Consider the following 225,830-nt stretch of genomic DNA (forward strand, 5'->3'; position numbering starts at 1 on the left):
CCCGGAGAGCCGGACGGCCACTCCTGAGAAGCCACTGAAGGCAAGACCCCATAAGCCACATCCGGCCCTCCCGGGCCACCTAACAACTTACGGAGGCCCCATGTCCGTGTCCGTCACCGGCTCATGCCCACCACCCGCCTGGCAGGCCGCGGCCGCCTTCGCCGGGCTCCCGCCCGGGGTCGTCTTCTCCAGGAAGGTCAAGGAGGCCGCGCCCGCGCTACAGGCCTGCGCCCGCTGCCCGGTGCGCCGCAACTGCGAGGAGGCCGTCGCCCCCGCCGACAACTGGTTCGACGGCGTGTGTGGCGGCCGCCTCTGGCGCCGGGGACGCCCGGTCGAGATCCCCGCCCAGCTCCTGCCGGTCATGCAGAGCCCGGTCGTACAGGGCGCGCTGCGCCGCGGAGGCTCCGTTGCCTGACCCTCGTACGACCCCTGCTCCTTCTGGCGACCGTCCCGTCGACAACGCCGCCCTCTGGATCGGCCTGCTCCTCCGGCAGTTCCCCGAGCTGTCCGTCGAACTCGCGCCCGGCCGCGCCGCCCCGGACCACCGGCCCACGCCCCCGCCGCCGCCCGCGGACCTCGCCGGCCGGCTCCGTGCGGAGCGCGCCGAGGCCCTGCTCCTCCAGCAGGCCCACGGGCTCGTCGCCCCCGGCCACAGCGCCGCCCCGCTGCGGCTGAACATCTCCGACACCATCCGGGACATCACCGACGGTGTGGTCGAACTGGAGGAAGCGGTGCGGGACCGGCTCGGACTGTCCCGCGTCCGGCGTGCCGCCGTGCCCGAGCGGCTGCGCCGGATCGCCGGTCTCCTCGACGGCATCGCCGCCGACCCGGTCCTCGCCGCCCACGTCCGGGACGAGACCCGCCGGATGGCCCGGCGCTGTGCCCGTGCCCTGGGCGACACCGAGACCGTCGTCCGTGTCTCCGGGCGCTGTCCCTGGTGCGACTCCGTCTCGCTGCGTGCCTTCCCGGACCGGGCCGCCGTCCTCTGCGTCAATCCGGGCTGCCGGTGCACGGACCCGGACTGCGGCTGCCACGACGACCCGGCCTACCGGCACACCTGGGACGAGGGGGAGTGGCAGCACCGATGAGGTCCGCGTACGCCGAACTGCCCACCCTCATTCCGGGGCCGCTCGCCGCCCAGGAGGCGGGCGTCGCGCCCGCCACCATCAGGAAGTGGGTACAGCTGGGACACCTCAGGGCGGCCGGCAAGGCGGGCCGGGCGGCCCTGTTCCGCCTGGAGGACGTCTTCGCCGCGGAACGCACGGCTTCCCGCCGTCCGTGACGACGGGGGCGCCTCGGAGCCGGCGAGCACCCGCGGGCGTGCGGTGGCTGGTCGTGCAGTTCTCCGCGCCCCTTGCGGGGCCCGCATGTACTCGTGCCGGCGAGCGCCTGCGGGTGCGTGGGGGCTGGTCCGTGCAGTTCCCCGCGCCCCTTGCGGTGCACGCATGTACTCGTGCCGGCGAGCGCCTGCGGGCGTGCGGGGGCTGGTCCGTGCAGTTCTCCGCGCCCCTTGCGGGGCACGCACTCGCGTCGGCCGCCGAGCTGTACCGGGCCGCGGGCAGCCGTGTGGCCCCGCGGCCGTGCCGGGTGTGGGGCGAGGCCGGTGGTCAGAGGGCCGGCCCCGCACCGCACGCCTGTGAAACCCGCCACCGGCGGCTCGCGCCGCTCTCCGTTCGCGTGTCGTTCGTCTTCGTGGTATATCGGAACCCCTGCCAAAACCGCAGCTCAGGTCCTCCGCGACCGGTCCCGCTTCTTTTGTTTTGACCGAAGTGATTGCGCTGGGTACGCTCAGACCTTGTGCCTGGGGTGTGCCCTGACCCTCGTGCGTGCCTTCAAACCGCACCGGAGTGACGAAGTGGCCACCGCGATCCGCGCCCCCTTCTGCCGTTCGGCAGGAGTCCGCGGAATCCGACACACCCGACCGCGTGGGTCGGCGACGTTCCAGGTTAGCTTCACCATTCGGCACACAGAAACCGGAGAAGTAGTGCCTACGATCCAGCAGCTGGTCCGCAAGGGCCGGCAGGACAAGGTCGAGAAGAACAAGACGCCCGCACTCGAGGGTTCCCCTCAGCGTCGTGGCGTCTGCACGCGTGTGTTCACGACCACCCCGAAGAAGCCGAACTCGGCCCTGCGTAAGGTCGCGCGTGTGCGTCTGACCAGCGGTATCGAGGTCACTGCTTACATTCCGGGTGAGGGACACAACCTGCAGGAGCACTCCATCGTGCTCGTGCGCGGCGGCCGTGTGAAGGACCTGCCCGGTGTTCGCTACAAGATCATCCGCGGCTCGCTTGACACCCAGGGTGTCAAGAACCGCAAGCAGGCCCGCAGCCGCTACGGCGCCAAGAAGGAGAAGTAAGAATGCCTCGTAAGGGCCCTGCCCCGAAGCGCCCGGTCATCATCGACCCGGTCTACGGTTCTCCTCTTGTCACCTCGCTCATCAACAAGGTGCTGCTGAACGGCAAGCGCTCCACCGCCGAGCGCATCGTGTACGGCGCCATGGAGGGCCTGCGCGAGAAGACCAGCAACGACCCGGTCATCACGCTCAAGCGCGCGCTGGAGAACATCAAGCCCACGCTTGAGGTCAAGTCCCGCCGTGTCGGTGGCGCCACCTACCAGGTGCCGGTCGAGGTCAAGCCCGGCCGCGCCAACACCCTGGCGCTGCGCTGGCTGGTCGGCTATTCCCGCGCCCGTCGCGAGAAGACCATGACCGAGCGTCTGCTCAACGAGCTTCTCGACGCTTCGAACGGCCTTGGTGCGGCCGTCAAGAAGCGCGAGGACACCCACAAGATGGCCGAGTCCAACAAGGCCTTCGCGCACTACCGCTGGTAGTCGCTACCCACATCGAGACCGAGAGAAGACTGAAGCCTTATGGCTACCACTTCACTTGACCTGGCCAGGGTCCGCAACATCGGGATCATGGCCCACATCGACGCGGGCAAGACGACCACCACCGAGCGGATCCTGTTCTACACCGGTGTGTCGTACAAGATCGGTGAGGTCCACGACGGCGCCGCCACCATGGACTGGATGGAGCAGGAGCAGGAGCGTGGCATCACGATCACCTCTGCTGCCACCACCTGTCACTGGCCGCTTGAGGACAACGACTACACGATCAACATCATCGACACCCCGGGCCACGTCGACTTCACCGTCGAGGTGGAGCGTTCGCTGCGCGTCCTCGACGGTGCCGTGACGGTGTTCGACGGTGTCGCCGGTGTCGAGCCCCAGTCCGAGACGGTGTGGCGTCAGGCCGACCGCTACGGCGTGCCGCGCATCTGCTTCGTGAACAAGCTGGACCGTACCGGCGCCGAGTTCCACCGCTGTGTGGACATGATCTCGGACCGTCTGGGTGCTGTGCCGCTCGTCATGCAGCTGCCGATCGGTGCCGAGATGGACTTCAAGGGCGTTGTGGACCTGGTCCGCATGAAGGCGCTCGTGTGGTCCGCCGAGGCGGCGAAGGGCGAGATGTACGACGTCGTCGACATCCCGGCCACGCACACCGAGGCTGCCGAGGAGTACCGCGGCAAGCTGGTCGAGGCCGTCGCGGAGAACGACGACGAGATCATGGAGCTGTTCCTGGAGGGCCAGGAGCCCACCGAGGAGCAGCTGTACGCCGCGATCCGTCGTATCACCATCGCGTCCGGCAAGTCCGACGGTGTCACGGTCACCCCCGTGTTCTGCGGTACCGCGTTCAAGAACAAGGGTGTCCAGCCCCTGCTCGACGCGGTCGTGCGCTACCTGCCGACCCCGCTCGACGTCGAGGCCATCGAGGGCCACGACGTCAAGGACCCCGAGGTCGTCGTCAAGCGCAAGCCGTCCGACGACGAGCCGCTGTCCGCGCTGGCGTTCAAGATCATGAGCGACCCGCACCTCGGCAAGCTCACCTTCGTCCGGGTCTACTCGGGCCGCCTGGAGTCCGGCACCGCCGTGCTGAACTCCGTCAAGGGCAAGAAGGAGCGCATCGGCAAGATCTACCGCATGCACGCGAACAAGCGTGAGGAGATCGAGTCGGTGGGCGCCGGCGACATCATCGCCGTCATGGGTCTGAAGCAGACCACGACCGGTGAGACGCTGTGTGACGACAAGCAGCCGGTGATCCTGGAGTCCATGGACTTCCCGGCGCCGGTCATCCAGGTCGCCATCGAGCCCAAGTCGAAGGGCGACCAGGAGAAGCTGGGCGTCGCGATCCAGCGCCTGGCCGAGGAGGACCCGTCCTTCCAGGTCCACTCGGACGAGGAGACCGGCCAGACCATCATCGGTGGTATGGGCGAGCTGCACCTCGAGGTGCTGGTCGACCGCATGCGCCGTGAGTTCAAGGTCGAGGCCAACGTCGGCAAGCCGCAGGTCGCGTACCGCGAGACGATCCGCAAGGCCGTCGAGCGCGTGGACTACACCCACAAGAAGCAGACCGGTGGTACCGGTCAGTTCGCCAAGGTGCAGATCGCGATCGAGCCCATCGAGAGCGGCGACGCCTCGTACGAGTTCGTGAACAAGGTGACCGGTGGCCGTATCCCGAAGGAGTACATCCCTTCGGTGGACGCCGGTGCGCAGGAGGCCATGCAGTTCGGCATCCTCGCCGGGTACGAGATGACGGGCGTCCGCGTCACGCTTCTCGACGGTGCCTACCACGAGGTCGACTCCTCCGAGCTCGCGTTCAAGATCGCCGGTTCGCAGGCCTTCAAGGAGGCCGCGCGCAAGGCGTCCCCCGTGCTCCTTGAGCCGATGATGGCCGTCGAGGTCACCACGCCCGAGGACTACATGGGTGAGGTCATCGGCGACATCAACTCCCGCCGTGGTCAGATCCAGGCCATGGAGGAGCGGGCCGGTGCCCGCGTCGTGAAGGGCCTCGTGCCCCTCTCGGAGATGTTCGGTTACGTCGGCGACCTGCGCAGCAAGACGTCCGGCCGGGCCAGCTACTCCATGCAGTTCGACTCCTACGCCGAGGTTCCGCGGAACGTCGCCGAGGAGATCATCGCGAAGGCCAAGGGCGAGTAACGCACCGCGCTACGACGCTTTAGGCTTGACCCCGGAGCCTCACGGGCCGTTCCTCCGCATTCGTGGCGGAATGGCCCGGGGCCCGGGAACCAACAGCAAAGATCACCTGGCGCCGATCGAATCAAGGCGTACAGAACCACTCCCAGGAGGACCCCAGTGGCGAAGGCGAAGTTCGAGCGGACTAAGCCGCACGTCAACATCGGCACCATCGGTCACATCGACCACGGTAAGACGACCCTCACGGCCGCCATTACCAAGGTGCTGCACGACGCGTACCCGGACCTGAACGAGGCCACCGCGTTCGACAACATCGACAAGGCGCCCGAGGAGCGTCAGCGCGGTATCACCATCTCCATCGCGCACGTCGAGTACCAGACGGAGACCCGTCACTACGCCCACGTCGACTGCCCGGGTCACGCGGACTACATCAAGAACATGATCACCGGTGCTGCGCAGATGGACGGTGCGATCCTCGTCGTCGCCGCCACCGACGGCCCGATGCCGCAGACCAAGGAGCACGTGCTCCTGGCCCGCCAGGTCGGCGTGCCGTACATCGTCGTCGCCCTGAACAAGGCCGACATGGTGGACGACGAGGAGATCCTGGAGCTCGTCGAGCTCGAGGTCCGTGAGCTCCTCTCCGAGTACGAGTTCCCGGGCGACGACCTGCCGGTCGTCAAGGTCTCCGCGCTCAAGGCCCTCGAGGGCGACGCCGAGTGGACCCAGTCCGTCCTCGACCTGATGAAGGCCGTCGACGAGTCCATCCCGGAGCCCGAGCGTGACGTCGACAAGCCGTTCCTGATGCCGATCGAGGACGTCTTCACGATCACCGGTCGTGGCACCGTCGTCACCGGTCGTATCGAGCGTGGTGTCCTCAAGGTCAACGAGACCGTCGACATCATCGGCATCAAGACCGAGAAGACCACCACCACGGTCACCGGCATCGAGATGTTCCGCAAGCTGCTCGACGAGGGCCAGGCCGGTGAGAACGTCGGTCTGCTCCTCCGTGGCATCAAGCGCGAGGACGTCGAGCGCGGCCAGGTCATCATCAAGCCGGGTTCGGTCACGCCGCACACCGAGTTCGAGGCGACCGCGTACATCCTGTCCAAGGACGAGGGTGGCCGTCACACGCCGTTCTTCAACAACTACCGCCCGCAGTTCTACTTCCGTACCACGGACGTGACCGGCGTCGTGACCCTCCCCGAGGGCACCGAGATGGTCATGCCGGGCGACAACACCGACATGAAGGTGGAGCTGATCCAGCCCATCGCCATGGAGGAGGGCCTGAAGTTCGCCATCCGTGAGGGTGGTCGCACGGTGGGCGCCGGCCAGGTCACCAAGATCAACAAGTGATCTCGGCCCGCAAGGGCTGACCCGGTAGGTATCCGAAAGGCCCGTACGACTCCGGTCGTACGGGCCTTTCGGCGTACCGACGTCTCGAAACTATTCGGCGCGTACGACCCCTGGTTCCCGGGAGCCACTCACCCCACCATTTGTCATGCCGCTGACCAAATTCGGGTGGAGGGGTGAGGCATGTCTGTGAGCCGCAGGACCGTGCTGGGCGCGGGTGCCGCCGCCGTACCGGTGCTGTCGTCGCATCTCGCCCGGGCGGGCGGCGACGGCGAGCCGAGGGTGACGGACCCGGGGGCGTACATCTCCTTCAGCGGCGGGGCGTTCTCGCTCGTCGGCGCCCCGGTCGTGGTGAGCGCCGAGGATCACCCCGGAGTCGTACGGGTGGCAGGTGACCTCCGTACCGACATCGAGCGCGTGACCGGCGTACGCCCGGGCGCGACCATCGCCCGGCGGGCGGTGCTCGTCGGCACGATCGGCCGCAGCCCGCTGATCGACGGCCTGGTGGCGTCCGGCAAGCTGGACGTGACGGGCGTCCGGGGCCGCTGGGAGACCTCGCTGCAGGCGGTGGTCGAGCATCCGCTGCCCGGCGTGGAGCAGGCCTTCGTCATCGCGGGCAGCGACCCGCGCGGCACGATCTTCGGGGCCTACGACGTCTCGTACGGCATCGGGGTCTCGCCCTGGTACTGGTGGGACGACGTACCGCCGGCCCACCGCGACCGGGTGTGGGTGCTGCCGGGCCGCCACACCCAGGGCACGCCGGCGGTGAGGTACCGCGGCTTCTTCGTCAACGACGAGAACCCGGCGCTCGGGACCTGGGCCCCGGCCCACTTCGGACCCGGCAAGGCCCCCGGCTACCCCGGCGGCTTCAACGCGGACTTCTACGCCCGTGTCTTCGAGGTGCTGCTCCGGCTGAAGGGCAACTACCTCTGGCCGGCGGTGTGGGGGCGGGCGTTCGCGGAGGACGACCCGGAGAACCACCGCAGGGCTGCCGAATACGGAGTTGTCATGGGCACGTCCCATGAGGCTCCGATGATGCGGGGGATCGAGGAGTGGAACCGCCACGCGGCCGACGGGACCGACCCCTACGGGGGCACGGGCGAGTGGTCGTACCTCCGCAACCCGACGGCGATCAGGGCGTACTGGCGGGCCGGCATCCAGCGGATGGTCGACCAGGGCTTCGAGGGCGTGGTCACCCTCGGCATGCGCGGCAACGGAGACACCGGTCTCCCCGACGGCGACGGCATCGAACTGATGCAGGAGATCATCGCGGCACAGCGGGGGATCATCGAGGAGGTCACGGGCAGGCCGGCCGCCGAGACCCCTCAGGTGTGGACGCTCTACAAGGAGGTCCAGCGCTACTGGGACCGGGGGCTCAGGGCGCCCGACGACGTCACCGTGGTCCTGACGGACGACAACTGGGGCAACATCCGCAGGCACCCGTCCCCGGCGGAACCCCGAAGCGGCGGATACGGCCTGTACTACCACTTCGACTACGTCGGTGCCGGCCGCAACTACAAGTGGGTCGACACGGCCAACCTGCGCAACGTCTGGGACCAGCTCCACCAGGCGCACGCCTACGGCAACCACGGCCTGTGGGTGGCCAACGTGGGCGACCTGAAGGGCAACGAACTGCCGACCCAGTTCTTCCTCGACTACGCCTGGAACCCGCAGCGTTGGGACATCGACCGGCTGGGGGAGTGGGAGCGCGGATACGCGCGCCAGAACTTCGGCGAGGAGGCGGCGCGGGAGGCAGCCGAACTGCTCGCCGCCTACGGCCGGTTGCAGGCGCGCCGCAAGCCGGAGCTGCTGAACCGCCGGATCACGCTCGGGGACGACGGCCAGGTGGTGTACGACGATCAGCAGACCCCCTTCTCCTTCGAGCACCGTGAGTTGGAGCGGGTGACGGAGGAGTGGCGGGAGCTGGGCAGAAGGGCGACGCGGATCGAGCGCCGGCTGCCGGCGACGGTACGGGACGCGTGGTTCGAGCTGGTCGGGTACGAGGTGACGGCGACCGCCAACCTGTACGCGCTGCGGGAGGCCGAGTTCACGAACCTGCGCTACGCCCGTGAGGGCAGAGCGGCGGCCAACGACCGCGCGGCGGGCGCGGAGCAGGGACTGCTACGGGACTTCGCCCTGGCCGAGCGCTTCAACTCCGCGGTGGCGGGCGGAAAATGGCGGGGCTTCCAGACCCAGCCGCACATCGACTACGGGGACGTGGACCGGTACGGCCCCAACGCGCCCTGGCAGCAGCCGGAGAAGGACAACGTGGCCCTGCCGGACGTCCTGTTCCCGGCGGTACGGCGGATCGAGGTGCCGGACGCGGCGGGGCTGGGGGTGTCGGTGGACGGGGACGGGGACCCGGACGGGGACTCGTTGGATCTGCCGTCGTTCAGCCCGTACCAGACCCGGCCGCAGCAGTACGTCGAGGTGTTCAACCGGGGCCGTATGCCCTTCGACTACCGGGTGGATACGTCGGTGCCCTGGCTGGTGGTGGATCGTCCGCGGGGCCGGGTGACGCGGCAGGTCCGGGTGGAGGTGCGGGTGGACTGGTCCCGGGCACCGGCCGGCCGGTTCGCGGGATCGCTGACGGTGAGCGGGGCGGGGGAGTCGGTGACGGTGGGGTGCGTCGCGGAGAAGCCGTCGGCACGGGGGCTGCGGGGCTTCGTCGAGGCGGGCGGCTATGTGGCGATCGACGCGGAGCACCACGACCGCGCGGTCGGCGGCTGGCGCCGGCTGGAGGGCATCGGCCGGACCGGCGCGGGGATGACGCCGTGGCCGGTGACGGGGGGCTGGGGAGACGCGTGGCCCCGGCTGGAGTACGCGGTGACCCTGCTGTCGGCGGGGGAGGTGACGGTGTGGGCGTACCTGTCCCCACGGAATCCGGCGCTGCCGACGACGGCCGGCCTGCGCTACGCGCTGTCCTTCGACGACGACCGTCCCCAGCCGGTGGACATCACCGCGGGCGCGGACGACGGCCTGCTGAATGTGGTGTGGGCGCGGAACACGTCGGACAACGTGAACCGGACGGCGACCCGCCACACGGTGGGATCCGGGGTCCACCACCTGAAGTTCTGGGCGGTGGACCCCACGGTGGTGGTGCAGCGGCTGGTGATCGACACGGGCGGGCTGACGCCGACGTATCTGGGGCCGTTGGAGAGCCGTCGGGTGTAGGGGGACAGGCTGCGATTCCCGATTCCGACAGGCCCGGACCCTCCGGGACCCCGGTGTGCCAGGGGCGGGGACAGCCTCAGTTCAGTCCTTCGGGGCGAAGAGCAGGTTCCGGGTGCGGGCGGGCCGGGGCTCGCGCCAGGGCACCGGCGTGCCGTCGGCCTCGGTGATCCAGTGGGCGTCGTAGCCGAGCGGTTCGAACTCGGCGAAGAGCTCGTCGAGGGAGGCGTCGACCAGGGCCTCCAGGACCAGGGTCGGCCGGTCGCGCTTGAGCACCTGGCGCGCCCCGCGCAGCACCGACATCTCGTGGCCCTCCACGTCGATCTTGACGAGGTCCAGCTTGGTGTCGGCGAACACCTCGTCGAGGGTGACGAGCTGGATGCGCTTGAGCTGGGCGTCGGGTGCGGCGCCCTCCAGGGTCGAACCGGTGGACAGCAGGTTCCCGGAGAACCGGACGCTGATGTCGGCCCAGCCGGGCTCGCTGGAGACACCGGCCTGGTGGAGCCTGACGTTCTGGAGGCCGTTCGAGCGGACGTTCACGGACAGCCGCGAGTGAATCTGGTCGACCGGCTCGAAGGAATGCACCTTCGCCTTCGGATTGGCGTGCGCGGCGATCATCGAGAAGTAGCCGACATGGGCGCCGACGTCGGCGATCGTCGCGCTCCGCGCCGCCAGCCGGGACCAGGTGGCGAGCGTGCCGGGCTCGTAGCCGAACGTCCCGTTCCACAGGGTGTCCATGGCGACCGCATCGTCGTTCACACAGAACATCACGAACGGCGGACAGTACGGCGAGTCGATCTCAACGTAGCCGCGGTACGGGAACTTCTTGCGGTGCACGCGGATGATGTCGCCGGTGGCCACGGGCCGGACCGACGGCGCGTGGGCCAGCATGCGTGCATTGGCTGCTTCGACCTCGGAAATGCGCATTGGGCGATGGTAAAGCCAGGGCCAGGAATTGTCACAGGGTCCGAAAATATTCCGTAAGGACTGGTCACGGGCGGGTGCGAACGGCTATTTCATCCGGTAGCCATTCCGAATAACTTAGAATTCACCTTTCCTTTCTCCTGAGGTGGGTCAGCCTTCGGTCGAGCGGGTCAGGGCCTCGGTGATCAGCCGGGTGGCGAAGTCCTGGTCGTCGGTGAGCCGGTTGATGTGCTCCGCGAGCAGCACGGCCGTGGCCTCCAGGGCGCTTGGCCCAGTCCCCGTACTGTCGGCGCCACAGACTGGGGCTCAGGCCGGTACCGGCCGCCACCAGCAGGCCGGTCATGGTGGGGATGACCTCGGGACGGACGCTCCTGCCGCATCATGCGGGTCGACGCCACGAAGCTGGGCACCACGTACTCGATCACGTCCCTGTCGTGGGCCGGACGACAGTCGCCGACGGAGCTGGCCGAGCCGTTCACCTGCCCGCTTCACGCACGAGATGGTGTTCCGCCGTTGCCCGCGCCGCGCGGAGCATGACATCGTCCGCGAGGCCGACTTCGCCTGCGTCTTCTGCGGCGCCGAACTGCCGGAGACCTGGAACGTGGACCCCGGGGAATGACCGGCCGGGCGACCGGTCCCGGCTGAGCGTGTACTACTCCGCCTTCGGCCCGCCGCCACCCTGCTGCTGTTCCTCCGGCCGGACCGCGTCCTTCGCCTTCTTCGCGAGGTCGTCGTCCAGTTTCTTGAACTCGCGGACCACGGTGTCGGACATGTCGGCGAGCGAGTCGATCTGCTTGGTGATGTCCTCGCGGCCGTCGTGCCAGTTGGACTCGAAGTCGTCGAGGGCGTCGTAGACCGTGCCGCTGCCGACGTCGTCCCGGTAGGACTCGAACATCTTCTTGGTGTGGTTGAGACGTTCCTTGATGGAGCGCAGCTGGCGGCCGTAGTCCTCCAGCTCGCTCAGCGGTATCGCGAGGTCACTCTTGCCTTTGCCCACGTGACCGTCCCCCGTTCGCGCATCTCGTAGTCTGGCCGCACCGTATATCAGATCACCGGAACGGGGACGGCGTACACCATGGCCCGCTACATAGAGACGCTCACCATCGAGCGCGGCGGTTTCCGGATCAAGGTGCCCGAGTCGTGGTGGGAGTTCGACGTGCGGCCGGAGTCGCGGGACGACTCGATCCGGCGGATGGTGAACGAGCGCGTGGCCCAGCACCCGGAGCTGGCGCAGTACCGGGACACGTACGTCGCCTTCCTGCGCAAGTCCGCGGCCGACGCGTGGAAGTCGGGCGCGATGTACTGCGGTTGCATGGCGGAGAGCTTCGGCGGGGACACGCCGATCACGGGTTCGGTCACGGTGTCGCTGGTCGGCGGCCGTACCCGCGAGGGCGCGCCGCTCGCCAACGACCCGGCCGCCATCGCCGCCCAGCTCGCGCCGAAGGAGGCGCACCGGGAGGGCGACTCCTGGCGCAAGGTGACGACCGTCGACATCCCCGGCGTGGGGCCGGCCGCCCGGACGTACGGCATCGAGGACATCCCGATCCCCGAGGACGGCCTCAACCGCACCATCCGCGCGGTCCTGATGCAGACATTCATCCCGGTCCCCGGCCAGGAGGGCAAGGTCGCCCTGGTCGCCGGCAGCAGCCAGGTCCTGGACCTGGCCGACTCCTTCTTCGACATCTTCGACGCGATCACGTCGACGTTCCGCTTCGCGGACTGAGCGGGCCGGCCTTTTGGACTGGGAGAGCGGCGAGGGCCTGCTGAGCCTTGACGACCCCGCGGAGTGGGACGCCGCTCTGGAACGCGGCGAGTCCCGCCTCGGCACGGCGGCGATCGGCCTGGCCCTCAACTGTTCGCTGGAGGAGGTGTCCCCTCGGATCGTGAGGGTGCTGAACCTTCCGGACCAGGGTGAGCGGGAGTATGCCTTCACCGCGGCGGGCACCGCGGCCCGCCTCAACGGCCGACTGACCCCGGAGCTGTTTGCGGCGCTGCGCGCCGAAGGCCCGGGCGGCCTGGCCGAGGACGCGATCAGCGACACGCTGACGTTCGTGCCGTACCGGGACCTGCCGTCGTGGTTCAGGCGCCGGTGGGTGTACGTGACGGTGCGGGACAGGCTGCAGTACTGGTGAGCGAGTGCCGGGGACGCATTCGAAGGCGGCCGGCGGGCGCTGCGTGGCCGCTTCACTGAACGGAAGGAGACGCAGTGACCGCACGAGAAGAGCTGCTGCGTCCTGCCCGGGGCCACGCACGACGAGGACGCGGGGCCCACAGGCCACCGGTTCCGGTTTCCGGCGAGTAGGACCTCCGACGTCATGACAGCGGAATTCCTGATGGATCTCGATCAGGGCATGGTCGAGTATTTCCGGGACATCGCGAACGAGATGATCTCGAGGTTCGGTATCTCCCGCGCGGAGGCCGTGGCCAGAATCAACGAGCGCTATCACGACGCGGAGATCTCGGCGTACCCCGATCTCATGTGCCACGAGCTTCCGGAGTACTGGTCGTACGGCCTGTACTACTACCCGAACCCGTCCGGACGTCTGCCCACCGGCGACGACGCCGACGACGAGGGTCTCGACCTGTCCGTCCTGCGGGTCCGCCCCACGCCTCCGGAGGGTTCCCGCTACTGGACGCTCGGGACCTGACAGCGGGCGCCTCGTCCGCACCGTGCACATGCCGGCCTTCGTGCCGTTCCGGCGTCTGCCGTCCGCGTCTCTCATGAGTCCGACCGCCGGGCTTCACCTCGAACGACCGTTCCTTGTAAGTTCGCTTGTGCACAGGCTTGTTGACGGGGCGTACGCGACGGGGGTTGCGGGACATGGCGGGGTATCGGCCGGCGGACTGGCATCCACTCGACCTCGACAAGGACCCGACCCCGGGCGATCCGCAGCGCGTCCGCGCCCTCGCCACCCAGCTCCACGACTTCGCCGACGACGTGTCCGACGCTCTGCGCCTGGTCAAGGGCATGGCCGGCGAGGACACCCTCCTGCAGTGGGCCGGCAAATCCGCGGACGTCTTCAAGGAGCAGTTCAAGGACGTCCCGAAGAACCTGAAGAAGCTGAAGAAGTCGTACGAGATGTGCGGCGACGCCCTCGCGGACTACTGGCCGAAGCTGGAGCGGGCGCAGGCCCTGGCCGACAAGGCGCTCGCCAAGGCGAAGGAGGCCCAGAGCGACCTCTCCTCCGCCAAGTCCCGGCTGTCTTCCGCCGATTCATGGGTCACCCGGGCCGGCAAGGAGGCGGACAAGTACAAGGACGACCCCACCGGCAGCAAGTCCAGCGCGGACAAGCCGGACGAGGCGAAGGTGCGGGCCGCCACCCGGGATGTGCAGAGCGCCAAGTCCGCGCACACCCAGGCGCAGTCGGATGTCACCACCGCGCAGAACGCTCTCGATGCCGCGAAGAAGATGGCCGAGGACGCGCGGAAGATGCGGGACGACGCGGCGGGTGAGGCGAAGCGGAAGATCGACGAGGCCTCCGATGCCGGTATTCCGAACCGGCACTGGTGGCAGGACGTCGGGCACTGGTTCGAGGACAACTGGGACACCATCGTCACGGTCTGCAAGGTCGTCGTCGCGGTCGTCGGGATCATCGCGATGATCATCGGCGGGCCCATCCTCGGCGCGATCGTGCTGGTCGCCGCCCTCGTCGTGCTCGCGGACACGCTCTACAAGTACTCCAAAGGCCAAGCCTCCTTGTGGGATGTGGCCTTTGCCGCGCTGGACTGCATACCCGGCGGCAAGGGCATCACCAGCCTCGGCAAGATGGCCAAGGGGCTGAAGGAGCTGAAGAACCTCAAGGGCGGGCTGAAGGGGATGGAGCTGGGGGTGAAGGGGCTCGGCAAGAGCACCCGTGCCCTCGGCCGGCAGATGAAGAAGCTCTTCACCTGCGGCGACCCCATCGACATGGCGACCGGCCAGATGGTCATGTCCGCCACCGACATCCAGCTGGACGGCGTACTTCCGCTGGTGCTCGAACGCCACTACCGCACGGGAGGTCGGAGCGGACGACTGTTCGGAGCGAGCTGGACATCCACCCTCGACCAGCGGCTGCTGCTCGATGCCACCGGGGTGCGGTTCGCGACCGCGGACGGGATGGTGCTCCAGTATCCGAGGCCGGAGGTGGGCGTGGATCTGCCTCCTGTGGAGGGTCCGTACTGGCCGCTGAGCTGGGACGGCACCCCGGGCGGTGAGCTGACCGTGCACCAGCCCGAAAGCGGGCTGACCCTGTTCTTCCGGCCGGTTCCCGGCGGCGCCGAGGATGAACTGCCCCTGGTCGCCGTCCGTGATCGTAACGACAACAGCGTGACCGTCTCCTACGACGCGGACGGAATGCCCACGGAGGTCCGCCATCACGGTGGCTATCGGGTCGGCGTGACCACGCTGCAGCGACGGATCACCGCCCTGGCCCTGCTCAACTCCTCTGAACAGCCCGTTCTCCTGCGTTATGGCTACGACACCGACGGCAATCTCGCGGAGATACGTGACTCCTCGGACCGTCCGCAGCGATTTCACTACGACGACCGGCGCCGGATCACCGGCTGGGAGGACCGCGCCGGAGCCTGGTACCGGTACACGTACGACGACCAGGACCGTTGTGTGGCCACGCGGGGCGTCGACGGCGTCCTCGACTATTCCTTCGCGTACGAGGACGAGACACGGGAGACCATCGCCGTCAACTCGCTCGGGCACACCACCCGTTACCGGTTCAACGATGCCTACCAGTTGCTGGCCGAGACCGACCCGCTCGGTCACACGGTCCTCCAGGAGTGGGACCGGCGTGACCGGTTGCTGTCGCGCACCGACGCGCTGGGCCGGACGATCCGTCTCGACTGGGACCCGGCGGGCCATCTCGTCGAAGTGCGCCTGCCGGACGGGGCGACCTCCACCTGGCGGTACAACGACCTGAACCTGATGGTCGAGATGGTCGGGTACGACGGCTCCGTCATCCGGCAGGACTGGGACGAGCGGGGCAACTGCACCGCCCTGACCGCCCAGGACGGAGCCGTCACGCGCTTCACACGCGACCCGAGCGGAGCCCTGGCTTCGGTGACGGACGCGCTGGGCGCGGTGACGTCCTTCGTCAACAACCCCGCGGGCCAACCAGTCGCCGTGACGAACCCGCTCGGCGCGGTGACCCGGGCCGCCTACGACCCCTTCGGGCGGCGCGTCGGCATCTGGGACCCGATGGGCGCCACAACCCGCTTCACCTGGACCGTCGAGGGCCGTCTGGAGGCCAGAACCGACCCGGACGGGGCAAGCGAGTCCTGGACGTACGACGGTGAGGGCAACATGCTCACCCGCACCGATGCGGTCGGCCGGACCACTCGGTGCGCCTACGGGCCACTGGGCGTGCTCTCCGCGCGCATCGCGGCCGACGGGGCCCGCCACACGTTCGTGCACGACACCGAACTGCGCCTGGTCCAGGTCGTCGGACCGCACGGACTGACCTGGGACTACACCTACGACAGCGTCGGCCGGCTCGTCAGGGAGTCGGATTTCGACGGTCGTACCCTTGACTACGCCTATGATTCCGCGGGCCAACTCATCAGTCGTACCAACGCGTTGGGCCAGTCGACCGTGTTCGCCTACGACATCGCCGGCAATCAGTGCCGGAAGACGGTGGACGGCAGAACGACCCGCTACGTCCACGACACAGCCGGGCGCGTCCTGGAGGCCGTAGGCCCGGACGTGACCCTGACCTACGTCTACGATCCGATCGGCCGGATCATCGGCGAGACCGCGGACGGACGTGCGCTCACGACCGAGTACGACGCCCTGGGGCGCGCCGTCCGGCGCGCGACCCCGGGCGGTGCCGTCACCACGTACGCCTATGACGCGGCGGGAAACCGGACGGAGCTGACGGCGTCGGGCCGCACGCTGTTCTCGGAGTACGACGCACTCGGGCGGGAGACCGCCCGCAGCATGGGCACCGCGGGACTCGCGCTCCACCAGAGCTGGGACGCCCACCATCGCCTCACCGCGCAGAGCCATACCGCTCCCGGCACCCGGCGCCGGACCATCGACCGCGGCTACACCTACGGGGCGGACGGCCTCCCGACCTCGGTGTCCGACCTGCACACCGGACACCGTCGCTTCGACCTGGACGCGGGGGGCCGCGTCACGGCGGTGCTCGCGACGGACTGGACCGAGAGCTACGCCTACGACCCGGCGGGCAATCAGGCCCGGGCCACCTGGCCCGACCGGCAGCCCGCCGCCGAGGCCCGCGGCGACCGGGACCGGTCCGGCACCCGCGTCACCCGCGCCGGTTCCGTCCACTACGAGTACGACGCCGCGGGACGGGTCGTCCTACGGCGTCGTACCAGGCTGTCGCGCAAGCCCGACATCTGGCGGTACGCCTGGGACGGCGAGGACCGGCTCACGAGCGTCACCACGCCGGACGGCACCGTGTGGCGCTATGTGTACGACTCCCTGGGGCGGCGCGTCGCCAAGCAGCGGCTGGCCGCCGTCGACGGACCGGACACCCCGGCCGCCGTGCTGGAAGAGATCCGTTTCACCTGGGACGGACCGCACCTCGTGGAACAGACGTCGTACGGCGCCGACAGTGACCGGGAAGTGACCCTCACCTGGGACCGCGACGGTCTGGTCCCCGTCGCACAGACGGAACGCACCGTCCTCGCGCAGGCCCCGCAGGACCTCATCGACGAACGCTTCTTCGCCGTCGTCGGCGACCTCGTCGGAACTCCGACGGAACTCGTCGACGAGGACGGGGAGATCGCCGGGAGATCGACCGCCACCTTGTGGGGCCTGGCGACATGGGAGCCGTCCGGCGCAGACACGCCCCTTCGCTTCCCCGGTCAGTACTTCGATCCCGAGTCCGGGCTGCACTACAACAACCTGCGGCACTACGACCCGGCCACGGCCGCCTACCTCAGTCCGGACCCCCTGGGGCTGGAGGCCGGGCCCAACGCCCACGCCTACGTACCCAATCCCCTGCTGTGGGTCGACTATCTGGGCCTGATCTGCCACTCCAAGATCCTCCGCGGGAACATGGAGGCAGAGGGTGTCGTCTTCCAGTCCGGGCAGGCCGCGGCTCACATCGTGCCGTCCACGCTGAACCGCGTGGTCGGGCGCACCGCGGACAGCCGCGCGATCCTGTCGAGGTACGGAGTCGACATCGACGAGGCGGCGAACGGCATCCCCCTGGGGCATGCGCGCCCCCACAACTTCACGCACACCGACGCCTTCCTGCTGCGCCTGAACCAGCACCTGACGGCTGTGGAACGGCAGGGAGTCGCGGCGGGGCTCAGCAAGACGGAGATGGGTGACCTGATCCGCTCGGAATTGCGGACCGTCGGACAGCAGGTCAAGCATGAGCTCTCACCCGGCCAGATGGTGAACGGCGCCCCGGCTCCGACCGCACGCTGGACAAGGCTCCCCTAGAAGGCTGCGAGAAGGCTGCATGACTACAGAAGGCATCGAAGAACACCTGTCCGTGTACCGGCTGCTGCCGAGCATGAGCGACTTTCAGCTGCTCCACCTCGATGACCAGGTCGTGGAGCTCATGCGGTGGCAGCGAGCGGGCTCCGCCGGGCCGTACCCCGCGCGGTTCACCGCCGAGTGGGCAGGTGACCCGCGGTGGCCGAAGAGCGAGTTTCCCACCGGGGACGCCAGCTCGCCGGTGCTGAGCCGCCGTATCGCCGATCTGCTGTGGGACGACCTGGAGAAGGCAGGGCGTCTGCTCCCCGTGCGGATCAAGAACGCGGACGACGGCTACCTGCTGTATCTCGTCGAGCGGGTGGTGGACTGCCTGGACACCGAGCGGTCGTCGGTCCCCGACCGGATCGGCCGGATCCGGGAGTCCGTCTTCCGGGCGGATGCTGTGCCGGCCGACGTCCCCGCCTTCCGCCCCACCGCCTTTCCCACGGCCGTCTGCTGGAACGGCTGGGCCGCGCGCCTGCTGAGCGGGCTGCTCGGGGACCAGCTGGAGTGCCGGCTGGTGTGGTCGGAGGACCCCGGGCCGGTACCGCACCCTGATCCCTGGGGATTCTGAGCGAGCTTCGAGATCATGGTCGACGTAAGCACCGAATTGAGTCAGCTGGCTGATCTCGCCGAGGACGGCGAGGAAGAGGACTGGTCGTGACGGGAGTCGGCGGGCGCCCGGATCGACCTCGTGTTTGACCTACGTCACCCTGGGGGTATTCTCTCCCGCTCGATTGGCCAGCCCCGTGTCCCGTATGGCAGACTGTCGGAGTTGCTCGGCCGAGTGTTGATGCTGTGCGCCTCCCGCCGGGAGGACCGGAAGCGAGTCCCACAGTACTCGTCGTCCTAACTGCCATACGGCAGCACTGGGGCGGACGTACGGGAATCTTTCGGGAAGTGTGGTGCGGCACCGGTCAGGCGCCCGGTGGGCCTTCCGCCCCCGGCTTGCGGTTCCGGACGGGCCGTGTGCATTCCCCGCAGGGATGTTCGAACAAGGGGCATCCGTGTCAGCGGGAGCGCGACACACCCGACCGCGTGGGTCGGAGGGAACGAAGGCAGCAGAAGGAATCCACCGGGTTCCGGAGCGTAAGAAGAGACAGGACTACTGAGTAGCCATGGCGGGACAGAAGATCCGCATCCGGCTCAAGGCCTACGACCACGAGGTCATCGACTCTTCGGCGAAGAAGATCGTCGAGACGGTGACTCGCACTGGTGCGTCGGTCGCGGGCCCGGTGCCGCTGCCCACTGAGAAGAACGTGTACTGCGTCATCAAGTCGCCGCACAAGTACAAGGACTCGCGCGAGCACTTCGAGATGCGCACACACAAGCGCCTGATCGACATCCTCGACCCGACCCCCAAGACCGTTGACTCTCTGATGCGACTCGACCTCCCGGCCGGTGTCGACATCGAGATCAAGCTCTGAGGGCCGGTGATCTGAGAATGGCTAAGCAGATCAAGGGCATCCTGGGCGAGAAGCTCGGCATGACGCAGGTGTGGGACGAGAACAACCGTGTCGTCCCGGTCACCGTCGTCAAGGCCGGCCCCAACGTCGTCACCCAGGTCCGTACCAACGACGTCGACGGCTACGAGTCGGTCCAGATCGCCTTCGGCGAGATCGACCCGCGCAAGGTGAACAAGCCCCTCAAGGGTCACTTCGCGAAGGCCGACGTCACCCCCCGTCGTCACCTCGTCGAGATCCGGACGGCCGACGCCACCGAGTACACCCTCGGTCAGGAAGTCACCGCCGAGGTCTTCGAGGCCGGCGTGAAGGTCGACGTCACCGGCAAGAGCAAGGGCAAGGGCTTCGCCGGTGTCATGAAGCGTCACAACTTCAAGGGCCTCGGCGCCGGTCACGGCACCCAGCGCAAGCACCGCTCGCCCGGTTCCATCGGTGGCTGCGCCACCCCGGGCCGCGTGTTCAAGGGCCTCCGCATGGCGGGTCGCATGGGCAACGAGCGGGTCACCACCCAGAACCTGACCGTCCACGCCGTTGACGCGGAGAAGGGTCTGCTGCTCATCAAGGGCGCGGTTCCCGGTCCGAACGGCGGCCTCGTCCTGGTCCGCACCGCGGCCAAGGGGGCCTGAGGTACCGATGAGCACTGTTGACATCCTTTCGCCTGCGGGCGAGAAGACCGGCACCGTCGAGCTCCCCGCGGAGATCTTCGGCGTGGAGAACATCAGCATTCCGCTGATTCACCAGGTCGTCGTCGCGCAGAACGCCGCTGCCCGTCAGGGCACGCACAAGACCAAGACCCGCGGCGAAGTCCGTGGTGGCGGCAAGAAGCCGTACCGCCAGAAGGGCACCGGCCGCGCCCGTCAGGGTTCGACCCGCGCCCCGCAGTTCGCCGGCGGTGGCGTCGTCCACGGCCCGCAGCCGCGTGACTACTCGCAGCGCACCCCGAAGAAGATGAAGGCTGCCGCTCTGCGTCACGCCCTCACCGACCGGGCGCGCCACAACCGCATCCACGTCGTCTCCGGCGTGATCGAGGGCGAGAACCCCAGCACCAAGGCCGCTCGCACGCTGTTCGGCAAGATCTCGGAGCGCAAGAACCTGCTCCTGGTCGTCGACCGCGCCGACGAGGCCGCGTGGCTGTCCGCCCGCAACCTGCCCCAGGTCCACATCCTGGAGCCGGGCCAGCTGAACACGTACGACGTGATCGTCTCGGACGACGTGGTCTTCACCCAGGCCGCTTTCGAGTCCTTCGTCGCCGGCCCGCAGGCCAACGACACCGAAGGGACCGAGGTCTGATGGCTACCCGTCACCCGAGCATCGCCTCGAAGGCCGCCAAGGCCGCCAAGGCCGCACGCGTCGCCAAGGCGCGCCGCCACGAGGCCGAGGGCAAGAACACCGTCGAGACCCCGCTGAGCAAGTCCTTCACGGACCACCGTGACGTGCTGCTCAAGCCGGTCGTCTCGGAGAAGAGCTACGCGCTTCTCGACGAGGGCAAGTACACGTTCATCGTCGCCCCGGGCGCCAACAAGACCCAGATCAAGCAGGCCGTCCAGGCGGTCTTCGACGTCAAGGTCACCGGGGTCAACACCCTCAACCGCCAGGGCAAGCGCAAGCGCACCAAGACCGGTTTCGGTCAGCGCGCGGGCTCCAAGCGCGCGATCGTGACCCTCGCCGAGGGCGACCGTATCGACATCTTCGGCGGTCCGTCCGCGTAAGCGGGTCGGATCGTCCGATATCGGACGAGGACTGAGAAATGGGAATCCGCAAGTACAAGCCGACTACGCCGGGCCGTCGTGGCGCCAGCGTCGCCGACTTCGTCGAGGTCACGCGGTCCACGCCGGAGAAGTCGCTGGTCCGCCCGCTGCACAGCAAGGGCGGCCGTAACAACGCCGGTCGTGTGACCGTTCGCCACCAGGGTGGCGGACACAAGCGCGCCTTCCGAGTGATCGACTTCCGTCGTCACGACAAGGACGGCGTGCCGGCGAAGGTCGCGCACATCGAGTACGACCCCAACCGCACCGCGCGCATCGCGCTGCTGCACTACGCGGACGGCGAGAAGCGCTACATCCTCGCCCCGCGCAACCTGCAGCAGGGCGACACCGTGGAGAACGGTCCCGGGGCCGACATCAAGCCGGGCAACAACCTGGCCCTCCGCAACATCCCGGTCGGTACCACGATCCACGCGATCGAGCTCCGTCCCGGTGGTGGCGCCAAGTTCGCCCGCTCCGCGGGTGCCTCGGTGCAGCTGCTCGCCCGTGAGGGCGCCATGGCGACCCTCCGTATGCCGTCCGGCGAGGTCCGCATGGTGGACGTGCGCTGCCGCGCCACCGTCGGTGAGGTCGGCAACGCCGAGCAGTCGAACATCAACTGGGGCAAGGCCGGCCGCAAGCGGTGGCTGGGCGTTCGCCCGACCGTCCGTGGTGTCGTCATGAACCCGGTCGACCACCCGCACGGTGGTGGTGAGGGCCGGACGTCCGGTGGTCGTCACCCCGTCTCCCCGTGGGGCAAGAAGGAAGGTCGTACTCGTTCGCCCAAGAAGGCGTCGAACAAGTACATCGTCCGCCGCCGCAAGACGAACAAGAAGCGTTAAGGACTGGTTGAGATGCCTCGTAGCTTGAAGAAGGGGCCCTTCGTAGACGACCACCTGATCAAGAAGGTGGATGTCCAGAACGAAGCCGGCACCAAGAACGTCATCAAGACCTGGTCCCGTCGCTCGATGATCGTCCCGGCCATGCTCGGTCACACGATCGCGGTGCACAACGGCAAGACCCACATCCCGGTGTTCGTCACCGAGTCGATGGTCGGCCACAAGCTCGGCGAGTTCTCGCCGACCCGCACCTTCCGGGGCCACGTCAAGGACGACCGGAAGTCGAAGCGCCGCTAACAGCGGATCGCATTCAGACACGTAAGTAACTGAGAGGGACAACCATGGAAGCCAGGGCCCAGGCGCGGTACATCCGCGTTACGCCCATGAAGGCCCGCCGCGTGGTGGACCTTATCCGTGGCATGGACGCCACGGAGGCTCAGGCTGTTCTGCGATTCGCTCCGCAGGCAGCCTCCGTGCCGGTCGGCAAGGTGCTCGACAGCGCCATCGCCAACGCCGCGCACAACTACGACCACACCGACGCCGACAGCCTCTTCATCTCCGAGGCGTACGTCGACGAGGGTCCGACCCTGAAGCGGTTCCGGCCGCGCGCCCAGGGCCGTGCCTACCGGATCCGCAAGCGGACCAGCCACATCACCGTGGTCGTCAGCAGCAAGGAAGGAACCCGGTAATGGGCCAGAAGGTTAACCCGCATGGGTTCCGGCTCGGTGTCACCACGGACTTCAAGTCCCGGTGGTACGCCGACAAGCTGTACAAGGACTACGTCAAGGAAGACGTCGCCATCCGTCGGATGATGACGTCCGGCATGGAGCGCGCCGGCATCTCGAAGGTGGAGATCGAGCGCACCCGTGACCGTGTGCGTGTGGACATCCACACCGCGCGTCCGGGCATCGTCATCGGCCGCCGTGGCGCCGAGGCCGACCGCATCCGCGGTGACCTCGAGAAGCTCACGGGCAAGCAGGTCCAGCTGAACATCCTCGAGGTCAAGAACCCCGAGACGGATGCCCAGCTGGTCGCGCAGGCCGTCGCCGAGCAGCTCTCCTCCCGCGTCTCCTTCCGTCGCGCCATGCGTAAGAGCATGCAGTCGGCGATGAAGGCCGGCGCCAAGGGCATCAAGATCCAGTGCGGTGGCCGCCTCGGCGGCGCCGAGATGTCCCGCTCGGAGTTCTACCGCGAGGGCCGTGTGCCCCTGCACACGCTCCGCGCGAACGTGGACTACGGCTTCTTCGAGGCCAAGACGACCTTCGGCCGCATCGGTGTGAAGGTCTGGATCTACAAGGGCGACGTCAAGAACATCGCCGAGGTCCGCGCCGAGAACGCCGCTGCCCGCGCCGGCAACCGCCCGGCCCGTGGTGGTGGCGCTGGTGACCGCCCGGCCCGTGGTGGCCGTGGTGGCGAGCGGCGCGGTCGCAAGCCGCAGCAGGCTCCCGCTGCCGAGGCCCCCCAGGCCGAGGCCGCTGCCGCTCCGGCTGCTGAGAGCACCGGAACGGAGGCCTGACCGACATGCTGATCCCCCGTAGGGTCAAGCACCGCAAGCAGCACCACCCGAAGCGTCGCGGTGAGGCCAAGGGCGGTACCACGGTCGCGTTCGGCGAGTACGGCATCCAGGCCCTCACGCCGGCGTACGTGACCAACCGCCAGATCGAGGCGGCCCGTATCGCGATGACCCGCCACATCAAGCGTGGCGGCAAGGTCTGGATCAACATCTACCCGGACCGCCCGCTGACGAAGAAGCCTGCCGAGACCCGCATGGGTTCCGGTAAGGGTTCTCCGGAGTGGTGGATCGCGAACGTGCACCCGGGCCGGGTCATGTTCGAGCTGTCCTACCCCAACGAGAAGATCGCCCGTGAGGCCCTGACTCGCGCAGCCCACAAGCTGCCGATGAAGTGCCGGATCGTCAAGCGCGAGGCAGGTGAAGCGTGATGTCGGCCGGTACCAAGGCGTCCGAGCTGCGCGAGCTGGGCAACGAGGAGCTTCTTGGCAAGCTCCGCGAGGCCAAGGAAGAGCTGTTCAACCTCCGCTTCCAGGCGGCGACGGGTCAGCTCGAGAACCACGGTCGGCTGAAGGCCGTCCGTAAGGACATCGCGCGGATCTACACCCTGATGCGTGAGCGCGAGCTGGGCATCGAGACGGTGGAGAGCGCCTGATGAGCGAGAGCAACGTGACTGAGAACGCAACCGAGGCGCGCGGTTTCCGCAAGACCCGTGAGGGTCTCGTCGTCAGCGACAAGATGGACAAGACCGTCGTCGTCGCCGTCGAGGACCGCGTGAAGCACGCGCTGTACGGCAAGGTCATCCGCCGTACGAACAAGCTCAAGGCGCACGACGAGCAGAACGCCGCGGGCGTCGGCGACCGTGTCCTCCTCGCGGAGACCCGGCCGCTGTCCGCGACGAAGCGCTGGCGCGTCGTCGAGATCCTCGAGAAGGCCAAGTAAATCTCCTGCGGGGCATCCCTCGCAGGACAGTTCCGCCAGGCTCCGGGCGGGTGTGCAACTTTGACACCCGCCCGGGGAACCGGCAGACAAACAGGAGATAGACGTGATCCAGCAGGAGTCGCGACTGCGCGTCGCCGACAACACTGGTGCGAAGGAAATCCTTTGCATCCGTGTGCTCGGTGGCTCCGGTCGCCGCTACGCGGGCATCGGTGACGTCATCGTCGCCACCGTCAAGGACGCGATCCCCGGCGGCAACGTGAAGAAGGGTGACGTCATCAAGGCGGTCATCGTTCGCACCGTCAAGGAGCGCCGCCGTCCGGACGGCTCGTACATCCGCTTCGACGAGAACGCCGCCGTCATTCTGAAGAACGACGGCGACCCTCGTGGCACCCGTATCTTCGGCCCGGTCGGCCGTGAGCTGCGCGAGAAGAAGTTCATGAAGATCATCTCGCTGGCTCCGGAGGTGCTGTAAGCATGAAGATCAAGAAGGGCGACCTGGTCCAGGTCATCACCGGTAAGGACAAGGGCAAGCAGGGCAAGGTCATCGCGGCCTACCCCCGCGAGGACCGCGTCCTGGTCGAGGGTGTCAACCGGGTCAAGAAGCACACCAAGGCCGGTCCGACCGCTCGCGGTTCGCAGGCCGGCGGCATCGTCACGACCGAGGCGCCCGTCCACGTCTCCAACGTCCAGCTGGTCGTTGAGAAGGACGGCAACAAGGTTGTCACGCGTGTCGGTTACCGCTTCGACGACGAAGGCAACAAGATCCGCGTTGCCAAGCGGACGGGTGAGGACATCTGATGGCTACCACCACTGCTCCGCGTCTGAAGCTGAAGTACCGCGAGGAGATCGCGGGCAAGCTGCGTGACGAGTTCAAGTACGAGAACGTCATGCAGATCCCCGGCCTCGTCAAGATCGTGGTCAACATGGGTGTCGGCGACGCCGCCCGTGACTCGAAGCTGATCGAGGGCGCGATCCGCGACCTGACCACCATCACCGGTCAGAAGCCGGCCGTGACCAAGGCCCGCAAGTCCATCGCGCAGTTCAAGCTGCGTGAGGGTCAGCCGATCGGCGCCCACGTCACGCTCCGTGGCGACCGCATGTGGGAGTTCCTGGACCGCACCCTGTCGCTCGCGCTCCCGCGCATCCGCGACTTCCGTGGTCTGTCCCCCAAGCAGTTCGACGGCCGTGGCAACTACACCTTCGGTCTCACGGAGCAGGTCATGTTCCACGAGATCGACCAGGACAAGATCGACCGCACCCGGGGTATGGACATCACCGTGGTGACCACGGCGACCAACGACGCTGAGGGCCGCGCGCTCCTTCGTCACCTCGGCTTCCCGTTCAAGGAGGCGTGAGCGAGATGGCGAAGAAGGCTCTGATTGCCAAGGCTGCTCGCAAGCCGAAGTTCGGTGTGCGTGGCTACACCCGCTGCCAGCGTTGTGGCCGCCCGCACTCCGTGTACCGCAAGTTCGGCCTGTGCCGCGTGTGCCTTCGTGAGATGGCTCACCGTGGCGAGCTGCCGGGCGTGACCAAGAGCTCCTGGTAATCCCCCTTTTAGGGATTCCGGAGGCTCTCGGTAAGCAATGGGCGTGTCAGGTGCCCACCCCTTCATGGCTTAGGCTTGGAGGGTTGGGCGCCTGACGGTCGCCCGTACGACTTACTACGCCGTAGGTCCACCGCACCGCACCCGCCTCGTCTCGGATCGAGGAGAGGGATGGGCACCTGGAAACCCCGGCGAGAGAGGCCGAAGGCCAATTCATGACCATGACTGATCCGATCGCAGACATGCTTACGCGTCTGCGGAACGCGAACTCGGCATACCACGACTCCGTGACGATGCCGGCGTCGAAGATCAAGTCTCACATCGCGGAGATCCTCCAGCAGGAGGGCTTCATCACGGGCTGGAAGGTCGAGGACGCCGAGGTCGGCAAGAACCTCGTCCTGGACCTGAAGTTCGGTCCCAACCGTGAGCGCTCCATCGCGGGCATCAAGCGGATCTCCAAGCCCGGTCTCCGGGTGTACGCGAAGTCCACCTCCCTGCCCAAGGTGCTGGGTGGCCTCGGCGTGGCGATCATCTCCACGTCGCACGGGCTCCTCACCGACAAGCAGGCCGGCAAGAAGGGCGTAGGCGGGGAAGTCCTCGCCTACGTCTGGTAGCAGAAGGGAACGGAGGAAACAGCTATGTCGCGTATTGGCAAGCTCCCCATCACGGTTCCCGCCGGCGTGGACGTCACCATCGACGGCCAGACGGTCTCGGTCAAGGGTCCCAAGGGCTCGCTGACCCACACCGTTGTGGCGCCGATCGAGATCGCCAAGGGTGAGGACGGCGTTCTGAACGTCACCCGCCCCAACGACGAGCGTCAGAGCAAGGCCCTGCACGGCCTGTCCCGCACGCTGGTGGCGAACATGATCACCGGCGTGACCCAGGGTTACGTGAAGAAGCTCGAGATCAGCGGTGTCGGTTACCGCGTGACCGCCAAGGGCTCGAACCTCGAGTTCGCGCTCGGTTACAGCCACCCGATCCTCGTCGAGGCCCCCGAGGGCATCAGCTTCAAGGTCGAGAACCCCACCCGGTTCTCGGTCGAGGGCATCGACAAGCAGAAGGTCGGCGAGGTCGCGGCCAACATCCGCAAGCTGCGCAAGCCCGACCCGTACAAGGCCAAGGGCGTCAAGTACGAGGGCGAAGTCATCCGCCGCAAGGTCGGAAAGGCGGGTAAGTAAGCCATGGCATACGGACAGAAGATCCTCAAGGGCGACGCCTACAAGCGCGCCGCGATCAAGCGCCGTCACATCCGGATCCGTAAGAACATTTCCGGTACGGCGGAGCGTCCCCGTCTGGTCGTTACCCGCTCGAACCGCCACATCGTGGCCCAGGTGATCGACGACATCAAGGGTCACACCCTGGCGTCGGCGTCCACGCTGGACACCTCGGTCCGTGGTGGCGAGGGTGACAAGTCCGCGCAGGCCAAGCAGGTCGGCGCCCTGGTCGCCGAGCGTGCAAAGGCCGCCGGTGTCGAGGCCGTGGTGTTCGACCGTGGTGGCAACCAGTACGCCGGGCGCATCGCTGCCCTGGCGGACGCCGCCCGCGAAGCCGGGCTCAAGTTCTGAGCCGCTTGTAGCTAGCGGAAAGAGAGAGGTAATCCAATGGCTGGACCCCAGCGCCGCGGTGGCGGTGCCGGTGGCGGCGAGCGGCGGGACCGGAAGGGCCGTGACGGCGGCGCTGCTGCCGCCGAGAAGACCGCGTACGTTGAGCGCGTTGTCGCGATCAACCGCGTCGCCAAGGTTGTGAAGGGTGGTCGTCGCTTCAGCTTCACCGCGCTGGTCGTGGTGGGCGACGGTGACGGCACCGTGGGTGTCGGTTACGGCAAGGCCAAGGAGGTGCCGGCCGCCATCGCCAAGGGTGTTGAGGAGGCCAAGAAGCACTTCTTCAAGGTCCCCCGTATCCAGGGCACCATCCCTCACCCCATCCAGGGTGAGAAGGCCGCGGGCGTCGTCCTGCTCAAGCCGGCTTCGCCGGGTACCGGTGTTATCGCCGGTGGTCCCGTGCGTGCCGTGCTGGAGTGCGCCGGCGTTCACGACATCCTGTCGAAGTCCCTGGGCTCCGACAACGCGATCAACATCGTGCACGCGACCGTGGCGGCCCTCAAGGGCCTGCAGCGTCCCGAGGAGATCGCGGCCCGCCGCGGTCTGCCCCTCGAGGACGTCGCCCCCGCGGCTCTGCTTCGTGCGCGTGCGGGAGCGGGTGCGTAATGGCTCGCCTCAAGGTCACGCAGACGAAGTCGTACATCGGCAGCAAGCAGAACCACCGTGACACCCTGCGGTCCCTTGGTCTCAAGGGGATCAACACCGTGGTCGTCAAGGAGGACCGCCCCGAGTTCCGCGGCATGGTGCACACCGTCCGCCACCTCGTGACGGTTGAGGAGGTCGACTGATCATGGCGGAGAACAACCCGCTCAAGATCCACAACCTCCGTCCCGCCCCGGGCGCCAAGACCGCCAAGACCCGTGTGGGTCGTGGTGAGGCGTCGAAGGGTAAGACGGCCGGTCGTGGTACCAAGGGTACGAAGGCCCGTTACCAGGTTCCGGAGCGCTTCGAGGGTGGCCAGATGCCCCTCCACATGCGTCTTCCGAAGCTGAAGGGCTTCAAGAACCCGTTCAAGACCGAGTTCCAGGTCGTGAACCTCGACAAGCTGGCCGCGCTGTACCCGGAGGGTGGCGAGGTCACCGTCGAGGGGCTCGTCGCCAAGGGTGCCGTTCGCAAGAACAGCCTGGTCAAGGTGCTCGGCCAGGGTGAGCTCTCCGTGGCGCTGCAGGTGACGGTCGACGCCGTCTCCGGCTCCGCCAAGGAGAAGATCACCGCAGCCGGCGGCACCGTCACCGAGCTCGTCTGAGCATCTCGGACGTCATCGATGACGTAAGCGATCCCGACCGGGGATACCCTCACTGTGGGGTATCCCCGGTTGGTCGTTCCTAGGGGGCGTGGTCGCCGGTAAGGTGGCCCGCGCTGTTCTTTTTTCCTTATTCGTCGAACCTCAAGACCGTCACCCTTGACGCAGTTGCGCGGGGGTCGCAGGAGGCACCGTGCTCACCGCGTTCGCCCGGGCGTTCAGGACGCCCGACCTGCGCAAGAAGCTGCTCTTCACGCTGGCCATCATCGTGGTCTACCGGGTCGGCACCCATATCCCGATCCCCGGCGTCAACTACAAAGCCGTCCAGACGTGTGTGAACGAGGCCTCCGGCAACCAGGGCCTGTTCGGTCTCGTCAACATGTTCAGCGGCGGCGCGCTGCTCCAGATCACGATCTTCGCGCTCGGCATCATGCCGTACATCACCGCCAGCATCATTCTTCAGCTGCTGACCGTGGTCATCCCGCGTCTGGAAGCCCTGAAGAAGGAGGGCCAGGCAGGTACGACGAAGATCACCCAGTACACCCGTTACCTGACGGTGGCCCTCGCCATCCTGCAGGGCACCGGCCTGGTGGCCACCGCCCGCAGCGGCGCCCTCTTCTCCGGCTGCACGGTCGCCTCCAGCATCGTGCCGGACCAGGCGATCTTCACCACCATCACGATGGTGATCTGCATGACCGCCGGTACGGCCGTCGTCATGTGGCTCGGTGAGCTGATCACCGACCGCGGCATCGGCAACGGCATGTCGATCCTGATGTTCATCTCGATCGCCGCGACCTTCCCGTCCGCGCTGTGGGCCATCAAGAAGCAGGGCACCCTGGCCGACGGCTGGATCGAGTTCGGCAGCGTCATCGCGGTCGGCCTGGTCATGGTCGCCCTGGTGGTCTTCGTCGAGCAGGCCCAGCGCCGGATCCCGGTCCAGTACGCGAAGCGCATGATCGGCCGCCGGTCCTACGGCGGTACGTCGACGTACATCCCGCTCAAGGTGAACCAGGCCGGTGTGATCCCGGTCATCTTCGCCTCGTCGCTGCTCTACATCCCGGCACTGGTCGCCCAGTTCGCGGGCGGGAACTCGAGCTGGAAGACCTGGATCGAGACCAACCTGTCCAAGGGCACACACCCGGTTTACATCATTTCGTACTTCTTGCTCATCGTTTTCTTCGCGTTCTTCTACGTGGCTATCTCCTTCAACCCCGAAGAAGTAGCCGACAACATGAAGAAGTATGGTGGCTTCATCCCGGGCATCCGGGCTGGCCGACCGACCGCTGAGTACCTGTCGTACGTGCTCAACCGGATCACCTGGCCGGGTTCGCTGTATCTGGGGCTGATTGCTCTCGTACCGACGATGGCGTTGGTTGGCTTTGGGGCAAGCAACAACTTCCCGTTCGGTGGTACCAGCATCCTGATCATCGTGGGTGTGGGACTGGAGACGGTGAAGCAGATCGAGAGCCAGCTCCAGCAGCGCAATTACGAAGGGTTCCTCCGCTGATGCGAATCGTCCTCGTCGGGCCGCCTGGCGCCGGTAAGGGAACGCAAGCCGTTCGCCTTGCCAAGGAGCTGAAGATCCCGCACATCTCCACGGGCGACCTCTTCCGCGCCAACATCAGCCAGCAGACGGAGCTCGGGAAACTCGCGAAGTCCTACATGGACGCCGGCAACCTCGTCCCGGACGAGGTCACCATCGCCATGGCCAAGGACCGCATGGAGCAGCCGGACGCCGCCGGCGGCTTCCTGCTGGACGGGTTCCCGCGCAACGTCTCGCAGGCCGAGGCGCTCGACGAGCTGCTGAAGAACGAGGGCATCAAGCTCGACGCCGTACTCGACCTGGAGGTCTCGGAGGAGGAGGTCGTCAAGCGGATCGCGGGCCGCCGTATCTGCCGCAACGACTCGTCCCACGTCTTCCACGTCACGTACACTCCGCCGAAGGTCGAGGGCGTCTGTGACGTCTGCGGCGGCGAGCTGTACCAGCGCGACGACGACTCCGAGGACACCGTCCGGACGCGGCTCGAGGTCTACCACACGCAGACCGAGCCCATCATCGACTACTACAAGATTCAGGGCCTGGTCGTGACGATCTCCTCCCTGGGTCCGGTGGACGAGGTCACGCAGCGGGCGCTCGCGGCGCTCAAGCGCGAAAAGGCCGAGAACAAGTAGATCGTGGTCCGACCGGCCGCGGTGCCCTCAGGGCGCCGCGGCCGGTTTTTGTGTGCGTGGCCCAGCGGGCGAGGTCGTCAGGCGGATCGCCGGGCGGTGGATCTGCCGGAAGGCCGTTTCAGCGCGTCCGACCAGCAGATTGTCATGGTCCTGTCATAGCTAATTGATGTGGACATGTTGCTTGTGCCTCACATAGTGTTCACAGCGACCTCACCGGCAACACCGGTGACGTACAACCTAGTTGGGGGAACAGTGATCAACTCGAAGCTCGCTCGCGCAGCCATGGTGGTCGGCGCGTCCGCCGCCCTGGTGGTCGGGCTGAGTGCTTCGGCGCAGGCCGACAGCGACAAGCAGATCAACCTCCCGTCGAGCCGTGGGTACATGCACTTCCACGACGACGGCGACGTGTTCTCGGTCTGTGACACCAAGGCCGACGGGTACGGGGTGACCGGTGCTCTGTGGGTCCGGAACTCCGCCGGTATCCAGTCGCAGCTGTGGACCCTTGACGACGGCGGCGACTCCGGCTGCGACAAGAAGGGCGAGAACATCGGCCAGCTCTCCGTCTACAAGATGGAGGTCTGGTGGCACGGTGGCGGCGCTGCCGTCTGGTCGCCGGACTGGTTCAACGAGTAAACCGCGGTTGAGTTGGCTCTCGACCCATGATGCTTGACCTGCTCCTGGGCTGAGATCGACTACAGAGGGGCTGCTCCGGTGTTGCGGGAGCAGCCCCTTCGCCGTCCGTGACGCAGGGGGCCCGCACGCGGTGAACTCCTTCGCTGTCTTTGACACCAACCGGCCGGACTCCTGTCCCAGTCGTCTTTCGTGGAGGTACGAACATGGCTCCGGACCCGCATGCCCGCGCGGGTTTCACAACGCCCTCTCCGGAGGCGCGACCGGCAACGCAATCCACCGTGCGGCCACAACCGCTGCCGCGCCGTCGCAAGGCTCGACGCCTCGTGGTGGCTGCCGTCGTCGCGGTGGCCGTCGCCGTGGTCGCGGTGCCGCTCGCCCTGCGCGGCGGTGACGGGAACGGGCGGCCCGCGAGCGTGCCGGATGCCACGGGTGTGGTGGCGCACCCGGATCAGTCGCCTCCTCGAGAGCTGATCGCGGCGGGGAGGGTCGCCGTCTCGGCGTACTACACGACGAAGCTCGTGAAGCAGCCGAACGGGAACGCGATCGGCACCTACGAGTGGCGGTTGCTCGACACGGCCACCGGGCGGTACGAGAAGACCGACTGGGCCTGGCTGGACGTCGCCCCCGGGACGCGGACCGCGGCGGTGCTCGAGCGCGATCTGCCCGTCAGCCGGATAGGGCTGCTGAACCTGGTCACGGGCAAGGTGCGGCGCTGGATCAAGGTCGACAGGAGCGTCGGCAGTGTGCAGTTCTCACCGGACGGCAAACGCCTGCTGGCGACGGCGTACCGCCTCGATCCGGACGGTCTGTTCAAGGACGTGTCCTACCGGTTGAACGGCAGGACCGTGCCGGGGCCGAAGCAGAGCCGCACCGGCTTCTACGTGATCGATGTCGCCTCGGGCAAGGCGGACTTCGCCGAGCGGCCGGCCAAGAAGAGCGAGGCCCCCGCCGGCGGACGTCAGGACTTCTACTGGAGCCGTGACGGGGAGCTGGTGTGGGAGTTCGGCGGTAACGAGGCGGGCGGCGTCTACTACGACGTGGCCGGCAAGAGGATGCCTGCCCCGGGTCAGGAGGCGGGTGCGTCCTACCCGGAGGCGATCCGGTCCCCCGACGGAAACCTGGTGACGGGTGCCTTCGTCGGGGAGGGCGGTAACATCGTCTCCGAGGTACGGAACGCGAAGACCGGCAAGCGGGCCGCGGTGGTCCCCGGCCAGCAGCTGCTCGCGTGGGCCGACAACAGTCACCTCATCGCCTGGCGGTGCGATCCCGAGCAGTGCAGCCCCGGCAACGGTGAGTTCCGCAACCAGCTGCTGCTGGTCGGCCTGGACGGCAAGGTCACTCCGCTTTCCGGCTTCCGGGGGACGAAGCCGCAGGACGAGGGCCGCTGGATCCCGCTACTCACCCGGCGCTGACCGGGGCGACCACGTGTTGCCGCGTCGCTCGGGGGCCGTACTGTTGCCGTGTACAAAACCGGACTCGCACCCGTGAGGAAGCAGAGCTGATGGTGCAGATCAAGACCCCCGAGCAGATCGCCAGGATGCGTGAGGCGGGGCTGGTCGTCGCCGCCATCCACGCGGCGACGCGTGAGGCAGCGGTGCCCGGGGCCACGACCAAGGATCTGGACCAGGTCGCGCGCAAGGTGCTCGCGGACCACGACGCGAAGCCGAACTTCCTCGGCTACGGCGGCTTCCCCGCGACGATCTGCACCTCGGTGAACGAGGTCGTGGTCCACGGCATCCCGTCCGACGAGGTCGTCCTCAAGGACGGCGACATCATCTCCATCGACTGCGGCGCGATCGTCGACGGCTGGCACGGCGACGCGGCCTACACCGCCTTCGTGGGCTCCGGCCACGCTCCGGAGCTGATCGAGCTCTCCCGGGTGACCGAGGAGTCGATGTGGGCCGGCATCGCGGCGATGAAGCAGGGCAACCGCCTGGTCGACGTCTCCCGGGCGATCGAGACGTACATCCGCCGCCAGCCGAAGCCCGGCGGCGGCAAGTACGGGATCATCGAGGACTACGGCGGTCACGGCATCGGCACCGAGATGCACATGGACCCGCACCTGCTGAACTACGTCGACCGGCGGCGGGGGAAGGGTCCGAAGCTGGTTCCCGGGTTCTGCCTGGCCATCGAGCCGATGGTGTCGCTGGGGACGCCGCGGACCGAGGTGCTGGAGGACGACTGGACGGTCATCACGACCGACGGGACGTGGTCCTCGCACTGGGAGCACTCGGTCGCGCTGACCGAGGAGGGGCCGTTGGTGCTGACGTCTCCCGACGGGGGCCGGGCGAAGCTGGCCGAGCACGGGATCACGGCTGCGCCGGATCCGCTGGGCTGAGCACTATTCGACGCTGCGGCTGGGCGGGGGGTTGAGCGCGCAGTTCCCCGCGCCCCTTGAAGGGGCGCTACAGTCCCGTGCGCTTAATGATCTGCGCTGTGGGGCAGACTCCACCGATTCGTCTTTCCGGGTGCGCTGACGTAGACTGACTCGTCGGCTCTCGTGCACCCGCATGTCCGCATGCGCCCGTGGGGTATCCCAAGCGGGAAGCATAGGAGTCGATCAAGGTAGTCGATTCGAAGGGCGAAGCGTGGCCAAGAAGCAAGGTGCCATCGAGATCGAGGGCACTGTCGTCGAGTCTCTTCCGAACGCGATGTTCAAGGTCGAGCTCCAGAACGGCCACCAGGTCCTGGCACACATCAGCGGCAAGATGCGTATGCACTACATCCGCATCCTCCCTGACGACCGGGTCGTGGTGGAGCTGTCTCCGTACGACCTGACGCGTGGCCGGATCGTCTACCGATACAAGTAGATCTTGCCCAGGTCCCGTGTGAGCGGGGCTGCCGGCAACTGACCCGGAGAACCTCAATCCCATGAAGGTCAAGCCGAGCGTCAAGAAGATCTGCGACAAGTGCAGGGTGATCCGCCGTCACGGTCGGGTCATGGTCATTTGCGAGAACCCGCGCCACAAGCAGCGCCAGGGCTGACGCACGACCGATCCCTCTGCACCCATCGCAGAGATTCGCGCGACGCAAGCTGAATTTGTTCATACGCAGGGCCCGAGCCCCACACGGCTCGACACCCCCGGTTCGGAGGCCGGGGACCCAGGTCGTACCTACTCTTTGGCTGCATCTTTTGAACAGCGTGAAGAGGCCGGCGGCCGGGATCCGGTCCTGCGGAAGACCTCCGAAGATCACCAGGAGCCATTGAAGTGGCACGCGTTTCCGGTGTTGACATCCCGCGCGAAAAGCGTGTGGAAGTCGCCCTCACCTACGTGTTCGGCATCGGCCGTACGCTCTCCCAGCTGACGCTGGCCGAGACCGGCATCGACCCGAACACCCGCGTCCGTGACCTGACTGAAGAGCAGCTGGTCGCGATTCGTGAGTACGTCGACAACAACATCAAGACCGAGGGTGACCTCCGTCGCGAGATCCAGGCCGACATCCGCCGCAAGGTCGAGATCGGCTGCTACCAGGGTCTGCGTCACCGCCGCGGTCTGCCCGTCCGCGGTCAGCGCACCAGCACCAACGCCCGCACCCGCAAGGGCCCGCGTCGCGCGATCGCCGGCAAGAAGAAGCCGGGCAAGAAGTAGTCCTCAGCGGACAACGCTTCATCAGCGGTCTTCGCTGTAGGACCGACCACCTCCCCGTAGGAGTTACTAGATGCCCCCCAAGGGTCGTCAGGGCGCTGCCAAGAAGGTGCGCCGCAAGGAAAAGAAGAACGTCGCTCACGGCCACGCGCACATCAAGAGCACGTTCAACAACACGATCGTCTCCATCACGGACCCGTCCGGCAACGTGATCTCCTGGGCCTCCGCCGGCCACGTCGGCTTCAAGGGCTCCCGGAAGTCCACGCCGTTCGCCGCGCAGATGGCCGCCGAGTCGGCTGCCCGCCGCGCCCAGGAGCACGGCATGCGCAAGGTCGACGTGTTCGTGAAGGGCCCGGGTTCCGGTCGTGAGACCGCGATCCGTTCCCTGCAGGCCACGGGCCTTGAGGTCGGCTCCATCCAGGACGTCACCCCGACCCCGCACAACGGCTGCCGTCCGCCGAAGCGCCGCCGCGTCTGACGCGACGCCTTCGGGCCTGAGGTTTCCGGGCGGTACGGCTCCGTAAAAGGGCCGTATCGCCCGTACCCTTGCAGTACCTGTAGGGCGTCAAATAGCGGGCGCCCGCAACTGAAGGATCCACACCATGCTGATCGCTCAGCGTCCCTCGTTGACCGAAGAGGTCGTCGACGAGTTCCGCTCCCGGTTCGTGATCGAGCCGCTGGAGCCGGGCTTCGGCTACACCCTCGGCAACTCCCTGCGTCGCACCCTCCTGTCGTCGATCCCCGGCGCTGCTGTCACCAGCATCCGTATCGACGGTGTCCTGCACGAGTTCACCACCGTGCCGGGCGTCAAGGAGGACGTCACCGACCTGATCCTCAACATCAAGCAGCTGGTCGTCTCCTCGGAGCACGACGAGCCGGTCGTGATGTACCTGCGCAAGCAGGGCCCGGGTCTGGTCACCGCCGCCGACATCGCGCCCCCGGCCGGTGTCGAGGTGCACAACCCCGACCTGGTCCTCGCCACGCTCAACGGCAAGGGCAAGCTGGAGATGGAGCTGACGGTCGAGCGCGGCCGCGGTTACGTCTCCGCCGTGCAGAACAAGCAGGTGGGCCAGGAGATCGGCCGTATCCCGGTCGACTCCATCTACTCGCCGGTGCTCAAGGTCACGTACAAGGTCGAGGCGACCCGTGTCGAGCAGCGCACCGACTTCGACAAGCTGATCGTCGACGTCGAGACCAAGCAGGCCATGCGTCCCCGTGACGCCATGGCGTCGGCAGGCAAGACCCTGGTCGAGCTGTTCGGTCTCGCCCGCGAGCTGAACATCGACGCCGAGGGCATCGACATGGGCCCCTCGCCCACGGACGCCGCCCTGGCCGCCGATCTGGCGCTGCCGATCGAGGAGCTGGAGCTCACGGTCCGCTCCTACAACTGCCTCAAGCGTGAGGGCATCCACTCCGTGGGTGAGCTCGTCGCCCGCTCCGAGGCCGACCTCCTGGACATTCGCAACTTCGGTGCGAAGTCCATCGACGAGGTCAAGGCGAAGCTGGCCGGCATGGGCCTGGCCCTCAAGGACAGCCCGCCCGGATTCGACCCGACCGCCGCCGCCGACGCCTTCGGTGCCGACGACGACGCGGACGCCGGGTTCGTCGAGACCGAGCAGTACTAAGAGCTCGGGACCGACTGCCCGTTCTTGGCTGCGGGACCGTTGTGGCTGGTCGCGCAGTTCCCCGCGCCCCTTGGGGCGCGGGGTCTCCGACAGACGACCGTCTGCTCGGATACTGACCCCGGTACCTGATACGGCCGGGGCAGACACACAGGAGAAGAACCATGCCGAAGCCCACCAAGGGTGCCCGTCTGGGCGGCAGCGCCGCGCACGAGAAGCTGCTCCTCGCGAACCTCGCGAAGGCGCTCTTCGAGCACGGCCGTATCACCACCACCGAGGCGAAGGCCCGCCGTCTGCGGCCGTACGCCGAGCGTCTGGTCACCAAGGCGAAGAAGGGCGACCTTCACAACCGCCGTCAGGTGCTCCAGGTCATCACGGACAAGAGCATCGTGCACACGCTCTTCACCGAGATCGGCCCGCGGTACGAGAACCGTCCGGGTGGCTACACCCGTATCACCAAGATCGGTAACCGTCGTGGCGACAACGCGCCCATGGCTGTCATCGAGCTGGTCGAGGCGCTGACGGTCGCGCAGCAGGCGACGGGTGAGGCCGAGGCCGCCACCCAGCGTGCCGCCAAGGACGCCGAGGTCAAGGCCGAGGAGACCAAGGTCGAGGAGACCGAGGTCGTCGAGGACGCCAAGGCTGACGAGGCCGAGGAGTCGAAGGAGGCGTAAGCCGTCCTTTGGCTGCCGGTCCGTTGTGGCTGGTCGCGCAGTTCCCCGCGCCCCTGAAAGGGTGCGTGAGCGGGTCCGTCCCTTTCCTGGGACGGGCCCGCTTTTCTTGCCTTGAGAGGATTCTCCCGTGAGTGACGAAGTTCAGCCCGGCCATGTCCGCGTCCGTCTCGACCTGTCCTACGACGGCACCCAGTTCCACGGCTGGGCCAAGCAGGCCGGGGGGAAGCGGACCGTCCAGGGGGAGATCGAGGACGCGCTGCGGACCGTGACGCGGTCGGGGGAGACGACGTACGAGCTGACCGTGGCCGGGCGGACCGACGCCGGGGTGCACGCCCGCGGCCAAGTGGCGCATGTCGATCTGCCCGGGCAACTGTGGGCGGAGCAGGGGGAGAAGCTGCTCAAGCGGCTGGCCGGGCGGCTGCCCAAGGACGTACGGGTGTGGTCGCTCACGGAGGCGCCCAGCGGTTTCAACGCCCGGTTCTCCGCGATCTGGCGTCGGTACGCGTACCGGGTCACCGACCACCCCGGGGGAGTGGACCCCCTCCTGCGCAACCACGTCCTGTGGCACGACTGGCCGCTGGACGTCGACGCCATGAACGAGGCGGCCGGCCGGCTGCTGGGGGAGCACGACTTCGCCGCGTACTGCAAGCGCCGGGAAGGGGCGACGACCATCCGGACGCTCCAGGAGCTGAGCCTTCGGCGGGGGACCGACGGGATCATCACGGCCACCGTGCGGGCTGACGCCTTCTGCCACAACATGGTGCGGTCCCTGATCGGTGCGCTGCTGTTCGTGGGGGACGGCCACCGCGGGCCGGAGTGGCCGGGGAAGGTACTGGCCGCGGGGGTCAGGGACTCGGCCGTACACGTCGTACGACCGCACGGGCTGACCCTGGAAGAGGTGGGCTATCCAGCGGACGAACTGCTGGCGGCGCGGAACAAGGAGGCGCGGAACAAGCGGTCGTTGCCGCTGCGGGGCGCGTGCTGCGGCTAGGCACGCATCCTCGCGTCAGCTCTTTCCGAAGCCCGGGGCGAAGTAGATCGTGTAGGTGCCGTCGCCGGTGCGGGCACTCTTGACGACCTTGTGCACGCGGTAGCCGGCCTGCTTGAGGGTGGGCTGGAGCGCGGTGTCGACGTCTGCGGTCTGGGTGAAGTCCAGGACGACGATCGAGTAGAAGCGGTCCTTGACGGCGGCCTGCAGGGCGGGGGCACCCTGGAGCGTCTTCTTGGTCTCAGGGTCCTTGTAGGTCTTGCCGACGAGGTCCTGCCACTGCTGCCAGTTGCTGGATTCGCGCAGGTAGTAGGCGGGGACGTCGTAGTTCTCGACCAGGTACTCGTCTTTCCCCTTGTGCACGTACGGGCGAAGCGCGGAGACGAGACCGGAGGAGTCGGGCCACTCGCCGAACATATGCGCCGCCTGGCCCGCCCCGACGTAGCCGAGCGGGCCGACGACCAGGGCGGTGACCAGGACGCCGGCGGTGACGTGGACCTTGCCGCTGAGGGCTGTGAACAGTCGCGCGAGCAGCAGTCCGGCCACGATGCAGGCGAACCAGGCGCCGAAGTCGACGTGCTTCTGGAGGGAGAGCCAGGTGTGGATGCGGACCTGGTTGAGAGGTGCGAGCACGCCGCCGGCGAAGAGCACCAGGGCGAGCCAGATCTCGGCGCGTTCGGTCTTGTCGCGCAGGGCGAGCACGACGGTCACCAGGACACCGATCAAGGCTATGACCAGCAGAGGGCCGACCCACTTGGCCGCTTCCCCGGCGACGTAGGAGGCGGCGTCGGTGCCCGGTTTGCGCATCAGGGTGGTGTGGGTGAAACCGTCGATGTGGGCCTTGGCGCCGACGGCGGGCATCAGGAGGGCGACCAGCCACACGATGGTGAGTTCGACGCCGCGGCGCCACCGGGTCCCGTGCCAGGGGGAGCCGCCGTGCCCGGCGAAGACGGCGATGCCGACCACGACTGGGGTCCACAGCAGTGAGGCGTACTTGGTCCAGTCGGCCAGGGCCAGGATCACCGCGGCGGCGGCCATGCTGGGGTAGCCGCCGCCGGTGGCGAGCCGGACCGTGAAGTAGGCAGCCCAGGCCAGCAGCGCGAGCGCCAACGCGTCGTAGGTGGAGTAGCCGCCGAGGAACTGCGTGGGTCCCACGGCGGTGAAGAGCGCGGCCGCGAAGAAGGCCGCCACGGACCCGTACAAGCGCCGGGTGGACAGGTGGATGGCAAGGGTCGCCGAGAGCATGAAGACCAGGCTCAGCAGCCGCGTTCCGCGCAGCCCGCCGATCATGTCGGCGGTTGCGACCACGACCGGGTAGATCAGCGGCGAGCCGGAGAAGAAGCTCGCGTAGTCGGCGACGGCGGCGCCGTGCACGACGTGGTTGATCTCCTGGTACCCGGAGTAGATGTAGGTGCCCTCGTCCACGAACGCAGTGTTGCTGCCGGTGAGGCGGAAGGAGAGGGCGGCCTGCACCAGCAGGACGGCCAGCAGCGGCAGCCAGTCCGTGCGCCAAGCGGCCTGCGGCGCCTTGGTGACCGGGTTGGGTCGGCGGCGGGCGATCCGCTCGGCGGTGCGGCGGGCGGCGATGTCCTCCGCGACCGTACCCAGTGGCATGGTGGTGTCCACACCCGGTGGCGCGGGCCGGCGGCGGCTCCCCGTGCCCTCGGGTCTGATCCAGGTGCCGTCTGCCGTCATCAGGCGTCACTCTCTCGGAGTTCGGAGCCCTGACCCGACGGAGCCCCCCCGTTAGGTCTATCGCTCAAGTGTGTGGACGATGTGCGGATGATAGGCCATGGTCATGACGCCAGGCCGTTGTAGGGCAGAGTCCAGCGCTGTGACGCCCCCTCCCGGCACCGTTCCAGGGTCGCCAGGACACCGACCGCCAGGGAGCCCCTCGCGGTGTCCAGACAGCGGCCGGAGGCGGGGTTCACCAGCCGCCCGCCCGGGTCGGCCGCCCAGCGCTGGGCGGTGTCCCCGGTGCAGTCGGCCAGTACTGCGGCGCCGCCGCGCGGCTGGAGACAGCGTCCACCGGTGCGCAGGGAGCCGTCGTTGGCCACCGCCCAGACCGTCTTCCCGCCGCTGCCGCCGCAGGAGCCGGTGACTACGTCGTCGTCCGCGCGCAGGCAGATACCGGTCGCGCCGGACCGCAGGACCCCAGCCGGCAGGGCGGTGCTGTTGTGGAAGGCGAAAGAGAAAGTGCGCAGGCCCACGCCGCCGGTCCAGATCTCGAAGCCCGCCGCGACCTTGCACAGCCGGGAGGAGGTGGGAACGTAGCCGCGCTGTAGGGCGTTCGCGGCGAACAGCCTCAGATCCAGCCGCCGGACGGTGTGGGTCGGGTCGGTCCTGACGTAGCTGATCACACTGTGGGTGCCGGGGCGGGGTGCCTGGTACACCTCGTACGCCGCGTCACCGAGCGTCACCGTGCGGGGTGCCCGGCTGCCGGCGGGCACCACGTTGTCCGTGCGGTCCAGCCAGATCATCAGTTCGGCGCTGTGCGCGGGGTTGCAGTCGGTCGCGTTCGGGCCGAACCACAGGTCGTACGCCATGTTGTACGAGCCCGCGGCGGCGGGCCAGGCCGCCCAGTCGCTGGTGGCGTCGCCCAACTCGGCGACGGGCACCGGCAGTCCGGCCGTGCCGGGGACGGTGGCGATGTTGGGGTAGGCGCGTGGCGCCTTCGAGTCCTTGGCGACGAGACCGCCGGCCGCGGAGACGGTGAAGCCGGTGTCGCCGGTCGTCTTCAGGCAGACCGTGCCGGCGGAGGCGTTCCAGCGGTTCGGTTCGATGCTGTATTTGCCGGCCTTCACCAGTTGCTGCGGGTACGGCTTTTCGGTGGTCGTGCACAGCGTGCCGGCACCGGTGGAGGTCGCCGGGCGCGGGGCGGATGCGGACCCAGGCGCGGCGGTGTGCGTGGAGCAGCCGGTGAGAAGGGTGAGGACGGCGCAGCCTGCGGCGATGCGGAACCGGATATTCATTGTGAGGGGAATCACTGGATCCGATCTGTCATGCCCATGGCCTTACGCCGCTTAGATGCCGGTTACATGTGGATTTATGCAAGACCCCTCGCCATTCCTCGCAATATTTCTCGTCTATCCTCACCCGATCGATCGAGAGTATTCACAAAAGCTCCGTGGGGGGGCATAGGCATGACCGTCGTGGACGGGTCTGTGGCGGCGGGCGGGGGCAGAGAGGCTTCGGCGTCGCATCGCAGGATGCGACGCGGGCGACCGCCCGCCCGCAAGCAGTACGGGCTGCTTCCGCAGCCGCCGGACAACGAGGAGAAGTACTCCTACACGAGCCGCAGGCTCTGGGTGCTGACCTGCTTCTCCATCATCAGCTTCTGCTGCCTGGTGGCCAGCCAGGTAGCGCTCGCCCGCTCGTCCCCGTGGTTGTGGGTCTACCTGCCGTTCCTGCTGTTCACGGTCGTGTACTACCTGGTCTCCCTCAAGGTGAACGGTTTCACCAAGGACTTCGACCTAAAGGCCCACCGTGCCCTGGTCCGGGACTGGCGGCCGGCCCGCTACCCGACGGTCGACGTGTTCCTGCCCGTGTGCGGGGAGCCGATCGAGGTACTGCACAACACCTGGACCCATGTGGCTCGGCTGCGCGACCGCTACCCCGGTGTGGTCACCCCGTACGTCCTCGACGACGCCGCGAGCCCCGAGCTGGCCGCGATGGCGGTGGACTTCGGCTTCGTCTATGGCACGCGCAGTAACCGGGGCTGGTTCAAGAAGGCGGGGAACCTGCACTTCGGGTTCCAGAACTCCGACGGTGACTACATCCTCATCCTGGACGCCGACTTCGCTCCCCGTGAGGACCTGCTGGAGGAACTGCTCCCGTACATGGAGAAGGACCCGGATGTCGGCATCATCCAGTCCCCGCAGTTCTTCCGTATCCTTGACTCGCAGAACTGGATCGAGCGCGGCGCGGGTGCGGTGCAGGAGCTGTTCTACCGCTCCGTCCAGGTCTCCCGGCAGAACAGTGACGGCGCGATATGCGTGGGCAGCTGTGCCGTCTACCGGCGCGCCGCGCTGGAGACCAACGGCGGCACCACGCTGATCGAGCACTCCGAGGACGTGCACACCGGCTTCGACCTGCGGGGCCTCGGCTGGGACCTGCGCTATGTGCCGGTCGCGCTGTCCACCGGAGTCTGCCCGGACACGGCGGGTGCCTTCTTCAACCAGCAGTACCGCTGGTGCTCGGGTTCGATGAGCCTGCTGGGCAGCAAGAAGTTCTGGCAGGCCAAGCTCCGGCCGGAGTCCCGGCTGTGCTATATGTCCGGTTTCTTCTACTACATCCACACGGCGCTGTTCACGGTCGTCTCGCCGCTTATCCCGATCGTGCTGCTGCTGGCACTGCCGCAGATGCTGAAGATCGAGTACATGGGCCTGGTGCTGCCGAGCCTCATCTACACCACGCTGATCTTCCCGCTCTGGCACCGCAACCCCTACCGCCTGGAGGCCTGGGCGGCCCGGATGATGTACGGCTGGGCACATCTCTTCGCCATCTGGGACATCCTCCGCAAGAACCGGATGGGCTGGCAGCCGACCGGGTCCAGCGGCGCCAAGAAGAACAAGACCCGGCGCTTCTGGATCGGGATGATCGTCTGGGGCGGCGGCACCGCCGCGGTCTGGGTCGGGGCCGCGACCTGGCGCATGCTCACCATGAACCCGCTGGACTTCGCCTTGGTGCTGGCCTCCGGCCTGTTCTACGCCGTGGTCGTCGGCCGGGTCCTCGTGCAGCCGCGCAGCCGGGAAGTGGTGTGATCCCGATGTCTGCACCTTCGTACGAGACCGCGTCGCGGCGCGCCCTGCCGCTACTCGGCCTGTTCATGGCCTGCCTGATGCTGCTCACCGGCTGCGGCCTCACCGCCGACACGGACTCCGGTGACACGGACGCGCAGCAGGGCGGAACGTCCGGAACCGACAGCGCGAAGTCCGTCACGCCCTACGACGTCAGCCCCCTGCTCAAGCCTGACGGCAAGTACCTCGGGGTGGCGCTCACCGGGGTGCCCAGGTCCCTGAAGGCGCTCGGAACCTACACCAAGGACATCGGCAAGCAGCCGAACGTGCTGGAGTACTACGCCGCGTTCGGCGACGGCTTCGACACCAGCGGGGTCCGCCGGATCAACCAGGCGGGCGCGCTGCCCTTCATGGCCTGGGAGCCCTTCAAACCCTCGCTGAAATCCATCGTCGACGGCGCGTCGGACGCGTACATCAAGAAGACGGCGGCGGACATCGTGCGCCTCAACCTGCCCATCGCGATCAGCTTCGGGCACGAGATGAACGGCGACTGGTACGCCTGGGGCCGCACGAAGGCCGAACCCGCCGACTTCGCGGCCGCCTACCGGCACATCCACGACCTCTTCCAGGACGCTGGCGCGACCAATGTGATCTGGGTCTGGACGCCCAACGTCATCAACCCCATGCCAAACGTCGACCTCAAGCAGTACTACCCGGGCGACTCGTACGTCGACTGGGCCGGGATGATCGGCTACTACACGCTCACCGGCGAGCACACCTTCAGTACCCTCTACGGCCCGACCATGCGTGAGATCAGGACCTTCACCAAGAAGCCGTTCTTCATCGCGGAGACCGCCGCGCAGGGCGGGGAACGCCGCCGGGCCGACGTCGAGGACCTCTTCGACGGCGTGAAGGAGCACGACGACGTGCTGGGCTTCGTCTGGTTCAACATCCCCAAGCGGGCCGACTGGCGCATCGAGACCAGTCCGCTCGCCATGGCCACCTATCGCAAGCGCGCGGCCGACTCCGGCTTCGGCTTCGACATCAGGAAGCAGCAGTGACCGAGCACACGGACTCCTGGTTCAGCCCGGCCAGCCCGCCGCCCGACTGGAATCCCGCGCAGGCCGACCCGAACCGCTACGCCGACCCGGCGCTGCGACAGGTGCAATATCAGCGGCCCGCCTACTCCGCCCAGACCCTGGCCCCGGTGCCCGCCCCGGCCCCGGTGCCCGCCCCGGCCCCGGTGCCGGGCACGGAGAGCGACCGGTACGAGGGCCAGCTCGACGCCCAGCACGTCATCGAGAGCTACGCTCCCGAGCCGTACGAGACGCTGGCCGCCGACGGGCCGCAGTATGCGATACCCGACATCCCGGATTCCGGCTGGTCTGCGGCACCCAGCCGCCGACGCCGCTGGATCGGCCGGATCCTGCTGTTCGGCGTGCTGGTCATGCAGGCGCTGCTCTCGCTCCGGCTGAGCAACATCGCCAGCCCCGAGGAGGCAGTCAATCTGGTGGTCGGCCGTCAGGAGTACGGTCACCTGGTCGATGGCACCGCCGTCACCACCGACCTCGTGCACCGCCTGTCGGGGTCGGCCAGGCTCTACCCGGTCCTGGCTGGCGCCGCCGACAAGCTCCACGGGCTGGCCGGGGTGCGGCTGCTCAGCCTGCTGTGCGCCCTGATCGCCACCGCGTTGCTGTACTCACTGACCCGCCGGATGTTCAACGAGCGGGTGGCGAGCTGCGCCGCAGCGGCCTACGCGGTTCTGCAGTCCACCGTCGTCACGGGCTACTACGCCTCGCCGGACGCACTGGCGCTGATGCTGGTCGCCCTCGCCGCCTGGATCGTCGTCCGCACCAACCGCGCTCCTGCCGTGGCCGTGCTGGCGGCGGCCCCAGTAGCCGCGCTGGCGGCGGCGGTGGAGCACATGACCGTGCTCGTCCTGCCCACCCTGCTGCTGCTGGCCGTGCACATGGCCTGGCCGCACAAGGGACCCGCCAAGGGCATCCTCCGTGGCGTCGTGCTGGGCGCTGGCATCGCCGTTCCGCTGCTGGTCGCCGGTGTGCTAACCGAGATCAGGAAGGTAACGCCCGCGCATGGCCGGGGCAGCGAGAGCGCCCTGCACATCCTGAGCACTTCCGCCCAGTGGAGCGGCCTGTTCGTGCTGCTCGCCTGCGGCGGCGCGGTCGCCTGGGTCAGGCGGGAGCGGATGAACGAGTCCGTCGACATGGACAGCGTCCCCGGCTCGGCGCTGCGCAGGGCCGCGCTCGGGCTGACGCTCTGCGTCACCGCGGCGCTCGTGCCGCTGCTTCAGGCCGAGTTGCACACGTCGGCGGGCATGTTCCGGCACATCGCGTTCGGTCTGCTGCTGGCCGCCCCGATGGCCGGCCTCGGCATCACCCGGATGATCGGCGCCCACTTCCGCCATCCCCAGCTGGGCATCCTGGCCTGGGTGCTGATGCTCGCACTGGGCATCTCCCAGTCCGCCCAGCGATTCGAGAGCTGGCCCGGCGTCGGCCTGGTCGAGGTACTGCGCGCCCATGTCCACGGCAAGGGCACCTATCTGTCCGAGGTGGAGGGTGTGCCCCAGTACTACCTGGGTTCCGTGACCGAGCCAGGCCAGTGGGTCTCGCTCGGTGCGGACAGCGCCGGCCGCGTCGCGAAGGGCCGGTACGGCCTGATCGTCCTCGACGTCGCCTCGTCCGGACCGGGCACCGCCCGGGAACGGGCCGTCACCCAGGCCATCCGCTCCGGCGGTCACTACCGCCTGATCGCTCAGTTGCCCTATCGGGATCGGGCCGCCGACGCGGCCGGTGTCTACCGCGTCTACGTCAAGCAGTAGGCCGGGTTCGTCCGCAAGGAGGTGCCGCACACCATGCGGCTCACTGTCATAGGCACCGGCTACCTCGGTGCCACCCACGCCGCCTGTATGGCGGAGCTCGGGCACGAGGTGCTCGGGGTCGACGTGGACCCGGACAAGGTCGCCGCGCTGCGGGCCGGCCGGGTGCCGTTCCACGAACCCGGGCTGCCCGGGCTGATCGCGAAGCACACCGCGAGCGGGCGGCTGCGGTTCACCACGGACTACGCGGAGGCCGGAGCCTTCGGCGAGGTGCACTTCGTGTGCGTCGGCACCCCGCAGCGGCCCGGCTCCGAGGGCGCCGACCTCACCTACATCGACGTGGCCTTCACGGCGATCGCCGGGCACGTGGGGCCCGGGGCACTGATCGTCGGCAAGTCGACCGTGCCGGTCGGGACGGCCGAGCGGCTGGCCGCGGCCTTCGACGCCGAGATCGCCTGGAACCCGGAGTTCCTGCGGGAGGGGTTCGCCGTCGAGGACACGCTGCGGCCCGACCGGCTGGTGTTCGGGGTGCGGTCAGAGCGCGCTGAATCGATTCTGCGTGCGGTGTACGAGCCCGTCCTGGGCCTCGGCACCCCGCTGGTCGTCGCCGACTTCCCGACCGCCGAGCTGGTCAAGACGGCCGCCAACGCCTTCCTCGCCACCAAGATCTCCTTCATCAACGCGATGGCCGAGGTCTGCGAGGCGGCCGGCGGCGACGTCGGTGTTCTCGCCGAGGCGATCGGGCACGACGACCGGATCGGCCGGAAGTTCCTGCGCGCGGGCGTCGGCTTCGGCGGCGGCTGCCTGCCCAAGGACATCCGCGCCTTCGCGCACCGCGCCGACGAACTGGGCGTCTCGCTCGCCTTCCTGCGCGAGGTCGACGCGATCAACATGCGCCGCCGCGACAAGGTTGTCGAACTGGCCCGGGCACTGTGCGGGGGCACAGTTCTCGGGGCCCGCATCGCGGTGCTCGGCGCGGCCTTCAAGCCGGACTCGGACGACATCCGGGACTCGCCCGCGCTCAACGTGGCCGCCCGGCTGCGCCTGGATGGCGCCGACGTCACGGTCTACGACCCCGAGGCGCTGGACAACGCCCGCAAGGCGTTCCCGCTCCTCGGCTACGCACTGTCGGCCGAGGAGGCGCTGCGCGGCGCCGGCCTTGTGCTGCATCTGACGGAGTGGCCGCAGTTCCGGGAGATCGACCCGGAGCACGCCGCCACGCTGGTCGCCCGGCCGCTGATCGTGGACGGGCGGGGGGTGCTCGACGCGGACCGCTGGACTGCGGCGGGCTGGCACTTCCGGGCGCTGGGCAGACCCGCGCCCGCTGCGAAGAGGCCCGCTGCGGGCCTCCCTGGGGAGGGACTGAGAACACCATGACGGAGCTCGACAGACACTCTGGCGCACTGGTCACCGTGGTGATGCCGACTTACAACGAGGCGGCGAACCTGCCCCGAATGGCGGAGCTGGTCCTCGGCCTGCCCGTCGACGGGCTTCATCTGAAGATCGTCGACGACTCCAGCCCGGACGGCACTGGGCGGATCGCCGAGGAACTCGCCGAGAAGTACAACGCAGACCGGCCCGCCGGGCGGCCGCGCATGAGCGTGCTGCACCGGACCGAGAAGGACGGCCTCGGGCGCGCCTACGTCGCGGGCATGACCGCGGCGCTGGCGGAGGGCGCCGCCTACGTCGTCCAGATGGACGCCGACGGCAGCCACCCCGCCGAGGCGATCACGCGGATGCTCGACGCGGTCGTGTCCGAGGGGGCGGGCCTGGTCGTCGGCAGCCGGTACGTGGCCGGTGGCTCGCTGGACGAGGACTGGGGCAGGCACCGGGTGCTGCTCTCCCGGTTCGCCAACCGCTACGCCCGGACCGTGCTCGGCACCGCGATCCGGGACATCACAGCCGGGTTCAACCTGTGGTCGGCGCGGACCCTGCGCGATGTGGACCTGCTGACCCTGGACAGCGCGGGCTACAGCTTCCAGGTCGAGCTGAAGTTCAAGGCGGTCCGGGCCGACCACAGCGCCGTCGAGATTCCGATCCGCTTCGAGGAGCGGACGGAAGGCGAGTCCAAGATGAACCTCGCGACCCAGATCGAGTCCGCGGTGATGCCGCTGCGGCTGCGCCTGCGCCACCGGCAGAGCCGAACGGGGCGGTGAGCGGGCGGCACGCGCTCCCCTCCCGGCGGGGGAGCCTGTACCGCGAGATCGCGAAGTTCGGGCTGGTGGGGCTCACCGGATTCGTGGTGAACCTGGCGGTCTTCAACGTGATCAGGGCCGTCGTCCACTGGCAGCCGGTGCGCGCGAGCGTGGTCGCGACAGCTTGTGCCGTACTGGGCAACTACGTGGGCCTGCGCTACTTCGCCTACCGGAACCAGGACCGGGACGACGGCAGCGGTCGGAGGGAGCTGGGCCTCTTCCTCTTCTTCAGCGCGGTCGGCCTGGTCATCGAGAACGGGGTGCTCTACGCGACCACCTACGGGTTCGGCTGGCAGAGCACGTTCGCCTACAACGTGAGCAAGTTCCTCGGCATCGGCATCGCCACCCTGTTCCGCTTCTGGTCCTACCGCACGTGGGTCTTCAGGGCCGCCGAGGGCACCCCGCCGCGCACGGTCGCGCGCGGCGGACCCCAAGAGCCCGTGCTCCAGGCCACCTGGGAGCGGACCTGACCGGACGTGTCCGAAATCACTGGCCGGCGTCGGCCGCGGCCGACGCCTGGGCCTCGCCCCGCCGGCGGATCTGCCGGAAGGTGAACTCCGCCAGGTCGTCACCGGTCTGGAAGACCTTGGTGTCCTTGGTGGTGACGTCCTTGCCGTTGAGGAAGCCGGCGGTGGTGAAGTAGGCGTACCGGCCGTAGGAGTTGGTCGTCGTGCGGCAGACGCCGGAGGCGCAGAAGGCCTTCACCCCGGAACCGGCCAGCGCGGTGACGAAGCCCTTCTTGTCGGCCTCGGTCTTGGCCTTGGCCGCCTGCGCCTCGGTGTCGAAGACGGCCACACCGACCGTCACCGCGGCGCCGTCCTTGAAGTAGGTGACGCGCAGCAGCCGGGTGCAGTCGTTCTTGGTGAGGATGTTCGGGAGGGTGCCCTTGGCGGCCGTGGCGCACTTCTTGGTGTCGGCCGTGGCGCCCTTCTTGTACACCGTCTCGCCCATGGTCAGCTGGGTGCCCGGGAAGAGGGTCTCGGCGCTGAGTGGCGCCGTGTCCTTCTTCACACTGGATATGAATTCCTCGGGGTCCAGCGGCGGCGGCGCACTCGTCGGCGCGAAGGACGGCGTCGAGTCCGCCGAGTCGCTCGGCAACGAGGCGCTCGCGGGCAGGTTGCTGGGCGTGCCCGAGGCGTTGTTGTCGCCGTTCGCGGACACCACGGCCATGGCGACGGCGGTGCCGATCGCCAGGGTGGCGACCACGCCACCGCCGATGAACAGCACTCTGCGCCGCTTGTTCCGCGTCTCCGAGGCCTCGGCGAGCGCGGCCCAGTCCGGGGTCTGGTCGGCTCCGCCGTTCCAGGGCTGCTGCGACTGCGGTTTCCAGGGATCCCACTGGGACTGGGGTCCCCCCTGCCCATAGCTCATGGGGCGCATCTTAGACGGGGGCCGGGGGGTACCGGTGCGACAGTACGAAGGGTGATAGTGGACCTTTGGGGGCAGGACGGCGTATCCCGGCCGCGCCGGGCGCCCCGGGCTCGCGCCAATGCCGACGACGGCTCGTCCGGATGTCGGCGGGAGCTCGTTTTGACCCGTCAGGGGGCAGCCTTGTAGGCTTCGTCTTCGTTGTGTATTGGCTCGCTCATTCTCACGGGAGTGGCCTCTACCTAGGTTCCCTGGAGCAGTTACCAGTGGGCGGCATACGGGCAGCGTCCCCGGCATTGTCGTCCCCAGCTGCACGATCGCTTCAGTGATGCCATGTGTCAGCACCCATCCACTGAAGAAGAAGGCTGCGAAGTGCGTACGTACAGCCCCAAGCCCGGCGATGTGACTCGCCAGTGGCACGTCATCGACGCTCAGGACATCGTCCTGGGTCGTCTCGCCACCACCGCCGCGTCCCTTCTGCGGGGCAAGCACAAGCCGATCTACGCTCCTCACGTCGACACCGGTGACTTCGTCATCATCATCAACGCCGACAAGGTGCACCTGTCCGGCAACAAGCGGACCCAGAAGATGGCGTACCGCCACTCCGGCTACCCGGGTGGTCTGCGCTCCGTCCGCTACGACGAGCTGCTGGACAAGAACCCCGAGAAGGCCGTCGAGAAGGCCGTCAAGGGCATGCTCCCCAAGAACACGCTGGGCCGTCAGATGCTCTCGAAGCTGAAGGTCTACAAGGGTGACGTGCACCCGCACGCTGCGCAGCAGCCGGTGCCGTTCGAGATCACCCAGGTCGCGCAGTAAGTCCGGCCACCCCCTAAGACTGAAGAGAATCTGAGGAGAATCGTGGCCGAGACCACTGTTGAGCAGCCGGTCGAAGAGACCGAGCTCGTCGACATCGACAGCTACACCACCGAGTCGGACGTCCCCGTCGAGGGCGAGTACACCTCCGAGTCCCTGGCCTCCCGCTTCGGCGAGCCGCAGCCGGCCGCCGGCCTGGGTCGTCGCAAGAACGCCATCGCCCGCGTCCGGATCGTCCCGGGCACCGGCAAGTGGAAGATCAACGGTCGCACCCTTGAGGACTACTTCCCCAACAAGGTGCACCAGCAGGAAGTCAACGAGCCCTTCAAGGTGCTCGAGCTCGAGGGCCGCTACGACGTCGTCGCCCGCATCGCCGGTGGCGGTGTCTCCGGCCAGGCCGGTGCGCTCCGTCTCGGTGTCGCCCGCGCGCTGAACGAGGCCGACGTCGACAACAACCGCGGCCCGCTCAAGAAGGCCGGCTTCCTCAAGCGCGACGACCGTGCGGTCGAGCGCAAGAAGGCCGGTCTGAAGAAGGCCCGCAAGGCCCCGCAGTACAGCAAGCGTTAATCGCCCGCTGCCTGCCCGTACGTACAGACGGGCCTGGCCCGCGTATCCGGGTTCTGGCTCGACGCGTACTCCGAACGCCCCGGCGGCACGCCACATGTGCCGTCGGGGCGTTCGTTTATCCCGGCCAAGGGCGTATAACGACACAAGACGCTCAAAGGCTGGTGTGATCGCATGACTAAGCGCCTGCCATCATTTCCTGGCAGCAAGGACGCTTCTTCAGGAGGACAAGTGGGACGACTCTTCGGCACGGACGGCGTGCGCGGCGTCGCCAACGCGGACCTGACGGCCGAGATGGCGCTCGGGCTGTCGGTCGCGGCGGCGCACGTGCTGGCCGAGGCGGGCACGTTCGAGGGCCACCGGCCGAAGGCGGTCGTCGGACGGGATCCGCGTGCGTCCGGGGAGTTCCTGGAAGCGGCCGTGGTCGCGGGCCTGGCGAGCGCGGGCGTCGACGTCCTGCGCGTCGGCGTGCTGCCCACCCCGGCGGTCGCGTTCCTGACCGGCGCGCTCGGCGCCGACCTCGGCGTCATGCTCTCCGCCAGCCACAACGCCATGCCCGACAACGGCGTCAAGTTCTTCGCCCGCGGCGGCCACAAGCTCGCCGACGAGCTGGAGGACCGGATCGAGGCGGTCTACGACTCCCACCGCCACGGCGAGCCCTGGGAGCGGCCCACCGGCGCGGGCGTCGGCCGGGTACGGTCCTACGGCGAGGGCTCCGAGCAGTACATCGCCCACCTGCTGTCGGTCCTCCCGAACCGGCTCGACGGGCTGAAGATCGTCCTGGACGAAGCGCACGGCGCGGCCGCGGGGGTCTCGCCGGAGGCGTTCCGCCGGGCCGGCGCGGACCTCGTCACGATCGGCGCGGAGCCGGACGGGCTCAACATCAACGACGGCTGCGGTTCCACCCACCTGGACAAGCTGAAGGCCGCGGTCGTCGAGCACGGGGCCGCCTTCGGCATCGCGCACGACGGCGACGCGGACCGGTGCCTCGCCGTCGACCACACCGGCGAGGAGATCGACGGCGACCAGATCCTGGCCGTGCTGGCGCTGGCCATGCGGGAACGGGGTGCGCTGCGCTCGGACACCGTCGTCGCCACCGTCATGTCCAACCTCGGCTTCAAGCTGGCGCTGGAGCGGGAAGGACTGCACCTCGTCCAGACCGCGGTCGGCGACCGGTACGTCCTGGAGGAGATGAAGGAGCACGGGTACGCCCTCGGCGGCGAGCAGTCCGGGCACGTCATCATCCTCGACCACGCGACGACCGGTGACGGCACGCTGACCGGGCTGCTGCTGGCGGCGCGGGTCGCTCAGACCGGGCGGTCGCTGCGGGAGCTGGCGGGCGTGATGGAGCGGCTGCCGCAGGTGCTGATCAACGTGCCGGACGTCGACAAGTCCCGGGTGAGGACCTCCGGGGACCTGGCGGCGGCGGTCGCGGAGGCGGAGCGCGAGCTGGGGGAGACCGGGCGCGTGCTGCTGCGCTCTTCGGGCACCGAGCCGTTGGTACGGGTGATGGTGGAGGCCGCGGACATCGAGCAGGCCCGGTCGGTGGCGGGGCGGCTGGCCGACGCCGTCAAGTCGGCGCTGGGGTAGCTGTTCTCCGGGTTCGGGGTGCCGGGGAGGGTGCGCCGCGGGCCGCGGGCTGCTGGCCACGGGTTAGTCGTGGCGTGTCCCGCCCACGCGGCGGAGCCGCACTTGTCGCGGCCCCGCACCCCTGACGGGGCGCTCTGCCTCAAGTCGCTTTCCTCCAGAGCCATTTCTGGCTCAGCAGAGTCGCCGTACCCGCCAGGGCGATCCCCAGCAGGTTCAGCAGCAGTTGCTCCGTCGAGCCCCACGCCTGCCGGTACTCGGTGAAGGCGAAGGCCACTGCCGCGTTCGCCGCTGCCGGGACCGTGGTGACGGAGATCGCCACGCCCACCAGGGCACCTGACTTCGCCGAGGTCAGGGAGAGTATGCCGGCGATGCCGGCCAGTACCGCCACCACGAACGAGAACGCGTCGGGGCGGTAGATGAAGTTGGTGTTCGGGCGCTCCGCCTCCAGCTGCACCTTGGTGAAGAGGTTCAGTCCGTCCATGAGGTAGGTGAAGCCGACCGTCACCAGCATCGCCACGGCGAAGCCGACGAGCAGTGCGGTCAGGGAACGCAGAGCCAGGCGGGGGTGGCGCCGCACCAGCGCCGTGCAGATGCCGGCCAGCGGGCCGAACTCCGGGCCCACCGCCATCGCCCCCACGATCAGGATCGCGTTGTCCAGGACGACACCGCAGGCCGCGATCATCGTGGCCAGGGTGATGAAGGCGACGTAGGTGACCGACAGCGTCGACTCCTCGTGGGTCGCGTCCGTCAGCCCCTCCCACAGCACGGCGTCGGCGCCCTCGCCCGGGGCCTCCGCCTCGGCCTTGGCGGCCCGGTCCGACAGGCTCAGGTCGATGTCCTCGACGGCGATCGAGCCGGTGCGGTCGAGGCCCAACGCCCGCAGCCCACCGATGAGTTCGTCACCCGCCTCACGGGCCACGTCGCACATCACGACGTCCCCTGCGGGGTTGCGGGCGGCCCCCGGCAGCACCACGAGGTGGGCCGTGCCGACCGTTGTCTCGATCAGCCGGACCACGTCGTCCGTGCGGTCCGCCGGGGTGATCAGGCGCAGATGCAGCATGATGCCTTTTTAACAGGCGGTCCCGGCGGGCGGGGTGTCAGAGCTTGCGCAGCCGCAGCCGCTGCACCTTGTGGTCCGGGCCCTTGCGGACGACCAGGGTGGCGCGGCCGCGGGTCGGGGCGATGTTCTCGACCAGGTTCGGCTTGTTGATGGTGCGCCACAGGCCGCGGGCGTACTCCAGGGACTCCTCCTCGGACACCTGGGTGTACTTCCTGAAGTACGAGTCCGGGTTCTGGAAGGCGGTCGCGCGCAGCTTGCGGAAGCGGTTGAGGTACCAGTGCTCGATGTCCTCGGTGCTCGCGTCGACGTACACGCTGAAGTCGAAGTAGTCGGCGAGGCCGACCCGGGTGCGGCCGTCGCTGCCGGGCAGGGCGGGCTGGAGGACGTTGAGGCCCTCGACGATCAGGATGTCGGGGCGCCGGACGGTGAGCTTCCGGTCCGGCACGATGTCGTAGATCAGGTGGGAGTAGACGGGGGCGGTGACCTCGTCCTTGCCGGCCTTGATGTCGGCGACGAAGCGGGTCAGGGCCCGGCGGTCGTACGACTCGGGGAAGCCCTTACGGGCCATCAGGCCGCGGGCTTCGAGCTCCTTGGTGGGGAGCAGGAAGCCGTCCGTCGTCACCAGCTCGACGCGCGGGTGCTCGGGCCAGCGGGAGAGCAGGGCCTGCAGGAGCCGGGCGACGGTCGACTTCCCGACGGCCACCGAGCCCGCCACGCCTATGACGAAGGGGGTGCCGGACTGGGAGCCCTGCTCGCCGAGGAAGGTGTTCAGGGCGCTTCTGAGGCCGTCCGTGGCACCGACGTACAGATTGAGCAGCCGGGACAGCGGGAGGTAGATGTCCCGCACCTCGTCCAGGTCGATGACATCGCCCAGGCCACGCAGCTTCTCGACCTCCTCGGCGGTGAGCGGCAACGGCGTCTTGTCCCGCAGCGCGCTCCACTCGGAACGGGTGAGGTCGACATAGGGAGTCGCCTCCGGCCTGTGCCGGTGGGCGCTCCGGGGCATCGGGGAGACCGGAGAGATCACATTCCATTGTTAACGGAGTTTGAACTGGGTGGGGGGTGGGGTCGGTCACGTGGGGCTTTGATCAGGTGAAGTCGGCATGGGCGAGGTGGACGTCGCAGACCCGGCACCGGAAGAGGTAGGCGGTCGGCCGGCCGTCCTTGTCGAGCGAGTCCAGCAGGCCGTCGGCCTGACCGGAAGGCCACTGCCGGCGCAGGTACTCGACCGCGCTCGGATACGCCTTGAGCTCCCCGGCCCCGGCGCGGCCGAGGAAGACGGCGCCGTCGCCGCAGTGCGTCAGCCAGTACGGGGACTGCCAGGCGAAGAACCCCGGGGTGCGTTCCAGAATGGTCAGCACGACGTCTCGGGGTGCGTCACCGTCGACGGTGTCGGTGAAGGAGGCGCCGTAGCGTTCGGCGGCGGTGCCGAAGGCGATGCAGTACGGGCAGATGCCGGTGCTCGGGGCGTCGGCGGCGTAGACGGGGCCCGTGTAGACCCACCCGCGTTTCTGTCCGCAGCACACGCATGCCTCGTCGGAGGCGGTCACGGAGCCGGTGGCGACCGGGTTCGGGTGGTACGGGAAGTCCGGAAGGAGCGGCCGGCGGGGCTCTTCCGGCTGCGGGTTGATGACGTGAGAGACGGTCTGACCGGTCAGGGCGGCGGACGGCACCACGATCGCGTCCGCGCGGAGGGGCTCCGCAAGGTGCTTGCGGTCGGCTTCGTCTCCCAGGATCGCCGGGCCGTCCTGAGGCAGCACCACCGCGCCAGTGCGACGGGCGAGTTCGGCTGTGCGGTCGAGTACGGCGCCGGTGGAGAATCTGTTGAATGTGAGCCCCTCGGTGCCGCCGTAGACCTCCGAGGCCCCTCCGTCCTCGGCCTCGAGATCCCAGGACTCCGGCAGCCCGGAGGCGGGCATGCCGCCGACGGTGACGGGTCCGAGTACCTCTCGTATCGCGGTCTCACTCACGGGCACGGGTTCGCCGTCGACGAACCGGATCAGGTGGATGCCGTAGCTCAAGCTGCGTTCCCTGGTCTGTTGTTGGCGCGGTCCGTTGACACATGAGCGGCTCAGGAGCGCAAGCCCCTCACGTGGACCATGCTCCCGTGTCCGTGTCCGTGTCCGTGTCCGTCCGGTTCCTCGACCTCGAATCCCGCCGATGCGAGAATCCCCAGCAGAGCGGCCCGCATGTGCCTGAGCGGTGTTGTGATGACGGACGGGCGGAGGCGGAAAGCGAGCCTGAAGACGGCGATGAATGAGATGGCGCGGAAGGCCGGGTCCAGCATTTCTCTGGAAAGCAGCGCGAGTTCCGTCGCCCCTTGGGGAGTGGCGTGAAGTCGTGTACGGCGCGAGGGTGATGAGGGGGGCGTCGAGGGTGACCCCTTGGGGATCTTGTGGTGTATTTGTGTCGGTGATGTGTTCGCGGTGTGCGGGTGGTTGGTGTCGCTGGCTTGAGGTTGGCCGGTTTCGAACCCCGGTGTAATTTCCGATTTCGGGCACGCTGAGCCGTGTTCGGGCGGGCGTCGGCACTTAGGCTGCCGCTCATGTGCGGAATCGTGGGATACGTGGGGGCGCAGTCGGCGCTCGATGTGGTGGTCGCCGGGCTGAAGCGGCTGGAGTACCGCGGGTACGACTCGGCGGGTGTCGCCGTGCTCGCGGACGGCGGGCTGGCCTCGGCGAAGAAGGCCGGGAAACTGGTCAACCTGGAGAAGGAGCTGACGGAGCGGCCGCTGCCGGCCGGTGCCACCGGGATCGGGCACACCCGCTGGGCCACGCACGGCGGGCCGACGGACGCCAACGCGCATCCGCACCTCGACAACGCGGGCCGGGTCGCCGTCGTCCACAACGGGATCATCGAGAACTTCGCCGCGCTGCGCGCCGAGTTGGCGGAGCGCGGGCACGACCTGGCGTCCGAGACGGACACCGAGGTGGTGGCGCATCTGCTGGCGGAGGAGTTCTCGGTCACCGCCGACCTCGGGGAGGCGATGCGGCTGGCGTGCCGACGGCTTGAGGGCGCGTTCACGCTGGTCGCGGTGCACGCCGACGACCCGGACGTGGTGGTGGGCGCACGCCGGAACTCCCCGCTGGTGGTAGGCGTTGGAGAGGGCGAGGCCTTTCTCGCCTCGGACGTCGCCGCGTTCATCGCCCACACGCGGTCGGCGATCGAGCTGGGCCAGGACCAGGTGGTGGAGCTGCGCCGGGACGGCGTGACGGTGACGGGCTTCGACGGCGCCCCGGCGGACGTCCGCCCGTACCACGTCGACTGGGACGCGTCGGCAGCGGAAAAGGGGGGTTATGACTACTTCATGCTCAAGGAGATCGCCGAGCAGCCCAAGGCGGTCGCCGATACGCTCCTGGGCCGCATCGACGCGGCCGGCTCGCTGACCCTGGACGAGGTCCGGATCGGCGCCACCGAGCTGCGTGAGGTGGACAAGGTCGTCATCGTCGCCTGCGGTACGGCCTTCCACGCCGGCCTGATCGCCAAGTACGCCATCGAGCACTGGACGCGCATCCCCTGCGAGGTGGAGCTGGCCAGCGAGTTCCGGTACCGGGACCCGATCCTGGACTCGCGGAGCCTGGTCATCGCCATCTCGCAGTCCGGCGAGACCATGGACACCCTGATGGCGCTGCGGCATGCGCGGGAACAGGGCTCGAAGGTGCTCGCCATCTGCAACACCAACGGCTCGACGATCCCGCGCGAGTCGGACGCGGTGCTGTACACCCACGCCGGGCCGGAGGTCGCGGTCGCCTCGACCAAGGCGTTCCTCACCCAACTGGTGGCCTGCTATCTGGTCGCCCTGTACCTCGGTCAGGTGCGGGGCACCAAGTGGGGCGACGAGGTCGGCGCCGTGATCCGGGACCTCTCGCACATCTCCGGCGAGGTCGAGCGCGTCCTGGAGACCATGGAGCCGGTACGGGCGCTCGCGCGCTCCCTCGCCGACAAGAAGACGGTGCTGTTCCTCGGCCGGCACGTCGGCTACCCGGTCGCCCTCGAAGGCGCCCTGAAGCTCAAGGAACTGGCCTACATGCACGCCGAGGGCTTCGCGGCGGGCGAGCTGAAGCACGGGCCGATCGCGCTCATCGAGGAGGACCTGCCGGTGGTCGTGGTCGTCCCCTCCCCGCGTGGGCGCTCGGTCCTCCACGACAAGATCGTCTCCAACATCCAGGAGATCCGGGCCCGGGGCGCGCGCACCATCGTGATCGCGGAGGAGGGGGACGAGGCGGTGGTCCCGTACGCCGACCACCTGATCCGCATCCCGGCCACCCCCACCCTGCTCCAGCCCCTCGTCTCCACGGTCCCCCTCCAGGTCTTCGCCTGCGAACTGGCCACGGCCCGCGGCAACGAGGTCGACCAGCCGCGCAACCTGGCGAAGTCCGTGACGGTGGAGTGAGGGGAGAGGCCGGGCGAGCCTGCGGCAGCCGGGTGGATCGTAGAGTGCCCGGGTGAGCATCATCGGGGTAGGGATCGACGTCGCCGAGATCGACCGGTTCCGGGAGTCGTTGGAGCGGACTCCCGGGCTGGCCGGGCGGCTGTTCGTGGAGCGGGAGTTGCTGCTGCCGAGCGGGGAGCGGCGCGGTATCGCCTCGCTCGCGGCGCGGTTCGCGGCCAAGGAGGCACTGGCCAAGGCGCTGGGGGCGCCGCCCGGGCTGCTCTGGACGGACGCGGAGGTGTTCGTGGAGGACAGCGGGCGGCCGCGGTTGCAGGTGAAGGGGAGCGTGGCCGCGTGTGCGGCGGAACTCGGGGTGCGGTCCTGGCATGTGTCGCTCAGCCATGACGCCGGGGTGGCGTCGGCGGTGGTGATCGCGGAGGGGTGACCCGGGGGCGGCCGGATGCGCGCCCCACCGGTTCCGGGGGAGACTCGGGACATGCGGACTGCTTACAGCGTGGAGACGGTACGGGCGGCCGAGCGGGAGTTGATGGCGCGGCTGCCGGAAGGGGCGCTGATGCAGCGGGCCGCCGCCGGGCTGGCCGCCGCCTGCGCCGATTTGCTCGGACGGGTGTACGGCAGCCGGGTGGTGCTGCTGGTCGGCAGCGGGGACAACGGCGGCGACGCGCTGTACGCCGGGGCGCGGCTGGCGAGGAGAGGGGCGGGGGTCGCGGCCGTGCTGCTCGCGCCGGAGCGTACGCACACCGGCGGCCTGGCGGCGCTGCGCCGGGCCGGCGGTACGGCCGTACTCGCCGGTGCCGCCGAGGAGTTGATTCCGCGGTCCGATCTCGTCGTGGACGGGATCGTGGGGATCGGTGGGACGGGCGGGCTGCGGCCCGAGGCCGCCGCGCTGGTCGCCGTGGTGGAGCGGTCGCGGGCCGCCGTCGTCGCCGTGGACCTGCCCAGCGGGGTGGAGGCGGACAGCGGCGAGGTGCGGGGAGCGGCCGTACGGGCGGACGTGACCGTCACCTTCGGGACGCACAAGCCGGGGCTGCTGATCGATCCGGCGCGGGAGTACGCCGGTTCGGTACGGCTGGTCGACATCGGGCTCGAACTGCCCGAGGAGGCCGAGCTGGAGGCCTTGCAGGACGTGGACGTGGCGCGGCTGCTGCCGATGCCGTCCGCGGAGAGCGACAAGTACCGGCGGGGGGTGGTGGGGATCGCCGCCGGGTCGGCCCGCTATCCGGGGGCCGCGGTGCTCGCCGTCGCGGGGGCGTTGCGGGGCGGGGCCGGGGCCGTACGGTACGTCGGGCCCGCCGGGGACGAGGTGCTGGCGCGCTTTCCCGAGACGCTGGTGTCGGACGTGGGGCCGCGCAAGGCCGGGCGGGTGCAGGCATGGGTGGTCGGGCCGGGGGCCGGGGACCATGCCGACGTCGTCGCCGAGGTGTTGGAGGAGGACGTGCCGGTGCTGGTCGACGCGGACGGGCTGCGGCTCGCCGACCGGGACGCGGTGCGCGGTCGTACGGCGCCGACGCTGATGACGCCGCACGCCGGGGAGGCGGCGGCGCTGCTGGGGGTACGGCGGGAGGAGATCGAGGCCGGCCGGCTCGCGGCGGTGCGGGAGCTGGCGGGGGCGTATCGGGCTACGGTGCTGTTGAAGGGGGCGACGACGCTGGTGGCGGAGCCGGGGGGAGGAGCCGCCGTCCGGGTGAACGCGACGGGGACGCCGTGGCTGGCCACCGCGGGGAGTGGGGATGTGCTGTCGGGGCTCGCGGGGTCGCTGCTGGCGTGCGGCCTGGACGGGCGGGACGCGGGGAGTGTCGCGGCGTATCTGCACGGGCTCGCGGGGCGGTTCGCGGCGCAGGGGGCGCCGACGGTCGCGCATGCGGTGGCCGACGCGTTGGGGGCGGCGTGGAGGGGTGTTTTCTCACCCACCCGCCCGACTCGGTAGGCCAAGACCTCACCGTCAAGGGGCCGCGCCGCGGTTCGGGTGAGTGTGCGGGTGGGCGGGCGCTGATCGCGCGCACGCGGCGGTAGCCGCACATCCGATTCAGCCCCGTGCCCATGAGGGGGGCGTGCGCTGCTCGCGTCGGCCGCGGAGCGGGCCCGCGCCGTTGAGGGGGATGTCCTGCCGGTGTTGGCCGCGGGGCGGGCAGCGGGCCCCCTGCCGTCGAGGGGAGTGTCCCGCTCGCGTCGGCCGGCGGAGTGGGGTCCGTGCTGCTGAGGGGGGTGTCCTGCTGGTGTCGGCCGCGGAGTTGGGCCCCGTGCCCCTGAGGGGCGTGTCCTGGTTTCGTCGGCCGCGGAGTTGGGCGTAGTGGCCGGAAGGCGCGTCCCGTTTTCGTTGGGTGTGGGGGTCGCCCGTCCTGCCCGAGGTTCCTGCATCCGTCGGGTGAACCGGCCGCGCGGCTTCGCCGGATTCCAGGGCGTGCGGGGTTGTCTGATCGCATGATTAGTGGACGAATCCTGCGTTATCGGGGCCGTTCTGCGCGTGGGGTCGCGGGGACCCTCGTCGCCGCCGTGGTCGTTCTCTGCCTCGGGGCCGGGACCGTCGCCGCGGACACCGCTCCCAAACCCCCTGCCGCGGTCGCCGAGTCGGAGCTGGTGCCGGGGGTCGCGCCCGGGCCCGGGCAGCCCTGGCAGGTCGACACCCCCGACCAGATGCTGGCGCCGAAGGTGTACACGCCCAGCGCCAAGGAGGACGCCGTCGAGCCCAAGGCGGCGCCGCCGGGGGCGTACGACCTCGTCGAGTACGTGCCGCTCAGCGACGCCGTCGCCAAGGTGAGCTGCTCCAAGCTGACCGGGCCGTACCAGCGGCAGATCGAGCAGTGGCTGAAGCTGAAGGTGGACGGGAAGCAGTCGGTGTCCGACTGCAAGGCCGTCCAGAAGTTCCAGAAGACGTACAAGATCAAGCCGGCCATCGGGTTCGCGGGGCCCGTGACCTGGTACCAGATGATGCTCCTCTCGGCGAAGAAGAACCCGAACGCCAAGAAGAACTGCCCCGTGAAGTCGTACCGGGTCGCCTGTGTCGATCTCAACCGGCAGGTCACCTGGGTGCAGAAGGGCAGCAAGGTGGTCTTCGGGCCGGTGCAGATGCGGAGCGGACGGAAGGGGTACGCGACCCGGGCCGGGTGGCACACCGTCTACTGGCGGCACAAGAACCACTGGTCGACCCTGTACAACTCGCCCATGCCGTACGCCCAGTTCTTCGACGGCGGCCAGGCCTTCCACGCCGTCTACGGCTCCATCTACACCACCGTCGGCTCCTGGGGCTGCGTGAACCTCAAGCTCGGCGACGCGAAGAAGCTGTGGGGCGTGCTGAAGAAGGGCGACAAGGTGTACGTGTGGGGGCACCGGACGGGTACCTGAACCGGTGCCCGGCGGGTACCCGAGGGTGACCGGGGCCCGTACCGGGGCCTGTGCCGGAGGGCTGTCAGAGGCCTCTGAGACACTGGGGGCGCGATGAGTGAGACAGCTACTGCACCGACCGCGCCCCTGCGCGCCCGCGCCGAGATCGACCTGGCCGCCCTGCGGGCCAACGTGCGGACCCTGCGCGCCCTCGCGCCGGGCGCGGCCCTGATGGCCGTGGTGAAGTCCGACGCGTACGGCCACGGGGCCGTCCGGTGTGCCCGCGCGGCCTTCCGGGCGGGCGCGGGCTGGCTCGGTACGGCCACCCCCGAGGAGGCGCTGGCGCTGCGCGCGGACCCCGGGCTGCCCGCGGACCTGCGGATCATGTGCTGGCTGTGGACCCCGGGTGGGCCCTGGCGGGAGGCCATCGAGGCCGACCTCGACGTGTCGGTGAGCGGGATGTGGGCGCTGCGGGAGGTCACCGCGGCCGCCCGCGCCGCCGGCCGCCCCGCGCGCGTGCAGCTCAAGGCCGACACCGGGCTCGGGCGCAACGGCTGCCAGCCCGGTGACTGGCCCGAGCTGGTGGCCGAGGCGCTGCGCGCGCAGACCGCGGGGCTGGTCCGGATCACAGGGCTCTGGTCGCACTTCGCCTGCGCCGACGAGCCCGGCCATCCCTCCATCGCCGCCCAGCTCACCCTCTTCCGCGAGATGCTCGCCCACGCCGAGGAGCAGGGCGTGCGCCCCGAGGTGCGGCACATCGCCAACTCGCCGGCCACCCTCACCCTCCCCGAGTCCCACTTCGACCTGGTCCGCACGGGTATCGCCCTCTACGGCCTCTCGCCCAGTCCCGAGCTGGGCGGCGCGGCCGACTTCGGACTGCGCCCGGTGATGACCCTCTCCGCCTCTCTCGCCCTGGTGAAGCACGTCCCGGGCGGCCACGGCGTGAGCTACGGGCACCGGTACGTCACCCCCGGCGAGACCACCCTCGGGCTGGTCCCCGTCGGCTACGCGGACGGCATCCCGCGCCATGCCTCCGGCACCGGACCGGTGCTGGTCGGCGGCAAGTGGCGGACGGTCGCCGGGCGCGTCGCGATGGACCAGTTCGTCGTCGACCTCGGCGGCGACGAGCCCGAAGTCGGCTCCGAGGCCGTGCTGTTCGGTCCGGGCGACCGGGGTGAGCCCACCGCCGAGGACTGGGCCCAGGCCGCGGGCACGATCGCCTACGAAATCGTCACCCGCATCGGAACCCGGATTCCCCGCGTCTATGTGAACGGGGAACCGAGTGGGCAAGAACCAGGGGACGGGGACTGACCTCCGGGGTTCGGCGACGGCAGAACCCGGTTACACCTGTAACAGCAGCAACAGACGCAACACTCACCTCGTCAGCATCACCCGTATCACCTAACGAGCGAACTGCAGTACGGCGAAGAGGAGCGGTACGTGAGCGAGAGCAGTGCGGAGGCCGTAGCGGACGCCGCGGCGGCCGTCGCTTCCGCCACGGGGGCGGACGGGACATGGCTCAAGGTCACCGGTATCGCCGGGGCCGCCATAGGTGTGCTCGCCGCCGGGGCGGCCGCGGGGGTCGCCGTGGAGCGGATGACCGTCGGCCGCGGGATGCGCCGCAAGGCCCGGCTGGCCCTGGACTCGGCGGGACCGTACGGCACCCTGCGCGGCACGCCCGGCAAGGCGTACTCCGACGACGGCACCGAGCTGTACTACGAGGTGGACGAGGTGGAGCCCGACCTCGGCCCGGCCGTCTCCCCGCGCCGCCGCCGGCTCTTCGGCCGCAAGGCCCCCGCCCCCGTCACCGTCGTCTTCAGTCACGGCTACTGCCTCAACCAGGACTCCTGGCACTTCCAGCGGGCGGCCCTGCGCGGGGTCGTCCGCACCGTGCACTGGGACCAGCGCAGCCACGGCCGCTCCGGGCGGGGCGTCGCCCAGCACGAGGGCGGCACTGCGCTCACCATCGACCAGCTGGGCCGGGACCTGAAGGCCGTCCTCGACGCGGCCGTCCCCGAGGGGCCGATCGTGCTGGTCGGGCACTCGATGGGCGGCATGACCATGATGGCGCTCGCCGCGCAGTACCCCGAGTTGATCCGCGAGCGGGTCGTCGCCACCGCCTTCGTCGGTACGTCGTCCGGGCGGCTCGGGGAGGTCAACTTCGGGCTGCCGGTCGCCGGCGTCAACGCGGTGCGCCGGGTGCTGCCCGGCGTGCTGAAGGCGCTGGGCACCCAGGCCGCTCTGGTGGAGAAGGGACGGCGGGCCACCGCCGACCTGTTCGCCGGGATCATCAAGCGGTACTCGTTCGCGTCCCGGGACGTCGACCCGGCGGTCGAGCGGTTCGCCGAGCGGATGATCGAGTCCACCCCGATCGACGTGGTCGCCGAGTTCTACCCGGCCTTCACCGACCACGACAAGACCGCGGCCCTCGCCTACTTCCAGGATCTGCCGGTGCTGGTGCTGGCCGGGGTGCAGGATCTCGTCACCCCCAGCGAGCACAGCGAGGTCATCGCCGACCTGCTGCCCGACGCCGAACTGGTGCTGGTCCCGGACGCCGGACACCTGGTCATGCTGGAACACCCGGAAGTGGTCACCGACCGCCTCGCCGACCTGCTCACCCGCGCGGGTGCCGTGCCGGCAGGGGCTACGGTAAGTGGCTATGGAAGCACCAGCAGCACGGCACAGCCAGGCTGACGGCCTGGCCGGGGCCGGGGCCGGCAACGGCACGGAGTTGATCGTCAACTCTCCCGGGCAGATGGGGGAGCTGGGGCGCCGACTGGCCAAGTTGCTGCGCGCCGGTGACCTCGTGATGCTCAGCGGGGAACTCGGCGCCGGCAAGACGACGCTGGCCCGCGGGCTGGGCGAGGGACTCGGTGTGCGCGGGGCCGTCACCTCCCCGACCTTCGTGATCGCCCGCGTCCATCCGTCCCTCGGGGGCGGGCCGCCGCTCGTCCACGTCGACGCGTACCGCCTGGGCGGCGGGCTCGACGAGATGGAGGACCTGGACCTCGACGTCTCGCTGCCCGAGTCGGTGATCGTCGTGGAGTGGGGCGAGGGCAAGGTCGAGGAGCTGACCGAGGACCGGATCGTCGTACGGATTCACCGGGCCGTCGGAGACACGACCGACGAGGTGCGGCACGTGACTCTGACAGGGCTCGGGGAGCGGTGGGCCGCGGTGGATCTGGGGGTGCTGTCCGCCTGACCGGCGGGCGGAGCCGTGTCCGCCGTCGCGGTGGGTGCGGGCCGGGGACCGCGTGAACATTCCGACAAGGCGTCGGCAAGATATTGCGTTTCGTGACTCGGGCGTGGTCACATGGTACCCAGCCCGTAGTTAGGTGTACCTAACTTCGTTCGCCCCCGCACCTCAGGAGGCGCCCATGCCCGCGTCCACGTCCAAGGAACGGCGGCCGTCCGCGGTCGCCGGAGTTTCCATGCGCGAGCTTCTGGCGTCCTGCGCGGCGGCTGACGCGGTGTCTCGGCCGCCGAGAACGCCGGATCTGCCCCCGAGGCCGGTTGAGCGGGGCCGTCGGGCTGCGTAGGTGAGGCCGGCCGGTCGGTGGGTCGGTGCGGCGCCGTTGTGGCTGGTCGCGCCCGCGCGGCGACAGCCGCACATCGACACAGCCCCGCGCCCCTTTCGGGGCGCTGCAGGAGCTAGCGGATCACCATCACCTTCACGCCGATCGTCGCGAAGTTCCACATCGCGTAGCCGTCGGGGCGGGTTTCGCGGATGCCGCCTGTCCTGACCGCCGGATCGGGGGGTTCGATCATGCTGGTGCCGGTGACCGCGCTGAAGCCGATCGCCGAGCCGTCCTTCGTGGTGGTGAAGCGGACCACGTGTTCGATGGGGAGGCCGTCCGTGCCCGTGACCGCCTTGGAGCGGGACGTCACCCAGTAGGCGCCCACGGGCGGGTCGATCGTGCCCGGCTTCACCGTGAAGGTGCGCTCCACGCGCTCGCGCTCGTTGACGAGCCAGACCCGGTCGTCGTCCACCGAGTACACCACCCGTTCACCCGTTCCGGAGTTGTCCGGCAGGGCGCGGGGGTGGCGCTGGTCGCGGGGTGCCTTGGACGCCGGTGCTCCCGGGACGGGACTCGACGCGGGCCTGCCGCCGAGGCCGGGCGGTACGGTCGCCGAGGCCTGGTAGGCGAGGAGACCGACCGTCCCGACGGCCGCCGCGGTGAGGCCGGCGACGATTCCCGAGCTGGTCCCTGACACGTGCGCCACCTCTGACTCGCCGTATATGTCGTACTTCGTACAGACCGTAGCAGCCAGTGACCGTCCGCCCCTGGCGGCCGTGCTCGCGGCGTCGGAGCCGTAGGCTGTTCGCGTGCTCTTGCTCGCTCTGGATACCGCCACCCCCGCCGTCACCGTCGCGTTGCACGACGGTGAGGCCGTCATCGCCTCGTCGAGCCAGGTGGACGCGCGCCGGCACGGCGAGCTGCTGCTGCCGGCCGTCGACCGCGTTCTCGCCGAGGCCGGGGTCAAGCTGGACGCCGTCACCGGGATCGTCACAGGCGTCGGTCCCGGCCCCTACACCGGCCTGCGGGTCGGTCTGATGACCGCGGACACCTTCGGGCTCGCGCTGGGCGTGCCCGTGCACGGCCTGTGCACGCTCGACGGGCTCGCCTACGCGGCCGACGTCGAGGAGGGCCCGTTCGTCGTGGCGACCGACGCCCGCCGCAAGGAGGTCTACTGGGCGACGTACGCCGACTCGCGCACCCGGCTCACGGATCCGGCCGTCGACCGGCCCGCCGACATCGCCGAGCAGGTCGCCGGGATGCCCGCCGTCGGAGCCGGGGCGATGCTCTACCCCGGCACCTTCCCGGTCGTGCACGAACCCGAGCACGTCTCCGCGGCCGCCCTCGCCTCGCTCGCCGTCGAACGGCTGGCCGCCGGCGAGGAACTGCCCGCGCCCCGGCCGCTGTATCTGCGCCGGCCGGACGCCCAGGTCCCCAAGAACTACAAGGTGGTCACGCCCAAGTGACGGCACAGTTGCGCGAGATGCGCTGGTGGGACATCGACCAGGTCCTGGAGCTGGAGAAGAGCCTGTTCCCCGAGGACGCCTGGTCGCGGGGGATGTTCTGGTCCGAGCTGGCACACTCGAGGGGCCCGGAGGCGACCCGGCGGTACCTGGTCGCCCTGGCGGACGAGCGGGTCATCGGGTACGCGGGGCTGGCCGCCCAGGGCGAACTCGGGGACGTCCAGACCATCGCCGTCGCCCGCGACCACTGGGGCACCGGGCTCGGCGGACAGCTCCTGACCGAGCTGCTGCGGGCCGCGACCGCCTTCGAGTGCGCCGAGGTCATGCTGGAGTGCCGGGTCGACAACACCCGCGCGCAGAAGCTCTACGAGCGGTTCGGCTTCGAGGCCATCGGGTTCAGACGCGGCTACTACCAGCCGGGGAACGTGGACGCCCTGGTGATGCGCCTGATGACGAAACCGGGCGGCGGCCCCGCCGACGGCCCCACTTCCGGACAAGGAACCGAGATCAATGGCTGACGAACCCCTGGTTCTGGGGATCGAGACCTCCTGCGACGAGACCGGCGTCGGCATCGTCCGGGGCACCACCCTGCTCGCCGACGCCGTCGCCTCGTCCGTCGACGAGCACGCCCGCTTCGGCGGAGTGGTGCCCGAGGTGGCGTCCCGGGCGCACCTGGAGGCGATGGTCCCGACCATCGAGCGCGCGCTGAAGGACGCGGGCGTGAGCCCGAAGGACCTGGACGGCGTCGCGGTCACGGCCGGCCCCGGCCTGGCCGGCGCGCTGCTGGTGGGTGTCTCGGCGGCGAAGGCGTACGCGTACGCGCTCGGCAAGCCCCTGTACGGCGTGAACCACCTCGCCTCCCACATCTGCGTCGACCAGCTGGAACACGGTCCGCTGCCGGAGCCGACGATGGCCCTGCTGGTGTCCGGCGGGCACAGCTCCCTGCTGCTCTCCTCGGACATCACCTCCGACGTACGGCCGCTCGGCGCGACCATCGACGACGCGGCCGGCGAGGCCTTCGACAAGATCGCCCGCGTGCTGAACCTGGGCTTCCCCGGCGGTCCGGTCATCGACCGCTACGCGAGGGAGGGGGACCCGCGGGCCATCGCCTTCCCGCGCGGTCTCACCGGTCCGCGCGACCCGGCGTACGACTTCTCCTTCTCCGGCCTCAAGACGGCCGTGGCCCGCTGGATCGAGGCCAGGAGGGCGGCCGGCGAGGACGTCCCGGTCCGCGACGTGTCCGCCTCCTTCCAGGAGGCGGTCGTGGACGTCCTGACCCGCAAGGCCGTCCGGGCCTGCCGCGACGAGGGCGTCGACCACCTGATGATCGGCGGCGGGGTCGCCGCCAACTCGCGGCTGCGCGCCCTGGCCCAGGAGCGCTGCGAGGCCGCGGGCATCCGGCTCCGCGTCCCCCGCCCGAAGCTGTGCACGGACAACGGTGCGATGGTGGCCGCCCTCGGCGCCGAGATGGTCGCGCGCAACCGGGCCGCGTCGAGCTGGGACCTCTCGGCGGACAGCTCGCTGCCGGTGACCGACCCGCATGTCCCGGGCCACCACCACGACCATGTGCACGAGGTCAGCAAGGAGAACCTGTACACGTGACGGTCGCGTTGATGTGGGAGGCGCGGGCGGTGCCCGGCCGGGGCGCGGACCTGCTGACGTGGGCGCGAGGGCAGAGCCTTTCCGGGACCCCGCTGCGCCGGGAGACCTTCCGGGCACCGCAGGACCGGGTACTGGTGATCACCTGGTGGGAGGGGTCGTACGACGACTCCGACCGCCCCGAACTCGCCGACCCGCCCGGGGATCTGGTGACCCGCCCGGTGCACCGCTGGCGCTTCGAGTCGGCCGGGGTGGACATCCCCTAGGGCCTCGGCCACGTCTGGCGGATCTGGGCGTCGGTCATGGCGGACGTGCGGGCCGTCGGGGCCTGTTCGAGGCCGAAGCCGATGAGCAGGACCTCGGCGTAGCGGCGCCAGGCGTCGGCGGCGATGTCGTGGGTGCGGTCCACGACGGCGCCGACCATGTACAGGTAGGCGTACACGTCGGAGCTGGCGAAGTCCGCGCGGACCGCGCCCGCCGCCACGGCCCGTGCCACCAGGCCGTCCACATGGCCGCCGAGTTCGTCGCGCATCGCGGCGAGCGGCCCGGTGTCGAGGTCGGCGTGGGCGAGGATGACGTCCAGGGCCCGGTCCCCGGCCCGCCAGCGCGCCGTCTCCAGCAGGTACTGGCGCAGCGCCCGCCCGGGGTCGGTGTGCTCCTCGGCCGCCGCCGCGAGACCGAGGAACGTGGTGAACCGTTCGGTGAACAGGGCGTCGACCAGCGCCTGGAGGTCGGCGAAGCGCCGGTAGACGGTGCCGACGCCGACCCCCGCCTCGTGGGCGATCTCGTTGAGGGTGACGACGGCACCCCGGCGCGCGATCATGCGGTTGGCCGTGTCCATGATCAGCCGACGGTTTCGTTCCGCGTCCGCGCGCAGCGGGCGTTGCGTTTCCCGGGTCACACCGGGACATTCTCCAGTACGGCCGGGCGGGGCAGTCGTCCGGCCAGGAGCAGGGCGCCGGTCACGGTGCCCCACAGCAGCCAGGAGTAGACCCCGGCGCGTTCGAACACCCCGGCGGTGCTCGCCGAGACACTGACCAGGGTCTCGGCGAGCAGGCCCAGCACGCCGACCGTGACACTGAAGACGCGGTACGGCGTCGGGGCGCCGAGACCGCGCAGCGACCCCGCCATGATCACGACGGTGTTCGCGCACAGGATGCCGACGGCGGCCGCGACGACATGGACGACCAGGCTGTAGCCCGGCCCGTGCGTGGAGCCGTGGAAGAGCCCGACCAGGACGAACGCCACGCCGTGGGTGGCGGCGAGGGCGACGACGAAGCGCCGCGCACGGCCGCTGGCCAGCACGGACAGCAGGATCACGCCGGTCGCGAAGAGGATCCCCTGGAGCATGAACGAGGTGTTCATGAGCTGGTGCGAGGGGGAGCAGATCTCGCGGCCCTGGAACTTGGTGCCGCAGTCCGGCACGCCGAGGTCGCTGATGTAGTTGGTGGCGTAGCTGTAGGGCGGATCGTTCCAGGCCGCCGCGGTGACGGCTTCGGCGATCACCCATTGCAGGGCGTTCACCACCAAGACGACGGCGCCCAGCGACAGCCGACGGCTGCGTGACATGGGGACTCCTCACGTTTCGGACCATGCCGACACGCATCACCGTAACACTAAGCGGATAGGTCTATCCGTTTAGTGTCGTGGCGGTCCGTGAGGAGTGCCCTGCCGCATCTCAGGAAGCCGTCTGCCGAGCCCCTGCCCTCACACCACCTCCGTCTCGCAGCGCAGCACCCGGTCCGGCCCCACCCGCCTGACCGGACCCGTCAGTCGCAGCCGCACCACGCCCCGGACCTCCGTGCTCGAAGCGCCCACCCGCAGCTCCAGCGCACCCGGTTCCACCACCCGGGCCCCCTCCCGGTCGGTGAACGCCGACAGGTCGGTGTGGAAGCGGAACGTCAGCCGGCGGGACTCGCCCGGCGCCAGGTCCAGGCGCCGGTAGCCGACCAGGCGGACGTCCGGCCGGGTCACCGAGGCCACCGGATCGTGCAGGTAGAGCTGGACGACCTCCGCGCCGGCCCGCTCGCCGGTGTTGCGGACCGCCACGGTCACGTCGTACGAGCCGTCCGTGCCGATCCCGGCCGTGCCCTGCGACACCAGGTCCCACGCGAACGTCGTGTACGAGCGGCCGTGCCCGAACGGGTACAGCGGGGTCGGGTCCAGGTTGCTGAGCTCGCCCGCCAGGCCGAGCGGGGGCTGGAGGTAGGTCCAGGGCTGGCCGCCGGGCACCCGCGGGACGCTCACCGGCAGCCGCCCCGACGGGTTGACGCGGCCCGACAGCACGCCCGCCACCGCCGGGCCGCCCTCCTCCCCGGGGAAGAAGGCCTGCACCACCGCGCCGAGCCGGCCCTGCCAGCGGCCCAGCGCGTAGGGGCGCCCGGTGAGCAGGACCAGGACCACCGGGACGCCCGTCGAGAGCAGCGCGTCCAGCAGGTCGGCCTGGACACCGGGCAGCGACAGGTCGGCGACGTCGCAGCCCTCGCCGGAGGTGCCCCGCCCGAACAGGCCCGCCCGGTCGCCGAGCACCGCCACGCACACGTCCGCCTCCGCCGCCCGCGCCACCGCCTCCTCGAAGCCGGCGGTGTCCGGGTCGGAGACGTCACAACCCTCGGCGAACGTCACCTTCGCGTCCGGGAGTTCGGCCCGCAGCGACTCCAGGACGGTGGGGATGGCGATGCCCAGGTCGACCTCCGGGTGGTGGGTCAGGACATGGGACGGGAAGGAGTAGCAGCCGAGCATGGCCAGGGCGTCGGCCGCGCGCGGGCCGACCACCGCGATGCGGGTGTCGGGGGCCAGCGGCAGGACGCCGTCCGGGTTGTCCAGCAGGACCACCGACTCCTCCGCCAGCCGGCGGGCCAGGTCGCGGTTGGCCGCCGAGTCGAGGTCGACCGAGGCCGGGGGCTCCGGATCCCAGTCCGCGTCCAGCAGCCCCAGTTCGCACTTCTGGAGCAGCACCCGGCGGACCGCCCGGTCCACCAGAGACTCGGGGATCGTGCCCTCCCGCACCGCCGTCACCAGCGGGCGGCCGTAGCACTTCAGGGTCGGCAGTTCGACGTCGATGCCCGCCGCCAGCGCGAGACGGGCCGCCTCCGCCTCTGTGCCGGCCACCCGGTGGAGGGTCTGGAGGAAACCGATGCCGAAGTAGTCGGCGACGACGGTTCCGGTGAAGTCCCAGTCACCGCGGAGCAGTTCGGTCAGCAGGCGGGGGTCCGCCGACGCCGGGACGCCGTCCGTCTCGTTGTACGCCGCCATCACCGAGCGGGCCCCGCCCTCGCGCAGCGCCATCTCGAACGGGGGGAGGGTGACGTCCGCGAACTCCCGTGTCCCCGCCCGGACCGGGGCCAGATTGCGGGCGCCGGCCGAGGAGGCGTACCCCGCGAAGTGCTTCAGCGTGGCGATGATCCCGGCCGACTCCAGGCCCCGGACGTAGGCCGTGCCGATCGTGCCCACCAGATACGGGTCCTCGCCGATCGTCTCCTCGACCCGACCCCAGCGCGGGTCGCGGACCACGTCCAGGACGGGGGCCAGACCCTGGTGGACGCCGACCGAGCGCAGATCCGCGCCGATGCTCCGGCCCACTTCCTCGACCAGCGGTGGGTCGAAGGCGGCGCCCCAGGCCAGCGGGACCGGATAGGCCGTCGCCTGCCAGGCCGTGAAGCCGGCCAGGCACTCCTCGTGCGCGATCGCCGGGATGCCGAAGCGGCCGGCGGCGGTGATCCGGCGCTGGGCGCGGGCCAGTGCGCGCGCGCCCAGCGCCGGATCCACGGGGGCGGTGCCGAAGGAGCGGGTCAGCTGGCCGAGGCCCAGGGTGACCAGCTCGTCCCAGTCGTAATCGGCGGTCATCTCGCGTTGCAGCGGGGCGACCCCGTCGCCGTCGGTGGCGGCGCCCACCCACACGCCGTAGAGCTGGGCGGTCTTCTCCTCCAGGGTCATCCGGGGGAGCAGGTCGTCGACGCGGGCCGGGGCGGGCAGTGCGGGGTCTCGCCAAGGAGCGGTGGTCATGAAACTCCCGTCACGAATGTTTCGTACAACACACCGAATGTTCCGGGAACCTATGGCGTACACAGGTCTTCGTCAAGGGGGAGCGCAGGGATACGATCGCGGGCATGACGCCTCCGAAGCCCGCAGAAACGCAGACGGCGACGCTCGCCGAAATCGCCCGTGAGGCCGGTGTGTCCGCTCCGACTGTTTCGAAGGTCCTGAACGGGCGCGCGGATGTCGCGCCGGCGACCCGCACCCGGGTCGAGGACCTGCTGCGCGCCTACGGCTACCGGCGCCGGCGCGCCGAGGCCTCCCGCTCGCCTCTGATCGACCTGGTCTTCCACGAGCTGGAGAGCGCGTGGGCGATGGAGGTCATCCGGGGGGTGGAGAACGTGGCCCGGGACGCCGGGCTGAGTGTCGTACTGAGTGAGAGCGCCGGGCGGCTGACCCCTGGGCGGACCTGGGCGGACCAGGTGGCGGCGCGGCGGCCGCACGGGGTGGTGCTGGTGCTCTCGGGGCTGGACGAGTCGCAGCGGGCGCTGCTGCTGAGCCGGTCGATCCCGTTCGTGGTGATGGACCCGGCGGGGGACCCGGGGCCCGACGTCCCCTCGATCGGGGCGACGAACTGGCAGGGGGGCCTGGCCGCCACCCGGCACCTGGTCGAGCTGGGACACCGGCGCATCGGGGCGATCAGCGGACCCTCCCGGATGATGTGCAGCCGGGCCCGGGTGGACGGCTACCGGGCCGCGCTGGAGACCGCCGAGCTCCCCGTCGACCAGGGGCTGGTCAAGGCCGGCGACTTCCACCACGACGCCGGCTACCGGCTCGGCCTGGAGCTGCTGCGCATGCCCGACCGGCCCACCGCCGTCTTCACCGGCAACGACCTCCAGGCGCTCGGGCTGTACGAGGCCGCGCGCGAGCTGGGGCTGCGGATCCCGGAGGACGTGAGCATCGTCGGCTTCGACGATCTGCCGGTGGCCCGCTGGGTGGGGCCGCCGCTGACGACCGTACGGCAGCCGCTCACCGAGATGGCCGAGGCGGCGGCCCGGCTGGTGCTGGAGATGGGGCGAGCGGAGGAGGCCACCACCGCGACCCGGGTGGAGCTGGCGACCAGCCTGGTGGTGCGGTCGAGCACGGCGGCGCCCGCGACCGGGTGAGACCGGCTTGGCCGGAAGTTGACGTATTGACGGGTGGTGCGGGCGTCTCCACACTCCACCGAAGCCAATCGGTTGTACGACCGAAAGTTTCGGAGGCACCCGCCATGAGATCTCTGAGAACAGGCTTGTCCGCCCGCTTGTCCCCCTGTTCGTCCCCCCGCTTGTTCCCCCGCTTGTTCCCCCGCTTATCCACCGGCTTGTCCCTGGCGGCACTTGTCACCGGCGCCGCGCTGCTGTTCACGGCGCCCGCGGCGCACGCCGCCGACACCCCGCTGCGCGACCTCGCCGCCGCCAAGGGCAAGGTCATCGGCACCGCGGTCACCGGCTCCAAGCTCACCGGGACGTACGGCGACGTCGCCGGCGCCCAGTTCAGCTCGCTGACCCCGGGCAACGCCATGAAGTGGGGGTCGGTCGAGCCCACCCAGGGCACCTTCAACTGGAGTGAGGCCGACCAGATCGTCGCCTTCGCCCAGGCCCACAACCAGCAGGTACGCGGCCACACCCTGGTCTGGCACAGCCAGAACCCCAGCTGGCTGACGAACGGCACCTGGACGTCCGCCCAGCTGAGCAGCCTGCTGCAGAACCACATCAGCACCGAGGTCGGCCGCTACAAGGGCAGGATCGCCGCCTGGGACGTCGTCAACGAGCCCTTCAACGAGGACGGCACCTACCGCTCCACCCTCTGGTACGACGGCCTCGGCGCCGACTACATCGCCAACGCGCTGACCTGGGCACACGCGGCCGACCCCGCGGCCAAGCTGTACATCAACGACTACAACGTCGAGGGCGTCGACGCGAAGTCCACGGCCCTGTACAACCTGGTCAGGTCCCTGAAGGCGGCGGGCGTCCCGATCGACGGGGTCGGCCTCCAGGCCCACCTGATCCTCGGGCAGGTGCCCGCCACCCTCCAGCAGAACATCCAGCGCTTCGCCGACCTCGGTGTCGACGTGGCGATCACCGAGCTGGACATCCGGATGGCGCTGCCCTCCGACAGCACCAAGCTCGCCCAGCAGAAGGCCGACTTCAAGTCGGTGGTGGCCGCGTGCGTGGCCGTGAGCCGGTGCGTCAACGTCACCGTGTGGGGCTTCACCGACTCCGACTCCTGGGTGGACAGCACCTTCCCGGGGTACGGGGCGGCGACGCCGTACGACGCGAACTACGCGCCGAAACCGGCGTACTACGGGATCGCGGAGGCGCTCGGCGGGACCACGACCACACCGCCGCCGACCGGTGCCTGCTCGGCCGCCTACAGCGTGGGCAGCCAGTGGAACACCGGGTTCACCGGGCAGGTGACCATCTCCTGCTCGGGTGCCTCCCTCTCGTCCTGGAAGGTGAACTGGACGTACGGTGCCGGGCAGCAGATCACCCAGGCCTGGAACGCCGTCTGCACCCAGTCGGGCGCGGCCGTCTCCTGCGCGAACGCGTCCTACAACGGCACGGTGGCGGACGGGGGTTCGGTGACCTTCGGGTTCAACGCGTCCTGGAGCGGCAGCAATCCGGTGCCGTCCGTGACCCTGGGCTGAACCCGGCCTGAGAAGGGTGAGATTTTCCGAAGAAAACGCTCTTGCGGCACTCGCGCTAACAGTCCCCTAATAATTCGGACTTATGTTCCTGTCTCGTGACGGGACACGAGGAGCAAGGCGACGCGGTCAGACGGGTGGGCCGGCGGTCGAGAGGGCTGAAGATCGTCGGCCTCACCCTGGCGGGGGTCATGACGCTGGGCGTCGCGGGCGCGGGGTGGGTCTACTGGCACCTCAACCACAACATCAAGAGCGTCGACATCAACAGCGCGCTCGGGGACGACCGTCCGGCGAAGGCGGTGACCACCCCGACGGCCACCGCGTCCGCGTCGGCGTCCCCGCTGCCCACCGGTTCCGTCAACATCCTGGTGCTGGGCTCGGACTCGCGCACCGGCAAGGAGAACCAGGCGCTCGGCGGCGGCGACAGCTCGGGCGCCCGCTCCGACACCGCGATGGTCGTCCATGTCGACGCCGGCCGGACGTCGGCCACCGTCGTCAGCATCCCCCGCGACACCCTGGTCACCCGCCCCTCCTGCCCGCTCTCCTCCGGCGGCTCGACGTCCGTCGCCTACGGGGCGATGTTCAACAGCGCCTACTCGGTGGGCGGGGCGGTGTGCGCGGTGAAGACGGTCGAGTCGATCACCGGCGTCCGCATGGACCACTACCTGGAGATCGACTTCTCGGGCTTCGCCAAGCTGGTGGACGCGCTCGGCGGGGTGACCGTGACCACCGACCAGGACATCGACGACGACGACAGCCATCTGCACCTGAAGAAGGGCACCCACCACCTCGACGGCACCACGGCCCTGGCGCTCGCCCGCACCCGGCACGGCATAGGCGACGGCAGCGACCTCGGCCGGATAGGCCTCCAGCAGAGACTGGTCAAGGCCCTGCTGGACCAGATGGCCTCCGTCAGCCTCCTGAGCAACCCGGCCAAGCTCTACGAGGTCGCCGACGCGGTCACCTCCAGCCTCACCACTGACACGGGCCTGGACTCGCTCAGCGAGCTGATGCGCCTCGGCCAGAGCCTCAAGGGCCTCACCTCGGACCATCTGAAGACAGTGATGATGCCGGTGGTGACGGCCCCGTCCGACCCCAACCGGGTGATCGCGAACGAACCCGAGGCGAGCGACCTGTGGAAGTCGCTGCGCTAGGGCGGTCCTGGGCTCGTTCGGCCGGTGCGGAAAAAACTTCGGGAAATTCCGGTGAGCGTGTCGATCCGGGTCCGGTGCGTTCGACGCAAGGGTGAGATGCGGGGAGAGGCCCCGTACCGCACCGGAATCCCAGGAGTCACCATGCCCCGTTACCTGTCGCTCGTGAAGATCGACGAGTCCGCCGCCCCCGCCGAAGGTCCCAGCCAGGAGCTGATGCAGCGGATGGGCGAGCTGATCGAGGAGATCACCAAGGCCGGCGTGATGCTGGACACCGCGGGGCTCACGCCGACCGCCCAGGGCACCCGGGTGCACTGGGAGGGCGGGAAGATCTCCGTCACCGACGGGCCGTTCACCGAGTCCAAGGAGGTCGTCGGCGGTTACGCGATCATGCAGTGCAAGGACATGGCCGAGGCCCTGGAGTGGACCAAGCGGTTCCTCAAGGTGCACGAGGAGTTCTGGACGGTGACCTGCGAGGTGCGGGAGATCGCGGAGGGCTGACCCTCCTGGCGTACCGCCGTCCGGGGGTGTCGAATGGGGGGCTGTGAGCACACAGCCCTCCGTCGACGCCGATGCCCGGCACACCATCGAGACCGTCTTCCGCCTGGAGTCGCCCCGCGTGATCGCCGGCGTCGCCCGGGTCGTCCGGGACGTCGGCATCGCGGAGGAACTGGCCCAGGACGCCCTCGTCGCCGCCCTGGAGCAGTGGCCCCGGGACGGGGTGCCCGACAACCCGGGCGCCTGGCTCATGGCCACCGCCCGCCACCGCGCCGTCGACCTGGTCCGGCGCCGGGAGAACTACACCCGCAAGCTCCGGGAGATCGGCCGGAGCCTCGCGGACGTGCCCCCGCCGGAGGAGCCCGCCGACCCCGACGACATCGACGACGACCTGCTCCGCCTGGTCTTCACCGCCTGCCACCCGGTGCTGTCGCCGCAGGCCCGCACCGCCCTCACCCTGCGCCTCCTCGGCGGTCTGAGCACGGCCGAGATCGCCCGCGCCTTCCTCGTCCCCGAGCCGACGATCGCCCAGCGCATCGTCCGTGCCAAGCGCACCCTCGCCACCAGGAACATCGCCTTCGAGGTGCCCTACGGCCCCGACCGGGCGGCCCGGCTCGGCTCCGTGCTCGACGTCATCTACCTGATCCACAACGAGGGGTACGCGGCCACGGCGGGCGACGACTGGCTGCGCCCCTCGCTGTGCGAGGACGCGCTGCGGCTGGCCCGCGTGCTGTCCTCGCTGATGCCGAAGGAGCCGGAGGTGCACGCCCTCACCTCGCTCCTCGAGTTCCAGTCCGCCCGCACGGCCGCCCGCACCGGCCCGGACGGCGAGCCGGTCCTGCTCCGGGACCAGAACCGCCGCCGCTGGAACCGCATGCTCATCGCCCGCGGCATCAGGGCGCTCGCCCGCGCGGACGCCACGGCGACGGGCGCCCCGGGGCCGTACGCCCTGCAGGCGGCCATCGCGGCCTGCCACGCGCACGCGTACACCTACGAGGAGACCGACTGGAGGTCCATCGCCACCCTGTACGGCCTGCTGGCGGCCCGGTCCCGGTCCCCGGTCGTCGAGCTGAACCGGGCGGTGGCCGTGTCGATGGCGGACGGCCCCGCGGCGGCCCTGGCGATCGTGGACCCGCTGACGGCCGAACCGGCCCTGCGCGACTACCACTTGCTGCCCAGCGTGCGGGGTGACCTGCTGGCCCGTCTGGGGCGTACGGCGGAGGCCCGCGCGGAGTTCGAACGGGCGGCGGGGCTGACCCGCAACGAGCGGGAGCGGGAGCTGCTGCTGGCCAGGGCGCGGGAGTGCGCTTCGTAACCTGGAGGCAGACAGCTGTTCACTCGCAACTCCGTTCCCATGGCAATTAGTTGGCCACTACAGTGACCCGGCCCCTGTGCAGGGGCTGTGCAGACCATGGGGGGTCGACAACTTGAGAATGTTCACGCGCCGCCGTGCGGCGGCGCTCGCGACCGCGGCGGTACTCGCCGCGATGGGCACCCTGGCCACCGCGCCGGGCGCCGTCGCCGACGACGCCGGCAGCTGGCCCGACACCGAGGGCAGGATCCTCGTCGACGGGGGCATGCTGATCGACCCGGCGACGGGCAGAGCCACGCAGATTCCGGGCGTCGGAGGCGACTACGCCGCCTGGGCGCCGGACGGCAGCAGGCTGGTCACCAGCGCGGGCCAGATCTCCAGCTACCGCCCCAGCGGCTCCACCAAGATCACCCTGCCGTGGGCGGACGGCGTGCGCTCCAGCGCCGTCTACGAGGACCTAGCCTACGGCTGGAGCGGCCGGTACGTCGTCTTCTCCACCGCGGGCCAGCTCGTCTACGGTCCCTCGGACGGGTCGTGGGCCCCCGAGCCGCTGCTCAGCAGCGCTCTGGAGCCGTCCACCGTCTGCGACACCCACCCGACGGTGAACCCGGCGTCGGGTCTGGTCGCCTTCCAGCGCAACGTCGACTACGGCTGCTACGACAACGCCGGCGTCTACGTCTACGACTCGGACGCGAAGACGGTCAAGCGCGTCCTGACCGACGCCGAGCAGCCCGACTGGTCGCCCGACGGCACCGAGCTGGCCTTCGTCCGCAAGGACACGGACGGCAATTACCAGGTGTTCACCGCGAACGCGGACGGCACCGGCGTCAAGCAGCTGACCACGGGCCCGCGCTCGTACGCCAACCCGTCCTGGTCGCCGACCGGCACCCGGATCGTCCTCGACGCGCACACCTCGCCCAACAGCGACGACGTGCACACCGTCGAGTACGTGGACCTTGCCACCGGCGCGCTGACCAAGGTCGCGGACACCGCCGGGAAGAACTTCAGCGACAACCCCAGCTGGCAGCCGGTCCGCAAGAACACCACCGCCCGGGTCTGGGGCGCCGACCCGAACGCCACCGACATCGCCTCCTCGCGCTGGAGCTGGAACACCGTCGGCCAGAGCGAGCCGGGCCTGCTGGACGCCAAGGCCGCCGTGCTGCTCGGCCAGGACGACTCGGCCGACGCGCCCGTCGCGACCGCGCTCGCCGGCAAGCGGCAGGGCCCGGTGCTGACGACCGTGAGGACCGGGCTGTCGACGGCGGTGAAGAACGAGCTGAAGCGCACCCTGAAGAAGGGCGCGAACGTCTGGATGGTCGGCGGGACCTCGGTCCTCACCACCAACGTCTCCACGCAGCTGAAGTCCCTCGGCTACGTCCCGAAGCGGGTCTCGGGCACCGACCGCTACGACACCTCGGTCAAGGCCGCGAAGACGGTCACGACCAGCCCCACGTACGTCTTCCTGGCCGGCGGGACCGACTACCAGGCGGCGCTCCCGGCGGCAGCCGCGGCCGCCGCCGAGGGCACCGGCAGCACCGGCAGTGTGGTCCTGACCAGCGGCAAGTCGCTGACGTCGGCGGTGAAGTCGTACCTCAACAGCCTCAACCCGGCCAAGACCATGGTCATCACGGTCGGGTCGGACGCGAAGTACGCGCTGACCCACGCGTCGTTCTCCAGGTGGCCGTCGACGTACTACTACTACCCGATCACGGGGACCACCAGCGAGGCGCTGTCGGTGGCCGTCGCCAAGTTCTGGTGGACCACCCCCGGCCAGGTCGCCCTTGCCTACGCCGGCTCCTGGCGGGACGGGGTCTCCGCGGGCTCGGCGATGAACGTCTACGGGCCCGTGCTGTGGACCTCCCGGCCCGCCCTGTCCGACGAGGTCAAGAGCTATCTGCTGCGCGAGTCCGCCGGTACCCAGTCCGTGATCGCCTTCGGCGACACCGGCTCGGTCACGCTGGGCGCGCTGAACACGGCCGGCTCGTCGATCAGTGCGAGCGGCAACGACTTCGTGTACCGGCCGTACTTCAACGGCGTCACCTCGGCCGCGCGCACGTTCGCGCAGCGCACGGACGCCAACGAGCCCGCGTCGGCCGTCACCAAGTCCGGCCGGGCGACCGACCGGGACCTGACGTCCCTCAGGACGGCACAGCACCAGTAGCCGGCCGCGCGGGGGCGCCGACGAGCATGGTCGGCGCCCCCGCCACCCGGGTCAGGAACACGGTCGCCGCGTTCGGCCCCTGCGGCTTGACCTTCCGGCGCAGCTCCTCCGGCTCCACGGCCGAGCCGCGCTTCTTCACGGTCAGCGTGCCGACCTCGCGCTCCCGCAGCAGCGCCTTCAGCTTCTTCACGTTGAAGGGGAGCCGGTCGGTGATCGCGTACGGCGTCGCCCAGTCGGTGGCGCGCAGTTCGTCGGCCGTGATGTACGCGATCGTCGGGTCGACGAGACCGCCGTCCAGCTCCTCGGCCACCTCGGCGACCAGATGGGCGCGGATGACGGCGCCGTCGGGCTCGTACAGGTACCGCCCCACGGGACGGACCCGGGGATCGGGCAGGCCCCGGCCGAGCAGGGTGCGCGGGCCGGGGAGGAGGGTGGCGCGGACCGCCCCGGGCGCCGTTCCGAACCACAGCACCGCCTCCTTCACGTCGCCCGCGTCCGAGATCCACTCCGCCTCGGCGTCCGCCGGGACGGCCTCGTGCGGGACGCCGGGCGCGATCTTCAGCGCGGCGGTGCGCGAGGCCGTGCGGGCCGCCTCGATCGCCCAGGACAGGGGCGGTGAGTAGGCCTCCGGGTCGAAGATGCGGCCGCGGCCGCCGCGCCGGGCCGGGTCGACGAACACGGCGTCGTAGCCGGCCGTGTCCACCTCCGTGACGTCCGCCTCCCGGACCTCGATCAGAGCGGCGAGTCCCAGCGCGTCGGCGTTCGCCCGCGCCGCGGCCGCCGTGACCGGGTCCCGGTCCACGGCGAGCACCCGGATCCCCGCCCGCGCGAGCGCGATCGCGTCGCCCCCGATCCCGCAGCACAGGTCGGCGACCGAGGTCACCCCGAGCGCCTTCAGCCGCTGGGCCCGGTACGAGGCGACGCTCGCCCGTGTCGACTGCTCGACCCCGTTCGGCGTGAAGAACATGCGGTCCGCGTCCGCCTCCCCGAACTTCACCGCCGCCCGCTGCCGCAGCCGGGCCTGGGCGAGCGCCGCCGACACCAGCTCGGCGGGGTGCTCGCGGCGCAGCCGGGTGGCCACGGCTAGCTCGTCGGCGGGCGCGGTGCCGCGCACCTCGGCGAGGAGGGCGCGGCCCTCGGGGGAGAGGAGGGGGGCGAGGAGGTCGTTCACCGGGTCATTGTCGGCCAGTCGGTGGATGGTTCGCCTCCGGCGGCGGTGTCGGCGCCGGTTCCGGGGGAGGTCCTGGAAGGATCCGACGCCATGCGAGTAGTCGTACAAAATGACAAAAAAGGGTTGAAGGCGGGTATGGCGGGCCTGCTGGCCGCGGCCGCCCTGATGTCCGGCTGCGCGGGGCCGGACACCGGCTCCACCGCCCGTCCCGCCGCCGGCCAGCAGCCGCACCGGGCCGCGCCCGCCCCCGACTCCCACGCCGCCCTGGTCGCCGCCGCCAGGCGCTGGGGCCTGGACGCGGTCCCCCTGCGGCCCCCGGCCCCGCCGAAGGTGAAGCCGCGCATCACCGCGCGCGACGGCTTCGAGGTGGACGGGCAGGAGGAGGACGACCTGCCCCCGGTCTTCACCACGGTCCCGACCAGGCAGAAGGTCGTCTTCCTCACCATCGACGACGGCTGGAACAAGGACCCGCGGTTCCTCCGCATGATGAACGACCTGCGGATCCCCTACACCGCGTTCCTCAGCAACTACCTGGTCAAGGACGACTACGGCTACTTCCGCACGATGCAGGCCGAGGGCCACACCCTCAACAACCACACCCTGACCCACCCCTATCTGCCGGGCCTGTCCTACCAGGAGCAGAAGGACGAGATCTGCGGCATGCAGGCGATCATGAAGAAGCAGTTCGGCAAGGCGCCGACGGTCTTCCGGCCGCCCTACGGCAACTACAACGGCGACACCCTGCGCGCCGCCAAGACCTGCGGCATCAAGTACGCGCCGATCTGGGACGAGGAGGTGTTCGTCGACCACTGGGAGTACCGCGAGTGGGACCGCGGCCTGCACCCCGGTGACATCGTGCTCACGCACTTCCGGGGCAAGGACGACTGGGACGGCACGATGATCGACGACATGCGCCGCTTTCTGAACAAGGTCACCCGCGAGGGCTATGCGGTGGCGCGCCTGGAGGACTACCTGTGAGCCGGCCGAGGGCGACGGCCGCGCTGCTGACCGCCGCCCTCCTCCTGGCGGGCTGCGCACAGTCCGTCGACCCGATCGAACGGCTGGGCAAGAAGGCGGCCGACCGGGTACGGCCGCACGGCCCGGCCGGCGAACAGCCGTACCGCCACTGGGGCCTGGCCGCCCCCCTGCTCCCGGCGCCCCACCCCCCGCTCCACCCGCTCGCCCTCCACACGAGCCTCCCGCCGGTCGTCGACCACATCCCCACCACCGACAAGGTCGTCTTCCTCACCTACGACGACGGCGCCGAGAAGGACCCCCGGTTCGTGGACATGGTCCGTGAACTGCGGCTCCCGGTCAGCATGTTCCTCACGGACAGCGTGGTCGGCCCCGGCTACGGCCACTTCGCCCGCCTCCAGGAGGTCGGCGCGAGCGTCCAGAACCACACCCTCGACCACCCGGCCATGCCGGGCCTGCCCTACGCCGGCCAGCGCGCCGAGATCTGCGGTCAGCAGGAGAAACTCAGGTCCCGCTTCGGCATCCGCCCCCGCCTCTTCCGCCCGCCCTACGGCACGTACGACCGCACCACCCTGCGCGCGGCGGCCGACTGCGGGGTGACGGCGGTGGTCCTGTGGCGCGCGGCGATGACGGCCGAGGGCATCGCGTACCGCCGCGGTGAGAAGCGGCTGCGCCCCGGCGACATCGTCCTGGTCGGCCCGGACGAGGCCACGGGCCTGACGCTGCGCGAACGCACGACCCGCCTGCTCCGCCGGGTCCAGGAGAACGGCCTGACGGTGGGGCGGCTCGAGGATTACCTGTAGGACCGGCCGGCGCCGCTTCCCCTCCCGTACGGCGTCCGCGTCCCCGGCCCGTCCGGCGTCCGCGTCCCCGGCCCGTCCGGCGTTCGAGTTCCCATCCCGTGCGGCGTTCGAGTTCCCGGCCCGTGCGGCGTTCGGGTGCGAGGCCGAAGCCGAGAGCGGGGGTCCGGGGCGGCGGCCCCAGGGACGGTCACCATGGCCCCGGTCACCGTTTTTTTCGACGCCGCGCCGCAGGCAATTGGCACTCCGCTTGACCGAGTGCTAATCGCGGTCATAGTCTCGGCTCTGGCACTCGGCAGATGAGAGTGCCAACAACGCGACGGGCAGGTCCGGCACCCGCGACGACGGATCCACCTGGTCGCCACCTCAGACAGTTAACCCCGTGAGATCTCCGAAGGGGGAGGTCGGATCGTGACGACCACCAGCTCCAAGGTTGCCATCAAGCCGCTCGAGGACCGCATTGTGGTCCAGCCGCTCGACGCCGAGCAGACCACCGCCTCTGGCCTGGTCATCCCGGACACCGCGAAGGAGAAGCCCCAGGAGGGCGCCGTCCTCGCCGTGGGCCCGGGCCGCTTCGAGAACGGCGAGCGCCTGCCGCTCGACGTCAAGGTCGGCGACATCGTGCTGTACAGCAAGTACGGCGGCACCGAGGTGAAGTACAACGGCGACGAGTACCTCGTCCTCTCGGCTCGCGACGTGCTCGCGATCATCGAGAAGTAGTTCACCCGAAGCACATTCTGCTTTGAGCTGCGCCCCTGGCCCCCGCGACCTTATGAAGCCGGGCGTCGGGGGCGCGGTTCGTTTCACCCACGTTTTCCGAGAGGGCTGAACCGCTCCCATGGCGAAGATCCTGAAGTTCGACGAGGACGCCCGTCGCGCCCTCGAGCGCGGCGTCAACAAGCTTGCCGACACGGTCAAGGTGACGATCGGCCCCAAGGGCCGCAACGTCGTCATCGACAAGAAGTTCGGCGCCCCCACCATCACCAACGACGGTGTCACGATCGCCCGCGAGGTCGAGCTCGACGACCCGTACGAGAACCTCGGCGCCCAGCTGGTGAAGGAGGTGGCGACCAAGACCAACGACATCGCGGGTGACGGTACGACCACCGCCACCGTGCTGGCCCAGGCGCTGGTCCGCGAAGGCCTCAAGAACGTCGCCGCGGGTGCCTCCCCGGCCGCCCTGAAGAAGGGCATCGACGCCGCCGTCGCCGCTGTCTCCGAGGAGCTGCTCTCCTCCGCCCGTCCGATCGACGACAAGGCCGACATCGCCGCCGTCGCCGCGCTGTCCGCCCAGGACCAGCAGGTCGGCGAGCTCATCGCCGAGGCGATGGACAAGGTCGGCAAGGACGGTGTCATCACCGTCGAGGAGTCCAACACCTTCGGTCTGGAGCTGGACTTCACCGAGGGCATGGCCTTCGACAAGGGCTACCTGTCGCCGTACTTCGTGACGGACCAGGAGCGCATGGAGGCCGTCCTGGAGGACCCCTACATCCTCATCAACCAGGGCAAGGTCTCCTCCATCGCGGACCTGCTCCCGCTGCTCGAGAAGATCATCCAGGGCAACGCCTCCCGCCCGCTGCTGATCATCGCCGAGGACGTCGAGGGCGAGGCGCTCTCCACCCTCGTCGTCAACAAGATCCGCGGCACCTTCAACGCGGTCGCGGTCAAGGCCCCCGGCTTCGGCGACCGTCGCAAGGCGATGCTGGAGGACCTGGCGATCCTCACCGGCGCCACGGTCATCTCCGAGGAGGTCGGCCTCAAGCTCGACCAGGTCGGCCTGGACGTGCTGGGCTCCGCCCGCCGTGTCACGGTCACCAAGGACGACACCACGGTCGTCGACGGCGCCGGTGACTCCGGTGCCGTCACCGGCCGCGTCGCCCAGATCAAGGCCGAGATCGAGAACACGGACTCCGACTGGGACCGCGAGAAGCTCCAGGAGCGCCTCGCGAAGCTGGCCGGCGGCGTGTGCGTGATCAAGGTCGGCGCCGCCACCGAGGTGGAGCTGAAGGAGAAGAAGCACCGTCTGGAGGACGCCATCTCCGCGACCCGCGCCGCGGTCGAGGAGGGCATCGTCTCCGGTGGTGGCTCCGCGCTCGTCCACGCCGCGAAGGTGCTGGAGGGCGGCCTGGGCAAGACCGGCGACGAGGCCACCGGTGTCGCCGTGGTCCGCCGCGCGGTCGTCGAGCCGCTGCGCTGGATCGCCGAGAACGCCGGCCTGGAGGGCTACGTCATCACCTCCAAGGTCGCCGAGCTGGAGAAGGGCCAGGGCTTCAACGCCGCCACCGGCGAGTACGGCGACCTGGTCAAGGCCGGCGTCATCGACCCGGTCAAGGTCACCCGCTCCGCCCTGGAGAACGCCGCCTCCATCGCCTCCCTCCTCCTGACGACCGAGACCCTGGTCGTCGAGAAGAAGGAAGAGGAGGAGCCGGCGGCCGGCGGTCACTCCCACGGCCACTCCCACTGAGGCAACGCCCCAGTAGCCGAAGAAGCCCCCGTCCCCGGTCGTCCGCCGGGAACGGGGGCTTCGCCCCTCGCGGGTACTTCCTACTGTCGTACCACTTCGCCGGTCGTACTACTGCGCGGCCGCTGTCGCTTCAGTTCTCCAGCACGTCCAGCGCCCCGAGGCGGTCCATCAGGCCGAGCCGGTCGTATTGCAACCAGCCCTCGGCCATCTTCCCGTCGGCGTCGAAGCGGTGGATCGTCGTCCCGGCCATGGTGACCTGCCGGCCGGTGTTCGGCACCCCCATGAACGCCGCCTTCTGCACACCCGTCCAGAGCCACCTGGTGCACACCCGGTCGCCCTGGGCGATCTGGTCCTCGACGAGGAACGAGAAGTCGAAGGCCTCCCGCCACATCTCCAGCTTGCGCCGCATCGCGTCCATGCCGATGGTGTCCTGGCCCTCGACCGGCTCGTGGTCGTGGTAGTCCTCGGTGATCAGGCCGTCCAGCGGAACCAACGGGCCGGGCGCCGCGATCGTCTCGAAGAACCGCCGCGCGGTGTCGGCGTACCACCGCTCATCGCGGACCACGTCCAGATCCGTGAACGTCGGCATCCCGTCGCAGAGCGCCAGGATCTCGTTGAGGACCTGGTCGGACTCCGGCCGGTTCGAGTTCCGCATCGCCTCCTCGTACGACGGGAACTCCACGATCTCGACGACGTGCGACGCGTCGGAGCGGTCCTTGCCGACCACCGCGTGCGTCGCCGTCCGCTTCCCCTTGGCCTGTGTGACCCACCTGTCCATCAGCCGGTCCATCTCGGCCGGCCGGCTGGTCCTGCACTCGATGAGCTGTACGAACGTCATGCCGCCGCCTCCGGCCCCCCTGGGTCCGGTACCGTCACGCCAATTTTCCCACCGGGGGAAGCGGCACCGCAGCCGTCACTGCGGCCCGTACTTGCGTCCCGTCTTCGAGGTGATCCCGCCCAGCAGCCCGCGCGGGGCCACCTTCGCCAGGCCGGTCAGCACCTTGTACCGCGGGTCCGGGATCGACAGCGTCTTGCCGCGCGCGAGGTCGGCGAGCGCCGCCTCGACCAGCTTGTCGGCGTCCAGCCACATCCAGTCCGGGATGTTGTCCGTGCCCATCCCGGCCCGCTGATGGAACTCGGTGCGCACGAAACCGGGCGCCAGCGCCATCAGACGGACGCCGGTCCCCGCCAGATCGCGCGCCGCGCCCTGGGTGAACTGCACGACCCACGCCTTCGACGCGCCGTAGGTGCCCCGGGGCACGAAGGCCGCCACCGAGGCCACGTTGACGACACCGCCGCGCCCACGCTCCCGCATCGCCTCGGCCGCCGCCGACGTCAGCCGCAGCACCGCCTCGCAGTGCACCTTGAGCATCTTCAGCTCGTCGGCCATCGAGACGTCCAGATAGCGGCCCTTGTTGCCGAAGCCGGCGTTGTTGATCAGCAGGTCGACCGGGCTCCGGCGGTCCCCGAGGCGGGCGGCGACCGACTCGATGCCGGTGTCCTCGGCGAGGTCGGCGGTGAGCACCTCCGCCTCGATGCCGTGCCGGTCGTGCAGCTCGGTCGCCTGTTCGCGCAGCCGTTTGGTGTCCCGCGCCACCAGGACCAGGTTGTGCCCGTCCGCCGCCAGCCGCCGCGCGAACGCGGCACCGATCCCCGCGGTCGATCCCGTAATCAGAGCCGTTGTCATGGCCCAAGGGTAGTTACCCGGACTGACGGCGTCCGCTGCGCGCACCAGCTCTCCCGATGGGTGAAGCGCCGGTGAACGGCTCGCGGGTGACGGCCGTTCAGTCCTGCCGCGCCGCCACGTACTTCCGGGCCAGTGCCAGCGCCTCCGGGTGCAGCGCATCGCCCGCCGCGAGCAACCGGGGCAGCAGTTCCCGCTCGGTGGTGGTCGCACGGAACTCCATCGCCGCCGTCACCCCGTGGGCCGGCCGGTGCACGATCTCGATCGGATCGGCGGCCCGGATCTCACCCGGTTCGATCACCCGGAGGTAGGCACCGGACGCACCCTTCCGCGTGAACCTCTTCACCCATCCCCGCTCGCCCAGATGGCCCTGAAAAGTACGGCACGGGATGCGCCCGGAGGTGACCTCCAGTACGACCCAGGAGCCGATCCGCCAGCGCTCGCCGATCAGCGCATCCGACACGATCAGCCCGTTTGTCGTGAGGTTCTCACCGAAACAGCCGTTCGGCAGCGGCCGGCCGAGCTCCTTCTCCCAGTCGTCGAGGTCCTCGCGCGCGTACGCGTACACCGCCTGGTCGTCGCCGCCGTGGTGGCGCAGCTCGCACACCGTGTCCCCGGCCAGTCCGCTGCCCGCGATCCCCTTAGGGCCGGGCGCCTGCACCCGCACCGGGCCGTCCGCGGGCCGCTTGTCGATGCCGGTCACGCCGTCCTTGTGGTCCGTGTGGGGCGACGGCGTCGGGATTCCGAGGTTCACCGAGAGAAGCTCCATGGTCCGACGGTACGGGACCGTCCTCAAAGCGTCGACGCATTATTGGGCGTGCTGCCCAAGCCCGCCTTATGCTCGGGGGGTGATAGAGGCCCGCCATCTCCGCGTCCTGCGCGCCGTCGCCACCACCGGTTCCTTCTCGGCGGCGGGGCGCGAACTGGGCTGCACCCAGCCCGCCGTAAGCCAGCAGATGAAGGCCCTGGAGACCTCCGTCGGCACCCCGCTGCTGGTGCGCAACGGCCGCGAGATGCGCCTGACCCAGGCCGGTGAGGCTCTCGTGCGGCACGCCTCCGGGATCCTCGCCGGGCTCACCGCCGCCGAGGAGGAGGTCGCCGCGATCGCCGGCCTGCGCGCCGGCCGGGTCCGCCTGGTCTCCTTCCCGAGCGGCAGCTCCACCCTGGTCCCGACGGCACTGGCCGCCCTGCGCGCGGCCCACCCCGGCACCCGTGTCTCCCTGGAGGAGGCCGAGCCGCCGAAGTCCGTGGAACTGCTGCGCGCGGGCGACTGCGACATCGCGCTGGCCTTCCGCTACGAGGGTGCGGCGGGCGCCGAGGAGTGGGACGACCTGGTGGTACGGCCGCTGCTGACGGACCGGCTGGTCGGCCTGGTGCCCGAACGGCACCGGCTCGCGCACGCGGCGTCGGTCGCCCTCGGGGAACTCGCCGACGAACCCTGGATCGCGGGCTGCCCGCGCTGCCGGGGGCAGCTCGTCCAGGCGTGCGAGAACGCGGGCTTCACGCCCCGCATCGACTTCGCCACCGACGACTACCCGGCCGTGGTCGGCCTGGTCGGCGCCGGTCTGGGTGTCGCGGTACTGCCTCAGCTGGCGATCGAGTCGGTACGTCCGAGAGGTGCGCGCACGGTGGCGCTGGAACCCGCGGTGATGCGGGAGATCGTCGCCCTCACCCTGCCCGACCTGGCACAGGTACCGGCAGTGGCGGCGACGCTGGAACAGCTGCGCCGGGCGGCCCGGCGGGCATAGGGCGACGGGCGGTCCGCTCGGCAGCGGTTGAAGAAACGTTCTTTCAGATGTGCGGGAGGAATCGGCTCTTTCAGGTGTGCGGGAGGGGGTCGCCGCTGGTCGTCGACGCCGACACCAGCCTGTTGCGCGCCCGCCCCATGAGCTCTTCGCGCTCGTCCTCGGTCAGGCCGCCCCAGACGCCGTACGGTTCGCGGACCGCCAGCGCGTGCGCCGCGCACTCCGCGCGGACCGGGCACCTCATGCAGACCTCCTTGGCCGAGTTCTCACGGGCACTCCGAGCCGCCCCGCGCTCGCCCTCGGGATGGAAGAAGAGCGAGCTGTCGACCCCACGGCAGGCAGCCAGGAGCTGCCAGTCCCACAGGTCCGCGTTCGGTCCGGGAAGGCGGGAGAAATCTGCCATTACGTGACCCCTTGTAGCCGTTCTGGGCGGATACGGTGCCAACGACCGTACATCTCCGGTCTAGAGAGATGAAAATATGACTCATTGCGAATCTAGCCCCAGACACCGTGAAACGGGAAGAAAAAGGTCTAAATGGGGCATTGGATGTGATGAAAAGTTGAGGGTCTGACGTCCATGTCTGCACCGTGTCCGCGCCCTCACGTAGAGTGCCGAAGACGGCAGGCAGCCCCGTAACTCTTTCGAGTGACCGTCGTTGAGAGTGCGGAGGCGGTTGAAACAACAAGCGCTCGGGCAGGCGTCCGAGACGGTCGACCGCACAGGTGACGATTCCGTACCAGCCTGGAGGCTCAAGGTGACGCGCATCAGCTGCGGAGGGCGGTCATGACATCCGTCCTCGTCTGTGACGACTCCCCGCTTGCCCGAGAGGCGCTGCGCCGCGCGGTGGCGACCGTGCCCGGCGTCGAGCGCGTGACGACGGCGGCCAACGGCGAGGAAGTCCTCCGCCGCTGGGGCGCCGACCGCTCCGACCTGATCCTGATGGACGTGCGCATGCCCGGACTGGGCGGTGTCGAGACCGTCCGTCGGCTGCTGTCGGCCGACCCCGGCGCACGCATCATCATGCTCACGGTCGCCGAGGACCTGGACGGGGTGGCCCTGGCCGTCGCCGCCGGCGCCCGCGGCTACCTGCACAAGGACGCCTCGCGCGCGGAACTGCGCGCGACCGTCACCCAGGCGCTCGCCGACCCCACCTGGCGGCTGGCGCCCCGCCGTCTCCGCTCGGCCGAGATGGGCGCCGCGCCCACTCTCACCGCGCGCGAGATCCAGGTCCTGGAGGGGATGAGCCACGGCCGCTCCAACGCCGAGATCGGCCGCGAGCTGTTCCTCTCCGAGGACACCGTGAAGACCCATGCCCGGCGCCTGTTCAAGAAGCTCGGCGCCTCCGACCGCGCCCACGCCGTGGCCCTCGGCTTCCGCTGGGGACTGGTCCGTTAGCAGGGCGGTGAGCTGCGCCGCAGCGGGACCGCGGACCGACCGGACGCCCCCGCCTACCTCATGGTGGGCGGGGTCCGCAAGGCGGATCGCCGGAGGCCCGCTGCTCGTTTCGGCGCCGATGCCGCATCCTTGAGGTGTGGAGTCTCTCGGGGACGAGTCGTTCGAGCGGAAGGGGAGGGCGCAAGGGATGAGTTTCGGCGCACCTGCTCATAACGCTTCGGTGCACAACGACGGACGCGGTGCCACACCGCCGACGGCCGCAGGGCACGATGGACCGATGCGCGACGACGAGGCGGTCACCGCCATAGGGACGATCGGCGCTCTCGTCCATCGCGCCGTCGACGGGGACGAGCAGGCCACGCACGACCTGCTCGCCCATGTCCACCCACTCGCGCTGCGCTACTGCCGTACGCGCCTGTCCCGCCTCCCGGGCGACGCCCGCCACTTCGTGGAGGACCTGGCGCAGGAGGTCTGCGTGGCGGTTCTCCTCGCGCTGCCCCGCTACCGCGACACCGGCCGCCCCTTCGAGGCCTTCGTCTTCGCCATCGCCTCCCACAAGGTCGCCGACCTCCAGCGGGCCGCGATGCGCCATCCGGGCTCCACGGCCGTCCCCTCCGACGAGATGCCGGAACGCCCCGACGACTCCCTCGGCCCCGAGGAGCGGGCGCTGCTCAGCAGCGACGCCGAATGGGCCAAGAAACTCCTGGCCAACCTCCCCGAGAACCAGCGCGAGCTCCTTCTGCTGCGTATCGCGGTGGGCCTCACCGCCGAGGAGACGGGCCAGATGTTGGGAATGTCACCGGGCGCCGTCCGGGTCGCCCAGCACCGGGCCCTGAGCCGGCTGCGGGCCCTGGCGGAGCAGTAGCGGAGCAGCGGCCGCCCGCCCCCCGGCCCCCGATGAACAGGCGGGCGCGCATTTCCGTACGAACATACGAAGCCTCAAGCTGAGTCGTACCGTGGAATTTGGGGCCTGTGCTTCCCGTTAGCATGGACATCCGCACCGTTCAAGGCCATTTGGGGAAGGTGTCATGACTGCCAACGTCGACGGAGTGCCCGGAAAATTCGCGACACTCGGGCTTACCTACGACGACGTGCTGCTGCTGCCGGGTGCATCCGAGGTGCTCCCGAACGCGGTCGACACCTCGTCCCGCATCTCCCGCAACGTCCGGGTCAACATCCCGCTCCTGTCGGCGGCGATGGACAAGGTGACCGAGTCCCGCATGGCGATCGCCATGGCCCGCCTCGGCGGCGTCGGCGTGCTGCACCGCAACCTGTCGGTCGAGGACCAGGTCAACCAGGTCGACCTGGTCAAGCGGTCCGAGTCCGGCATGGTCACCGACCCCATCACGGTGCGCCCGGAGGCGACCCTCGCCGAGGCCGACGCCCTGTGCGCCAAGTTCCGCATCAGCGGTGTGCCCGTCACCGACCCGGCCGGCAAGCTGCTCGGCATCGTCACCAACCGTGACATGGCCTTCGAGAGCGACCGCACCCGCCGCGTGCACGAGGTCATGACCCCGATGCCGCTGGTCACCGGCAAGGTCGGTATCTCCGGCACCGAGGCCATCCAGCTGCTGCGCAAGCACAAGATCGAGAAGCTGCCGCTGGTCGACGACGAGGGCGTCCTCAAGGGCCTGATCACGGTCAAGGACTTCGTCAAGGCCGAGAAGTATCCGAGCGCCGCCAAGGACGCCGAGGGCCGCCTGCTCGTCGGCGCCGCCGTCGGGGCCAGCCCCGAGGCCCTGGAGCGGGCCCAGGCGCTCGCCGAGGCCGGCGCGGACTTCCTGGTCGTCGACACCTCGCACGGTCACAACAGCAACGCCCTCGGCTGGATGTCGAAGATCAAGTCGAGCGTGGACGTCGACGTGATCGGCGGCAACGTCGCCACCCGCGACGGCGCCCAGGCGCTCATCGACGCCGGTGTCGACGGCATCAAGGTGGGCGTGGGCCCCGGCTCCATCTGCACCACGCGCGTGGTCGCCGGCATCGGTGTCCCGCAGGTCACCGCCATCTACGAGGCGTCCCTCGCCGCCCGCGCGGCAGGCATCCCGCTGATCGGCGACGGCGGTCTGCAGTACTCCGGTGACATCGGCAAGGCGCTCGCCGCCGGTGCCGACACCGTGATGCTCGGCAGCCTGCTGGCCGGCTGCGAGGAGTCGCCCGGCGAGCTCCTCTTCATCAACGGCAAACAGTTCAAGTCGTACCGCGGCATGGGATCGCTCGGCGCGATGCAGTCCCGCGGCCAGGGCAGGTCGTACTCGAAGGACCGGTACTTCCAGGCCGAGGTGGCCGCGGACGACAAGCTCGTGCCCGAGGGCGTCGAGGGCCAGGTGCCCTACCGCGGCCCGCTCTCCAACGTGCTGCACCAGCTCGTCGGCGGCCTGCGCCAGACCATGGGGTACGTGGGCGCCGCCACCATCGAGGAGATGGAGTCCAAGGGCAAGTTCGTCCGCATCACCTCCGCGGGCCTCAAGGAGAGCCACCCGCACGACATCCAGATGACGGTCGAGGCGCCGAACTACAGCCGCAAGTAGTCACCACGGCCTTTCCAGGGCGGCCCCGGGCGCACCGGGGCCGCCCTTGTCGTACCCGTCGGCGATACTGGAAGACGCTGAAACGAAGAGGGAAAGGCCACAGACGTGACTGAGATCGAGATCGGGCGCGGCAAGCGCGGCCGCCGGGCGTACGCCTTCGACGACATCGCCGTCGTCCCCAGCCGCCGTACGCGGGACCCGAAGGAGGTCTCGATCGCCTGGCAGATCGACGCCTACCGCTTCGAGCTGCCGTTCCTGGCCGCCCCCATGGACTCGGTCGTCTCCCCGGCCACCGCGATCCGCATCGGCGAGCTCGGCGGCCTCGGCGTGCTGAACCTCGAAGGTCTCTGGACGCGCTACGAGGACCCGCAGCCGCTGCTCGACGAGATCATCGAGCTGGACGCGGACGCCGCGACCCGCCGCCTCCAGGAGATCTACGCGGCTCCCATCAAGGAGGAGCTGATCGGGCAGCGCATCAAGGAGGTGCGCGACTCGGGCGTGGTCACGGCCGCCGCGCTCTCCCCGCAGCGCACGGCCCAGTTCTCCAAGGCCGTCGTCGACGCGGGCGTGGACATCTTCGTCATCCGCGGTACGACGGTCTCGGCGGAGCACGTGTCGGGGTCGCACGAGCCGCTGAACCTGAAGCAGTTCATCTACGAGCTGGACGTCCCGGTCATCGTCGGCGGCTGCGCCACGTACACCGCCGCGTTGCACCTGATGCGCACGGGCGCGGCCGGCGTGCTCGTCGGCTTCGGCGGCGGCGCCGCGCACACCACGCGCAACGTGCTGGGTATCCAGGTCCCGATGGCCACGGCCGTCGCGGACGTGGCCGCCGCCCGCCGCGACTACATGGACGAGTCCGGCGGCCGGTACGTGCACGTGATCGCCGACGGTGGTGTCGGCTGGTCCGGCGACCTTCCCAAGGCGATCGCCTGCGGCGCGGACTCGGTGATGATGGGCTCCCCGCTCGCCCGCGCGACGGACGCGCCCGGCAAGGGCCACCACTGGGGCATGGAGGCGGTCAACGAGGAGCTCCCGCGCGGCAAGAAGGTCGACCTCGGCACGGTCGGCACCATCGAGGAGATCCTCACCGGCCCGTCGCACACCCCCGACGGCTCGATGAACCTCTTCGGCGCGCTGCGGCGGGCGATGGCCACGACCGGCTACAGCGAGCTGAAGGAGTTCCAGCGCGTCGAGGTGACGGTGGCGGACAGCCAGCACAAGCGGTAGGTCCCGGAGGGCGAGCGAGGGGCCGGACACCCGGTGGGGTGACCGGCCCTTTCGCGTGCCGCGAGCCGGTCAGGCCGCCGCCTTCCTGGCGCCCGAGAACGCCGCCCACCCGGCGATCGCGAAGAAGAGGAAGGTCAGCGGGTCGGCCTGTTCCTTCCAGGCGACCACGCCGAGGGCGACATGGCCCCGGGGCGGCGCGGGCGGTGCCGGAGGCGGGGGTACGGCGCCGGGCTGGGCGGCGTACGGCGCGGGCGCCTGCTGCTGGGCGAACGGGTTGCCGTCGGCGGGCTGCGACTGGGGCTGCGACGGCGACTGGGGCTGCGGCGACTGGGGCTGCGGTGGTGGTGGGTGGTGGGTGGTGCTGACTGGCTCATGACAGAAAATCCCCCCTGGTGGATCACTTCGAGAACAACGAGGTGAAAGAGACGTACGCACACCTGTGCGACGAGTGAGGGGGGATTAACAGGAACCTGTGACAACGCTCCTGGCGATTTCCGTGCCGGGCACGCGGAGGAGCGCTCAGAGCCGGTGCGCCGCCCCCGTCGGCGTCGCCCCGCGCGTGTCCAGCAGCAGCTGTGCCTTCACCGACAGGCCCTGGAGGTCGTACGTCCGGTGCTGCTGGACCAGGATCGTCAGATCGGCGTCGGCGGCCGCCTCGTAGAGGGAGTCCGCGCGGGGGACCGGGCGGTCCAGGACGTTCCAGGACGCGATGTGCGGGTCGTGGTAGCTGACCGAGGCGCCCAGTTCCATCAGCCGGATCGCGATCTCACGGGCGGGCGTGGCCTGCTGGTCGGCGAGGTCGGCCTTGTAGGTGACGCCGAGCAGCAACACGCGTGCGCCGCGGGCCGACTTGCCGTGCTCGTTGAGAAGCGCGGCGGCGCGCTGGACGACGTACCCCGGCATCCGGTTGTTGACCTGCTGGGCCAGTTCCACCATGCGCAGGCCGCGGCCGGCGACGCCGGACAGGTCCTGGGCGACCCCGTGGCCGCCGATACCGGGGCCGGGGCGGAAGGCCTGGAAGCCGAACGGCTTGGTCTCCGCGCAGCGGATCACGTCCCACAGGTCGACGCCCAGGTCATGGCAGAGGACGGCCATTTCGTTGACGAGGGCGATGTTGACGTGCCGGAAGTTGGTCTCCAGGAGCTGCACGGTCTCGGCTTCGCGCGGGCCACGCGCGCGTACCACCTTGTCGGTGAGCCGGCCGTAGAAGGCCGCGGCCGACTCCGTGCACGCGGGCGTGAGACCGCCGATGACCTTCGGGGTGTTGGCCGGAGTGAAGTCGCGGCTGCCGGGATCCACCCGGCTGGGTGAGTAGGCGAGATGGAAATCGCGCCCCGCGCGCAGGCCCGAACCCTTCTCCAGCAGGGGCCGCAGGAAGTCCTCCGTCGTCCCCGGGTGGACCGGCGACTCCAGGATCACCGTGGTGTGCGGGCGCAGCCGCTCGGACAGCGTGCGGGCCGCGGCCTCCACCCGGCTCAGGTCGAGCCCGCCGTCTGCGCCGCGCGGGGTCGGCGCGCAGATCACGGCCGTCCGCACCCGCCCCAGCTCGGCGGGGTCCTTGGCCACCCGGAAGCCCCCCGAGAGCATCCGGCGTAGCTCGGCGGGGCTGAGCGAGCCCGCCTCGGGACCGGTGGCGTACCCGATCGTGGGGATGCCGGCGGCCACGGCGGCCTGGGCGAGGGGCAGGCCGTAGGGACCGAGTCCCATGACGGCGAGGTCTGCGGGCATGGCGTGGGCCGTCCTTCCCAGTAACCGAAGCGGGACAGGTGCGCAAGCCCTGTGGACAGGATGAGCGAAGCGCAATGTCAGACTAGGAGTAAATATGAACGTTATGTGGGATTGTGTACGTGTGTCTTCCGGGGGTTCGGTGAGCGTTGTCCACAGGCTGGGGGCGCGTGGTGGCTGAAGTCGGGCAACGCGGTCAGACTTTGGGCATGGGCCTCGCCTGCCGGGTGCGGCCGATGCGACCGACGACCGACGACCGACGACCGACGACGAGCCATGACCGATGGCGGCAGAGCGGGAGGCAGCGGTGAGGACAGCGACACTGGGGCCGAAGCAACGGGCGGAGTCCTTGGCGGCCATGGCCGAGCGCGAGCTGGACGTGCTGGTCGTGGGCGGCGGTGTGGTCGGCGCCGGAACCGCGCTGGACGCGGCCACCCGGGGCCTGAACACCGGCATCGTCGAGGCCCGTGACTGGGCCTCCGGCACCTCCAGCAGGTCCAGCAAGCTGATCCACGGCGGGCTGCGCTATCTGGAGATGCTCGACTTCGCCCTGGTCCGCGAGGCCCTCAAGGAGCGCGGCCTGCTCCTCGAGCGCCTCGCCCCGCACCTGGTCAAGCCGGTGCCGTTCCTCTACCCGCTCCAGCACCAGGGCTGGGAGCGCCTGTACGCGGGCTCGGGCGTCGCGCTCTACGACGCGATGTCGATGGCCCGCGGGCACGGCCGGGGCCTGCCCGCCCACCGCCACCTGAGCCGCCGTCACGCCCTGCGCGTCGCGCCCGCCCTGCGCAAGGACGCCCTGGTCGGCGCCATCCAGTACTACGACGCCCAGATGGACGACGCCCGCTATGTGGCGACCCTGGTGCGCACGGCGGTGTCCTACGGCGCGAAGGCCGCCAACCGCGCGCGCGTGACCGGGTTCCTGCGCGAGGGCGAGCGGGTCGTCGGGGCCCGGGTGCAGGACGTGGCGGGCGGCGGGGAGTACGAGATCCACGCCCAGCAAGTCGTCAACGCGACCGGTGTGTGGACCGACGACACCCAGGCGATGGTCGGCGAGCGCGGCCAGTTCCACGTCCGCGCCTCCAAAGGCATCCATCTGGTCGTCCCCAAGGACCGCATCCACTCCACGACCGGCCTGATCCTGCGCACCGAGAAGTCGGTCCTGTTCGTCATCCCCTGGGGCCGGCACTGGATCGTCGGGACGACCGACACCGACTGGGACCTCGACAAGGCCCACCCGGCCGCCTCCAGCGCCGACATCGACTACCTGCTGAACCACGTCAACTCGGTGCTCGCGGTGCCGCTGTCGCGCGACGACGTCCAGGGCGTGTACGCGGGGCTGCGCCCGCTGCTGGCCGGCGAGTCCGACGCCACCAGCAAGCTGTCGCGCGAGCACACGGTCGCGCATCCGGTGCCGGGGCTCGTGGTCGTCGCGGGCGGCAAGTACACGACGTACCGGGTGATGGCCAAGGACGCCGTCGACGAGGCGGTGCACGGGCTCGACATGAGGGTCGCGGAGTGCGTCACCGAGGACATCCCGCTGCTCGGCGCGGAGGGTTACCGGGCGATGTGGAACGCGCGGGCGCGGATCGCTGCCCGCACCGGCATCCATGTGGTCCGGGTCGAGCACCTGCTGAACCGGTACGGCTCGATGGCGGACGAGGTCCTCGAACTCATCGCCGCCGACCCGGGGCTCGGCGAGCCGCTCTCGGCCGCCGACGACTATCTGCGCGCCGAGGTCGTCTACGCGGCCTCCCACGAAGGCGCCCGCCACCTCGACGACGTCCTCACGCGCCGTACCCGCATCTCCATCGAGACCTTCGACCGCGGTACCCGCAGCGCCCGCGAGGCCGCCGAGCTGATGGCGCCGGTCCTCGGCTGGGACAAGGACCAGATCGAGCGGGAGGTCGAGCACTACGAGAAGCGGGTGGAGGCGGAACGCGAATCCCAACTCCAGCCGGACGACCAGACGGCCGACGCGGCCCGCCTGGGAGCCCCGGACATCGCACCCCTCTGAAAGCGGTGGCGTGCGGCGGCGCCTGGCGGCCCCCGCCCCGGCCCCGCCCCACGCCCCTCCGCCGTCACCCGCCTCCGTCTCCTGCCGCCGGGTGGGTCTTTTCCTGCCGCCGCGGCGGCGCTCAGTGGTGGCGGCGGCGCCTGGCGGCCCCCGCCCCGACTCCGCCTCACGCCATTCCGCCGTCACCCGTGTCCGTTCTTCTACCGCCGGGTGGGTCTTTTCCTGCCGCCGCGGCGGCGGTCAGTCGTGGCGGCGGTGTTCGGCGGTGCCCGGTCCGCCTTGCTGATCCGACCCTCTGACGTCACCCGATCGAGCGACCCTGCTTCGGGATCTCTCCTCCGTCCCCGGCCGTTCTACCAACTGCGAGGGCAGAACTCGGCCGCGAGCAGTGCGGGTTCGAGGTCCGGGTCCTCAATCGCCGTCGTGTTCACGCGGAACGTAAGGACATGCCGGCCGTCGACCGAGGCAGCACTCCGCACATAGCTGCCCGCGATCCGGCCGTTGTGCCCCCACACCGTGGTCCCGCACGGCAGCTTCACAGGAAAGATCCCCAGGCCGTACACCCCATGTGCGGCACGGGTGCTGAGCATCTCGCGCAGCCAGTGCGAGGGCAGCAGCTCGCCGTCCAGCAGCGCCGCGTAGAAGCGGTCCAGGTCGTCGAGCGTGGTCACCAGCTCACCCGCGGCGCCGGCCACGCGCGGGTCGAGCTCGGTGACGTCGGAGCCGTCGGCCGCGTAGGCGCGGCCGTGCGGCGCGGGCAGCGAGGCACGGGCACCCGGAAAGGACGTGCCGGTGAGACGGAGGGGAGCGATGATGCGGCGCCGCGCCTCGGTGGCGTACGAGTGACCGGTGACCCGGCGGACGACCATGCCGAGCACGACGTAGTCGGTGCTGGAGTACGAGTAGCGGCCGAGGCCGGTCGAAGGGAGGGCGAGTGCGACACGTACGGCCTGAAGCGGGGTCAGGGGGACGGCCCCTCGGGTGAGGTCGGCGAAGTCGGCGAGCCCGCTGGTGTGGCCGAGCAGGGCGCGCAGGGTGATCCGCCGCCCGTCGACGCCCCGTCCGCGTAGCAGCCTCGGCAGGTATCGCTCGACGGGGTCGGACAGGGACAGCCGGTCTTCCGCGGCCAGTTGCAGGACGACGGTGGCGACGAAGGTCTTGGTGATGCTGCCGGCGCGGAAGTGGTCGGCACGGGCGATGCCCCGGCCGACGGCCGCGTAGCGGACGTCGTCGCCGTCGCGGTCCAGGAGGGCGGCCGCGGGTGCCCGGCCTTTGGTGACGAACTGTGACAGGAGCGGGTCCGTGGCCTCCGCCGAGGACGCGGAACCGACCGTCACCAGGGCGAGCAGCAGGGCAAGAGAGACCGGTATGGCCACCAGTGTCCGAAGCGACGGCATCCAGGTCCCTCCCTTGTCGCGGCCCATCATCCCGGCTCGCGTGACGCCTTCGTCACCGGGGGTTCCGGTCGGCCGGCCCCGATGCGCGGTCAGGGGCACCCTGGGCGTTGGGCACTTGTCGGGTGAGGGACAATGAAGGCTCTGTCAGGGCGGGTTGCATGAGGGGACGCATGTCGGAGGCGGAGCGGGCGGGTACTTCTCGTCAGGAGACTCGTCAGGACAACAGTGAGCGTCTTCTCGCCGGGCGGTACCGGCTGGGAAGGGTGCTCGGCCGCGGTGGCATGGGCACGGTGTGGCGCGCCGAGGACGAGACCCTGGGCCGGACGGTGGCCGTCAAGGAGCTGCGGTTCCCGTCGAACATCGACGAGGAGGAGAAGCGGCGCCTGATCACGCGCACCCTGCGCGAGGCCAAGGCGATCGCCCGGATCCGCAACAACAGCGCGGTGACGGTCTTCGACGTGGTCGAGGAGGACGACCGGCCCTGGATCGTGATGGAGCTGGTCGAGGGCAAGTCGCTGGCCGAGGCGATCCGGGAGGACGGCCTGCTCAAGCCCAGGCGCGCGGCCGAGGTCGGGCTCGCGATCCTGGACGTGCTGCGGTCGGCGCACCGTGAGGGCATCCTGCACCGGGACGTGAAGCCGTCCAATGTGCTGATCTCCGAGGGCGACGGCCGGGTCGTCCTCACCGACTTCGGTATCGCCCAGGTCGAGGGCGACCCGTCGATCACCTCCACCGGCATGCTCGTCGGAGCGCCCTCCTACATCTCCCCGGAGCGGGCCCGCGGACACAAGCCCGGCCCGGCGGCCGACCTGTGGTCGCTCGGCGGCCTGCTGTACGCGGCGGTCGAGGGCGCCCCGCCCTACGACAAGGGCTCGGCGATCGCCACGCTCACCGCGGTGATGACCGAGCAGCTGGAGGAGCCCAAGAACGCGGGGCCGCTCAGGGACGTCATCTACGGGCTGCTCAACAAGGACCCGGCCGAGCGGCTGGACGACGCCGGTGCGCGGGCGATGCTCAACGCGGTGATCAGCGCGCCGGAGGATCTGCCGGTGGATGCCACCCGGGTCGTGCCGCTGCCTCCGCAGCCGGACGTGCCGGCGGAGAAGGGCGCCGGGGCAAGGCGGGGCGAGGAGGCCGGGGAGAAGCTGCGCGGGGCACTGCGGTCCGTGCGGAAGGCCGCGGGATCGGCGAGTGCCGCCGCGTCCGCGACCCGGACGAAGAGCCCCGCCGTGGAGGCGGCCGGCGCCAAGGGCGGTTCGGTCGCTTCCGGTCCGGGCCCGGTCTCCGGCTCGCCGGGCGGTGCACGTCCCGCTGCCGGTCCTGTCACCGGTTCCGCCGCTGGTTCAGGTGCCGGCAGTGGATCGGCGGGGGCCAAGCCCGCCGCCGGCAAGGCGAGTTCCGGGTGGCCCGTGGTGCCGCCGCCGGATCTGGACCTGGCGCCCCGCCCCGTGCCCCGGGCTCCGCTCACGGACGTGGTGCCGAAGCGGACCCTGGTGATCATCGCCGTGGTGGTGGTGCTCGCGGTGCTCGGTACCGTGCTCGCCCTCACGCTGGGCGGCGGCGACGGGGACGACAAGGGGAGCGGCAAGAGCGGCGGTTCCAAGGCAGTGGCCTCCTCGGGCGCGAGCACGAGCGCGAGTTCCGGTTCGGGGTCCGGTGGCGGGTCCTCCACCAAGGAGGACGCGAGCGGCGGTACGCAGGCGGACGGTGACTCCGCGGCGGCCGCGGCCGCCGGGAGCGCCGGCGACACCGACGAGTCGGACGACGACGATTCCTCGGCGTCGAACTCCAGTGGCAGTAAGAGTGGCGGTGACAGCGCCTCGGTGGTGCGGACCTACCACGGGGACCAGGGGTACTCGATCGGGCTGCCCAAGGGCTGGAAGTTCCAGACCGGCAGCTCCGCCGGGGACCGGTTCACCGGGCCCGACGGGCAGAAGCTGCTGATCGCCTGGACGACCACGCCCAAGGACGACCCGGTGGCGGACTGGAAGAACCAGGAGCGTTACATGGTGCGCTCCCAGTACCAGAAGATCCGAATAGCGGCGGTGAGCTACCGCGGCTGGAACACGGCGGACTGGGAGTTCACCTACGTCGACGGCGGCACCGAGTACCGGACCGTCGACCGCGGGTTCGTCGTCAGCCCGAAGCAGGGGTACGCGCTGATGTACACCGCGAAGGCCGCCGACTGGAGCAGTGAGCTGCGCAAGGACACCTGGAAGACGCTGGCGGCGAGCTTCGAGCCGAAGTGACAAATTCGCATCCCCTCAATGCGAATTGCCTCCGGCACGTATCGTGAGTGGTTGCGGACCGTACGCATCCAGGTAGGTGTACGGAACAGGCCGCGAAACGAACGGATTTGACCACCGGGCGGCCGGGGGAGGCTACGTGGACGACTACGCGGGTCGGGTACTCGCTGACCGCTACCGCCTGCCCCTGCCCCCCTCCGACGAGTACGAACACACCGAGACCCGGGCCTTCGACACCTACAGCGGGCAGGAAGTGTACGTCCGGCAGGTGCCGTTGCCGGAGGTGGTCGAGGCGGAGGTGCTCGACGCCGAGGGGCTGCCCGACGGGTTCACGGCCCGTGACCGTGGCGGGCGTCGGCCTTCGGCCGCCCGTACCGCGACACGCCGGCCGAGCGATCCCGCGGTGCGTCGCGCCGTGGAGGCCGCGCAGGCCGCCGCCCGGATCCCCGACCATCCCCGGCTCGATCAGGTCTTCGACGTGTTCGCCGAGGGCGGTTCGCTGTGGATCGTCAGCGAGTTCGTGGCCGCGCGATCGCTGGCGACCCTGCTCACCGAGCGGCCGCTGACGCCGTACCGGGCGGCCGAGGTCGCCTCCGACGTGCTGATGGCGCTCCGGGTGCTGCACGCGCACGGCTGGGTGCACCGCAACATCACCGCCCGCACGGTCCTCGTCTGCGACGACGGCCGGGTGATGCTGACCGGCCTTGCGGTCGGGGCGGCGGAAGAGGCGCTGTGCGGGTACGACCCGGTGCCGGCGCCGGAGGGAGAGGGCGGCGCGGAGGCCGCCGGCCACCGGCGGGTCGGGGAGGCGGAAGGTTCCGCCACATCCGGCGGTCCGGCCGGTCCCGGAGGCTCGGGGGCCCTCGCTGTCGGGGGCATCGGGAGCATCGGTGGTGCGTCGGGTGGTACGACCGGCGCGCGCCCGGCGCCCGGCGTGCCGGAAGCGGATCCCGAGGCCGCCCGGCGTGCCGCCATTCAGGCCCGGGCCGCCGGCGGGCTGCCGGGGGCCGGGCCGGACGAGGGTTCGGGCGGAGCCGGTACGGGCGCGGTGGAGCGGCGGGCGCTGGAGACCGGTGCGGACGTCCGGGCCGCGCGGGCCGGGGCGATCGCCGCGTACCGGGCGGGGGCCAGGGCCGCCGCCCGGGTCCAGGAGGCCCAGCAGAACGGCCGGGCCGCGCTGCCCGGCGCCCGGCCACCGGCCGACGCCGACGCCGACACCGGCACGCCCCCACCGCGGTCGCCGTACGACCCGGGTCAGACCAACGGTGCCGCTCAGCCGCCGTATGCCAACGGGGCGGCCCCGTCGCCGTATGGTCCGGGGCACGCCAACGGCGCGGCCCAGCAGCCGCCGTACGTCCAAGGGCAGGTGCAGGGGCCCGGCGGCAGTGAGCCGCCCGGCCAGGTCGCCGACCCGTACGGGGTGAGCGGTGCGCCCTCGTCCTGGCACGGGGCCGTGCCCCGCCCCGGCACGGCTCCCGCGGAGCGCACCGCACTGCCCGTCGTCGGTCCCGGCACCGACCTCCCACGGCCGGTCGTGCCCGCGCAGGCCCCCCGTTGGGGCGAGCCGGGTGCCGCTGTGACCGGGCGGCGCGGGCCCGCCACCGCGCTGGCCGCCGAGCGGGCGCGGCAGGTGCGGATGACCGTGGTCGGGCCGGTGACCGAGCGCTGGGCGCCGGAACAGGCCGGCCCCGTGCACGAGAACTGGCAGCTGGCGGCGCCCATCGGCCCGGCCACCGACCTGTGGGCGCTCGGCGCGCTGCTGTTCCGGGCCGTGCAGGGGCACGCGCCGTATCCGGAGGAGTCGACGGCCGAGCTGGTGCAGCTGGTGTGCTCGGAGCCGCCCGCCTTCGCGGAGGAGTGCGGGTCGCTCAGGCCGGTCGTGGAGTCGCTGCTGCGCCAGGACCCCACCGAGCGGCTGGACTTCGAGGAACTGCGTGGCTGGCTGCGTTCGCTGGTGCGGTCCGCGCCCGAGCCGGACGCCGGCGCGCATGTCGTCGCCGCCCCGCCCGCCGCCGACCCGGCTCGGCTGCCGATCGTCCGCCGGCGCGGGCAACTGGTGCGCTGGCGCCGGGCCGGGCTCCCGGCGACCAGTCCGCACGGCCGGCACAAGCGGGCCCGACAGGAGGCCAAGTCCCCGCGCAGACTGGGCCGTACGCTGCTTCTGCTGGTGCTGCTCCTGCTGGCCGCCGTGGTCGCGTACGCCATGCTGTTCCTGCCGAAGAAGGACAGCGCCGACAACGGCGGCGCGACGAACGGCGACCGGACGGGCGCGGCCGGCGAGGCCGGTCCCGCGCCGAGTCCGAGCCCGACCCCCACGCCGACCCCGACGCAGACGGCGGCTCCGTCCACCGAGACGCAGACCACCGCCGGTTCGACGGGCGGCGACACGGCCGCCGACGGTTTCACCCTGCGCGACGACCCGGACGGCTTCCGGGTCGCCGTGGCCAAGGGCTGGAGCCGCACGCCGCGCAACGGCAGCGGCCAGGTGATCTACTCGCACGGGAAGTTCGAGCTGATCATCGTGGCCGGCCGGGACAGCGCGGCGACCTACGGCAACGACCCGATGACGTACCAGCGGGACAAGGAGTCGGAGTTGCAGCCGTACCGGGACTCCAGCTGGGCCACGGCGGGCGGGCTGCGGACCATCACGGTGGGCCGGCAGGTGTCGGCCGAGGGGCAGTTCACCTGGACGGACGGCCAGGAGGGCGACCTGTTCGTACGGAACATGGTCTTCCTGATCGACGGGCGGTACCACATCGTCCAGGTCCGCGGCCCGGAGTCGGAGCGGGACGAGGTCACACGGCTCTACGACCAGGCGTCGTCGACATACAAGTACACGGGCTGACTTTCAACGCCGGTGCGAGCCGAATGGTTCCCGTTCCGGGGCGCGGATTGCGTTCACTTTCCGTGGCGAAAGCGAAAACCGTCACAGTGCTGTCTCCGTGGGACCCCACCGGTTCCATGACCGCAGGGTGGTCCTTAGTCTGACCCTGACAAGAGCATTGCGGGGCAACGTGAATCAGATGCAGGGCCTGCTCATCGCGGGCCGCTACCGGCTGGCCGACATCATCGGCAGCGGCGGCATGGGCCGGGTGTGGCGCGCCCACGACGAAGTGCTGCACCGTGCGGTCGCCATCAAGGAGTTGACGGCCGCGCTCTACGTCTCCGAGGGCGACCAGGCCATCCTGCTGGCCCGTACCCGGGCGGAGGCCCGGGCCGCGGCGCGCATCAACCACTCCGCCGTCGTCACCGTCCATGACGTCCTCGAACACGACGGCCGTCCGTGGATCGTCATGGAGCTGGTCGAGGGTCACTCGCTGGCCGACGAGGTCAAGGAGCGCGGGCGCGTCGAGCCGCGCGAGGCCGCGCGGATCGGGCTGTGGGTGCTGCGCGCGCTGCGCGCCGCGCACAGCGCCGGTGTGCTGCACCGGGACGTCAAGCCGGGCAACGTCCTGATCGGCCGGGACGGCCGGGTCCTCCTCACCGACTTCGGCATCGCCCAGATCGAGGGCGACACCACGATCACCCGTACCGGGGAAGTCGTCGGATCCGTCGACTATCTCGCGCCGGAGCGCGTGCGCGGGCACGATCCCGGGCCGTCCTCCGACCTGTGGGCGCTGGGCGCGACGCTGTACACCGCGGTGGAGGGGCGCTCGCCGTTCCGGCGTACCTCGCCGCTGACCACCATGCAGGCCGTCGTCGAGGACGAGGCCGCCGAGCTGAGCAACGCGGGCCCGCTGGAGCCGGTCATCACCGCGCTGCTGCGCAAGGAACCCGCCCAGCGGCCCGGCCCCGAAGAGACCGAGCAGATGCTCGCCGAGGCGGCGGAGGGCCGGCGGCCGAGCGGGGCGCAGGCGTACGTACCGACGCGGTCGCAGATCACCGAGGTGCCACGGCCGGACTCCGGCACGCCGTACGAGGGCTCGTACGACAGCTCGCGGGACTCGGCGTCGTACGGCAGCCCGTACGGCGGCTCGCCGGGCGGTTCGTACGGCGGCGGTTCGCAGGGCGGCTCCTACGGCGGCTCGTACGAGGGCCGGAGCCCCTCGGGCGGCTCCATGGACGCGGCGACGACCATCGGGCCGCCGTCCGTCTCCGGCGCCGTCCAGCCCAGGCGGCGCCGGCTGCGTACGCTCGCGCTCGTCGTCGCCATGGCCGCGCTGCTCGGCGGTGGCGCGGCGGTGGCCCTGCAGAAGTGGGACTTCGGGCAGCACGACGGCGCCGGCAGCGTGGCCGCGCCCGCCACGTCCGGTTCCTCCTCCGGCGGCTCGACCTCGGCGCCGGACGGCGCGGTCCCCACCGACTGGCGGTCCGTGGAGGACCCGTTGGGCTTCAAGCTCTCCCTGCCCAAGGGCTGGAAGCGGAGTGTCTTCGGCATCGACGGCGACCTCAAGCAGATCGACTACACGCCCGACAAGGGCCGCCACTTCCTCCGCATCGCCATCGACAGCTCGCCCGACTTCTCCGACGCGCTCGCTCACCAGCTGGACCTGGAGCAGCAGTTGCAGCGGCTGGTCGACTACCACCGCGTGACCATGAAGAAGAACCTGTACCGGGACCGGGACGGGTCGGTGTGGGAGTACACCTGGACCGCGCTGGCGAAGGACGGGGCGAACGCCGCCGGGCCGCGGCGCGCGATCGAGGAGACGTACTACTCGCGGGAGGGCGTCGAGTACGCGATCTACATGTCGTCACCGGCGAAGGACTGGGCGACCGCGAGCAAACAGTTCAAGTGGGTGCTGCAGAGCTGGGATCCGGGGACGTCCGGCTGACACCGCGCGCTCCCGTGCGTCGTCCCGGGCGCGTTTGTTGGCCGGTCACCGTCCGGAACGCGGGCGTCCGGTGCGGCATCATGGGGCCATGGGGACCGACGGGGAAGCCGTCCGTCTGATCGCGGGGCGTTATCGCCTGGAAACGCGGCTCGGGCGGGGCGGGATGGGTGTCGTATGGCGCGCGACCGATCAGTTACTCGGCCGGCAGGTCGCCGTGAAGGAACTCACCGTCGACGACTCCCTCCCGGACGACGACGCCCGGCTGCGCCGCGACCGCACCCTTCGGGAGGCGCAGGCCGTCGCACAACTGCACCACCCGCACATCATCGTCGTGCACGACGTGGTGGAGGAGGGTGAACGGCCTTACATCGTCATGGAGTTGATCGACGGCGGTTCGCTCGCCGACCGGATCTCACGGAGCGGTCCGGTGGACGTCGGGGAGGCCGCGCGGATCGGGATCGCCCTGCTGAGCGCGTTGCGGACGGCGCACACGGCCGGGGTGCTGCACCGGGACATCAAGCCGGCGAACGTGCTCGTCGAGGCGGCCACCGGGCGTGTCGTGCTCACCGACTTCGGGATCGCCCAGGTCGCGGGCGCCACCACGCTCACCGAGACCGGGTCCTTCGTGGGATCGCCCGAGTACACCGCGCCCGAGCGGATGTCCGGCTCCCGGTCCGGTCCCGCCTCCGACCTGTGGTCGCTGGGCGCGCTGCTGTGCGCGGCGCTCAGCGGCGAGTCGCCGTTCCGGCGCGACTCGCTCGGCGGGATCCTGCACGCCGTGGTCTCCGACGAGATCCGGCCACCGGCCCAGGCGGAGCCGCTGCTGCCGGTCGTACGAGGGCTGCTGGAGCGGGATCCCGAGCGGCGGCTGGGCGCGGCGGAGGCCGAGCGGATGCTGCGCGGCTTCCTGGAGACGGGTGCCGTGGCGGTCGCGAGTACGACGGAGAGCGTCGGCGTCTCCGGGTACACGCCGACCCAGCGGGACCTGCCGTGGCCGCCGGCCCCGGCACCGGCCGGCCCGCCCCGGTACTCGCCCCGCGGGGTGCTGGTCGCCGCGCTGCTGGTCGCGGCGATGGCCGGGGCCGGGGTGTCGGCGGCCGCGCTGCTGTTCAACGGCGGCGGAGGCGGCGGCACCCCGGCCCCCGGGGGCACGACGACCGTCTCCGCGTCACACACGACGACCTCGCCCCCGCCCTCGTCCTCGCCCTCGTCCTCGCCGTCCCCTTCGACCTCGCCCCCTTCGTCCTCGTCCCCTTCGGCCTCGCCCCCGGCCACCAACTCCCGCACCGCTCCCTCCGGTTACCGCCTCGTCCAGGACCCGGCCGGCTTCTCCCTCGCCGTCCCGGAGGGCTTCACCCGCGACCCGCAGGGCCAGCGCGTCTTCTACCTGTCGCCGGGGCAGACCTTCCGGCTCGGCATCAAGGTCTCCGAGCCGCAGACCGGCGGACCGGGGACGGCGATGCGGCGCGCGGCGGCGGACGGGCCGAGCACGAACCCCGGCTACCACGACGGCCGGGTCACCGACACCACCCGCTCCGGGCACCCCGCCGCCTTCTGGGAGTTCACCTGGAAGGGCTTCAGTGCGACGGAGGGCCCCCGGCACACCTACGACCTCTGCTGGGAGCAGGACGGCCGGATGTACGACGTGTGGGTGTCCGCGCCGGTCGGGAAGGTACGGGAGGCACGGGAGTACTTCGACGTCGCGGTGGACACGTTCGCGGGGGAATGAGGATCCCGGAAGGGGTAACTCGGCCGAGGTGACGCCGACATCCGCCGACCGTGGGCCTCTGACCGCGCCGCTTCGACAAGGGCATGGTGCGCAAGGTACTCATGTGACATGAGTGAAGACGGCGAACAGCCGGTCGAGGAACGTCTGATCGGTGGGCGCTATCGGCTCGCCGAGCCCATCGGCTCCGGGCCGTCCGGCACCGTGTGGCGCGCCCGGGACGAGCAGGACGGACGGCAGGTCGCCGTCAAGGAGCCGCGCCTGACCGGCGAACCGGACGACGAGGAGCGGCAGCGCGCCGCACACCGCCTGCTGCACGAGGCCCGCGCCGCCGCCCGCGTCGACCATCCGGCCGCCGTCGCCATTCACGACGTACTCCTTGAAGGCGAACTCCCCTGGGTCGTCATGGAGTTGGTGGAGGGTGAGTCCCTCCAGGAAGCCCTCGCCGCTCGCGGCCCGCTGGCTCCCGCCGAGGCGGCCCGGATCGGGCTCGCCGTGCTCGGTGCCCTGCACGCCGCCCACTGTGTCGGCATCGTGCACCGTGACCTCAAGCCGTCCAACGTTCTCCTGGGGGCCGGGGGCGAGCGGGTCGTGCTGACCGACTTCGGTATCGGCGCGGGGCAGCAGGGGCACACCGGCCCGCACGGCGGTGAGGGCGAGGGTGGCGACGGCTCCGGCGGTTTCGTCGCGCCCGAGTGTGCCGCGGGGCGCGGCGCCGGTCCCGCCTCCGACCTGTGGTCCCTGGGCGCGCTGCTGCGAGCGGCCACCGGGCAGGACACCGGTCCCCTCGGCCCGCTGGTGGACAGGCTCCTCGCCCCCGACCCGGAGGCCCGGCCGGCCGCCCCGGAGGCCGCCGAGATCCTCGCCGAGGCCGCGGGGGAGGCACTGCCGAAGTGGGTCACGGAGCCCATCGCACCGGCACAGTCGCCGCCTCCGGCCGCACCGCTCCCGACGGCCCCCGAGCCCCGCCGCCTCACCCCCTTCGCCGCGCTCGGCCTGCTGCTCGCCAAAAAACCGGAACGCGGCTGACCGGCGCCGGCCGTCCCCGTCCGACCTCTTGATCAGCACATTCCCTGCCAGTGATCACTGGCGCAATGTGTGCACTCGGTGAATCCGGGTTACCCACGGGTACCCAAAGGACCCGCTCCCGAATACCCTGCGGCTCATGACGGACTCGCAGGCCCCGGCCCACGCACCGGCGCACACCGGCACGAATCCCCTCGCCCCCGCCCCCGCGGGCGCCAGAACGGCCGCCGACGTGGTCACGCCCGAGCTGGTCGCCCAGCTCACCAAGGGCGTCGCCGGCTCCGGACGCACGGCCAACCACACGCCCTTCACCGGCGAGAAACTGGCCGACCTGCCCGAGTCCACCCCCGAGGACGTGGCCAAGGCCTTCGACGCGGCCCGCGCCGCACAGGCCGTGTGGGCGAAGGTGCCGGTACGGCAGCGCGCGGCCGTCCTGCTCCGCTTCCACGACCTGGTCCTGGCCCGGCAGGCGGAGGTCCTCGACCTCATCCAGCTGGAGACCGGCAAGGCCCGGCTGCACGCGCACGAGGAGGTGCAGGCCGTCGCCGTCGCCGCCCGCCACTACGGCCGCAAGGCCCCCTCCTATCTACGGCCGAAGAGGCACGCCGGCGCCATGCCCACCCTCACCAAGGTCACCGAACTGCGCCACCCGCGGGGCGTGGTGGGCCAGATCGCGCCCTGGAACTACCCACTCGAACTCTCCGTCGGCGACGCGCTCCCCGCCTTCGTCGCGGGCAACGCGGTCGTCATGAAGCCGGACACCGAGACCTGCCTGACCGCCCTGTGGGCCCGCGACATCCTCATCGAGGCCGGGCTGCCCGCCGACGTCTTCCAGGTCGTCCTCGGCGAGGGCCCGGTCGTCGGCCCCGAGGTCGTCAGGCACGCCGACTACGTCTCCTTCACCGGCTCCACCCGCACCGGCCGCGAGGTCGCCCAGGGCGCCGCCGCCCGGCTCGTCGGCGTCTCCCTCGAACTCGGCGGCAAGAACGCCATGCTGGTCCTCGCGGATGCCGACATCGAGAAGGCGGCCGCCGGCGCGGTCCGCGCCTGCTTCTCCTCGGCCGGCCAGCTCTGCATCTCCATCGAGCGGCTGTACGTCCACGAGTCGATCGCCGACGCCTTCGTCGAGCGGTTCGCCGCCCGCACCAAGGCCATGCGCCTGGGCAGGTCCCTCGCATACGGCGCGGACATGGGGTCCCTGGTCGGGGAGCGCCAGCTGGAGACGGTCACGCGGCATGTGGCGGAGGCCGTGGAGAAGGGCGCCACCGTCGTCGCCGGCGGCACCGCACGCCCCGACATCGGCCCCTACTTCTACGAGCCGACCATCCTCGACGGCGTCGAGGACGCGATGGCCGTCTGCACGGAGGAGACCTTCGGCCCGGTCGTCTCCCTCTACCGTTTCAAGACGGAGGAGGAGGCCATCGAGCACGCCAACGCGACCCCGTACGGCCTGAACTCCTCGGTCTGGACGAAGAACGGCGGCCATGGCCGCGAGGTCGCCGCCCGCCTGCGCACCGGCACGGTCAACGTCAACGAGGGCTACGCCCCCGCCTACGGCAGCGTCCAGTCCCCGATGGGCGGCATGAAGGACTCGGGCCTCGGGCGCCGGCACGGCTCGGAGGGCATCCTCAAGTACACGGAGGCGCAGACCGTGGCGCAGCAGAGGCTTCTTCCCATGGCCCCCTCACTGGGCATGGACGACGCGAAGTACGCCCAGTTCATGAGCACCAGCCTCCGGGTGATGAAGGCACTGAGGCTGCGCTGAGGCGCCCCTTGAGGGGCGCGGGCCGTATCGATATGCGGCTCCGCCGCGTGGGCGCGAGCAACCACGATCCACCCGCACGCGACACTCAACGAGGAGCACCCGTGCCCCAGGACACCTACGACTACGACGTCATCGTCGTCGGCTCAGGATTCGGCGGCTCCGTCACCGCACTGCGCCTGACAGAAAAGGGCTACACCGTAGGCGTCCTGGAAGCCGGCCGCCGCTTCGCCCGCGAAACCCTCCCCAAGAACTCCTGGGACATCAAGAACTACCTCTGGGCCCCCGCACTCGGCTGCTACGGCATCCAGCGCATCCATCTCCTCGGCAACGTCATGGTGCTGGCCGGCGCGGGCGTCGGCGGCGGCTCGCTCAACTACGCCAACACCCTCTACGTTCCGCCGAAGGCCTTCTTCGACGACCCCCAGTGGCGTGACATCACGGACTGGCAGCAGGAGCTGAAGCCGTACTACGACCAGGCGCAGCGCATGCTCGGCGTACGGCTCAACCCGACGATGACCCCCTCCGACGTCCACCTGAAGGCGGCGGCGGAGAAGCTCGGCGTCGGCGACACCTTCCATCTCGCCCCCGTCGGCGTCTTCTTCGGTGACGGCAAGGACGCCGACGGCGAGGCGAAGGCCGCGCCCGGCGACCAGGTCTCCGACCCCTACTTCGGCGGCGCCGGCCCGGCCCGCAACGCCTGCACCGAGTGCGGCGAGTGCATGACCGGCTGCCGGCACGGCGCGAAGAACACCCTCAACGAGAACTACCTGCACCTCGCCGAACAGGCGGGCGCGGTCGTGCACGCCATGACCACCGTCGTCTCCGTCACCGACGACTCCCAGGGCGGCTACGCGGTCGCGACCCTCCCCACCGACGACAGGAAGGCGAAGGGCCGGATCCTCAAGGCGCGCCGGGTCGTCGTCGCGGCCGGCACCTACGGCACCCAGACCCTGCTGCACCGGATGAAGGCCGGCGGCCAACTGCCGTACCTCTCCGACCGGCTGGGCGACCTGACCCGTACCAACTCCGAGGCCCTGGTCGGCGCCCAGACCGACGACCGCCGCTACCGCAGGGCCCACGGCACCCCGAAGGCCGACTTCACCCGGGGCGTCGCCATCACGTCCTCGATCCACCCGGACGAGAACACGCACATCGAGCCGGTCCGCTACGGCAAGGGCTCCAACGCGATGGGCGGCATGTCCATCCTCCAGGTGCCGTACGCGGAGGGCTCCTCCCGCGTCCTCGGCTGGCTGGCGAACGCGGCCCGCCACCCCCTCCTCGTGCTGCGCTCGCTCTCCAACCGGCGCTGGTCGGAGCGGACCATCATCGGCCTGGTGATGCAGTCGCTGGACAACTCCCTGACGACGTACCTGAAACCGGACGGCGTCGGCAAGGGCCTGCTCACCGCCCGGCAGGGCCACGGCGCCCCCAACCCCAAGCAGATCAAGGCCGCCTCTCAGGCGGCCACCGTGCTGGCCGCCGAGATCAACGGCTTCGCCGGCAGCAACGTCGGCGAGCTGATGGGCACCCCGCTCACCGCGCACTTCCTCGGCGGCTGCCCGATCGGCGACTCGCGCGAGACCGGGGTCATCGACCCGTACCACCGGCTCTACGGCCACCCGGGCATCTCGGTCGTGGACGGCGCCGCCGTCTCCGCGAACCTGGGCGTGAACCCGTCCCTCACCATCACCGCGCAGGCCGAGCGCGCGATGTCGTACTGGCCCAACAAGGGTGAGGCGGACCCGCGGCCACGGCAGGGCGAGGCGTACGAGCGCCTCCGGCCGGTCGAGCCGCACCGCCCCGCGGTCCCGGCGGAGGCCTTCGGCGCGCTGCGCCTGCCGCTGCTCGACATCCCGGCCGTGCCCCCGAAGAAGTAGCCCGGGCGTCGCGTACCCGGACGCCGAAAAGGGACCTGTGCCCCCCTCCGAGCCCAGGTCCCTCTTCGTCCGGTGTGCGCGGCCGCCGTACGACGACGGTCCGCGCGACCTCGTTCACATGGCTATGCGGCCGCCCCGGCCTTCCGGCGCCGCACCACGAACACCGCACCGGCGCCGGCCACGACGGCGACCCCGCCGACCAGGCCGATGACCGGGAGCGCCGAGCTGGAGCCGGTCTCGGCGAGGTTGCCGGTCGGCAGGTCGGAGACCTCGCCCTGCGGCCTCTTCACGGAGTCCTTGCCGCCGTCGTCGCTCGGCGTGGCCGTACCCGGGTCAGGGTTGGACGAGCCGGCCTTGAGGACCGTGAAGTCGTACTGGGCCCAGCCCTCGGCGATGCAGTCCTGGCCGTCGACCTTGTCGAGGTAGGCGCCGGAGCCGAAGGAGTAGGCGTCACCGGCGGGCGCCTTGGCGTCGATGGAGACGCGCAGGTCGACCGACCGGCTCGCGCCGGACTTGAGCTTCTCGACGTAGAAGAAGTAGTCGCCGGCCCAGTCGTCGCTGCCGATCCGGTCCCAGGAGCCGCTGTCGGGGTTCTTGAACTCCAGGTCGACGTACGGGCTGAGGTACTTCGACTCGGTGAGCTCGTAGTTCTCGATCTCGGCGTAGAAGGCGACGCCCTCGATGTCGGTCTTCGACTCGTTGGTCACGACCAGCTTGAAGCCGTGGAAGCCGTCACCGGCGACGATCTTGCCGGGCAGGCCCTTGATGTCGGCGGACACCTTGGCGTTGCCGAAGTCCTCGTCGAGGTCCTCGCAGTACGGGACGTCCGGGTCGGACGGGTCCTCGCTGGGCTCCGCCGAATCGGACGGCTCGGCCGAGGCGGACGCGCTGGCGCTCGCGCTGTCGCTGGGCGAGGCGGACGCCGAAGCGGACTCGGACGCCGACTCGGACGCGGAGGCGCTGTCGCTCGGCGCGGCGGAGTCCGACGGGGAGGCCGACGCGGAGTCGCTCGGGATCTCGCTCGGCGCGGACTCGGACGCGGGCGTGGAGGGCTCGTCGTCCGCGAAGGCGGCCGGTGCGGACAGCAGGGCGATCGGCGCGATGACAGCCGTGGCGGCTGCCGCGGCCATGGCGCGGCGAAGCTTCATGAGGACCCCCGTGATTAGGTGCGGCAGACGGATGTAACCGCTGGTTCCGGTGAAGTGACCCGCGAATCCTGTGAATGGTTGCCTCCGCCTTCACGGGATTCTTATGTGACGGTCGTCACTTCAGGGCGTCCGCAGGGGTGGGCATGTCCACGGCGGGTCGCATGGTTATTCTCGCCCCCGTCGAACGGCCGAACGAGAGAGTGTCATGTCTGACAGACGGTCCGAGCAGTCGTCGGGGGACGAACCGTCGTCGTCCTCCTCCATACCCGATGAGGTGTGGGAACAGTTCATTCGCGACACCGAGCGCGACATCCGCAAGTCCGCTCCGAAGGAGCCATCCGCCCGCGCCCGTGAGGTGACCCAGCGGCTCAAGGGCCGTCAGGAGCCCGAGGGTTGGCGGACCGGGCCGGCCTGGCGGGAGATGGAGGGGCGGGCCGCCCGGCGCCGTAAGATCTGGGCGGTCGTGGGTCTGCCGGTGGCGATCGCCGTGGCCGTCGTGGCCATGCGGCCCTCGCTGATCCCCGGCGACCCCTTCGGCTCGTCCTCCGGTACCGACACCGCCACCTCGACGCTCCCCGCCGAGACCACCGCCCCGACCGCGCCGCCGTCCGCGGTAGCCGCCGACACCCCCACCCTCGCCCGCCCGTTCGCCGGTTCCCCGGCGCTGCGCTGGGCCGACGGCGCGGACGGCATCGTGCTGCCGAAGGCCACCGCGCTCGGCTCGATCCCCAGGGACCGCGTCGAACTGGCCCTCCAGCAGACCAAGAAGCTGCTGGTCGACGCCAACCTCAACCCCGAGGTCGTGGCCGGCGCGCACCCCGATGCCGCCCTCGCCGTGCTCGACCCCAAGCAGCCCCGCCTGCTCGACGAGCTCAACACCGCACTGCGCACCCCGAGCAAGGCCCACGACCCGCTGTCACTCTTCAGCCGCTTCGACACCGAGGACGTGCACCTGGCCGGCCAGGTCGTCAAGACGCGCGGCCGGATCACCTTCGCCAAGGGCAAGTTCGAGGGCGTGGCCGTGCACGCCGACTTCACCTTCGTCTACCCGGTCGTCCGTGCCGACGGCTCCACCGAGGTCGCCCGCACCATCGTGCGCCGGGTCATCGACACCGAACTCTCCGACCCCGCGCACTACCAGGTCACCCCCGGCCGCCTGACCCTGCGGAGCTACCTCCAGGACGCCGGCAACTCGGCCTGCGACATCTACGACGGCTACCTGCACCCGCAGTTCCCGTCCCAGGCGCCGACGAGCAGCGCCGCCCCGACCGGCCCGTCGATCGACCCGTACGACCGCAGCCGGAAACTCGGGAACGAGCCGGAGGGGTGCGGCACGGTGAGCCGTACCTAGCCGTAGACCTCTTTGCGGGTGTCTGCGGGTGTCTGCGGGCAGGCGAAGGGCCCCGCGGGACGGAGCCGCGGGGCCCTTCTTCCGTCAGCACCGACGTCAGGGCAGCGCCGGTGCCGGGGAGCGGCGCCGGGGGGTTGCGCCGCTGGTCTCTGTGCCCTGTGTCACCGTCCGCGTCCCGGGTCGGCGCCCCGGCGTACTCGGGGCGTACGGCAGGTCTCGACCTTTGGCGGACGGTCGGCACACGGCAATTCCGTTGCCTGAACCGGGACTTGGGAGCTGTGAAGGCCTTGGGGGCCTTCTAGGCATCGTGCTGGATGCACGCGGCCTCCGCAACCGTTTGACCCAGCCCTTATGCATTTTTGCAATTTTCCGCCGGTCGGCCCCGGGCGTCCCCGGAGCCGGCCGTCTCTGGTGTGACCGGGCTGCTGTCCCCTGCCGTCCGGTCACGTGACTGGAACGAGGTCCCACGGCGCACGGCACAATCCGTACGCCTCATCGCTCCAGTGAGCCACGCGTGGTTCTTTCGGGCCCGCCCCTGGCTGACACGGACACCCCACCAACGAAGCGGTTCGCGTGCCGGTCACGCGCCGTACGGGTGAGAAGGCCCCGAACTCAGGTCCGCCCGAACTCAGGTCCGCCCGACTCGGATGCGACCGACTCGGATGCGACCGACTCGGGTGCGCCCGCTCAGATGCGGCCGCGGCACAGTTCGAGGAGTGTCATGGCGAGGGAGGTGCCCGGCCTGCCGAGCGCCTCGCTGTAGTGGCCGAGGACCTCCATCTCGCGGGACAGGCTCACCCGGCGGCCGCCGGAGGTGATCCGGGCCTCCTGGATGACGGCGGAGACCGCCATCCGTTCCTGGATCAGACCGATGATCCGGTCGTCGAGCGCGTCGATGCGCTCCCGCGCACCTGTGATCACGTCGGCGGCCTCGGCGGTACGGGCACCGGTCTTCTCGGCGGGGCTGACGTGCTGCTCGGTGGGGCTGGCGGTCATGTCGGGGGCTCCTCGTTCTCGTCGTTCTCGGGAGACCCCCGGGCCGGCACGATCCGGAGAAACACCAGGCGCCCCGGACCTTGTCGGCCCGGGGCGCCTGGGGAAGTCGCTTGTCAGTTGCTCAAGCGTGACGACCATGGCAGCCGGCGGGCCGGTTGCCATAGGTAAAGAGGAAGGTCGTCTGCGTGAGCATGGCGGCGAGTATGCCACATCACCTCGTCAGGGTGTCCCGCGCCCGCCCCGTTAGAATCGGTAACCACAGACCCCCGCCCCACCGCCGGAAGGCACCCCGTGTCATCAGCGACTCCCGCTGCCGCCACCCCCGACACCGTCCTGGTCGTCGACTTCGGCGCGCAGTACGCCCAGCTCATCGCCCGTCGCGTCCGCGAGGCCCGGGTCTACAGCGAGATCGTGCCGAGCACCATGCCGGTCGCCGAGATGCTCGCCAAGAACCCGGCGGCGATCATCCTCTCCGGCGGCCCCTCGTCCGTGTACGAGGAGGGCGCCCCCCGCCTGGACCGCGCGCTCTTCGAGGCCGGCGTCCCCGTCTTCGGCATGTGCTACGGCTTCCAGCTGATGGCCCAGGTCCTCGGCGGCACGGTGGACAACACCGGCGCCCGCGAGTACGGCCGTACCGACCTGCACGTCTCCAAGCCGGCCTCCACCCTCTTCGAGGGCACCCCGGCCGAGCAGCACGTGTGGATGTCGCACGGCGACGCCTGCTCCGCCGCCCCCGAGGGCTTCGCCGTCACCGCGTCCACGGACGTCGTCCCGGTCGCCGCCTTCGAGAACGACGAGAAGAAGCTCTACGGCGTCCAGTACCACCCCGAGGTCATGCACTCCACGCACGGCCAGCAGGTCCTGGAGCACTTCCTGTACCGCGGTGCCGGGCTCACGCCCTCCTGGACCACCGGCAACGTCATCGAGGAGCAGGTCACCGCGATCCGCGAGCTGGTCGGCGACAAGCGCGCCATCTGCGGCCTGTCCGGCGGCGTCGACTCCGCGGTGGCCGCCGCCCTCGTCCAGAAGGCCATCGGCGCCCAGCTGACCTGCGTGTACGTCGACCACGGCCTGATGCGCAAGGGCGAGACCGAGCAGGTCGAGAAGGACTTCGTGGCCGCGACCGGCGTCCAGCTGAAGGTCGTGGACGCGCAGGAGCGGTTCCTGAAGGCCCTCGCCGGCGTCTCCGACCCGGAGGCGAAGCGGAAGATCATCGGCCGCGAGTTCATCCGGGTCTTCGAGCAGGCCCAGGCCGAGATCATCGCGGACGCGGGCCCCGAGGTCGCGTTCCTGGTGCAGGGCACGCTCTACCCGGACGTCGTCGAGTCCGGTGGCGGCACCGGCACCGCGAACATCAAGTCCCACCACAACGTCGGCGGCCTCCCCGAGGACCTGGAGTTCAAGCTCGTCGAGCCGCTCCGCAAGCTCTTCAAGGACGAGGTCCGGATGGTCGGCCAGGAGCTCGGCCTGCCGGAGGAGATCGTCCAGCGCCAGCCCTTCCCGGGCCCCGGCCTCGGCATCCGGATCGTCGGCGAGGTGACCAAGGACCGCCTCGACCTGCTCCGCGAGGCCGACGCCATCGCCCGCGAGGAGCTGACCGCGGCCGGCCTCGACCGTGACATCTGGCAGTGCCCGGTGGTCCTGCTCGCGGACGTCCGCTCGGTCGGTGTCCAGGGCGACGGCCGCACCTACGGTCACCCGATCGTGCTGCGCCCGGTCTCCTCCGAGGACGCCATGACGGCCGACTGGTCGCGCCTGCCGTACGACGTCCTCGCGAAGATCTCCACCCGGATCACCAACGAGGTCAGCGACGTCAACCGGGTCGTCCTCGACGTCACCTCGAAGCCGCCGGGCACCATCGAGTGGGAGTAGTGCCTACCGGCGCCTGACGGTGCGCAGGGGCCGACCGGGCTGCCAGATCTCGACGACCAGGTAGGTGTCGTCCTCGACGCGGGTCCTGACCACCTCCGTCAGCTCGGTACGGAAGAGGTGGAACGGCTCCGGCGGTTCCACCTCTTCCATGTACGCCCCCTTCACCGCCGTATCCACGACCTCGTACGCCCGCCCGGCGATCCGTACGTCCCCGCCGCCCATGTCGGTGCCGTCCCCCGGATTGGCCTGGAGCGCGAACCGCGGGTCGCGCTCCAGGTCGAGCGCCTTCACCGAGGCCGGCATCATGCCGAGCCAGAGCCCGCCGTCCAGGAAGCGGACCTCCAGGCCCGAGGTGCGGGGGGAGCCGTCCTTGCGGAGGGTGGCCAGGACGTGGTGGCGGTGGGCGGCGAAGCGTTCCTCGACGGTGCGCGCCAGGTCGGGCACGGCGGCGACGAAGGCCGCCCAGTCGGTACCGGCTGTTCCGCTCGTGGGGGCTGTACGTGTCATACGAGCCATGGTGCTGCCGATACCCGACATCTTCTGTCGTGATTTGCTCGCGCGCGTCATCTTTACAGAACAGCTCTGTTTTCCTGCGCTGACCGACGGTAACTTCCGCCCGTAACACAAACCCAGTGCTGGAGGACCTATGCACGGGCCGACCCCGCCCCTGCCGCTGCCCACCGATCAGCTCCGGTTCGCGATGCCGCCGATGCACGACTCGCTCGACGACGAGCGTCGGCACCGCAAGGAACGGCTCGCGGGCGCGCTGCGGATCTTCGGCCGGGCCGGATTCGAGGACGGGGTGTCCGGGCACATCACCGCCCGCGACCCCGAGTACTCGAACTGCTTCTGGGTCAACCCCTTCGGCATGCCGTTCAAGCACGTCACCGTCAGCGACCTCGTCCTGGCCAACCAGGACGGCCAGGTGATCGAGGGCCGCTACCACGTCAACCAGGCCGCCTTCACCGTCCACGTCCAGGTGCACGCGGCCCGCCCGGACGTCGTCGCCGTCGCCCACTGCCACTCCGTGCACGGCCGCGCCCTGTCCGCCCTCGGCGACCTGCTCGACCCGATCAGCCAGGAGAGCTGCGCCTTCTACGAGGACCACGCCCTCTACGACGCCTTCACCGGGGTCGCCGTCGACGCCGACGAGGGCCGCCGGATCGCCGGCGCCCTCGGCTCCCGCAAGGCGCTGGTGCTGCGCAACCACGGGCTGCTGACCGTCGGCGACTCGGTGGACGCGGCCGCCTGGTGGTTCCTGTCGATGGAGAAGTCCGCGCAGGTCCAGCTGACCGCCAAAGCCGCCGGCCGCCCGCTGCTCATCGACCACAAACTCGCCGTCGCCACCCGCGAACAGCTCGGCGGCGACCTGGTGGCCTGGATCAACTACCAGCCCCTGTGGCAGGACATCAGCCGCTCCGAACCGGACCTGCTGAGCTAGCGCCGCAACAGGCGACGTTCGCCCCGTCGCGACGCCCGACACGCCCTCTCGCCGCACCGGACGGAAGCCCGAGTACATCCCGTACGAGGGCTTCCGTCCGGCACTCCCCCAGCCTCCGGCCGGGGGACCCCCAGAGAACGCGCCGGACGCCGCCCCTGCACGGGCGAACGTTGCCTGCCGCGGCACTGGAGGCATCAGAAGCTCCTGAGCACGGCCGCCTTCGTCAGCGCGAACTCCTCGTCCGTGAGGACCCCGTCCCGGTGCAGCTCGCCCAACTCCCGCAGCCTGCGCAGCAGTATGTCGTGATGGTCTGCCGACTGGCGCGGCACGGCCGCCGGGGGCCGGTCCCGGTCGGCGTACTCCGCGCCCGCCCGGGTCGAGGGATGCGGCAGCCGGGCCGTGACCGCCGCCGCGACCAGCGCCGTCAGCAGATCGCGGCGGACACTGCCCCACAGGTCCAGGGCGTAGGGGTCGCGCTCTGCCGGCAGCTTCGAGAACACCGTCTCCCGGGTGACGAACCGCAGAAAGCCGTCCTCGTAGCCGGAGTTGGGAAGCCACTCCACCTGCACCAGGTCGCCGATGCCGATGATGCGCGGCCCGGTCGCCCGCTTGACCCGGTCGGAGGTGTCGGCCCAGTCGATCCGCACCTGCGTACCGTCGAACGACACCGTGCCGTCCGAGGACCGCACCGACACCGGCACCGGCGGCCCCGGCAGCAGATACGCCTTCGTCGGCTCCGCGGGGATCTGTTCCAGCAGCAGCGACTGCCGGATCTCCGCCACGACGTACTCCGCCACCCCCGAGCGGTCCCCTTCTACCGTCAGCCGATACGGATCCGCTCCTTCCGGCAGCCGCCCGCCCGTCGCCTGCAGCAACGGATCCGCGCCCTCGCGCAGCCGCATCCGCAGCCGCCCGCGCTTGCGCTCCGGCTCGTACACCACCCCCGACACCGCCTCCAGCGGTACGGCGATCTCCCCGTACGTCTGCCGGAACAGCGGCACGGAGCGGTGGCGTCCCGGCGTGATCCGGACCGTGCTGCCGTCGAAGGCCCAGGTCCCGTCCCGCTGGATGATCTCGGCCATGGGGGAATTCTCGCAGCCGGGTCAACCTGTCGGCCGTACCTTCACCCGTCGTGACCAACCTGCTGAACGCGAACAGCGTGGCGTAGGGCACAATTCGCTCTCGACACAAGGGACTTGCACGGCGTTGTCCGGCCCCGGGGAGGGCCCTGCGCGTCGTGCCCCGGGCGTGGGGAAGGCGGGCGTCGGGCGTGGCGGTGCAGGAGGCGAGGCAGGGTGCCGGTTCCGGTGTCCACGGAGGCGGGTGCGCGTGCGGGGACTGTCCGCACGGGGCACGCGAGGGGCACCGGCGGGCGGTCGCCGAATTCCTCCTCAAACGCGAGGAGTTCGCGGCCGGACAGGGGCTGCCCGCGGCGGTGGCCCACTCCGCCTCCGCCTCCCGGCAGTGGGTCTCCGAGGAACTCTCCCAGTCCGCCGAGGTGGTCGCCGAACGCGGCCGCGCCGAGGGCGAGGCCTGGCTCGCCCGCCTCTGGCTGCGCACCGCGTGCACGGTCTGGGCGGCCGTCGTGATCATGCTGCTCGCCCAGTCCCTCACCGCGATCGGCGCCGGCTGGACCAGCGCCCGCACCGCCGGACTGGTCGCCGCCGTGGCCGTGGCCCTCACGCTGACCGCCGCCTCCTGGTTCCACCGCTCGCGCGGCGGAGTGCTCGCCCCCGTGATCGGCGAGGACAACCGCATGTCCACCTCCCGCACCGTGGCCGCCTCCTGGGTCCTCTTCGTCGCCTACGCCGTACTCGTCCTGGCCTGCCGCCTGGCCGTCGCCTCCTCTCCCGCAGACCGGGACGCCCTCATCTCCGGCCTCGATCTCGCCCGCGGCGCCGGTGTGGTGACCGTCCTCGCCGTGGTCTGCGGCATCGCCGTCCTGGTGCGCCGGGTGGTCGGCCTGCGCATCCTCGGCCAGCGCCTGCAGAAGGTGCGCGCGCACCGCCCCCGCGCGGCCGACCTGCTCACCGACGACTCCGGCCGGGGCACCTTCGCCGACATCCAGTACGTCGTGATCGGCGCCGTCGCCCTCGTCTTCGCCGCCGTACGCCTCGCCCGCCGCCCCGACCAGCTCCCGGACCTCCCCTGGGGCCTGGCGACGGTGGTCCTGATCTCCGCCGCGACCTATCTCGCCGGCAAGTACGCCGAGGGCGGCCGCCCGGTCATCCTCTCCGTCGTCCGCGCCCGCGAGGCCGGTGACCTGGACGCGCCCATCCGTACGGGCGACGACATCGAGATCCGCGGCACCGGCTTCGTCCCGCCCGGCGCCCAGACCGCCGACCGCCTCTCCCGCATGGTCGTCCGCGTCGGCGCGGTCAACGTCCACGTGCCCCTGGTCCCCGTCACCGGCGGCTTCAGCAATCCCACGGACAGCGTCCTCACCGTCCCCGTGCCCGCCGAGGTGGAACCCGGCTGGGTCGAGATCCAGGTGGTGACAGCGGCCGGGGCGGCCACCAACCGGTGCGTGGTGGAGGTGACCGAGTAAGGGGACCGGGTGAGGGGATCCGCGGGCGGGGGGCCGGGTGAGGGGGCCCTCGGCCGGGTGACGAAGACCGACCGAAATTCGTAAAAATATCCGGAGGAGGATTGAGCGGGTCGCGGTTGTCGTACGTATGGTCTGTTGAGGGGCTCTGGGTACAGCGGCGAGAGGCGGCTAGTGGCGATGACTCACGGCATTCGTACGGACACGCACCCCCCGTATCTGGACGGCGATCGCGGCCTGCGCGAGACCGCCACCCGATATGCCCTCCTTCCGCTGCGGATCTTCCTCGGCGTCACCTTCATCTACGCCGGCCTGGACAAACTGACCGACAGCGCCTTCCTGAAGTCCGGCGGCTCCGGCTCGATCGGCGACACCATGCGCGGGGTGCGCGACTCCGCCGCGATCCCGGCCCTGGTCGACCTGGCCCTGAAGAACCCCGTCGGCTTCGGTACCGCGATCGCCATCGGTGAACTCGCCGTCGGCCTCGGCACCCTCTTCGGCCTGCTGGCCCGCCTGGCCGCCCTCGGCGGTGCGCTGATCTCGCTCAGCCTCTGGCTGACCGTCAGCTGGGCCAACTCCCCGTACTACTACGGCAACGACCTCGCCTACCTGATGGCCTGGCTGCCCCTGGTCCTGGCCGGCGCCCCCTACCTCTCCTTGGACGCGATGCTGCGTGCCCGGCGCCGACACCGGTCCGGGGGCCTGCGCTAGCACCCCGCCGGCTCGCTCTCCGCTAGTTCTCCGGTGCGCGGCGGCGCCTGCGTATCGCCCGGGTCAGGGCCGCCGCCACGCCTGCCAGGAAGAGGCCGACCACCATCACGGGGATGACCGCGAACCACTCGGTCGTCCACAGGCCCCCCGCGTCACCGGCGTAGGCGATTCCCGCCGCTGTGAGGAAGACACCCACGATCAGCCGCCCGGGCTGGAACTCATGCCGCAGCACGGTTAACCTCCACCTGTCCCGCGCCGACCTGGAGATCCAGGTCGAGCGTGCCCGTGTTCTTCGCGCCGCCCGTAGGCCGCAGCGTCACGTCCTTGTGCTTGCCGGGCTCCACGTCCACGTCCTTCTTGTCGTCACCGGGCAACTGGATGTCGCCCACCCCCACGTCGATGCTCATCCGCACGGTCAGGTCCGCCGGCACGACGATCTTCAGCCGTCCCGCCCCCACCTCGGCGGCCGTCGACACCGTCTGTCCCCGGGCGATGCGTATACGGGTCAGGTCGAGCGTGGCGACGCCCGTCCCGAGGTCGTACGTCGGCGACACCTCCGCCGCCGTGGCCGGGGTCCAGCTCTCGCGCGTCCAGTGGGTGCTGATGTCGGACGGCAGCGCTGTCGCCGCCGCGAGGAGGCCCGCAGTGGCGAGCGCCAGGAACAGTGAGCCGGCCCCCGTGCGTCCCAGGAACGAGCTGACCGCCGTACCCAGGCCGAACACGATCAGCGCGCCGGCCAGACCGGCCTGGAGGCTGGTGCCCAGCGGATGCGTGTCCCATGTCAGGCCCGTGCCCAGACAGCCCGCCAGCAGGGCGAACAGGAAGATCCAGCCGCCGATCCAGCGCGGTCCGCGCGGTCTCGGGGGCGCGCTCTGCCGGGCACGTGTGTCCTGGCCGTGGACCCACGGGGTGCTCAGCCGGAAGTCGAGTCCCGGGACGTCCCGGCCGCGGGCGTCGCCGGGGCCCCACAGATAGCCGGTGCCCCCGACATGCGTGCCGTCCTTGACGATCGGGTCGCGCCACCACGACGGGTAGGTGATCGAGATCGGCGGCGCCTGGGCCTCGGGAGGGGCGTCGGCCACCGCCTGCGCGGCCAGCGGGTCGGGGTCCGGGGCGTCCCGCCGCCGTGACCAGTACCCGGCGCCCGCCAGCAGAACGGAGAGCACGACGGCGAACGCCAGCACCCCGCCGTTCCTGATCATCGTCAGCAGCACTCCGCAGCCGACCAGCGCGAACAGCACGGCCGCCAGAGCCTGCCCGTCGACCCGGCCGGTCAGCAGCTTGCGGACCTCGTTCTCCTCCTCGTCCTCGTAGGGCACGAAGAGCCAGGCGAAGCCGTAGAAGAGGAGACCGATGCCGCCGGTCGCGGCCAGCACGGCCAGAGTGATGCGGAAGATCACCGGGTCCAGGTCGGTATGGCGCCCGAGCCCCGCACACACGCCCGCGATCATCTTGTGCCGGCGGTCGCGCCGGAACCTGGGGAGCGCCTCGGCGACCGCTTGCGCGCCGGCGTCGGTGGCGTCGTCCTCCGTCCCGGTGGCGCCCGTCCCGCTCGCCTCCGTCGCGGCGGGCGCGGCATCCGACGGCCCGGGGCCCGGGGCGGGCCGCGGGCCGGGGCCGGGTCCCGGACCCGTCGCGGCGTGCTCGTGATCAGTCATGAGTCAATGGTGACGGCCGAGCCGCCGCAACGGCAGTCGGGATGACCCTGGCCGAACCCTGAAATCGGCCCCGAGGCCGGACCGGGACGCGTTCGAACCGCGCCTCGGCGACGGACACGGCCGCTCGCCGCCGGAAGTCCGGGCACTCGGCGCGGGGAATCCGAAGATCAGGGGAGTCTCGGGGGCCGACCCTGATGCCCCGGGGACTTCCGGCGTGTGAACATCGATGGCATGCCGGAAGCCGCAGCAGCGCCCCTCGACGACCCGCGGCCGCCGCGCAAGCTCTACCGCAGCAGCGACGGCCGTTGGCTCGGTGGGGTGGCGCGGGGCCTCGCCGGGCATCTCGGCCTGCCCGTCGTCTGGGTGCGGCTCGTCTTCGTCGGCCTGTTCATGGCCAACGGCCTGGGCGCACTGCTGTATGCCGCGTTCTGGTTCTTCGTACCCCTCGGCCTCGGCGGCGTCGGCGGCCAGAAGCCGCCTTCGCTGGTCACCACCGAGACCTCGGCGGACGGCCGCCGCAGACTCGTCGCCCGCAGACCCGACAGAGGCCAGATCGTCGCGCTGCTCCTCATGGTCGTCGTGTCCATGGTGTTCGTGGGCAGCGTCAACCTCACCAGCGGCGCCAAGGCCTATCTCCTGCCCGCGGTCCTGGTCGCCGCCGGCGTGGCGCTCGTCTGGCGCCAGGCGGACAACGCCCGCCGGGCCCGGTGGGTCGAGGTCGGCAGCCGGCGCCGCACGCTCTCGCTGCTGCGCGCGGGCGTCGGCGTCCTGCTCGTCACCGCGGGCGTCTCGGGCGTCTTCGTCATGCAGGGCTCCGCCGCGCACATCGGGGCGGTGCTCCAGGCCTCGCTCGCCGTGCTCGTCGGCATCACGCTGCTCGCCGGGCCGTATCTCGTGCGGATGACCCAGGACCTCTCCGAGGAGCGGCTGATGCGTATCCGTGCCCAGGAGCGGGCCGAGGTCGCCGCCCATGTCCACGACTCCGTGCTGCACACCCTGACCCTGATCCAGCGCAACGCGGAGAACGCGAACGAGGTGCGCCGCCTCGCCCGCGCCCAGGAGCGTGACCTGCGCACCTGGCTCTACAAGCCCGAGGGCAGCGGCAAGGAGGAGGCCGACGAGCCCGCCACCCTCGCCGAGGCGGTCCGGCGCAACGCCGCGGAGGTCGAGGACAAGCACGGCGTCCCCATCGAGGTCGTGGTGGTCGGCGACTGCCCGCTCGACGAGCGGACGGGCGCGCAGATGCAGGCCGCGCGCGAGGCGATGGTCAACGCCGCCAAGTACGGTGGCGACGGCGGCGCCGTCCAGGTCTATGCCGAAGTCGAGGGCAGGACGGTCTTCGTGTCCGTCCGCGACCGCGGTCCCGGCTTCGACCTCGACTCGATACCCGCCGACCGCATGGGTGTCAGAGAATCGATCATCGGCCGTATGGAGCGGCACGGCGGCACGGCACGGCTGCGGTCCGTGCCGGGCGGCGGCACGGAGGTCGAACTGGAGATGGAGAGGGCGGAGAAGACGTCATGAGCGACGCGACCGAGGCGAACGGCCCGGCGGAAGGCACGGAGAAGGCCGGGCGTCGGGTGCGCGTGGTCCTCGTCGACGACCACCGGATGTTCCGTACCGGTGTCCAGGCCGAGATCGGCCAGACCGAGCAGACCGGTGTCGAGGTGGTCGGCGAGGCCGCCGACGTCGACCAGGCGGTCTCGGTGATCACCGCGACCCGGCCAGAGGTGGTCCTCCTCGATGTGCACCTGCCGGGTGGCGGCGGGGTCGAAGTGCTGCGCCGGTGCGCCCCGTTGACGGCGGACGCCGAACGGCCGGTGCGTTTCCTCGCGCTGTCCGTGTCGGACGCCGCCGAGGACGTGATCGGCGTGATCCGCGGCGGCGCCCGCGGCTACGTCACCAAGACGATCACCGGCACCGACTTGGTCGACTCGATCTTCCGGGTGCAGGAGGGCGACGCCGTCTTCTCCCCGCGGCTGGCCGGGTTCGTGCTGGACGCCTTCGCGTCCACCGACGCCCCGCCGGTCGACGAGGACCTCGACCGCCTCACCCAGCGCGAGCGCGAGGTCCTGCGTCTGATCGCACGCGGCTACGCCTACAAGGAGATCGCCAAGCAGCTGTTCATCTCCGTCAAGACGGTCGAGTCCCATGTGTCGGCGGTGCTGCGGAAGCTGCAACTGTCGAACCGGCATGAGCTGACCCGCTGGGCGACCGCGCGCCGCCTGGTCTGAGGCGGCGCCGGGGTGGTGCGGATGCCCGCGAGCCCGGCCCGACGGGGTTCACACGACCCGCGTCGCACCGGCGAACGGCATCTCGTCGATGGGGGCGATTCGCACCGGGGCCGACGGATTGGGGGCGTGGATCATCTGGCCGTTTCCGATGTAGATGCCGACGTGGCTGATGCCCGAGTAGAAGAACACCAGGTCGCCCGGCTGGAGTTCGGAGCGGGAGACGCGGCGGCCGGCGTTGATCTGGGCGTAGGTGGTGCGGGGGATGGAGACGCCCGCGGAGCGGTAGGCGGCCTGGGCGAGTCCCGAGCAGTCGAAGGCGTTGGGGCCGGTCGCGCCCCAGATGTAGGGGCTGCCGAGCTTGGAGTAGGCGTACGCCACGGCGGCCGCGGCACGGGAGTCGGAGGCCGTGGCGCCGCCCGGGGCCAGGGCGGCGCGGCCCTCGGTGGCCGAGCGGGACGCGCGTGAAGAAGCGCCGTCCGCCGTGACCGCAGCCCGCTGCTGGGGCGAGAGCCGGTCCAGCAGCCGCCGGGCCTCGTCGAGCTTGCCGGTGACCGTGGTCTTCTGCTGCTTCAGCTCGGCCTGCTGGGACCGCAGCGAGGCCAGCTCGACGTGCGCCGCGCCGCGCAACTGCTCGATCTCCCGCAGCTGCCGGCGCACCCGCGCCACCGCGCCTGCCTGCGCGGCACCGGCCCGCTCGGCGAACGCGGCGTTGTCCAGGTAGCGGTCGGGATCGCTGGAGAGCGCCACTTGCCAGGCCGGATCGATACCGCCGTCGCGGTACTGCGCGGCCGCTGCCAGACCGAGGGCGTCCCGCGCGGAGTTGAGCTTCTCCTGCTTGCGGGCGGTCTCGTCCTGGAGCGCCTTGACCCGCCGCTGGGCCGTGTCGGCCTTCTCCTTCGTCCCGTCGTACTTCTCGGTGGCCGCCTCGGCCTCCTGGTACAGCTGGTCCACCTTGGTCTTCACCTGCGCCGGTGTCAGTTGCGGCTCGGCGTGTCCGGTCCCTTCGAAGCCCGTCGCGGTGGCCGCGCCCGCCAGGGCGAGGGTGGCGGCCGTGCGGGCCGTATTGCCGCTGAGCGAGCGCTGTCGGGGCTTGCGGTGCGCTGCCACCTGGACTGGTCACGTCCTTTCGTACGACCGCCGTGTCGTCCGTACGCACGCCAGGGGGAGGGCGCATACGGCCGCGGGGGTGCGGATTGCGCGTCCGGCGGCGGCCCGCACAGGGGAGCGGGCCGCCGCCGGACTTTCTCGGCGGTGGTGTCCGACTGCCGCCCCTGGCCCGGGCGGCGGTGGGGAGTCGGCCACCTGGGGGAGGACGCTAGGCCGGAGTGTGTCGGCCTGGTAACGCGATGCACGGAATTGGTGTGACCGGATCGTTACCCGACGGTATGTGACCGGGATTCCGGTCCGGAGCCGTCGGCTTCACGGGGCGGGATGACCGAAGCGGCGGTTCCGGGGCGCGCGGGGCGCGCGGGGTGCTATGGGGTGCATATATGCGAGGCCGTGGCGGCGGGTGGCGCCGGGGGGAGGGGGCCGGTGCCCGGTGCTCCGGGGGACCCTGATTAGGCTCCGGGCCATGGGCGTACTCATCCATCTCTTCGTCGGTCTGCACATCATCGGCATCGCCGCGCTCCTCGGCGGTTTCCTCACCCAGATGAAGGCGATGGGCCAGGGCACGGCCCGGTTCGTCCCCGGGATGCTGCACGGCGCGTTCACCATGCTCGCGACCGGTGTGATCCTGGTCGGCCTCAACGAGGCCGACGACCACCACGTCAACACCGTCAAGATCGGCGTGAAGCTCGCGCTGCTGATCGTGATCCTCGGGCTCGTCTACGTGAAACGGGACGACGAGAAGGTGGAGAAGGGCGCCTTCGGTCTGGTGGGTCTGCTGACCATGGTGAACATCTTCATCGCCGTGCTGTGGACGTGATCCTCAAGAAGTCTTCCCGAGGGCGGCGCGGGTGACCGCCACCGCGCCGGCGGCCACCGCCAGCCAGGCCGCCACCGCGACCCACACCAGTACCCGCCCCGGCCACTTCACCACGGGACGTCGACGGCGGCCGCGACCGACAGCGTCGCCGCGGCCGTCATCCCCATCGGGAACACCGTCGCCCAGCGGCGTACGTCGTAACGCGGCCGGGGGCGGGGGAGTGGGCCGGGGCGTGTGAGGGGTTGGGGTGCGCGTGTGGCGCGGGGCGGACATGCGCAGGCTCACGCGTGTGGGTGTCCGAGTGGGCCCGGCCCTCACCACACGCGCTCCGCGCCCGCGCCATGGCGGGCGCCCCCCTGGGGCGCCCGCGCCCCTCAGGCCGGTCGCACCACGCTGTGGATGATCGACTCGCCCCCGTAGTAGATCGACTCCTCCCGGACGTACGCGCCGGGCTTTGGGGCGTGGATCATCATGCCGTTGCCGATGTAGATGCCGACGTGGCTGACATCGTCGTAGAAGAAGACCAGGTCGCCGGGCTGGGCGTCGGCCAGGGAGACGGTGGTGCCGGCGTTCACCTGGTCGTAGGTGGTGCGCGGCAGGGAGACGCCCGCGGCCTTCCAGGCGGCCTGGGAGAGGCCGGAGCAGTCGTAGGAGCCGGGGCCGGTGGCCCCCCAGACGTACGGCTTGCCGACCTGCGCGCGGGCGAAGGCGATCGCCTTGGCGGCCTTCGTCCCGTAGGAGGAGTCGGAGGAGGACGACGAGGAGGAGCCGCCGGAGGTCGACGTCGACGAAGACGACGCCTCCTGCTTCGCGGCCGCCGCCTGCTGCTTCGCGAGCTCCGCCGCCTTGCGTGCCGCTTCCGCCTGCTGCTTCTGCTCGATCTCCGCCAGCCGCGCCTTCTCCTGGGCCGTCAGCTGCGACAGCAGCTCCCGCGCGGAGGCCAGCTTCGTCTGGACGGTGGTCTTGGCGGTCTTGAGGTCGTCCTGGGTCTCGGTGAGCGTCTCCAGGCTCTCGGCTGCCGCCTGCCGCTTCACCATGGTCGCGGACTGCTGCGTGGTGTAGTCGTCGACCGCGTCCTTCTGGCGCGAGGTCAGCCGGTTCATCAGTTGCGTCTGGTCGAAGTAGTCCTGAGGACTGTCCGCGAGCAGGAAGGTCGCCGTGTCGGGCGCACTGGCCCCGGTCCGGTACTGGGCCGCGGCGAACGACCCCAGTTCCTCACGCGCCTTGTTGAGCCGGTCCGTGCGCTCGGCGACGTCGTCGAGCAGGGTGTCGACCTGCTTGCGCTGCTTGCCGGTCTTCTCCTTGGCCGCGTTGTACTTCTCGGTCGCCGACTCGGCCTGCCGGTAGAGGGCGTCGACCTTCTTCTCGACCTCCTCCAGGCTGGGCTTGCCGTCCTCGGAGGGCGCGGCGTTGGCCGTCTGGGAGAGCAGCGCCACGGAGGTGAGGGCGGCGGTGGCCAGGGCGGGGGTGCGTATGCCTGCTACGCGCGTTGCGGACGGACGTGACTTGCGGTGCGACGCCAACGGGGGCGACTCCTTCCGTGCTCCGCCTACCGAGTTAGCTGTCGGGTTCGGGCGGGTGGTTCGGAAGGGTTGCCCTATGGTCCGTTCCCCGCTGGGAGGTCGGGACCGATTCACCCCAAGTGTCGGTGTGGGTCCCCGGTTCCGGATGCGCGGCGGCACCCTGGATTCGGCGGAGGCCGTGCGGCCCGGCGACGTTCGCCGGTGGAGGTCGTACGGCCTGCTCGGCACGCTAGCCAACTCGTGTGCTCTGTGTGAAGTTTGATGTGCGATATGCCCGATACATTTTCGTGACCTTCGTGTTGCGGCTCGATAGGATCGGTTGATCGGGGATGGTATGGGGCTACTTGTCCGGTGCGGTCGAGCGGTCCGCGCTCTCGGCTGACGGGCACACCCGTGCTCACGGCGTGTGATCGCTGACCGTGAGGGGCCGATTCTGGCGGGTGACCGGGGTGACTTTCCGGGGTGGGGGCCGGTTGTCAGTGGGGCGCCCTAGACTCGGAGAGCGATGAGCAGCCTCTTTGACGACAGCTTCCTGGCGAGCCTCCAGCCCCCGCGCGGCCACGAGGAGGAACCCCCGCCGCCGCCCGAGGACGAGCACGTACCGGAACCGGTTCCGGACGATCTGTTCGGCGGGCAGTTCGACGCGCCCCCGGACCGGGACGCCTACTACCGCGACGGCGCCGCCCGCCCGGCCCTGGACCCGGCCGCGCTCCTGGAGGGGCTGAACGAGAACCAGCGCGCGGCCGTCGTGCACGCCGGCTCCCCGCTGCTGATCGTGGCCGGCGCCGGTTCCGGCAAGACGCGCGTGCTCACCCACCGCATCGCCCACCTGCTCGGCGCGCGCCAGGTGCACCCGGGGCAGATCCTCGCGATCACCTTCACCAACAAGGCCGCGGGCGAGATGAAGGAGCGCGTCGAGCACCTCGTCGGCCCGCGCGCGAACGCGATGTGGGTGATGACCTTCCACAGCGCGTGTGTGCGGATCCTGCGCAGGGAGAGCAAGAAGCTCGGCTTCACCTCCTCCTTCTCGATCTACGACGCCGCCGACTCCAAGCGCCTGATGGCCCTGGTCTGCCGGGACCTGGACCTCGACCCCAAGCGCTTCCCGCCGAAGTCCTTCAGCGCCCAGGTCAGCAACCTCAAGAACGAGCTGGTCGACGAGGAGGACTTCGCCGCCCGGGCGAGCGACGGCTTCGAGAAGACCCTCGCCCAGGCCTACGCCATGTACCAGTCGCGGCTGCGCGAGGCGAACGCCCTCGACTTCGACGACCTGATCATGACGACGGTCAACCTGCTGCGCGCCTTCCCGGACGTCGCCGAGCACTACCGCCGCCGCTTCCGGCACGTCCTGGTCGACGAGTACCAGGACACCAACCACGCCCAGTACGCGCTCGTGCGCGAACTGGTCGGCACCGGCGCGCACGCGGAGGACGTACCGCCGGGCGAGCAGGACCTCCCGCCCGCCGAACTGTGCGTGGTGGGCGACGCCGACCAGTCGATCTACGCCTTCCGGGGCGCGACGATCCGCAACATCCTCCAGTTCGAGGAGGACTACCCGAACGCGACGACGATCCTCCTGGAGCAGAACTACCGCTCCACGCAGACGATCCTCTCCGCCGCCAACGCGGTCATCGAGCGCAACGAGTCCCGCCGCCCGAAGAACCTGTGGACCAACGCGGGCGCGGGCGCCCAGATCACCGGCTACGTCGCCGACACCGAGCACGACGAGGCGCAGTTCGTCGCCGACGAGATAGACCGTCTGACGGACGCGGGCGAGGCGAAGGCGGGCGATGTGGCCGTCTTCTACCGCACCAACGCGCAGTCCCGTGTCTTCGAGGAGATCTTCATCCGCGTCGGCCTGCCCTACAAGGTCGTCGGCGGCGTCCGCTTCTACGAGCGCAAGGAGGTCCGGGACGTCCTGGCCTACCTCCGGGTCCTCGCCAACCCCGAGGACTCCGTCCCGCTGCGCCGGATCCTCAACGTCCCCAAGCGCGGTATCGGCGACCGCGCGGAGGCGATGATCGACGCTCTCGCCCAGCGCGAGAAGATCAGCTTCCCCCAGGCGCTCAAGCGCGTGGACGAGGCGTACGGCATGGCCGCGCGGTCGACCAACGCGGTCAAGCGGTTCAACACCCTGATGGAGGACCTCCGTACGGTCGTGGAGTCCGGCGCCGGACCGGCCACCGTCCTGGAGGCGATCCTGGAACGCACCGGCTATCTCGCCGAGTTGCAGGCCTCCACGGACCCGCAGGACGAGACCCGGATCGAGAACCTCCAGGAGCTCGCCTCCGTGGCGCTGGAATTCGAGCAGGAGTCCGGGGAGGGCGAGGCGCCGGCCGGGTTGTCCGCCTTCCTGGAGCGGGTGGCGCTGGTCGCCGACTCCGACCAGATCCCCGACGAGGACGAGGACGGCTCCGGCGTCATCACCCTGATGACCCTGCACACCGCCAAGGGCCTCGAGTTCCCGGTGGTCTTCCTGACCGGCATGGAGGACGGCGTCTTCCCGCACATGCGCGCGCTCGGCCAGACCAAGGAGCTGGAGGAGGAGCGGCGCCTCGCGTACGTCGGCATCACGCGCGCGCGTGAGCGGCTGTATCTCACGCGGTCGGCGATGCGCAGCGCCTGGGGACAGCCGTCGTACAACCCGCCCTCGCGCTTCCTGGAGGAGATCCCGGCCGGGTATCTGGAGTGGAAGCGGACCGGGGCGATGGCGCCGGTGTCCTCCGGGCCCGCCTCGGGCGTGGCGGCCTCGCTCTCCTCGACCCGCTCGCGTTCCTCGGCGTCCGGCGCGTCCGGCTTCGCCACCCGGCGGACCTCGGAGAAGCCGGTGGTCTCGCTGGCCGTCGGCGACCGGGTCACCCACGACCAGTTCGGCCTGGGCACGGTCGTCGGGGTGAAGGGCACGGGCGGCAACGCGGAGGCGACGATCGACTTCGGCGACACCAAGCCCAAGCGGCTGCTGCTGCGGTACGCGCCGGTGGAGAAGCTGTGACCGCACAAGCGCTGTGAAGACAGAAGGCTGAGCCCCGCTGCCACGAGCGGGGCTCACTGATCAGGATCAGGATCAGGTCGGGTCGAGCCCGTGGCTCCGCAGCCACGGCAGCGGGTCTATGGCGGAGCCTCCCGCCGGCCTGACCTCGAAGTGCAGATGCGGGCCGGTCGAGTTGCCGGAGTTCCCGGAGTACGCGATCGGATCCCCGGCCTTGATGGTCGTGCCCGGGGCAACGCGGTACGACGAGAGGTGGCAGTACCACGTCTCCGTGCCGTCCTTGGCCGTCACGATCATCATGTTGCCGTAGGCGCTGTTCCACTTGGTGGAGACGACGCCGTCGGTCGCGGCCATCACTGTCGTGCCGTAGGAGACGGGGAAGTCGATGCCCGTGTGGACGGACATCCAGTTCACGCCGGCCTGGCCGAAATAGGCGCTGAGCCCTCGCTGCGTGACTGGAAGGGCGTACTTGGGGCGCAGCCGCTCCTTGCGGGCCGCCTCCGCCGCCGCCTTCTTCTTCTCGGCCTCCTGCTGGGTCTTGAGGTCGATGCGCTCCTGGGTCCGGCTGGCCCGGTCGGCGAAGTCGTCGGCGCCCGCCGAGAGCGTCCTCAGCTGGGCGTCCAGCTTGCTGTTGGCGGCGGAGGGTTTCACCGACTGCGCGTCCGAGGCGGAGGCGCTGGTGTCCTGGCCGTCGCTGCCGGTCAGGGTCCCGACGGAGGCGGCCGCGATTCCGGCGACCCCCATCACGCAGGCCGAGGGCACGGCGACGGTCAGCAGCGCGGAGCGCTTGGGGGGCATACGACGGCGGGAGCGCGCCCCCGCGCGGCCGCCGGCGCGTGTCGCGGCCGGAGCGGCCGGAGTGACCTCTTCCTGGTCCTCCAGCAAGGGCGTTAGTGCAGGTAGCTCACCGGTCGCGGTCAACTCCCCGGCATCCGGGGAGTCCTCCGTGAACTCCTGGAGCTCGTCGTAGGGAAGCTGCTCGAACATCTGGGTCGCCGACTGGTCGAAGGGGTCGGCGGGCTGTGGCTCGTGCTCGTGTTCCGGCTCCGCGGGCTGTGCCGGGGTGCCGTCGGAGTTCCACTGCGTGGCGTCGTACGCGCCGGTGTCGAAGGTCTGGGTGCCCCACTCCCACTGCTGGGTCGCGCCGGCCATGTTCGACTGGTCGGGCTGGAGCCAGGCGTTCGCGTCCCAGTGGCCGCTGCCGTCGGTGACCGTCCCCTGTGTCGCCTGCGACGGGACGGTCCAGGCGGTGCTGTCGTAGGCACCGGAGTCGTAGGCGGCGTGGTGCTGGGCCGCGTAGGGGTCGTAGTTCAGCGTCTGGTCGCCGGTCGTCTGCCACTGCGTGGCGTCGTACGCGCCGGTGGCCTGGCCCTCGCCGGGGAGATGGCCGAAGAGCGGGTCGCTGTGGAACGAGGTGCCGGTAGCGGTGTGGTCGCCATACGTGGTGAAGTCGCCGTACTGGGCTTCCTGAGTGCCGTACGGCGCGTAGTGCGCCTGGTCGGCGTCGGAAGCCGGGGCCGGGGTGGTCATGGTCCCCGACGGGTGACGGTCGTTCACCAACTTCTCTTTCGCCTCGACAACAGGGGCTGCCAGAGCAGTGCGGCGACTGTACCCGGCGGTATGCGGGCGCGACAATCTTCAGCAGGTTTCGTGGTTTCGGGAAACGGGCATTCGGCCGTGTTTCGGGGGACGACGGGCGCGGGTTTGGCCTTGTGTTCGAGGAGTGTTCGAGGTTTCGGTGGGCCAAGTAGGGGGTGCCGGGCAGTCGTTGGCCGCCCGAACCGACCCGAATGCCCGACTTGCTCGGCTCGCTCGACTTGGTCGGCTCGCCTGGCTCGTCCGGTTCGTCCTCAGGCCACCGTCAGGCCGCTCGCGATCCGCTCCTCCGTGTGCGCCTCGTCGAGGGCCTGCCGTATGCCGGTCGCGACCGCCGGGTGGACGGGCAGGGCGAGGTGGCCGATCCCGGTCACCTGCACATTCGTCGCCATGAGGTCCGGGTGGTCGATCCGGGCCGTCTCGACCGGCTCCATCAGCGAGTCGAGGTCGCTCCAGAAACTGACGAACCGGGTACGGCAGCCGGGCGCGGGCCGGGTCAGCTCCTCGATGACCTCCGAGCCGGGGCGCATCTGCCGCACGATCGGGTGCGCGTCCGCGAGCGGCGCGACCCGGGTGCCGGAGTGCGGGGTGCCGAGCGTCACCAGGGTGCGGACGCGGTAGTCGCCGCCCAGCCGCTGGACGTAGTAGCGGGCGATCAGACCGCCGAGGCTGTGCCCGACGATGTCCACCCGGCGGCTGCCGGTGCGCTGGCAGATCTCCTCTATGTGCCGGCCCAGCAGTCCGGCGGCGGTACGGATGTCGCAGGTCAGCGGCGAGTAGTTGAGCGACTCGACGCGCTGGCCACCGTGCTGGGCGAGGGTGCGGCGCAGCAGGACGAAGACCGAGCGGTTGTCGATGAACCCGTGCAGCAGCACGACCGGCGGGGCCGTCCGGACCGGCAGCAGGGCCGTGCCGTCACGCGGTGCGGGCTGCGCGGGGGAGTGCCGCTCGGGGGTGAGGCCGGTCGGGTAGAGCAGCAGATGCCCGGCCAGGATCGCGGCTTCCAGCGCGGTCGATTTCAGGAGGGCCAGCGACAGGCCGGCGAGTCGCCCGGGAAGGATGCGACGGCAGAGCGGGAGAAAGGGCTCGAGTACCCCGGTGACCTTCATCGGCCGACCTCCTGTCGGCGCGCGGAGGACGGCTCTGTCCCCCGTGTGCCCTCATGGGAGGCCGAGCGGAGGTGGCGCGGGTACGACGACGGGCCGCGTCGCGTGCCCCTGTTGCCCCCGCGGACCACGCTGCGGCTCCCTGACGTGTCCCACTGTGTGTGATTTCCCCCTCGGTAACCTCCGCGAAACTGCCGGTTGCGGGATGCTGGAGATAACGTTCGTTCACTCGAGACGGGTGGCGGAACGCGCCATATGTGCGGTACTTGTCGGTACGCACATATGCTGGCGTGTTCGTTTCATGGTCATGGAGGCAGTGATGGGTGTGGCAGCCGGTCCGATCCGCGTGGTGGTGGCCAAACCGGGGCTCGACGGCCACGACCGCGGGGCCAAGGTCATCGCGCGGGCGTTGCGCGACGCGGGCATGGAGGTCATCTACACCGGACTCCACCAGACGCCGGAACAGATCGTCGACACAGCCATCCAGGAGGACGCCGACGCGATCGGCCTCTCCATCCTCTCCGGCGCCCACAACACCCTGTTCGCCGCGGTCATCGACCTCCTCAGGCAGCGTGACGCCGAGGACATCCTCGTCTTCGGCGGCGGCATCATCCCCGAGGACGACATCGCCCCCCTCAAGGACAAGGGCGTCGCCGCGATCTTCACGCCGGGGGCGACGACGACGTCGATCGTGGAGTGGGTACGGGAGAACGTCCGGCAGCCCACGGAGGCGTAGCCCGCGTTCGCGTCACGGCGGCCGGGCCCGACTCGTTGCGGCTCGGCTCGGCTCGGCTCGGCTCGGCTCGGCTCGGCTCGGCTCGGCTCGGCTCGGCTCGGCTCGGCTCGGCTCGGCACGGCACGGCACGGCTCGGCCCCGGTGGCTGGGCGGGGTGCCCCCGGGCGCTCAGGTGCCGGTCGGCCCCAGTTCCTCCAGCATCACCGCCCGCAGCCGCAACGTCGTCGCGAGCCGCTGGAACGCCTCCGCCCAGTACCCACCGGCACCCGGAGACGCGTCCTCCCCTTCGTCCGGCACCGCCAGCAGGGCGTCCAGACGGCCCGCCTCCGCGGGATCCAGACAGCGCTCGGCCAGGCCCATCACCCCGCTGAAGCTCCAGGGGTAACTCCCGGCATCCCGCGCGATGTTGAGGGCGTCCACCACGGCCCGGCCGAGCGGTGCCGACCACGGTACGGCGCAGACACCGAGCAACTGGAACGCCTCCGACAGGCCGTGCGCCGCGATGAACCCGGCCACCCACCCGGCCCGCTCCGCTCCCTCCAGCGTGCCCAGCAGCTTGGCCCGCTCGGCCAGCGACACCGCGCCCGGACCGCCCGCCTCCGGTGCCGCCGGGAGCCCGAGCAGCGCTCGCGCCCACGCGGCGTCCCCCTGCCGTACGGCGGCCCGGCACCAGGCCGCGTGCAACTCGCCCTGCCAGCCGTCCGCCACCGGCAGCGCCACGATCTCCCCGGGCGTACGGCCGCCGAGCCGTGCCGACCAGGTGGTGAGCGGGGCCGCCTCCACCAACTGACCCAGCCACCAGGACCGCTCGCCACGCCCGGTCGGCGGTTTGGCCACCACCCCGTCCCGTTCCATGCCCGGGTCGCACTCCGGCGGTGCCTCCACCGCGATCACCGGGCCGTCCCCCGTGTGGTCGACGGCCACACACGCCCCGGCCCGCACCGCCATCCGCCCGGCCAGCGCCGAGCCCGGCAGCGCGGACAGCAGCTCCGCCGCCGTCGTTCTCACGTTACGGCTCCGGTCCGACAGCGCCAGTTCCAGGAACGGCTCGTCTCCGGCGGCCAGTCCCGTGCGCAGCGAGTCGAGGAACATCAGCCGGTCCTCCGCCCGCTCCGTCGCCCAGGTCCCGGCCAGCAGTTCGCGCGCCGCCTCGGGGGCACGGGCCCGCAGCGCCGCCAGCAGCGCGACCCGTTCGGCGAACAACCCCTCCTGCCACAACCGCCCTGTCGCCTCGGTGTCCCCGGGGCCGGGCAGGCTCGCGCCGCCGCCCGGGGCCGCGCGCAGGGCGAACCGCCAGTCCTGGTTGAGCCGGGCCAGCCACAGGGCGCGCGATCCGGCGAAGGCCAGCGCGGCGGGTCGCAGGTCGGTACGGCCCCGGGCCGCGTCCAGCAGCGCGGGGAGCGTCTGCGAAGGCGCGGCGAACCCGCGTGCTTTGGCCGCCGCGAGCCACTGGGGCAGCAGCTCCATGAGGTCGGGCGAGGTACCCCGGCGACCGCCGGTCCCGGTACCGGGGCGGTCGGACAGCAGCATCACCAGCCTGCGCGCCGCCGCGGCCGGCAGCGCGGGGCGCGGGTCCTCGGGAGCCGGTTCGGGACGGCGCGCGGCCCGCGCGGGCCGCAGTCCGGCCCGTCGTCGTACGGTCGCCATGGCCGCCTCGTCCAGCAGGGCCACCGGAGCCCCCCGCCCGGGCCCGCCGGACGCGGGCGGACGCCGGTCCGTGCCCAGCAGAGCGGTGGTGACGAGGTCTTCCCAAGCGGTCACGGGGTTCCCTTTCTGCGAGGCGGTCGGGTGGTGCGGGTTGGACGGGTTGGGTGAGGTGGTCGGGTTCCGCGAGTCGCTCCGGTTGCGTGAGGCCGCCGGATCATGCGAGTTGAGCGGATTGCGTGGGGCGGTCGGGTCAGCACAGCGGCACCGCCTCGCCCTCGTGTTCCGGCCAGGCCGCCAGCGGTGTGAAGCCCCGATGGCCGCACTCGCCGAAGACCGTGACCGGAGCCCCGCCGGAGAGCGCGACCAGCCGCCACAGGCCGGGCCCGGAGCGGGCGGCGGGGGAGAGAGGAAGCGCCAGCTCCCCGTCCGCGTCGGCCAGTTGCCAGGAGTCGCCGTCCGGGACGGGTACCACCCGGCCCAGCGTCACCGGCACCGACTCCAGCCAGGGGTCCTCCCGCAGTGCCTCCCCGTAACGGGCCGCCGCCTGGGTCGTCGTCATCCCGGGCGGCCGTATCGAGAGGGGTGCGGGCGCGGCGAACCGCTCGCCCAGGGCCGCCCGGTGTCCGCCCGCGCCGGGGTAGGCGGACAGCTCCGCCTCCAGGGCGAGACCGACCGGCAGCGCCAGCTCCGGGGCGCGGCCGGCCGCGCCGTAGGAGAGGAGCAGTGCCGTACGGCCCGAGTCGGCGCCGTGCAGCCAGATCCGGCGGGTCGTCAGCTTCGCGTCCGCCGTGTCGTACTGGGCGAGGACCAGCCAGCGGTCGCGCACCGGCGGGCCGTCCGCCGATGCGGGCAGGCCGATGCGGGAACGGACCGTCGCGGCCAGACCCTCCGGAAGCCGGTCGCGGCCCAGCCAGCCCTGGTCGAGGAGGTGCAGCAGCGCGCATTCCTCCAGCAGCCGCACCGGCCAGCCGGGCCCGGAGCCCGGTATCGCCCCCAACTCCCGCACCCGCCCGGCCAGCCCGGGCGCCTGGGCGTCGACCATGCGGGCCGCCGTCTCCTCCCAGAGCCCGTACCCCGTCTGTTCGGCCGAGGCCAGGCCGCCGCGCAGCAGGTCGGTCAGACGCTGCTCCAGCTCCGTGGCGCCCGCCGTGACCCGCTCGGTCCGCCGCTCCGCCCGCCGCCGGGACGCCTCGGGGTCAGCGGCAGCCGGGGAACTCCCGCCGCCCACCGGCCGTTTGTCCTCCGCGCGCTTGCGCCGGCCCGCGATCCACTGCTCGGCCCAGTCCGGCGGCTGTGCCACCGTCGGTACCGTGTCGTCCTCGGCCGCCCACAGCAGGAGCAGCCCGAGGGCGTGTTTGCAGGGGAACTTCCGGCTGGGACAACTGCACTTGTACGCGAGCCCGGCCGGGTCCGCGATGTCCACGATCGTCTGGTACGGCTTGCTGCCGCTGCCCTTGCACAGTCCCCATACCGTCCCCTCCTCACAACTCCCCGCCTCGGACCACGGCCCTGCCGCTCCGAGTTTGCTTCCCGCCTTGCGTGACGCGGCGTCAGGAGCCAGTGCCAGCACCTGGTCCGCGCTCCAGCGCACCCCCTGCTGAGTCATGTCATCGAAGGTAGATCCCGCCACTGACAATCGGCCCTGCGGGAGCATCAGTGCAGGTCAGCGCGATTGTCAGTGGTGTGGTGCACGGTGGACACCAGATCCGAACCGGCCGAGCTGGAGGGGGCCTCAGCCATGACTGTGTCCGTGGAACCGACCGATCCGACGACCGCCGTACCGAGCCAGAACGACTCCGCGACCGGAGGCGGGGGCGGGGACGCGACCGGGGGCGCCGCCACTGCCCCCGACGCCCTGCGCCCGCACGCCGAGCACGCCTTCGCCGCCGAACTCGCGGCGCTGGCCGCGCAGGACGACCGGCCGCGCCCGGCCCGCTGGAAGATGTCGCCCTGGGCGGTCGCCACCTATCTCCTCGGCGGCACCCTGCCCGACGGCACGGTGATCACACCGAAGTACGTCGGCCCGCGCCGTATCGTCGAGGTCGCCGTCACCACCCTCGCCACCGACCGCGCCCTGCTCCTGCTCGGCGTGCCCGGTACCGCCAAGACCTGGGTCTCCGAGCACCTGGCCGCCGCCGTCAGCGGTGACTCGACGCTGCTGGTGCAGGGCACGGCAGGCACTCCGGAGGAGGCGATCCGCTACGGCTGGAACTACGCCCAGCTGTTGGCCAACGGCCCGAGCCGGCACGCTCTGGTGCCGAGCCCGGTCATGCGGGCCATGGCGGAGGGGATGACGGCGAGAGTCGAGGAGCTGACCCGGATCCCGGCCGACGTGCAGGACACCCTGATCACGATCCTGTCCGAGAAGACCCTTCCGATCCCGGAACTGGGACAGGAGGTGCAGGCGGTCCGCGGCTTCAACCTGATCGCCACCGCCAACGACCGCGACCGGGGCGTCAACGATCTCTCCAGCGCCCTGCGCCGCCGCTTCAACACCGTCGTCCTGCCGCTGCCCGAGAGCCCGGACGCCGAGGTCGACATCGTCGCGCGGCGCGTCGACCAGATGGGCCGCTCCCTCGACCTGCCCGCGGTGCCCGACGGCATCGAGGAGATCCGCCGGGTCGTCACCGTCTTCCGGGAGCTGCGCGACGGCATCACCACCGACGGCCGCACCAAGCTGAAGTCGCCGAGCGGCACCCTCTCCACGGCCGAGGCGATCTCCGTCGTCACGAGCGGCCTCGCCCTGGCCGCCCACTTCGGGGACGGCGTGCTGCGGGCCGGCGACGTCGCGGCCGGCATCCTCGGCGCGGTCGTTCGCGACCCGGCCGCCGACCGGGTCATCTGGCAGGAGTACCTGGAGACGGTCGTCCGCGAGCGGGACGGGTGGAAGGACTTCTACCGCGCCTGCCGGGAGGCGAGCGCATGAGCGACTCCGCGCGGCAGCGGACCGGGCCGCTGCTCCTCGGGGTACGGCACCACGGGCCCGGCTCCGCGCGGGCGGTGCGGGCCGCCCTGGAGGCCGTCCGGCCGAAGGCCGTGCTGATCGAGGGGCCGCCCGAGGCCGATGCGCTGATCCCGCTGGCCGCCGACCCGCGGATGCGGCCCCCGGTCGCCCTCCTCGCCCACGCCGTGGACGAGCCCGGCCGCTCGGCCTTCTGGCCGCTGGCCGACTTCAGCCCCGAGTGGGTGGCTCTCCAATGGGCCCTGGAGAACGAGGTCCCGGCCCGCTTCATCGACCTGCCGGCCACGCACACGCTGGCGTGGGAGAGGAGGGAGGAGGAAACGGTCGCGTCGCCGGACACGGAGGCCGGCGACTCCGACGCCGAGGCGGGTGAACCCGACACGGAGGCCGGTGCGTCCGAAGCCGGGGCCGGCGAATCCGACACCGAGCTGCGGATGCGGGTCGACCCCCTCGCCGCTCTCGCCGAGGCCGCCGGTTACGACGACCCCGAGCGCTGGTGGGAGGACGTCGTCGAGCACCGGGGGACCGGGGAGCGGGAGCGGGACGCGCTCGCGCCGTTCACCGCGGTGGCGGAGGCCATGGAGGTACTGCGGGAGACGTACGGGGTCGGCGGGCGCGACCGGGACCCGGTGCGCGAGGCGTATATGCGACTCCAACTGCGCTCGGCACAACGGGAGTTCGGCGAGGACGTGGCGGTGGTGTGCGGGGCGTGGCATGTGCCGGCGCTGCGCGCGCGGAGCACCGTCGCGGCCGACAAGGAGCTGCTGAAGGGGCTGCCCAAGGTCAAGGCGGACATGACGTGGGTGCCCTGGACCAACCGCCGGCTGGCGCGGGCGAGCGGATACGGCGCGGGTATCGACTCACCGGGCTGGTACGGGCACCTGTTCCGGGCCGCGGACCGGCCGGTGGAGCGGTGGCTCACCAAAGTGGCCGGACTGCTGCGCGAGGAGGACCGGATCGTCTCCTCGGCCCATGTCATCGAGGCGGTACGGCTGGCCGAGACCCTCGCGGTGATGCGTGGCCGCCCGCTGCCCGGCCTGGGCGAGACGACCGACGCGGTGCGTGCGGTGCTCTGCGAGGGCTCGGACGTCCCGCTGGCGCTGGTGCACGACCGGCTGGTGGTCGGGGACGTACTGGGGGAGGTGCCGGAGACGGCGCCCGCGGTGCCGTTGCAGCGCGACCTGGCCCGGGAACAGCGCCGGCTCAGACTCAAGCCGGAGGCGCTGGAGCGGGAGTTGGAGCTCGACCTGCGCAAGGAGACCGACGCCGGGCGCAGCCGGCTGCTGCACCGGCTGCGGCTGCTGGGCATCGGGTGGGGCGAACAGGCGCAGTCGCGGGGGAGCACGGGCACCTTCCGGGAGACCTGGCGGCTGCGCTGGGAGCCCGAGCTGTCGGTGCGGGTGGCCGAGGCCGGGGTGTGGGGGACGACCGTCGAGGGCGCGGCGACGGCCAGGGCCGAGTCCGACGCCGCGCGGGCGACCGCCCTCGCCGACGTCACCGCGCTCGCCGAGCACTGCCTGCTCGCCGGTCTGCCGGACGCGCTGCCCGTGGTGATGCGGGCGCTCGCCGACCGGGCCGCGCTGGACACGGACGTCGGCCAACTCGCCCAGGCTCTTCCGGCCCTGGTCCGTTCCCTGCGCTACGGCGATGTACGGGGTACCGACACCCAGGCGCTCGCCGAGGTGGCCGCGGGTCTCGCCGAGCGGGTCTTCGTCGGACTCCCACCCGCCTGCGCCGCCCTCGACGCGGACGCGGCGCAGGAGATGCGGGGGCACGTGGACGCGGTGCACACGGCGGTGGCGTTGCTGAGTGAGACGGCGACGGGCGCGGAGACCGGCTCAGGCTCAGGCCCCGGCCACCGTGACCTTCGTGGTCGCTGGCGGGCCGTGCTGCGTGTGCTCTCCGGGCGGGACACCGTGCCCGGGGTGCTGCGGGGGCGGGCCGTGCGGATTCTGCTGGACGAAGGGGAGCTGGGGGCGGAGGCGGCGGCCCGGCTGATGGGGCTGGTCCTCTCGCCGGGGACCCCGCCGGCCGACGCGGCGGCCTGGATCGAGGGGTTCGTCGGGGGGAGCGGCGGCGGCGGGATGCTGCTCGTGCACGACGAGCGGCTGCTCGGCCTGGTCGACGCGTGGCTGACCGGGGTGCCGGCGGAGGCGTTCACGGACGTACTGCCGCTGCTGCGGCGGACGTTCTCCGCATACGAGCCCGGGGTGCGCAGAACGCTCGGCGAGCTGGTGCGCCGCGGCCCGGGGGAGCGGCCGCAAGGAGCCGGGCAGGCCGGCGGGACACCGGGTTTCGGTGCCGAAGCGGATGCCGAGCGCGCGGACGCGGTACTGCCGGTGCTGCGGCTGCTGCTCGGCCTGGACGACACGGCGGCGGTTGACGACGACGACCTTGTGGGGGCGGGGAGATGACAGCGGATCCGACGGATGCCGGCACCGGCTACGACGCCTCGGCGCAGGAGGCGCAGGAGGCGCAGGAGGCGCAGGAGGCGCACGAGGCGCACGAGGCGCAGGAACGGCTGCGGCGCTGGCGGCTGGTGCTCGGGGGCGAGGCCGCCGACGGAACCGGATGCACGCTGTCCGGGCGGGACGCGGCGATGGACGGGACGCTGGCCGCGCTCTACGGGGAAGGGGACAGACCGCGGTCGGGGCGGGAGCGTTCGGCGGGGCTGGGGGCGTCGGCGCCGTCGGTGGCGCGCTGGCTCGGGGACATCCGGAGGTACTTCCCGTCCTCCGTCGTCCAGGTCATGCAGCGTGACGCCATCGACCGGCTGGGGCTGGCCGCGCTGCTGCTGGAGCCGGAGATGCTGGAGGCGGTGGAGGCCGATGTGCACCTGGTCGGCACACTGCTCTCGCTCAACAAGGCGATGCCGGAGACGACGAAGGAGACGGCGCGGGCGGTCGTACGCAAGGTCGTCGAGGACCTGGAGAAGCGGCTGGCCACCCGCACCAGGGCCACCCTCACCGGCGCCCTCGACCGCAGTGCCCGGATCAGCCGGCCGCGCCACCACGACATCGACTGGAACCGCACGATCGCGGCCAACCTCAAGCACTACCTGCCCGAGTACCGGACGATCGTGCCGGAGCGGCTCATCGGGTACGGGCGGGTGTCACGGTCGGTGAAGAAGGAAGTGGTGCTCTGCATCGACCAGTCCGGGTCGATGGCGGCCTCGGTGGTCTACGCCTCGGTGTTCGGGGCGGTGCTGGCGTCCATGCGGTCCATCGACACCCGGCTCGTCGTCTTCGACACGGCGGTGGTCGACCTCACCGACCAGCTCGACGACCCGGTGGATGTCCTGTTCGGCACCCAGCTCGGCGGCGGTACGGACATCAACCGGGCGCTCGCGTACTGCCAGTCGCAGATCACCCGGCCGACCGAGACCGTCGTCGTGCTCATCAGCGACCTCTACGAGGGCGGGATACGGAACGAGATGCTGAAGCGGGTCGCGGCGATGAAGGCGTCGGGGGTGCAGTTCGTGGCGCTGCTCGCGCTGTCGGACGAGGGGGCGCCGGCCTACGACCGGGAGCACGCGGCCGCGCTCGCCGCGCTGGGGGCACCGGCGTTCGCCTGCACGCCCGATCTCTTCCCGGAGGTGATGGCGGCGGCGATCGAGAAGCGGCCCCTTCCCATACCGGACACCTTGTGAAGGAGACCGCATCAAGTCAAAGAGGTCTTGTGAACCGGACATGATTACCTGTCGGTAAGGGGGGACTTGCGCAACGGCGGGCAGGGCGTGCGAGGATCGACGCCCGCGTGGCGGTCCGCGTTTCTCCGGGGCCTCGCGCCGCATCCATGCTCCGCGTCCTCGTCCCGCCGCACGGGAGGGTCCTCCCCGTCTTGACCTCGCCAGCCGTTGTGCCCGGTTCCGCCGCGCGTGTGTCGCGCACGGCGGTGGGGCGACGTGCGCTGCAACTGGCGCTGCTGGCCGGCGGACTGCTCGCGCTCGGCCTCCTCTGCGGAGGGCGGGCACAGGCGGCCGAGGGGACGCCGTCGGTGCCGTCGTTGACGGCCGTGGTGGGTCGGCTGGGCGTGGAGAAGGTCCTCCCGCACAGCGAGACGGTGCGGGAGGAGGAGAAGGAGACGCCCCGCGCGACATCGCCGAGCGTGGCACCGGCCCACGCGGTACCACCCCGCCTGACCGCGCCTCGCGTGACACCAACCCACGCGGCACCACCCCGCCTGACAGCCCCTCGCGAGGCGACGGTCCACGAGGCGACGGCACCTGAAGCAACGGCCCGCGAGGCCGCGCCCCACAAGCCCTTCACCCACTCGGCCCCGACAGGCTCCACGCTTTCCTCGGCGGCCACAGGCTCCACGCTCTCCTCGGCCCCCACGCGTTCCACGACACCCACCGCACCCGTGGCCCGCACGGCATCCCCCGCCCCCGCCCTCACCCTGCCCCACGCCTCCACACTCCCCACCGCCCCCGAGGGCCCGGTCGTGCCGGTGGTGGGCGAAACGGTTCGCTCGGTGACCGTGGCCGTCACTGTGGCCGTGACTCAGGGGCTCGGTGACGTGGTGCGGCAGGTGTCGGAGTTGCCGACGGAGCTGGCCACGCTGCCCGTGCGGTTGCCCACGCTCCCCGTGCTTCCGGCGCTGCCGGGTACGTCCACCACCCCGCCGGTGTCGGAACCGCCCGGTGAGTCGCTCCCGGTGCCGGTCACCTGGGCGCCCGGCACCACCGAGGCACGGCCCGCGGTGACGGACGGCGGCCGGCAGCAGACGTCGCGTACGAAGAAGCCGGCGGCGACCGTCGGGTCGTACGGACCGCAGGACACCATCGTCACCCTCGCCCCCGTCTCCCGGACGGCGGCGCCCACGCACACCGGCGGCCGGCGTGCCGCCCACGCCTTCGACGTCCCGAGCCACCCCGCGCCCACCGGAGACCCGGACGGGGCGCTGGGCAAGTCGGTGGTCGACGGCAGTTCCTCCCGGCACGGCGACGCCTGCGCCGTGACCTTCGACGACCGGGCGCCGCTGCGGCTCGTGGCCGGTGCCGCCGCGCGGGTCGACGCGGCCGGGACCCGGGACAGGTACCGGGACATCCCCGTCTTCCCCGGCTAGGACCGCCGGCTGCCCCACTCCCCGCCACAGACCTGTCGCGCGGGGGCGGAACAGGTCTGCCCGTCCGTCCGGACCCCTTCGGATCCCGCACGTCGGATCCCGCACGTCGGATCCCCCTGCGGAGTTCCCCTCCCGACGCTTCGGACGGCGATGTCCCCAGCCGCGCTTCCGGCCCACCGGAGGCACTCCCGGCTTCGCGGGTGCGTCACACACGCACCGGAGCCCCGAAGGACTGACGCACCCATGAAGAAGAACCTCAGCAGTCCCCTCGTCACAGCCATAGCCGCCGACGCCGTCGCACGCCGGCAGAACGCCGGCCGGGCGGCCGGGATCCGCGCCGCGCAGGCCATCCAGGGTGCCCGGGCGGCCCGGGCCGCCCGGGCCACCGCCAAGGCCCAGGCCATCGCCCGGGCACACGCCCAGGCGCTGCAGAGGCGGGCGGCCACCATGATCGGCTCCGACGTGGCCTCCGAAACGGCCTCCGCGCTCTTCACCGGCCTCGACGGGGGCGGCGGCACGGTCACCGGCACCGCCGCCATGCCCCCGGAGTGCCGCCACGCCCCACAGGCCAGGGCCTGCTCCCTCTGACTCCGTGGGGTGGCTCGGTGCGGGCGGCCGAACACCGTCGGTCCGCCCCCGCCGGGACCCCGCGGTCCGGGCCTGCCGATCCCCAGTGGGGCGGGGAGCGGCGGCCCACTCCGGGGGCTCGAGGCCCCCGGGGCGGAGGCCTCACCGGGCCAACCCCAGCCCGGTGAGGCCTCGCACATCGTTCACGAGGCGGCACGCCGTGCCACCAGAACCGCGGAAACCCGGCATCATGTGACAGGTATCACCGCTCAGGTGTGACCCCTGATTTAGAGACCCCCCGCGAGCGGCGATAATCTGCGAGACGGACATGCCGCGCGCTCGGACACCGTGTGCGCCCCCCTTGTGACACATTGCGGACGTCACGTTGCCCTTCGCGGCACGCCCACGCATCCAACGAACCGCGAGATCACTGATAGGGACGGAAGCGCGTGGACCTGTTCGAGTACCAGGCGAGGGACCTCTTCGCCAAGCACGATGTACCGGTGCTGGCCGGTGAAGTCATCGACACGCCTGAGGCGGCGCGCGAGATCACCGAGCGTCTGGGCGGCAAGTCCGTCGTCAAGGCGCAGGTGAAGGTCGGTGGTCGTGGCAAGGCCGGTGGCGTCAAGCTGGCCGCCTCCGCGGACGAGGCCGTCGCCCGTGCGACGGACATCCTCGGTATGGACATCAAGGGCCACACGGTCCACAAGGTGATGATCGCCGAGACCGCCCCGGAGATCGTCGAGGAGTACTACGTCTCCTTCCTCCTCGACCGTGCGAACCGCACCTTCCTCTCCATCGCCTCCGTCGAGGGCGGCATGGAGATCGAGGAGGTGGCGGCCACCCGTCCGGAGGCTGTCGCCCAGACCCCGATCAACGCGATCGACGGTGTCGACCTGGCCAAGGCCAAGGAGATCGTCGCCGCGGCGAAGTTCCCGGCCGACGTCGCCGACCAGATCGCCGACATCCTGGTCAAGCTGTGGGACACCTTCATCAAGTCGGACGCCCTCCTCGTCGAGGTCAACCCGCTCGCGAAGGTCGTCTCCGGCGAGGTCCTGGCCCTGGACGGCAAGGTGTCGCTCGACGACAACGCCGAGTTCCGGCACGACTGGGACGAGCTGCACGACAAGGCCGCGGCCAACCCGCTCGAGGCGGCCGCCAAGGAGAAGAACCTCAACTACGTCAAGCTCGACGGCGAGGTCGGCATCATCGGCAACGGCGCGGGTCTCGTCATGAGCACCCTGGACGTCGTCGCGTACGCCGGTGAGAAGCACGGCGGCGTCAAGCCCGCCAACTTCCTCGACATCGGCGGCGGCGCCTCCGCCCAGGTGATGGCGAACGGCCTGGAGATCATCCTCGGCGACCCGGACGTCCGGTCCGTGTTCGTGAACGTCTTCGGTGGCATCACCGCCTGCGACGAGGTCGCCAACGGCATCGTGCAGGCCCTGAAGCTCCTGGAGGACCGCGGCGAGGACGTCTCCAAGCCGCTGGTCGTCCGCCTCGACGGCAACAACGCCGAACTGGGTCGCAAGATCCTCACCGACGCCAACCACCCGCTGGTGCAGCGCGTCGACACCATGGACGGCGCGGCCGACAAGGCCGCCGAGCTGGCCCACGCCGCCAAGTAAGCACTCAGGACGAGGACAGAACACACCATGGCTATCTGGCTCAACAAGGACAGCAAGGTCATCGTCCAGGGCATGACCGGCGCCACGGGCATGAAGCACACCAAGCTCATGCTGGGCGACGGCACCAACGTCGTGGGCGGCGTCAACCCGCGCAAGGCCGGTCAGAAGGTCGACTTCGACGGCACCGAGGTACCGGTCTTCGGTACCGTCAAGGAGGCCATCGAGGCCACCGGCGCCAACGTCTCCGTCATCTTCGTGCCGGAGAAGTTCACCAAGGCCGCGGTCGACGAGGCCATCGACGCCGAGATCCCGCTGGCCGTCGTGATCACCGAGGGCATCGCCGTGCACGACTCGGCGGCCTTCTGGGCGTACGCCGGCAAGAAGGGCAACAAGACCCGGATCATCGGCCCGAACTGCCCCGGCATCATCACCCCGGGCCAGTCGAACGTCGGCATCATCCCGGGCGACATCACCAAGCCGGGCCGTATCGGCCTGGTCTCGAAGTCCGGCACGCTGACGTACCAGATGATGTACGAGCTGCGTGACATCGGCTTCTCGACCGCCGTCGGCATCGGTGGCGACCCGATCATCGGCACCACGCACATCGACGCCCTCGCCGCGTTCCAGGACGACCCCGACACCGACCTGATCGTGATGATCGGTGAGATCGGTGGCGACGCCGAGGAGCGTGCGGCCGCGTTCATCAAGGAGAACGTGACCAAGCCGGTCGTCGGTTACGTCGCGGGCTTCACCGCGCCGGAGGGCAAGACCATGGGTCACGCCGGCGCGATCGTCTCCGGTTCGTCGGGCACCGCCCAGGCGAAGAAGGAGGCCCTGGAGGCCGCGGGCGTCAAGGTCGGCAAGACCCCGACCGAGACGGCGAAGCTGGCGCGCGAGCTGCTCGCCGGCTGACGTCACGCAAGACAGCTGAGCGTTGGTAGGCCCGTCCCCGGGTGGGGGCGGGCCTACCGGCGTCTCGCTCGTCCGCGCTCGCGGGGTGCCGCTGTGGAAGACACGGCCGGGACGTGCCCCGTCAGGGGCCCGGGGCTCTGTCGAAGCGCGTCCGGGCGCGTGCGGGCGCGTCCGGGCGCGGGTGGGCGCGACCAGCCCCACCCACCCGCGCCCGGACGCACTACCTCGCCGTCGGCACCAACCTGTCCGGTCCGTTCTCGGCCGACTTCCGCAGCTTCGCCTGCAAGGCCCGCTCCCCCGCCGACAACGGCCCCAGCCCCACCTGTGCCGGTACCCCGCTGATCGCCTGCGCCGGACCGATCGGCGCCTCGTAGTGCGTCGGCGCCGTCCGCAGTGTCAGCGTCGTCGCCGCGATGATCGTCGCCGTGAAGGCCAGCGCGGACCGGGTCCAGAAACGCGTCCGGCGTTCGGAGAAGGTCCGCACAGCGGTCGGCTGGGCCGCCCGCAGACGCTCCGTCGAGGCCAGTTCGGCCAGCCGCCGGTTCAGCACGGCGGGGTCCGCCAGCTCGGGAACCCGCGCGGCGACCGCCCGCCGCGCGTGGGTCAGCCGCCGCGCCGCCGCCGGCGTGCTCGCCTCCGTCTCCGCCGCCGTCTCCGGCAGGTCGAGGCCGACACCGTCGTACAGCAGGAGCGTGCGGCGGTACGACGGCGGGAGTTGGAGGAGTGCCTCCAGCACGGCGCGGTCAGCCGCGTCGGCCGGCGGGGATTCGGGCTGGCGGTAGCGCAGCCGGAACCGGTGCCAGGGGGAGAGCGCGCACTCGTGCGCCACCGCCCGCACCCACCCGGCCGGGTCCCGGTCACGGGCCACCTGCGGCCAGTTCTGCCAGGCGAGTTGGAAGGCCCGCTCGACGGCTTCCCGCGCCAGCTCCCGGCGCCCGGTGAGCAGATAGGTCTGCCGTACCAGGGCCGGGGCGCAGAACGCGTACAGCGCGTCGAAGGCCTGAGTGGGCGTCAGGGCAGTGGACGGTACGGCCTCGTCGGAGGGGACAGGGCTCTGCGTCACCGGGTGCACCTTCCTTCGAAAAAACACATAAACATATATTGGGCGACACTTCGGTGGTTCGCCTGTTACGACGGGAAAGCGCGTGTCGTTGGGAGCATGGCCGTCGTGATTCGGATGCCCGCCCACCGACCGCCGTCGGCACCTCCGTCGCGACCGTCGCGCCCGCCGCTTCTGCCGCTCCTGCTCACCCGGTTGCGCGACCGTTCCCCCGGGATGGCCGCGAGCCTCCTGGGCGGCGCGATCGCGGCCGGGCTCGGACTCGCCTGTTTCTCCGTGCTGGTGATGGCGCTGTGGGTCAGTTCGCCGTATCCCGACAGCGGACCGAGCGGTGCGCTGCATCTCGCGGCGGCGCTGTGGTTCCTCGCCCACGGGGTCGAACTGGTCCGCACCGACACCCTGTCCGGGGTGCCGGCCCCGGTCGGGGTGACGCCGTTGCTGCTGCTCGTGCTGCCGGTGCTGCTGGTGTACCGGGGGGCGCGGGAGGCGGTGGACGCCCCGGAACACGACGGCGACGGCGCCGACGCACCGCCGCCGGTCCGGGCCCGTACGGCCTGGACCGGGGTCGTGACCGGTTACCTGGGCGTCGGCGGCTGCGCCGCGTTGTACGCGTCCGGCGGTGAACTGCGTCCCGAGTGGGGATGGGTGGCGGTGTGTCTGCCGCTGCTCGCGGCGGGCGCGGCGGGCGCCGGGGTGTGGACGGCGTACGGCCGTCCGCGCGAGCCACTGCTGAGTCTGGCGGTGCTGCTCCCGGGGCCGGTACGGCGACGGCTCCTCGGCCGGGACACCCGGGTGCGGTGGGGTACGGCCGTCCGAGCCTCCCTGGCCGGGGTGACCGTGTTCTTCGGGGGCGGGACGGTGCTGCTCGCGGTGGAGCTGGTGGCGCACGGTGACGCGGCCCGGGCGTCGTTCCTGCAACTGACGGAGGGGTGGACGGGCCGGTTCGCGGTCCTGCTGCTCTGCGTCTCGCTGATCCCGAACGCGGCGGTCTGGTCGGCGTCGTACGCCGTCGGCCCCGGCTTCGCGCTCGGCGCCGGTCATGTCGTGAACCCCCTGACCGCCGACCCGGCCCCGCTCCTGCCGCCCTTTCCGCTGCTCGCGGCCGTGCCGGCGGACGGGCCGGGCGCGCCGGTGAACTGGCTGGCCGGGGCGGTGCCGATGGCGGCCGGGGTGACGATGGCGTGGTTCGTGGTGGGCAGGGCGGCCAGACGGCGCTGGCCGGCCGGGCGTACGGCCGGGGTGATGACACTGGCGGCACTGCTGTGCGCGCTGCTGCTCGCGGCCCTGGCCGAGTTGGCGGGCGGCCCCCTGGGTGTCGCGGCGCTCGCCCGTTTCGGCCCGGTCTGGTGGCAGACGGGAGCGGCGACCTGCGCCTGGCTCCTCGGGGCGGGCGTCCCGGCGGCCCTCGCACTGCGGGCCTGCCGCGGGCTGGGTCCGGCCTCGCTCGCGGCATGGCTGGGCTTCGGCAAGCAGCAGCCGGGGGAGGAGCCGCCGACGGAGAAGAAGAGCGAGTCCCCGGCCCCGGCCCCGGCGGCCGTCATCCTGCCCGACCAGGGCGACGGCGACACGTACGAGGCGCTGCCCGCAGAGCCGTACGAGATGGTGCCGGCCACCCCGCCACCGCCCGACACCTGGCAGGAGGAGACAGCACGCAAGGCCCGCTGGGCGGCACTACGAGAGGCATCCGAACCATCGCGCAGCCCGAAGGGAACCCGATCCTCGGAGACTCCGGACGGACCCCGACCGCCGGACAGCCCGGACGGAACCCGGCCATTGGAGAGCCCGGGCGGAACCCGACCATCGGAGAGCCCGGACGGAACCCGATCGGGCGACGGCCCGGACGGAACCCGATCCCCGGACGGCCCGGGCGGAACCCGACCATCGGACAGCCCGGACGTAACCTGACCGCCCATCAGCGAGTTCGGACATCTCCCGGCCGCCGGTCAGCAGGTCCGGACCGCTATGGCCGCTCTCGGCTGTCTTGCCGACGCCCGCGGCCGTCCCCGGCTGCTCCCCGTCGTCCCGTCAATGGTCCTCGGCCTTGCCCCTGATCGCCATCGGTCGTCCCGTCAGCAGCCCCTGGCCGTCCCCGGCCGTCACCCTGGCCGCCCCCCGCCGTCCCGTCAGTGGTCCTCGGCCTTGCCCCTGATCGCCATCGGTCGTCCCGTCAGGAGCCCCTGGCCATCCCCGGCCGTCACCCTGGCCGCCCCCGGCCGTCCCGTCAGCAGCCCCCAGCCGTCCCCAGCCGCCCCGGCCACCCCGGCCGCCACCCCGCCCCTTCCCTCAGTTGTTCGTGGTGCCCAGGATGGTGCGGAGTTCCTGTGGGAGCAGGTGGTCGCAGGACTGCTTGGCCTCGCTGGTGAGGGCGTCGCTGACGCAGGTGTAGTAGTCGCGGTAGACCATCTGGGCCGTGAAGGTCGCCGCCACCAGGGCCAGGGCCAGCGACGCCGTGACCAGGCCGCTGATCGCCGCCGTCGTCTGCGGTCGGCCGACGGTGGCGTTGGCGTTGGCGTTGGCCGCGGCCTCCTCGGGGCTGCGCGGCTTGGCGCGGAGCGCGCTGACACCCCAGTAGATGCCCAGCGCGCCCAGCAGCAGTGCCACGTAGGGCCAGCCGAAGAGGGCGAAGAGGAAGCCCCACATACCGCTCAGCAGGGCGTACCGCGCCCGGCGCTGGGCCGGGTCCGTCGGGTCGAAGCGCATGCCCGGGCCGCCGGGGCCGCCCTGACCGCCGCCGCCCGGGCCGCTCTCCTCGGGACGCTGGCCGAAGCCCCCGGACTGCCGGCCGGGCTGACGGTCGCTCCACTGGCTGCCCCAGGGCGATTCCTGGTCGCCGTCACCGGCCGGGCGGCGCGGCTGCCACGGCTTGTCCGGCGTGCCCTCCGGCGGTGGGGCGAAGGGGTTGTCGTCCTGCTGGTCACCCTTCGGCCGGTCCGAGGGTGCCTCCGGCGGCGAGGCCGGCCGCTCCCGCAACAGCACGGCGAAACGCGGCCCTCCCTGCACCGACTGCGGGGGGAGCATGCGAAGTCCCAGGCTGCGGTCCGGCATCAAGTGAGCGTCTTCCCCTAGATCAAGATGAACAGAGCAGATGGATACACGACTGACTGTCTTACGGATACGACTGCGTGGATACAGCTGATGGCTACGGCTGATCGCTACAGCGGACGAAACGGCTGGTTACTTCGTGAACGCGTCGTATCCCGGACGCGTTCCCGCCTCGGTACCTCCCAGACGCTACCTTCCGGCCACGCCCCCGTCCCGTGGGGGCCGTCCGGTGTGCCGGTATCGTTGCTGACGGTCGGCCGCTTCGTAGACTTCCCCGTATCCCGGGGCGTGAAGCACTCGTACGAATGTACAAAGCGTGTGCGAGTCCGGCCGCCGTACCGACGCTTCCCCGAGAAAGGGCCCCACCGTGGCCGCCAAGCCCGTGGCCAAGCGCCTCGTCGTGCTGGTCTCCGGATCCGGCACCAACCTCCAGGCGCTCCTCGACGCGATCACCGAGACCGGTGTCGAGGCCTACGGCGCCGAGGTCGTCGCCGTCGGTGCCGACCGGGACGGCATCGAGGGCCTCGCGCGTGCCGAGCGCGCCGGGATCGCGACCTTCGTGACCAGGGTGAAGGACTTCGGGACCCGGGAGGAGTGGGACAAGGCGCTGGCCGAGGCCGTGGCCGTCCACGCGCCCGACCTCGTCGTCTCCGCCGGGTTCATGAAGATCCTCGGGAAGGAGTTCCTGGCGCGGTTCGGCGGGCGGACCGTGAACACACACCCCGCCCTGCTGCCCAGTTTCCCCGGGGCCCACGGCGTACGGGACGCGCTCGCGTACGGCGCCAAGGTCACCGGCTGCACCGTCCACTTCGTCGACGACGGCGTCGACACCGGGCCGATCATCGCTCAGGGCGCGGTGGCGGTCCGGGACGAGGACGACGAGAGCGCTCTGCACGAGCGCATCAAGGAAGTCGAGCGAAGCCTGCTCGTCGAGGTCGTGGGGCGGATCGCTCGCAACGGCCATCGCATTGAGGGACGAAAGGTAGTTATCCAGTGACCGCCACCGCCGAGAGCAACAAGCGGCCCATCCGGCGCGCGCTCGTCAGCGTCTACGACAAGACCGGGCTCGAGGAGCTCGCCCGCGGACTGCACGAGGCAGGTGTCGCACTCGTCTCCACCGGCTCCACCGCCTCCCGCATCGCCGCCGCCGGCGTCCCCGTGACCAAGGTCGAGGAGCTCACCGGCTTCCCGGAGTGCCTGGACGGCCGGGTCAAGACCCTGCACCCCAAGGTCCACGCCGGCATCCTCGCCGACCTGCGCCTGGAGGACCACCGGCAGCAGCTCGAAGAGCTCGGTGTCGAGCCGTTCGACCTCGTGGTCAGCAACCTCTATCCGTTCCGTGAGACCGTCGCCTCCGGTGCCACACCCGACGAGTGCGTCGAGCAGATCGACATCGGCGGTCCGTCGATGGTGCGCGCCGCCGCCAAGAACCACCCCTCGGTCGCGATCGTCACCAGCCCCGCACGGTACGCCGACGTCCTCGCGGCCGTGCAGAACGGCGGCTTCGACCTCGCCACCCGCAAGCGGCTCGCCGCCGAGGCCTTCCAGCACACCGCGTCGTACGACGTGGCGGTCGCGAGCTGGTTCGCCTCCGAGTACGCGCCCGTCGACGAGTCGCGGTTCCCGGACTTCCTGGGCGCCACCTGGGAGCGCGAGAACACCCTGCGCTACGGCGAGAACCCGCACCAGCCCGCCGCCCTCTACGTCGACGCCAGTGGCGGTGGCCTCGCGAAGGCCGAGCAGCTGCACGGCAAGGAGATGTCGTACAACAACTACACGGACACGGACGCCGCGCGCCGTGCCGCGTACGACCACGACGAGCCCTGCGTCGCGATCATCAAGCACGCCAACCCCTGTGGCATCGCGATCGGTCCGGACGTCGCCGAGGCGCACCGCAAGGCACACGCCTGCGACCCGCTGTCCGCGTTCGGCGGGGTCATCGCCGTGAACCGGCCGGTCAGCAAGGAGATGGCCGAGCAGGTCGCGGAGATCTTCACCGAGGTCATCGTGGCGCCCGACTACGAGGAGGGGGCCCTGGAGGCCCTCGCCAAGAAGAAGAACATCCGGGTGCTGAAGGCGCCGGGCGCCCCCGCCAACCAGGTCGAGGTCAAGCCCGTCGACGGCGGTGTGCTGCTCCAGGTCACCGACCGGCTCCAGGCCGACGGCGACGACCCGGCGAACTGGACCCTGGCCACCGGCGAGGCGCTGAGCCCCGAGGAGCTGCGGGAACTCGCCTTCGCGTGGAAGGCCTGCCGGGCCGTGAAGTCCAACGCCATCCTGCTCGCCAAGGACGGTGCCTCGGTCGGTGTCGGCATGGGCCAGGTCAACCGCGTCGACTCCGCGAAGCTCGCCGTCGAGCGGGCCGGGGAGGAACGGGCGCGCGGCTCCTACGCCGCCTCCGACGCGTTCTTCCCCTTCCCCGACGGCCTGGAGATCCTCACCGCGGCCGGCGTGAAGGCCGTGGCGCAGCCGGGCGGTTCGGTCCGTGACGAACTCGTCGTCGAGGCCGCGAAGAAGGCGGGCGTGACGATGTACTTCACCGGGACGCGGCACTTCTTCCACTGAGATCGCGCGATCAACGGTCGCGGGACCGAACACCAGGGCCGTGTCCCCCAGCGCGGGGGACACGGCCCTTGGAGTCTGCGGGAGTCGGCCGGTTGCTCAGTCGTCGCTCAGCTGCTGCGGATCACGATCGTGCCGCACACCTTGTCGGCGAACGTCTGGCGCTTGGAGTCCCACGCCGGCCACAGCCAGCCCAGGTAGCAGGCGAGGCTGTCCAGGATGTGGGCGATACGGCGCACGAAGGCCATGCCGACGCCGATCGGCTGGCCGGTGGCCTCCTTCACCAGGCGGATGCCCAGCGCCTTCTTGCCGACGGTCTGGCCGGTGCGGCCCTCCATGATCAGCTGCCAGATCGCCAGGCCGAGGAGCGCGAGACCGCCGATGGCCGCCAGCGCCGGGGTGTCCTTGCCGACGATCACCAGGATGTACGGCACCAGGAAGACCAGGCCGTCGACGAGCGTGCCGAGGAAGCGCTGACCCCAGTTCGCGTACGGCGGGGTCGCGCCGTACCCCTGCTGCGGGTAGCCGTAGCCGCCCTGCTGCGGGTAACCGGGCTGCTGGGGGTAGCCGTACCCCTGCTGCGGCGGCACACCCTGCGGGGCCTGCTGGTAGCCGGGCTGCTGCTGCGGGTAGCCGTAGCCGGGCTGACCCTGCTGCGGGTTCTGCGGCTGCTGACCGTAAGGGTTGGGCGAGCCGAAACTCATGGCCGATTTCCTCCGTTGGACCTGCGGGGACGACGCGGACAGGGACGGAGGTACGTCATGATCTGAGCGGTTTGCCCCCCAACCGGACCGCGATACTGCGCCGCTCATCGTTTAGTAAGGGCGAGTTGTTGTCCAGTCCGATTCGCGAGGTGTTGTGCAAGTGCAACATCATTGATCATGACCGCACACCCGATTGGAACCGGGACACCGGCATCCGCGAGGATGGAGCCATGACCGCCCAGATTCTCGATGGCAAGGCCACCGCAGCCGCGATCAAGTCCGATCTGACCGCCCGCGTGGCGGCGCTGAAGGAGAAGGGCGTCACGCCCGGCCTCGGCACGATCCTGGTCGGGGACGACCCCGGCAGTCAGAAGTACGTCGCCGGCAAGCACCGTGACTGTGCGCAGGTCGGCATCGCCTCCATCCAGCGCGAGCTGTCCGCCACCGCGACCCAGGAGGAGATCGAGGCCGTCGTCCGCGAGCTCAACGACGACCCGGCCTGCACCGGCTACATCGTGCAGCTCCCGCTGCCCAAGGGCATCGACGAGAACCGCATCCTCGAGCTGATGGACCCGCACAAGGACGCGGACGGCCTGCACCCGATGAACCTGGGCCGGCTGGTGCTCGGCGAGCCCGCGCCGCTGCCCTGCACCCCCAACGGCGTGCTGACCCTGCTGCGCCGCTACGGCGTCGAGATCAAGGGCGCCGAGGTCGTGGTCGTCGGCCGTGGCGTGACCATCGGGCGCCCGATGCCGCTGCTGCTCACCCGGCGCAGCGAGAACGCCACGGTCACCCAGTGCCATACCGGCACACGCGACCTGTCCGCCCATCTCAGGCGCGCCGACATCATCGTGGCCGCGGCCGGCTCCCCGCATCTGATCCGCGCCGAGGACGTCAAGCCGGGCGCGGCCGTCCTCGACATCGGCGTCTCCCGCAACGCCGACGGCAAGATCGTCGGCGATGTGCACCCGGGCGTCGCCGAGGTCGCCGGGTGGCTCTCCCCGAACCCCGGCGGTGTCGGGCCGATGACCCGGGCGCAGCTGCTCGTCAACGTGGTCGAGGCGGCGGAACGCAGTGTCGGCTGACGGCGGTCACGGACAGGGTGCGGGGCGCCGGGCGACCCGGCGCTTCCCGCTGTTCACACGGGACACGGCGCGCCCCGAGGGAGGCGGCAGGGCCGCGTCGGGAGACCTGCCGGCGCCGGCTCGGCAGTGGCCGCTGCTGGTGGTGCTGGCGACCGTCGCGGTGGGGTTGCTGCTGACCTCGCTGGACCAGTTCCGGGTGGGCGCGCTGCTGATCGGGGCGGCGCTGCTCGCGGGGGCGGTGATGCGGTGGATACTGCCGAGCGTGGGGATGCTGGCGGTGCGGTCCCGTTTCACGGACATCGCGACGTACGGGGTGCTGGGGCTGGCGATCGTGCTGCTGGCGTTGATGGCGCAGCCGAAGCCGTGGCTGGTGATCCCGTACCTGAAGGACACGCTGCACTTCACGATGAAGAGCTAGTGCCGCGACAGGCGTGTGAAAGAGGCCCGCACCTCCCCCGGTGGGTGCGGGCCTTCCCCCTTGGTTCAAGGTAGGGATCCGGAATGGCGGGCGAATCCCACCCCTGATTGAACCCCCTACAACTTCCGCGGTACGTCCGGTGGTTGACTCCCGGCCCCGGACCCCCGCGTTACGCTGCGGCGATGCGACTGCGGAACCCGCCCCCACTCGCCGTCGACACGCTGATCGCGTGCGGGACGGTCGTGATGGCCGTGTTGCTGGGGCGGGAGTCGCCCGCCCAGGGGTGGCCGCAGCTCGACGCGCGGGCCTATGCGCTGATCGTGCTGGCGCAGCTGCCCGTCGCCCTGCGCTGGCGGTGGCCGGTCGCGGTCTTCGCCGTCATGCAGTGCGCGTCGGTCGGCTATGTCAGCCTCGGCTTCTGGCCCGTGGTGTGCACCTTCGGCTCCCTGCTGGGGCTGTACACGGTCGCGTCGGTCCGGCCGGTCCGGGTCGCCGTCGGCTGCGCGGTCTGCATGACCGGCACGTGGGTGTACGCCGGGCTCGTCACCCACGGCTCCTCGATGCCCTCGGTCGTCGTGCAGGCCCTGCTGTACTGCTCGGTGTTCGTCTGGTTCGGGCATCTCGCGCAGCGGTCCGCCGTACTCTCCCGGCATCTGAAGGCCGAGCAGACCGAGCGGGCACGGCGGGCCGTCGCCGAGGAACGCGGGCGGATAGCGCGGGAGTTGCACGACGTCGTCGCCCATCACATGTCGGTGATCTCCGTGCAGGCGGGCCTCGCCCGGTTCGTCTTCGAGTCGGACCCCGGCAAGGCGCGCGGGGCGCTGGGGACGATCGCGGACACCAGCGGGGAGGCCCTGGAGGAGCTGCGGCGCATGCTCCAGGTGCTGCGGGAGGAGGATCCGCAGGCCGCCGAGCGGGCTCCCATGCCCACCCTGGACCGGCTCGCCGACCTCGTGGAGCGGGTGCGCAGCGCCGGGCTGCCGGTCGAGTTCGTGGTCGAGGGCGAGCCCCGGCCGCTGCCGCCCGGTGTCGAGCTGTGCGCCTACCGCGTGGTCCAGGAGGCGCTCACCAACGTCCTCAAGCACGCCGGTCAGGCGCACGCGCGCGTGGTGCTGCGGTACCGGCCGCACGAGCTGACCGTGTCCGTACGCGACGACGGGGAGGGGGTGAATCCGGACAGACTGCGAACGGGCGCCGGACATGGCTTGATTGGCATGCGTGAGCGGGCCAAGCTCTACGGCGGGACGATCAGCGTCGGCCCACGCCCCGAGGGCGGCTACGCGGTCGAACTGGCCCTGCCGACCTCGGCCACACTCGCACGGCGGGGGGACGACCGTACCGGATGACCAGAGTGCTCGTGGTCGACGACCAGTTCCTCATCCGCGCGGGTCTGGTGGGGCTGCTGGAAGCCGCGCCCGGGTTCGAGGTGGTCGGGGAGGCCGGGGACGGTACGGATGCGGTGCGGCTGGCCGCCGAGACCGGCCCCGACGTCGTGCTCATGGACATCCGGATGCCCGGTCTGAACGGCATCGAGGCCACCGAGCGCATCCTCGCGCAGGCGGCGGGGACCGCGCCCCGGGTCCTCGTGCTCACCACCTTCGACCTCGACGAGTACGTGTACGGCGCGCTGCGCGCCGGCGCCTCGGGGTTTCTCCTCAAGGACTCCGGCCCTGAACGGCTGCTGGCCGCCGTCACCGCGGTGGACGGCGGTGACGCCCTGTTCGCGCCCAGTGTCACCCGGCGCCTGGTCGAGGCCTTCGCCCGGCAGCACGGCCCCGACCCGCAGGCCGGCCCGCCGCCCGACCTCGACGTGCTGACCTCCCGTGAGCTCGAGGTCCTCAAGCTCACCGCGCGCGGACTGTCCAACCTGGAGATCGCCGACCGTCTCTACATCAGCGAGGCCACCGTGAAGACCCACCTCAACCGCACGATGACCAAGCTCGACCTGGGCAGCCGGGCGCAGGCGGTGGTGGTGGCGTACGAGACGGGACTGGTGACACCGGGCGGGCCCGGGGGGCCAGGAGGCCTGCGCGGCTGAAAGCGGCCGAAAGGCGGCCCGTCCCCTCCCCCGAGCAGGACGGACCGCCGTCGGGTTTCAGCCTTCCCGTCGCGCGGCGGCTGTTCAACGGCTGTCCGTGCGCTGTGGCACAGAGGTGACAGTTCCGCTACGGACCGGCCGCACTGCCACAACCTGCGGGAACCGTCGGGCCGCCGACCGTCGTCACCCGGTCTGAACTGGCAACGAACTGGCAACGCGGGAAGCCGTGGAGGTGTGTGATGGGCGGCTGGCAGCCGCTGCCGGAGGGGCTCCCGGCGGAGGTGCGGCACTTCGTGGAGCAGTTGCGGCTCCTCAAGGACGACACCGGTCTCAGCCTGGTCGCGCTGGGCGCCCGCACCGCGTACAGCAAGTCCTCCTGGCAGCGGTACCTCAACGCCGTACAGCCGCCGCCGCGGCAGGCCGTCGCCGCGCTGTGCCGGGCCGCGGGCCTCACCGGCGCCGACGCCGAACGGCACACCGTGCGCTGGGAGCTGGCCGTCCAGGCCTGGCCGCGCCCGGCGAACGCGCCGGAACGACCGCCCGGCGCCGGGGAGTACGAGGACGTCCCCACCCTCCCCTGGTGGGACCGCCCGGAGGAGGAGCAGGTGCCCCGCTCGCACGGCCGACTACTGCAGGCCGCGGTCCTGCTGCTGCTCGTACTGCTCCTGGCGGTGGTCGTCGGTGCCGTGCTTCTCGGGTGAGCCGGGTCTCCTGTGACCTGCGAGGTCACGGCCTGATGACCGGCGTGTCGATGTGTTGACAAGTTCGCGGATATGTCACGAAGCCGACTCACAAGCGGGCTAACGTGTCCAATCGGGACGAGCTGATGGCCCGTTGGACCGTGTCGCGGGAGGCGTGCGACGGTGCACGTGGGCAGGTCAGTGCTCCTGTGCGCCCCCTGCCGGGGGACTGGGTTCCGGGGGCGCCGCGGTCCGCTGGGTAGCCAGAACGGGGACCGGCGCGGGGGCACCACGCGCAAGGGGAACGCGGGGGAAGACACGGCACTGAACCGGGGACAAGAGGACCGGGGAGGACCGGGGGAAGAGGGGGGAAGCAATGCCTCGTTGGAAGGCTCTGCCGGATGAACTGGATCCGCAGGTAAGGGAGTTCGCGACCCAGTTGCGGCGGCTCGTGGACCGCGGCGGGCTGAGCGTCGCGGCACTGTCCGACCGCACCGGCTACAGCAAGACGTCCTGGGAGCGGTACCTGGGCGGGCGCCTGCTGGCGCCCAAGGGCGCGGTCGTCGCGCTCGCCGAGGTCACCGGCGCCAATCCCGTCCATCTCACCACCATGTGGGAGCTGGCCGAACGGGCCTGGAGCCGTTCGGAGATGCGCCACGACATGACGATGGAGGCGATCCGGGTCTCCCAGGCGCGGGCCGCGCTGGGGGAGTTCGGAGCGCCGCCGGCCACGTCCACGACCACGGCCGGCGGCAAGGCGCCGCGCCGGGCGGGCAGTGCCGTGGCGACGCCGGGGATCGCCGGGCCGGCGGGCGTCTCGCCCACCATCCCGCCCCAGCCGACGGCACCCGACGCGAACCGCCGGGAGGGGGCGGGGCCCCGCGGGCCGGTCGCGCCCGGGGGGATTGGTGCCCCCGGCGGCGGCCGGCGGCGGTTGACGATGTTCCTCGCGGGGGTGGTCGGCGTGGCCGTGGTCGTCGCCGCCGTCTTCTTCCTCACCGGCAACGACGGCGGCGACGGGAAGAAGAACCGGAGCGGTGCCACCTCGTCCGCCCCGTCCACCAGTGCCGGCAGCGACCTGCCGGCCGGCGTGAAGTGCGCGGGCGCCGGGTGCACCGGCAAGGACGCGGAGGCCATGGGGTGCAGCGGCGACCTGGTGACCACCGCCAAGACCGCCACGGTCGGCGCGACCACCCTGGAGGTCCGCTACAGCAGCACCTGCGGTGCCGCTTGGGGCCGTATCACCGGCGCCGCCCAGGGCGACTCGGTGCGGGTCACGGCCGACGCCACCACGAAGACCGGCGACATCACGGCCGTCGGCGACACGATCGCGTACACGCCGATGGTGGCGGTACGGGACGCGGCCCAGGCCAAGGCGTGCGCGACGCTGGCGTCGGGACGGACGGGGTGCACCTCGTAGAAACTCGGCAGGCCCAGGAATGCCGTGGCGTTTCCTGGGCACGCGAACCGTACCCCCCACGGGAGTCCGGATTCCGGTACCCCCGGGTGGCGGCCGCCCCGTCTCACCTCTCCCGGACGGGCGGCCGCCTCTTTCTTGTGCCGCCTGCGGGGTGGCGTCGGTAGGGTCACGTCAGTGGGGACGCATCTCTGGGGACACATCCCCGGGGTCATGTCTGTGGGGTCACGTCTGTGGGGTGAGCCACACCGACCCCTCCACGTCCGGCATCCGGAATGCGCGATAGCCTGACCGGTGGATCTCTTGATGCCGAGAGATCGATCATTTGTACGTCCGCACCCCAGGGCAAGGACGCCCACCGCCAGCTGTCATACGGAGAACGCCATGACCCGCACTCCCGTGAACGTCACCGTCACCGGCGCGGCCGGCCAGATCGGTTACGCCCTGCTCTTCCGCATCGCCTCCGGCCAGCTGCTCGGCGCGGACGTGCCGGTCCGGCTCCGCCTCCTGGAGATCACCCCCGCGCTCAAGGCCGCCGAGGGCACCGCCATGGAGCTCGACGACTGCGCCTTCCCGCTCCTCCAGGGCATCGACATCTCCGACGACCCGAACGTCGCCTTCGACGGCGCCAACGTCGCCCTCCTGGTCGGCGCCCGCCCCCGCACCAAGGGCATGGAGCGCGGTGACCTCCTGGAGGCCAACGGCGGCATCTTCAAGCCGCAGGGCAAGGCCATCAACGACCACGCCGCAGACGACATCAAGGTCCTGGTCGTCGGCAACCCGGCCAACACGAACGCGCTGATCGCGCAGGCCGCCGCCCCGGACGTACCGGCCGAGCGCTTCACCGCGATGACCCGCCTCGACCACAACCGCGCGCTGACGCAGCTGGCGAAGAAGACGGGCTCCACGGTCGCCGACATCAAGCGTCTGACCATCTGGGGCAACCACTCCGCCACCCAGTACCCCGACATCTTCCACGCCACCGTCGCCGGCAAGAACGCCGCGGAGGTCGTGAACGACGAGAAGTGGCTGGCCGAGGAGTTCATCCCGACCGTCGCCAAGCGCGGCGCGGCCATCATCGAGGCCCGCGGCGCGTCCTCCGCGGCCTCCGCCGCCAACGCCGCGATCGACCACGTCCACACCTGGGTCAACGGCACCGCCGACGGTGACTGGACCTCCATGGGCATCCCGTCGGACGGCTCCTACGGCGTCCCGGAGGGCCTGATCTCCTCCTTCCCGGTCACCACCAAGGACGGCGTGTACGAGATCGTGCAGGGCCTGGAGATCAGCGAGTTCTCCCGCGCCCGCATCGACGCCTCGGTGCAGGAGCTGGCGGAGGAGCGCGACGCGGTCCGCGCCCTCGGCCTCATCTGAGCCTCCCGCACCCACGGGCCCCACTCCGGTTTCGTCCGGAACGGGGCCCGTTCCCGTTTTCGCCGCTACCGTCGGAAGAGGCAGGCGGTGGAGTGAATCGGGGGGTTGTGAACAGGTGGTGATCGACGGTAGGTGAGCGCGTTCTGGCACGAATGAGTGAGTCTTCGGGCGGTGGCGGGCGCACGCGCCGGGTGGAGAACGAAGTTTCTTGTCTCGAATGCGTGACCTTGGTCGGTGCTGGTCGTCGGGTGGGTGACGGAATTCGGCGGCGTCGGGGGGTGCGGGCGTGGAGCGGACTGCGGGAGGTGGCGGCGCCGTTCGTGGTGCCCGGTCCATCGGGAGTCGCGGTCCGTACCCGGCTCAAAGGTCTGACCGACGAGGACGAGAAGGCGCTGTGCCTGGTCGGTGACCACCTCGCATCGCTCGCCTCCCGTGATCTGAGGGCACGGTGTGGGGCCGGGCTGGACCACGACAGCGAGCAGTGGGCGCAGCGCAAGCGCACCCTCACCGAGGAGTCCTCCTCCCGCTGGGCCGGCAGCATCAGGAAGGCCACCCACGATCAGTGGGCGCTCGCCCGGCGAGGTCGGCTCGCGCACATCCACAGCCTTCAGGCCGGCGTGCAGACGATCAGGCACCGGCTGTCCCTGCCCGTGGGCGAGAAAGGTGGCAAGCGTGTTCCGGGCGGCTATCGCAGCAAACAGGAGTGGTTCGCCAAGTCCCGTCGCCTGCACGTCCTCGAAGACCGGCTCCAGGCCGCGAGAGCCGACTGGCAGCAGGTGTCGTGCACGTGGTGCGCGGCGCCAAGCGGCTGCTGACCACCCGCCATCACCTGGAGCAGGCGCAGTTGGCCGAAGAGGAGTGGCGTCGGCGGTGGCAGGCCGAACGACGGTTCCTCCAGGCGGACGGCGAGTCCGGCACTCTGGAGAAACGGCAGCGCACGCAGCGGTCCATGCCCGGAGTGTTTCCCCAGACATGGTGAGCTGCCTCGGGGCGCAGCGTGAACGCGCCCTCGGGCCTGCGCAGTCGCACCTGCTCGCCGGTGCCGACCGTGCGCCCCCACCGGGCCCCGGCCCGCCCTCGGGATGGTCCAGCACGCACAACTCGACGACGCCGGACGGGTCGTAGTGCCATACGGAGTACGTGCGGAGGGTCAGACCGGTGACCAGGACCCGGACCTGCTGGCCGGGCCGGACGTCGAGACCGGCGAGCTGGTCGCCGTCGATGCGCAGCCGGCGGATGCGGGCGCTGACCTGTTCGGCCTCGGTGACGGTGCCGCGCAGGGTCAGCAGGTCGAGGATGGGATTCAGCAGAGCGGGCATCGGTGGCTCCTCGGCGGGCCGTATGGGCAGGGGAGTTGCTCAGGCACCGGTTGAACGCGATAGTGCGCGTTTCCGGCCAGACGCGATAGTGCGTGTCAGGGGTCGGTCGCGGTAACCGGCCACCACGAGCACCGTCGCCGCGAGCACCAGCAGCGCGACCGTGCGCAGCGCCGGGCCCATGCCGGAGACGAGGTGTGGGCGGACAGGCTCGTCCCAGTGACCGCGACCGGCGGACCCGGGTCGTTGGCACTGCGGGGCCGTAGTCCCCGCCGGTCGACTCCTGACCAGACGCGACTTCGGGCAATTCCGTTTCACCGGTCACGGCCGCCCCCCTATGCTGATGGTTTGTCAACTCGACGTCCAGCAACGCACTTCCAGCACCGCCTTTCACACGCATCGGGGGATCGTCGTGAGCACCGCTTACGTGCCGCAACAACCACAGCCGGGACCGCCCGCCGGGCCACCGCCCGCGCTGCCGCCCGTACCGCCGTACGCCAGTGAGGCCAGTCGGCTGCTGTGCGCTGGTACCTATCTGGATTCCGCATACCGGGACCGGGTCATCGAGGAACTCCACCTCAACGAACAGCGGATCGCGGCGCCCTCGCTCGGCTTCGACGCTGCCCGGGTCCTTGCCCACGCCCTGCGCGCCCGCCGCCAGGAACTGCTGTGGGCCGGGGCGATCCTCGGCCTGTGGGTGGTGGGGCTGCCGCTCAGTGGCGGGCTGCTCCTGCTCTTCCTGGTGCCGGGCATCGCGCTCGCCGTCGCGCCCTGGATCAGGGGCCGCGCCGCCCACCCGCCGCTGTACCGGGTGATCGCCGCCTTCCTGCTCCGCTGGTGGGGCCGGTCGTTCTACGCGTTCGCCCTGATCGCGACCCTCGTCGTCGCGTTCGGCGGCGGCTCGGACGACGGCCCGTCGTACGACTCGTACGGCTCCGACGGTTACTACGGCTCCGGCTACTCCGACTCGACCGGCTTCGGCGACCTGTTCGCCCCGGGCGTCGGCGACTTCGGCGGCCTGGCCGAGGCCTGGCACGCCTGGCTCACACTCGCCGTGTTCGCCGGTGTCGCCCTGTGCGCGCACGCCCAGCGCACCCAGTTCAGCCGGGCGCTGGCCGGCGAGCTCTCCCCGCAGCGCTTCCCGGACGCGGCGAGCGACCCCGCCGAGAAGGCGGAGAACCCCCGCTTCCAGCGGCTCAAGCAGCGCATCCGGATCGAACAGCACGCGCCGCTGATCATGTACAACGAGGCCGATCCGTTCTGCGGGGCGGGCGCCGCCTACGACACATGGGTGCTCGCCGTCGAACTAAAGCCCGACGAGCTGAAGAAGGAGCGGCAGCCGCTCAGCAACCGGGCGATCCTGGAGAAGGTCCGTCCGCTGCTCGAACAGCTCCGCGTCCCCGCCGAGTACGCCGGACCCGGCAACCGCGACCGGCTGCGCCAGCTGGAGATCGACGAGTGCGTGTTCCTGCCCGCCGAGGGGCTGCTCACCCGGGACCAGGCGCCGTACACCCCGCAGGCCTTCGAGGAGCACCGGGCGAGGGCCGTCGAGGAAGGCGCCGAGAAGCGCCGGCACTTCCTGCGGATCCGGGTCGGCGGCTGGGAGGAGGAGGTGGTCGTCACGGTGTTCGTGCGCATCCACACCCAGGGCCGGATGCTCGTGCTGGAGATCGCCCCGCATGTACTGACCCCGGTCCGTGCGGACTTCAAGGGCGCCGACCGCACCGCCCACCGGTTCCGGAACAACAACTGGGCCGGCAAGACGGCCGCCGCGATCGCCCTGGTCCCCGGCTCGGTGGGCCGCTCGGTGGGCCAGCTCGGCCGGGGCGCCGTGTACCTCTGGCGGCTGCTGACCGGCGGCCACGCGGGCGCGCTGCCCGAGGGGCCGGCGCTGTCCGTGCGTGAACTGGGCGCGGTGGACGTCGGCTCCCACTTCCAGGAGATGGACGTCGTCCGGTACCTGCGCAGCATCCAGGACCGGGTGGCCAACGGCGTACGGGTCGCGCTCGCCGAAGCCGGCTACGAGACCGGCGAGTTCGTCCAGAAGACCGTCAACAACAGCACCAACGTGAGCATCGACCGGGTCGAGGGCTCCACGCTCGCCTTCGGCAGCCACGCCACCGCCACCAGTCACACGACGCAGAAGGGGCCCGACAGCAATGGCAAGTGACGAGCCGCAGGTCACCCTGGGGAACATCTCCGGGAGCACGTTCGCCATCGGCAGCCACGCGCACGCCGAGAGCCACCACCACGGCGCCGCCGGCTCCCCGGCCGACGAGGAACTCCTCGCAGCGGTACGGGAGCTGCGCGCCGACCTGGTGCGGGTGCGGGGCACCGAGCAGACGGCGGCGCTGGGCACGGCGCTCGCCGAGACCGAGGACGAGATCACCCGCACCGGCCAGGCAGGCCCCACCCGCCGGGAACGCCTGCGTGAACTCCTCACCGACTCCCAGGCCCTCCTGAACGTCCTGGCCTCGGCGGGCACACTGGCCGGCCTGCTGGGGAGGTGAGAGAGCCGATGAGCAACGGGGGAGCGCGGCACTGGAACGAGGACGCACAATGCTGGGAGGCCGGGCCCCAGCCCACCACCACGACGCCCCCACCACCGGCGGCGGGGCCGACACCGACTCCGCCGCCACGGGCTGGGCAGACGGTGACTTCGCCGCCATCGGCCGGGCAGACGGTGACCTCGCCGTCGGCGGCCGGGTCGACAGCGACTCCGCCGTCCCCGGCCCGGCCGGAGAACCGGCCGACGGAGGCGGTGGCTCCGGCTTCGATACCCCCCGCCCCTCCGGCGGCGGCTTCGGCTCCGGTCCCGGCTTCCCCTCCGGCATCGGCTCCGGCACCGGTACCGCCCTTCCCTCCGCCATCGACGGCGGCTTCGGCTCCGCCGGTTGAGTGGTGGTCGGAGGCGGGCCGGGCTCCGTCGTGGGCGTCGGCCGGTGGTACTCCCGGTCGGCCGTCCGGCGAGCCGTCCTGGCCGCCCGCCGAATCGGCCCCACCGCCAGTAGAAACGGTCTGGGCGCCCGCTGAGTCGGTCTGGGTACCCGCCGGGCCGGACCGGGTGGCCGGGTTCTCCCGGCGGCCCGGGCGTAGGGTCGTGTGGTCCGTCGTCGTCGGAGCCGCTGCCGTCGGTGTGGCCGTCAGCCTGGTGCTGACCCTGGTGGTCGGCAAGGGGGAGGGCGGCAAGCCTGCCGTGGCCGACTCCTCCGTCAGCCCGGCCTCCTCCGCGGCGCCTCGGACGGTGTCGGAGTCGCCCTCCGACAGCGGAACCCCGTCCCTGTCGTCCCCGTCGGCCTCCGCACCTCCCGCCGGATACGAGGTGCGGCACGACGCCGAGGGCTTCCGGATCGCCGTCCCCGAGGGCTGGTCGCGGTCCACCGTCGACTCCTCGTACGGCATCGCTGTCGTCAGCTACCGCAGCCCGGACCGTGAGCACCGGCTGCAGGTCTACCAGGTCGCCGAGGACTCCCCGGACGCCTCCTTCGAGCTGTACCTCTCCGACCAGACCCCCAAGCCGGACGGCTTCCAGGAGCTGGGTCTGACCAGCCTCGACGACGTCGGCTTCACCGGCTCCCGGCTGGAGTACCTGGCCGGCACGATCGGCGGTGAGCCGGACGTCGGCACCTGGCATGTCGTCGACGAGCGGTTCGTCGCACCCGACGGCAACATCTACGCCATCGCCTCCTACGGCCCCGACTCCGACGGCCGCGACGACGAGCTGGGCCATCTGGCGACGGCGGTGGACTGGTTCTGCCCGCCGGACACGGCCTGCGACGCGGATCCCGGCGCGGACCCCGGCGCGGACCCCGGCGTGGACTGAGTGCCCGCTCCCGTGCCGCCCGCGCCGCCGTTCATTTAATTCCAGTATCCGCGGAATATAATTGCCTGTCTATTCACAAGTGTGCAGCGCCAGGTATTCTATAGGTTCTCTTCCGGGTGATCTAAATTCCCCCGAACGCCCCAAACCCCGTCCTGTGTGACGGTCGTTAAGGTGACCGTGACGCGATTGGACTGGCTTACCGCCGAAGACCACCCGACGACAGCGCTCCGCTGGCCCGGAAGTATGGATATCACCTCATGCTCGGACCTGCTCGATGATTTCCTGACGAGAATCAACGCGCTGGAAAAGGATTATCGGCGGACGTTGGCCGATCTGTACGGCGCGTCCTGAAGCAGGGTGCGGAGGTTTTATCGATGGACGGGATTCAACGCGATGCGGGTCTGTACGACCATCCCGGTCTCTACGACCATCCCGGTCTTCATGACCATCCCGGTCTGTACGAGCATCCCGGACTCTATGACCATCCGGGTCTCTACGACCATGCCTGGGGCGCGCCGGAGCCGGACGTCGCGCCGAACGACTGGGATCCGGTCGAGGAGCTGGCCCAGATGCTGTCCGCGCCGGCCGGCGCGGCCACGGCTCCCACCCTGCTGGACGTACCGGCCCAGCGCAGGAGCAGTCGTCGGCGACTCCGCCAGGACTCCCATCTGCTCGACGGCGGCCGGAGCGTCACGCACATCACGCTCCTGATCGCGACGGTCTCGCTGTGTGCGGTGTGCATGCTGGTCTGGTCCGTCTGCTACTCCTACGGGCAGCTGCGCGGGATCGCCTCGTCGGTGCTGCCCGCGGGGCTGGCGCGGTACTGGCCGCTGACGGTGTACGGCCCGTGGTTCGTGGCGGCGCTCTCCGTCCTGCGGGCCACCGCTCAGCGCCGGAGCGCACGCCGGTCCTGGTGTGTGGTGCTGGCCGCCTCCGTCCTGGCCGTCGCGCTGTGTGCCAGCCACTCGTCCCATGCGCTGTTGTCGTTAGTGATCTTCGGGATTCCGCCGGTGACTGCTCTGGTGTGCTTCTGGGAACTCGTCGGTCAGATCTCGACCAGGACCAGGCCCCGGCACGCCACGCGCGCCGAACCGTCGAGTGCCACGCCCTGAGAGAGACGTTTGCCCTGTTTCGTCCGACTGTTCAGTGATGCAGCACACTTTCGGCCACGGATTGCGCATGCAATCCGGGACCGAGGGCAGGTGGTGACGGTCCCCGAGTGTGACTCCTGTGTCACACAGGGGCACTGAACAGGAACGGAAGGCAATACCGATCATGGCGGACCGAACGGCACAAGCGACCATCCATGCCGGAGGCGAGTGGCTGGAAGCCGTCTCCGGCGCGACACGCGAGATCATCGACCCCGCGGACGGCCTGTCCTTCGCCGTGGTCGCCGAGGGTGACGAGAAGGACGCGGAGACGGCGGTGGCCGCCGCACGGCGTGCCTTCGACACCGGCGACTGGCCCCGCACCCCGGTCGCCGAGCGCGCCGCCCTGCTCCGCCGGGTGGCCGACCTGCTCGTACGCGACCGCGAGGAGCTGGGCCTCCTGGAGAGCCGGGACGCGGGCAAGACCGTCGAGGAGGGCCGGGTCGACATCGACTGCGTCGCCGACGCCTTCCGCTACTTCGCCGATCTGGTGGCGGCGGAGGGCACGGGCCGGGTGGTGGACGCGGGCTCGCCCGACATCCACAGCGTCGTCGTCCACGAGCCCGTCGGCGTCTGCGCCCTGATCACCCCCTGGAACTACCCCCTGCTCCAGGCGAGCTGGAAGATCGCTCCGGCTCTGGCGGCGGGCAACACCTTCGTGATCAAGCCGAGCGAGATCACCCCGCTGACGACCGTCGCGCTGGTCGAGCTGCTGGCGGAGGCCGGGCTGCCGGCCGGAGCCGCCAACCTCGTCACCGGCCCCGGGCACAGCGTGGGCGCCCGCCTCGCCGAGCACCCCGACGTCGACCTGGTCTCCTTCACCGGCGGACTGGTCAGCGGGGTCAAGGTCGCCCAGGCGGCCGCCGTGTCGGTCAAGAAGGTCGCCCTCGAACTCGGCGGCAAGAACCCCAACGTCGTCTTCGCCGACGCCTGCGCCACCGACGAGGGCTTCGACACCGCCGTCGACCAGGCCCTCAACGCCGCCTTCATCCACAGCGGCCAGGTCTGCTCGGCCGGCGCCCGGCTGATCGTCGAGGAGCCGCTCAGGGAACGGTTCGTCGCCGAACTCGCCCGCCGGGCCGCCCGGATCCGCCTCGGACGCGGTACGGCGGACGGCGTCGAGTGCGGCCCGCTCGTCTCCGAGCAGCAGCGCGCCAAGACCGAGGCGTACGTGGCGTCGGCACTGGCGGAGGGCGCGGTGCTGCGTTCCGGCGGCAAGCGTCCCGAACCGTCCGCCGACCGGCCCGCCGGCGGCTACTTCTACGAGCCGACCGTGCTCGACCAGTGCCACCGGGAGATGAAGGTCGTCCGCGAGGAGGTCTTCGGACCGGTCCTCACCGTCGAGACCTTCCGCACCGAGGACGAGGCGGTCGCCCTCGCCAACGACACCGAGTACGGCCTGGCCGGTGCCGTCTGGACCGCCGACGCCGGACGCGCCCGCCGGGTCGCGGGGCGGCTGCGGCACGGCACCGTCTGGATCAACGACTTCCACCCCTATCTCCCGCAGGCGGAGTGGGGCGGCTTCGGGAAGAGCGGCACCGGCCGCGAGCTGGGGCCCGCCGGGCTCGCCGAGTACCGCGAGACCAAGCACGTCTACCAGAACCTCGCACCGCGGCCGGTCCGCTGGTTCGCCGGCTGAGCCCACCCGACCGCCGTACGCGAGAAGCCGCGACGCGAGAAGAGCCGCCGGACGAGAAGAGCGGCGACGCGAGAAGCCTCACCGAGGTCTTCGGAAGCCTTTTGGAGCACCCCCCATGTCCCAGTCCCACACCTACGACTACGTCGTCATCGGCGGCGGAACCGCGGGTTCCGTCATAGCCTCCCGTCTCACCGAGAACCCCGATGTCACGGTGGCCGTGATCGAGGGCGGTCCCAGCGACGTCGGCCGCGACGACGTCCTCACCCTGCGCCGCTGGATGGGCCTGCTCGGCGGCGAGCTGGACTACGACTACCCGACCACCGAGCAGCCGCGCGGCAACTCCCACATCCGGCACAGCCGGGCCCGCGTCCTCGGCGGCTGCTCGTCGCACAACACGCTCATCGCCTTCAAGCCGCTGCCCTCCGACTGGGACGAGTGGGAGGCGGCCGGTGCCAAGGGCTGGGGCGGGGTCCCGATGGAGGCGTACTACGCCCGTCTCCTCAACAACATCGTCCCGGTCGACGAGAAGGACCGGAACGCCATCGCCCGCGACTTCGTCGACGCGGCGCAGGAGGCGCTGGGCGTCCCGCGCGTGGAGGGCTTCAACCGCAAGCCGTTCACCGAGGGCGCCGGCTTCTTCGACCTCGCCTACCACCCCGAGGACAACAAGCGCTCCAGCGCCTCGGTGGCCTACCTCCACCCGGTGATGGACGACCGGCCCAACCTGACGATCCTGCTGGAGACCTGGGCGTACCGGCTGGAGCTGGACGGCACCCGCGCCGAGGGCGTCCACGTCCGCACCAAGGACGGCGAGGACCTGCTGATACGGGCCCGCGAGGAGGTCGTGCTGAGCGCGGGCGCCGTCGACTCCCCGCGGCTGCTCCTGCACTCGGGCATCGGCCCGGCCCAGGACCTCGAGGCGCTCGGCATCCCGGTCGCGCTCGACCTCCCGGGCGTCGGCGAGAACCTCCTCGACCACCCCGAGTCGGTGATCGTCTGGGAGACGAACGGCCCGATCCCGGAGAACTCCGCGATGGACTCCGACGCGGGCCTGTTCGTGCGCCGCGACCCCGAACACGCGGGCCCGGACCTGATGTTCCACTTCTACCAGATCCCGTTCACGGACAACCCGGAGCGACTGGGCTACCAGCGCCCGGAGTTCGGCGTCTCGATGACCCCGAACATCCCCAAGCCGCGCAGCCGCGGCCGGCTGTACCTCACCAGCCCCGACCCGTCCGTGAAGCCCGCGCTGGACTTCCGCTACTTCACCGACGAGGACGACTACGACGGCCGCACCCTCGTCGACGGCATCCGTATCGCCCGCGAGATCGCGAAGACCGAGCCGCTGGCCGGCTGGCTGAAGCGCGAGGTGTGCCCGGGGCCGGAGATCCTCGGCGACGCCGAGCTCAGCGAGTACGCCCGCAAGGTCGCGCACACGGTGTACCACCCGGCGGGCACCTGCCGGATGGGCTCCGCGGACGACCGACAGGCCGTGGTGGACCCGGAGCTGCGGATCCGCGGCCTGGACGGCATCCGTGTTGCCGACGCGTCCGTCTTCCCGACCATGCCGGCCGTGAACCCGATGATCGGAGTGCTGATGGTCGGCGAGAGGGCCGTGGACCTGCTGAAGGGCGGTGCGTGATGAGTAGTACGACCCCTGTGACGAGCCCTGCCACACCCCCTGGCTCTACCCCTGTCTTCTCCGTCGACGGTCTGTGGAAGGTCTTCGGTCCGAAGGCCGAACGCGTTCCCGCGGACCCCGAGCTGACCGGGCTCGCGCCCGCCGACCTGCGCGCCCGCACCGGTTGTACGGCCGCCGTCCGTGACGTCTCCTTCGACGTGCGCAAGGGCGAGGTCTTCGTGGTGATGGGCCTGTCGGGTTCCGGGAAGTCGACGCTGGTCCGCTGCCTGACCCGGCTCATCGAGCCCACGTCCGGCACGATCGTCATCGACGGCGAGGACGTCCGTGCGATGGACAAGGGGCGGCTGCGGGAGCTGCGCCGGCACCGTGCGGCGATGGTATTCCAGCACTTCGGGCTGCTGCCGCACCGGTCCGTCCTGGACAACGTCGCGTACGGCCTGGAGATCCAGGGCGTCGGCAGGTCCGAGCGGCGCAGGCGGGCCGCGGAGGTCGTCGCCAAGGTCGGCCTGGAGGGCCTGGAGCAGCGCCGCCCCGGCCAGCTGTCCGGCGGCCAGCGCCAGCGGGTCGGGCTGGCGCGGGCGCTCGCCGTCGACCCCGAGGTGCTCCTCTTCGACGAGCCGTTCAGCGCGCTCGACCCGCTGATCAGGCGGGACATGCAGGAGGAGGTGGTCCGCCTGCACCAGGAGGAGGGCCGCACGATGGTCTTCATCACGCATGACCTGAGCGAGGCGCTCAAGCTCGGCGACCGTATCGCGCTGATGCGGGACGGGCGGGTGGTGCAGCTCGGTACGCCGGAGGAGATCGTCGGTTCCCCGGCCGACGACTACGTCCGGGAGTTCGTGCGGGACGTACCGCGCGAGCAGGTCCTGACGGTCGGCTCCGCGATGCGGGCACCGGAGGCGGGAGAGACCGAGACGGGCCCGGTGGTCGGCGTGCGGTCGACGGTGGCCGAGGCGATCGACGTGGTGGCCGCGGCCGGCGCCCCGGCACGGGTCGTGGAGGGGGACCGGTGCGTGGGCGTCGTGGACGCGGACACGCTGCTCGGCATCGTGGCGAAGCCGCCCACGGGCGGGCATTCGGCCGCGGCCAGCGGTGGGCCGCTCGCGCCCACGGGGCAGAGCCGCACAGGTGAGAGCCCCGCGCCCCTGGGTGGGGATGCGGAGGGTCCCTCGCAAGGTCACGGAGCTGACCCGGGTGCGGGCCGTCGTCCGGCCGCGGGCAGTGGTGGGTCGCTCGCGCCCACGGGGCAGAGCCGCACAGGTGAGAGCCCCGCGCCCCTGGGTGGGGATGCGGCGGGTCCCTCGCAAGGTCACGGAGCTGACCCGGGTGCGAGCCGTCGTCCGGCCGCGGGCAGTGGTGGGCCGCTCGCGCCCACGGGGCAGAGCCGCACAGGTGAGAGCCCCGCGCCTCTGGGTGGGGAGCCGCACCGTCCGTCGCAGAGTCCCCCGGCCGATGGGGTTCCTCCCGAGCGCGGGCAAGTGAAGCCCCCCGCCCCCCGTACCAGTCCGGAGGGCGTCTGATGGCGACGATCACTGTCCCGAGTCCCCGCCGAATAGCCCTGCCCGCCAGCCAGGCGGTGCGCAAGCTCCTCGCCCTGGCCGTGGTCGCCGCGGTCCTCGTCCCCCTGGCCAACTCCCACTGGACCGCGGCCGCTTGGCCCCACACCCTCACCGTCGACCTCTCCTCCCCCCTCACCTCCGCCAGCAACTGGGTGATCGACAACCGCGACACCCATCCCCTCTTCCTCTACTTCCTCGGCTACATCAGCAACGCCGTCGTCCTCACCGTCCGCGCCGTCTACCTCGCCCTCCTCGCCGCGGGCTGGCCCGGCGTCACCGTGCTCGCCGCAGCCGTCGCGCACCGCGTCGCCGGCCTCCGGCTCGCCGTCGGGACGGCCGTCGCGTTCCTCGCCTGCGGTGCCCTCGGCATGTGGGTGCCGACCATGCAGACCCTCGCCCTGATGGTCGTGGCGGTCCTCGCGTCCGTCGCCGTCGGCCTGGTCCTCGGCCTCGGCGCCGGTCTCTCCGACCGGCTGCACCGCGCCCTGCGCCCGGTCCTCGACACCATGCAGGTGCTCCCCGCCTTCGCCTACCTCCTCCCGGTCGTCCTGGTCTTCGGCATCGGCGTCCCCGCGGCCGTCCTCGCCACCGTCGTCTACGCCGCCCCGCCCATGGCCAGGCTCACCGCCCTCGGCCTGCGCGGCGCCGACCCGGAAGTCCTGGAGGCGGTGGAGTCCCTGGGCGCCACCCGAAGGCAACGGCTGCTGACCGCCCGTATCCCGCTCGCCCGCAAGGAACTCCTCCTCGGTCTCAACCAGACGATCATGATGGCGCTGTCGATGGCGGTCATCGCCTCCGTCATCGGCGCCGGCGGCCTCGGCGACCGCGTCTACCAGGCCCTCGCCTCGGTCGACGTCGGCGCGGCCCTCGCGGCCGGCATCCCGATCGTGCTGCTCGCGGTCGTCCTGGACCGCATCACCGCGGCGGCGGGCGAGCGGGACGACACCCGCCGCTCCCCGGTCGGCCTCCTCTACGCCCTCGCCGCGACCGTGGCCGTGGCCGTCGTCGCCCGTCTCCTCGGCGGCCTCGGCTGGCCCGCCGCCTGGACCGTGAACTTCGCCGAACCGGTCAACCGCGCCGTCGACTGGATGACCGCCCACCTGTACTCGGGCGTCCCGGTCGTGGGCGGCACCGCCGACTGGGCGGCCCACTTCACCACCTGGATCCTGGACCCCGTCCGGTCGGGCCTGCAGTGGCTGCCCTGGTGGTCGGTGCTGCTCATCGTCGCCGCCCTGGCCTGGTTGATCGGCACCTGGCGCACCGCGCTCACCGCCGTCCTCGCGATGGCCGCGATCGGTGTGCTGGGCGTCTGGGAGCCGTCGCTGGACACGCTGTCCCAGGTCCTCGCGGCCGTCGCCGTCACCCTCGTGCTCGGTCTCGCGACCGGTATCGCCGCCGCCCGCAGCGACCGCGTCGAACGCGCCCTGCGCCCGGTCCTGGACGTGTTCCAGACCATGCCGCAGTTCGTGTACCTGATCCCGGTCGTCGCCCTGTTCGGTGTCGGCCGCGCTCCGGCCGTGGCGGCCGCCGTCGTCTACGCGCTGCCCGCCGTCGTACGGATCACCGCCCAGGGGCTGCGGCAGGTCGACCCCGCTGCCCTGGAGTCCGCGCGGTCGCTCGGCGCCACCGGCCGTCAGCAGCTGTGGCAGGTCCAACTACCGCTCGCCCGGCCCGCTTTGCTGCTCGCCGTCAACCAGGGCGTGGTGCTGGTCCTCGCCGTCGTCATCATCGGCGGCCTGGTCGGCGGTGGCGCCCTCGGCTACGACGTCGCCTTCGGTCTCGCCCAGGGCGATCTGGCGACCGGACTGGTGGCCGGTGCCGCCATCGTCTGCCTGGGCCTGATGCTCGACCGGGTCACCCAGCCCACGGAGCGCCGTACGAGGAAGGGAGCATGACCATGCGTCGTACGACCCTGGTGGCCGCCGCCTCCGTGCTCGTCCTCACGACCGGCTGCGGTGCCGCCGACATGACCAAGCAGGCCTCGCCCTTCGCCAACGCGCGGGGATCGAAGACCGTGACCCTGTCCGTGCAGTCCTGGGTCGGCGCGCAGTCCAACGTGGCCGTCGCCCAGTACCTGCTCGAACACGAACTCGGCTACCGCGTCGACACCGTGCAGGTGGACGAGGTGCCCGCCTGGGACGCGCTCAGCCAGGGACGCGTCGACGCGATCCTGGAGGACTGGGGCCACCCGGACCAGGAGAAGCGGTACGTCGAGGACAAGAAGACCATCGGCCGTGCCGGGGACCTCGGAGTCACCGGGCACATCGGGTGGTTCGTGCCGACCTATCTGGTCAAGCAGCACCCCGACATCACGAACTGGAAGAACCTCAACAAGTACGCCTCGCTCTTCCGCACCGCGGAGAGCGGCGGCAAGGGCCAACTCCTCGACGGCTCACCGTCGTACGTCACCAACGACAAGGCGCTGGTGAACAACCTGAAGCTGGACTACCAGGTCGTCTTCGCCGGTTCCGAGGCCGCCCAGATCACCCAGATGAAGCAGTTCGCCAAGGAGAAGAAGCCCTTCCTGACCTACTGGTACTCGCCCCAGTGGCTGTTCAAGAAGGTGCCGATGACCGAGGTGAAGCTCCCGGCGTACCAGGAGGGTTGTGACGCCGACGCGGCCAAGGTCGCCTGCGCCTATCCGCACACCCCGCTGCAGAAGTACCTCAACGCGGACTTCGCGAAGAGCGGCGGCAGGGCGGCGGCCTTCCTGAAGAAGTTCAAGTGGACCACCGAGGACCAGAACGAGGTCTCGCTGATGATCGCCGACCAGAAGCTGAGTCCTCAGGAGGCCGCCAAGAAGTGGGTGGAGGGTCACCCCTCGGTGTGGAAGGAGTGGCTGTCGTGAGCAACACCGGTTGATCGCTTCGCCGTTCGAGGTGTCACACGTCCCGCTGAAAAGCGGGCGACACAGCGGCCATCGCTCGCGCACGGCTCTGCCTTGATCAAGCTGGTGTCTTCTGTGAAGGAGACGCCATCGTGCGAATTTCTGACATTCAGCGCTGTGAGGTCCGGCCCGGACGGCTAGTCGAGTGGACGTTCAGCCCGGCGACCGTGGCGGCCGCGACAGCGCTCCCGCCGGATCCGCGGCCGCCGGCGTACATCCAGGAGTCGCACATCAGAACGGCGCGGGCGGTGCGCGAGGACGGGTTGTTCGTACCGACCTGGCTCGGCACGGCGTTCGACCTGCCGGGCCGGGCCGACCTCGACGCGCTGGAAGAGGCCTTGCGCGGCTGGACGTTGCGTCACGAGACGCTGCGCAGCGGCTTCCGGTGGGACGGCGACGACATGCACCGGTTCACGCTCGACGCGAACGACGTGACGCTGCACCGCGAGGTGGTCGGCGACTTCGCCGACGCGGAGGTGCTGACCCGGTACCTGCAGGACCGATTCGACGTCGCGGCGGACGCGCTCGGCTGGCCGAACCTCATCTACGCGGCGGTCGTCCGTGACGACTCCACCAGCGTGTACATGGCCTTCGACCACACCAATGTCGATGCCTACTCCCTCCAGCTCACCTCGAACGAGATCCACGGGCTGTACACGTCGGGCGGCACGGGGCGGCCCGTCGCCGGTACGCCGGTGGGGAGTTACGTCGACTTCTGCCGGCACGAGCGGGCGAACGCGGACGGGATCGACGACACGCACGCGATCGTCGCGCGGTGGCGGGAGTTCATCGCCCGGTGCGACGGGAGGCTTCCGGAGTTCCCCGTCGACCTCGGTCTGCAGCCCGGTGGCGCGCTGCCCGCCCAGAAGCTGATGTGCGAGCCGCTCGTCGACGCGGACACCGCCGCCGCGTTCGAGGCGCACTGCCGGCCCTACGGCGGCAGTCTGGTGGGCATCCTGGCCGCGACCAGTCTGATCGTCCACGAACTCGGCGGGCAGCCGGTCTACCGTACGGTCGTGCCGTTCCACACCCGGCTGAAGTCCCAATGGTCGGACTCCGTGGGCTGGTACGTCGGCGGAGCACCGATCGAGGTGCCCGCGGCACGGGACTTCGACGGCGCACTCGACACGGTCCGCGCCGAGCTGCGGGCCAACCGGTCGCTGGCGCGCATTCCACTGGCCCGCGTACTGCGTCTGCTCGGCGCGGACTTCCGTCCGACCTCGCCCGACATGTACTCGATCGTCTCGTACGTGGATGCCCGCCTCACCCCCGGCTCGGCCGACTGGACCGAGCAGAAGACGTACGGGCTGATCCGGGTGTCGTACGGCGACCAGGTGTGCGCCTGGGTCAGCCGGCTGCACGAGGGGCTCTGGTTCGCCTGCCGTTACCCGGACACCGAGGTCGCCTACAAGAACGTGCGGCGGTATGCCGAGCGACTGCGGGACCTGATCGCCTCCGTGCCGGCGGGCGATCACACGCGAGCCGCGCAGCCGGAATTCCTCTGACTCAACTTCCCGCTGATACGACCGTATTGGAATCGGCGGCACATATGGCTAACGGTAACCCGAGGTGCCATACGGTCAATTGGCGTCCCTCTGGTGGTTTCGTCGGGCTATATGCCCATGGGGAACACGGATCTCCCGTGCGCTAAGTCGCATGCGGCTACTGCTAGTGTTTGCGCGGTCACGCTAGGCAATCGGTCTCGATGTACAAGCGAAGAATCGAGGTTTCCATGCGCAAGCTTCAGAAGGTCGTGCTCGCGGCGGTCGCGGCGGCCGGCGGCCTGTCCGCCATCGGCGCCGGCACCGCTGTCGCCGACAGCGGCGCCAACGGGCTGCAGGTGTCCGACCTCTACCGCCCCTACCAGGAGTGCAGTCCGCAGACGGTCGCCGAGAACGATGTCCCGATCGGTGTGCTCGGTCTCGCAGGCACCACGGACACCACCTGCGGTCAGTACAACACCGCTTTCACAGGGTGAGCCTGACATGTTCAACAGGAAGAAGATCGCGGCTCTTTCGGTGCTCCTCGGCGGCCTCGTCGTAACCGGTACCGGCATCACCCAGGCGTATGCCGTATCGGGCCCGGGGGCCTGCACCCAGGACGTCCTGGGCAACCTCTCCTGCACCCAGCGGTTCGAGGGCGAGGTCCCCGAAGGTGAACTCCCGCCCCACCGGGACACCTGTCAGACGGTGCAGCCCCTGACGGTGCCTGCCGTTCTGGGCAACGGGAGGGCGCGGCTCGGGCCCGAGGTGACCTGTTCCCCCGAGACGTGGGGATCGACCGGTACCCGCGAGGACCGGCACGCGGACCATTGGCGGGCGATGTCGCGAGGCGAGAACGACGCGACATGAGCGAGTGTAGATCCTGAATGACTACCTAATGTGTGTATATGCTCACATTGTGTAGTCAAACCGGGCTGTCCTGCCCGGACAAGAAAGGGTCACATCATGCGTAAGTTTCAGCGCGCCGCGGTCGTAGCGGCGGCGATTGCCGGCCTGTCCTTCGTCGGTGCCGGGGCCAGCTTCGCCGCCGGTGGCGAGGACGCGGGCCAGGGCGTCACCGCCGTGGCCAACTCGTCGGCCAACGCCGTTGCCGTCGGTAGCGGTTACTACGGTCCGGCCGTGCAGCCGCAGGGTCAGCCGGAGGAGCAGAAGGCCGGTCCTGAGCAGGGTCCCGAGCAGGGTCCCGAGCAGGGTCCCGAGCAGGGTCCTGAGCAGGGTCCCGAGCAGGGCCCCGAGCAGGGTTACGGCCAGCAGGGCGGCGAGGGCGAGTAACGACGTACCGAGGGTTCGTCCTCTCGGCGCCATCACGAGCGCACCGGCCTTCTTCGGAAGCCTGAGGGACATCGCACGAACTCCGGGGTTCGCGCAGCGGCTTGCTGGGTGACATCCCGTGGCGAAGGCAGCCCGGACGCACCGCTCCCTCGGGGCGCGCGTCCGGGCTGCCGCCATCCTGTCGTCGGTTGCGGCCGGCCTCGCGGCCAGGCGCAGGATGCTCTGTTTCGACCTTCTCGGGCCCGGACGCACGCCGGTAACGGCACGCGACCGGGCCTCTTTTGCAAAGGAAAGCAGCACATGTTCACTCGGCAGAAGATTGCCACCGTCACGGGCCTCGTCGGGAGTCTCGCGGCGATCTGCGTGGGCGCCGGACAGGCGTACGCGGACGGACACTCGAGCGACTGCAAGACCAACGCGCAGGGTGACACCGTCTGTATTCGCAAGAACGAGGTCCACACCGACAAGGACGGCACGCACATCATCAGGCAGACGCAGAACTGCGAGACGACCGACCGGCCGAGCGTGGTGTATCCGGAGGACGGACTGCTGGGCAGCGGCTCCACGGACGCCGGGCCCGTTGTGGACTGCTCCAACAAGGCGGAGCTGCCCAAGGGCTTCGAGAAGCCGCACATCGCGTTCTGAGGGCCATTGACGCGTTTCTGAGCGCCATGGACAAAGCCCGGTGCCCCGGCCGACGGCCGGGGCACCGGGCTTTGTCGTTTCGCCTTACTTGCCGAAGCTGTTGTTGCAGCCCATGTCCGAGCCGAGGTGGCTCTGCTGCGCACCGGCGTTGCCTTCGCCGTTCAGCAGGTTGCCGCCCAGGCCGTTGCCGATGCCGACCTCGCCGAGGATGTCGACGTTGCCGTCGTGCGACGTACAGGTGCTGCTCTGCCGGATGTCGAAGCTGTCGCCTCGCTTGCCGCCGCCCTGGTCGGCGTGGGCGGCGCCGGCGCCCAGGAGCCCGATGCTCCCGAATGCGGCGAAGAGGACGGCAGCCATGCGTACCTTGTGCATTTCATCTCCGGTGAGGTGAGGTAGAGGCGATCCGTGAAAGATCGGCATCCGTTGACCTGAAGGTTGATACGAAATAACCGAGATATTCCAGCGGCGCGCCGAAAACGAGCAATTTTCGCCGAGTCGGAGGTCTTCCGGTGCATACAAATGGTCCCGGCGCGGGCATGAAGCCCGGCACCGGGACCATTTGTCAACCGACGTCTCCGCGCCGATCAGATTTTCAGAATGCGCTGTTGTTGCAGCCCATGGTGGAGCCGATGTCGGTGGCCTGGGCGCCCGGGTTGCCCTCGCCGTTCAGCGCGTTGCCCAGGACGCCGTCGAGCAGGCCGACCTCGCCGAGGACGTCCAGGTTCAGGTCGTGCGACTTGCAGTTGGAGCTCTGCGTGATCTTGAACTTGTCGCCGTGTTCGCCGCCCTTTCCGCCCTGGTCGGCGTGGGCCGTGCCGCCGACGAGTCCGATGCTGCCGATTGCGGCGATCAGGACGGCAACGTTGCGAAGCTTACGCATGTCATCTCCGGGGAGTGAGTGGGTGCGATCTGTGGGAGATCGACTTATTACAGTTACGGGAGATTAGTACGAAATACGCCAAAGATGGCAACGACGCGCCGATTTCGCGATCACAAAGCGAAAGCACCCGAAAGCCGTATCGCGTCGGTGCGGACCCGTCGGTCGCGATTCTCGACAACTCCCTTTCGAGCACCGACGTTTGGCGGTCACCCCTGGCGCGCGTTGGCGAGCGAGTTCGACTGGCTGTTGGCCTGGGAGCAGTCGATGCCTCGGGTCTGGGAGGCGGCGAGCAGAGCGACCGGGACGTTCGCGTCGAGCAGGGACTGCGGGCTGCACTCCTGGGACGGACGGAACATGTTGGTCTGGCTCACCGGGGCGGCCTGTCCCTGCGCCGGCTGCGGGGCCGGCGGCGAAAGCTGCGGGTTGATCTGTGGGTTCAGCTGCGGGTTGATCTGCGGGGCGACCTCGGTGCCACGCTGCGGGGGCGCCTGCTGCTGGGTCGGCGAACCGTAGGACTGCGCGGTCGCCTGAGCGGAGGCGGCCGAGGCGGCCTGGGCGTCCGGCTGTGAAACGGGAGGCGGCACAGCCCCGTTGTAGGCGGCGGGGGTGGCGGCGGAGCTTGGGGCGGCGCCGACGGCGGTGAGACCCCCGGCTGCTGCGACGACGAGCGCGACCCTACGAAGCTTGCGCATGGAATTCTCGGCCCTTCATTGACCTGTGCACGGAATCTGATGAAATGCTGATGAGGCGGCGCAGTTGTCGCTGTTCCTGCTGCCCTGTGCGGCTGCGGTGACCCATCGTTCTTGCCCCGTGGGGAACGAGACGCGCGCAGACCCAGAAACGGTCGCCGGGTCGTGGTCACCCATTTGCCGCAGGGTGTGCGGACAGTGAAGTCCGGCCCATTGGACGGCAAATGGGTGACGGGCTTTTGGACGCCGTGACCGCAGGCAGACAATCCTCGTTCCGACGAGGAGAAGGCAGCGGCAGTGGACCTGAAGAGGTGAGGCAATCGCTGTCGGCTCCGAAGGCGAAGTCCGCGTGCTTATCGGAACTGCCGCTGCCGGCGGTGCGGTACGAGAATCACATCGAGTGCACGTGTGACCGCGCTGAATGCAATGGACTTCCCTAATCAGGTATCGAAGGGCCGAGGGTTTCATGCGCAAGCTTCACAAGGCCGCGCTCTTTGTAGTGGCGGCCAGCGGTCTGTCCGCACTCGGCGGCGGTGTCAGTCATGCCGCTCCCATCGGACAAGGCAGTCCCGCCCCGGCGCCGGCTCCGGCTCCCGAGCAATTCGCTCCCCAGGCGGCCCCGGCGCCCGCGCCTCAGCCGGTCCAGCAGGCCGCGCCCGCGCCCGCGCCACAGCCGACCGGTTACGCCTCCAGCACGGCCTCCTCGCAGGGAGTCGCGCAGGCCGCCACGACGCCGTACCAGCAGCAGGCCGCCCCGCAGTACCCGCAGCAGGCCCCCCCTCCGTACCAGCAGCAGGCCGCGCCGCAGTACCCGCAGCAGGCCGCCCCGCCGCAACCGGTCCAGGCCGCCCCTCAGCAGCCGGCCCAGGTGGTGCCCCAGGTCATGCCCCAGGTCATGCCGCAGGTCGCCCCTCAGCTGGCCGTGCCCCAGGTACCCCAGACCGTCGGCTCGCAGGCCCCGGCGATCGTCGCCCCGCAGGTGAACCCCCAGATCAATCCGCAGGTGAACCCGCTCCTCAGCCCGCAGCTCGGCTCGCAGGGTGTGCCGCAGCTCTCCCCGGTCGGCCTCGGACAGGTCGCGGCACCTCCCGTCGGCCAGCTGGGGCTTCCCCGACTCGGCTGACGGCCGCGCCGGCGAACATCCGCACTTCCCGCCCGATCTCTTGCAGATTCCATCCGCTCGACCAATGGAGAACCCATGCGCACGTTCCACAAGGCAGTCCTCGTGGGCGCCATGCTCGGCAGTGTCGGCGCCCTCGGCGGCAACACCGCCTTCGCACACGACGACCTGGGCCGCGACCTGGACATCACGCAGGCCACCGAGTGCCGTTCGCACGACATGAACATCGAGGTGATCGGCAGCGTCGGCGCGATCACCGGTCTGGCGGGCAACCTGCTGAACGGCGAGGGCAACCCGGGTGCACAGCAGAGCCACCTCGGTTCGGACATGGGCTGCAACAACCAGGCGCTCTGACCCCTCCGCTGCTTGCCCGGCCTGTGCCGCCACGGGCCGACGCGCAGCAGCCGCCCGCCGCGTCGATCACCCGGCCACGTACCCCGCCGTCGTGCGCGCATCCGCTGCCCGAAGCCGAACCATGGCGCAGCCGGACGTCGGCGGGGTGCCGGCCCGGAGGACCGCGGCGCCCCTCGTCTCATAGACGGCCGGGCGGGCCCGCAGGCTCCAGCCCGGCATGCCCGCATCGCCCTGATGCCGGTCAAATGCTCGAAAAGCTACTACTTCTTTCGTTCTGCTTGGATTTCGCCGATCGCGGGTGAGTGCCCGCGACGTGTCTGGAAGGGCAGGGACCCCATGAAACGGGCTACCCGAAACAGTGTGATCGCCTTCGCCGTCGCGTCTGGTGCGATGGCGGTCGCGGGCCCGGCGTGGGCCGACTCCGCCGCGGACGGTTCCGCGTCCGGCTCGCCCGGGCTGGTCTCCGGCAACGACATCCAGTTGCCGGTGAACATCCCCGTGAACGTGTGCGGGAACACCGTCGACGTGATCGGGCTGCTCAACCCAGCGATGGGCAACCGTTGCGCCAACGAGGGTGGCAAGGCCAAGGAGAAGGAAGGGGCCGCGGCCGTCGGCAGCGCCCACGACTCACCGGGCGTCCTCTCCGGCAACGGCATCCAGCTTCCGGTCGACGTTCCCCTGAACGCCATCGGCAACAGCGTGAACGTGGTGGGTATCGGCAATCCCGTCTTCGGCAACGAGTCCGTCGACACACCGGCCGACCATCCCGACAAGCCCGTCCGGTCCACGCCTCCCGTCCGCCACCAGCCGTCACACCCGGCCAAGGCGCACCCGGCGCCGAAGCCGCCCGCCACCGTCGTCCGGCAGCGGACGACCGGCACGCTCGCCCACACCGGAACGGGCAACCCCTGGGCGCCGGCCGCCGCGAGCCTGGCGTCGCTGACGGCCGGAGTGGTGCTGTACCGGCGCTTCCGCCCGGCGGCGGTCAGCCACGTGAGGTGATCCCGGCCGCCCCGTCCGACGGAGCCAGGCGGCGATCTCCCGGACCGCCGCCGTGGCCCCCTGCCGGAGCCCCGGCCGGGCGGACACCGGCCTCGCTCACGCGTGCTGCCCCGGCGTGTAGTGCCCCGGCACCAGACGGCAGGTCACCCCGAACCGGTTCCACGCGTTGATCACCGTGATCGCGGCGATCAGCTGGGCCAGCTCCGCCTCCTCGAAGTGCTTGGCGGCCCGGTCGTAGACGTTGTCCGGCACAAAGCCTCCCCCAGACTTCGTCTGGGAGGTGCCCCCAGTGAGGACGGTCACCGCCTCCGTCAGGCCCAGCGCCGCCAGCTCCTTCTCGGTGTAGAAGTGCTCGGACTCGTCCCAGGCGCTGAGCTGGATGATCCGCTCGACGCTCTCGCCCTGCGCCAGCGCGTCCTTGCTGTGCATGTCCACGCAGAGCGCACAGCGGTTGAGCTGCGAGGCCCGGATCTTCACCAGCTCCAGGAGCTTCGGGTCGAGGCCCTTCCGGGCGGCGGTGTCCAGCCGGACCATCGCCCGGTAGACGTCGGGCACCAGCTCCGACCAGGGCAGGCGGGGGGAGTGTTCGGGCGCGTACTCAGTCGGGTGTTCTGTGGTCATATCTCGACCCTAGGAGTGAGGCAGCCCAGGAGTATGGTCCATTTCCATGGGGAAAACATGGGCCACTCTGGGCGTCGACCTCCATCTGGAACCGGCCGGTCCGGGCCTGCGCCGGGGCCTGACCGACGCCCTGCGCGAAGCGGTCCGCGGCGGCCGGCTGATCCCCGGGACCCGGCTGCCGTCGTCCCGTTCCCTCGCCGTCGACCTGGGCATCGCCCGTAACACCGTCGCCGACGCCTACGCCGACCTGGTCGCCGAGGGCTGGCTCACCGCCCGCCAGGGCTCCGGCACCCGGGTCGCGACCAGGGAGCCGACGCCGTCGCCGGCCGGGCGGCACGGAGCGACACCCGCCGGCGGCACGACCGCCCACCGCCCCGCCTACGACCTGCGCGCCGGCCACCCCGACCTCTCCGCCTTCCCGCGCGCCGAATGGCTCAGGGCGGCCCGCCGCGCCCTCACCACCGCCCCCAACGAGGCCTTCGACTACGGCGATCCGTGCGGCCGCGTCGAACTGCGCACCGCGCTCGCCGCCTACCTCGCCCGTGCCCGGGGGGTACGCGCCGACCCCGAACGCATCGTGATCTGCGCCGGGTTCGCGCACGGCCTGAGCCTGCTCGGCCGGCTGCTGCGGGTCCGCGGGGCGGACACGGTCGCCGTGGAGTCCTACGGCCTCGACGAGCACTGGGGGCTGCTGACGACGGCCGGACTCCGCACCTGCCCACTGCCTTTCGATCAACTCGGCACGGACACAAGGGACCTGCCCCAGGGCCCGGCCGCGGTGCTGCTGACCCCCGCCCACCAGTTCCCGATGGGCGCGCCGCTGCACCACGACCGGCGGGCGGCCGTCGTCGACTGGGCGCGGCGCACCGGCGGCCTGGTCCTGGAGGACGACTACGACGGCGAGTTCCGCTACGACCGCCGTCCCGTCGGCGCCCTCCAGGGCCTCGCCCCCGACGAGGTCGTCTACCTGGGCACGGCCAGCAAGTCCCTGGCGCCCGCACTGCGGCTGGCCTGGATGGTGCTGCCGCCGCGCGTGGCCCGGGAGGTGACGGAGGTCAAGGGCGGCGTGGACACCTGCGGTGCGCCGGACCAGCTGACGCTCGCCGAGTTCATCACCTCCGGCGCCTACGACCGGCACGTCCGCGCGTCCCGCTACCGCTACCGGCGCCGCCGGGACGCCCTGGTCGCGGCCCTCGCCGAGCGCGCCCCGGGCATCCGGGTCACCGGCATCGCGGCCGGCCTGCACGTGCTGCTGCGGCTTCCGCCCGGCACCGAGCGCCGGGTGATCCGCGCCGCCGCCGCACAGGGCCTCGCCCTCGACGGCCTCACCCCGCGCCACCGCCACCCCGACGCGGTCACCGCACCCCTGGACGCCCTCGTCCTCGGCTACGGCACCCCCGCCGACCACGCCTGGTCGGGGGCGCTGGACATCCTGTGCGCGGTGCTGTCGGACCCGGCGGTGACCGGCGTCGAATGAGTTCCAGGAACCGTCGTCGCCCTGGAGGCCAGGTCCCGCCTGTGGGACGGGATCACGGACGCGCTGGACCGACGGGCTCGGGCGCCCCGTGGCCCGTGTCCTGCGCCCCGGGCGCCTCTCCGAACCGGGCCAGCGCCAGCGCCCCCGCCACGGCCACCGTGAAACCGAGCACCCCGAGCCAGGCGAGCCCCTCCCGGGTCCGGTCCCCGAGCCACACCACGCCGATGGCCGCCGGGCCGATCGTCTCGCCGATCACCATCCCGGCCGTCGTCGTGGTCACCGAGCCGCGCTGGAGCGCCGAGGTCAGCAGCAGGAAGGCGCCACCGCCGCCGACGAGCAGCGCGTAGGTCGCCGGGTTGGTGAGCAGGCCGCCCGGCCACAGGGTGTCGACGAGCCGCACCGACACCTCCACCACCCCGAACCCGAACCCCGCCCCGAGGCCCAGCAGCAGCGCCCGCCAGCGCCCCGACAGCCGCCCGCCGACGAGCCCGAGCAGCAGCACGCCCACCGCGGTCGCGAGCATCGCGTACTTCAGCGCGTCGGACCCGGCCCGGTCGCCCTCAGGACCCGACGCCAGCCCCAGCATCGCGAGCCCCGCGCACACCACCCCCACCGCGCCCCACTCCAGCCCGCTCAGCCGCGCCCGCAGCAGCCGGGCCGCGACCACCGCGGTCACCGCGAGGCTCGACGCCAGCGCCGCGCTCACCGCGTAGATGGGGAGCGACCGCAGCGCCAGGATCTGGAACACGAACCCGAGCCCGTCCAGGCCCAGTCCGACGACGTACCGCCACTGCCGCACGGCCCGCAGCAGCAGCGCGGCCTCCCCGCCCGTGCCGTCACCGGCCGCCCGCGCGGCCATCGCCTGCAGGACGGTCGCCGTACCGAAGCAGATCGCGGCCGCGAGGGCGCACACCATTCCAAAGAGCACAAAGGGACTCTAGGGCCTGTCTGACAACTCCCGTCTGCCTCACGATGCCGTGCACGCTCCCCCACTGCCTTGAGGGCGTGGGAGGTGCCCCCACTCGGCGCACCGGGCGCAGACCCGAGTACGTCCCGTACGAGGGCCTGCGCCCGGGGCGCCGAGAGCACGCACCTGACGCCGCGAGGCCGCCCTCCGGGCGACGACGGGAATCGTCAGACAGGCCCTGGGGGAGGGGAGCGGACGGTGATCGTGGGGACAGTGCGAAGCGGGCCCGGGGCGAACCCAGGACCCGCTCCCTCCCCTTGCGGGTCAGCTGGCGCCGGCGAGCCAGGCGGTGGCGTTGAGGGCGAGGGCGGCGTTGGTGGCGCCGCTGTCGTTCCAGCCGTCGTACAGGGTGTTGCCGGACTGGCCGGTGCCGTCGTCGATCGGGGAGCTGTCGCCCCAGAAGGCGACCCGGCCGCTGCCGAAGGTGCTGGTGGCGAAGAACGCGCCGGTGTTGCCGGAGTAACCGCTGCGGTACACCAGCCCCTTGGCGGCCGCGTTGTCGGACGGCTTGAGGGTCGCCGTGGTCCCGTCGGCGATCAGGCTCTTGGTGACCGTGCCGAAGCCGCCGTGCAGCACCGCGTTGCTGCTGTCGCTGATCGCGGCCGGGTAGCCGGAGCTGATGTCCAGCGAGTCGATCGAGAAGCCGAACGGGTCGGTCGAGTCGACGCTGTTGTTGGTCATCAGGTCGTTGAGGATCTCGACCGCGTCGTAGCCGTCGCTGTTGCGGTCGGCCCCGGTGTGGTCGGAGATCATGAACAGACCCCCGCCGGCCTTCACGAAGTTCATGATCGCCGTCTTCTCGGCGGTGGTGAACTTGGTGTTGGGCTCGGGCAGTACCAGCGCGTCGAACTTCGACAGGTCGGTCGTCGACGAACCCCCGTACGTGAGGGCGCTCGTCGCGGTCTTCAGGCTGTAGTCACCGGTCTTCTGCAGGGCGACGCCCCACGACGACAGTGCGCCGGTCCAGTCCTTGTCGGAGGACGGGGAGGAGTCCTGGGAGAGCGGGTCGGGCTTGCTGGTGGAGATGATCCAGTCCGCGTTGCCGGCCTCCTCGGCGTGGCCGTCGTCGAACAGGACGCGGTAGGCGGTGGCGGCATGGGCGGGGGCGGCCGCGGTGCCGACCTGGAGCGCGGCTCCTGCGGTGAGCAGGCCGAGCACGGTCAGGGCCGTGGTGAGTTTGTGGCGCGAGGCGGCGAAGCCGGGCATCTGTCATTCCTCCGTCGGTGGGGGTGCGAGGGGGATGGCGGTGCGGGTGCTGCGGGGTGGTGTCTTCGCGCGTAGAGTTCGAAGTTGATCGTTCACCTACGAACAGCTGGACGGTACCCGGAGTGCGCGGCGCGGCGGCAGGACCTCCGACGGCTTCACATGATTTTCTTACCTGGACATGACAAGTCGAAGCGGGCTGGATCCGCTCGTCTAAGCTGTCGCCGGACACCCGGCCGACGATCACTCAACCGCCGTCGGCCCACCGCACATCACACGGGGGAACACGAACATGGCTGACACGCGCCGGCAACTCCGCTCGGGCACGGTGATCCTCGGCGGTATGGGCCTCCTGGCCGCCGCCCTCACCGCCTGCTCCTCCGACCCCGACAAGCGCTGCGTCGACCGCAACAGCTACACCGCCGCCAAGGGCTACCAGGTCGTCTCCGACAAGAACTGCACCTCCACCAAGGCCGCCGTCAACGGCGCCTACTACTACGGTGGCAAGAAGAAGAGCGGCTGGGTCAGCGGCGGCTCGTTCAGCAAGCCGGCCAAGGGCTCCGGCGGCTCGTCGAGCGGCGGCCACAGCGTCCACCGCGGCGGCTTCGGCCACGGCAGCGGCCACGGCAGCTCCGGCGGCTGACCGCACGATGCGTCGTCGTACCACGGAACCCCGCCCCGACTGGCAGCGGACCGTCGAGGGGCAGGGCCTGATCTACCCCCTCACCCGCCACCCGGACGGCACCCTGCGCCCGTACTGGGACGAGACCGCCTACTACGTCTTCACCCTCGACGAGGTGGAGGCGCTGGAGGAGGTGGTCGAGGAACTGCACGCGATGTGCCTGGCGGCGGCGGGTCACATCGTTGCGCAGGATCGTTTCGCCGAGCTGGGCATCACCGACCCCCGCATCCGCGCCGCCGTCACCGAGGCCTGGCACCGCCGCGCCGAACTCCCCTCCCTCTACGGCCGCTTCGACCTCCGCTATGACGGCACGGGCCCGGCGAAACTCCTGGAGTACAACGCCGACACCCCCACCTCCCTGGTGGAGGCGGCCTCGGCCCAGTGGTTCTGGATGGAGGACCGCTTTCCGGGCGCCGACCAGTGGAACAGCCTCCACGAACGCCTCGTCGCCGCCTGGCAGCGGCAGGCCCGGCTGCTCCCGCCCGGCATCCCCCTGCACTTCGCGCACTCCTGCGCCGACGAACTCGGCGAGGACCTGATGACGGTCGCCTACCTGAAGGAGACCGCCGAGCAGGCGGGCCTGGACACCGACTGGATCTCCATGGAGGAGATCGGCTGGGACACCCTCTCCGGCCGCTTCGTCGACAACCGACTCCGGTTCATCCGCAGCTGCTTCAAGCTCTACCCGTGGGAATGGCTCACGACCGACGCCTTCGCCGCCCACGTCCTCGACACCCTGGACAACGGCGGCGGCACGGGCACCACGATGTGGATAGAGCCGGCCTGGAAGATGCTGCTGAGCAACAAGGCGCTGCTGGCGATCCTGTGGGAGCTGTATCCGGGGCACCCGAACCTGCTGCCGGCGTACGTGGACGGCCCGCGGGAACTGGCCCGCACGACGGGCTACGTCAGCAAGCCGCTGCTGGGGCGGGAGGGTGCGGGCGTGCTCGTCCACCCGCCGGGCGCGGGGAGCGTCGTACGCGAAGAGCCGTGCTGCTACCAGGAACTGGCCCCGCTGCCCTCGTTCGACGGCAACCATGTGGTGCTCGGCGCATGGGTGGTGGGCGAAGAGGCGGCGGGACTGGGCATCAGGGAGTCGCGGGGCCTGGTGACGGACGACTACGCCCGCTTCCTGCCCCACGTGATCCTGCCCTCCGCCGCCTGACCCGGCCCGGCGGCCCCGGTTCCTGCCGGTGGGGCCCGGCGGCCGTGGCGTCCACCAGTCGGGCAGGCGTGCCGCCCCGCCCGACTGGTGGACGCCATGGCCCTCGGACGAGGCGTGCCCGGTAGTCTGACCAGCGGGCCGTGACTGGCGCGCTGGGATGGGACCGACCATCGGGGAGCGGCCCGTGCCTGATCGAGTGCCGTGCGCCTGGGCCGAACCGTGAACGCCGAACGCCATGTCCGGAGGTCCCGAATGTCCGAGCCCCGTTCCACCGAGCCCCTCTCCACCGAGTCCACCGCGTATCGCGCGGCCCTCGACGTGATCCGCGCGGTCGAGCCGCGCATCGCCGACGCCATCGGCCAGGAGGTCCACGACCAGCGCGAGATGCTCAAGCTGATCGCCTCCGAGAACTACGCCTCGCCGGCCACCCTGCTCGCGATGGGCAACTGGTTCAGCGACAAGTACGCCGAGGGCACCGTCGGCCGCCGCTTCTACGCCGGCTGCCGCAACGTCGACACCGTCGAGGCGCTCGCCGCCGAGCACGCCCGCGAGCTGTTCGGCGCCCGCCACGCCTACGTCCAGCCGCACTCCGGCATCGACGCCAACCTGGTCGCCTTCTGGGCCGTCCTCGCCGACCGCGTCGAGGTCCCCTTCCTCCAGAAGACGGGCGCCCGCCAGGTCAACGACCTCTCCGAGGCCGACTGGGCCGAGCTGCGGCAGGCCTTCGGCAACCAGCGGATGCTCGGCATGTCCCTGGACGCCGGCGGTCACCTCACCCACGGCTTCCGCCCGAACATCTCCGGCAAGATGTTCGACCAGCGCTCCTACGGCACCGACCCGGCCACCGGCCTGATCGACTACGACGCGCTGCGCGCCCAGGCCCTCGACTTCAAGCCGCTGATCCTCGTGGCCGGCTACTCCGCGTACCCCCGTCTGGTGAACTTCCGGATCATGCGGGAGATCGCCGACGAGGTCGGCGCGACCCTGATGGTCGACATGGCGCACTTCGCCGGCCTGGTCGCCGGCAAGGTCCTGACCGGCGACTTCGACCCGGTCCCGCACGCCCAGATCGTCACCACCACCACCCACAAGTCACTGCGCGGGCCGCGCGGCGGCATGGTCCTGTGCGACGACTCGCTGAAGGACCAGGTCGACCGCGGCTGCCCGATGGTCCTCGGCGGCCCGCTCCCGCACGTCATGGCCGCCAAGGCCGTCGCCCTGGCCGAGGCCCGGCAGCCCGCCTTCCAGGACTACGCCCAGCGGATCGTCGACAACGCGCGCGCCCTGGCCGAGGGCCTGACGCGCCGCGGCGCCACCCTCGTCACCGGCGGCACGGACAACCACCTCAACCTGATCGACGTCGAGTCGTCCTACGGCCTCACCGGCCGCCAGGCCGAGTCCGCCCTGCTCGACTCCGGCATCGTCACCAACCGCAACGCGATCCCGGCCGACCCGAACGGCGCCTGGTACACCTCCGGCATCCGCATCGGCACCCCGGCGCTGACCACGCGCGGCCTGGGCACGGCCGAGATGGACGAGGTCGCGGCCCTGATCGACCGCGTGCTGACGGCGACGGAGCCGGGCACGACGAAGTCGGGCGCCCCGAGCAAGGCCTCCCACGTCCTGGACGAGAAGGTGTCGACGGAGATCGCGCAGCGGGCGACGGACCTGGTCGCCGGGTTCCCCCTGTACCCCGAGATCGACCTGGGCTGATCGACGCCCTCAGGGGCAGCGCCCCAGAGGGGCGCGGGGAACTGCGCGACCAGCCGCAACGGCGCCGCAGTTCCCCGCGCACCGGACAACCCCCCCGCCTCGGAGACCAATCCCACCCTCACCCTCTGCGAGAATGGTGAGCATGGCCTCTGATCGACCCCGCGTGCTCTCCGGCATCCAGCCCACCGCCGGCTCGTTCCACCTCGGCAACTACCTCGGCGCCGTCCGCCAGTGGGTGGCCCTCCAGGAGTCCCACGACGCCTTCTACATGGTCGTCGACCTGCACGCGATCACGATCCCGCAGGATCCCGCCGACCTGCGCGCCAACACCCGCCTCGCCGCCGCGCAACTGCTCGCCGCCGGCCTGGACCCGGACCGCTGCACCCTCTTCGTGCAGAGCCATGTCCCGGAGCATGCCCAGCTCGCCTGGATCATGAACTGCCTCACCGGCTTCGGCGAGGCCAGCCGGATGACCCAGTTCAAGGACAAGGCGGCCAAGCAGGGCGCGGACCGCGCCAGCGTCGGCCTGTTCACGTACCCGATCCTCCAGGTCGCCGACATCCTGCTCTACCAGGCCAACGAGGTGCCGGTCGGCGAGGACCAGCGCCAGCACGTCGAGCTCACCCGCGACCTCGCCGAGCGCTTCAACGGCCGCTTCGGCGAGACCTTCACCATCCCCAAGCCGTACATCCTCAAGGAGACGGCGAAGATCTACGACCTCCAGGACCCGTCGATCAAGATGAGCAAGTCGGCGTCCACGCCCAAGGGCCTCATCAACCTCCTCGACGAACCGAAGGCGACGGCGAAGAAGGTCAAGAGCGCGGTCACCGACACGGACACCGTGATCCGCTACGACGCGGTGCTCAAGCCGGGCGTCAGCAACCTCCTCACCATCTACTCCACCCTCACCGGCAAGCCGATCGCCGAGCTGGAGCAGGAGTACGAGGGCAAGATGTACGGCGCGCTCAAGACGGATCTCGCCGACATCATGGTCGACTTCGTGACCCCGTTCCGGGAGCGCACCCAGCAGTACCTGGACGACCCGGAGACGCTCGACTCGGTCCTCGCCAAGGGCGCGGAGAAGGCCCGCGCCGTCGCCGCGGAGACCCTGGCCCAGGCCTACGACAGGGTCGGCTTCCTGCCCGCCAAGCACTGAGCGGAGTGCCGACGGTACCGAGCGAGGCGCCGGGGGCGCTCGGAGCGCTCCGGGGAGCGCACGGGAGCGCTGCACATCACTTCGGCCACGGCTGCCCGGAAGGCGGCCGTGGTCGTACAGTCGATAGCCGGACGGCCGGGTACGAACCCGACACGCGTCCGACCACCACGACCGACAGGAGATGACGTGGGGACCGTAACGATCGGCGTGTCGATCGCGGTCCCGGAGCCTCACGGCAGCCTGCTCCAGGAGCGGCGCGCGGGCTTCGGCGACGCCGCGGCCCACGGCATCCCCACGCACGTCACGCTGCTGCCGCCCACCGAGATCGCCGAGGGCGAGCTGGCCGCCGTTCAGGCCCACCTCGGCGAGATCGCCGCGGTGGGCAGGCCGTTCCCGATGCGGCTGTGCGGCACGGGCACGTTCCGGCCCCTCTCGCCGGTCGTGTACGTCCGGGTGGTCCAGGGGGCGGACGACTGCGCCTGGCTCCAGCAGCGGGTCCGCGCCGCGTCCGGGCCGCTCGAGCGCGAGCTGCAGTTCCCGTACCACCCGCATGTCACCGTCGCGCACGGGATCGACGAGGCGGCGATGGACCGGGCCTTCGCGGAGCTGGCGGAGTACGAGGCCGAGTGGTCCTGCATGGGGTTCGCGCTGTACGAGCAGGGTTCCGACGGTGTGTGGCGGAAGCTGCACGAGTACGTGTTCGGGGGCTCCGTCGTGCCGCCTCAGGTGGGGCATGCGGAGCGCGGGACCATCGCCAGCCGGTAGCTGCGGGCCGGTGGCCGGCCTGTCGCGCCCACGCGGCGGTGCCCGCACATCGACACGGCCCCGCGCCCCTGAAGGGGGCGCTCCCACGGGCGTCGTCAGATCGGTAGCCGTCGGAACACCGACCGCGGTGCGTGCCGCAGCGCCGCCATCACCACCCGCAGCGCCCCCGGTACCCACACCACCTCCGAACGCCGCCGCAGACCCGTCTCGATCGCCGTCGCCACCGCCTCCGGGGTCGTGGCCAGGGGCGCTTCCTCCAGCCCCGCCGTCATCCTCGACCGCACGAACCCCGGCCGTACGACCATCACGTGCACGCCGGTCCCGTGCAGCGCGTCGCCCAGGCCCTGGGCGAACGCGTCCAGGCCCGCCTTGCTGGAGCCGTAGATGAAGTTGGAGCGCCGCGCCCGCTCCCCGGCCACCGACGACAGGACCACCAGGGAGCCGTGACCCTGCGTCTGCAGGGCCCGTGCGCTGACCAGGCCCGCCGAGACGGCGCCCGTGTAGTTGGTCTGCGCCACCCGGACGGCCTTCACCGGCTCCCGCTCGTCGGTCGCCTGGTCGCCCAGGACGCCGAAGGCCAGCAGCACCATGTCGATGTCGCCCTCGGCGAAGACCTTGCCGAGGGCGGTCTCGTGGGACTCGGGGTCGAGCGCGTCGAAGGGGACGGTGCGGACGTCGGCGCCCAGGGCGCGCAGGTGTCCGGCGGCGTGGTCGAGCGCGGGGGAGGGGCGGCCGGCCAGCCAGACCGTGCGGGTACGGCGGGCGATCAGCCGGCGCGCCGTGGCCAGCGCGATCTCGGACGTACCGCCGAGGACGAGCAGGGACTGGGGCATTCCGAAGGCGTCCTTCATGACAGCGATCAGCTCCTAGAGGCCGAGACGGCGGGACAGGTCGGAGACGAACACCCCGCGCGGGTCCAACTCCGCGCGCAGCGCGCGGAAGTCGGCGAGCCGTGGATACATCACGGCGAGCAGGTCGGGGCGCAGCCGGGCGTCCTTGGCGAGGTAGACGCGGCCGCCGGCGCCCGCGACCTCCTCGTCCAGTTCGTCGAGGAACGCGCCGAGGCCGGGCAGGGCGGCCGGGATGTCGAGGGCGAGGGTCCAGCCCGGCACGGGGAAGGAGAGCCAGCCGGGGTCGGCGTCGCCGAAGCGCTTGAGGACGGCCAGGAAGGACGGGCAGCGGCGCTCGGAGACACGGGCCACGATCCGGCGCAGGGCGTCCTCCTGGCCGTATCCGACGACGAACTGGTACTGCACGAAGCCGCCGCGGCCGTAGACGCGGTTCCAGTGCGGGACGCCGTCCAGGGGATGGAAGAACGCGGAGATGCGCTGGAGTTGGCCGGTACGCGCGCGTGGCGCCTTGCGGTACCAGAGTTCGTTGAAGAGGCCGACGGTGGTGCGGCCCAGGAGGCCTTCGGGGACGAACGCGGGGGCGGCCGGAAGCTGACGGGGGCGGAAGGCCAGTGGTGCACGCCCGGCGCGTGTGCCCTCCCCGAGCGCCTCCCGGGGCGCATGGTCGCCGCGTGTGAGCACCGCGCGCCCGGTCGCCGCCCCGCGCGCCAGCAGGTCGATCCAGGCGACCGAGTAGCGGTAGCGGTGGTCCGTGGTGGTCAGGCGGTTCATCAGGTCGTCGAGGTCGGTGGCGCGTTCGGTGTCGACCGTCAGGTACGACGTCTCGACCGGGAGGAGGCGGACGGTCGCCGTGAGGATCACTCCGGTCAGACCCATGCCGCCGGCCGTCGCGTCGAACAGCGGGGTGCCGCGGCTCACCGTGCGGACCTGGCCGTCGGCGGTGAGGAGTTCGAAGGACAGCACGTGACGGGAGAAGGATCCCGAGACATGGTGGTTCTTGCCGTGGATGTCGGCGCCGATCGCGCCGCCCACCGTCACCTGGCGGGTCCCCGGGGTCACCGGGACGAACCAGCCGAGCGGCAGCAGCACCTCCGTCAGGCGGTGCAGGGAGACCCCCGCGTCGCACAGGAGGGTGCCGCCGTCGGCGTCGATGGCATGGATGCGGTCGAGGCCCGTCATGTCGAGCACGGCGCCGCCGGCGTTCTGCGCCGCGTCCCCGTACGCCCGTCCCAGCCCCCGCGCGATACCGCCGCGCGCCCCGCAGTTCCGGATCGCGTTCGCCGCCTCCTGGTACGTCCGGGGACGGATCAGGAGGGCGGCGGTGGGGGCGGTGCGGCCCCAGCCGGTGACGGGGACGGTGGTTCCGGGGGGTGCGGACTCGGCGGGACCTGCGGACCCTCCAGGCTTTCCAGGCATGAGGACGACCGTATCGCTGCCGTATGGGTGTTATGAGTGCTATTGGCGATTGATTACGGAAGATCACCTGACTCCCCGAAACGGGTGATTATCGGAATGTCGCTCAATATGGTCGTAGCTTTGGCGTGGTCAAGGTGAACAGTGAGTCCAATGGACGACATGGACCACCGGATCCTCTCCGCACTGCACGCCTGCGGTGCCGATCCACGCGTCGCGTCGGCCGCGCGCGGTCTCTCCCTCGCCGGTGAGCACGGCGCGCTCTGGCTCGCGGCGGGCCTCGCCGGGGCCGCCGTGGACGGCGCGCGGCGCGACGCCTGGCTGCGCGGCACGGCGCTCGTCGCGGGCGCGCACCTCGGCAGCATCGGCGTCAAACGGCTCGTGCGCCGTGCGCGCCCTGCGCATGTCCGGCCCCGGGTGCGCACCGCGGGCCGGCACTCCTTCCCCAGCTCGCACGCCACCTCCGCGGCGGCCGCCGCCGTCGCCTTCGGGGCGCTCGGCGCGCCCGCCCTCGCGCCCCTGGCGGCCGCCATGTGCCTCTCCCGGCTGGTCGTCGGCGTGCACTACCCGACGGACGTCGCGGCGGGCGCGGCCCTGGGGGCGTTCACGGCGCGCGCCGGGGCGCGATGGATGCGCGGGGGAGTGCCCGGTGCCTCGTACGCGGGGAGGCAAGGGTGACCGAGACCGCGCACGCCGCCACCGGAGCGACCGCCGACGGTGCCGCTGAAACGAATCTGCACGAGCAGCGCGGCCACCCCGCCCGGCCGCAAGACCCAGTGCAAGACCCAGTGCAGGAACCAGCGCACGGACCCGCGAACGGACCGGCACGCGCGCGTGTCACCACCGGCGAACTCCTCAAGGGCCTGCTGAAGACCACCCGTCCCAAGCAGTGGGTCAAGAACACACTCGTCATCGCGGCCCCGGCCGCCGCCGGCCGGCTCTTCTCCGGGCCCGCGCTCCTGACCCTCACCCTCACCTTCGTCCTCTTCACGGCCTGCGCCGCCGCCGTCTACCTGATCAACGACGCCCGGGACGCCGACGCCGACCGCGCCCACCCCACCAAGTGCCGCCGCCCGGTCGCCGCGGGCCGGGTCCCGGTCCCCGTCGCCTACGCGGCAGGAGGCGTCCTGGCCGTCCTGGGACCGCTGCTGGCGGCCTGGCTGACCCCGCCCCTCGTCCCGGCCCTCCTGATCGCCTACCTGGGCATGCAACTGGCGTACTGCGTCGCCCTGAAGCACGTCCTGGTGGTCGACCTCGTCGTCGTCACCACGGGCTTCCTGATGCGGGCGGTGATCGGCGGGGTCGCGCTCGGCATCCCGCTGTCCCGCTGGTTCCTGATCACCACCGGCTTCGGCGCGCTCTTCATGGTGTCGGCCAAGCGCTACTCCGAGGCCGTGCAACTGGCCGGGAAAGCGGGCGCCACGCGCGCGTTGCTCACCGAGTACACCACCGGCTACCTCCGCTTCGTCTGGCAGCTCGCCGCCGGCGTCGCCGTCCTCGCCTACTGCCTGTGGGCCCTGGAGGGCCACCACACCCCCGCGGCGGGCCTGCTGCCGTGGCGTCAGCTGTCCATGGTCGCCTTCATCCTGGCGATCCTGCGCTACGCCGTCTTCGCCGACCGGGGCACCGCCGGCGAGCCCGAGGACGTCGTCCTGCGCGACCGCGCCCTCGCCCTCATCGGCCTGGCCTGGCTCGCCATGTACGGGCTCGCGGTGGCCCACTGGTGACCGCGGAGCCGGGCCGCCCGCACCCCGTCCGCGCGAGTCCCCCGCCCCCGCGCGAGCTGATCGGCTTCGCGACCGTCGGCCTGCTCGCCTACGCCGCCGACCTCACCCTCTTCAGCCTGCTGCGCGGGCCGGCCGCCCTCGACCCGCTCACCGCCAAGTCCCTGTCGTTCCTCGCGGGCTGCACGGTCGCCTACCTCGGCAACGCGCGCGGCACCTACCGCCAGGCACGCCTGTCCGGGATGCGCCCCTACGCCGTCTTCGTCGCCGTGAACCTCGCCGGCGCTCTGGTCCAGCTGCTCTGCCTCGCCGTCAGCCACTACGGTCTGGGGCTCACCTCACAGCGCGCCGACACCGTCTCCGGCGCGGTCGTCGGGATGGCGCTCGCCACAGTTCTGCGCTTCTGGGGTACCCGTACATTGGTCTTCCGCGCGGAGGGCAGAGTCGGATCATGGAGTGGCTGAGAAAACTTCCCGTCGTCGGCCCGCTCGTGGGCTGGCTGATGCACACGCACGCGTGGCGGTCGTACGAGCGGCTCGACCGGGTGAAGTGGACCCGGCTGGCCGCCGCCATGACCTTCATCAGCTTCATCGCGCTCTTCCCGCTGCTGACGGTGGGCGCCGCGATCGCCGCCGCCACCCTGAGCGATTCACGGCAGCACAGCATGGAGGGCAAGATCGCCGACCAGTTCCCGGGGATCTCCGACCAGCTGGACATCAACTCCCTGGTGCAGAACGCCGGCACCGTCGGTCTCATCGCCGGTGCCGTCCTGCTGTTCACCGGCATCGGCTGGGTCGGCCAGATGCGGGACTGTCTGCGCACGGTGTGGGAACTGCCGGACAAGGACAAGAACCCGATCGTCGCCAAGGCCAAGGACGCCGGCATCCTGATCGGCCTCGGCGGCGCGCTGCTGGTCACCCTCGCCGTCTCCGCGATCGCCACGGCCGCGATCGGCTGGACGGCGGGACAGCTCGGAATCGACAGGCACAGCTGGGGCAGCCTGCTGCTGCGCGTCATCGCGTTCGTCGTCGCGGTGGTCGCCGACTTCCTGGTGCTGCTCTACGCCCTCACCCTGCTGCCCGGTGTCGAACCGCCGCGCCGCCGCCTGCTGGTCGCGGCACTGATCGGCGCGGTCGGCTTCGAACTCCTCAAGCTGCTGCTCAGCGGCTATATCCAGGGCGTCGCCACGAAGAGCATGTACGGCGCGTTCGGCGTGCCGGTCGCCCTGCTGCTGTGGATCAACTTCACCTCGAAACTCGTCCTGTTCTGCGCCGCCTGGACGGCGACCGAGAGCGAGATCACGGACGAGTCCGCCGACGTACCAGATCCGGCAGCGGCCAACGGCGGTTGACCAGGAACGCCGCGCCCAGGAGCAGCACCAGCGCCCCGCCCGCGATCCCCAGCGCGACCCCGACCCCGCTGGAGCCGTCGGCGGAGGCGGCGGCCACCGGCGTCGACCCGGCGCCCTTCCCGGAATCGGCACCGGACGCGGAGGCCGAGGCGGACGCCCCCGGCTGGGCACCGGAGTCCACCGCTCCCTTCGGCGGGACCAGCTCGCCCACCGGAGCCACCTTTCCGGCCGCCTGGAAACCCCAGTCGAACAGCTTGGCGGTCTCCTTGTAGACCTTGTTGTGCTCCTTCTTCTCCGGGTTCATCACGGTGACCAGCAGCACCTTGCCGCCCCGCTCCGCGACCCCGGTGAAGGTGGCGCCCGCGTTGGTGGTGTTGCCGTTCTTCACACCCGCGATGCCCTGGTAGACCGGCACGTCGGTGTCGCCGCTGAGCAGCCGGTTGGTGTTCTGGATCTCGAAGGACTCACGGACCGACTTGCCCTTGGCGTTCTTCGTCGTCTCGCCCGGGAACGCGGCCCGCACGGTCGAGCAGTACTCCCGGAAGTCCTTCTTCTGCAGCCCGGAACGGGCGAACAGCGACAGGTCGTACGCCGACGACACCTGCCCGGCCGCGTCGTAACCGTCCGGGCTCACCACGTGCGTGTCCAGCGCCTGGAGGTCGTCGGCGTGGGACTGCATGTCCTTGACGGTCTGCTCGACACCGCCGTTCATCGCGGACAGCACATGCACGGCGTCGTTGCCGGAGCGAAGGAAGACACCGAGCCAGAGGTCGTGGACCGTGTAGGTCTGGCCCTCCTTTATCCCCACCAGGCTGGAACCGGCGCCCATGCCCGCGAGGTCGGTCGGCACCACCCGGTGCGGGGTCGACTTCGGGAACCGCGGCAGCACGGTGTCCGCGAACAGCATCTTCAGGGTGCTCGCCGGGGGCAGCCGCCAGTGCGCGTTGTGCGCGGCGAGCACCTCGCCCGACTCGGCATCGGAGACGATCCAGGAACGCGCCGTGATGTCCTTCGGCAGCACCGGCACCCCGGCGGCCAGATCGACCTGGGTACCGGGCTGCCCCAGCCGGGCGCCGCCGACCGACGACATGCTCGCCGGGGGAGTGGCCGACGGACCGGTCGAGGGCGTGGGCGCGGCGAGCGCGGCCGGCGCGGTGAGCGACAGGGACAGCAGGGCGGCGGAGGCGACCAGCAGAGATCGGCCGGCCGAGGGCTTCGGTGCGGACACGGACGAGAACGTACCCGGCACGGAGGGCGAAGTCCCGCCACCGACCCCACCCCGGACACGGAACCGGACAGCCGACGGCGATACTGAACCCATGAAGCTCAGCCGCCCGGTGTCCTGGTTCCTGCTCGCGTTCGGGGTGTGGTCTTGGTTCATCTGGATCACTTTCATCAAGAACCTGGTCAAGGACGGCAGCGGGCTCGCTTTCGACGACGGCCATCCCACGGCGTACTTCTGGGTCCACCTGACGCTGGCCGTCGTTTCCTTCGTATTGGGGACGGTCATCGGGGGCATCGGGTTGCGCGGGGTACGCGCACTGCGCCGAACGTCATAGAAAGACCCCGCCGTTCCCCCGGGCAGCGCACAGAGACTGCGCCACGTTGCGCCGTTGATCCGCTGGGTGGTGCACCCTGTCGAGCGGTCGGCGGAGTCCTGGTGGGAGGCGTCACGCGCCTGCGGGGAACGTCACAGCGCTGAGGTCGGGGGCCTTCAGCGCGGTCGGCATTGCTCCCTCAACCGCACCAGACGCCAGATGGAGACACCGGCACAATGACGAGCACCGAGCCCGTGGGACTGCTGCACGTGTTGATCGTCTACGAGCGTCCTTCGGCGCACCGGGTGGTCTGCCACGCCCGCAGCGTCAGTCTGGAGCGGGGGGTCTTCCTCGGCGATTCGGTGCTGCCGGTGGACAGCCCGCCGGGAGCCGTGATTCCCCCGGCCCGGGTGGTCCGTATGCACCGGGAGCCGTTCTATGAGTTCACCGAGTTGTGCGCCGCCTGGAGTGCTGTCGTCGAGCTGGAGGGCCCGGACCTGTCCTGGGTGCAGCTTGAGGCGAAGCTCCGGTCGGTCCCGCCGGCAACCGGCACAGAGCAGGGACAGGTGGGCTGAGTACCGCCTTCGGCGGCCCGGTGTTCCTCGTCGTGAGGGGTCCCGGCGCACCCGGGCCGGGACCCCTCCGAGAACGGGCGTGGACTACCGGTTGATGCGGCTCATGTGGACTGCCGGTTGATGCGGCTCATGTCGGCGTACCGGTCACCGACCGGCGCCGCCACCTCGGACAGCTGCTCCAGCTGCTCGGCCGAGAGCACCAGCTCGTCCGCCACCACGTTCTGCTCCAGGTTGGCGATCCGGCGCGTACCGGGAATGGGCGCGATGCCGTCGCCCTGCGCGAGCAGCCACGCGAGCGCAACCTGAGCAGGCGTCGCGCCGAGCTGCTTGGCGACGTCGTCCACCTGCTCCACGATCCGGATGTTCGCCTCCAGGTTGTCCCCCTCGACCGCTACGGCGACACCCGGCTGTACGTCTCCCGGGGCCGGCGCCTGAGGCCCGCCCACGCGCGTCCGGGCACCCTCCGGCGTCACGGTCGTCGAACTGGCGTCGAAACAGGCCTGAACGCCGGGTGCCTGTGGAGGAGCTGTGAAATCCGGGGGAAACAAGCGTTCGGTAAGTTCTTCCTCATCTAGTCGGATCACTCTTCCCCCATACGAAACACCTGTGGTTAGGTGAGCCGCGTCACTTAGGGGAGTGGCACTTGGGGAGGGCCTGGGTAGGGCCTGGAACGGGCCCGTGGGGTCCTGGGGAGGGCACCAACCATGCGATCTGTTCGCATGCGGATTCTCGTGACGCTTCTCGTACTGGCGATCGTGGGGATCGGCGGCTGGCAGCTGCTGCCGTCGCAGGAGAACAAGAACAAGACGATCACCGTCGGTACGACCGACGCCGTCACCTCGCTCGACCCGGCAGGCGCCTACGACGCCGGTTCCTGGGCGTTGTTCAACAACATCTTCCAGTCGCTGCTCACCTTCGAGCCCGGCGGCGTCCAGCCGGTCCCGGACGCGGCCCAGAGCTGTGACTTTACGGACTCCGGTCTGCGGACGTACCGGTGTGTGATCCGCGACGGGATCACCTTCCCGAGCGGCCGGACGATGACCGCCGAGGACGTGAAGTTCTCCTTCGACCGGGTCAAGAAGATCAACTCCGACGTCGGACCGGCTTCCCTGTTCTCGACGCTCTCGTCGGTCACCGCCTCCGGCAAGACGGTGACCTTCCATCTGTCGTCCCCGGACGCGACGTTCCCGTACAAGGTGGCCACGGGAGCCGGTTCGATCGTCGACAAGGACAAGTACCCGGCGAACGGCCTGCGCACCGACAACTCGGTGGACGGCACCGGCCCGTACCGCCTGACGTCGTACGCGAAGGGCAAGCAGGCGTCCCTGCAGCCCAACGCCGACTACAAGGGCGACATCAGCGACTCCGGCCGCCCCGTCAAGCTGGACTACTACACCGACTCGGCCAAGCTCAGCAGTGCGTACAAGGCGAAGCAGATCGACGTCGCCACCCGCACGCTGCCGCCGGCCATGGTGTCCAAGCTCTCGCCGAGCGACCCCGACCAGCGGGTCACGGAGTCCGACAGCGCGGAGACCCGCAACCTGTACTTCGACACCCGTAAGAACTCCGCCCTGCGTGACGTCCTCGTCCGCCGTGCGCTGGCCTGGCTGATCGATCGCGAGAAGCTGGCCGCCACCGTGTACGACGGGACGGTGGAGCCGCTGTACTCGCTGATCCCGACCGGCCTCACCGGCCACACCACGTCCTTCTTCGACCAGTACCCGACGCAGAACGTCGACAAGGCGAAGGCGCTGCTGCAGCAGGCCGGCGTCAGCACCCCGGTCGAGTTCACCTTCGGCTACGGCATCGGCCACGGCGCGGGAGCCGAGGAGGCCGCCGCGCTGAAGAAGCAGCTGGAGGCGGGCGGCCTGTTCAAGGTCGACGTCAAGGGATACGAGTGGACCGACTTCCAGAAGTCGTGGGCCACGGGCAAGATGGACGCCTGGGCGGTCGGCTGGGTCGCCGACTACCCCGACCCGGACACCTTCGGCGCCTCCCTGGTCGGCAGCGACTCCGTGATGAGCACCGGCTACAGCAACAAGGCCGTCGACGGCCTCATCCAGGACAGCCAGAAGTACGCCGACCGTGCCCGCGTCGACGCGGACTTCCGCACCATCCAGACGGACGTGGCCAACGACGTGCCGCTGATCCCGCTCTGGCAGCGCACGGACTATGTCGTCAGCAGCGAGGACGTGGGCGGCACCCAGTACCTCACGGACAGCACAGGCCTGTTCCGCCTGTGGAGTCTGGACTGGATCTGACGGGGGCGGACACCCGACGCACCACCATGTGACGGAGGTGTGCGTGGGGTGAGGAGCAGACGTGCTGAGACGCAACTCCTTCCGGCTGCCCCGGCATCCGGCCTCCGTGGGCCTGGCCCGGCACCGGGTCCGGGACCATCTGGCCGACTGGGGGCACGGCCCGGGTGACCCGGCGGTCGGCGACGCCGTGCTTCTGGTGTCCGAGCTGGCCACCAACGTCGTACGCCACGGCCCGCTGCGCGAGCGGGAGTTCGAGGTGGCGGTGACTGCGCTGGCGGACGGCTCGTGCCTGATCGAGGTCTCCGACGAGGGCCGGGTGGAGCCCCGGCTCCGGATCGTCCGGGACGACGACGAGAGGGGCCGGGGCCTGCACCTGGTGGAGACGATCGCGGCGGCGTGGGGGGTCTGGAGCAGGGGCGCGCACGGGAAGACGGTGTGGGCCCTGGTTCTGACCGAATCCTAGAAGCGTCCCCGGCTGAGGCGTCCCCGGGTGAGGCGTCCCCGGCCGAGGCGTCCTCGGCCCCCACTCACCCGCACCTCAACGTCACCGTCACGGCCAGCCCTTCTCCGGGCGCGGTGCTCACCGCCACCTCCCCACCATGCGCGTCCACCACCCCCTGCACGATCGCCATCCCCAGCCCGCTTCCCTCCGCACTCCCCACCCGGAAGAACCGGTCGAAGATCCGCGCGGCGTCCTCTTCCACCAGCCCCGGCCCCTCGTCGGCCACACACACCCGCACCACCCCGTCCGACCGCTCCACCCCCAGCCGTACCGCCGCTGCGACCGGCGTATGGGTACGGACGTTGGACACCAGGTTCCCCAGCACCTGCCGCAGCCCCGACTCGTCGGCCCGCACCAGCACCGCCCCTTCGGCGCTCACTGCCACCCGCCGCCCCGGCTGCTGGGCACGCAGGTCCTCCGCCGCGTCCCGCACCAGCCGGCTCACGTCGACGTTCCGGAACCGGATCTCGGGCCGCTGGTCGAGCCGCGCCAGCAGCAGCAGTTCGTCGACGAGCCGGCCCATCCGGTCCACCTCGCCGTGCATCCGGTCCCAGGCCCGCCGCCGCTCCCCGGGCTCGCTCAGCATTCCCTTGTCGTACAGCTGGAGATAGCCGCGGATGGCGGCGAGCGGTGTCCGCAGCTCGTGCGAGGCGTCGGCGACGAACCGGCGCAGCTGGGCCGCGCTGCGCTCGCGCGTCCGGTACGCCGTCTCCACCTGGTGCAGCATGGAGTTGAGGGCCAGCCGCAGTTGCTCGACCTCCTCCGTCGGATGCTGGCTCGACGGCACCCGCCGGGTCAGATCGCCCTCGGCGATCGCCGACGACGTCTCCACCATGTCCTCCAGCGGCAGCATCCGGCGGCGCACGCTGAACATGGTCAGACAGGCCAGCAGCGCCAGCAGCAGCGCGCCGACGGCGAAGTCGAGCCGGAGCGCCTTGGCTATGCCCGCGTGCAGCAGCTCGGTCGAGGTGGCCAGCAGGAGGTAGGGACCGTCGGCGAGCCGGGTCGCCGTCACCCGGTACATCGCGCCGTGCACGGTGACGTCGCCCGGGTCGGGGGCGGCGGCGAGGGCGCGCGGGTCGTGCACGGCGGCCGCCAGTCCGCGCTGGGCCTCGGTCGGCGCCATGTCGAAGACCTCGACGGCGTCGCCCTTGGCGTCGACCACGGCGAAGATCGAGCCCGGTGCCGGGTCGGACTCCGCCGGCACCATCCGGTCGCGGATGACGCCGAGCGTGCCCAGCGAGTCGACCTGCCGCAAGGTGAGCCCCGAACTGCCCAGCGAGGTACGCATCTTCAGCAGCGAGGAGTCCACCTGGTCGAGGAGGTACAGCCGCATGCCCATGATGCTGACGGCGGTCGCCGCCACGATGCCGACCGCGAGGAGGCCGACGTTGGCCAGGGTCAGCTTGCCGCGCAGCGAGTGCATGCCGTGCCGGTGCCGGCGTCGCTTCCCGACGTTCATGCCAGGCCGTATCCGACGCCCCGCCGGGTGGTGATCACCGGCGCGCCCAGGGCGTCCAGCTTGCGCCGCAGATAGCTGATGTAGGTCTCCACGACGGTCGACTCGGACGGCGCGTGCTCGTACTGCCAGACGTGCCTGAGCAGTTGCTCCTTGGAGACGATCCGGCCGCCGTTGCGCACCAGGAAGCGCAGCAGCGCGTACTCGGTCGGGGTCAGCTCGACCGTGCGGCCGGCCCGGTGCACCGAGTACGTCGTCTCGTCCAGTTCCAGGTCGCCGTAGCGCAGCGGCGGGCGCTGCTGGATGACGTCGGCCGGGCGGGTGCGGCGCAGCACCGCGCCGATGCGGGCGACGACCTCGTCGATGTTGAACGGCTTGGTGATGTAGTCGTCGCCGTAGCCGAGCGCGCCGACTATCTCCGCCGGCGCGTCCCGGGCGGTCAGGAAGACCAGGGCCAGGTCCGGCTGCCGGGCGCGCAGTTCGCGGGCCAGGGCCCGGCCGTCGCCGTCCGGCAGCATCACGTCCAGCAGGGCGGCGTCGGGACGGGTGCGCTCGGCCAGCGTGAGGGCGTCCCGGACCGTACCGGCCGTCATCACCTCGAACCGGTGGTAGCGCAGGGCGATGGCGAGGACGTCCGCGATGCTCGGCTCGTCCTCCACGATCAGCACGGTGCTGCCTGGAGCCGTCATGCCCCCAGTATCGGCGCGAGCACCGACAGCCGGGGGCTCCCAGCTTTGGAGTTCCTTGAGAGTCATGCGCGCCGCGTGTCCCGGCGCCCGTCCCACCGCCAATCCTGTTGCCCAGGACCTGGGGGACCGACCGACCGAACCTACTTGATTCAAGGAGCTGTTGAGCGTGACGGCATTGGCACGGTGGTGCTATCGGCACCGGCTGGTGGTCCTGTTGCTGTGGGTGGGGGCGCTGTTCGGCGTGGGCTTCTCGGCCTCGACGGCGGGCACGGACTACGCGAACGTCTTCTCCCTCCCCGACACGGACTCCAAGAGCGCGTACGACCTGATGCAGAAGGCCTTCCCGAACACCTCGGGCGACACGGACACCGTGGTCTGGAAGGTCACCGACGGCTCGGTCAAGGACCCGGCGGTCCAGAGCCGTATCCAGCCGGCCCTGGACACGATCGCGAAGCTGACCGGCGTCGGCGCGGTCACCAGCCCCTACGACGGTGCCCGGGGTGCAGCGCAGATCAGCCAGGACGGCAAGATCGCCTACGCCCAGCTGACCTTCGTCCAGCGGGCGAACGAGATCCCCAAGGACGTCGTCCAGAAGGTCGTCGACACCGCTCAGGGCGCCGAACGCGGCGGTCTCCAGGTCGAGTTGGGCGGCCAGGCCATCCAGCGCGTCCAGGAGCCCCCGCAGGGCCTCTCCGAGATGGTCGGCATCGTCGCGGCGGCGGCCGTCCTCTTCCTGGCCTTCGGCTCCTTCTTCGCCATGACCCTTCCCATCGCGATCGCGGTCTTCGGCGTCGGCATGGGCCTGTTCTCCACCCAGCTCCTCAGCCACACCACGAACATCCCCGACATCGCCCCGCTGCTCGCCTCCCTGATCGGCCTCGGGGTCGGCATCGACTACGCCCTGTTCATCGTCACCCGGCACCGCCGGGGCATCCTGCGCGGTATGGACCCGGAGGAGTCGGCGGTCACCGCGCTCAACACCTCGGGCCGGGCGGTGCTGTTCGCGGGCGGCACGGTCTGCATCGCGCTGGCCGGCATGCTGGTCACCCGGCTCCGCTTCCTGGACGGCGTGGTCATCGGCACCTCCCTGACGGTGGTGCTCAGCGTGCTGGCCGCCACGACCCTCCTCCCGGCCCTGCTCGGCTTCCTCGGCCCGCGCGTGCTCAGCCGCCGCCAGCGCCGCCGGCTGGCCGCCGAGGGCCCCGAACCGGAGAAGGCGAGCGGTCTGGCGGCCCGCTGGTCGGTGAACGTCGAGAAGCGCCCGAGGCGGATCGCCGCACTCGCCGTGGTCGTCATGGCGGTCCTCGCCATCCCCGTCCTCTCCCTGCGCCTGGGCGCCACCGACCAGGGCAACGACGACGCGTCGACGACCACCAGGAAGGCCTACGACCTGCTCGCCGAGGGCTTCGGCCCCGGCTTCAACGGCCCGCTCCAGGTGGTCAGCGCGGGCGGTGACACGGCGAAGCTGGTCCAGGGCATCGAGACGACCCCCGGAGTCGCCCGGGCCGCCGCGCTGCCGCCCGCGCAGGGCGTCACCGTCATCCAGGTGATCCCGACCACCTCACCCCAGTCCAAGGAGACCGACGACCTGATCGACACGCTCCGGGACCAGGTGATCCCGAAGGCGGGCGCGGAGGCGCACGTGGGCGGGGTGACGGCGGTCTCCAAGGACTTCGCCTCCGTCACCGGCGACCGGCTGCCGCTCTTCATCGCCACGATCATCGGCCTGGGCTTCCTGCTCCTCCTGGTCGCCTTCCGCTCGCTGGTGGTCCCGCTGACGGCGGCGGTGATGAACCTGATCGCGGCGGCCGCCTCCTTCGGTGTCCTGGTCGCGGTCTTCCAGTGGGGCTGGGGCCTGGACCTGCTGGGCCTCGGCAAGGAGGGCCCGATCAACGCGTTCCTCCCCGTCATCATGCTGTCCCTCCTCTTCGGCCTCTCGATGGACTACCAGGTGTTCCTGGTGAGCCGGATGCACGAGGAGTGGGTGCACACGAGGGACAACGCGCGGGCGGTCCGGGTCGGCCTCGCGGAGACCAGCCGCGTCATCAATTCAGCGGCCCTGATCATGGTCTGTGTCTTCCTGGCCTTCGTCCTGAGCGGCGACTCGGGGGCGGCGATGGCGGGCGTGGGCCTGGCGGCGGCGGTGGCGCTCGACGCGTTCATTCTCCGTACCGCGCTGGTCCCGGCGGCGATGCACCTGCTGGGCAACTCCAACTGGTGGCTGCCGGCCTGGCTGGACAAGCGGCTGCCGCACCTGGCGGTGGAGCCGTCGGAGGAGGCCGCCCCGGAGCCCGCCGAGCCGACCGGCCCGGCCACGGCGATCCACGGCTTCGTCCGTACGGCGGACGGCGACCCGGTGGAGGACGCGTCGGTGACGTTGATGTCCAAGGGCGGGCGCCAGCTGGACCGCGTGACGTCCCTGGCGGACGGCTCCTACATCGTGTCGGTACCGGCGCCGGGTGCGTATCTGCTGGCGGTGACGTCTTCGTCGTACGGCTCGAAGGCCCGGCATGTGACGGTGGCGGAGGGACCGGTGGTCTACGACGTGGAGCTGACCGGGGACGAGGTGGACGCGGTCAACTGACCTTCGGCTGCCCGGCCTTGAGGATCTCGTCGACGTCGAGGCTGACCTTGGCGCCGATGGAGTCGGGCAGGGTGACGATCTCGCCGGGGGAGTACGGGCGGTGGTACTCGTACTCGTCCCCGGCCGGATCGGCGAGGACGTGCAGACGCTGGTGCTTGCGGTCGACGACGACATAGACCGGGACCTTTGCGCTGGCGTACGCCTTGACCTTGGTCTTCAGATCGTCCTTCCAGTTGCTGGACGTGACCTCCAGGACGAGGCGGAAGCAGACCGGTTCGTACGCGTTGTTCTCGACATAGTGATCGTCGATGTCGGCGTCCACCACCACGAGGTCGGGGATGGCGTAGTCCTCGGCACCAGTGGGCAGCCAGAGGCCGACGTTCTGGAGGACCTCGGTTTCCCCGCCGTGCAGGCCGGCGGCAATGAAAGGGATCATGAGGCCGGTCAGGGTACGGGCGTGAGGGGCATCCGGTGATGGGGTCACGAGGAGGTGGCCTCCGATGATCTCGACTCGGTAGCCCTGATGGCGCTCCATGATCTCGTCGGCGATGGCCGTGAGTGAGAACGGCTCGTCGTCGAAGGGGTGCTCGATGGCTGCGGCGGACATCGCGTGCCTCCCAGGGGCTGGTGTCGAGGTCATCATCGTAGGCAGCCGCGCCCCTCACTGTCCCCTTCGAACCGCTTCACCCGAAAGTGATCACTTACCCTTCGCCTTGACCGCGGGGTCGGGCAGCACCCGCGTCATCCCCGGCAGGAAGTCCGTGAACAGCTCGTGGACCTCCAGCACGAGCGGCCGTAGCACCCGGAACCGTGCGAGGGAGACGCCTCGCGCGGTCAGCCGGGCCCCCCGCTCGGCGAGCCGGTAGCTGCGCTCGCGCCCCTCGGTGCGGTCGAAGATCCAGTACAGGACGAGCCCCATCTGCGAGAGCCACATCAACTCCGGCAGGATGTCCCGCAGTTCCGGCGCGACCTTGGTCTTCGCCCCGGCCAGCACCTCCCGGTGCACGCTGATCGCCTGCACGCGCGCGTGCTCGCTCTCCGGGGAGAACGGGCTGAGCGGGCTGTCGGGGTCGGCGGCGTTCTTGAAGAAGTGGACCGCGAACTCGTGGTACGGCAGGGCGATGTCCAGCCACACCTTGAGGACTCCCGCGAGCCGCGCCTCCAGGTCGGTCTCCCGGTCCAGGACCTCGCGGACCGCCACCCGGTGCTCGGCGGCGAGCTGGTCGTAGAAGCCCTGGATCAGGTGTTCCTTGCCGGCGAAGTAGTAGTACGCGTTGCCCACGGAGACCCCGGCCTCCGTGGCGATGGCCCGCATGGTGGTCTTCTCGTAGCCGCGCTCCCGGAACAGCCGCATCGCCGTCTCCAGGATCAGCGCGCGGGTCTGCTCGGACTTGCTGGGCGTATCGGCCTCGACAGGACCGTCGTTCTTCGCGGACACGGACAGAGCCTAACGAGTTGCGCAGACGTCGCCGGCACAGCCCGGAGGGTCGTAGATCCACCCGAGTCCGGGGTCGTACGTCCACCCGTCCTCGCGCCGGTAGACCTTGCCGCCCCACTGGGCGCCCCGCCACCTGGCGGCGGCGAGCACCGCGCCCCGGGCCAGCCGGGCTCCGGCCGGGCTGCTCAGCTTGTGGGCCAGCGGCCGGTGCTCCCGGAGCGCCCACAGGACGACGATCCAGGCGGCCGTGGACCGGTAGACCTGCCCGGAGTCGCCGACGACGGTGACCTCGTCGAGGGTGGCGGAGTGGTCGAGTCCGGGGAAGCGGGCGCGGGCCTCGTCCGATGCCGCCGGGACCAGGGTGAGCGGCACCAGCTGGGGCTGGCGCCCGAGCCAGTCGCGCAGGTGGGTGCAGAGGGTGCACTCGGCGTCGTAGAGAACGGTGAGCCCGCGGACCGGGACGCGCGTGGCGCCCCGGTCGTCGGTGGCCGGCACGGTGCTCACGCCCCGGCCGCCGGCGCGGTCCAGCCCTGCGGCGGGACGGGCGGGAGCTGTTCCTTCTCCATGACCCCGCGCCGCCGTATCCGGTTGAGGACGTACACGTTGCCGAGGTGCATCACGCCGAGCACCAGCAGCACGACGCCGAGCTTGGCCGACAGGGCCTCGAAGATCCCCCGGGTGTCGTCGATGGTGTCGCCGGTGTGCAGGTACAGCGCGACGAAGCCGAGGTTGACGAGGTAGAAGCCGACGACCAGAAGGCGGTTGACGGCGTCGGCGAGCTGCTCGTTCCCGTGCAGGACGTCGGAGAGGAAGATCCGCCCGTTGTGGCTGAGCGTGCGGGCCACCCAGATGGTCAGTCCGATGCTGACGAGCAGGTAGATGACGTAGGCGATGACCGTGCGGTCCATGCCCCACCCCTTCTTGAACGCGTTCAAAACGCTGACAGGGATGACTGTAGCGCTGCTTTTGAACGTGTTCAACTCAACTGTGGGAGTGACCCCGTTCACGCCCGCCGCGCCAGCTCCGGCCGCTTGCTGTAGTCGGTGAACCCGAGGACGTTCCCCCAGGGGTCGGCGATCTCGACGGTCCATCCGGTGGCGACGGAGAACGGCGCGTCGAGCACGGCGATCCCGGCCTCGGCCAGCCGCCCCGCCGCGACCCGCGCATCCGGCACCTCCAGCCACAGCCGCGGCGCGGCCCACACCGGCGTCCGCCGCCCCAGCCCCGCCTCGGCCCGCAACAGGATCCCGGGCGTCTCGCCTCCGACCTTCAGCAGGGCGATGCCGCCCTCGTCGAACCGGAACCCGACCGTGAACCCGGCCCGCTCGTAGAAGCCGACGGCATCCGCGAGATCCCCGACGGGGAACAGCGCGTTGTCGAACCCGAGCAGTTCGTACGACTCGTCATCTGACATACCGTCAGGTTAGAACCACCCACCCGCACCGGCCGCAGACACGCGGAAGGGCCCCGCTCCTTCCGGGGAGCGGGGCCCTTGTGGTCCTGGCGGAGCCGGGATCAGAAGCGGCGCGTGATCAGGGCGCGCTTGACTTCCTGGATCGCCTTGGTGACCTCGATGCCGCGCGGGCAGGCGTCCGTGCAGTTGAAGGTCGTGCGGCAGCGCCAGACGCCGTCGCGGTCGTTCAGGATCTCCAGGCGCTGCTCGGCCGCCTCGTCACGCGAGTCGAAGATGAAGCGGTGCGCGTTGACGATCGCCGCCGGGCCGAAGTACTGGCCGTCGTTCCAGAAGACCGGGCAGGACGACGTGCACGCGGCGCACAGGATGCACTTCGTGGTGTCGTCGAAGCGCTCGCGGTCCTCGGCGGACTGCAGACGCTCGCGTGTCGGCTCGTTGGTGTCGTTCGTGATGAGGAACGGCATCACGTCCCGGTACGCCTGGAAGAACGGCTCCATGTCGACGACCAGGTCCTTCAGGACCGTCAGGCCCTTTATGGGCTCGACCGTGATCGGCTTCTCGGGGTTGATGTCCTTGATCAGCGTCTTGCAGGCGAGGCGGTTCTTGCCGTTGATCCGCATCGCGTCCGAGCCGCAGATGCCGTGCGCGCAGGAGCGGCGGAAGGTCAGCGTGCCGTCGACGTCCCACTTGATCTTGTGGAGGCCGTCGAGGACGCGCTCCTTCGGGTCGATCTCCAGCTGGAAGTCTTCCCAGACGGCGTCCGCGGAGACCTCCGGGTTGAAGCGGCGGATCCGGAAGGTGACCGTGATGTACGGGGAGTCGGCGAAGCCGGGCTCGGGCTCTCCGGCCGCGTCCGCCTTGTCCAGAACAGGGGTTGCCATCAGTACTTACGCTCCATCGGCTGGTAGCGGGTCTGGACGACCGGCTTGTAATCGAGACGGATGGACTCGGCGCCGTCGTCGCCCACCTCGCGGTACGCCATGGTGTGGCGCATGAAGTTGACGTCGTCGCGGTTGGGGTAGTCCTCGCGGTAGTGACCGCCGCGGGACTCCTTGCGGGCCAGCGCGGAGACCGCCATGACCTCGGCCAGGTCCAGCAGGTTGCCGAGCTCGATGGCCTCCAGCAGGTCGGTGTTGAACCGCTTGCCCTTGTCCTGGATCGAGACGTTCCGGTAGCGCTCGCGCAGCTCCGCGATCTTCTCCACGGCCGTCTTGATCGTCTGCTCGGTGCGGAACACCATGACGTTGGCGTCCATGGTCTCCTGGAGCTCCTTGCGGAGCGTGGCGACCCGCTCGTTGCCCGTCGAGGTGCGCAGCCGCTCGATCTGCGAGACGACGAACTCGGCCGGGTTCTCCGGCAGGTCCACGTAGTCCGCGGTGTGGCTGTACGCCGCGGCGGCGATGCCCGCCCGGCGGCCGAACACGTTGATGTCCAGCAGGGAGTTCGTGCCCAGCCGGTTGGCGCCGTGCACCGACACACAGGCGACCTCGCCGGCCGCGTACAGGCCCGGGACGACCGTGGTGTTGTCGATCAGGACCTCACCCTGGACGTTCGTCGGGATGCCGCCCATCGCGTAGTGCGCGGTGGGCTGGATCGGGATCGGGTCCGTGTACGGCTCGATGCCGAGGTAGGTGCGCGCGAACTCGGTGATGTCCGGGAGCTTGGCGTCCAGCTGCTCCGGCGGCAGGTGGGTGAGGTCGAGGTAGACGTGGTCGCCCTCGGGACCGCAGCCGCGGCCCTCCCGGATCTCCGTGTAGATGGACCGGGAGACGACGTCACGGGACGCCAGGTCCTTCATGACCGGCGCGTACTTCTCCATGAAGCGCTCGCCGTCCTTGTTGCGGAGGATGCCGCCCTCACCACGGGCGCCCTCCGTCAGCAGGATGCCCATGCGCCAGATGCCGGTCGGGTGGAACTGGAAGAACTCCATGTCCTCCAGCGGCAGCCCCCGGCGGTAGACGGCGGCCTGGCCGTCGCCGGTCAGCGTGTGCGCGTTGGACGTCACCTTGAAGAACTTGCCGGTGCCGCCGGACGCGTAGATGACCGCCTTCGCCTGGAAGACGTGGATCTCGCCGGTCGCCAGCTCGTACGCCACGACACCGGCCGAGCGCTTCTCGCCGTCGACCTCGGTGATCAGCTGGTCCAGGACGTAGAACTCGTTGAAGAACTCCACGCCCTCCTTGACGCAGTTCTGGTACAGCGTCTGGAGGATCATGTGACCGGTGCGGTCGGCCGCGTAGCAGGACCGGCGGACCGGCGCCTCGCCGTGGTTGCGGGAGTGACCGCCGAACCGGCGCTGGTCGATCGTGCCGCCCGGCGTCCGGTTGAACGGCAGGCCCATCTTCTCCAGGTCGAGGACGGCGTCGATGGCCTCCTTCGCCAGGATCTCGGCGGCGTCCTGGTCGACCAGGTAGTCACCGCCCTTGATCGTGTCGAAGGTGTGCCACTCCCAGTTGTCCTCCTCCACGTTGGCCAGCGCGGCGGCCATGCCGCCCTGCGCGGCGCCCGTGTGGGAGCGGGTGGGGTAGAGCTTGGTCAGGACCGCGGTGCGGCTGCGCTTCGTCGACTCGATGGCCGCGCGCATGCCCGCGCCGCCGGCGCCGACGATGACGGTGTCGTACTTGTGGATCTTCATGATTCTCGCAGCCCCGTGCCTAGCGGATGTTCGGGTCGAAGGTGAAGATCACCAGTGAGCCCAGCAGGATGGTGAACACCGTGGCCGTGTAGAGCAGCCCCTTCAGCCACAGCCGGGTGTTCGCGCGCTCCGCGTAGTCGTTGATGATCGTGCGCAGGCCGTTCGCGCCGTGCAGCATCGCCAGCCACAGCATCAGCAGGTCCCAGACCTGCCAGAAGGGGCTCGCCCAGCGGCCGGCCACGAACGCGAAGCCGATCTTCGACACGCCGCCGTCCAGCACCAGCTGGATCAGCAGGTGGCCGAGGACCAGGACGACCAGCACGACGCCCGACAGACGCATGAAGAGCCAGGCGGCCATCTCGAAGTTGCCCCGGGTGGACTTCGGGGACTTCTTGGTGCGTTTGCGCGGGGCCTCGATCAGAGGGGCCGGGTTGTCGACGTTGAAGAGGGGGGCGCCCTCGACGGGCCCGACGCCGGCTGCGGTGGTTTCAGTGGTCGACATCTGCGTCAGCTCCCGAACAGGACACGAGCGGCGTGGCCGAGAACGGGGTAAATGGCCCCGGCCATCAGGACGACCCAGACACCGACGACCGTCCAGAGCATCTGCTTCTGGTAGCGCGGGCCCTTCGACCAGAAGTCGACGGCGATGACGCGCAGGCCGTTGAGCGCGTGGAAGAGGATGGCGGCCACGAGGCCGTACTCCAGCAGCGCGACGATCGGCGACTTGTACGTGGCTACGACCTTGTCGTAGTCCTCGGGGGAGACACGGACGAGAGCGGTGTCCAGCACGTGAACGAACAGGAAGAAGAAAATGAGGACGCCGGTGACTCGGTGAGCCACCCAGGACCACATTCCTTCCCGGCCGCGGTACAGCGTTCCAGCCGGCACGGAAGTCCCTCCGGGAGCGGGGATTGGAGCCGCGCCGGCTTGGTGTCGGTCGGGCCCGGCCGGGTACGGTCCACCGGCCCCCAGCATCGTAGCGATGCGCCACCGCTGGGCTTACGCCGGGCCTACCGGTGTGATCAAAGTGGCACGCGTATGGGTTAGCCGGGCGGCATCCGGGGTTGTGCTGTCATCTGCCGGGTGCGGCGCCGTGGGGGTTGTTCGCGTCCCGCGGTGGAGGCGCTGATGAGCACTGCCCCGCGCCCCTGAGGAGGATCAGGAGCCGTCCTCGTGCCAGGCGGCGGAGTTCCTCCGCTGTCACGACCCGCTCTTCCTCCGGATCGTTTGTCAAACGTGATCGGATGCCTTCCAGGACGCGGTCCAGTGACTCGCCGGGGGGCATGTCGCCCAGGTGGATGACGAACACGTGTCCGAACTTGGCCTCGTAGGCCGCGTGGGCCGCGGTCAGGGCCGTGTGGGCCGCCGAATAGGTGTCCTCGGGCAGCTCGGGGAGGAACTCGCCCGCCAGGGCCTCGGCGAGGTCTGCCGGGGACAGGTCGTAGGCCGCCTCGTCCGCCGCCGCCAGCAGGGACTCCACGTCCGGGTAGGGGCGGTGGTCGGCGAGCCGACGGGACCAGCGCAGGCTGCGCAGGCAGTACAGGAGGAGGGCACCGACCTCGTCGTCGGGCGCGGTGTTGAACGCGTCCAGCGGGGTGGGGAGGTGGGGCAGACGGTGGGCGGCCAGCGTGGGTCCTCGCGTCACATGCGGTGTGGCAGGGGATGCTGTGAGAGATGTGTCGTCGACGTTATCGAGGACGTTCACGGTGTGTCGGTTGGTTGCCTCAATTTCACCCGAAGGGGAGAGTTTCGGAGCGGTCGGATGACATCCGTGCGGTGGATGCGTCGTACGTTGGACCGGTGAGCCACCACAAGCGCAGGCCCTCGGCGCGGCAGGTGACACGGAGGCGGGCGGTGATCGCCGCGGCCTTCGTGGGGACCGTCGCGCTCGGCACCGGCATCGGCGTCTGGGCCGCCACTTCGGGTGACGGCGGGACCCCGGCCGGCTCGGCCGCCCGGCAGTCGTCCGGGGGCAGGACGGCCGCCTCGTCCGCCGATCGGGCCGCCGCGACCCCCACCCCCTCGCCGACCCGCAGCTACCCCCTCTCCCAGGCCCCGCGCACCATCCCCGCCGTGCGCTCCCACACCGCCGCCCGCGGACCCGGCTGGCGCCCCCAGCAGGGCGGGCGGGTCGTGGTGAGCGACGCGGCGCTCATCGACGAGGGGCGGCTGACAGCGGGTGAGCTGGGACTGTCGTACGCCGGCCAGAAGGCGGCGAACGAGGACGTCAGGGCGGGCGACCTGCGGCTCGACCTCGGCGGGACCGGGGACCCGGAGTCGTACACGATGACCGTGCGCGGCGGGTCGGTGCGGATCAGCGGGCCCGGTGACGCGGGTGTCTTCTACGGCACCCGGACGCTCAAGCAGGAGGTGCAGGGCGGCGGCAGCGCCCCGGAGGGGGTCGTCAGGGACCAGCCGGCCAAGCCGCAGCGCGGGTTCATGCTGGACATCGCGCGCAAGCCGTTCACCGCGGGCTGGATCGAGAGCCGGATAAAGGAACTGGGCGATCTGAAGTTCAACCAGTTCGGGCTGCACTTCTCCGACGACCAGGGGTTCCGGATCGAGTCCACCACCCACCCCGAGATCGTCTCCCGGGACCACCTGACCAAGGCTCAGGTCAAGCAGATCGTCGCCCTCGCCGCCGGTCGGCACATCCAGGTGGTGCCCGAGATCGACTCGCCCGGTCACCTCGGCGCCGTCCTCGCCGCCCACCCGGACCTGCAGTTGCGCAACGCGCAGGGCGTCGCCACCAAGGGCGCCATCGACATCTCCCAGGACGACTCGGCGAAGATCGTCGACGACCTGCTCGACGAGTACGCCGACCTGTTCCCGGGCTCCTACTGGAATCTCGGCGGCGACGAGTACCAGGCGCTCACCGTCGCCGACCCGCAGGCCTCCTACCCGCAGCTGGCGGCCGCCGCCCAGGAGGCGTACGGCGCGTCGGGCACCGTCGCCGACCTCACCACCGGCTGGCTGGGCGACCGCGCCGACACCGTCCGCGCCCACGACCGGACCATGCGGGTCTGGAACGACGGCTTCTTCCGGGGCACCTCCGTGCAGCCGGCCAAGGACCTCCAGGTCGCCTACTGGACCGGCAAGGAGATCGGCGCCCGGCAACCGGTGGAGTACCTGAGCGCGGGGCGGGAGGTCCTCAACTACAACGACGAGTTCCTCTACTACGTCCTCGGGCAGCCCAACACCTTCGTCTACCCGACCGGACAGCGGATCTACCAGCAGTGGACCCCGCGCGTGCTGCGCGGCACCGGCGCCGTGGCCACGCGGTACGACCCACAGATCCTCGGCGGCTCCTTCGCCGTCTGGTGCGACCTCGCGAACTCCCAGACGCAGGACCAGGTCGCCGCCGGCATCCGGATGCCGCTGCGGGCCACGATCCAGAAGCTCTGGGACCCGGGCACCCCCGCCATGTCCTGGACCGACTTCAAGACCCTGGCGGGCAAGCTGGGCTGACATGCGCCGAGAGGTGGACGTACGGCGGTGACGGGCCGTATGTTCCGCTTCCGCGCGCGGACCAGGGGAGGGTCCCGTGCCCTACCCCGGGGGAACCGTCTTGATCTGCGCCCGCTGCCACCACTTCGCCGCCGCGCCCGGCGCGGCCCTGTGCCGACGCTGCCTGGGCGCCTCGCCCGAGCCCGTCCCGGTCTTCGGCAGCGCGCCGGGGCTGTGGCTGCGCTCACCCGTGGGCCTCGGCTGGGCCGCCGCCGTGCTGCTCGGCGCGGTCGTCGCCGCCGACCTGTTCGCCGTCTGCGCGGACCTCCTCCAGTACGACGCCACGGGCGCCCTGGCCGACGGGGAGACCGGCGCCGCCGCGTTCCGCCGGGCCGACCGCGCCGACTCGCTCTCCGGCCTCGCCGTCGGGGCCCAGGCCCTGTCCCTGGTCAGCTGCGCGGTGGTGTACCTGTGCTGGTTCCACCGGGTGCGGGCCAACGCCCAGGTCTTCAACCCGCTCGGACACCGCAAATCGCCGGGCTGGGCGATCGGCGGCTGGTTCGTGCCGGTCGTGAACCTCTGGTACCCGCACCGGATCACCCTCGACATCTGGGACGCCAGCAGCCCGTGGGGGACGACCCGTTCGCATGCGCTGATCAACGCCTGGTGGACGCTCTGGCTGGCCTCGCTGTTCGCCGGCCGCGTCGTGACCGGCGGCAACGGCGACACCGAGGGCGCGGCCCAGGCCCGTGACGACGCCCTCGGGATGCTGGTCTCGGACGCCCTCGACATCGCCGCCGCCGTCCTCGCGATCCTCGTCGTGGTGCGGCTGACCCGGATGCAGCACGAGAAGGCGCTGGCGGGCGCCGCCCCGGCAGCACTCTGAGGCACGGCCGCACGCGTCTGGCGGACTCCGGCGCCCCTGTGGTGTGTTCGGCCCGGGACGGGACTACTCACCCGAACCCCACGACGCCGGCGGCCGTGCCGTTGCCTGGACCGCCGAGGCCGGGCACGCCGCGGACCCCGGCGCGCTCCTCGCCGTACTGAGCGCCGGTCCCGAGCCATAGGCGGCGTTGGCCGAAAACCCTTTCTTCCGACTGCTCGGTCTACTGAGCGTCGTACCGCTGTGACACTCCCGGGCGCTTGCACGCAGTAAGGGGAAGTGCGGGCTCCGTACAGGTCGGCGCCTTGGTACGTACCGATTGGGGGGCGTGGGATGAGCCTGGTGGAGCTGATCGCGCAGGCCGATGAACGCGGGCTGGCCGTCAGCGGACTGGCTTGTTTGGACCGGTGCGTGCCACTGCTCGGAGGCGACGACCTGGTGCTGCGGCCGCTGTGGACGAGTCTCGCCGACGACTCCGGATGGGGCGAGGGCCTGGAGAAGGCCCGGGGCGCCCTCGCCACCGGCGAGGCCGAGGCAGGGCTGCTCGCCCGTCGCATGCTCGACGCCGCCCCCGTGGACCGGGATCCCGACGAGGTACGGCGGTGGGCCGACGCCTGTTCCGTGGCCTCGCTGCGCATCCACCGGCTCCTCGACCCCGCCGAGGACCCGGCACCCTCCGTCGACACCCGCCGCGAGGGCGGTACCGAGGACATGTCCCCGCTGGTCGCCGCCGAACTGCGCCGCCAGGTCACCGTCCTCGAACTGCTCGCCGGCCATGGCGAGGCCGGGCTGCGCCGCGCGCTGGACGTCTCCACCGAGGGCCGCCGGGTGCTGCGCGCGGTGGTGTCACGCCGGGCCCGCGGGCGCGGCTGAACCGGGCCGGCGGGCCCACCTGAGAGGTTCCTGTGAGTGCCGTGCGGCGGAGCTGCGGCGGACTTGCGGGGGTCCTGCACCGGTTGCCGGAACACCCCGAACCGGAGTGACGAAACCGTCGCTGACCTCGCTTTTCCCTATGTGACAGTTCACTACGTGACAGCACAGCAGCAGACCAGGCCGCACGCCGCCACGAAACCGGCGCGCTGGGCGGCGGACGCGGTGGCCATGATGCGCGAGGGCGCGCGGGTCCGGCTCGACTACTCGGCGCAGAGTCTGTGGCGGGTCGACCGGGTGATCGAGGAGATACGCCGGGAGGGCGCGCCGTACGACGCGGTACGGGAGATGCTGCGCGGCCTCGGGTGCTACGCCGGCGAGGTGATTGCCCGTCAGACCGGCGCCGAGTGGTGGTCGTCCGGTGGCGACCACTGGATCCGCACCCCGGACGGCCGGCTCTGGGACCCCGTCGACGAGGCCCGGCGGTGTTACGGCGGCCACGGTTCGCTGCGGCTGCTGTGCCGGGACGCCGTGGGGTAGCCATGGGGCAGCCCTGAGGGTCGGCCGGGGGGGCTCGGTAAAAACCCCGCAATAGGAGACGCGGGCGTTCCCAAGTGGCTTGGCCGGGAGCACGATTGGCCCATGGCCGACAACCGACGCTGGTGGGCCCTGGTCGTCATCGCACTGGCCCAGCTGATGGTCGTGCTGGACATGACCATCGTCAATATCGCGCTCCCTTCCGCCCAGGCCGCTCTGCACATGTCGGACGGCAACAGGCAGTGGGTCATCACCGCCTACACGCTCGCCTTCGGCGGACTGCTGCTGCTCGGCGGCCGGATCGGCGACCTCGCCGGGCGCAAGCCGGCGTTCATGACCGGGCTCGTCGGCTTCGCGGCCGCCTCCGCGCTCGGCGGCGCCGCGGCCAACTCCGGGATGCTGTTCGGGGCGCGGGCCCTGCAGGGTGTGTTCGCCGCGCTGCTGGCACCGGCCGCGCTGTCGCTGATCGCGACGACGTTCACCGACCCCAGGGACCGCGGGAAGGCCTTCGGCATCTTCGGCGCGATCATCGGCGCCGGTGCCGCGGTCGGACTGCTCGCGGGCGGCTTCCTCACCCAGTACCTGGACTGGCGCTGGTGCCTGTACGTCAACGTGCCCATCGCCCTCATCGCCTTCTTCGGCGCGCTGGCCCTGCTCGCGCCAGGGGAGCGCCACCCCGACGCCCGCCTCGACGTACCGGGCGCACTGCTGGGGTCGGCCGGGATGCTCTCCCTCGTGTACGGCTTCTCCGAGGCGGAGCCGCGGAGTTGGAGCGACGGCCTGGTGCTGGCCCTGCTCGCCGCCGGGGTCGTCCTGCTCGGGGTGTTCGGGCTGTGGCAGACGCGGGCGCGGGTGCCGCTGCTGCCGATGTCGGTGGTGAAGGACCGTCAGCGGGTGGGCGCCTTCCTGACCGTGCTGCTCGTCACGATCGGCATGTTCGGCGTCTTCCTGTTCCTCACCTACTACATGCAGGGCGTCCTCGGGTACTCGCCGGTCAAGACGGGCGTCGCCTATCTGCCCATCACGGTCGGCATGGTCACCGGCTCCACGCAGGTCGCGGCCCGGCTGCTGAACAAGGTGCCGCCGCGGGTGCTGATGGTCCCGGGGCTGCTCATCGCGGCCGGCGCGCTGGCGATCATCGCGCAGGTGGGCACCGAACCCGCGTACGCCTCGCACATCCTGCCCGCGATGCTGATGCTCGGCCTCGGCATGGGTACGGCCATGATGACGTCGGTGTCGCTGGCCACGGGCAGTGTCGCGCCGCGTGACTCGGGGGCGGCCTCGGCGACCTTCAACACCGCCCAGCAGGTGGGCGGCTCGATCGGCACGGCGTTGCTGAACACCATCGCCGCGAGTGTGACCGCGCGCTATCTGACGGCGCACGCGGGGCCGGGCGTGAACCGGCGGCAGCTCCAGGCGACGGCGCTGGTGCACGGCTTCAACGTCGCCACCTGGTGGGCGATGGGCGCGCTGCTGCTGGGCGCGCTGATCGCCGGGGTGGTCGTGAACGCGGACCGGGCGCCCACCCCGCAGACTGCGCGGGAGCGGACGCCCGAACCGGTCGACTCGGCCACTTGAGCCTGGCTACTTGAGCCCGGCTACTTGAGATAGACCAGGCCGTCCGTAGTGATCGTCGGACGGCCGCTGGTGCCGACCACGACGATCTTCACGGTGTGCTTGGCGCCGGCCGACCAGGTCTTCGTCCAGATCGCCTGGCGGTAGGAGGTCGTCGAGGACTTCAGGTCGACGGTCGCGACCTTGGTGCCGTCGACGTAGACGTACGCCTGGCCCGAGGTGGACGCCCGCGAGACCACCCAGGACGCGGACCGTCCGGTGAAGGTCCAGGTCAGGCTCGCGCCCTTGGAACCGCTGGAGTACGACTTGCCGCCCAGGTAGTTGGTGGACGAACGGGCCGTCCAGGTACCGGACTTGGTGGCCGAGGTCTCCTGCATGATCATCGGGGTGAAGGACGGCGACGAGGTGCGGGTGTTGCCCGCGTAGTCGTACGCCTTCATCGACCAGGTGCTCGCGGTGGCGGACTTGGCCGTGCGGCTGGAACTGGTCGTGGTCGGTCCGAAGGTGGCCGTCGTCGGGGTCAGCAGACTCACCGACTTCAGCGCGGCGTTGTCGGTGGCCTTCCAGCCGAGGGTGACCGGGACGGCCGTGGTGCTGACGGTGCCGGTGCGCAGAGAGAGCTTCGGCGCGGTGGTGAACGTCGGCGCGGTGGTGTCGGTGACGACGGTCACCGCGGCGGTCGTCGTGGTCCTGCCCGACTGGTGCACGGCTCGTACGGCGACGGTGTGGCTGCCCGCGCCGAGCGTGGCGCCCACCGAGGCGGCCGTGCCGGAGGCGGTAGCGGTGACCTTGCCGTCCACCAGCAGCTCGAACTTCGAGATCAGCGAACCGGGGGTGGTGGCCGACCACTTCGCCGTGAGCGCGCCCTTGGTGTAGTACTTCGAGCCGGACAGGCTCGCGCCGGACAGCGAGGTGAGCTTCAGGCCCTGCACCGGGCCGGCCGCCCAGGCGCGGATCGTCGGCAGCTGGGGGTAGAGGGAGTTGCCGGGGCACTGGGTGTTGTAGCCGTCGCGGTGACCGGAGATCCGGTTGAAGGTGTACGCGGTACCCGCGGTGAAGCTGGTGCCGAAGAAGTTCGTCTGGGTCGCGCCCGCCGTGAGCTTGACGGTGCCGGCGGGGTCGGCGCCGTACTGGCCGAGCTTCCAGGCCGCTATTCGGGCGACCGACGCGAGGGCCGCGTCGGTGGCGCCGCTGGAGGTGTAGTCACCGAGCACCGCGATACCGGCCGACTCCCGGTTCCAGCCGTAGGTGTGCGCGCCGAGCACCGGCCGGTCGACGCCGCCCTTGCGGCCCTCGAAGATCGTCCCGCACTTGTCGACCAGGAAGTTGTAGCCGATGTCGTTCCAGTGCTCGGTCTGCGTGTGGTACGCGTAGATGCCCCGCACGATCGCCGCGGAGTCGGAGCAGGAGTAGTCGTTCGTCCCGTCAGTGTGGTGGACGAAGACGGCCTTCACGTCGGCGTTGTACTCCGACGGGTCGGGGCTCAGCGACTCGTCGGCGCCCCAGCCGGCGCGCGACACGATCGGCGGCTCGGGGACGGTGGACGGTGGCGCGGTGGGCGTGGTCGCCGACGGGCTCGCGGACGCGCTCTGCGAAGCCGACGCCGAGGGGGACGCCGACGTGGAGGCCGAGTCGCTCGGGGACGCCGACGCGCTGTCGCTCGGGGAAGCCGGGTCGGAGGCTGTCACGGACGCACTGGGCGAGACGGAGTCGGCGGGCGAGGCGCTGTCGGTGTCGGCGGGCGACGCGCTGTCGCTCGGGGTGCCCTCCGCCACGTACGCGGCCGGTTCGGCCTTCGTCTCCGCGCTGGTCGCCACCCCGGGGTCGACCAGGTTCACCTGGAGTCCCGTGGGCAGACCGGAGCTGGTGGAGCCGTCCTGGTGGACGACCTGTACCTGGACACCGTCGGAGGGGCCGACCCACAGCGGCTCGGACGCGCCGCGCGCGTCGGGCTCGGCCTTCGGGTCCTCCAGCGGGTCGGCCGCCTCCAGGTCCTGCCAGGCGGTCCACTCCCCGGTGTCGACACTCCGGGTGCGTACCTGGGCCGTGCCGTGCAGCCGCTTGGTCGCCCCCGTCCAGGACACGCCGAGCATCGAGAACCGCGCGGTGTTCGTACGCGGCAGCTCCCGCTCGCCGCTCGCGCTGCCCTTCAGGGCCAGTTCGTAGACCTTCACCGGTCGCTTGGCCCGCCCCTCGGCGCCGTGGCCGGCGGACGGGCTGGCGACGGCGTACGTCACCACACCCCCGCCGCCCAGGACCACCGCGCCGAGCGTCAGCCACGCCCGTCGCTTCATGCTCAACGGTCTGTACGCACGCTTTCCGCGTGAACTCACTCGTCCCCACCCCTAGAAAAAGACCACGGCTGTCGCACCTGGCACACCTGTCGCACAGGTGACCCTTAGAGACAGCGTCCGGTCCTGACCAAACGTCACTCGCCGATGGCCGCCGAGGTGAACACGGCCTGGCAGCGGTTGGCGCGGGCCGCGGGTGGTGAGACGAACGCAACCGCGTGCTGCGCCCAGGTGCTGTCGCAGACGATCACGAATGGAAGGAAGTAGGGCAAGTCCAGTCATACGAAACAGCCCGACACCACGGGTCATTCGAACAAGGCGACCGATCCCGCGTATCGGGAGCCGTGGCGGCGAACCGGCCCTGAGCCACTCGGCGTTGTCGCGTCCACGAGGCACCGAGGCAACGGCCGGGGCCGCCACCCCCCACAGGAGAGGCCCCGGCCGTCGCGCGGCACGGACCGCGCGGCGGCCCGTACTCTCTTCAGCGCCATGAGTGCGTTTTCTGTCACACCTCAGGGCGTCACGAGTTAGTTGCAGATTGTACGGACGTGGACGGCGAGCGGTTTCAGGTCGTAACGTGCCTTTCGCGCCGGGCCGCGGAGGACGCATGACCACCGCAACCATCTGCGTCCCGATTACCGCAACCATCAATTGAGGAACCACGACGGCGAGGACCACGTCCGCGAGAGCGGCGCCGGATTAGGCGCGAAGAGGGATCGGGTGCTGGGGGACGACGCGGAGTTGACCGCCGCGGTACGTGCGGCACAGGGCGGGGACGAAACCGCCTTCCGCATCGTCTATCGCGCGGTGCAGCCCCGCCTGCTCGGATACGTCCGCACACTCGTCGGCGATCCGGACGCCGAGGACGTCGCCTCCGAGGCATGGCTGCAGATAGCCCGTGACCTCGACCGGTTCGAGGGCGACGCGGACCGGTTCCGCGGCTGGGCCGCCCGGATCGCCCGCAACCGCGCCCTCGACCACATACGGATGCGCGGCCGCCGCCCCGCGATCGGCGGCGACGAGACGGAACTGACCGGCCGGGCCGCCGATTCGGACACCGCCGGCGAGGCCATCGAGGCGCTGACCACCGACTCCACCCTCGCCCTCATCGCTCGGCTGCCCCAGGACCAGGCCGAGGCGGTCGTCCTCAGAGTCGTCATGGGCCTCGACGCCAAGACGGCCGCCGAGACGCTCGGCAAACGCGCCGGCGCCGTCCGCACGGCCGCCCACCGGGGCCTGAAGAAACTCGCGGAACTCCTCGGCGCCGACCCGGAGCAGGCGGGAGGCGTCCTCGACGCGCTTCCGCCCCAGCGAGAACCGAAGGATCGTACGGTGACGTCCGCCACT

The 225,830-nt window shown here is 70.7% G+C and carries 212 protein-coding genes, 6 pseudogenes and 2 riboswitches (1 of these 220 running past the window's edge); of the genes and pseudogenes, 158 read left to right on the forward strand and 60 right to left on the reverse strand.

Going from position 1 to position 225,830, the window contains the following annotated elements; genetic code table 11:
- Positions 1-100: 100 nt before the first annotated feature.
- The 8 genes from AB0D59_RS09060 (at position 101) to AB0D59_RS09095 (ending at position 9,516) form a co-directional block, all read left to right on the forward strand.
- Complete coding sequence (locus AB0D59_RS09060) at positions 101-415, forward strand: WhiB family transcriptional regulator (protein ID WP_362562713.1); 315 nt, start codon at positions 101-103, stop codon at positions 413-415.
- Positions 408-1,088: a hypothetical protein gene (locus tag AB0D59_RS09065; protein WP_362562716.1), complete on the forward strand. Its 681-nt coding sequence runs from the start codon at positions 408-410 to the stop codon at positions 1,086-1,088. Before AB0D59_RS09060 ends, AB0D59_RS09065 begins: the two co-directional genes overlap by 8 nt.
- Positions 1,085-1,282: a hypothetical protein gene (locus AB0D59_RS09070; RefSeq protein ID WP_362562719.1), complete on the forward strand. Its 198-nt coding sequence runs from the start codon at positions 1,085-1,087 to the stop codon at positions 1,280-1,282. Before AB0D59_RS09065 ends, AB0D59_RS09070 begins: the two co-directional genes overlap by 4 nt.
- Positions 1,283-1,984: 702 nt before the next feature.
- Complete coding sequence (rpsL, locus tag AB0D59_RS09075; RefSeq protein WP_003948652.1) at positions 1,985-2,356, forward strand: 30S ribosomal protein S12; 372 nt, start codon at positions 1,985-1,987, stop codon at positions 2,354-2,356.
- A 2-nt stretch (positions 2,357-2,358) separates the two neighbouring features.
- A complete protein-coding gene (gene rpsG / locus AB0D59_RS09080) occupies positions 2,359-2,829 on the forward strand; it encodes a 30S ribosomal protein S7 (RefSeq protein WP_007384059.1) in 471 nt (156 codons plus the stop codon).
- Positions 2,830-2,868: 39 nt separating this feature from the next.
- Positions 2,869-4,995 carry an elongation factor G gene (fusA, locus tag AB0D59_RS09085; protein ID WP_352223089.1) on the forward strand — a complete coding sequence of 709 codons (2,127 nt, stop codon included), beginning with the start codon at positions 2,869-2,871 and terminating at the stop codon, positions 4,993-4,995.
- 156 nt (positions 4,996-5,151) lie between these two features.
- The gene (tuf, locus tag AB0D59_RS09090) at positions 5,152-6,345 is read left to right on the forward strand and encodes an elongation factor Tu (RefSeq protein WP_351693772.1); all 1,194 of its coding nucleotides are present in this window, start codon (positions 5,152-5,154) and stop codon (positions 6,343-6,345) included.
- A gap of 180 nt (positions 6,346-6,525) precedes the next feature.
- Entirely contained in the window at positions 6,526-9,516 is a 2,991-nt protein-coding gene (locus AB0D59_RS09095) for a glycosyl hydrolase 115 family protein (protein ID WP_362562722.1), read from the forward strand.
- 81 nt (positions 9,517-9,597) lie between these two features.
- On the opposite strand, the gene AB0D59_RS09100 is transcribed toward AB0D59_RS09095, so the two are convergent.
- The 3 genes and pseudogenes from AB0D59_RS09100 to AB0D59_RS09110 all read right to left on the reverse strand — a co-directional run bounded on the left by AB0D59_RS09100 (position 9,598) and on the right by AB0D59_RS09110 (position 11,434).
- Positions 9,598-10,440, reverse strand: coding sequence for an FkbM family methyltransferase (locus AB0D59_RS09100; protein ID WP_362562724.1), 843 nt, complete (start codon positions 10,438-10,440; stop codon positions 9,598-9,600).
- Positions 10,441-10,587: 147 nt separating this feature from the next.
- Positions 10,588-10,874, reverse strand: a pseudogene (locus AB0D59_RS09105) (hypothetical protein); the annotation flags it as partial.
- Between the two features lie 215 nt (positions 10,875-11,089).
- Positions 11,090-11,434: a hypothetical protein gene (locus AB0D59_RS09110; protein WP_362562727.1), complete on the reverse strand. Its 345-nt coding sequence runs from the start codon at positions 11,432-11,434 to the stop codon at positions 11,090-11,092.
- A 78-nt stretch (positions 11,435-11,512) separates the two neighbouring features.
- Between AB0D59_RS09110 and AB0D59_RS09115 the strand changes: the two genes are divergently transcribed.
- The 38 genes from AB0D59_RS09115 to truA all read left to right on the forward strand — a co-directional run bounded on the left by AB0D59_RS09115 (position 11,513) and on the right by truA (position 38,440).
- Positions 11,513-12,160 (forward strand): hypothetical protein, encoded by a 648-nt coding sequence (locus AB0D59_RS09115; protein WP_362562729.1) that lies wholly within the window; start codon positions 11,513-11,515, stop codon positions 12,158-12,160.
- Between the two features lie 13 nt (positions 12,161-12,173).
- Complete coding sequence (locus AB0D59_RS09120; RefSeq protein ID WP_362562731.1) at positions 12,174-12,569, forward strand: hypothetical protein; 396 nt, start codon at positions 12,174-12,176, stop codon at positions 12,567-12,569.
- Between the two features lie 183 nt (positions 12,570-12,752).
- On the forward strand, positions 12,753-13,085 hold the full coding sequence (locus tag AB0D59_RS09125) for a hypothetical protein (protein WP_362562734.1): 333 nt from the start codon (positions 12,753-12,755) through the stop codon (positions 13,083-13,085).
- A 173-nt stretch (positions 13,086-13,258) separates the two neighbouring features.
- Positions 13,259-17,842: a DUF6531 domain-containing protein gene (locus AB0D59_RS09130; protein WP_362562736.1), complete on the forward strand. Its 4,584-nt coding sequence runs from the start codon at positions 13,259-13,261 to the stop codon at positions 17,840-17,842.
- Positions 17,843-17,861: 19 nt separating this feature from the next.
- Positions 17,862-18,452, forward strand: a complete 591-nt coding sequence (locus tag AB0D59_RS09135; protein WP_362562738.1) for a hypothetical protein — start codon at positions 17,862-17,864, stop codon at positions 18,450-18,452.
- A gap of 544 nt (positions 18,453-18,996) precedes the next feature.
- Entirely contained in the window at positions 18,997-19,305 is a 309-nt protein-coding gene (gene rpsJ, locus AB0D59_RS09140; protein ID WP_003948644.1) for a 30S ribosomal protein S10, read from the forward strand.
- A gap of 17 nt (positions 19,306-19,322) precedes the next feature.
- Complete coding sequence (rplC, locus tag AB0D59_RS09145; RefSeq protein ID WP_352223084.1) at positions 19,323-19,967, forward strand: 50S ribosomal protein L3; 645 nt, start codon at positions 19,323-19,325, stop codon at positions 19,965-19,967.
- Positions 19,968-19,974: 7 nt separating this feature from the next.
- A complete protein-coding gene (gene rplD, locus AB0D59_RS09150; protein ID WP_362562741.1) occupies positions 19,975-20,631 on the forward strand; it encodes a 50S ribosomal protein L4 in 657 nt (218 codons plus the stop codon).
- On the forward strand, positions 20,631-21,050 hold the full coding sequence (gene rplW, locus AB0D59_RS09155) for a 50S ribosomal protein L23 (protein WP_362562744.1): 420 nt from the start codon (positions 20,631-20,633) through the stop codon (positions 21,048-21,050). Before rplD ends, rplW begins: the two co-directional genes overlap by 1 nt.
- A 38-nt stretch (positions 21,051-21,088) precedes the next feature.
- Positions 21,089-21,925: a 50S ribosomal protein L2 gene (gene rplB, locus AB0D59_RS09160; RefSeq protein WP_362562747.1), complete on the forward strand. Its 837-nt coding sequence runs from the start codon at positions 21,089-21,091 to the stop codon at positions 21,923-21,925.
- A gap of 12 nt (positions 21,926-21,937) precedes the next feature.
- Positions 21,938-22,219 carry a 30S ribosomal protein S19 gene (gene rpsS, locus AB0D59_RS09165; protein WP_003948639.1) on the forward strand — a complete coding sequence of 94 codons (282 nt, stop codon included), beginning with the start codon at positions 21,938-21,940 and terminating at the stop codon, positions 22,217-22,219.
- Positions 22,220-22,263: 44 nt separating this feature from the next.
- The gene (gene rplV / locus AB0D59_RS09170) at positions 22,264-22,611 is read left to right on the forward strand and encodes a 50S ribosomal protein L22 (protein WP_003974262.1); all 348 of its coding nucleotides are present in this window, start codon (positions 22,264-22,266) and stop codon (positions 22,609-22,611) included.
- Positions 22,611-23,438 carry a 30S ribosomal protein S3 gene (gene rpsC, locus AB0D59_RS09175; protein ID WP_093499641.1) on the forward strand — a complete coding sequence of 276 codons (828 nt, stop codon included), beginning with the start codon at positions 22,611-22,613 and terminating at the stop codon, positions 23,436-23,438. The genes rplV and rpsC overlap by 1 nt, the downstream gene beginning before the upstream one ends.
- A gap of 5 nt (positions 23,439-23,443) precedes the next feature.
- Positions 23,444-23,863, forward strand: coding sequence for a 50S ribosomal protein L16 (rplP, locus tag AB0D59_RS09180; RefSeq protein WP_030788270.1), 420 nt, complete (start codon positions 23,444-23,446; stop codon positions 23,861-23,863).
- Positions 23,863-24,087 carry a 50S ribosomal protein L29 gene (rpmC, locus tag AB0D59_RS09185; RefSeq protein WP_030174543.1) on the forward strand — a complete coding sequence of 75 codons (225 nt, stop codon included), beginning with the start codon at positions 23,863-23,865 and terminating at the stop codon, positions 24,085-24,087. Before rplP ends, rpmC begins: the two co-directional genes overlap by 1 nt.
- Entirely contained in the window at positions 24,087-24,374 is a 288-nt protein-coding gene (rpsQ, locus tag AB0D59_RS09190; RefSeq protein ID WP_362562750.1) for a 30S ribosomal protein S17, read from the forward strand. Before rpmC ends, rpsQ begins: the two co-directional genes overlap by 1 nt.
- A 103-nt stretch (positions 24,375-24,477) precedes the next feature.
- Positions 24,478-24,846, forward strand: a complete 369-nt coding sequence (gene rplN, locus AB0D59_RS09195; protein WP_003992364.1) for a 50S ribosomal protein L14 — start codon at positions 24,478-24,480, stop codon at positions 24,844-24,846.
- A 2-nt stretch (positions 24,847-24,848) separates the two neighbouring features.
- The gene (gene rplX, locus AB0D59_RS09200) at positions 24,849-25,172 is read left to right on the forward strand and encodes a 50S ribosomal protein L24 (protein ID WP_030967306.1); all 324 of its coding nucleotides are present in this window, start codon (positions 24,849-24,851) and stop codon (positions 25,170-25,172) included.
- Positions 25,172-25,729, forward strand: coding sequence for a 50S ribosomal protein L5 (gene rplE / locus AB0D59_RS09205; RefSeq protein ID WP_093499638.1), 558 nt, complete (start codon positions 25,172-25,174; stop codon positions 25,727-25,729). The genes rplX and rplE overlap by 1 nt, the downstream gene beginning before the upstream one ends.
- A 5-nt stretch (positions 25,730-25,734) precedes the next feature.
- Positions 25,735-25,920: a type Z 30S ribosomal protein S14 gene (locus AB0D59_RS09210; RefSeq protein ID WP_003948630.1), complete on the forward strand. Its 186-nt coding sequence runs from the start codon at positions 25,735-25,737 to the stop codon at positions 25,918-25,920.
- A 212-nt stretch (positions 25,921-26,132) separates the two neighbouring features.
- On the forward strand, positions 26,133-26,531 hold the full coding sequence (gene rpsH, locus AB0D59_RS09215; RefSeq protein ID WP_089099428.1) for a 30S ribosomal protein S8: 399 nt from the start codon (positions 26,133-26,135) through the stop codon (positions 26,529-26,531).
- A 24-nt stretch (positions 26,532-26,555) separates the two neighbouring features.
- Positions 26,556-27,095, forward strand: coding sequence for a 50S ribosomal protein L6 (gene rplF / locus AB0D59_RS09220; protein WP_351693707.1), 540 nt, complete (start codon positions 26,556-26,558; stop codon positions 27,093-27,095).
- A gap of 3 nt (positions 27,096-27,098) precedes the next feature.
- Positions 27,099-27,482 carry a 50S ribosomal protein L18 gene (rplR, locus tag AB0D59_RS09225; protein ID WP_089099426.1) on the forward strand — a complete coding sequence of 128 codons (384 nt, stop codon included), beginning with the start codon at positions 27,099-27,101 and terminating at the stop codon, positions 27,480-27,482.
- Between the two features lie 36 nt (positions 27,483-27,518).
- Positions 27,519-28,124 (forward strand): 30S ribosomal protein S5, encoded by a 606-nt coding sequence (gene rpsE / locus AB0D59_RS09230; protein ID WP_016645168.1) that lies wholly within the window; start codon positions 27,519-27,521, stop codon positions 28,122-28,124.
- Positions 28,124-28,306, forward strand: a complete 183-nt coding sequence (gene rpmD / locus AB0D59_RS09235) for a 50S ribosomal protein L30 (RefSeq protein ID WP_006376032.1) — start codon at positions 28,124-28,126, stop codon at positions 28,304-28,306. The genes rpsE and rpmD overlap by 1 nt, the downstream gene beginning before the upstream one ends.
- 2 nt (positions 28,307-28,308) lie before the next feature.
- Positions 28,309-28,764 (forward strand): 50S ribosomal protein L15, encoded by a 456-nt coding sequence (gene rplO, locus AB0D59_RS09240; RefSeq protein ID WP_328480229.1) that lies wholly within the window; start codon positions 28,309-28,311, stop codon positions 28,762-28,764.
- A gap of 190 nt (positions 28,765-28,954) precedes the next feature.
- A complete protein-coding gene (gene secY / locus AB0D59_RS09245) occupies positions 28,955-30,268 on the forward strand; it encodes a preprotein translocase subunit SecY (RefSeq protein WP_362562754.1) in 1,314 nt (437 codons plus the stop codon).
- Positions 30,268-30,933, forward strand: coding sequence for an adenylate kinase (locus AB0D59_RS09250; protein ID WP_362562757.1), 666 nt, complete (start codon positions 30,268-30,270; stop codon positions 30,931-30,933). The genes secY and AB0D59_RS09250 overlap by 1 nt, the downstream gene beginning before the upstream one ends.
- 252 nt (positions 30,934-31,185) lie before the next feature.
- Positions 31,186-31,566: a hypothetical protein gene (locus AB0D59_RS09255; protein WP_362562760.1), complete on the forward strand. Its 381-nt coding sequence runs from the start codon at positions 31,186-31,188 to the stop codon at positions 31,564-31,566.
- 323 nt (positions 31,567-31,889) lie between these two features.
- Positions 31,890-32,978 (forward strand): hypothetical protein, encoded by a 1,089-nt coding sequence (locus AB0D59_RS09260; protein WP_362562763.1) that lies wholly within the window; start codon positions 31,890-31,892, stop codon positions 32,976-32,978.
- Positions 32,979-33,067: 89 nt separating this feature from the next.
- The gene (gene map / locus AB0D59_RS09265) at positions 33,068-33,904 is read left to right on the forward strand and encodes a type I methionyl aminopeptidase (RefSeq protein ID WP_362562766.1); all 837 of its coding nucleotides are present in this window, start codon (positions 33,068-33,070) and stop codon (positions 33,902-33,904) included.
- 250 nt (positions 33,905-34,154) lie between these two features.
- Positions 34,155-34,376, forward strand: a complete 222-nt coding sequence (gene infA / locus AB0D59_RS09270) for a translation initiation factor IF-1 (protein ID WP_003948620.1) — start codon at positions 34,155-34,157, stop codon at positions 34,374-34,376.
- 61 nt (positions 34,377-34,437) lie between these two features.
- Positions 34,438-34,551 carry a 50S ribosomal protein L36 gene (gene rpmJ, locus AB0D59_RS09275; RefSeq protein WP_003998809.1) on the forward strand — a complete coding sequence of 38 codons (114 nt, stop codon included), beginning with the start codon at positions 34,438-34,440 and terminating at the stop codon, positions 34,549-34,551.
- 224 nt (positions 34,552-34,775) lie between these two features.
- Positions 34,776-35,156 carry a 30S ribosomal protein S13 gene (gene rpsM / locus AB0D59_RS09280; protein ID WP_020941684.1) on the forward strand — a complete coding sequence of 127 codons (381 nt, stop codon included), beginning with the start codon at positions 34,776-34,778 and terminating at the stop codon, positions 35,154-35,156.
- Positions 35,157-35,226: 70 nt separating this feature from the next.
- Positions 35,227-35,631, forward strand: coding sequence for a 30S ribosomal protein S11 (rpsK, locus tag AB0D59_RS09285; protein ID WP_003956432.1), 405 nt, complete (start codon positions 35,227-35,229; stop codon positions 35,629-35,631).
- Between the two features lie 124 nt (positions 35,632-35,755).
- Positions 35,756-36,778, forward strand: a complete 1,023-nt coding sequence (locus AB0D59_RS09290) for a DNA-directed RNA polymerase subunit alpha (protein ID WP_003966937.1) — start codon at positions 35,756-35,758, stop codon at positions 36,776-36,778.
- Between the two features lie 161 nt (positions 36,779-36,939).
- Positions 36,940-37,449, forward strand: coding sequence for a 50S ribosomal protein L17 (gene rplQ / locus AB0D59_RS09295; RefSeq protein WP_362562768.1), 510 nt, complete (start codon positions 36,940-36,942; stop codon positions 37,447-37,449).
- Positions 37,450-37,576: 127 nt separating this feature from the next.
- Positions 37,577-38,440: a tRNA pseudouridine(38-40) synthase TruA gene (gene truA / locus AB0D59_RS09300; protein ID WP_362562770.1), complete on the forward strand. Its 864-nt coding sequence runs from the start codon at positions 37,577-37,579 to the stop codon at positions 38,438-38,440.
- 15 nt (positions 38,441-38,455) lie between these two features.
- Here the strand turns inward: truA and AB0D59_RS09305 are convergent, their stop codons facing one another.
- Both AB0D59_RS09305 and AB0D59_RS09310 read right to left on the reverse strand, forming a co-directional pair.
- The gene (locus AB0D59_RS09305) at positions 38,456-40,132 is read right to left on the reverse strand and encodes a hypothetical protein (RefSeq protein ID WP_362562772.1); all 1,677 of its coding nucleotides are present in this window, start codon (positions 40,130-40,132) and stop codon (positions 38,456-38,458) included.
- A gap of 101 nt (positions 40,133-40,233) precedes the next feature.
- Positions 40,234-41,409, reverse strand: a complete 1,176-nt coding sequence (locus AB0D59_RS09310; RefSeq protein ID WP_362562775.1) for a ricin-type beta-trefoil lectin domain protein — start codon at positions 41,407-41,409, stop codon at positions 40,234-40,236.
- 237 nt (positions 41,410-41,646) lie between these two features.
- On the opposite strand from AB0D59_RS09310, the gene AB0D59_RS09315 reads away from it, so the two are divergent.
- Genes AB0D59_RS09315 through AB0D59_RS09340 form a run of 6 tightly spaced genes read left to right on the forward strand, consistent with a single transcriptional unit; the run spans position 41,647 to position 48,677 of the window.
- Positions 41,647-43,200, forward strand: coding sequence for a glycosyltransferase family 2 protein (locus tag AB0D59_RS09315; RefSeq protein WP_362562778.1), 1,554 nt, complete (start codon positions 41,647-41,649; stop codon positions 43,198-43,200).
- Between the two features lie 5 nt (positions 43,201-43,205).
- Positions 43,206-44,237, forward strand: coding sequence for a glycosyl hydrolase (locus AB0D59_RS09320; RefSeq protein ID WP_362562781.1), 1,032 nt, complete (start codon positions 43,206-43,208; stop codon positions 44,235-44,237).
- Positions 44,234-46,015 carry a glycosyltransferase family 39 protein gene (locus AB0D59_RS09325; RefSeq protein ID WP_362562783.1) on the forward strand — a complete coding sequence of 594 codons (1,782 nt, stop codon included), beginning with the start codon at positions 44,234-44,236 and terminating at the stop codon, positions 46,013-46,015. The genes AB0D59_RS09320 and AB0D59_RS09325 overlap by 4 nt, the downstream gene beginning before the upstream one ends.
- 33 nt (positions 46,016-46,048) lie before the next feature.
- Positions 46,049-47,389 carry a UDP-glucose/GDP-mannose dehydrogenase family protein gene (locus AB0D59_RS09330; protein WP_362562786.1) on the forward strand — a complete coding sequence of 447 codons (1,341 nt, stop codon included), beginning with the start codon at positions 46,049-46,051 and terminating at the stop codon, positions 47,387-47,389.
- Positions 47,386-48,168, forward strand: coding sequence for a polyprenol monophosphomannose synthase (locus AB0D59_RS09335; protein ID WP_362562788.1), 783 nt, complete (start codon positions 47,386-47,388; stop codon positions 48,166-48,168). Before AB0D59_RS09330 ends, AB0D59_RS09335 begins: the two co-directional genes overlap by 4 nt.
- The gene (locus tag AB0D59_RS09340) at positions 48,165-48,677 is read left to right on the forward strand and encodes a GtrA family protein (protein WP_362562791.1); all 513 of its coding nucleotides are present in this window, start codon (positions 48,165-48,167) and stop codon (positions 48,675-48,677) included. Before AB0D59_RS09335 ends, AB0D59_RS09340 begins: the two co-directional genes overlap by 4 nt.
- A gap of 16 nt (positions 48,678-48,693) precedes the next feature.
- Here the strand turns inward: AB0D59_RS09340 and AB0D59_RS09345 are convergent, their stop codons facing one another.
- Positions 48,694-49,578, reverse strand: a complete 885-nt coding sequence (locus tag AB0D59_RS09345) for a hypothetical protein (RefSeq protein WP_362562792.1) — start codon at positions 49,576-49,578, stop codon at positions 48,694-48,696.
- A 369-nt stretch (positions 49,579-49,947) separates the two neighbouring features.
- On the opposite strand from AB0D59_RS09345, the gene rplM reads away from it, so the two are divergent.
- The 3 genes from rplM to glmM all read left to right on the forward strand — a co-directional run bounded on the left by rplM (position 49,948) and on the right by glmM (position 52,542).
- Positions 49,948-50,391: a 50S ribosomal protein L13 gene (rplM, locus tag AB0D59_RS09350; RefSeq protein WP_351693668.1), complete on the forward strand. Its 444-nt coding sequence runs from the start codon at positions 49,948-49,950 to the stop codon at positions 50,389-50,391.
- 42 nt (positions 50,392-50,433) lie between these two features.
- Positions 50,434-50,955 carry a 30S ribosomal protein S9 gene (rpsI, locus tag AB0D59_RS09355; protein WP_362562795.1) on the forward strand — a complete coding sequence of 174 codons (522 nt, stop codon included), beginning with the start codon at positions 50,434-50,436 and terminating at the stop codon, positions 50,953-50,955.
- A 228-nt stretch (positions 50,956-51,183) separates the two neighbouring features.
- Complete coding sequence (gene glmM, locus AB0D59_RS09360) at positions 51,184-52,542, forward strand: phosphoglucosamine mutase (protein ID WP_362562798.1); 1,359 nt, start codon at positions 51,184-51,186, stop codon at positions 52,540-52,542.
- A gap of 139 nt (positions 52,543-52,681) precedes the next feature.
- Here glmM and AB0D59_RS09365 read toward each other — a convergent pair whose 3' ends face one another.
- From AB0D59_RS09365 to AB0D59_RS09375, 3 genes are all read right to left on the reverse strand, one after another.
- The gene (locus AB0D59_RS09365) at positions 52,682-53,602 is read right to left on the reverse strand and encodes a DUF389 domain-containing protein (protein ID WP_362562800.1); all 921 of its coding nucleotides are present in this window, start codon (positions 53,600-53,602) and stop codon (positions 52,682-52,684) included.
- Between the two features lie 37 nt (positions 53,603-53,639).
- On the reverse strand, positions 53,640-54,608 hold the full coding sequence (gene coaA, locus AB0D59_RS09370; protein WP_362562803.1) for a type I pantothenate kinase: 969 nt from the start codon (positions 54,606-54,608) through the stop codon (positions 53,640-53,642).
- A gap of 82 nt (positions 54,609-54,690) precedes the next feature.
- Positions 54,691-55,623, reverse strand: a complete 933-nt coding sequence (locus AB0D59_RS09375; RefSeq protein WP_362562805.1) for a CbrC family protein — start codon at positions 55,621-55,623, stop codon at positions 54,691-54,693.
- Positions 55,624-56,147: 524 nt separating this feature from the next.
- Here AB0D59_RS09375 and glmS point away from each other — a divergent pair.
- The 7 genes from glmS (at position 56,148) to tsaE (ending at position 64,518) form a co-directional block, all read left to right on the forward strand.
- Positions 56,148-57,995 carry a glutamine--fructose-6-phosphate transaminase (isomerizing) gene (gene glmS / locus AB0D59_RS09380; protein WP_362562808.1) on the forward strand — a complete coding sequence of 616 codons (1,848 nt, stop codon included), beginning with the start codon at positions 56,148-56,150 and terminating at the stop codon, positions 57,993-57,995.
- Between the two features lie 52 nt (positions 57,996-58,047).
- Positions 58,048-58,419 (forward strand): holo-ACP synthase, encoded by a 372-nt coding sequence (locus AB0D59_RS09385; RefSeq protein WP_362562811.1) that lies wholly within the window; start codon positions 58,048-58,050, stop codon positions 58,417-58,419.
- Between the two features lie 51 nt (positions 58,420-58,470).
- Positions 58,471-59,922 carry an NAD(P)H-hydrate dehydratase gene (locus AB0D59_RS09390; RefSeq protein WP_362562813.1) on the forward strand — a complete coding sequence of 484 codons (1,452 nt, stop codon included), beginning with the start codon at positions 58,471-58,473 and terminating at the stop codon, positions 59,920-59,922.
- 566 nt (positions 59,923-60,488) lie between these two features.
- A complete protein-coding gene (locus tag AB0D59_RS09395; RefSeq protein ID WP_362562815.1) occupies positions 60,489-61,337 on the forward strand; it encodes a L,D-transpeptidase in 849 nt (282 codons plus the stop codon).
- Positions 61,338-61,430: 93 nt separating this feature from the next.
- The gene (alr, locus tag AB0D59_RS09400) at positions 61,431-62,627 is read left to right on the forward strand and encodes an alanine racemase (protein ID WP_362562817.1); all 1,197 of its coding nucleotides are present in this window, start codon (positions 61,431-61,433) and stop codon (positions 62,625-62,627) included.
- Between the two features lie 129 nt (positions 62,628-62,756).
- The gene (locus tag AB0D59_RS09405) at positions 62,757-64,010 is read left to right on the forward strand and encodes an alpha/beta hydrolase (RefSeq protein ID WP_362562819.1); all 1,254 of its coding nucleotides are present in this window, start codon (positions 62,757-62,759) and stop codon (positions 64,008-64,010) included.
- A complete protein-coding gene (gene tsaE / locus AB0D59_RS09410) occupies positions 63,976-64,518 on the forward strand; it encodes a tRNA (adenosine(37)-N6)-threonylcarbamoyltransferase complex ATPase subunit type 1 TsaE (RefSeq protein WP_362562821.1) in 543 nt (180 codons plus the stop codon). Before AB0D59_RS09405 ends, tsaE begins: the two co-directional genes overlap by 35 nt.
- 449 nt (positions 64,519-64,967) lie before the next feature.
- Here the strand turns inward: tsaE and AB0D59_RS09415 are convergent, their stop codons facing one another.
- Positions 64,968-65,531, reverse strand: coding sequence for a hypothetical protein (locus tag AB0D59_RS09415; protein ID WP_362562822.1), 564 nt, complete (start codon positions 65,529-65,531; stop codon positions 64,968-64,970).
- A 112-nt stretch (positions 65,532-65,643) separates the two neighbouring features.
- Here AB0D59_RS09415 and tsaB point away from each other — a divergent pair, with 112 nt between their 5' ends.
- From tsaB to AB0D59_RS09435, 4 genes are read left to right on the forward strand one after another with little or no spacing between them, the layout of a single operon-like run.
- Positions 65,644-66,300 carry a tRNA (adenosine(37)-N6)-threonylcarbamoyltransferase complex dimerization subunit type 1 TsaB gene (gene tsaB / locus AB0D59_RS09420; protein WP_362562823.1) on the forward strand — a complete coding sequence of 219 codons (657 nt, stop codon included), beginning with the start codon at positions 65,644-65,646 and terminating at the stop codon, positions 66,298-66,300.
- 17 nt (positions 66,301-66,317) lie between these two features.
- The gene (gene rimI, locus AB0D59_RS09425; protein ID WP_362563510.1) at positions 66,318-66,815 is read left to right on the forward strand and encodes a ribosomal protein S18-alanine N-acetyltransferase; all 498 of its coding nucleotides are present in this window, start codon (positions 66,318-66,320) and stop codon (positions 66,813-66,815) included.
- Positions 66,808-67,899 carry a tRNA (adenosine(37)-N6)-threonylcarbamoyltransferase complex transferase subunit TsaD gene (gene tsaD / locus AB0D59_RS09430; protein ID WP_362562826.1) on the forward strand — a complete coding sequence of 364 codons (1,092 nt, stop codon included), beginning with the start codon at positions 66,808-66,810 and terminating at the stop codon, positions 67,897-67,899. The genes rimI and tsaD overlap by 8 nt, the downstream gene beginning before the upstream one ends.
- Positions 67,896-68,162 carry a hypothetical protein gene (locus tag AB0D59_RS09435; protein WP_362562829.1) on the forward strand — a complete coding sequence of 89 codons (267 nt, stop codon included), beginning with the start codon at positions 67,896-67,898 and terminating at the stop codon, positions 68,160-68,162. The genes tsaD and AB0D59_RS09435 overlap by 4 nt, the downstream gene beginning before the upstream one ends.
- Here AB0D59_RS09435 and AB0D59_RS09440 read toward each other — a convergent pair.
- The 3 genes from AB0D59_RS09440 to AB0D59_RS09450 all read right to left on the reverse strand — a co-directional run bounded on the left by AB0D59_RS09440 (position 68,159) and on the right by AB0D59_RS09450 (position 71,901).
- Entirely contained in the window at positions 68,159-68,797 is a 639-nt protein-coding gene (locus AB0D59_RS09440; protein ID WP_362562832.1) for a TetR family transcriptional regulator, read from the reverse strand. The genes AB0D59_RS09435 and AB0D59_RS09440 overlap by 4 nt on opposite strands.
- Positions 68,794-69,465, reverse strand: coding sequence for a DUF998 domain-containing protein (locus AB0D59_RS09445; RefSeq protein WP_362562834.1), 672 nt, complete (start codon positions 69,463-69,465; stop codon positions 68,794-68,796). Before AB0D59_RS09445 ends, AB0D59_RS09440 begins: the two co-directional genes overlap by 4 nt.
- A gap of 138 nt (positions 69,466-69,603) precedes the next feature.
- A complete protein-coding gene (locus tag AB0D59_RS09450; RefSeq protein ID WP_362562837.1) occupies positions 69,604-71,901 on the reverse strand; it encodes a glycoside hydrolase family 3 N-terminal domain-containing protein in 2,298 nt (765 codons plus the stop codon).
- A gap of 104 nt (positions 71,902-72,005) precedes the next feature.
- Between AB0D59_RS09450 and AB0D59_RS09455 the strand changes: the two genes are divergently transcribed.
- From AB0D59_RS09455 to AB0D59_RS09480, 6 genes are all read left to right on the forward strand, one after another.
- Positions 72,006-73,037, forward strand: coding sequence for a LacI family DNA-binding transcriptional regulator (locus tag AB0D59_RS09455; protein WP_362562839.1), 1,032 nt, complete (start codon positions 72,006-72,008; stop codon positions 73,035-73,037).
- 197 nt (positions 73,038-73,234) lie between these two features.
- Positions 73,235-74,560, forward strand: a complete 1,326-nt coding sequence (locus AB0D59_RS09460; protein ID WP_362562841.1) for an endo-1,4-beta-xylanase — start codon at positions 73,235-73,237, stop codon at positions 74,558-74,560.
- A 188-nt stretch (positions 74,561-74,748) separates the two neighbouring features.
- Entirely contained in the window at positions 74,749-75,711 is a 963-nt protein-coding gene (locus AB0D59_RS09465; RefSeq protein ID WP_362563512.1) for an LCP family protein, read from the forward strand.
- Between the two features lie 141 nt (positions 75,712-75,852).
- Entirely contained in the window at positions 75,853-76,209 is a 357-nt protein-coding gene (locus AB0D59_RS09470) for a YciI family protein (RefSeq protein WP_351693607.1), read from the forward strand.
- Between the two features lie 43 nt (positions 76,210-76,252).
- Complete coding sequence (locus AB0D59_RS09475) at positions 76,253-77,521, forward strand: RNA polymerase sigma factor (RefSeq protein ID WP_362562844.1); 1,269 nt, start codon at positions 76,253-76,255, stop codon at positions 77,519-77,521.
- A gap of 118 nt (positions 77,522-77,639) precedes the next feature.
- Positions 77,640-79,679, forward strand: coding sequence for a cell wall-binding repeat-containing protein (locus AB0D59_RS09480; RefSeq protein ID WP_362562846.1), 2,040 nt, complete (start codon positions 77,640-77,642; stop codon positions 79,677-79,679).
- Here the strand turns inward: AB0D59_RS09480 and AB0D59_RS09485 are convergent.
- Positions 79,657-80,850, reverse strand: a complete 1,194-nt coding sequence (locus AB0D59_RS09485; RefSeq protein ID WP_362562848.1) for a class I SAM-dependent methyltransferase — start codon at positions 80,848-80,850, stop codon at positions 79,657-79,659. The two genes, AB0D59_RS09480 and AB0D59_RS09485, sit on opposite strands and share 23 nt — an antisense overlap.
- 90 nt (positions 80,851-80,940) lie before the next feature.
- Between AB0D59_RS09485 and AB0D59_RS09490 the strand changes: the two genes are divergently transcribed.
- The 4 genes from AB0D59_RS09490 to groL all read left to right on the forward strand — a co-directional run bounded on the left by AB0D59_RS09490 (position 80,941) and on the right by groL (position 85,089).
- Positions 80,941-81,828 (forward strand): polysaccharide deacetylase family protein, encoded by an 888-nt coding sequence (locus AB0D59_RS09490; RefSeq protein WP_362562851.1) that lies wholly within the window; start codon positions 80,941-80,943, stop codon positions 81,826-81,828.
- Positions 81,825-82,628: a polysaccharide deacetylase family protein gene (locus tag AB0D59_RS09495; protein ID WP_362562854.1), complete on the forward strand. Its 804-nt coding sequence runs from the start codon at positions 81,825-81,827 to the stop codon at positions 82,626-82,628. The genes AB0D59_RS09490 and AB0D59_RS09495 overlap by 4 nt, the downstream gene beginning before the upstream one ends.
- Before the next feature lie 408 nt (positions 82,629-83,036).
- Positions 83,037-83,345, forward strand: a complete 309-nt coding sequence (gene groES, locus AB0D59_RS09500; RefSeq protein WP_330459340.1) for a co-chaperone GroES — start codon at positions 83,037-83,039, stop codon at positions 83,343-83,345.
- Positions 83,346-83,463: 118 nt separating this feature from the next.
- On the forward strand, positions 83,464-85,089 hold the full coding sequence (gene groL / locus AB0D59_RS09505) for a chaperonin GroEL (RefSeq protein ID WP_362562858.1): 1,626 nt from the start codon (positions 83,464-83,466) through the stop codon (positions 85,087-85,089).
- 130 nt (positions 85,090-85,219) lie between these two features.
- Here groL and AB0D59_RS09510 read toward each other — a convergent pair whose 3' ends face one another.
- From AB0D59_RS09510 to AB0D59_RS09520, 3 genes are all read right to left on the reverse strand, one after another.
- The gene (locus AB0D59_RS09510) at positions 85,220-85,927 is read right to left on the reverse strand and encodes an ester cyclase (protein WP_362562860.1); all 708 of its coding nucleotides are present in this window, start codon (positions 85,925-85,927) and stop codon (positions 85,220-85,222) included.
- A 75-nt stretch (positions 85,928-86,002) separates the two neighbouring features.
- On the reverse strand, positions 86,003-86,776 hold the full coding sequence (locus tag AB0D59_RS09515) for an SDR family oxidoreductase (RefSeq protein ID WP_362562862.1): 774 nt from the start codon (positions 86,774-86,776) through the stop codon (positions 86,003-86,005).
- Between the two features lie 97 nt (positions 86,777-86,873).
- Positions 86,874-87,542, reverse strand: coding sequence for an MOSC domain-containing protein (locus AB0D59_RS09520; protein ID WP_362562865.1), 669 nt, complete (start codon positions 87,540-87,542; stop codon positions 86,874-86,876).
- Positions 87,543-87,621: 79 nt separating this feature from the next.
- On the opposite strand from AB0D59_RS09520, the gene AB0D59_RS09525 reads away from it, so the two are divergent.
- Positions 87,622-88,521, forward strand: coding sequence for a LysR family transcriptional regulator (locus AB0D59_RS09525; RefSeq protein WP_362562867.1), 900 nt, complete (start codon positions 87,622-87,624; stop codon positions 88,519-88,521).
- A gap of 70 nt (positions 88,522-88,591) precedes the next feature.
- Here the strand turns inward: AB0D59_RS09525 and AB0D59_RS09530 are convergent, their stop codons facing one another.
- On the reverse strand, positions 88,592-88,921 hold the full coding sequence (locus AB0D59_RS09530) for a WhiB family transcriptional regulator (RefSeq protein ID WP_351693561.1): 330 nt from the start codon (positions 88,919-88,921) through the stop codon (positions 88,592-88,594).
- A gap of 381 nt (positions 88,922-89,302) precedes the next feature.
- On the opposite strand from AB0D59_RS09530, the gene AB0D59_RS09535 reads away from it, so the two are divergent.
- The 5 genes from AB0D59_RS09535 (at position 89,303) to AB0D59_RS09555 (ending at position 94,051) form a co-directional block, all read left to right on the forward strand.
- Positions 89,303-89,914 carry a response regulator transcription factor gene (locus tag AB0D59_RS09535; RefSeq protein WP_003948568.1) on the forward strand — a complete coding sequence of 204 codons (612 nt, stop codon included), beginning with the start codon at positions 89,303-89,305 and terminating at the stop codon, positions 89,912-89,914.
- 277 nt (positions 89,915-90,191) lie between these two features.
- On the forward strand, positions 90,192-90,779 hold the full coding sequence (locus AB0D59_RS09540) for a sigma-70 family RNA polymerase sigma factor (protein ID WP_351693558.1): 588 nt from the start codon (positions 90,192-90,194) through the stop codon (positions 90,777-90,779).
- 163 nt (positions 90,780-90,942) lie between these two features.
- Positions 90,943-92,445 carry an IMP dehydrogenase gene (gene guaB / locus AB0D59_RS09545; protein WP_362562869.1) on the forward strand — a complete coding sequence of 501 codons (1,503 nt, stop codon included), beginning with the start codon at positions 90,943-90,945 and terminating at the stop codon, positions 92,443-92,445.
- Between the two features lie 105 nt (positions 92,446-92,550).
- Positions 92,551-93,675, forward strand: a complete 1,125-nt coding sequence (locus tag AB0D59_RS09550; protein ID WP_362562871.1) for a GuaB3 family IMP dehydrogenase-related protein — start codon at positions 92,551-92,553, stop codon at positions 93,673-93,675.
- 55 nt (positions 93,676-93,730) lie between these two features.
- The gene (locus AB0D59_RS09555) at positions 93,731-94,051 is read left to right on the forward strand and encodes a hypothetical protein (RefSeq protein ID WP_362562873.1); all 321 of its coding nucleotides are present in this window, start codon (positions 93,731-93,733) and stop codon (positions 94,049-94,051) included.
- Between the two features lie 143 nt (positions 94,052-94,194).
- Here the strand turns inward: AB0D59_RS09555 and AB0D59_RS09560 are convergent, their stop codons facing one another.
- Complete coding sequence (locus AB0D59_RS09560) at positions 94,195-95,403, reverse strand: nucleotide sugar dehydrogenase (protein ID WP_362562876.1); 1,209 nt, start codon at positions 95,401-95,403, stop codon at positions 94,195-94,197.
- A gap of 304 nt (positions 95,404-95,707) precedes the next feature.
- Here AB0D59_RS09560 and AB0D59_RS09565 point away from each other — a divergent pair, with 304 nt between their 5' ends.
- Complete coding sequence (locus tag AB0D59_RS09565) at positions 95,708-97,414, forward strand: glycerol-3-phosphate dehydrogenase/oxidase (RefSeq protein ID WP_362562877.1); 1,707 nt, start codon at positions 95,708-95,710, stop codon at positions 97,412-97,414.
- Between the two features lie 353 nt (positions 97,415-97,767).
- Here the strand turns inward: AB0D59_RS09565 and AB0D59_RS09570 are convergent, their stop codons facing one another.
- Complete coding sequence (locus AB0D59_RS09570; protein WP_362562879.1) at positions 97,768-98,811, reverse strand: serine hydrolase domain-containing protein; 1,044 nt, start codon at positions 98,809-98,811, stop codon at positions 97,768-97,770.
- A gap of 170 nt (positions 98,812-98,981) precedes the next feature.
- Between AB0D59_RS09570 and AB0D59_RS09575 the strand changes: the two genes are divergently transcribed.
- The 7 genes from AB0D59_RS09575 to AB0D59_RS09605 all read left to right on the forward strand — a co-directional run bounded on the left by AB0D59_RS09575 (position 98,982) and on the right by AB0D59_RS09605 (position 112,223).
- Entirely contained in the window at positions 98,982-101,060 is a 2,079-nt protein-coding gene (locus AB0D59_RS09575; protein WP_362563515.1) for a protein kinase, read from the forward strand.
- Between the two features lie 136 nt (positions 101,061-101,196).
- On the forward strand, positions 101,197-103,902 hold the full coding sequence (locus AB0D59_RS09580) for a protein kinase (RefSeq protein WP_362562881.1): 2,706 nt from the start codon (positions 101,197-101,199) through the stop codon (positions 103,900-103,902).
- A 178-nt stretch (positions 103,903-104,080) separates the two neighbouring features.
- Entirely contained in the window at positions 104,081-105,829 is a 1,749-nt protein-coding gene (locus tag AB0D59_RS09585) for a serine/threonine-protein kinase (protein ID WP_362562884.1), read from the forward strand.
- Positions 105,830-105,917: 88 nt separating this feature from the next.
- Entirely contained in the window at positions 105,918-107,558 is a 1,641-nt protein-coding gene (locus AB0D59_RS09590; RefSeq protein ID WP_362562886.1) for a serine/threonine-protein kinase, read from the forward strand.
- Positions 107,559-107,666: 108 nt separating this feature from the next.
- Complete coding sequence (locus AB0D59_RS09595; protein ID WP_362562887.1) at positions 107,667-108,584, forward strand: serine/threonine-protein kinase; 918 nt, start codon at positions 107,667-107,669, stop codon at positions 108,582-108,584.
- A gap of 136 nt (positions 108,585-108,720) precedes the next feature.
- A complete protein-coding gene (locus AB0D59_RS09600) occupies positions 108,721-110,346 on the forward strand; it encodes a succinic semialdehyde dehydrogenase (protein WP_362562890.1) in 1,626 nt (541 codons plus the stop codon).
- 101 nt (positions 110,347-110,447) lie between these two features.
- Positions 110,448-112,223, forward strand: coding sequence for a GMC family oxidoreductase (locus AB0D59_RS09605; protein WP_362562892.1), 1,776 nt, complete (start codon positions 110,448-110,450; stop codon positions 112,221-112,223).
- 122 nt (positions 112,224-112,345) lie between these two features.
- On the opposite strand, the gene AB0D59_RS09610 is transcribed toward AB0D59_RS09605, so the two are convergent.
- Positions 112,346-113,371 (reverse strand): LAETG motif-containing sortase-dependent surface protein, encoded by a 1,026-nt coding sequence (locus AB0D59_RS09610; RefSeq protein ID WP_362562894.1) that lies wholly within the window; start codon positions 113,369-113,371, stop codon positions 112,346-112,348.
- A 205-nt stretch (positions 113,372-113,576) separates the two neighbouring features.
- On the opposite strand from AB0D59_RS09610, the gene AB0D59_RS09615 reads away from it, so the two are divergent.
- The gene (locus AB0D59_RS09615) at positions 113,577-114,722 is read left to right on the forward strand and encodes a hypothetical protein (protein WP_362562897.1); all 1,146 of its coding nucleotides are present in this window, start codon (positions 113,577-113,579) and stop codon (positions 114,720-114,722) included.
- A 687-nt stretch (positions 114,723-115,409) separates the two neighbouring features.
- On the opposite strand, the gene AB0D59_RS09620 is transcribed toward AB0D59_RS09615, so the two are convergent.
- Positions 115,410-115,718, reverse strand: a complete 309-nt coding sequence (locus tag AB0D59_RS09620) for a chorismate mutase (RefSeq protein ID WP_362562899.1) — start codon at positions 115,716-115,718, stop codon at positions 115,410-115,412.
- 291 nt (positions 115,719-116,009) lie between these two features.
- Between AB0D59_RS09620 and guaA the strand changes: the two genes are divergently transcribed.
- Entirely contained in the window at positions 116,010-117,590 is a 1,581-nt protein-coding gene (gene guaA / locus AB0D59_RS09625; RefSeq protein ID WP_362562902.1) for a glutamine-hydrolyzing GMP synthase, read from the forward strand.
- A gap of 3 nt (positions 117,591-117,593) precedes the next feature.
- Here guaA and AB0D59_RS09630 read toward each other — a convergent pair whose 3' ends face one another.
- Entirely contained in the window at positions 117,594-118,097 is a 504-nt protein-coding gene (locus tag AB0D59_RS09630; protein ID WP_362562904.1) for a pyridoxamine 5'-phosphate oxidase family protein, read from the reverse strand.
- A gap of 139 nt (positions 118,098-118,236) precedes the next feature.
- Here AB0D59_RS09630 and AB0D59_RS09635 point away from each other — a divergent pair, with 139 nt between their 5' ends.
- Positions 118,237-119,031 (forward strand): class II aldolase/adducin family protein, encoded by a 795-nt coding sequence (locus tag AB0D59_RS09635; RefSeq protein WP_362562907.1) that lies wholly within the window; start codon positions 118,237-118,239, stop codon positions 119,029-119,031.
- 194 nt (positions 119,032-119,225) lie between these two features.
- Here AB0D59_RS09635 and AB0D59_RS09640 read toward each other — a convergent pair whose 3' ends face one another.
- On the reverse strand, positions 119,226-120,113 hold the full coding sequence (locus tag AB0D59_RS09640; protein ID WP_362562910.1) for a DUF4429 domain-containing protein: 888 nt from the start codon (positions 120,111-120,113) through the stop codon (positions 119,226-119,228).
- Positions 120,114-120,301: 188 nt separating this feature from the next.
- Between AB0D59_RS09640 and AB0D59_RS09645 the strand changes: the two genes are divergently transcribed.
- The gene (locus AB0D59_RS09645) at positions 120,302-121,579 is read left to right on the forward strand and encodes a hypothetical protein (protein ID WP_362562911.1); all 1,278 of its coding nucleotides are present in this window, start codon (positions 120,302-120,304) and stop codon (positions 121,577-121,579) included.
- A 177-nt stretch (positions 121,580-121,756) separates the two neighbouring features.
- Positions 121,757-122,287, forward strand: a complete 531-nt coding sequence (locus tag AB0D59_RS09650; protein WP_362562913.1) for a DoxX family protein — start codon at positions 121,757-121,759, stop codon at positions 122,285-122,287.
- A gap of 22 nt (positions 122,288-122,309) precedes the next feature.
- Here AB0D59_RS09650 and AB0D59_RS09655 read toward each other — a convergent pair whose 3' ends face one another.
- Together AB0D59_RS09655 and AB0D59_RS09660 are read right to left on the reverse strand one after the other, a co-directional pair.
- The gene (locus tag AB0D59_RS09655) at positions 122,310-122,519 is read right to left on the reverse strand and encodes a hypothetical protein (protein WP_362562915.1); all 210 of its coding nucleotides are present in this window, start codon (positions 122,517-122,519) and stop codon (positions 122,310-122,312) included.
- On the reverse strand, positions 122,506-123,945 hold the full coding sequence (locus AB0D59_RS09660) for a PspC domain-containing protein (RefSeq protein ID WP_362562916.1): 1,440 nt from the start codon (positions 123,943-123,945) through the stop codon (positions 122,506-122,508). Before AB0D59_RS09660 ends, AB0D59_RS09655 begins: the two co-directional genes overlap by 14 nt.
- 231 nt (positions 123,946-124,176) lie before the next feature.
- Here AB0D59_RS09660 and AB0D59_RS09665 point away from each other — a divergent pair, with 231 nt between their 5' ends.
- Positions 124,177-125,469 carry a PspC domain-containing protein gene (locus AB0D59_RS09665; RefSeq protein WP_362562919.1) on the forward strand — a complete coding sequence of 431 codons (1,293 nt, stop codon included), beginning with the start codon at positions 124,177-124,179 and terminating at the stop codon, positions 125,467-125,469.
- Positions 125,466-126,179 (forward strand): response regulator transcription factor, encoded by a 714-nt coding sequence (locus AB0D59_RS09670; RefSeq protein ID WP_352223004.1) that lies wholly within the window; start codon positions 125,466-125,468, stop codon positions 126,177-126,179. Before AB0D59_RS09665 ends, AB0D59_RS09670 begins: the two co-directional genes overlap by 4 nt.
- Positions 126,180-126,227: 48 nt before the next feature.
- On the opposite strand, the gene AB0D59_RS09675 is transcribed toward AB0D59_RS09670, so the two are convergent.
- Positions 126,228-127,286 carry an NlpC/P60 family protein gene (locus tag AB0D59_RS09675; protein ID WP_362562921.1) on the reverse strand — a complete coding sequence of 353 codons (1,059 nt, stop codon included), beginning with the start codon at positions 127,284-127,286 and terminating at the stop codon, positions 126,228-126,230.
- Positions 127,287-127,752: 466 nt separating this feature from the next.
- Here AB0D59_RS09675 and AB0D59_RS09680 point away from each other — a divergent pair, with 466 nt between their 5' ends.
- Positions 127,753-128,106 (forward strand): hypothetical protein, encoded by a 354-nt coding sequence (locus AB0D59_RS09680; protein ID WP_351693476.1) that lies wholly within the window; start codon positions 127,753-127,755, stop codon positions 128,104-128,106.
- Between the two features lie 3 nt (positions 128,107-128,109).
- On the opposite strand, the pseudogene AB0D59_RS09685 reads toward AB0D59_RS09680, so the two are convergent.
- Together AB0D59_RS09685 and AB0D59_RS09690 are read right to left on the reverse strand one after the other, a co-directional pair.
- Positions 128,110-128,318: pseudogene (locus AB0D59_RS09685) on the reverse strand (hypothetical protein); the annotation flags it as partial.
- Between the two features lie 162 nt (positions 128,319-128,480).
- On the reverse strand, positions 128,481-129,629 hold the full coding sequence (locus tag AB0D59_RS09690; protein ID WP_362562924.1) for an NlpC/P60 family protein: 1,149 nt from the start codon (positions 129,627-129,629) through the stop codon (positions 128,481-128,483).
- An 8-nt stretch (positions 129,630-129,637) separates the two neighbouring features.
- Positions 129,638-129,811, reverse strand: a riboswitch (cyclic di-AMP (ydaO/yuaA leader).
- A 323-nt stretch (positions 129,812-130,134) separates the two neighbouring features.
- On the opposite strand from AB0D59_RS09690, the gene pcrA reads away from it, so the two are divergent.
- A complete protein-coding gene (pcrA, locus tag AB0D59_RS09695) occupies positions 130,135-132,621 on the forward strand; it encodes a DNA helicase PcrA (protein WP_362562926.1) in 2,487 nt (828 codons plus the stop codon).
- A gap of 72 nt (positions 132,622-132,693) precedes the next feature.
- On the opposite strand, the gene AB0D59_RS09700 is transcribed toward pcrA, so the two are convergent.
- Positions 132,694-134,175 (reverse strand): M23 family metallopeptidase, encoded by a 1,482-nt coding sequence (locus AB0D59_RS09700; RefSeq protein WP_362562928.1) that lies wholly within the window; start codon positions 134,173-134,175, stop codon positions 132,694-132,696.
- Positions 134,176-134,468: 293 nt separating this feature from the next.
- Complete coding sequence (locus tag AB0D59_RS09705) at positions 134,469-135,323, reverse strand: alpha/beta fold hydrolase (protein ID WP_362562930.1); 855 nt, start codon at positions 135,321-135,323, stop codon at positions 134,469-134,471.
- 316 nt (positions 135,324-135,639) lie between these two features.
- Between AB0D59_RS09705 and AB0D59_RS09710 the strand changes: the two genes are divergently transcribed.
- On the forward strand, positions 135,640-136,056 hold the full coding sequence (locus AB0D59_RS09710; protein WP_351693455.1) for a cobalamin B12-binding domain-containing protein: 417 nt from the start codon (positions 135,640-135,642) through the stop codon (positions 136,054-136,056).
- Between the two features lie 168 nt (positions 136,057-136,224).
- Here the strand turns inward: AB0D59_RS09710 and AB0D59_RS09715 are convergent, their stop codons facing one another.
- Positions 136,225-137,817, reverse strand: coding sequence for a DUF5691 domain-containing protein (locus tag AB0D59_RS09715; protein WP_362562931.1), 1,593 nt, complete (start codon positions 137,815-137,817; stop codon positions 136,225-136,227).
- A 136-nt stretch (positions 137,818-137,953) separates the two neighbouring features.
- Entirely contained in the window at positions 137,954-139,309 is a 1,356-nt protein-coding gene (locus AB0D59_RS09720) for an SWIM zinc finger family protein (protein ID WP_362562933.1), read from the reverse strand.
- Positions 139,310-139,441: 132 nt separating this feature from the next.
- Between AB0D59_RS09720 and AB0D59_RS09725 the strand changes: the two genes are divergently transcribed.
- From AB0D59_RS09725 to sucD, 7 genes are all read left to right on the forward strand, one after another.
- Positions 139,442-140,629, forward strand: a complete 1,188-nt coding sequence (locus AB0D59_RS09725; protein ID WP_362562935.1) for an AAA family ATPase — start codon at positions 139,442-139,444, stop codon at positions 140,627-140,629.
- Entirely contained in the window at positions 140,626-143,079 is a 2,454-nt protein-coding gene (locus AB0D59_RS09730; RefSeq protein ID WP_362562937.1) for a DUF5682 family protein, read from the forward strand. The genes AB0D59_RS09725 and AB0D59_RS09730 overlap by 4 nt, the downstream gene beginning before the upstream one ends.
- On the forward strand, positions 143,076-144,314 hold the full coding sequence (locus AB0D59_RS09735; RefSeq protein ID WP_362562939.1) for a VWA domain-containing protein: 1,239 nt from the start codon (positions 143,076-143,078) through the stop codon (positions 144,312-144,314). Before AB0D59_RS09730 ends, AB0D59_RS09735 begins: the two co-directional genes overlap by 4 nt.
- 230 nt (positions 144,315-144,544) lie before the next feature.
- On the forward strand, positions 144,545-145,732 hold the full coding sequence (locus AB0D59_RS09740) for a hypothetical protein (RefSeq protein WP_362562940.1): 1,188 nt from the start codon (positions 144,545-144,547) through the stop codon (positions 145,730-145,732).
- Between the two features lie 243 nt (positions 145,733-145,975).
- Positions 145,976-146,320: a hypothetical protein gene (locus tag AB0D59_RS09745; protein WP_362562943.1), complete on the forward strand. Its 345-nt coding sequence runs from the start codon at positions 145,976-145,978 to the stop codon at positions 146,318-146,320.
- Between the two features lie 428 nt (positions 146,321-146,748).
- Complete coding sequence (sucC, locus tag AB0D59_RS09750; RefSeq protein ID WP_362562946.1) at positions 146,749-147,927, forward strand: ADP-forming succinate--CoA ligase subunit beta; 1,179 nt, start codon at positions 146,749-146,751, stop codon at positions 147,925-147,927.
- A 27-nt stretch (positions 147,928-147,954) separates the two neighbouring features.
- Positions 147,955-148,839: a succinate--CoA ligase subunit alpha gene (gene sucD / locus AB0D59_RS09755; protein ID WP_351318330.1), complete on the forward strand. Its 885-nt coding sequence runs from the start codon at positions 147,955-147,957 to the stop codon at positions 148,837-148,839.
- A 220-nt stretch (positions 148,840-149,059) separates the two neighbouring features.
- Here the strand turns inward: sucD and AB0D59_RS09760 are convergent, their stop codons facing one another.
- On the reverse strand, positions 149,060-149,911 hold the full coding sequence (locus tag AB0D59_RS09760) for a sigma factor-like helix-turn-helix DNA-binding protein (protein WP_362562949.1): 852 nt from the start codon (positions 149,909-149,911) through the stop codon (positions 149,060-149,062).
- A gap of 204 nt (positions 149,912-150,115) precedes the next feature.
- Here AB0D59_RS09760 and AB0D59_RS09765 point away from each other — a divergent pair, with 204 nt between their 5' ends.
- Positions 150,116-151,804, forward strand: coding sequence for a DUF6350 family protein (locus AB0D59_RS09765; RefSeq protein ID WP_362562952.1), 1,689 nt, complete (start codon positions 150,116-150,118; stop codon positions 151,802-151,804).
- 378 nt (positions 151,805-152,182) lie between these two features.
- On the opposite strand, the gene AB0D59_RS09770 is transcribed toward AB0D59_RS09765, so the two are convergent.
- The gene (locus tag AB0D59_RS09770; protein ID WP_362562955.1) at positions 152,183-152,944 is read right to left on the reverse strand and encodes a hypothetical protein; all 762 of its coding nucleotides are present in this window, start codon (positions 152,942-152,944) and stop codon (positions 152,183-152,185) included.
- 364 nt (positions 152,945-153,308) lie between these two features.
- Between AB0D59_RS09770 and purN the strand changes: the two genes are divergently transcribed.
- Together purN and purH are read left to right on the forward strand one after the other, a co-directional pair.
- On the forward strand, positions 153,309-153,938 hold the full coding sequence (gene purN, locus AB0D59_RS09775) for a phosphoribosylglycinamide formyltransferase (RefSeq protein ID WP_362562958.1): 630 nt from the start codon (positions 153,309-153,311) through the stop codon (positions 153,936-153,938).
- Positions 153,935-155,506, forward strand: a complete 1,572-nt coding sequence (gene purH, locus AB0D59_RS09780; protein ID WP_362562960.1) for a bifunctional phosphoribosylaminoimidazolecarboxamide formyltransferase/IMP cyclohydrolase — start codon at positions 153,935-153,937, stop codon at positions 155,504-155,506. Before purN ends, purH begins: the two co-directional genes overlap by 4 nt.
- Before the next feature lie 107 nt (positions 155,507-155,613).
- Here purH and AB0D59_RS09785 read toward each other — a convergent pair whose 3' ends face one another.
- Positions 155,614-156,207 carry an RDD family protein gene (locus AB0D59_RS09785; RefSeq protein WP_362562963.1) on the reverse strand — a complete coding sequence of 198 codons (594 nt, stop codon included), beginning with the start codon at positions 156,205-156,207 and terminating at the stop codon, positions 155,614-155,616.
- 230 nt (positions 156,208-156,437) lie between these two features.
- On the opposite strand from AB0D59_RS09785, the gene AB0D59_RS09790 reads away from it, so the two are divergent.
- From AB0D59_RS09790 to AB0D59_RS09825, 8 genes and pseudogenes are all read left to right on the forward strand, one after another.
- Entirely contained in the window at positions 156,438-157,292 is an 855-nt protein-coding gene (locus AB0D59_RS09790) for a bifunctional methylenetetrahydrofolate dehydrogenase/methenyltetrahydrofolate cyclohydrolase (RefSeq protein WP_362562965.1), read from the forward strand.
- Complete coding sequence (locus AB0D59_RS09795) at positions 157,282-157,710, forward strand: DUF3017 domain-containing protein (RefSeq protein ID WP_362562968.1); 429 nt, start codon at positions 157,282-157,284, stop codon at positions 157,708-157,710. Before AB0D59_RS09790 ends, AB0D59_RS09795 begins: the two co-directional genes overlap by 11 nt.
- A gap of 182 nt (positions 157,711-157,892) precedes the next feature.
- On the forward strand, positions 157,893-159,056 hold the full coding sequence (locus tag AB0D59_RS09800) for a sensor histidine kinase (RefSeq protein ID WP_362562970.1): 1,164 nt from the start codon (positions 157,893-157,895) through the stop codon (positions 159,054-159,056).
- Positions 159,053-159,748 (forward strand): response regulator transcription factor, encoded by a 696-nt coding sequence (locus AB0D59_RS09805; protein ID WP_362562972.1) that lies wholly within the window; start codon positions 159,053-159,055, stop codon positions 159,746-159,748. The genes AB0D59_RS09800 and AB0D59_RS09805 overlap by 4 nt, the downstream gene beginning before the upstream one ends.
- Positions 159,749-159,987: 239 nt before the next feature.
- Complete coding sequence (locus AB0D59_RS09810) at positions 159,988-160,449, forward strand: helix-turn-helix transcriptional regulator (protein WP_362562973.1); 462 nt, start codon at positions 159,988-159,990, stop codon at positions 160,447-160,449.
- 355 nt (positions 160,450-160,804) lie between these two features.
- Positions 160,805-161,848, forward strand: coding sequence for a DUF2690 domain-containing protein (locus tag AB0D59_RS09815; RefSeq protein ID WP_362562974.1), 1,044 nt, complete (start codon positions 160,805-160,807; stop codon positions 161,846-161,848).
- Positions 161,849-162,229: 381 nt separating this feature from the next.
- A complete protein-coding gene (locus AB0D59_RS09820) occupies positions 162,230-163,219 on the forward strand; it encodes a malate dehydrogenase (RefSeq protein ID WP_362562976.1) in 990 nt (329 codons plus the stop codon).
- A gap of 278 nt (positions 163,220-163,497) precedes the next feature.
- Positions 163,498-164,135 (forward strand): annotated as a pseudogene (locus AB0D59_RS09825) (IS200/IS605 family accessory protein TnpB-related protein); the annotation flags it as partial.
- A 50-nt stretch (positions 164,136-164,185) separates the two neighbouring features.
- On the opposite strand, the pseudogene AB0D59_RS09830 reads toward AB0D59_RS09825, so the two are convergent.
- Positions 164,186-164,538 (reverse strand): annotated as a pseudogene (locus AB0D59_RS09830) (FAD-binding oxidoreductase); the annotation flags it as partial.
- 409 nt (positions 164,539-164,947) lie between these two features.
- Here AB0D59_RS09830 and AB0D59_RS09835 point away from each other — a divergent pair.
- From AB0D59_RS09835 to AB0D59_RS09910, 16 genes and pseudogenes are all read left to right on the forward strand, one after another.
- Complete coding sequence (locus AB0D59_RS09835; protein WP_362562977.1) at positions 164,948-166,705, forward strand: hypothetical protein; 1,758 nt, start codon at positions 164,948-164,950, stop codon at positions 166,703-166,705.
- Positions 166,695-167,045, forward strand: coding sequence for a hypothetical protein (locus AB0D59_RS09840; protein WP_362562978.1), 351 nt, complete (start codon positions 166,695-166,697; stop codon positions 167,043-167,045). The genes AB0D59_RS09835 and AB0D59_RS09840 overlap by 11 nt, the downstream gene beginning before the upstream one ends.
- Before the next feature lie 49 nt (positions 167,046-167,094).
- On the forward strand, positions 167,095-167,433 hold the full coding sequence (locus tag AB0D59_RS09845) for a hypothetical protein (protein ID WP_362562981.1): 339 nt from the start codon (positions 167,095-167,097) through the stop codon (positions 167,431-167,433).
- A 202-nt stretch (positions 167,434-167,635) separates the two neighbouring features.
- The gene (locus AB0D59_RS09850; protein ID WP_362562983.1) at positions 167,636-168,358 is read left to right on the forward strand and encodes a hypothetical protein; all 723 of its coding nucleotides are present in this window, start codon (positions 167,636-167,638) and stop codon (positions 168,356-168,358) included.
- Positions 168,359-168,529: 171 nt separating this feature from the next.
- Positions 168,530-168,709, forward strand: a complete 180-nt coding sequence (locus AB0D59_RS09855) for a hypothetical protein (protein WP_362562984.1) — start codon at positions 168,530-168,532, stop codon at positions 168,707-168,709.
- Positions 168,710-168,732: 23 nt separating this feature from the next.
- On the forward strand, positions 168,733-169,470 hold the full coding sequence (locus AB0D59_RS09860) for a DUF2637 domain-containing protein (RefSeq protein WP_362562987.1): 738 nt from the start codon (positions 168,733-168,735) through the stop codon (positions 169,468-169,470).
- Positions 169,471-169,633: 163 nt separating this feature from the next.
- Positions 169,634-171,145 (forward strand): aldehyde dehydrogenase family protein, encoded by a 1,512-nt coding sequence (locus AB0D59_RS09865; protein WP_362562988.1) that lies wholly within the window; start codon positions 169,634-169,636, stop codon positions 171,143-171,145.
- Positions 171,146-171,260: 115 nt separating this feature from the next.
- Positions 171,261-172,787: a GMC oxidoreductase gene (locus tag AB0D59_RS09870; protein WP_362562989.1), complete on the forward strand. Its 1,527-nt coding sequence runs from the start codon at positions 171,261-171,263 to the stop codon at positions 172,785-172,787.
- Positions 172,787-173,842 (forward strand): annotated as a pseudogene (locus tag AB0D59_RS09875) (glycine betaine/L-proline ABC transporter ATP-binding protein); the annotation flags it as partial. The gene AB0D59_RS09870 and the pseudogene AB0D59_RS09875, both read left to right, overlap by 1 nt.
- A 464-nt stretch (positions 173,843-174,306) precedes the next feature.
- Positions 174,307-176,241 carry an ABC transporter permease subunit gene (locus tag AB0D59_RS09880; protein ID WP_362562990.1) on the forward strand — a complete coding sequence of 645 codons (1,935 nt, stop codon included), beginning with the start codon at positions 174,307-174,309 and terminating at the stop codon, positions 176,239-176,241.
- Between the two features lie 2 nt (positions 176,242-176,243).
- A complete protein-coding gene (locus AB0D59_RS09885; RefSeq protein ID WP_362563517.1) occupies positions 176,244-177,194 on the forward strand; it encodes an ABC transporter substrate-binding protein in 951 nt (316 codons plus the stop codon).
- A 131-nt stretch (positions 177,195-177,325) separates the two neighbouring features.
- The gene (locus AB0D59_RS09890) at positions 177,326-178,738 is read left to right on the forward strand and encodes a condensation domain-containing protein (RefSeq protein WP_362562991.1); all 1,413 of its coding nucleotides are present in this window, start codon (positions 177,326-177,328) and stop codon (positions 178,736-178,738) included.
- 227 nt (positions 178,739-178,965) lie between these two features.
- Positions 178,966-179,211: a hypothetical protein gene (locus AB0D59_RS09895; RefSeq protein WP_362562993.1), complete on the forward strand. Its 246-nt coding sequence runs from the start codon at positions 178,966-178,968 to the stop codon at positions 179,209-179,211.
- Positions 179,212-179,218: 7 nt separating this feature from the next.
- Positions 179,219-179,584 carry a hypothetical protein gene (locus AB0D59_RS09900; RefSeq protein WP_362562995.1) on the forward strand — a complete coding sequence of 122 codons (366 nt, stop codon included), beginning with the start codon at positions 179,219-179,221 and terminating at the stop codon, positions 179,582-179,584.
- A 96-nt stretch (positions 179,585-179,680) separates the two neighbouring features.
- Positions 179,681-180,007 carry a hypothetical protein gene (locus tag AB0D59_RS09905; protein ID WP_362562996.1) on the forward strand — a complete coding sequence of 109 codons (327 nt, stop codon included), beginning with the start codon at positions 179,681-179,683 and terminating at the stop codon, positions 180,005-180,007.
- 300 nt (positions 180,008-180,307) lie between these two features.
- Positions 180,308-180,652, forward strand: coding sequence for a hypothetical protein (locus AB0D59_RS09910; protein ID WP_362562998.1), 345 nt, complete (start codon positions 180,308-180,310; stop codon positions 180,650-180,652).
- Between the two features lie 84 nt (positions 180,653-180,736).
- Here the strand turns inward: AB0D59_RS09910 and AB0D59_RS09915 are convergent, their stop codons facing one another.
- The 3 genes from AB0D59_RS09915 to AB0D59_RS09925 all read right to left on the reverse strand — a co-directional run bounded on the left by AB0D59_RS09915 (position 180,737) and on the right by AB0D59_RS09925 (position 182,224).
- Positions 180,737-181,024 (reverse strand): hypothetical protein, encoded by a 288-nt coding sequence (locus AB0D59_RS09915; protein ID WP_360487764.1) that lies wholly within the window; start codon positions 181,022-181,024, stop codon positions 180,737-180,739.
- Between the two features lie 220 nt (positions 181,025-181,244).
- Positions 181,245-181,532, reverse strand: a complete 288-nt coding sequence (locus AB0D59_RS09920) for a hypothetical protein (protein WP_351693341.1) — start codon at positions 181,530-181,532, stop codon at positions 181,245-181,247.
- Between the two features lie 206 nt (positions 181,533-181,738).
- The gene (locus AB0D59_RS09925) at positions 181,739-182,224 is read right to left on the reverse strand and encodes a hypothetical protein (RefSeq protein WP_362563001.1); all 486 of its coding nucleotides are present in this window, start codon (positions 182,222-182,224) and stop codon (positions 181,739-181,741) included.
- Positions 182,225-182,687: 463 nt separating this feature from the next.
- On the opposite strand from AB0D59_RS09925, the gene AB0D59_RS09930 reads away from it, so the two are divergent.
- The 3 genes from AB0D59_RS09930 to AB0D59_RS09940 all read left to right on the forward strand — a co-directional run bounded on the left by AB0D59_RS09930 (position 182,688) and on the right by AB0D59_RS09940 (position 184,697).
- Positions 182,688-183,344 (forward strand): hypothetical protein, encoded by a 657-nt coding sequence (locus AB0D59_RS09930; RefSeq protein ID WP_362563002.1) that lies wholly within the window; start codon positions 182,688-182,690, stop codon positions 183,342-183,344.
- 75 nt (positions 183,345-183,419) lie between these two features.
- Complete coding sequence (locus tag AB0D59_RS09935; RefSeq protein WP_362563003.1) at positions 183,420-183,695, forward strand: hypothetical protein; 276 nt, start codon at positions 183,420-183,422, stop codon at positions 183,693-183,695.
- Between the two features lie 360 nt (positions 183,696-184,055).
- The gene (locus AB0D59_RS09940; RefSeq protein WP_362563006.1) at positions 184,056-184,697 is read left to right on the forward strand and encodes a chaplin; all 642 of its coding nucleotides are present in this window, start codon (positions 184,056-184,058) and stop codon (positions 184,695-184,697) included.
- 96 nt (positions 184,698-184,793) lie between these two features.
- Here AB0D59_RS09940 and AB0D59_RS09945 read toward each other — a convergent pair whose 3' ends face one another.
- A complete protein-coding gene (locus AB0D59_RS09945; protein WP_362563008.1) occupies positions 184,794-185,318 on the reverse strand; it encodes a carboxymuconolactone decarboxylase family protein in 525 nt (174 codons plus the stop codon).
- A gap of 46 nt (positions 185,319-185,364) precedes the next feature.
- Between AB0D59_RS09945 and AB0D59_RS09950 the strand changes: the two genes are divergently transcribed.
- Complete coding sequence (locus tag AB0D59_RS09950; protein WP_362563010.1) at positions 185,365-186,795, forward strand: PLP-dependent aminotransferase family protein; 1,431 nt, start codon at positions 185,365-185,367, stop codon at positions 186,793-186,795.
- 52 nt (positions 186,796-186,847) lie between these two features.
- On the opposite strand, the gene AB0D59_RS09955 is transcribed toward AB0D59_RS09950, so the two are convergent.
- Positions 186,848-187,711, reverse strand: a complete 864-nt coding sequence (locus AB0D59_RS09955; RefSeq protein ID WP_362563520.1) for a DMT family transporter — start codon at positions 187,709-187,711, stop codon at positions 186,848-186,850.
- A 318-nt stretch (positions 187,712-188,029) separates the two neighbouring features.
- A pseudogene (locus AB0D59_RS09960) lies at positions 188,030-188,968 on the reverse strand (hydrolase); the annotation flags it as partial.
- A 289-nt stretch (positions 188,969-189,257) separates the two neighbouring features.
- Here AB0D59_RS09960 and AB0D59_RS09965 point away from each other — a divergent pair.
- The 5 genes from AB0D59_RS09965 to AB0D59_RS09985 all read left to right on the forward strand — a co-directional run bounded on the left by AB0D59_RS09965 (position 189,258) and on the right by AB0D59_RS09985 (position 194,446).
- Positions 189,258-189,608 carry a hypothetical protein gene (locus AB0D59_RS09965; protein ID WP_362563012.1) on the forward strand — a complete coding sequence of 117 codons (351 nt, stop codon included), beginning with the start codon at positions 189,258-189,260 and terminating at the stop codon, positions 189,606-189,608.
- Between the two features lie 7 nt (positions 189,609-189,615).
- Positions 189,616-190,812, forward strand: a complete 1,197-nt coding sequence (locus tag AB0D59_RS09970) for a glutathionylspermidine synthase family protein (protein ID WP_362563013.1) — start codon at positions 189,616-189,618, stop codon at positions 190,810-190,812.
- Positions 190,813-190,942: 130 nt separating this feature from the next.
- A riboswitch (ZMP/ZTP riboswitch) is annotated at positions 190,943-191,032 on the forward strand.
- 32 nt (positions 191,033-191,064) lie between these two features.
- Complete coding sequence (locus tag AB0D59_RS09975) at positions 191,065-192,525, forward strand: glycine hydroxymethyltransferase (RefSeq protein ID WP_362563016.1); 1,461 nt, start codon at positions 191,065-191,067, stop codon at positions 192,523-192,525.
- A 142-nt stretch (positions 192,526-192,667) separates the two neighbouring features.
- Positions 192,668-193,681: a tryptophan--tRNA ligase gene (trpS, locus tag AB0D59_RS09980; RefSeq protein ID WP_362563018.1), complete on the forward strand. Its 1,014-nt coding sequence runs from the start codon at positions 192,668-192,670 to the stop codon at positions 193,679-193,681.
- Positions 193,682-193,867: 186 nt separating this feature from the next.
- On the forward strand, positions 193,868-194,446 hold the full coding sequence (locus AB0D59_RS09985) for a 2'-5' RNA ligase family protein (RefSeq protein WP_362563019.1): 579 nt from the start codon (positions 193,868-193,870) through the stop codon (positions 194,444-194,446).
- Between the two features lie 95 nt (positions 194,447-194,541).
- Here AB0D59_RS09985 and AB0D59_RS09990 read toward each other — a convergent pair whose 3' ends face one another.
- A complete protein-coding gene (locus tag AB0D59_RS09990) occupies positions 194,542-195,297 on the reverse strand; it encodes a decaprenylphospho-beta-D-erythro-pentofuranosid-2-ulose 2-reductase (RefSeq protein WP_362563022.1) in 756 nt (251 codons plus the stop codon).
- Between the two features lie 15 nt (positions 195,298-195,312).
- A complete protein-coding gene (locus AB0D59_RS09995) occupies positions 195,313-196,713 on the reverse strand; it encodes an FAD-binding oxidoreductase (protein ID WP_362563024.1) in 1,401 nt (466 codons plus the stop codon).
- A 150-nt stretch (positions 196,714-196,863) separates the two neighbouring features.
- Between AB0D59_RS09995 and AB0D59_RS10000 the strand changes: the two genes are divergently transcribed.
- The 4 genes from AB0D59_RS10000 (at position 196,864) to AB0D59_RS10015 (ending at position 199,785) form a co-directional block, all read left to right on the forward strand.
- Positions 196,864-197,388, forward strand: a complete 525-nt coding sequence (locus AB0D59_RS10000; RefSeq protein ID WP_362563027.1) for a phosphatase PAP2 family protein — start codon at positions 196,864-196,866, stop codon at positions 197,386-197,388.
- Between the two features lie 110 nt (positions 197,389-197,498).
- The gene (locus tag AB0D59_RS10005) at positions 197,499-198,437 is read left to right on the forward strand and encodes a decaprenyl-phosphate phosphoribosyltransferase (protein ID WP_362563029.1); all 939 of its coding nucleotides are present in this window, start codon (positions 197,499-197,501) and stop codon (positions 198,435-198,437) included.
- The gene (locus tag AB0D59_RS10010; RefSeq protein WP_362563032.1) at positions 198,434-198,898 is read left to right on the forward strand and encodes a GtrA family protein; all 465 of its coding nucleotides are present in this window, start codon (positions 198,434-198,436) and stop codon (positions 198,896-198,898) included. The genes AB0D59_RS10005 and AB0D59_RS10010 overlap by 4 nt, the downstream gene beginning before the upstream one ends.
- Positions 198,886-199,785, forward strand: coding sequence for a YihY/virulence factor BrkB family protein (locus tag AB0D59_RS10015; RefSeq protein ID WP_362563034.1), 900 nt, complete (start codon positions 198,886-198,888; stop codon positions 199,783-199,785). Before AB0D59_RS10010 ends, AB0D59_RS10015 begins: the two co-directional genes overlap by 13 nt.
- Here the strand turns inward: AB0D59_RS10015 and AB0D59_RS10020 are convergent.
- Positions 199,733-201,013 (reverse strand): D-alanyl-D-alanine carboxypeptidase, encoded by a 1,281-nt coding sequence (locus AB0D59_RS10020; RefSeq protein ID WP_362563035.1) that lies wholly within the window; start codon positions 201,011-201,013, stop codon positions 199,733-199,735. The two genes, AB0D59_RS10015 and AB0D59_RS10020, sit on opposite strands and share 53 nt — an antisense overlap.
- A 91-nt stretch (positions 201,014-201,104) precedes the next feature.
- On the opposite strand from AB0D59_RS10020, the gene AB0D59_RS10025 reads away from it, so the two are divergent.
- Entirely contained in the window at positions 201,105-201,344 is a 240-nt protein-coding gene (locus tag AB0D59_RS10025; RefSeq protein WP_360487833.1) for a hypothetical protein, read from the forward strand.
- Between the two features lie 215 nt (positions 201,345-201,559).
- A complete protein-coding gene (locus AB0D59_RS10030) occupies positions 201,560-201,898 on the forward strand; it encodes a hypothetical protein (protein WP_362563038.1) in 339 nt (112 codons plus the stop codon).
- Between the two features lie 101 nt (positions 201,899-201,999).
- Here AB0D59_RS10030 and AB0D59_RS10035 read toward each other — a convergent pair whose 3' ends face one another.
- A complete protein-coding gene (locus AB0D59_RS10035; RefSeq protein WP_362563522.1) occupies positions 202,000-202,272 on the reverse strand; it encodes an aldo/keto reductase in 273 nt (90 codons plus the stop codon).
- 330 nt (positions 202,273-202,602) lie between these two features.
- Here AB0D59_RS10035 and AB0D59_RS10040 point away from each other — a divergent pair, with 330 nt between their 5' ends.
- Together AB0D59_RS10040 and AB0D59_RS10045 are read left to right on the forward strand one after the other, a co-directional pair.
- Positions 202,603-204,159: an ABC transporter substrate-binding protein gene (locus AB0D59_RS10040; protein ID WP_362563040.1), complete on the forward strand. Its 1,557-nt coding sequence runs from the start codon at positions 202,603-202,605 to the stop codon at positions 204,157-204,159.
- A 61-nt stretch (positions 204,160-204,220) separates the two neighbouring features.
- Positions 204,221-204,622 (forward strand): ATP-binding protein, encoded by a 402-nt coding sequence (locus tag AB0D59_RS10045; RefSeq protein WP_362563041.1) that lies wholly within the window; start codon positions 204,221-204,223, stop codon positions 204,620-204,622.
- A 64-nt stretch (positions 204,623-204,686) separates the two neighbouring features.
- On the opposite strand, the gene AB0D59_RS10050 is transcribed toward AB0D59_RS10045, so the two are convergent.
- Together AB0D59_RS10050 and AB0D59_RS10055 are read right to left on the reverse strand one after the other, a co-directional pair.
- Positions 204,687-206,123 (reverse strand): HAMP domain-containing sensor histidine kinase, encoded by a 1,437-nt coding sequence (locus AB0D59_RS10050; protein ID WP_362563044.1) that lies wholly within the window; start codon positions 206,121-206,123, stop codon positions 204,687-204,689.
- Complete coding sequence (locus AB0D59_RS10055; RefSeq protein ID WP_362563046.1) at positions 206,120-206,809, reverse strand: response regulator transcription factor; 690 nt, start codon at positions 206,807-206,809, stop codon at positions 206,120-206,122. The genes AB0D59_RS10050 and AB0D59_RS10055 overlap by 4 nt, the downstream gene beginning before the upstream one ends.
- Before the next feature lie 175 nt (positions 206,810-206,984).
- Here AB0D59_RS10055 and AB0D59_RS10060 point away from each other — a divergent pair, with 175 nt between their 5' ends.
- Positions 206,985-209,393 (forward strand): MMPL family transporter, encoded by a 2,409-nt coding sequence (locus AB0D59_RS10060; RefSeq protein ID WP_362563523.1) that lies wholly within the window; start codon positions 206,985-206,987, stop codon positions 209,391-209,393.
- On the opposite strand, the gene AB0D59_RS10065 is transcribed toward AB0D59_RS10060, so the two are convergent.
- The 10 genes from AB0D59_RS10065 to AB0D59_RS10110 all read right to left on the reverse strand — a co-directional run bounded on the left by AB0D59_RS10065 (position 209,386) and on the right by AB0D59_RS10110 (position 216,525).
- Entirely contained in the window at positions 209,386-210,000 is a 615-nt protein-coding gene (locus tag AB0D59_RS10065) for a Uma2 family endonuclease (protein WP_362563049.1), read from the reverse strand. The two genes, AB0D59_RS10060 and AB0D59_RS10065, sit on opposite strands and share 8 nt — an antisense overlap.
- A 90-nt stretch (positions 210,001-210,090) precedes the next feature.
- Positions 210,091-210,831 carry a TetR family transcriptional regulator gene (locus AB0D59_RS10070; protein ID WP_362563052.1) on the reverse strand — a complete coding sequence of 247 codons (741 nt, stop codon included), beginning with the start codon at positions 210,829-210,831 and terminating at the stop codon, positions 210,091-210,093.
- 9 nt (positions 210,832-210,840) lie between these two features.
- On the reverse strand, positions 210,841-211,335 hold the full coding sequence (locus AB0D59_RS10075; RefSeq protein WP_362563055.1) for a DCC1-like thiol-disulfide oxidoreductase family protein: 495 nt from the start codon (positions 211,333-211,335) through the stop codon (positions 210,841-210,843).
- Positions 211,332-211,739 (reverse strand): hypothetical protein, encoded by a 408-nt coding sequence (locus AB0D59_RS10080; RefSeq protein WP_362563058.1) that lies wholly within the window; start codon positions 211,737-211,739, stop codon positions 211,332-211,334. The genes AB0D59_RS10075 and AB0D59_RS10080 overlap by 4 nt, the downstream gene beginning before the upstream one ends.
- Before the next feature lie 95 nt (positions 211,740-211,834).
- The gene (locus AB0D59_RS10085; protein ID WP_362563061.1) at positions 211,835-212,245 is read right to left on the reverse strand and encodes a VOC family protein; all 411 of its coding nucleotides are present in this window, start codon (positions 212,243-212,245) and stop codon (positions 211,835-211,837) included.
- Positions 212,246-212,346: 101 nt separating this feature from the next.
- Positions 212,347-213,126 carry a succinate dehydrogenase iron-sulfur subunit gene (locus tag AB0D59_RS10090; RefSeq protein WP_362563063.1) on the reverse strand — a complete coding sequence of 260 codons (780 nt, stop codon included), beginning with the start codon at positions 213,124-213,126 and terminating at the stop codon, positions 212,347-212,349.
- A complete protein-coding gene (sdhA, locus tag AB0D59_RS10095) occupies positions 213,126-214,880 on the reverse strand; it encodes a succinate dehydrogenase flavoprotein subunit (protein ID WP_362563065.1) in 1,755 nt (584 codons plus the stop codon). The genes AB0D59_RS10090 and sdhA overlap by 1 nt, the downstream gene beginning before the upstream one ends.
- 19 nt (positions 214,881-214,899) lie before the next feature.
- Positions 214,900-215,382, reverse strand: a complete 483-nt coding sequence (locus AB0D59_RS10100) for a succinate dehydrogenase hydrophobic membrane anchor subunit (protein ID WP_351693256.1) — start codon at positions 215,380-215,382, stop codon at positions 214,900-214,902.
- A 5-nt stretch (positions 215,383-215,387) separates the two neighbouring features.
- On the reverse strand, positions 215,388-215,768 hold the full coding sequence (gene sdhC, locus AB0D59_RS10105; RefSeq protein ID WP_362563068.1) for a succinate dehydrogenase, cytochrome b556 subunit: 381 nt from the start codon (positions 215,766-215,768) through the stop codon (positions 215,388-215,390).
- Positions 215,769-215,952: 184 nt separating this feature from the next.
- A complete protein-coding gene (locus AB0D59_RS10110) occupies positions 215,953-216,525 on the reverse strand; it encodes a 2-oxo-4-hydroxy-4-carboxy-5-ureidoimidazoline decarboxylase (RefSeq protein WP_362563071.1) in 573 nt (190 codons plus the stop codon).
- A gap of 191 nt (positions 216,526-216,716) precedes the next feature.
- Here AB0D59_RS10110 and AB0D59_RS10115 point away from each other — a divergent pair, with 191 nt between their 5' ends.
- The 5 genes from AB0D59_RS10115 (at position 216,717) to AB0D59_RS10135 (ending at position 222,195) form a co-directional block, all read left to right on the forward strand.
- Positions 216,717-218,348: a glycoside hydrolase family 20 protein gene (locus AB0D59_RS10115; protein ID WP_362563526.1), complete on the forward strand. Its 1,632-nt coding sequence runs from the start codon at positions 216,717-216,719 to the stop codon at positions 218,346-218,348.
- A 76-nt stretch (positions 218,349-218,424) separates the two neighbouring features.
- The gene (locus AB0D59_RS10120) at positions 218,425-219,213 is read left to right on the forward strand and encodes a DUF4328 domain-containing protein (protein ID WP_362563074.1); all 789 of its coding nucleotides are present in this window, start codon (positions 218,425-218,427) and stop codon (positions 219,211-219,213) included.
- A gap of 330 nt (positions 219,214-219,543) precedes the next feature.
- Positions 219,544-220,083 carry a hypothetical protein gene (locus tag AB0D59_RS10125; protein WP_362563077.1) on the forward strand — a complete coding sequence of 180 codons (540 nt, stop codon included), beginning with the start codon at positions 219,544-219,546 and terminating at the stop codon, positions 220,081-220,083.
- 156 nt (positions 220,084-220,239) lie between these two features.
- On the forward strand, positions 220,240-220,620 hold the full coding sequence (locus AB0D59_RS10130; RefSeq protein ID WP_362563080.1) for a hypothetical protein: 381 nt from the start codon (positions 220,240-220,242) through the stop codon (positions 220,618-220,620).
- A 102-nt stretch (positions 220,621-220,722) separates the two neighbouring features.
- Positions 220,723-222,195, forward strand: a complete 1,473-nt coding sequence (locus AB0D59_RS10135; RefSeq protein ID WP_362563083.1) for an MFS transporter — start codon at positions 220,723-220,725, stop codon at positions 222,193-222,195.
- A gap of 20 nt (positions 222,196-222,215) precedes the next feature.
- Here the strand turns inward: AB0D59_RS10135 and AB0D59_RS10140 are convergent, their stop codons facing one another.
- Positions 222,216-224,486, reverse strand: coding sequence for a peptidoglycan recognition protein (locus AB0D59_RS10140; RefSeq protein WP_362563086.1), 2,271 nt, complete (start codon positions 224,484-224,486; stop codon positions 222,216-222,218).
- A 717-nt stretch (positions 224,487-225,203) separates the two neighbouring features.
- Between AB0D59_RS10140 and AB0D59_RS10145 the strand changes: the two genes are divergently transcribed.
- On the forward strand, positions 225,204-225,830 hold the 5' portion of the coding sequence (locus AB0D59_RS10145) for an RNA polymerase sigma factor (protein ID WP_362563528.1). It continues 39 nt past the right edge of the window; the window shows 627 of its 666 coding nt (coding positions 1-627); the start codon lies at positions 225,204-225,206; its stop codon lies off the right edge, out of view.

Origin of the sequence: Streptomyces sp. NPDC048417 (assembly GCF_040651615.1) — a bacterium.
GTDB lineage: Bacteria > Actinomycetota > Actinomycetes > Streptomycetales > Streptomycetaceae > Streptomyces.

Coding starts and splice junctions, on each gene's coding strand:
- rpsJ (WP_003948644.1), top strand. CDS start 18,997: ATGGCGGGACAGAAGATCCGCATCCGGCTCAAGGCCTACGACCACGAG.
- AB0D59_RS09070 (WP_362562719.1), top strand. CDS start 1,085: ATGAGGTCCGCGTACGCCGAACTGCCCACCCTCATTCCGGGGCCGCTC.
- AB0D59_RS09725 (WP_362562935.1), top strand. CDS start 139,442: ATGACTGTGTCCGTGGAACCGACCGATCCGACGACCGCCGTACCGAGC.
- AB0D59_RS09455 (WP_362562839.1), top strand. CDS start 72,006: ATGACGCCTCCGAAGCCCGCAGAAACGCAGACGGCGACGCTCGCCGAA.
- AB0D59_RS09805 (WP_362562972.1), top strand. CDS start 159,053: ATGACCAGAGTGCTCGTGGTCGACGACCAGTTCCTCATCCGCGCGGGT.
- AB0D59_RS09865 (WP_362562988.1), top strand. CDS start 169,634: ATGGCGGACCGAACGGCACAAGCGACCATCCATGCCGGAGGCGAGTGG.
- AB0D59_RS09575 (WP_362563515.1), top strand. CDS start 98,982: ATGTCGGAGGCGGAGCGGGCGGGTACTTCTCGTCAGGAGACTCGTCAG.
- AB0D59_RS09970 (WP_362563013.1), top strand. CDS start 189,616: ATGCGTCGTCGTACCACGGAACCCCGCCCCGACTGGCAGCGGACCGTC.
- AB0D59_RS09995 (WP_362563024.1), bottom strand. CDS start 196,713: ATGCCTGGAAAGCCTGGAGGGTCCGCAGGTCCCGCCGAGTCCGCACCC.
- AB0D59_RS09640 (WP_362562910.1), bottom strand. CDS start 120,113: ATGGCCGAGATCATCCAGCGGGACGGGACCTGGGCCTTCGACGGCAGC.
- AB0D59_RS10100 (WP_351693256.1), bottom strand. CDS start 215,382: ATGTCGACCACTGAAACCACCGCAGCCGGCGTCGGGCCCGTCGAGGGC.
- AB0D59_RS09210 (WP_003948630.1), top strand. CDS start 25,735: ATGGCGAAGAAGGCTCTGATTGCCAAGGCTGCTCGCAAGCCGAAGTTC.
- AB0D59_RS09815 (WP_362562974.1), top strand. CDS start 160,805: ATGCCTCGTTGGAAGGCTCTGCCGGATGAACTGGATCCGCAGGTAAGG.
- AB0D59_RS09600 (WP_362562890.1), top strand. CDS start 108,721: ATGACGGACTCGCAGGCCCCGGCCCACGCACCGGCGCACACCGGCACG.
- rpmJ (WP_003998809.1), top strand. CDS start 34,438: ATGAAGGTCAAGCCGAGCGTCAAGAAGATCTGCGACAAGTGCAGGGTG.
- AB0D59_RS09820 (WP_362562976.1), top strand. CDS start 162,230: ATGACCCGCACTCCCGTGAACGTCACCGTCACCGGCGCGGCCGGCCAG.
- AB0D59_RS09945 (WP_362563008.1), bottom strand. CDS start 185,318: ATGACCACAGAACACCCGACTGAGTACGCGCCCGAACACTCCCCCCGC.
- rpsK (WP_003956432.1), top strand. CDS start 35,227: ATGCCCCCCAAGGGTCGTCAGGGCGCTGCCAAGAAGGTGCGCCGCAAG.
- AB0D59_RS09720 (WP_362562933.1), bottom strand. CDS start 139,309: ATGACTCAGCAGGGGGTGCGCTGGAGCGCGGACCAGGTGCTGGCACTG.
- trpS (WP_362563018.1), top strand. CDS start 192,668: ATGGCCTCTGATCGACCCCGCGTGCTCTCCGGCATCCAGCCCACCGCC.
- AB0D59_RS09930 (WP_362563002.1), top strand. CDS start 182,688: ATGCGCAAGCTTCACAAGGCCGCGCTCTTTGTAGTGGCGGCCAGCGGT.
- AB0D59_RS09665 (WP_362562919.1), top strand. CDS start 124,177: ATGCCGGAAGCCGCAGCAGCGCCCCTCGACGACCCGCGGCCGCCGCGC.
- AB0D59_RS10015 (WP_362563034.1), top strand. CDS start 198,886: ATGGAGTGGCTGAGAAAACTTCCCGTCGTCGGCCCGCTCGTGGGCTGG.
- AB0D59_RS09510 (WP_362562860.1), bottom strand. CDS start 85,927: ATGACGTTCGTACAGCTCATCGAGTGCAGGACCAGCCGGCCGGCCGAG.
- AB0D59_RS09840 (WP_362562978.1), top strand. CDS start 166,695: ATGGCAAGTGACGAGCCGCAGGTCACCCTGGGGAACATCTCCGGGAGC.
- AB0D59_RS09670 (WP_352223004.1), top strand. CDS start 125,466: ATGAGCGACGCGACCGAGGCGAACGGCCCGGCGGAAGGCACGGAGAAG.
- rplR (WP_089099426.1), top strand. CDS start 27,099: ATGGCATACGGACAGAAGATCCTCAAGGGCGACGCCTACAAGCGCGCC.
- AB0D59_RS09765 (WP_362562952.1), top strand. CDS start 150,116: ATGGCCGCGAGCCTCCTGGGCGGCGCGATCGCGGCCGGGCTCGGACTC.
- AB0D59_RS09900 (WP_362562995.1), top strand. CDS start 179,219: ATGTTCAACAGGAAGAAGATCGCGGCTCTTTCGGTGCTCCTCGGCGGC.
- AB0D59_RS09125 (WP_362562734.1), top strand. CDS start 12,753: ATGACAGCGGAATTCCTGATGGATCTCGATCAGGGCATGGTCGAGTAT.
- AB0D59_RS09915 (WP_360487764.1), bottom strand. CDS start 181,024: ATGCACAAGGTACGCATGGCTGCCGTCCTCTTCGCCGCATTCGGGAGC.
- AB0D59_RS09785 (WP_362562963.1), bottom strand. CDS start 156,207: ATGAGTTTCGGCTCGCCCAACCCTTACGGTCAGCAGCCGCAGAACCCG.
- AB0D59_RS09535 (WP_003948568.1), top strand. CDS start 89,303: ATGACATCCGTCCTCGTCTGTGACGACTCCCCGCTTGCCCGAGAGGCG.
- AB0D59_RS09320 (WP_362562781.1), top strand. CDS start 43,206: ATGTCTGCACCTTCGTACGAGACCGCGTCGCGGCGCGCCCTGCCGCTA.
- AB0D59_RS09490 (WP_362562851.1), top strand. CDS start 80,941: ATGCGAGTAGTCGTACAAAATGACAAAAAAGGGTTGAAGGCGGGTATG.
- AB0D59_RS09060 (WP_362562713.1), top strand. CDS start 101: ATGTCCGTGTCCGTCACCGGCTCATGCCCACCACCCGCCTGGCAGGCC.
- AB0D59_RS10065 (WP_362563049.1), bottom strand. CDS start 210,000: ATGTCCGCCGCAGCCATCGAGCACCCCTTCGACGACGAGCCGTTCTCA.
- AB0D59_RS09130 (WP_362562736.1), top strand. CDS start 13,259: ATGGCGGGGTATCGGCCGGCGGACTGGCATCCACTCGACCTCGACAAG.
- AB0D59_RS10085 (WP_362563061.1), bottom strand. CDS start 212,245: ATGTCAGATGACGAGTCGTACGAACTGCTCGGGTTCGACAACGCGCTG.
- coaA (WP_362562803.1), bottom strand. CDS start 54,608: ATGCCCCGGAGCGCCCACCGGCACAGGCCGGAGGCGACTCCCTATGTC.
- rplF (WP_351693707.1), top strand. CDS start 26,556: ATGTCGCGTATTGGCAAGCTCCCCATCACGGTTCCCGCCGGCGTGGAC.
- AB0D59_RS09585 (WP_362562884.1), top strand. CDS start 104,081: ATGCAGGGCCTGCTCATCGCGGGCCGCTACCGGCTGGCCGACATCATC.
- AB0D59_RS09885 (WP_362563517.1), top strand. CDS start 176,244: ATGCGTCGTACGACCCTGGTGGCCGCCGCCTCCGTGCTCGTCCTCACG.
- AB0D59_RS09660 (WP_362562916.1), bottom strand. CDS start 123,945: ATGACTGATCACGAGCACGCCGCGACGGGTCCGGGACCCGGCCCCGGC.
- AB0D59_RS09790 (WP_362562965.1), top strand. CDS start 156,438: ATGACCGCCCAGATTCTCGATGGCAAGGCCACCGCAGCCGCGATCAAG.
- AB0D59_RS09250 (WP_362562757.1), top strand. CDS start 30,268: ATGCGAATCGTCCTCGTCGGGCCGCCTGGCGCCGGTAAGGGAACGCAA.
- glmS (WP_362562808.1), top strand. CDS start 56,148: ATGTGCGGAATCGTGGGATACGTGGGGGCGCAGTCGGCGCTCGATGTG.
- rpsQ (WP_362562750.1), top strand. CDS start 24,087: ATGAGCGAGAGCAACGTGACTGAGAACGCAACCGAGGCGCGCGGTTTC.
- rplP (WP_030788270.1), top strand. CDS start 23,444: ATGCTGATCCCCCGTAGGGTCAAGCACCGCAAGCAGCACCACCCGAAG.
- AB0D59_RS09935 (WP_362563003.1), top strand. CDS start 183,420: ATGCGCACGTTCCACAAGGCAGTCCTCGTGGGCGCCATGCTCGGCAGT.
- AB0D59_RS09595 (WP_362562887.1), top strand. CDS start 107,667: ATGAGTGAAGACGGCGAACAGCCGGTCGAGGAACGTCTGATCGGTGGG.
- AB0D59_RS09845 (WP_362562981.1), top strand. CDS start 167,095: ATGCTGGGAGGCCGGGCCCCAGCCCACCACCACGACGCCCCCACCACC.
- AB0D59_RS09925 (WP_362563001.1), bottom strand. CDS start 182,224: ATGCGCAAGCTTCGTAGGGTCGCGCTCGTCGTCGCAGCAGCCGGGGGT.
- AB0D59_RS10080 (WP_362563058.1), bottom strand. CDS start 211,739: ATGGACCGCACGGTCATCGCCTACGTCATCTACCTGCTCGTCAGCATC.
- rpmD (WP_006376032.1), top strand. CDS start 28,124: ATGGCTCGCCTCAAGGTCACGCAGACGAAGTCGTACATCGGCAGCAAG.
- fusA (WP_352223089.1), top strand. CDS start 2,869: ATGGCTACCACTTCACTTGACCTGGCCAGGGTCCGCAACATCGGGATC.
- AB0D59_RS09470 (WP_351693607.1), top strand. CDS start 75,853: ATGCCCCGTTACCTGTCGCTCGTGAAGATCGACGAGTCCGCCGCCCCC.
- rpsG (WP_007384059.1), top strand. CDS start 2,359: ATGCCTCGTAAGGGCCCTGCCCCGAAGCGCCCGGTCATCATCGACCCG.
- AB0D59_RS10050 (WP_362563044.1), bottom strand. CDS start 206,123: ATGAACGTCGGGAAGCGACGCCGGCACCGGCACGGCATGCACTCGCTG.
- rpsH (WP_089099428.1), top strand. CDS start 26,133: ATGACCATGACTGATCCGATCGCAGACATGCTTACGCGTCTGCGGAAC.
- AB0D59_RS09560 (WP_362562876.1), bottom strand. CDS start 95,403: ATGCCCGCAGACCTCGCCGTCATGGGACTCGGTCCCTACGGCCTGCCC.
- AB0D59_RS09680 (WP_351693476.1), top strand. CDS start 127,753: ATGGGCGTACTCATCCATCTCTTCGTCGGTCTGCACATCATCGGCATC.
- rplB (WP_362562747.1), top strand. CDS start 21,089: ATGGGAATCCGCAAGTACAAGCCGACTACGCCGGGCCGTCGTGGCGCC.
- AB0D59_RS09315 (WP_362562778.1), top strand. CDS start 41,647: ATGCGACGCGGGCGACCGCCCGCCCGCAAGCAGTACGGGCTGCTTCCG.
- AB0D59_RS10125 (WP_362563077.1), top strand. CDS start 219,544: ATGAGCCTGGTGGAGCTGATCGCGCAGGCCGATGAACGCGGGCTGGCC.
- map (WP_362562766.1), top strand. CDS start 33,068: ATGGTGCAGATCAAGACCCCCGAGCAGATCGCCAGGATGCGTGAGGCG.
- AB0D59_RS09965 (WP_362563012.1), top strand. CDS start 189,258: ATGGCTGACACGCGCCGGCAACTCCGCTCGGGCACGGTGATCCTCGGC.
- AB0D59_RS09135 (WP_362562738.1), top strand. CDS start 17,862: ATGACTACAGAAGGCATCGAAGAACACCTGTCCGTGTACCGGCTGCTG.
- AB0D59_RS10055 (WP_362563046.1), bottom strand. CDS start 206,809: ATGACGGCTCCAGGCAGCACCGTGCTGATCGTGGAGGACGAGCCGAGC.
- AB0D59_RS10140 (WP_362563086.1), bottom strand. CDS start 224,486: ATGAAGCGACGGGCGTGGCTGACGCTCGGCGCGGTGGTCCTGGGCGGC.
- AB0D59_RS09905 (WP_362562996.1), top strand. CDS start 179,681: ATGCGTAAGTTTCAGCGCGCCGCGGTCGTAGCGGCGGCGATTGCCGGC.
- AB0D59_RS09290 (WP_003966937.1), top strand. CDS start 35,756: ATGCTGATCGCTCAGCGTCCCTCGTTGACCGAAGAGGTCGTCGACGAG.
- AB0D59_RS10090 (WP_362563063.1), bottom strand. CDS start 213,126: ATGGCAACCCCTGTTCTGGACAAGGCGGACGCGGCCGGAGAGCCCGAG.
- AB0D59_RS09570 (WP_362562879.1), bottom strand. CDS start 98,811: ATGCCGTCGCTTCGGACACTGGTGGCCATACCGGTCTCTCTTGCCCTG.
- AB0D59_RS09115 (WP_362562729.1), top strand. CDS start 11,513: ATGGCCCGCTACATAGAGACGCTCACCATCGAGCGCGGCGGTTTCCGG.
- AB0D59_RS09950 (WP_362563010.1), top strand. CDS start 185,365: ATGGGGAAAACATGGGCCACTCTGGGCGTCGACCTCCATCTGGAACCG.
- rimI (WP_362563510.1), top strand. CDS start 66,318: ATGCGCTGGTGGGACATCGACCAGGTCCTGGAGCTGGAGAAGAGCCTG.
- rplO (WP_328480229.1), top strand. CDS start 28,309: ATGGCGGAGAACAACCCGCTCAAGATCCACAACCTCCGTCCCGCCCCG.
- AB0D59_RS09100 (WP_362562724.1), bottom strand. CDS start 10,440: ATGCGCATTTCCGAGGTCGAAGCAGCCAATGCACGCATGCTGGCCCAC.
- tsaE (WP_362562821.1), top strand. CDS start 63,976: ATGGAAGCACCAGCAGCACGGCACAGCCAGGCTGACGGCCTGGCCGGG.
- AB0D59_RS09630 (WP_362562904.1), bottom strand. CDS start 118,097: ATGACACGTACAGCCCCCACGAGCGGAACAGCCGGTACCGACTGGGCG.
- rplD (WP_362562741.1), top strand. CDS start 19,975: ATGAGCACTGTTGACATCCTTTCGCCTGCGGGCGAGAAGACCGGCACC.
- AB0D59_RS09730 (WP_362562937.1), top strand. CDS start 140,626: ATGAGCGACTCCGCGCGGCAGCGGACCGGGCCGCTGCTCCTCGGGGTA.
- rpsE (WP_016645168.1), top strand. CDS start 27,519: ATGGCTGGACCCCAGCGCCGCGGTGGCGGTGCCGGTGGCGGCGAGCGG.
- rplE (WP_093499638.1), top strand. CDS start 25,172: ATGGCTACCACCACTGCTCCGCGTCTGAAGCTGAAGTACCGCGAGGAG.
- AB0D59_RS09880 (WP_362562990.1), top strand. CDS start 174,307: ATGGCGACGATCACTGTCCCGAGTCCCCGCCGAATAGCCCTGCCCGCC.
- rpsS (WP_003948639.1), top strand. CDS start 21,938: ATGCCTCGTAGCTTGAAGAAGGGGCCCTTCGTAGACGACCACCTGATC.
- AB0D59_RS10135 (WP_362563083.1), top strand. CDS start 220,723: ATGGCCGACAACCGACGCTGGTGGGCCCTGGTCGTCATCGCACTGGCC.
- rplX (WP_030967306.1), top strand. CDS start 24,849: ATGAAGATCAAGAAGGGCGACCTGGTCCAGGTCATCACCGGTAAGGAC.
- AB0D59_RS09540 (WP_351693558.1), top strand. CDS start 90,192: ATGCGCGACGACGAGGCGGTCACCGCCATAGGGACGATCGGCGCTCTC.
- sucD (WP_351318330.1), top strand. CDS start 147,955: ATGGCTATCTGGCTCAACAAGGACAGCAAGGTCATCGTCCAGGGCATG.
- AB0D59_RS10025 (WP_360487833.1), top strand. CDS start 201,105: ATGAAGCTCAGCCGCCCGGTGTCCTGGTTCCTGCTCGCGTTCGGGGTG.
- AB0D59_RS10000 (WP_362563027.1), top strand. CDS start 196,864: ATGGACGACATGGACCACCGGATCCTCTCCGCACTGCACGCCTGCGGT.
- AB0D59_RS09710 (WP_351693455.1), top strand. CDS start 135,640: ATGGGTGTGGCAGCCGGTCCGATCCGCGTGGTGGTGGCCAAACCGGGG.
- AB0D59_RS09365 (WP_362562800.1), bottom strand. CDS start 53,602: ATGCTGCATCTGCGCCTGATCACCCCGGCGGACCGCACGGACGACGTG.
- AB0D59_RS09810 (WP_362562973.1), top strand. CDS start 159,988: ATGGGCGGCTGGCAGCCGCTGCCGGAGGGGCTCCCGGCGGAGGTGCGG.
- alr (WP_362562817.1), top strand. CDS start 61,431: ATGAGTGAGACAGCTACTGCACCGACCGCGCCCCTGCGCGCCCGCGCC.
- AB0D59_RS09520 (WP_362562865.1), bottom strand. CDS start 87,542: ATGGAGCTTCTCTCGGTGAACCTCGGAATCCCGACGCCGTCGCCCCAC.
- AB0D59_RS09390 (WP_362562813.1), top strand. CDS start 58,471: ATGCGGACTGCTTACAGCGTGGAGACGGTACGGGCGGCCGAGCGGGAG.
- AB0D59_RS09345 (WP_362562792.1), bottom strand. CDS start 49,578: ATGAGCTATGGGCAGGGGGGACCCCAGTCCCAGTGGGATCCCTGGAAA.
- AB0D59_RS09620 (WP_362562899.1), bottom strand. CDS start 115,718: ATGACCGCCAGCCCCACCGAGCAGCACGTCAGCCCCGCCGAGAAGACC.
- AB0D59_RS09305 (WP_362562772.1), bottom strand. CDS start 40,132: ATGACGGCAGACGGCACCTGGATCAGACCCGAGGGCACGGGGAGCCGC.
- pcrA (WP_362562926.1), top strand. CDS start 130,135: ATGAGCAGCCTCTTTGACGACAGCTTCCTGGCGAGCCTCCAGCCCCCG.
- AB0D59_RS10030 (WP_362563038.1), top strand. CDS start 201,560: ATGACGAGCACCGAGCCCGTGGGACTGCTGCACGTGTTGATCGTCTAC.
- AB0D59_RS09590 (WP_362562886.1), top strand. CDS start 105,918: ATGGGGACCGACGGGGAAGCCGTCCGTCTGATCGCGGGGCGTTATCGC.
- AB0D59_RS09735 (WP_362562939.1), top strand. CDS start 143,076: ATGACAGCGGATCCGACGGATGCCGGCACCGGCTACGACGCCTCGGCG.
- AB0D59_RS09465 (WP_362563512.1), top strand. CDS start 74,749: ATGACGCTGGGCGTCGCGGGCGCGGGGTGGGTCTACTGGCACCTCAAC.
- AB0D59_RS09895 (WP_362562993.1), top strand. CDS start 178,966: ATGCGCAAGCTTCAGAAGGTCGTGCTCGCGGCGGTCGCGGCGGCCGGC.
- groL (WP_362562858.1), top strand. CDS start 83,464: ATGGCGAAGATCCTGAAGTTCGACGAGGACGCCCGTCGCGCCCTCGAG.
- AB0D59_RS09705 (WP_362562930.1), bottom strand. CDS start 135,323: ATGAAGGTCACCGGGGTACTCGAGCCCTTTCTCCCGCTCTGCCGTCGC.
- AB0D59_RS09515 (WP_362562862.1), bottom strand. CDS start 86,776: ATGACAACGGCTCTGATTACGGGATCGACCGCGGGGATCGGTGCCGCG.
- AB0D59_RS09800 (WP_362562970.1), top strand. CDS start 157,893: ATGCGACTGCGGAACCCGCCCCCACTCGCCGTCGACACGCTGATCGCG.
- AB0D59_RS09615 (WP_362562897.1), top strand. CDS start 113,577: ATGTCTGACAGACGGTCCGAGCAGTCGTCGGGGGACGAACCGTCGTCG.
- rplV (WP_003974262.1), top strand. CDS start 22,264: ATGGAAGCCAGGGCCCAGGCGCGGTACATCCGCGTTACGCCCATGAAG.
- AB0D59_RS09530 (WP_351693561.1), bottom strand. CDS start 88,921: ATGGCAGATTTCTCCCGCCTTCCCGGACCGAACGCGGACCTGTGGGAC.
- AB0D59_RS09635 (WP_362562907.1), top strand. CDS start 118,237: ATGCACGGGCCGACCCCGCCCCTGCCGCTGCCCACCGATCAGCTCCGG.
- AB0D59_RS10040 (WP_362563040.1), top strand. CDS start 202,603: ATGCGATCTGTTCGCATGCGGATTCTCGTGACGCTTCTCGTACTGGCG.
- AB0D59_RS09910 (WP_362562998.1), top strand. CDS start 180,308: ATGTTCACTCGGCAGAAGATTGCCACCGTCACGGGCCTCGTCGGGAGT.
- AB0D59_RS09860 (WP_362562987.1), top strand. CDS start 168,733: ATGGACGGGATTCAACGCGATGCGGGTCTGTACGACCATCCCGGTCTC.
- AB0D59_RS09870 (WP_362562989.1), top strand. CDS start 171,261: ATGTCCCAGTCCCACACCTACGACTACGTCGTCATCGGCGGCGGAACC.
- tsaD (WP_362562826.1), top strand. CDS start 66,808: ATGGCTGACGAACCCCTGGTTCTGGGGATCGAGACCTCCTGCGACGAG.
- rplW (WP_362562744.1), top strand. CDS start 20,631: ATGGCTACCCGTCACCCGAGCATCGCCTCGAAGGCCGCCAAGGCCGCC.
- AB0D59_RS09095 (WP_362562722.1), top strand. CDS start 6,526: ATGTCTGTGAGCCGCAGGACCGTGCTGGGCGCGGGTGCCGCCGCCGTA.
- AB0D59_RS09745 (WP_362562943.1), top strand. CDS start 145,976: ATGAAGAAGAACCTCAGCAGTCCCCTCGTCACAGCCATAGCCGCCGAC.
- rpsC (WP_093499641.1), top strand. CDS start 22,611: ATGGGCCAGAAGGTTAACCCGCATGGGTTCCGGCTCGGTGTCACCACG.
- AB0D59_RS09975 (WP_362563016.1), top strand. CDS start 191,065: ATGTCCGAGCCCCGTTCCACCGAGCCCCTCTCCACCGAGTCCACCGCG.
- AB0D59_RS09650 (WP_362562913.1), top strand. CDS start 121,757: ATGACTCACGGCATTCGTACGGACACGCACCCCCCGTATCTGGACGGC.
- AB0D59_RS09955 (WP_362563520.1), bottom strand. CDS start 187,711: ATGGTGTGCGCCCTCGCGGCCGCGATCTGCTTCGGTACGGCGACCGTC.
- AB0D59_RS09770 (WP_362562955.1), bottom strand. CDS start 152,944: ATGCCGGACCGCAGCCTGGGACTTCGCATGCTCCCCCCGCAGTCGGTG.
- AB0D59_RS09450 (WP_362562837.1), bottom strand. CDS start 71,901: ATGACCACCGCTCCTTGGCGAGACCCCGCACTGCCCGCCCCGGCCCGC.
- AB0D59_RS09310 (WP_362562775.1), bottom strand. CDS start 41,409: ATGAATATCCGGTTCCGCATCGCCGCAGGCTGCGCCGTCCTCACCCTT.
- guaB (WP_362562869.1), top strand. CDS start 90,943: ATGACTGCCAACGTCGACGGAGTGCCCGGAAAATTCGCGACACTCGGG.
- rplQ (WP_362562768.1), top strand. CDS start 36,940: ATGCCGAAGCCCACCAAGGGTGCCCGTCTGGGCGGCAGCGCCGCGCAC.
- AB0D59_RS09330 (WP_362562786.1), top strand. CDS start 46,049: ATGCGGCTCACTGTCATAGGCACCGGCTACCTCGGTGCCACCCACGCC.
- AB0D59_RS09920 (WP_351693341.1), bottom strand. CDS start 181,532: ATGCGTAAGCTTCGCAACGTTGCCGTCCTGATCGCCGCAATCGGCAGC.
- AB0D59_RS09610 (WP_362562894.1), bottom strand. CDS start 113,371: ATGAAGCTTCGCCGCGCCATGGCCGCGGCAGCCGCCACGGCTGTCATC.
- sdhA (WP_362563065.1), bottom strand. CDS start 214,880: ATGAAGATCCACAAGTACGACACCGTCATCGTCGGCGCCGGCGGCGCG.
- AB0D59_RS09990 (WP_362563022.1), bottom strand. CDS start 195,297: ATGAAGGACGCCTTCGGAATGCCCCAGTCCCTGCTCGTCCTCGGCGGT.
- AB0D59_RS09335 (WP_362562788.1), top strand. CDS start 47,386: ATGACGGAGCTCGACAGACACTCTGGCGCACTGGTCACCGTGGTGATG.
- AB0D59_RS09445 (WP_362562834.1), bottom strand. CDS start 69,465: ATGTCACGCAGCCGTCGGCTGTCGCTGGGCGCCGTCGTCTTGGTGGTG.
- AB0D59_RS09480 (WP_362562846.1), top strand. CDS start 77,640: ATGTTCACGCGCCGCCGTGCGGCGGCGCTCGCGACCGCGGCGGTACTC.
- rpmC (WP_030174543.1), top strand. CDS start 23,863: ATGTCGGCCGGTACCAAGGCGTCCGAGCTGCGCGAGCTGGGCAACGAG.
- rplC (WP_352223084.1), top strand. CDS start 19,323: ATGGCTAAGCAGATCAAGGGCATCCTGGGCGAGAAGCTCGGCATGACG.